236 protein-coding genes, 6 riboswitches and 1 other annotated feature (1 of these 243 running past the window's edge) are annotated in these 230,686 nt (G+C 36.2%); of the genes, 169 read left to right on the plus strand and 67 right to left on the minus strand.

Features of this window, described 5'->3' with window-relative positions; all coding sequences use genetic code 11:
* Positions 1–385: 385 nt before the first annotated feature.
* The 5 genes from MKX67_RS05410 to MKX67_RS05430 are packed head-to-tail and all read left to right on the plus strand — an operon-like array spanning position 386 to position 2,973.
* A complete protein-coding gene (locus MKX67_RS05410; RefSeq protein WP_095370297.1) occupies positions 386–883 on the plus strand; it encodes a GNAT family N-acetyltransferase in 498 nt (165 codons plus the stop codon).
* A gap of 9 nt (positions 884–892) precedes the next feature.
* Complete coding sequence (locus MKX67_RS05415; RefSeq protein ID WP_095370296.1) at positions 893–1,198, plus strand: antibiotic biosynthesis monooxygenase; 306 nt, start codon at positions 893–895, stop codon at positions 1,196–1,198.
* Positions 1,195–1,566: a hypothetical protein gene (locus MKX67_RS05420; RefSeq protein ID WP_095370295.1), complete on the plus strand. Its 372-nt coding sequence runs from the start codon at positions 1,195–1,197 to the stop codon at positions 1,564–1,566. The genes MKX67_RS05415 and MKX67_RS05420 overlap by 4 nt, the downstream gene beginning before the upstream one ends.
* Positions 1,563–2,213 (plus strand): cobalamin-dependent protein, encoded by a 651-nt coding sequence (locus MKX67_RS05425; protein WP_095370294.1) that lies wholly within the window; start codon positions 1,563–1,565, stop codon positions 2,211–2,213. The genes MKX67_RS05420 and MKX67_RS05425 overlap by 4 nt, the downstream gene beginning before the upstream one ends.
* Positions 2,200–2,973 (plus strand): STAS domain-containing protein, encoded by a 774-nt coding sequence (locus tag MKX67_RS05430; RefSeq protein ID WP_095370293.1) that lies wholly within the window; start codon positions 2,200–2,202, stop codon positions 2,971–2,973. The genes MKX67_RS05425 and MKX67_RS05430 overlap by 14 nt, the downstream gene beginning before the upstream one ends.
* Positions 2,974–3,266: 293 nt before the next feature.
* Here MKX67_RS05430 and MKX67_RS05435 read toward each other — a convergent pair whose 3' ends face one another.
* A complete protein-coding gene (locus MKX67_RS05435) occupies positions 3,267–4,430 on the minus strand; it encodes a pyridoxal phosphate-dependent aminotransferase (RefSeq protein WP_095370292.1) in 1,164 nt (387 codons plus the stop codon).
* A 240-nt stretch (positions 4,431–4,670) separates the two neighbouring features.
* Positions 4,671–4,781, plus strand: a riboswitch (SAM riboswitch).
* An 88-nt stretch (positions 4,782–4,869) separates the two neighbouring features.
* On the opposite strand from MKX67_RS05435, the gene MKX67_RS05440 reads away from it, so the two are divergent.
* Positions 4,870–5,694, plus strand: coding sequence for a MetQ/NlpA family ABC transporter substrate-binding protein (locus MKX67_RS05440; RefSeq protein ID WP_307317105.1), 825 nt, complete (start codon positions 4,870–4,872; stop codon positions 5,692–5,694).
* 82 nt (positions 5,695–5,776) lie between these two features.
* On the opposite strand, the gene MKX67_RS05445 is transcribed toward MKX67_RS05440, so the two are convergent.
* Positions 5,777–6,640: an aminoglycoside phosphotransferase family protein gene (locus MKX67_RS05445; RefSeq protein WP_095370290.1), complete on the minus strand. Its 864-nt coding sequence runs from the start codon at positions 6,638–6,640 to the stop codon at positions 5,777–5,779.
* 88 nt (positions 6,641–6,728) lie between these two features.
* Here MKX67_RS05445 and MKX67_RS05450 point away from each other — a divergent pair, with 88 nt between their 5' ends.
* Positions 6,729–6,914 (plus strand): hypothetical protein, encoded by a 186-nt coding sequence (locus tag MKX67_RS05450; RefSeq protein WP_224934926.1) that lies wholly within the window; start codon positions 6,729–6,731, stop codon positions 6,912–6,914.
* A gap of 60 nt (positions 6,915–6,974) precedes the next feature.
* On the opposite strand, the gene MKX67_RS05455 is transcribed toward MKX67_RS05450, so the two are convergent.
* Both MKX67_RS05455 and MKX67_RS05460 read right to left on the minus strand, forming a co-directional pair.
* Positions 6,975–8,186 (minus strand): MFS transporter, encoded by a 1,212-nt coding sequence (locus MKX67_RS05455; protein WP_342488999.1) that lies wholly within the window; start codon positions 8,184–8,186, stop codon positions 6,975–6,977.
* A gap of 17 nt (positions 8,187–8,203) precedes the next feature.
* Positions 8,204–8,647: a MarR family transcriptional regulator gene (locus MKX67_RS05460; protein WP_251162876.1), complete on the minus strand. Its 444-nt coding sequence runs from the start codon at positions 8,645–8,647 to the stop codon at positions 8,204–8,206.
* Between the two features lie 228 nt (positions 8,648–8,875).
* Positions 8,876–9,079: riboswitch (cobalamin riboswitch) on the plus strand.
* Between the two features lie 162 nt (positions 9,080–9,241).
* Between MKX67_RS05460 and MKX67_RS05465 the strand changes: the two genes are divergently transcribed.
* From MKX67_RS05465 to MKX67_RS05485, 5 genes are all read left to right on the plus strand, one after another.
* The gene (locus tag MKX67_RS05465) at positions 9,242–9,517 is read left to right on the plus strand and encodes a hypothetical protein (protein ID WP_095370286.1); all 276 of its coding nucleotides are present in this window, start codon (positions 9,242–9,244) and stop codon (positions 9,515–9,517) included.
* Positions 9,462–10,583, plus strand: coding sequence for a citrate synthase (mmgD, locus tag MKX67_RS05470; protein ID WP_251162938.1), 1,122 nt, complete (start codon positions 9,462–9,464; stop codon positions 10,581–10,583). The genes MKX67_RS05465 and mmgD overlap by 56 nt, the downstream gene beginning before the upstream one ends.
* A 16-nt stretch (positions 10,584–10,599) precedes the next feature.
* Positions 10,600–12,039: a 2-methylcitrate dehydratase gene (gene prpD / locus MKX67_RS05475; RefSeq protein WP_251162877.1), complete on the plus strand. Its 1,440-nt coding sequence runs from the start codon at positions 10,600–10,602 to the stop codon at positions 12,037–12,039.
* A 13-nt stretch (positions 12,040–12,052) separates the two neighbouring features.
* Positions 12,053–12,958, plus strand: a complete 906-nt coding sequence (prpB, locus tag MKX67_RS05480) for a methylisocitrate lyase (RefSeq protein WP_224934934.1) — start codon at positions 12,053–12,055, stop codon at positions 12,956–12,958.
* Between the two features lie 82 nt (positions 12,959–13,040).
* Complete coding sequence (locus MKX67_RS05485) at positions 13,041–13,451, plus strand: MarR family transcriptional regulator (protein WP_251162878.1); 411 nt, start codon at positions 13,041–13,043, stop codon at positions 13,449–13,451.
* Positions 13,452–13,481: 30 nt separating this feature from the next.
* Here the strand turns inward: MKX67_RS05485 and MKX67_RS05490 are convergent, their stop codons facing one another.
* Positions 13,482–13,985 (minus strand): hypothetical protein, encoded by a 504-nt coding sequence (locus MKX67_RS05490; protein WP_251162879.1) that lies wholly within the window; start codon positions 13,983–13,985, stop codon positions 13,482–13,484.
* Between the two features lie 139 nt (positions 13,986–14,124).
* On the opposite strand from MKX67_RS05490, the gene MKX67_RS05495 reads away from it, so the two are divergent.
* The 3 genes from MKX67_RS05495 to MKX67_RS05505 all read left to right on the plus strand — a co-directional run bounded on the left by MKX67_RS05495 (position 14,125) and on the right by MKX67_RS05505 (position 17,741).
* On the plus strand, positions 14,125–15,039 hold the full coding sequence (locus MKX67_RS05495) for an NADP-dependent oxidoreductase (protein ID WP_251162880.1): 915 nt from the start codon (positions 14,125–14,127) through the stop codon (positions 15,037–15,039).
* Positions 15,040–15,170: 131 nt separating this feature from the next.
* Positions 15,171–16,241, plus strand: coding sequence for an aminotransferase class I/II-fold pyridoxal phosphate-dependent enzyme (locus MKX67_RS05500; protein WP_251162881.1), 1,071 nt, complete (start codon positions 15,171–15,173; stop codon positions 16,239–16,241).
* 384 nt (positions 16,242–16,625) lie between these two features.
* Positions 16,626–17,741, plus strand: a complete 1,116-nt coding sequence (locus MKX67_RS05505) for an FAD-dependent oxidoreductase (RefSeq protein ID WP_342489001.1) — start codon at positions 16,626–16,628, stop codon at positions 17,739–17,741.
* A 377-nt stretch (positions 17,742–18,118) separates the two neighbouring features.
* Here the strand turns inward: MKX67_RS05505 and MKX67_RS05510 are convergent, their stop codons facing one another.
* Both MKX67_RS05510 and MKX67_RS05515 read right to left on the minus strand, forming a co-directional pair.
* On the minus strand, positions 18,119–19,306 hold the full coding sequence (locus tag MKX67_RS05510) for a hypothetical protein (RefSeq protein ID WP_251162882.1): 1,188 nt from the start codon (positions 19,304–19,306) through the stop codon (positions 18,119–18,121).
* A 23-nt stretch (positions 19,307–19,329) separates the two neighbouring features.
* Complete coding sequence (locus MKX67_RS05515) at positions 19,330–19,521, minus strand: hypothetical protein (RefSeq protein WP_191815185.1); 192 nt, start codon at positions 19,519–19,521, stop codon at positions 19,330–19,332.
* A gap of 232 nt (positions 19,522–19,753) precedes the next feature.
* Here MKX67_RS05515 and cyoE point away from each other — a divergent pair, with 232 nt between their 5' ends.
* Complete coding sequence (gene cyoE / locus MKX67_RS05520) at positions 19,754–20,674, plus strand: heme o synthase (RefSeq protein ID WP_251162883.1); 921 nt, start codon at positions 19,754–19,756, stop codon at positions 20,672–20,674.
* A gap of 872 nt (positions 20,675–21,546) precedes the next feature.
* Here the strand turns inward: cyoE and MKX67_RS05525 are convergent.
* Positions 21,547–22,152, minus strand: a complete 606-nt coding sequence (locus MKX67_RS05525) for a TetR/AcrR family transcriptional regulator (RefSeq protein ID WP_224934948.1) — start codon at positions 22,150–22,152, stop codon at positions 21,547–21,549.
* A 189-nt stretch (positions 22,153–22,341) separates the two neighbouring features.
* On the opposite strand from MKX67_RS05525, the gene MKX67_RS05530 reads away from it, so the two are divergent.
* The 5 genes from MKX67_RS05530 (at position 22,342) to MKX67_RS05550 (ending at position 25,900) form a co-directional block, all read left to right on the plus strand.
* Positions 22,342–23,103, plus strand: coding sequence for an SDR family oxidoreductase (locus tag MKX67_RS05530; RefSeq protein ID WP_251162884.1), 762 nt, complete (start codon positions 22,342–22,344; stop codon positions 23,101–23,103).
* Positions 23,104–23,500: 397 nt separating this feature from the next.
* Positions 23,501–24,133, plus strand: coding sequence for a class I SAM-dependent methyltransferase (locus tag MKX67_RS05535; protein ID WP_224934952.1), 633 nt, complete (start codon positions 23,501–23,503; stop codon positions 24,131–24,133).
* A gap of 35 nt (positions 24,134–24,168) precedes the next feature.
* Complete coding sequence (locus MKX67_RS05540; protein ID WP_263624093.1) at positions 24,169–25,026, plus strand: putative RNA methyltransferase; 858 nt, start codon at positions 24,169–24,171, stop codon at positions 25,024–25,026.
* Between the two features lie 83 nt (positions 25,027–25,109).
* The gene (locus MKX67_RS05545) at positions 25,110–25,592 is read left to right on the plus strand and encodes a tetratricopeptide repeat protein (RefSeq protein WP_224934956.1); all 483 of its coding nucleotides are present in this window, start codon (positions 25,110–25,112) and stop codon (positions 25,590–25,592) included.
* An 11-nt stretch (positions 25,593–25,603) separates the two neighbouring features.
* Positions 25,604–25,900 (plus strand): MazG-like family protein, encoded by a 297-nt coding sequence (locus MKX67_RS05550; RefSeq protein WP_224934958.1) that lies wholly within the window; start codon positions 25,604–25,606, stop codon positions 25,898–25,900.
* Positions 25,901–25,937: 37 nt separating this feature from the next.
* On the opposite strand, the gene MKX67_RS05555 is transcribed toward MKX67_RS05550, so the two are convergent.
* Both MKX67_RS05555 and MKX67_RS05560 read right to left on the minus strand, forming a co-directional pair.
* Complete coding sequence (locus MKX67_RS05555) at positions 25,938–26,990, minus strand: ATP-binding protein (RefSeq protein WP_251162885.1); 1,053 nt, start codon at positions 26,988–26,990, stop codon at positions 25,938–25,940.
* A gap of 91 nt (positions 26,991–27,081) precedes the next feature.
* Positions 27,082–29,046, minus strand: a complete 1,965-nt coding sequence (locus tag MKX67_RS05560) for a bifunctional 2',3'-cyclic-nucleotide 2'-phosphodiesterase/3'-nucleotidase (RefSeq protein ID WP_251162886.1) — start codon at positions 29,044–29,046, stop codon at positions 27,082–27,084.
* A gap of 417 nt (positions 29,047–29,463) precedes the next feature.
* On the opposite strand from MKX67_RS05560, the gene MKX67_RS05565 reads away from it, so the two are divergent.
* From MKX67_RS05565 to MKX67_RS05580, 4 genes are all read left to right on the plus strand, one after another.
* Positions 29,464–30,363 (plus strand): NAD(P)/FAD-dependent oxidoreductase, encoded by a 900-nt coding sequence (locus tag MKX67_RS05565; RefSeq protein WP_224934964.1) that lies wholly within the window; start codon positions 29,464–29,466, stop codon positions 30,361–30,363.
* Between the two features lie 210 nt (positions 30,364–30,573).
* Positions 30,574–31,260, plus strand: coding sequence for a Crp/Fnr family transcriptional regulator (locus MKX67_RS05570; RefSeq protein ID WP_224935721.1), 687 nt, complete (start codon positions 30,574–30,576; stop codon positions 31,258–31,260).
* A gap of 20 nt (positions 31,261–31,280) precedes the next feature.
* A complete protein-coding gene (locus MKX67_RS05575) occupies positions 31,281–31,988 on the plus strand; it encodes a YjjG family noncanonical pyrimidine nucleotidase (RefSeq protein WP_224934966.1) in 708 nt (235 codons plus the stop codon).
* A complete protein-coding gene (locus tag MKX67_RS05580) occupies positions 31,978–33,192 on the plus strand; it encodes a Bcr/CflA family efflux MFS transporter (protein WP_224934968.1) in 1,215 nt (404 codons plus the stop codon). The genes MKX67_RS05575 and MKX67_RS05580 overlap by 11 nt, the downstream gene beginning before the upstream one ends.
* 393 nt (positions 33,193–33,585) lie before the next feature.
* On the opposite strand, the gene MKX67_RS05585 is transcribed toward MKX67_RS05580, so the two are convergent.
* Positions 33,586–33,747 carry a hypothetical protein gene (locus MKX67_RS05585; protein ID WP_224934970.1) on the minus strand — a complete coding sequence of 54 codons (162 nt, stop codon included), beginning with the start codon at positions 33,745–33,747 and terminating at the stop codon, positions 33,586–33,588.
* 270 nt (positions 33,748–34,017) lie between these two features.
* Between MKX67_RS05585 and MKX67_RS05590 the strand changes: the two genes are divergently transcribed.
* Positions 34,018–34,614: an isochorismatase family protein gene (locus MKX67_RS05590; protein WP_342489006.1), complete on the plus strand. Its 597-nt coding sequence runs from the start codon at positions 34,018–34,020 to the stop codon at positions 34,612–34,614.
* Positions 34,615–34,684: 70 nt separating this feature from the next.
* On the opposite strand, the gene MKX67_RS05595 is transcribed toward MKX67_RS05590, so the two are convergent.
* A complete protein-coding gene (locus tag MKX67_RS05595) occupies positions 34,685–35,572 on the minus strand; it encodes a diacylglycerol kinase family protein (RefSeq protein ID WP_251162888.1) in 888 nt (295 codons plus the stop codon).
* Positions 35,573–35,725: 153 nt separating this feature from the next.
* On the opposite strand from MKX67_RS05595, the gene MKX67_RS05600 reads away from it, so the two are divergent.
* The 3 genes from MKX67_RS05600 to MKX67_RS05610 are packed head-to-tail and all read left to right on the plus strand — an operon-like array spanning position 35,726 to position 38,201.
* Positions 35,726–36,169, plus strand: coding sequence for a MarR family transcriptional regulator (locus tag MKX67_RS05600; RefSeq protein WP_224934975.1), 444 nt, complete (start codon positions 35,726–35,728; stop codon positions 36,167–36,169).
* An 11-nt stretch (positions 36,170–36,180) separates the two neighbouring features.
* Entirely contained in the window at positions 36,181–37,125 is a 945-nt protein-coding gene (locus tag MKX67_RS05605; protein WP_224934977.1) for a ring-cleaving dioxygenase, read from the plus strand.
* The gene (locus MKX67_RS05610; protein WP_251162889.1) at positions 37,125–38,201 is read left to right on the plus strand and encodes an LLM class flavin-dependent oxidoreductase; all 1,077 of its coding nucleotides are present in this window, start codon (positions 37,125–37,127) and stop codon (positions 38,199–38,201) included. The genes MKX67_RS05605 and MKX67_RS05610 overlap by 1 nt, the downstream gene beginning before the upstream one ends.
* 39 nt (positions 38,202–38,240) lie before the next feature.
* Here the strand turns inward: MKX67_RS05610 and MKX67_RS05615 are convergent, their stop codons facing one another.
* Together MKX67_RS05615 and MKX67_RS05620 are read right to left on the minus strand one after the other, a co-directional pair.
* A complete protein-coding gene (locus MKX67_RS05615) occupies positions 38,241–38,567 on the minus strand; it encodes a hydrolase (RefSeq protein ID WP_224934981.1) in 327 nt (108 codons plus the stop codon).
* 108 nt (positions 38,568–38,675) lie between these two features.
* Complete coding sequence (locus MKX67_RS05620; RefSeq protein WP_342489007.1) at positions 38,676–39,284, minus strand: recombinase family protein; 609 nt, start codon at positions 39,282–39,284, stop codon at positions 38,676–38,678.
* A 121-nt stretch (positions 39,285–39,405) separates the two neighbouring features.
* Between MKX67_RS05620 and MKX67_RS05625 the strand changes: the two genes are divergently transcribed.
* The 3 genes from MKX67_RS05625 to MKX67_RS05635 all read left to right on the plus strand — a co-directional run bounded on the left by MKX67_RS05625 (position 39,406) and on the right by MKX67_RS05635 (position 43,744).
* Positions 39,406–40,863, plus strand: a complete 1,458-nt coding sequence (locus MKX67_RS05625; protein ID WP_342489008.1) for a SulP family inorganic anion transporter — start codon at positions 39,406–39,408, stop codon at positions 40,861–40,863.
* A 250-nt stretch (positions 40,864–41,113) separates the two neighbouring features.
* Entirely contained in the window at positions 41,114–41,953 is an 840-nt protein-coding gene (locus tag MKX67_RS05630) for a YitT family protein (protein ID WP_224934987.1), read from the plus strand.
* A gap of 345 nt (positions 41,954–42,298) precedes the next feature.
* Positions 42,299–43,744, plus strand: coding sequence for an MDR family MFS transporter (locus MKX67_RS05635; protein ID WP_224934989.1), 1,446 nt, complete (start codon positions 42,299–42,301; stop codon positions 43,742–43,744).
* A gap of 36 nt (positions 43,745–43,780) precedes the next feature.
* Here MKX67_RS05635 and MKX67_RS05640 read toward each other — a convergent pair whose 3' ends face one another.
* Entirely contained in the window at positions 43,781–44,215 is a 435-nt protein-coding gene (locus MKX67_RS05640) for an organic hydroperoxide resistance protein (RefSeq protein WP_224934991.1), read from the minus strand.
* A gap of 99 nt (positions 44,216–44,314) precedes the next feature.
* Complete coding sequence (locus tag MKX67_RS05645; RefSeq protein WP_224934992.1) at positions 44,315–44,896, minus strand: TIGR00730 family Rossman fold protein; 582 nt, start codon at positions 44,894–44,896, stop codon at positions 44,315–44,317.
* Between the two features lie 88 nt (positions 44,897–44,984).
* Between MKX67_RS05645 and MKX67_RS05650 the strand changes: the two genes are divergently transcribed.
* From MKX67_RS05650 to coaA, 6 genes are all read left to right on the plus strand, one after another.
* The gene (locus MKX67_RS05650) at positions 44,985–45,815 is read left to right on the plus strand and encodes a methyltransferase domain-containing protein (protein WP_342489009.1); all 831 of its coding nucleotides are present in this window, start codon (positions 44,985–44,987) and stop codon (positions 45,813–45,815) included.
* Positions 45,816–45,923: 108 nt separating this feature from the next.
* A complete protein-coding gene (locus MKX67_RS05655) occupies positions 45,924–46,361 on the plus strand; it encodes a CotD family spore coat protein (RefSeq protein WP_224934996.1) in 438 nt (145 codons plus the stop codon).
* Between the two features lie 176 nt (positions 46,362–46,537).
* A complete protein-coding gene (locus MKX67_RS05660) occupies positions 46,538–46,906 on the plus strand; it encodes a GntR family transcriptional regulator (RefSeq protein WP_341050182.1) in 369 nt (122 codons plus the stop codon).
* Entirely contained in the window at positions 46,899–47,774 is an 876-nt protein-coding gene (locus tag MKX67_RS05665) for an ABC transporter ATP-binding protein (RefSeq protein ID WP_251162894.1), read from the plus strand. Before MKX67_RS05660 ends, MKX67_RS05665 begins: the two co-directional genes overlap by 8 nt.
* 1 nt (position 47,775) lies before the next feature.
* Positions 47,776–48,492, plus strand: a complete 717-nt coding sequence (locus tag MKX67_RS05670) for a hypothetical protein (RefSeq protein ID WP_224935002.1) — start codon at positions 47,776–47,778, stop codon at positions 48,490–48,492.
* A gap of 356 nt (positions 48,493–48,848) precedes the next feature.
* Positions 48,849–49,799: a type I pantothenate kinase gene (gene coaA / locus MKX67_RS05675; protein ID WP_095370252.1), complete on the plus strand. Its 951-nt coding sequence runs from the start codon at positions 48,849–48,851 to the stop codon at positions 49,797–49,799.
* A 66-nt stretch (positions 49,800–49,865) separates the two neighbouring features.
* On the opposite strand, the gene MKX67_RS05680 is transcribed toward coaA, so the two are convergent.
* Positions 49,866–50,531 carry an O-methyltransferase gene (locus MKX67_RS05680; protein WP_342489010.1) on the minus strand — a complete coding sequence of 222 codons (666 nt, stop codon included), beginning with the start codon at positions 50,529–50,531 and terminating at the stop codon, positions 49,866–49,868.
* 124 nt (positions 50,532–50,655) lie between these two features.
* Here MKX67_RS05680 and MKX67_RS05685 point away from each other — a divergent pair, with 124 nt between their 5' ends.
* The 7 genes from MKX67_RS05685 to MKX67_RS05715 all read left to right on the plus strand — a co-directional run bounded on the left by MKX67_RS05685 (position 50,656) and on the right by MKX67_RS05715 (position 55,390).
* Positions 50,656–51,552, plus strand: coding sequence for a LysR family transcriptional regulator (locus MKX67_RS05685; RefSeq protein ID WP_095370250.1), 897 nt, complete (start codon positions 50,656–50,658; stop codon positions 51,550–51,552).
* Positions 51,553–51,640: 88 nt separating this feature from the next.
* Positions 51,641–52,567 (plus strand): AEC family transporter, encoded by a 927-nt coding sequence (locus MKX67_RS05690; protein WP_224935008.1) that lies wholly within the window; start codon positions 51,641–51,643, stop codon positions 52,565–52,567.
* Between the two features lie 242 nt (positions 52,568–52,809).
* A complete protein-coding gene (locus MKX67_RS05695) occupies positions 52,810–53,391 on the plus strand; it encodes a TetR/AcrR family transcriptional regulator (RefSeq protein WP_342489011.1) in 582 nt (193 codons plus the stop codon).
* Between the two features lie 15 nt (positions 53,392–53,406).
* Complete coding sequence (locus MKX67_RS05700) at positions 53,407–54,102, plus strand: DsbA family oxidoreductase (protein ID WP_342489013.1); 696 nt, start codon at positions 53,407–53,409, stop codon at positions 54,100–54,102.
* 26 nt (positions 54,103–54,128) lie between these two features.
* Positions 54,129–54,584 (plus strand): DinB family protein, encoded by a 456-nt coding sequence (locus tag MKX67_RS05705; RefSeq protein WP_289433082.1) that lies wholly within the window; start codon positions 54,129–54,131, stop codon positions 54,582–54,584.
* Positions 54,585–54,720: 136 nt separating this feature from the next.
* Positions 54,721–55,176, plus strand: coding sequence for an N-acetyltransferase (locus MKX67_RS05710; protein WP_342489015.1), 456 nt, complete (start codon positions 54,721–54,723; stop codon positions 55,174–55,176).
* Positions 55,177–55,261: 85 nt separating this feature from the next.
* Positions 55,262–55,390, plus strand: a complete 129-nt coding sequence (locus tag MKX67_RS05715) for a hypothetical protein (protein ID WP_263624095.1) — start codon at positions 55,262–55,264, stop codon at positions 55,388–55,390.
* A 266-nt stretch (positions 55,391–55,656) separates the two neighbouring features.
* Here MKX67_RS05715 and erm read toward each other — a convergent pair whose 3' ends face one another.
* Positions 55,657–56,514: a 23S ribosomal RNA methyltransferase Erm gene (gene erm / locus MKX67_RS05720; protein ID WP_224935020.1), complete on the minus strand. Its 858-nt coding sequence runs from the start codon at positions 56,512–56,514 to the stop codon at positions 55,657–55,659.
* A 667-nt stretch (positions 56,515–57,181) separates the two neighbouring features.
* Here erm and MKX67_RS05725 point away from each other — a divergent pair.
* Complete coding sequence (locus MKX67_RS05725) at positions 57,182–57,943, plus strand: kanamycin nucleotidyltransferase C-terminal domain-containing protein (RefSeq protein ID WP_095370241.1); 762 nt, start codon at positions 57,182–57,184, stop codon at positions 57,941–57,943.
* Between the two features lie 47 nt (positions 57,944–57,990).
* Here the strand turns inward: MKX67_RS05725 and MKX67_RS05730 are convergent, their stop codons facing one another.
* Together MKX67_RS05730 and MKX67_RS05735 are read right to left on the minus strand one after the other, a co-directional pair.
* Positions 57,991–58,857: a sulfite exporter TauE/SafE family protein gene (locus MKX67_RS05730; RefSeq protein ID WP_095370240.1), complete on the minus strand. Its 867-nt coding sequence runs from the start codon at positions 58,855–58,857 to the stop codon at positions 57,991–57,993.
* A 199-nt stretch (positions 58,858–59,056) separates the two neighbouring features.
* Positions 59,057–60,103: a 2,3-butanediol dehydrogenase gene (locus tag MKX67_RS05735; protein WP_224935024.1), complete on the minus strand. Its 1,047-nt coding sequence runs from the start codon at positions 60,101–60,103 to the stop codon at positions 59,057–59,059.
* A 128-nt stretch (positions 60,104–60,231) separates the two neighbouring features.
* On the opposite strand from MKX67_RS05735, the gene MKX67_RS05740 reads away from it, so the two are divergent.
* Positions 60,232–61,152 carry a LysR family transcriptional regulator gene (locus MKX67_RS05740; protein WP_224935026.1) on the plus strand — a complete coding sequence of 307 codons (921 nt, stop codon included), beginning with the start codon at positions 60,232–60,234 and terminating at the stop codon, positions 61,150–61,152.
* Positions 61,153–61,395: 243 nt separating this feature from the next.
* Here MKX67_RS05740 and sat read toward each other — a convergent pair whose 3' ends face one another.
* Complete coding sequence (sat, locus tag MKX67_RS05745; RefSeq protein ID WP_342489016.1) at positions 61,396–62,538, minus strand: sulfate adenylyltransferase; 1,143 nt, start codon at positions 62,536–62,538, stop codon at positions 61,396–61,398.
* A gap of 16 nt (positions 62,539–62,554) precedes the next feature.
* A complete protein-coding gene (cysC, locus tag MKX67_RS05750; protein WP_224935030.1) occupies positions 62,555–63,151 on the minus strand; it encodes an adenylyl-sulfate kinase in 597 nt (198 codons plus the stop codon).
* Between the two features lie 158 nt (positions 63,152–63,309).
* Here cysC and MKX67_RS05755 point away from each other — a divergent pair, with 158 nt between their 5' ends.
* Positions 63,310–64,080 carry a sulfotransferase family 2 domain-containing protein gene (locus MKX67_RS05755; RefSeq protein ID WP_307318596.1) on the plus strand — a complete coding sequence of 257 codons (771 nt, stop codon included), beginning with the start codon at positions 63,310–63,312 and terminating at the stop codon, positions 64,078–64,080.
* Between the two features lie 68 nt (positions 64,081–64,148).
* Here the strand turns inward: MKX67_RS05755 and MKX67_RS05760 are convergent, their stop codons facing one another.
* A complete protein-coding gene (locus tag MKX67_RS05760) occupies positions 64,149–64,760 on the minus strand; it encodes a DUF3298 and DUF4163 domain-containing protein (protein ID WP_328199615.1) in 612 nt (203 codons plus the stop codon).
* A 109-nt stretch (positions 64,761–64,869) separates the two neighbouring features.
* On the opposite strand from MKX67_RS05760, the gene MKX67_RS05765 reads away from it, so the two are divergent.
* On the plus strand, positions 64,870–66,612 hold the full coding sequence (locus tag MKX67_RS05765; protein WP_307318593.1) for a helix-turn-helix domain-containing protein: 1,743 nt from the start codon (positions 64,870–64,872) through the stop codon (positions 66,610–66,612).
* Positions 66,613–67,034: 422 nt separating this feature from the next.
* Here the strand turns inward: MKX67_RS05765 and queE are convergent, their stop codons facing one another.
* The 3 genes from queE to queC are packed head-to-tail and all read right to left on the minus strand — an operon-like array spanning position 67,035 to position 68,876.
* Positions 67,035–67,751 (minus strand): 7-carboxy-7-deazaguanine synthase QueE, encoded by a 717-nt coding sequence (queE, locus tag MKX67_RS05770; protein ID WP_095370231.1) that lies wholly within the window; start codon positions 67,749–67,751, stop codon positions 67,035–67,037.
* On the minus strand, positions 67,744–68,220 hold the full coding sequence (gene queD, locus MKX67_RS05775; RefSeq protein ID WP_341050195.1) for a 6-carboxytetrahydropterin synthase QueD: 477 nt from the start codon (positions 68,218–68,220) through the stop codon (positions 67,744–67,746). The genes queE and queD overlap by 8 nt, the downstream gene beginning before the upstream one ends.
* Complete coding sequence (queC, locus tag MKX67_RS05780; protein ID WP_328199613.1) at positions 68,217–68,876, minus strand: 7-cyano-7-deazaguanine synthase QueC; 660 nt, start codon at positions 68,874–68,876, stop codon at positions 68,217–68,219. Before queC ends, queD begins: the two co-directional genes overlap by 4 nt.
* Before the next feature lie 52 nt (positions 68,877–68,928).
* Positions 68,929–68,973, minus strand: a riboswitch (PreQ1 riboswitch).
* A 308-nt stretch (positions 68,974–69,281) separates the two neighbouring features.
* Here queC and MKX67_RS05785 point away from each other — a divergent pair.
* From MKX67_RS05785 to MKX67_RS05800, 4 genes are all read left to right on the plus strand, one after another.
* Entirely contained in the window at positions 69,282–69,443 is a 162-nt protein-coding gene (locus MKX67_RS05785) for an Lrp/AsnC ligand binding domain-containing protein (RefSeq protein WP_233435349.1), read from the plus strand.
* A 359-nt stretch (positions 69,444–69,802) separates the two neighbouring features.
* The gene (locus MKX67_RS05790; protein ID WP_342489017.1) at positions 69,803–71,041 is read left to right on the plus strand and encodes an MFS transporter; all 1,239 of its coding nucleotides are present in this window, start codon (positions 69,803–69,805) and stop codon (positions 71,039–71,041) included.
* Between the two features lie 355 nt (positions 71,042–71,396).
* Positions 71,397–71,627 carry a hypothetical protein gene (locus tag MKX67_RS05795; RefSeq protein WP_322909995.1) on the plus strand — a complete coding sequence of 77 codons (231 nt, stop codon included), beginning with the start codon at positions 71,397–71,399 and terminating at the stop codon, positions 71,625–71,627.
* 54 nt (positions 71,628–71,681) lie between these two features.
* Positions 71,682–72,056, plus strand: coding sequence for a VOC family protein (locus tag MKX67_RS05800; RefSeq protein ID WP_342489018.1), 375 nt, complete (start codon positions 71,682–71,684; stop codon positions 72,054–72,056).
* 46 nt (positions 72,057–72,102) lie between these two features.
* Here the strand turns inward: MKX67_RS05800 and MKX67_RS05805 are convergent, their stop codons facing one another.
* Positions 72,103–73,311: a M20 family metallopeptidase gene (locus MKX67_RS05805; RefSeq protein WP_095370226.1), complete on the minus strand. Its 1,209-nt coding sequence runs from the start codon at positions 73,309–73,311 to the stop codon at positions 72,103–72,105.
* A 48-nt stretch (positions 73,312–73,359) separates the two neighbouring features.
* Positions 73,360–74,898 carry an AbgT family transporter gene (locus MKX67_RS05810; RefSeq protein WP_322909996.1) on the minus strand — a complete coding sequence of 513 codons (1,539 nt, stop codon included), beginning with the start codon at positions 74,896–74,898 and terminating at the stop codon, positions 73,360–73,362.
* Positions 74,899–75,516: 618 nt separating this feature from the next.
* Between MKX67_RS05810 and MKX67_RS05815 the strand changes: the two genes are divergently transcribed.
* Both MKX67_RS05815 and MKX67_RS05820 read left to right on the plus strand, forming a co-directional pair.
* Positions 75,517–76,140 carry a DedA family protein gene (locus MKX67_RS05815; RefSeq protein WP_251162903.1) on the plus strand — a complete coding sequence of 208 codons (624 nt, stop codon included), beginning with the start codon at positions 75,517–75,519 and terminating at the stop codon, positions 76,138–76,140.
* A gap of 290 nt (positions 76,141–76,430) precedes the next feature.
* On the plus strand, positions 76,431–77,318 hold the full coding sequence (locus tag MKX67_RS05820; protein ID WP_342489019.1) for a hypothetical protein: 888 nt from the start codon (positions 76,431–76,433) through the stop codon (positions 77,316–77,318).
* On the opposite strand, the gene MKX67_RS05825 is transcribed toward MKX67_RS05820, so the two are convergent.
* Positions 77,292–77,774 carry an N-acetyltransferase family protein gene (locus MKX67_RS05825; RefSeq protein ID WP_341050203.1) on the minus strand — a complete coding sequence of 161 codons (483 nt, stop codon included), beginning with the start codon at positions 77,772–77,774 and terminating at the stop codon, positions 77,292–77,294. The genes MKX67_RS05820 and MKX67_RS05825 overlap by 27 nt on opposite strands.
* Before the next feature lie 124 nt (positions 77,775–77,898).
* Between MKX67_RS05825 and MKX67_RS05830 the strand changes: the two genes are divergently transcribed.
* The 6 genes from MKX67_RS05830 (at position 77,899) to MKX67_RS05855 (ending at position 81,402) form a co-directional block, all read left to right on the plus strand.
* A complete protein-coding gene (locus MKX67_RS05830) occupies positions 77,899–78,768 on the plus strand; it encodes a R2-like ligand-binding oxidase (protein ID WP_289433103.1) in 870 nt (289 codons plus the stop codon).
* 190 nt (positions 78,769–78,958) lie between these two features.
* The gene (locus MKX67_RS05835; RefSeq protein WP_095370221.1) at positions 78,959–79,309 is read left to right on the plus strand and encodes a hypothetical protein; all 351 of its coding nucleotides are present in this window, start codon (positions 78,959–78,961) and stop codon (positions 79,307–79,309) included.
* Positions 79,310–79,315: 6 nt separating this feature from the next.
* On the plus strand, positions 79,316–79,951 hold the full coding sequence (locus MKX67_RS05840) for an HAD family hydrolase (protein ID WP_340978156.1): 636 nt from the start codon (positions 79,316–79,318) through the stop codon (positions 79,949–79,951).
* Positions 79,952–79,954: 3 nt separating this feature from the next.
* Complete coding sequence (locus MKX67_RS05845; protein WP_095370219.1) at positions 79,955–80,518, plus strand: DJ-1/PfpI family protein; 564 nt, start codon at positions 79,955–79,957, stop codon at positions 80,516–80,518.
* A gap of 79 nt (positions 80,519–80,597) precedes the next feature.
* Positions 80,598–80,933 carry a DnaJ family domain-containing protein gene (locus tag MKX67_RS05850; protein WP_342489022.1) on the plus strand — a complete coding sequence of 112 codons (336 nt, stop codon included), beginning with the start codon at positions 80,598–80,600 and terminating at the stop codon, positions 80,931–80,933.
* Positions 80,934–81,009: 76 nt separating this feature from the next.
* Positions 81,010–81,402: a thiol-disulfide oxidoreductase DCC family protein gene (locus MKX67_RS05855; RefSeq protein WP_328199601.1), complete on the plus strand. Its 393-nt coding sequence runs from the start codon at positions 81,010–81,012 to the stop codon at positions 81,400–81,402.
* 124 nt (positions 81,403–81,526) lie between these two features.
* Here the strand turns inward: MKX67_RS05855 and MKX67_RS05860 are convergent, their stop codons facing one another.
* On the minus strand, positions 81,527–81,760 hold the full coding sequence (locus MKX67_RS05860) for a DUF2651 family protein (protein ID WP_095370216.1): 234 nt from the start codon (positions 81,758–81,760) through the stop codon (positions 81,527–81,529).
* Positions 81,761–81,820: 60 nt separating this feature from the next.
* Complete coding sequence (locus MKX67_RS05865; protein WP_095370215.1) at positions 81,821–82,447, minus strand: metal-dependent hydrolase; 627 nt, start codon at positions 82,445–82,447, stop codon at positions 81,821–81,823.
* Between the two features lie 302 nt (positions 82,448–82,749).
* On the opposite strand from MKX67_RS05865, the gene MKX67_RS05870 reads away from it, so the two are divergent.
* From MKX67_RS05870 to MKX67_RS05900, 7 genes are all read left to right on the plus strand, one after another.
* The gene (locus MKX67_RS05870; RefSeq protein ID WP_157733768.1) at positions 82,750–82,914 is read left to right on the plus strand and encodes a hypothetical protein; all 165 of its coding nucleotides are present in this window, start codon (positions 82,750–82,752) and stop codon (positions 82,912–82,914) included.
* 37 nt (positions 82,915–82,951) lie between these two features.
* On the plus strand, positions 82,952–83,611 hold the full coding sequence (locus MKX67_RS05875) for an HAD family hydrolase (RefSeq protein ID WP_095370214.1): 660 nt from the start codon (positions 82,952–82,954) through the stop codon (positions 83,609–83,611).
* Between the two features lie 34 nt (positions 83,612–83,645).
* Complete coding sequence (locus MKX67_RS05880; RefSeq protein WP_341091763.1) at positions 83,646–84,164, plus strand: YfiT family bacillithiol transferase; 519 nt, start codon at positions 83,646–83,648, stop codon at positions 84,162–84,164.
* A complete protein-coding gene (locus MKX67_RS05885) occupies positions 84,165–84,617 on the plus strand; it encodes a GNAT family N-acetyltransferase (RefSeq protein WP_095370212.1) in 453 nt (150 codons plus the stop codon).
* A gap of 197 nt (positions 84,618–84,814) precedes the next feature.
* Positions 84,815–85,858: a metalloregulator ArsR/SmtB family transcription factor gene (locus MKX67_RS05890; protein ID WP_095373511.1), complete on the plus strand. Its 1,044-nt coding sequence runs from the start codon at positions 84,815–84,817 to the stop codon at positions 85,856–85,858.
* A 25-nt stretch (positions 85,859–85,883) separates the two neighbouring features.
* A complete protein-coding gene (locus tag MKX67_RS05895; RefSeq protein WP_095370211.1) occupies positions 85,884–86,423 on the plus strand; it encodes a GNAT family protein in 540 nt (179 codons plus the stop codon).
* Positions 86,424–86,550: 127 nt separating this feature from the next.
* Complete coding sequence (locus MKX67_RS05900) at positions 86,551–88,920, plus strand: penicillin acylase family protein (RefSeq protein WP_095370210.1); 2,370 nt, start codon at positions 86,551–86,553, stop codon at positions 88,918–88,920.
* Positions 88,921–89,147: 227 nt separating this feature from the next.
* On the opposite strand, the gene MKX67_RS05905 is transcribed toward MKX67_RS05900, so the two are convergent.
* Positions 89,148–89,996 carry a hypothetical protein gene (locus MKX67_RS05905; RefSeq protein ID WP_342489023.1) on the minus strand — a complete coding sequence of 283 codons (849 nt, stop codon included), beginning with the start codon at positions 89,994–89,996 and terminating at the stop codon, positions 89,148–89,150.
* Positions 89,997–90,123: 127 nt separating this feature from the next.
* Between MKX67_RS05905 and MKX67_RS05910 the strand changes: the two genes are divergently transcribed.
* The 3 genes from MKX67_RS05910 to MKX67_RS05920 all read left to right on the plus strand — a co-directional run bounded on the left by MKX67_RS05910 (position 90,124) and on the right by MKX67_RS05920 (position 92,951).
* On the plus strand, positions 90,124–90,963 hold the full coding sequence (locus tag MKX67_RS05910) for an SDR family oxidoreductase (RefSeq protein WP_307319312.1): 840 nt from the start codon (positions 90,124–90,126) through the stop codon (positions 90,961–90,963).
* Positions 90,964–91,362: 399 nt separating this feature from the next.
* The gene (locus tag MKX67_RS05915; protein ID WP_342489024.1) at positions 91,363–92,349 is read left to right on the plus strand and encodes an acryloyl-CoA reductase; all 987 of its coding nucleotides are present in this window, start codon (positions 91,363–91,365) and stop codon (positions 92,347–92,349) included.
* 62 nt (positions 92,350–92,411) lie between these two features.
* Entirely contained in the window at positions 92,412–92,951 is a 540-nt protein-coding gene (locus MKX67_RS05920; protein WP_095370207.1) for a GNAT family N-acetyltransferase, read from the plus strand.
* 36 nt (positions 92,952–92,987) lie between these two features.
* Here the strand turns inward: MKX67_RS05920 and MKX67_RS05925 are convergent, their stop codons facing one another.
* Genes MKX67_RS05925 through MKX67_RS05940 form a run of 4 tightly spaced genes read right to left on the minus strand, consistent with a single transcriptional unit; the run spans position 92,988 to position 96,017 of the window.
* Positions 92,988–93,521 (minus strand): cupin domain-containing protein, encoded by a 534-nt coding sequence (locus MKX67_RS05925; protein ID WP_095370206.1) that lies wholly within the window; start codon positions 93,519–93,521, stop codon positions 92,988–92,990.
* Positions 93,508–94,137, minus strand: a complete 630-nt coding sequence (locus MKX67_RS05930) for a methylthioribulose 1-phosphate dehydratase (protein ID WP_095370205.1) — start codon at positions 94,135–94,137, stop codon at positions 93,508–93,510. Before MKX67_RS05930 ends, MKX67_RS05925 begins: the two co-directional genes overlap by 14 nt.
* Positions 94,134–94,799: a 2-hydroxy-3-keto-5-methylthiopentenyl-1-phosphate phosphatase gene (locus tag MKX67_RS05935; protein WP_307319301.1), complete on the minus strand. Its 666-nt coding sequence runs from the start codon at positions 94,797–94,799 to the stop codon at positions 94,134–94,136. Before MKX67_RS05935 ends, MKX67_RS05930 begins: the two co-directional genes overlap by 4 nt.
* A 3-nt stretch (positions 94,800–94,802) precedes the next feature.
* A complete protein-coding gene (locus MKX67_RS05940) occupies positions 94,803–96,017 on the minus strand; it encodes a 2,3-diketo-5-methylthiopentyl-1-phosphate enolase (RefSeq protein ID WP_095370203.1) in 1,215 nt (404 codons plus the stop codon).
* A 98-nt stretch (positions 96,018–96,115) separates the two neighbouring features.
* A riboswitch (SAM riboswitch) is annotated at positions 96,116–96,219 on the minus strand.
* A gap of 201 nt (positions 96,220–96,420) precedes the next feature.
* Positions 96,421–96,574: riboswitch (SAM riboswitch) on the plus strand.
* 146 nt (positions 96,575–96,720) lie between these two features.
* On the opposite strand from MKX67_RS05940, the gene mtnK reads away from it, so the two are divergent.
* The 8 genes from mtnK to MKX67_RS05980 all read left to right on the plus strand — a co-directional run bounded on the left by mtnK (position 96,721) and on the right by MKX67_RS05980 (position 103,655).
* Positions 96,721–97,905 carry an S-methyl-5-thioribose kinase gene (gene mtnK / locus MKX67_RS05945; protein ID WP_095370202.1) on the plus strand — a complete coding sequence of 395 codons (1,185 nt, stop codon included), beginning with the start codon at positions 96,721–96,723 and terminating at the stop codon, positions 97,903–97,905.
* Positions 97,902–98,954, plus strand: a complete 1,053-nt coding sequence (mtnA, locus tag MKX67_RS05950) for an S-methyl-5-thioribose-1-phosphate isomerase (RefSeq protein ID WP_095370201.1) — start codon at positions 97,902–97,904, stop codon at positions 98,952–98,954. The genes mtnK and mtnA overlap by 4 nt, the downstream gene beginning before the upstream one ends.
* Positions 98,951–100,027, plus strand: a complete 1,077-nt coding sequence (locus MKX67_RS05955) for a sugar ABC transporter substrate-binding protein (protein ID WP_095370200.1) — start codon at positions 98,951–98,953, stop codon at positions 100,025–100,027. Before mtnA ends, MKX67_RS05955 begins: the two co-directional genes overlap by 4 nt.
* A 74-nt stretch (positions 100,028–100,101) precedes the next feature.
* Complete coding sequence (locus MKX67_RS05960) at positions 100,102–101,640, plus strand: sugar ABC transporter ATP-binding protein (RefSeq protein WP_095370199.1); 1,539 nt, start codon at positions 100,102–100,104, stop codon at positions 101,638–101,640.
* A complete protein-coding gene (locus tag MKX67_RS05965) occupies positions 101,609–102,607 on the plus strand; it encodes an ABC transporter permease (RefSeq protein WP_340978162.1) in 999 nt (332 codons plus the stop codon). The genes MKX67_RS05960 and MKX67_RS05965 overlap by 32 nt, the downstream gene beginning before the upstream one ends.
* Positions 102,608–102,857: 250 nt before the next feature.
* Complete coding sequence (locus tag MKX67_RS05970) at positions 102,858–103,040, plus strand: hypothetical protein (protein WP_342489025.1); 183 nt, start codon at positions 102,858–102,860, stop codon at positions 103,038–103,040.
* Between the two features lie 18 nt (positions 103,041–103,058).
* A complete protein-coding gene (locus tag MKX67_RS05975) occupies positions 103,059–103,346 on the plus strand; it encodes a hypothetical protein (protein ID WP_342489026.1) in 288 nt (95 codons plus the stop codon).
* 18 nt (positions 103,347–103,364) lie between these two features.
* On the plus strand, positions 103,365–103,655 hold the full coding sequence (locus MKX67_RS05980) for a hypothetical protein (RefSeq protein ID WP_342489027.1): 291 nt from the start codon (positions 103,365–103,367) through the stop codon (positions 103,653–103,655).
* A 386-nt stretch (positions 103,656–104,041) separates the two neighbouring features.
* Here the strand turns inward: MKX67_RS05980 and MKX67_RS05985 are convergent, their stop codons facing one another.
* The 3 genes from MKX67_RS05985 to MKX67_RS05995 all read right to left on the minus strand — a co-directional run bounded on the left by MKX67_RS05985 (position 104,042) and on the right by MKX67_RS05995 (position 107,729).
* Positions 104,042–105,955 carry an acyltransferase family protein gene (locus tag MKX67_RS05985; RefSeq protein ID WP_342489028.1) on the minus strand — a complete coding sequence of 638 codons (1,914 nt, stop codon included), beginning with the start codon at positions 105,953–105,955 and terminating at the stop codon, positions 104,042–104,044.
* Positions 105,956–106,399: 444 nt separating this feature from the next.
* Complete coding sequence (locus tag MKX67_RS05990; protein WP_341050224.1) at positions 106,400–107,242, minus strand: DUF3298 domain-containing protein; 843 nt, start codon at positions 107,240–107,242, stop codon at positions 106,400–106,402.
* Positions 107,235–107,729, minus strand: coding sequence for a sigma-70 family RNA polymerase sigma factor (locus MKX67_RS05995; protein WP_095370192.1), 495 nt, complete (start codon positions 107,727–107,729; stop codon positions 107,235–107,237). Before MKX67_RS05995 ends, MKX67_RS05990 begins: the two co-directional genes overlap by 8 nt.
* Positions 107,730–107,896: 167 nt before the next feature.
* Between MKX67_RS05995 and MKX67_RS06000 the strand changes: the two genes are divergently transcribed.
* Both MKX67_RS06000 and MKX67_RS06005 read left to right on the plus strand, forming a co-directional pair.
* Positions 107,897–108,535, plus strand: coding sequence for a Type 1 glutamine amidotransferase-like domain-containing protein (locus tag MKX67_RS06000; RefSeq protein ID WP_307317673.1), 639 nt, complete (start codon positions 107,897–107,899; stop codon positions 108,533–108,535).
* On the plus strand, positions 108,532–109,017 hold the full coding sequence (locus MKX67_RS06005; RefSeq protein WP_095370190.1) for a GNAT family protein: 486 nt from the start codon (positions 108,532–108,534) through the stop codon (positions 109,015–109,017). The genes MKX67_RS06000 and MKX67_RS06005 overlap by 4 nt, the downstream gene beginning before the upstream one ends.
* Before the next feature lie 218 nt (positions 109,018–109,235).
* Here MKX67_RS06005 and MKX67_RS06010 read toward each other — a convergent pair whose 3' ends face one another.
* The 3 genes from MKX67_RS06010 to MKX67_RS06020 form a co-directional block, all read right to left on the minus strand.
* The gene (locus MKX67_RS06010) at positions 109,236–109,814 is read right to left on the minus strand and encodes a YdhK family protein (RefSeq protein WP_095370189.1); all 579 of its coding nucleotides are present in this window, start codon (positions 109,812–109,814) and stop codon (positions 109,236–109,238) included.
* A gap of 100 nt (positions 109,815–109,914) precedes the next feature.
* Positions 109,915–110,586, minus strand: coding sequence for a response regulator transcription factor (locus MKX67_RS06015; protein WP_095370188.1), 672 nt, complete (start codon positions 110,584–110,586; stop codon positions 109,915–109,917).
* On the minus strand, positions 110,561–111,937 hold the full coding sequence (locus MKX67_RS06020) for a HAMP domain-containing sensor histidine kinase (RefSeq protein ID WP_322910011.1): 1,377 nt from the start codon (positions 111,935–111,937) through the stop codon (positions 110,561–110,563). The genes MKX67_RS06015 and MKX67_RS06020 overlap by 26 nt, the downstream gene beginning before the upstream one ends.
* 138 nt (positions 111,938–112,075) lie before the next feature.
* Here MKX67_RS06020 and MKX67_RS06025 point away from each other — a divergent pair, with 138 nt between their 5' ends.
* The 4 genes from MKX67_RS06025 to MKX67_RS06040 all read left to right on the plus strand — a co-directional run bounded on the left by MKX67_RS06025 (position 112,076) and on the right by MKX67_RS06040 (position 117,441).
* A complete protein-coding gene (locus tag MKX67_RS06025; RefSeq protein ID WP_157733767.1) occupies positions 112,076–112,285 on the plus strand; it encodes a hypothetical protein in 210 nt (69 codons plus the stop codon).
* Between the two features lie 578 nt (positions 112,286–112,863).
* Positions 112,864–113,754, plus strand: coding sequence for a cation diffusion facilitator family transporter (locus tag MKX67_RS06030; RefSeq protein ID WP_095370184.1), 891 nt, complete (start codon positions 112,864–112,866; stop codon positions 113,752–113,754).
* Between the two features lie 158 nt (positions 113,755–113,912).
* Positions 113,913–115,637: an ABC transporter ATP-binding protein gene (locus MKX67_RS06035; RefSeq protein WP_342489030.1), complete on the plus strand. Its 1,725-nt coding sequence runs from the start codon at positions 113,913–113,915 to the stop codon at positions 115,635–115,637.
* Positions 115,630–117,441 (plus strand): ABC transporter ATP-binding protein, encoded by a 1,812-nt coding sequence (locus MKX67_RS06040; protein ID WP_281202764.1) that lies wholly within the window; start codon positions 115,630–115,632, stop codon positions 117,439–117,441. The genes MKX67_RS06035 and MKX67_RS06040 overlap by 8 nt, the downstream gene beginning before the upstream one ends.
* Before the next feature lie 162 nt (positions 117,442–117,603).
* Here the strand turns inward: MKX67_RS06040 and MKX67_RS06045 are convergent, their stop codons facing one another.
* Positions 117,604–119,007, minus strand: a complete 1,404-nt coding sequence (locus tag MKX67_RS06045; protein ID WP_342489031.1) for a sigma 54-interacting transcriptional regulator — start codon at positions 119,005–119,007, stop codon at positions 117,604–117,606.
* A 217-nt stretch (positions 119,008–119,224) separates the two neighbouring features.
* Here MKX67_RS06045 and pruA point away from each other — a divergent pair, with 217 nt between their 5' ends.
* The 7 genes from pruA (at position 119,225) to aspS (ending at position 128,604) form a co-directional block, all read left to right on the plus strand.
* On the plus strand, positions 119,225–120,772 hold the full coding sequence (gene pruA, locus MKX67_RS06050; protein ID WP_224935178.1) for an L-glutamate gamma-semialdehyde dehydrogenase: 1,548 nt from the start codon (positions 119,225–119,227) through the stop codon (positions 120,770–120,772).
* 77 nt (positions 120,773–120,849) lie between these two features.
* Positions 120,850–122,049, plus strand: coding sequence for an ornithine--oxo-acid transaminase (locus MKX67_RS06055; RefSeq protein WP_224935182.1), 1,200 nt, complete (start codon positions 120,850–120,852; stop codon positions 122,047–122,049).
* 405 nt (positions 122,050–122,454) lie between these two features.
* On the plus strand, positions 122,455–123,543 hold the full coding sequence (locus tag MKX67_RS06060) for an amidohydrolase (protein WP_342489032.1): 1,089 nt from the start codon (positions 122,455–122,457) through the stop codon (positions 123,541–123,543).
* 32 nt (positions 123,544–123,575) lie between these two features.
* Entirely contained in the window at positions 123,576–125,003 is a 1,428-nt protein-coding gene (gene nhaC, locus MKX67_RS06065; protein WP_342489033.1) for a Na+/H+ antiporter NhaC, read from the plus strand.
* Positions 125,004–125,070: 67 nt separating this feature from the next.
* The gene (locus MKX67_RS06070) at positions 125,071–126,186 is read left to right on the plus strand and encodes a dipeptide epimerase (protein WP_341103808.1); all 1,116 of its coding nucleotides are present in this window, start codon (positions 125,071–125,073) and stop codon (positions 126,184–126,186) included.
* Between the two features lie 17 nt (positions 126,187–126,203).
* Complete coding sequence (locus MKX67_RS06075) at positions 126,204–126,899, plus strand: GNAT family N-acetyltransferase (RefSeq protein WP_342489259.1); 696 nt, start codon at positions 126,204–126,206, stop codon at positions 126,897–126,899.
* Between the two features lie 51 nt (positions 126,900–126,950).
* Positions 126,951–127,183, plus strand: a binding site (T-box leader).
* A 155-nt stretch (positions 127,184–127,338) separates the two neighbouring features.
* On the plus strand, positions 127,339–128,604 hold the full coding sequence (gene aspS, locus MKX67_RS06080; RefSeq protein WP_342489260.1) for an aspartate--tRNA(Asn) ligase: 1,266 nt from the start codon (positions 127,339–127,341) through the stop codon (positions 128,602–128,604).
* A gap of 85 nt (positions 128,605–128,689) precedes the next feature.
* Here the strand turns inward: aspS and MKX67_RS06085 are convergent, their stop codons facing one another.
* The 3 genes from MKX67_RS06085 to MKX67_RS06095 form a co-directional block, all read right to left on the minus strand.
* A complete protein-coding gene (locus MKX67_RS06085; RefSeq protein WP_095370175.1) occupies positions 128,690–129,541 on the minus strand; it encodes a methyl-accepting chemotaxis protein in 852 nt (283 codons plus the stop codon).
* A gap of 19 nt (positions 129,542–129,560) precedes the next feature.
* Complete coding sequence (locus tag MKX67_RS06090; protein WP_095370174.1) at positions 129,561–131,021, minus strand: aldehyde dehydrogenase family protein; 1,461 nt, start codon at positions 131,019–131,021, stop codon at positions 129,561–129,563.
* A gap of 125 nt (positions 131,022–131,146) precedes the next feature.
* Positions 131,147–132,025 carry a LysR family transcriptional regulator gene (locus MKX67_RS06095; protein WP_342489034.1) on the minus strand — a complete coding sequence of 293 codons (879 nt, stop codon included), beginning with the start codon at positions 132,023–132,025 and terminating at the stop codon, positions 131,147–131,149.
* 111 nt (positions 132,026–132,136) lie between these two features.
* Here MKX67_RS06095 and MKX67_RS06100 point away from each other — a divergent pair, with 111 nt between their 5' ends.
* Together MKX67_RS06100 and MKX67_RS06105 are read left to right on the plus strand one after the other, a co-directional pair.
* Positions 132,137–133,222: a citrate synthase/methylcitrate synthase gene (locus MKX67_RS06100; protein WP_342489035.1), complete on the plus strand. Its 1,086-nt coding sequence runs from the start codon at positions 132,137–132,139 to the stop codon at positions 133,220–133,222.
* Between the two features lie 145 nt (positions 133,223–133,367).
* Positions 133,368–133,634, plus strand: coding sequence for a hypothetical protein (locus tag MKX67_RS06105; RefSeq protein WP_342489036.1), 267 nt, complete (start codon positions 133,368–133,370; stop codon positions 133,632–133,634).
* Between the two features lie 7 nt (positions 133,635–133,641).
* Here MKX67_RS06105 and MKX67_RS06110 read toward each other — a convergent pair whose 3' ends face one another.
* Positions 133,642–134,151: a DUF6241 domain-containing protein gene (locus MKX67_RS06110; protein WP_224935203.1), complete on the minus strand. Its 510-nt coding sequence runs from the start codon at positions 134,149–134,151 to the stop codon at positions 133,642–133,644.
* Between the two features lie 175 nt (positions 134,152–134,326).
* On the opposite strand from MKX67_RS06110, the gene MKX67_RS06115 reads away from it, so the two are divergent.
* The 12 genes from MKX67_RS06115 to MKX67_RS06170 all read left to right on the plus strand — a co-directional run bounded on the left by MKX67_RS06115 (position 134,327) and on the right by MKX67_RS06170 (position 144,604).
* The gene (locus tag MKX67_RS06115) at positions 134,327–134,749 is read left to right on the plus strand and encodes a MarR family transcriptional regulator (protein ID WP_224935207.1); all 423 of its coding nucleotides are present in this window, start codon (positions 134,327–134,329) and stop codon (positions 134,747–134,749) included.
* Positions 134,733–135,080 carry a DUF3147 family protein gene (locus tag MKX67_RS06120; protein WP_095370168.1) on the plus strand — a complete coding sequence of 116 codons (348 nt, stop codon included), beginning with the start codon at positions 134,733–134,735 and terminating at the stop codon, positions 135,078–135,080. Before MKX67_RS06115 ends, MKX67_RS06120 begins: the two co-directional genes overlap by 17 nt.
* Before the next feature lie 105 nt (positions 135,081–135,185).
* Positions 135,186–135,905, plus strand: coding sequence for a YebC/PmpR family DNA-binding transcriptional regulator (locus tag MKX67_RS06125; RefSeq protein WP_095370167.1), 720 nt, complete (start codon positions 135,186–135,188; stop codon positions 135,903–135,905).
* Positions 135,906–136,127: 222 nt separating this feature from the next.
* Entirely contained in the window at positions 136,128–136,391 is a 264-nt protein-coding gene (locus MKX67_RS06130) for a CD3324 family protein (protein ID WP_224935213.1), read from the plus strand.
* Positions 136,392–136,492: 101 nt separating this feature from the next.
* Positions 136,493–137,134, plus strand: a complete 642-nt coding sequence (locus MKX67_RS06135) for a FusB/FusC family EF-G-binding protein (RefSeq protein ID WP_342489038.1) — start codon at positions 136,493–136,495, stop codon at positions 137,132–137,134.
* A 380-nt stretch (positions 137,135–137,514) separates the two neighbouring features.
* Positions 137,515–138,495 (plus strand): iron ABC transporter permease, encoded by a 981-nt coding sequence (locus MKX67_RS06140; RefSeq protein WP_224935726.1) that lies wholly within the window; start codon positions 137,515–137,517, stop codon positions 138,493–138,495.
* Positions 138,488–139,495, plus strand: coding sequence for an iron ABC transporter permease (locus tag MKX67_RS06145; RefSeq protein WP_342489039.1), 1,008 nt, complete (start codon positions 138,488–138,490; stop codon positions 139,493–139,495). The genes MKX67_RS06140 and MKX67_RS06145 overlap by 8 nt, the downstream gene beginning before the upstream one ends.
* Positions 139,496–139,512: 17 nt before the next feature.
* Entirely contained in the window at positions 139,513–140,289 is a 777-nt protein-coding gene (locus MKX67_RS06150; RefSeq protein WP_342489040.1) for an alpha/beta hydrolase-fold protein, read from the plus strand.
* A 131-nt stretch (positions 140,290–140,420) separates the two neighbouring features.
* On the plus strand, positions 140,421–141,521 hold the full coding sequence (locus tag MKX67_RS06155; RefSeq protein WP_342489041.1) for an endospore germination permease: 1,101 nt from the start codon (positions 140,421–140,423) through the stop codon (positions 141,519–141,521).
* Entirely contained in the window at positions 141,499–142,989 is a 1,491-nt protein-coding gene (locus MKX67_RS06160; protein ID WP_342489042.1) for a spore germination protein, read from the plus strand. The genes MKX67_RS06155 and MKX67_RS06160 overlap by 23 nt, the downstream gene beginning before the upstream one ends.
* Positions 142,986–144,122, plus strand: a complete 1,137-nt coding sequence (locus MKX67_RS06165; RefSeq protein WP_342489043.1) for a Ger(x)C family spore germination protein — start codon at positions 142,986–142,988, stop codon at positions 144,120–144,122. Before MKX67_RS06160 ends, MKX67_RS06165 begins: the two co-directional genes overlap by 4 nt.
* Positions 144,123–144,148: 26 nt before the next feature.
* A complete protein-coding gene (locus MKX67_RS06170) occupies positions 144,149–144,604 on the plus strand; it encodes an NUDIX domain-containing protein (protein WP_224935237.1) in 456 nt (151 codons plus the stop codon).
* Positions 144,605–144,650: 46 nt separating this feature from the next.
* Here MKX67_RS06170 and MKX67_RS06175 read toward each other — a convergent pair whose 3' ends face one another.
* Positions 144,651–144,941 carry an AbrB/MazE/SpoVT family DNA-binding domain-containing protein gene (locus MKX67_RS06175; protein WP_095370159.1) on the minus strand — a complete coding sequence of 97 codons (291 nt, stop codon included), beginning with the start codon at positions 144,939–144,941 and terminating at the stop codon, positions 144,651–144,653.
* A 292-nt stretch (positions 144,942–145,233) separates the two neighbouring features.
* Here MKX67_RS06175 and MKX67_RS06180 point away from each other — a divergent pair, with 292 nt between their 5' ends.
* The 4 genes from MKX67_RS06180 (at position 145,234) to MKX67_RS06195 (ending at position 148,466) form a co-directional block, all read left to right on the plus strand.
* Positions 145,234–146,211: a ring-cleaving dioxygenase gene (locus tag MKX67_RS06180; RefSeq protein WP_342489044.1), complete on the plus strand. Its 978-nt coding sequence runs from the start codon at positions 145,234–145,236 to the stop codon at positions 146,209–146,211.
* 344 nt (positions 146,212–146,555) lie between these two features.
* Positions 146,556–147,722, plus strand: a complete 1,167-nt coding sequence (locus MKX67_RS06185; RefSeq protein ID WP_095370158.1) for a TraB/GumN family protein — start codon at positions 146,556–146,558, stop codon at positions 147,720–147,722.
* A 44-nt stretch (positions 147,723–147,766) separates the two neighbouring features.
* On the plus strand, positions 147,767–147,952 hold the full coding sequence (locus tag MKX67_RS06190) for a hypothetical protein (protein ID WP_342489045.1): 186 nt from the start codon (positions 147,767–147,769) through the stop codon (positions 147,950–147,952).
* A gap of 127 nt (positions 147,953–148,079) precedes the next feature.
* On the plus strand, positions 148,080–148,466 hold the full coding sequence (locus tag MKX67_RS06195) for a hypothetical protein (RefSeq protein ID WP_307317619.1): 387 nt from the start codon (positions 148,080–148,082) through the stop codon (positions 148,464–148,466).
* Between the two features lie 121 nt (positions 148,467–148,587).
* Here MKX67_RS06195 and MKX67_RS06200 read toward each other — a convergent pair whose 3' ends face one another.
* Positions 148,588–149,520, minus strand: a complete 933-nt coding sequence (locus MKX67_RS06200; protein ID WP_251162923.1) for an aldo/keto reductase — start codon at positions 149,518–149,520, stop codon at positions 148,588–148,590.
* 161 nt (positions 149,521–149,681) lie between these two features.
* On the opposite strand from MKX67_RS06200, the gene MKX67_RS06205 reads away from it, so the two are divergent.
* The 18 genes from MKX67_RS06205 to MKX67_RS06290 all read left to right on the plus strand — a co-directional run bounded on the left by MKX67_RS06205 (position 149,682) and on the right by MKX67_RS06290 (position 167,270).
* On the plus strand, positions 149,682–150,353 hold the full coding sequence (locus MKX67_RS06205; protein ID WP_095373506.1) for a response regulator transcription factor: 672 nt from the start codon (positions 149,682–149,684) through the stop codon (positions 150,351–150,353).
* Positions 150,346–151,788 (plus strand): HAMP domain-containing sensor histidine kinase, encoded by a 1,443-nt coding sequence (locus tag MKX67_RS06210; protein WP_095370155.1) that lies wholly within the window; start codon positions 150,346–150,348, stop codon positions 151,786–151,788. The genes MKX67_RS06205 and MKX67_RS06210 overlap by 8 nt, the downstream gene beginning before the upstream one ends.
* Positions 151,789–151,793: 5 nt before the next feature.
* Positions 151,794–152,639 (plus strand): class I SAM-dependent methyltransferase, encoded by an 846-nt coding sequence (locus MKX67_RS06215; RefSeq protein WP_342489046.1) that lies wholly within the window; start codon positions 151,794–151,796, stop codon positions 152,637–152,639.
* Positions 152,640–152,752: 113 nt separating this feature from the next.
* Entirely contained in the window at positions 152,753–152,905 is a 153-nt protein-coding gene (locus tag MKX67_RS06220) for a hypothetical protein (RefSeq protein ID WP_340978178.1), read from the plus strand.
* Between the two features lie 39 nt (positions 152,906–152,944).
* Complete coding sequence (locus tag MKX67_RS06225) at positions 152,945–154,024, plus strand: hypothetical protein (protein WP_342489047.1); 1,080 nt, start codon at positions 152,945–152,947, stop codon at positions 154,022–154,024.
* Between the two features lie 50 nt (positions 154,025–154,074).
* Positions 154,075–154,278 carry a hypothetical protein gene (locus tag MKX67_RS06230; RefSeq protein WP_095370152.1) on the plus strand — a complete coding sequence of 68 codons (204 nt, stop codon included), beginning with the start codon at positions 154,075–154,077 and terminating at the stop codon, positions 154,276–154,278.
* Positions 154,279–154,298: 20 nt separating this feature from the next.
* The gene (locus MKX67_RS06235) at positions 154,299–154,592 is read left to right on the plus strand and encodes a spore coat protein (RefSeq protein WP_095370151.1); all 294 of its coding nucleotides are present in this window, start codon (positions 154,299–154,301) and stop codon (positions 154,590–154,592) included.
* A gap of 119 nt (positions 154,593–154,711) precedes the next feature.
* Positions 154,712–155,950, plus strand: coding sequence for a trypsin-like peptidase domain-containing protein (locus tag MKX67_RS06240; RefSeq protein WP_095370150.1), 1,239 nt, complete (start codon positions 154,712–154,714; stop codon positions 155,948–155,950).
* Positions 155,937–156,803, plus strand: coding sequence for a peptidylprolyl isomerase (locus tag MKX67_RS06245; protein WP_322910021.1), 867 nt, complete (start codon positions 155,937–155,939; stop codon positions 156,801–156,803). The genes MKX67_RS06240 and MKX67_RS06245 overlap by 14 nt, the downstream gene beginning before the upstream one ends.
* A 15-nt stretch (positions 156,804–156,818) precedes the next feature.
* The gene (locus MKX67_RS06250; RefSeq protein ID WP_307317599.1) at positions 156,819–157,499 is read left to right on the plus strand and encodes a polyphosphate polymerase domain-containing protein; all 681 of its coding nucleotides are present in this window, start codon (positions 156,819–156,821) and stop codon (positions 157,497–157,499) included.
* Between the two features lie 21 nt (positions 157,500–157,520).
* On the plus strand, positions 157,521–158,204 hold the full coding sequence (locus MKX67_RS06255; RefSeq protein ID WP_095370148.1) for a DUF4956 domain-containing protein: 684 nt from the start codon (positions 157,521–157,523) through the stop codon (positions 158,202–158,204).
* A 19-nt stretch (positions 158,205–158,223) separates the two neighbouring features.
* The gene (locus tag MKX67_RS06260) at positions 158,224–160,011 is read left to right on the plus strand and encodes a CotH kinase family protein (RefSeq protein ID WP_322910022.1); all 1,788 of its coding nucleotides are present in this window, start codon (positions 158,224–158,226) and stop codon (positions 160,009–160,011) included.
* A gap of 92 nt (positions 160,012–160,103) precedes the next feature.
* A riboswitch (SAM riboswitch) is annotated at positions 160,104–160,210 on the plus strand.
* 83 nt (positions 160,211–160,293) lie between these two features.
* The gene (locus MKX67_RS06265) at positions 160,294–161,307 is read left to right on the plus strand and encodes a methionine ABC transporter ATP-binding protein (protein WP_095370146.1); all 1,014 of its coding nucleotides are present in this window, start codon (positions 160,294–160,296) and stop codon (positions 161,305–161,307) included.
* Positions 161,297–161,962, plus strand: a complete 666-nt coding sequence (locus MKX67_RS06270; RefSeq protein ID WP_095370145.1) for a methionine ABC transporter permease — start codon at positions 161,297–161,299, stop codon at positions 161,960–161,962. Before MKX67_RS06265 ends, MKX67_RS06270 begins: the two co-directional genes overlap by 11 nt.
* Before the next feature lie 110 nt (positions 161,963–162,072).
* Positions 162,073–163,290 (plus strand): acyl-CoA dehydrogenase family protein, encoded by a 1,218-nt coding sequence (locus tag MKX67_RS06275; RefSeq protein WP_095370144.1) that lies wholly within the window; start codon positions 162,073–162,075, stop codon positions 163,288–163,290.
* A 214-nt stretch (positions 163,291–163,504) separates the two neighbouring features.
* On the plus strand, positions 163,505–164,815 hold the full coding sequence (locus MKX67_RS06280; protein WP_233435289.1) for a uracil/xanthine transporter: 1,311 nt from the start codon (positions 163,505–163,507) through the stop codon (positions 164,813–164,815).
* Positions 164,816–164,923: 108 nt separating this feature from the next.
* On the plus strand, positions 164,924–165,568 hold the full coding sequence (locus MKX67_RS06285) for a LytTR family DNA-binding domain-containing protein (protein WP_095370143.1): 645 nt from the start codon (positions 164,924–164,926) through the stop codon (positions 165,566–165,568).
* 190 nt (positions 165,569–165,758) lie between these two features.
* Entirely contained in the window at positions 165,759–167,270 is a 1,512-nt protein-coding gene (locus tag MKX67_RS06290; protein ID WP_095370142.1) for a succinate CoA transferase, read from the plus strand.
* Positions 167,271–167,921: 651 nt separating this feature from the next.
* Here MKX67_RS06290 and MKX67_RS06295 read toward each other — a convergent pair.
* Positions 167,922–168,998: a DctP family TRAP transporter solute-binding subunit gene (locus MKX67_RS06295; protein ID WP_307317585.1), complete on the minus strand. Its 1,077-nt coding sequence runs from the start codon at positions 168,996–168,998 to the stop codon at positions 167,922–167,924.
* A 73-nt stretch (positions 168,999–169,071) separates the two neighbouring features.
* On the opposite strand from MKX67_RS06295, the gene MKX67_RS06300 reads away from it, so the two are divergent.
* The 14 genes from MKX67_RS06300 to MKX67_RS06365 all read left to right on the plus strand — a co-directional run bounded on the left by MKX67_RS06300 (position 169,072) and on the right by MKX67_RS06365 (position 185,795).
* A complete protein-coding gene (locus MKX67_RS06300) occupies positions 169,072–170,658 on the plus strand; it encodes a sensor histidine kinase (protein WP_157734002.1) in 1,587 nt (528 codons plus the stop codon).
* Positions 170,659–170,661: 3 nt separating this feature from the next.
* Complete coding sequence (locus MKX67_RS06305; protein ID WP_095370138.1) at positions 170,662–171,342, plus strand: response regulator; 681 nt, start codon at positions 170,662–170,664, stop codon at positions 171,340–171,342.
* A gap of 214 nt (positions 171,343–171,556) precedes the next feature.
* Entirely contained in the window at positions 171,557–172,783 is a 1,227-nt protein-coding gene (locus tag MKX67_RS06310; RefSeq protein ID WP_095370137.1) for a cytochrome P450, read from the plus strand.
* Positions 172,784–173,020: 237 nt separating this feature from the next.
* Positions 173,021–173,536, plus strand: coding sequence for a PadR family transcriptional regulator (locus MKX67_RS06315; RefSeq protein WP_322910024.1), 516 nt, complete (start codon positions 173,021–173,023; stop codon positions 173,534–173,536).
* Positions 173,537–173,842: 306 nt separating this feature from the next.
* Positions 173,843–175,129 carry a C4-dicarboxylate transporter DctP gene (dctP, locus tag MKX67_RS06320; RefSeq protein ID WP_233435288.1) on the plus strand — a complete coding sequence of 429 codons (1,287 nt, stop codon included), beginning with the start codon at positions 173,843–173,845 and terminating at the stop codon, positions 175,127–175,129.
* Positions 175,130–175,228: 99 nt separating this feature from the next.
* On the plus strand, positions 175,229–176,407 hold the full coding sequence (locus tag MKX67_RS06325) for a class I SAM-dependent rRNA methyltransferase (RefSeq protein ID WP_322910025.1): 1,179 nt from the start codon (positions 175,229–175,231) through the stop codon (positions 176,405–176,407).
* Positions 176,408–176,582: 175 nt separating this feature from the next.
* The gene (locus MKX67_RS06330) at positions 176,583–177,599 is read left to right on the plus strand and encodes a TAXI family TRAP transporter solute-binding subunit (RefSeq protein WP_095370134.1); all 1,017 of its coding nucleotides are present in this window, start codon (positions 176,583–176,585) and stop codon (positions 177,597–177,599) included.
* A 12-nt stretch (positions 177,600–177,611) separates the two neighbouring features.
* Positions 177,612–179,585 (plus strand): TRAP transporter permease, encoded by a 1,974-nt coding sequence (locus tag MKX67_RS06335; protein WP_322910026.1) that lies wholly within the window; start codon positions 177,612–177,614, stop codon positions 179,583–179,585.
* A gap of 13 nt (positions 179,586–179,598) precedes the next feature.
* Positions 179,599–180,294: a FadR/GntR family transcriptional regulator gene (locus tag MKX67_RS06340; RefSeq protein WP_095370132.1), complete on the plus strand. Its 696-nt coding sequence runs from the start codon at positions 179,599–179,601 to the stop codon at positions 180,292–180,294.
* 17 nt (positions 180,295–180,311) lie between these two features.
* Positions 180,312–181,727: an FAD-linked oxidase C-terminal domain-containing protein gene (locus tag MKX67_RS06345; RefSeq protein WP_095370131.1), complete on the plus strand. Its 1,416-nt coding sequence runs from the start codon at positions 180,312–180,314 to the stop codon at positions 181,725–181,727.
* The gene (locus tag MKX67_RS06350) at positions 181,720–182,982 is read left to right on the plus strand and encodes a (Fe-S)-binding protein (protein ID WP_322910027.1); all 1,263 of its coding nucleotides are present in this window, start codon (positions 181,720–181,722) and stop codon (positions 182,980–182,982) included. The genes MKX67_RS06345 and MKX67_RS06350 overlap by 8 nt, the downstream gene beginning before the upstream one ends.
* Positions 182,983–182,997: 15 nt before the next feature.
* Positions 182,998–184,179, plus strand: coding sequence for an L-2-hydroxyglutarate oxidase (gene lhgO / locus MKX67_RS06355; RefSeq protein WP_095370130.1), 1,182 nt, complete (start codon positions 182,998–183,000; stop codon positions 184,177–184,179).
* A 252-nt stretch (positions 184,180–184,431) separates the two neighbouring features.
* Positions 184,432–185,154: a DUF3888 domain-containing protein gene (locus MKX67_RS06360; protein WP_322910028.1), complete on the plus strand. Its 723-nt coding sequence runs from the start codon at positions 184,432–184,434 to the stop codon at positions 185,152–185,154.
* 71 nt (positions 185,155–185,225) lie between these two features.
* Complete coding sequence (locus MKX67_RS06365) at positions 185,226–185,795, plus strand: TetR/AcrR family transcriptional regulator (protein ID WP_095370128.1); 570 nt, start codon at positions 185,226–185,228, stop codon at positions 185,793–185,795.
* 83 nt (positions 185,796–185,878) lie between these two features.
* Here the strand turns inward: MKX67_RS06365 and MKX67_RS06370 are convergent, their stop codons facing one another.
* Positions 185,879–187,132, minus strand: coding sequence for a HAMP domain-containing sensor histidine kinase (locus MKX67_RS06370; RefSeq protein ID WP_307317566.1), 1,254 nt, complete (start codon positions 187,130–187,132; stop codon positions 185,879–185,881).
* 226 nt (positions 187,133–187,358) lie between these two features.
* Here MKX67_RS06370 and MKX67_RS06375 point away from each other — a divergent pair, with 226 nt between their 5' ends.
* On the plus strand, positions 187,359–187,964 hold the full coding sequence (locus MKX67_RS06375; protein WP_095370127.1) for an exonuclease domain-containing protein: 606 nt from the start codon (positions 187,359–187,361) through the stop codon (positions 187,962–187,964).
* Between the two features lie 182 nt (positions 187,965–188,146).
* Here the strand turns inward: MKX67_RS06375 and MKX67_RS06380 are convergent, their stop codons facing one another.
* From MKX67_RS06380 to MKX67_RS06390, 3 genes are all read right to left on the minus strand, one after another.
* Entirely contained in the window at positions 188,147–189,601 is a 1,455-nt protein-coding gene (locus MKX67_RS06380; protein ID WP_095370126.1) for a carbon starvation CstA family protein, read from the minus strand.
* Between the two features lie 171 nt (positions 189,602–189,772).
* Positions 189,773–190,504: a LytTR family DNA-binding domain-containing protein gene (locus MKX67_RS06385; RefSeq protein WP_307317561.1), complete on the minus strand. Its 732-nt coding sequence runs from the start codon at positions 190,502–190,504 to the stop codon at positions 189,773–189,775.
* On the minus strand, positions 190,488–192,236 hold the full coding sequence (locus MKX67_RS06390) for a sensor histidine kinase (protein ID WP_095370124.1): 1,749 nt from the start codon (positions 192,234–192,236) through the stop codon (positions 190,488–190,490). The genes MKX67_RS06385 and MKX67_RS06390 overlap by 17 nt, the downstream gene beginning before the upstream one ends.
* A 240-nt stretch (positions 192,237–192,476) precedes the next feature.
* Between MKX67_RS06390 and MKX67_RS06395 the strand changes: the two genes are divergently transcribed.
* The 4 genes from MKX67_RS06395 (at position 192,477) to MKX67_RS06410 (ending at position 196,481) form a co-directional block, all read left to right on the plus strand.
* The gene (locus MKX67_RS06395) at positions 192,477–192,677 is read left to right on the plus strand and encodes a cold-shock protein (RefSeq protein ID WP_095370123.1); all 201 of its coding nucleotides are present in this window, start codon (positions 192,477–192,479) and stop codon (positions 192,675–192,677) included.
* Positions 192,678–192,841: 164 nt separating this feature from the next.
* Complete coding sequence (gene map / locus MKX67_RS06400) at positions 192,842–193,585, plus strand: type I methionyl aminopeptidase (protein WP_095370122.1); 744 nt, start codon at positions 192,842–192,844, stop codon at positions 193,583–193,585.
* Positions 193,586–193,787: 202 nt separating this feature from the next.
* On the plus strand, positions 193,788–194,780 hold the full coding sequence (locus MKX67_RS06405) for a zinc-binding dehydrogenase (protein WP_095370121.1): 993 nt from the start codon (positions 193,788–193,790) through the stop codon (positions 194,778–194,780).
* 438 nt (positions 194,781–195,218) lie between these two features.
* Positions 195,219–196,481: a S8 family serine peptidase gene (locus tag MKX67_RS06410; RefSeq protein WP_095370120.1), complete on the plus strand. Its 1,263-nt coding sequence runs from the start codon at positions 195,219–195,221 to the stop codon at positions 196,479–196,481.
* A 48-nt stretch (positions 196,482–196,529) separates the two neighbouring features.
* On the opposite strand, the gene MKX67_RS06415 is transcribed toward MKX67_RS06410, so the two are convergent.
* Positions 196,530–197,771: an MFS transporter gene (locus MKX67_RS06415; RefSeq protein ID WP_233435346.1), complete on the minus strand. Its 1,242-nt coding sequence runs from the start codon at positions 197,769–197,771 to the stop codon at positions 196,530–196,532.
* 219 nt (positions 197,772–197,990) lie between these two features.
* On the opposite strand from MKX67_RS06415, the gene MKX67_RS06420 reads away from it, so the two are divergent.
* Complete coding sequence (locus tag MKX67_RS06420; RefSeq protein ID WP_322910029.1) at positions 197,991–199,142, plus strand: DEAD/DEAH box helicase; 1,152 nt, start codon at positions 197,991–197,993, stop codon at positions 199,140–199,142.
* A gap of 287 nt (positions 199,143–199,429) precedes the next feature.
* Here MKX67_RS06420 and MKX67_RS06425 read toward each other — a convergent pair whose 3' ends face one another.
* Entirely contained in the window at positions 199,430–200,953 is a 1,524-nt protein-coding gene (locus MKX67_RS06425; RefSeq protein WP_095370117.1) for an FAD-dependent oxidoreductase, read from the minus strand.
* A 176-nt stretch (positions 200,954–201,129) separates the two neighbouring features.
* Between MKX67_RS06425 and MKX67_RS06430 the strand changes: the two genes are divergently transcribed.
* Entirely contained in the window at positions 201,130–202,272 is a 1,143-nt protein-coding gene (locus MKX67_RS06430) for a PLP-dependent aspartate aminotransferase family protein (RefSeq protein WP_322910030.1), read from the plus strand.
* Positions 202,273–202,581: 309 nt separating this feature from the next.
* On the plus strand, positions 202,582–203,061 hold the full coding sequence (gene rraA / locus MKX67_RS06435; RefSeq protein ID WP_095370115.1) for a ribonuclease E activity regulator RraA: 480 nt from the start codon (positions 202,582–202,584) through the stop codon (positions 203,059–203,061).
* Between the two features lie 627 nt (positions 203,062–203,688).
* Here rraA and MKX67_RS06440 read toward each other — a convergent pair.
* Complete coding sequence (locus MKX67_RS06440) at positions 203,689–204,603, minus strand: VanW family protein (protein WP_322910031.1); 915 nt, start codon at positions 204,601–204,603, stop codon at positions 203,689–203,691.
* Between the two features lie 165 nt (positions 204,604–204,768).
* Here MKX67_RS06440 and MKX67_RS06445 point away from each other — a divergent pair, with 165 nt between their 5' ends.
* The 9 genes from MKX67_RS06445 (at position 204,769) to MKX67_RS06485 (ending at position 213,493) form a co-directional block, all read left to right on the plus strand.
* On the plus strand, positions 204,769–205,107 hold the full coding sequence (locus MKX67_RS06445) for a flagellar basal body rod protein (protein ID WP_307317545.1): 339 nt from the start codon (positions 204,769–204,771) through the stop codon (positions 205,105–205,107).
* Positions 205,108–205,133: 26 nt separating this feature from the next.
* On the plus strand, positions 205,134–205,778 hold the full coding sequence (locus tag MKX67_RS06450) for a PspA/IM30 family protein (protein ID WP_095370113.1): 645 nt from the start codon (positions 205,134–205,136) through the stop codon (positions 205,776–205,778).
* Between the two features lie 99 nt (positions 205,779–205,877).
* Positions 205,878–206,609 carry a cell wall-active antibiotics response protein LiaF gene (gene liaF, locus MKX67_RS06455; RefSeq protein WP_095370112.1) on the plus strand — a complete coding sequence of 244 codons (732 nt, stop codon included), beginning with the start codon at positions 205,878–205,880 and terminating at the stop codon, positions 206,607–206,609.
* Positions 206,606–207,649: a sensor histidine kinase gene (locus MKX67_RS06460; protein ID WP_095370111.1), complete on the plus strand. Its 1,044-nt coding sequence runs from the start codon at positions 206,606–206,608 to the stop codon at positions 207,647–207,649. The genes liaF and MKX67_RS06460 overlap by 4 nt, the downstream gene beginning before the upstream one ends.
* Complete coding sequence (locus tag MKX67_RS06465; protein ID WP_095370110.1) at positions 207,646–208,281, plus strand: response regulator transcription factor; 636 nt, start codon at positions 207,646–207,648, stop codon at positions 208,279–208,281. Before MKX67_RS06460 ends, MKX67_RS06465 begins: the two co-directional genes overlap by 4 nt.
* A gap of 425 nt (positions 208,282–208,706) precedes the next feature.
* Positions 208,707–208,877, plus strand: a complete 171-nt coding sequence (locus MKX67_RS06470; RefSeq protein WP_307317536.1) for an RAxF-45 family protein — start codon at positions 208,707–208,709, stop codon at positions 208,875–208,877.
* Positions 208,878–209,081: 204 nt separating this feature from the next.
* Positions 209,082–210,968 carry an ABC-F type ribosomal protection protein gene (gene abc-f / locus MKX67_RS06475; RefSeq protein WP_342489051.1) on the plus strand — a complete coding sequence of 629 codons (1,887 nt, stop codon included), beginning with the start codon at positions 209,082–209,084 and terminating at the stop codon, positions 210,966–210,968.
* Positions 210,969–211,554: 586 nt separating this feature from the next.
* Positions 211,555–212,880 carry an oligosaccharide flippase family protein gene (locus tag MKX67_RS06480; protein ID WP_095370108.1) on the plus strand — a complete coding sequence of 442 codons (1,326 nt, stop codon included), beginning with the start codon at positions 211,555–211,557 and terminating at the stop codon, positions 212,878–212,880.
* Between the two features lie 97 nt (positions 212,881–212,977).
* Complete coding sequence (locus MKX67_RS06485; protein WP_095370107.1) at positions 212,978–213,493, plus strand: RNA polymerase sigma factor; 516 nt, start codon at positions 212,978–212,980, stop codon at positions 213,491–213,493.
* 20 nt (positions 213,494–213,513) lie between these two features.
* Here MKX67_RS06485 and MKX67_RS06490 read toward each other — a convergent pair whose 3' ends face one another.
* Positions 213,514–213,771, minus strand: a complete 258-nt coding sequence (locus MKX67_RS06490) for a hypothetical protein (RefSeq protein WP_095370106.1) — start codon at positions 213,769–213,771, stop codon at positions 213,514–213,516.
* A gap of 132 nt (positions 213,772–213,903) precedes the next feature.
* On the opposite strand from MKX67_RS06490, the gene MKX67_RS06495 reads away from it, so the two are divergent.
* From MKX67_RS06495 to MKX67_RS06505, 3 genes are all read left to right on the plus strand, one after another.
* Positions 213,904–214,818, plus strand: a complete 915-nt coding sequence (locus MKX67_RS06495) for a magnesium transporter CorA family protein (RefSeq protein WP_342489052.1) — start codon at positions 213,904–213,906, stop codon at positions 214,816–214,818.
* Between the two features lie 61 nt (positions 214,819–214,879).
* Positions 214,880–215,398, plus strand: a complete 519-nt coding sequence (locus MKX67_RS06500) for an acyl-CoA thioesterase (protein WP_095370104.1) — start codon at positions 214,880–214,882, stop codon at positions 215,396–215,398.
* A gap of 353 nt (positions 215,399–215,751) precedes the next feature.
* Positions 215,752–216,084, plus strand: coding sequence for an SCP2 sterol-binding domain-containing protein (locus MKX67_RS06505; RefSeq protein WP_095370103.1), 333 nt, complete (start codon positions 215,752–215,754; stop codon positions 216,082–216,084).
* A 46-nt stretch (positions 216,085–216,130) separates the two neighbouring features.
* Here the strand turns inward: MKX67_RS06505 and MKX67_RS06510 are convergent, their stop codons facing one another.
* Positions 216,131–216,631 (minus strand): GNAT family N-acetyltransferase, encoded by a 501-nt coding sequence (locus MKX67_RS06510; protein WP_095370102.1) that lies wholly within the window; start codon positions 216,629–216,631, stop codon positions 216,131–216,133.
* Positions 216,632–216,733: 102 nt separating this feature from the next.
* Between MKX67_RS06510 and cls the strand changes: the two genes are divergently transcribed.
* Together cls and MKX67_RS06520 are read left to right on the plus strand one after the other, a co-directional pair.
* Positions 216,734–218,254: a cardiolipin synthase gene (gene cls, locus MKX67_RS06515; RefSeq protein WP_095370101.1), complete on the plus strand. Its 1,521-nt coding sequence runs from the start codon at positions 216,734–216,736 to the stop codon at positions 218,252–218,254.
* Positions 218,255–218,551: 297 nt separating this feature from the next.
* Positions 218,552–218,836, plus strand: coding sequence for a hypothetical protein (locus tag MKX67_RS06520; protein WP_095370100.1), 285 nt, complete (start codon positions 218,552–218,554; stop codon positions 218,834–218,836).
* A gap of 112 nt (positions 218,837–218,948) precedes the next feature.
* Here the strand turns inward: MKX67_RS06520 and tatC are convergent, their stop codons facing one another.
* The 6 genes from tatC to mscL form a co-directional block, all read right to left on the minus strand.
* Positions 218,949–219,674, minus strand: coding sequence for a twin-arginine translocase subunit TatC (tatC, locus tag MKX67_RS06525; protein WP_342489055.1), 726 nt, complete (start codon positions 219,672–219,674; stop codon positions 218,949–218,951).
* 22 nt (positions 219,675–219,696) lie between these two features.
* A complete protein-coding gene (tatA, locus tag MKX67_RS06530) occupies positions 219,697–219,903 on the minus strand; it encodes a twin-arginine translocase TatA/TatE family subunit (RefSeq protein WP_095370098.1) in 207 nt (68 codons plus the stop codon).
* A 25-nt stretch (positions 219,904–219,928) separates the two neighbouring features.
* Positions 219,929–221,638: a GMC family oxidoreductase gene (locus tag MKX67_RS06535; RefSeq protein ID WP_095370097.1), complete on the minus strand. Its 1,710-nt coding sequence runs from the start codon at positions 221,636–221,638 to the stop codon at positions 219,929–219,931.
* A gap of 24 nt (positions 221,639–221,662) precedes the next feature.
* The gene (locus MKX67_RS06540) at positions 221,663–222,412 is read right to left on the minus strand and encodes a gluconate 2-dehydrogenase subunit 3 family protein (RefSeq protein ID WP_095370096.1); all 750 of its coding nucleotides are present in this window, start codon (positions 222,410–222,412) and stop codon (positions 221,663–221,665) included.
* A 135-nt stretch (positions 222,413–222,547) separates the two neighbouring features.
* Positions 222,548–223,183, minus strand: a complete 636-nt coding sequence (locus MKX67_RS06545; RefSeq protein ID WP_342489056.1) for a Bax inhibitor-1 family protein — start codon at positions 223,181–223,183, stop codon at positions 222,548–222,550.
* Between the two features lie 144 nt (positions 223,184–223,327).
* Positions 223,328–223,756 carry a large conductance mechanosensitive channel protein MscL gene (gene mscL, locus MKX67_RS06550; protein ID WP_095370094.1) on the minus strand — a complete coding sequence of 143 codons (429 nt, stop codon included), beginning with the start codon at positions 223,754–223,756 and terminating at the stop codon, positions 223,328–223,330.
* 294 nt (positions 223,757–224,050) lie between these two features.
* Here mscL and MKX67_RS06555 point away from each other — a divergent pair, with 294 nt between their 5' ends.
* The 4 genes from MKX67_RS06555 (at position 224,051) to MKX67_RS06570 (ending at position 226,218) form a co-directional block, all read left to right on the plus strand.
* Positions 224,051–225,130, plus strand: a complete 1,080-nt coding sequence (locus MKX67_RS06555; RefSeq protein WP_322910033.1) for a hypothetical protein — start codon at positions 224,051–224,053, stop codon at positions 225,128–225,130.
* A gap of 65 nt (positions 225,131–225,195) precedes the next feature.
* On the plus strand, positions 225,196–225,657 hold the full coding sequence (locus tag MKX67_RS06560; RefSeq protein ID WP_322910034.1) for a hypothetical protein: 462 nt from the start codon (positions 225,196–225,198) through the stop codon (positions 225,655–225,657).
* Between the two features lie 54 nt (positions 225,658–225,711).
* On the plus strand, positions 225,712–225,927 hold the full coding sequence (locus MKX67_RS06565; RefSeq protein ID WP_322910035.1) for a hypothetical protein: 216 nt from the start codon (positions 225,712–225,714) through the stop codon (positions 225,925–225,927).
* A 141-nt stretch (positions 225,928–226,068) separates the two neighbouring features.
* Positions 226,069–226,218 carry a hypothetical protein gene (locus MKX67_RS06570; RefSeq protein ID WP_322910036.1) on the plus strand — a complete coding sequence of 50 codons (150 nt, stop codon included), beginning with the start codon at positions 226,069–226,071 and terminating at the stop codon, positions 226,216–226,218.
* Positions 226,219–226,478: 260 nt separating this feature from the next.
* Here the strand turns inward: MKX67_RS06570 and MKX67_RS06575 are convergent, their stop codons facing one another.
* The gene (locus MKX67_RS06575) at positions 226,479–227,711 is read right to left on the minus strand and encodes an aminopeptidase (protein WP_322910037.1); all 1,233 of its coding nucleotides are present in this window, start codon (positions 227,709–227,711) and stop codon (positions 226,479–226,481) included.
* 198 nt (positions 227,712–227,909) lie between these two features.
* Positions 227,910–230,003, minus strand: a complete 2,094-nt coding sequence (locus MKX67_RS06580) for a DNA topoisomerase III (RefSeq protein ID WP_322910038.1) — start codon at positions 230,001–230,003, stop codon at positions 227,910–227,912.
* Between the two features lie 311 nt (positions 230,004–230,314).
* Here MKX67_RS06580 and hutH point away from each other — a divergent pair, with 311 nt between their 5' ends.
* Positions 230,315–230,686 carry the start of a histidine ammonia-lyase gene (gene hutH, locus MKX67_RS06585; RefSeq protein ID WP_307319365.1) on the plus strand. The gene runs 1,116 nt beyond the window's last position, so only the first 372 of its 1,488 coding nucleotides appear in the window; the start codon lies at positions 230,315–230,317; its stop codon lies off the right edge, out of view.

The raw sequence follows: 230,686 nt of genomic DNA on the forward strand, positions 1-230,686 counted from the left end.
GGGGTGTTGCTTTGTCAGTTTTTGAGGCATTGGTGTTTGCTTGTACATTTACAAGTTTAATAATGGCTGTGCTACAATTCAAAAACGATGATAAAAAATAATCCACCTCATGTATAGGTGGATGGTGTCAATTGTTCATTGGCTAATGCTATTGCGAGATCGGACGGTGTTGCCGCACCACCGATCTTTTCTAATATATGCCTTTATCTAGTCCTATTATACAATAGAATGATTTTTTGGAACAAGCTTTGAGTAAAAACTTACGTTTGTTTATTTTATGAACAATACCATTCTTGCCTTTGCCTTTTTCTTAACCTCATTTCCTGTTACAATTATAGATAAAATACGTTTAAGGAAATTTCCTTCCTTTTAGTGGGTATTGAACATGAAAATTAGATTATTCTCAAGAAAAGATAGTACACAAATCCAATCTGTTGCTAGGGAGAGTTGGCGTTACGCATATGAAGGTTTAATTCCCGAGCGAACACAGGTTGATTTTTTATTATCTGTATATACTGAAGACGCTTTAATGAGAAGTTTATCTACTTCGGTTTTATTGGTTGCTGAAGAAGAAGGAGAAGTTATTGGTTTCGTTCATTTTTCATTAATAAATATTAAGAAAGAAATAGAATTAGGTGCTTTATATATATTGCCGAGTTTTCACCGCCGAGGTATTGGTACAGCCCTACTAAAAGCGATGTTTGAATATTTTTATGATGTCAATAAAATTACGGTTTCTGTTGTGATGCGAAATGATTCTGCTTTGGATTTTTATCATTCAAAAGGATTTAAACAAGTAGGAAAAATGAATGATTCCATTTTCGGATTTAGTATTCCAACCATTGTAATGGAATGGAGAAGTAACACAAGTCCAAATGTGTAGGGGGAAGTTATGTATACCGTATTCTCAACTTTTGATGTAAATGAAAGTAAAGCAGATGAAGTGATTGAAATATATAAGAATCGTTCACGTTTAGTCGATAAAGCAGATGGGTTCGTCGACTTTATGTTGCTTCAGAATGATAAACGTAAAGGAGAATTGACAGTACAATTAATTTTTGAAACAAAGGAAGATTATTTACGCTGGGTAAGAAGTAAAGATTTTCAACGAATTCATGATCTTGAAAAGAAGTATCCAGATAAAGAATTAGCAGCAGTCATTCCAAAAGTGTCGCAATATAAGGTTGTGGTAAAGTGAGTAAATATGAAATAATCGCAGAAGAAGTAACAAAAAGGATATTTCGAGAAGACCCTACATTAATTGAACGATATGGTGAACGTGGGAGAAATCAAACATTTATTGATAATATGCATCACTTAGATTATTTAAAGACGGCAATGGAATTAAATACGTCAAAGATTTTCACTGACTATGCCCTTTGGTTAAGAGGTATCTTAATTAAATATGGTATGACGACGCAAACCTTGATTGATAATTTTCTTTTTTTAGAAGAGGAATTAGAGAAATGTACGGTGGTAGAAAGTGAAATTAGTTCTGCATATATTGGTTTGTTAGGAGAGGCTGTGTCTATTTTAAGAGATGTTCAAGGAGGCGAGGCACAGTGACGAGAGGAGAAGATCTAGCAGAAATCCTTTTATCTGGAGCTGTTGCTGATGCTTGGGAATATATTGAGCGATTCGATTATTTGACTAATGTAGAAATTTATCAAGATATTATTACACCAGCTATGGTTAATATTGGTCTTAAATGGGAAAATTTTGAGATAACAGTTGCAGATGAACATTTGGCATCTGGAGTTTGCGATTTCATTCTTTCAAGATTAGCTGCAAAGCACAAGTTTAAACCTGTTAAGGATGCACCGACCGCCATGTTTCTTTGTTTATCAGGAGAGCAGCATTATTTGGGATTAAAGATGGTAGCCAGTATATTTGCAGAGAATGGATGGAGAACCAAGTTTTTAGGAGCAAATTTACCTGTACAATATGCATTGCAGGCTGCGAAGGATTGGAAACCAGATGTAATTGGCTTATCAGTTTCGATTGCTACCCATTTACCGGCACTTACGGAATATATGGAAGCTTTTTCTTATTTACCAAAGAAACCTAGGATTTTATTAGGTGGAAGATTGACAAATTTATATGATTTAGCTTCTTTTACCGCTATTAAGCCGGAAATTATTTCAAACTTATATGCTGTAGATAAATGGATCACTGCTTTTAATACGGAGGGGAGGAAAAATGCGATTAATTGATCTACATTTGCCGATACCGTATATACTAGCTAATAAGAATGGTGAAATCATTAGCTATACATCTAAAGCGGATGAAGTCTTTGATTTATCAGAAGGTATGATTAAAAGTATAGTTGATGAAGGGAGTATCTCTAAGTTTGAAAGGGTAGCTGCCATACCAGAAAAGAGTATGAGATTTGAAGCTAATTTAAAAACAAGAAGTATACCGATAGCACTATTTGATATTCATATCAGTTGGGATTTTCAAGGTAATGCGTCCATGCAATTTTTATTCAAAGATGATGATAATGAACCATTAATGGAGAAATTACAGGCCCTACAAAACAGATTAGCAAAGACAGATTTTGAGCTTTATGAGCAGAAGGAAACATTAGAAAAAACATTGCAAAGGTTGGATGAATTATCAGGTCCTTTTATCTCTTTAACAAAAGAGATCTGTTATATTCCTTTGTTTGGCGATATGACGGGCGATAAATTTACAACGATTATGGAGCAAACGCTTGCCCGTCTGTCAGATCATGATTACAGGTGGATACTGATTGATTTAACAGCGGTTGCTAAAGTATATAAAGAGGGAACGAGCGGCTTAGAGCTTTTAATCAAGAGCATTCTTCTAATGACAGGAGGAGAAGTGAGACTCATTGGTATAAATCCGAGTCTAGCAAAAGCACTTCAGCCTTATCAATTAAGAAATGTTGTTCATACGGAACAATCGTTACAAAGTTTTCTTCAATCAGTGATAAATGATCATGCTATATGAACATTTATTAAACTGAGAGCCTACTTGGATAATGTATATGTTTGTACATGTGTTTATAGGTTGGCTTTGTTAAAAGAAAAGATTGTCGGATAACGATACGTTCCGAAAAAACTAAGTAAAGACATATGTAACAATGAAGATGATACCTTGTAACGGGAATGCGAATTTAAAAGGAAGAGAATATGAAGCTTTAGTTCGTTCATAAAAGCCTCCAAGTTACACAACCTAGCCCATAGGAACATAAGTTATACATGTTTCTATGGGCTAGGTTTGTGGCTGCCATACCTCTTATATTAAAATAATTTGAGTTGGCCAATTCTTTCTACTGCCTCAATTAATCGTTCTTCATCGACAAGTAATCCCACCCGAACATAACCTTCTCCAAAGGTCCCAAAGCCTTTTCCTGCGGCAACAGCTACATCAGCTTTTTCCAGTAAGTAGTCAGCAAATTCTTCACTATTGTATCCTTCAGGCACTGGCATCCAAGCAAAAAACGATCCTGAAGGAGACTTGCCGTGCCAGCCAACCTTTTCACAAGCGTTCATGAATGCATTTCTACGTCTCTCATATCGAGCAACAAGTTCGTCTACACTTGTTTGATCCCCATTTAATGCATCGGCTGCAGCTTTTTGAATCGCAGGGAATAAGCTTACATACATATGGTCTTGAAGAAGGTTGATGGCTTCAATGATTTGTTCATTTCCAACTGCAAATCCAATTCTCCACCCAGCCATATTATATGTTTTTGATAATGTATACATTTCAATACCAACGTCTTTCGCTCCGGCTGTGGCTAAGAAACTTTCAGGTTTCTTTCCATCAAAGCCGATAGCACCATAAGCAAAATCATGCAAGATGGTAATGTTGTTTTCCTTAGCAAAAGCAACAGTTTCTTCAAAAAATGTGGAATCAGCTGTCGCGCCTGTTGGATTATTAGGATAATTCAAAAATAGTAGGCGGGCATCCTTTTTTTGTTTTTCTGTAAATTGCGAGTAATCAGGTAGAAACTGATTTGCTTCTTTTAAAGGAAAGGTTTCGTATTTTACATTTGCCAAAACCGCACCAGATTCATAATCAGGGTAACCTGGATCTGGTAAGAGCATTAAATCTCCCTCATTGAGTAGGCATAATGGAATTTCTACTAAACCTGCTTTTGCGCCAAAAAGGATAGCTACTTCTTTTTCAGGCTCAATTTCTACCCCATATTCACGCGCATAAAAGGAAGCGGCGGCCTTCTTTAATTCATTAATTCCTCTAAAAGGAGAATATTTATGTGTCATTGGGTCTTCTGCAGCTTGCTGAAGTGATTGTACAATATGTGCAGGTGTTGGCTGGTCGGGATTGCCTTGTCCTAGGTTAATAACATCTCTGCCTTCAAGTTTTGCAGCAGCAACTTTTTGAACAAGGGAAGCAAAAAATTGTTGAGGTAATTGCTTCAAACGATGCGATAATTCCATTTTAATCCACCTTCATTCATTTAATCTATATACGAACGCATTTTATAACCAAAAAGACAAATTGTCCAGTTAATTTTATATAAAAGGAAATATTCGATTTCCTTTTTTGTTTTAAAAGAATAAAGGAAAGGTAGTTGGATCACTAAACCCATTTTCTTGGGAGATTGGATGTAGCATTATTTCGAACATTGACAAAAATAAAAGAGAGTAGTAATATCATATCATAAAAATTAAATGAAAAGCTTATCCAGAGAGACTGAGGGACTAGGCCCTATGACGTCCGGCAACCCCCAATATTGGGAAGGTGCCAATTCCTGCAGAATGATATCCATTCATTCTGAAAGATAAGGCGGAATAAAACCAATGCCTCTTTCAGATGATGAATAGTGGCTTTTTTTATTGGTTAAAATTCTGGTTACAGCTATGGGGAGGAAACATAATGAGAAAGTGGCTAATTGTTTTATTCATTGCAACTGTTTGTTTACTAACAGCATGTGGCGGAGGTTCAGACACGAGTGGAGAAAAGGTGGATGAAACGAAAGAACTAAAAATTGGTGCTACTGCCGGTCCTTATAGTGATATGTTGAAAAAAGCTATTGTACCTGGTCTAGAGGAAAAAGGATATAAAGTAACTGTCGTAGAGTTTAGCGATTATATCCAACCTAACAAAGCTTTAAATGAAGATGATATACAAGCTAACCTTTTCCAACATACAATTTACTTGGAGAATTTCGAGAAAGAAAATAACATGGACTTAGCACCATTAATTATTGTACCAACAGCCCCAATGGGGATTTACTCGAATGTGTTTAATTCAATTGATGAGATTAAAGACGGTGCAACCATTGCTATTCCAAATGACCCAACGAATGCAGCACGCGCTTTAAATACGTTAAATGACGAAGGTCTAATTACGATTGATGAAAACGCCGATCCACTAACAGTATCTGAAAAAGATGTGAAGGAGAATAAAAAGAATTTAGTTTTTCAACCGATTGAAGCAGGACAATTACCAAGATCTCTTGAGGGGGTGGATCTTGCTGCAGTTCCTGGTAACTTTGCGTTGGCAGCCGATATGGACTTATTAAGTGCATTAGCACTAGAAAATATGCTTGATGATTATCGCAACGTGGTTGCAGTTAAAGCAGACTTTGAAGATAAACAATATGCGAAAGACTTAAAAGAAGTGGTTGAGTCTGCAGAATTTGAAAAAATTATCGACGAAGAGTTTCAAGGATTTGGAAAGCCAGCGTGGATGGAATAACGAAGTAATAATAAGCAAGAAACCGGACAAAATTATATGGATTTGTCCGGTTTCTAATAATAGTTGTAGAATACTGTTAAACTTATCTGTGCATAATTTGTATTTTGGTCATTCCTGTACTTATGGATTGTCGAACAACTTTTTCATCCTGGTCATTGACGTTTTTCAACCATTTGTGAAATATTGGTTGTAAGCCGTAAAAGGAAGTGACTCTTCTATACATTTCATCTTTATTGAATTTTGTTTGATAAGATGCGAGAGCTTCTTTGGTGAATTGATCTCCGAAATCCCAATATAGCCCTGCAAAGTCAAACGCCGGGTCCCCTATTTGCGTATCTGTAAAGTCTATAATTCCTGATATTTCCTTTTTGCTTGGATGATAAAGGATATTGGCACTTGTTAGATCACCATGAATCACCACTTTTGCTTCTTTAAATTTTGACACCGCTAAAAACATTTTATCAATTTCTTCTTTTTCTGCGTCTTTTAAGAACGGAAATATTTTTTTAATCAGGGCTTGATGTAATTGCGCCCAATAATTTTCACTATGTAGTTCTTCTATGTTACATTTCTTTGCTTCATCTATATCCAGACGATGTAATTCTGTAAGAAATGTTCCTAGCCGCTTGGCTTCATATAAAGGAGGAGTAATCAATGAATGAGATAATGCTTGTCCTTTAATGAAGTGGTAAAAAACACCAATCATTTGTCCGTCTTTATTATAAAATGGAAGATAATTTGGTATTTCAATAATGGAAGAAAGATATGAGAGCTGGTGAAGTAGCTTTATTTCCTTTTTTATTTTCACTAATACTTGTTTTGTTTTTGGTATTCGGATGACATATGTTTGATTGACAATATAAATATGATGATCCCAACCAGAATGATTGCTTTCAATCTGTATTTCCTGAAGATGCGGGAGATGGTTTTTAATTAATTCCTTCATGGAACAGTCTCCTTTTTATTATTTTGTATAAATCGTTTTTTTGAGGGGGAAAATAGGCGAGACATCTTATAAAAGGGGAGTGAATGCAATGGAAAAAAAGTATGATAATCAAGTGGATGAGAAAATTATTGCTGCTCAAAATGAAGCTCAACAATACAATCAAATGGATACAGAATTAGAACAGTCAGAAGAAGTACAAGCAGCAATGGAGAAAAGTTATGAATATGAAGTGAAGAATCAACAACCGACATATGAACCGAATAAACCATTTTAATTAGAAAGAAGAGACTTCCATTACTTGGAGTCTCTTCTTTAATTATAGCATACCTTAATTTTACATTGATGCTGTTTGATGTGTCTGTTTACTCCCAGTGTGTTCGATTCGTCCATAAACTAAAAAGTAAAGAATAATTGAAGCAATCGACACAATCCCCATGTAAATGTATAACATACTGTAGCCTGTAATAGGAATCAGTAAACCTAATAAATAGGGTCCAAAACCTAAACCACCATCGAGAAAGATAAAGAAGGTAGAAGTAGCTAGCCCCATGCGATGGGGTGGCGTTAATTTGACCGCAATCGCTTGTGTACAAGACTGCATATTACCAAAGCCTAAGCCAATCAAAGCCCCCGCCACTAATAGCATAACACCATTTGCTGAATTACTAAGTAAGAATAGACCTACGCCAAATAAAATGAACGCTGGATACATCACATAATTTGCCCCTTTGCTGTCCATTAACCTACCAGTGAAAGGGCGGGATAGTAAGACAGCAATGGCATAGACAAAGAAGAAAAAGCTAGCAGCACTTACTAAGTCCTTTTCAATTGCATAAAAGTTAATAAAAGACAAGACGCTTGAATAACAAAATGCGACTGTTAATGTGACGAGTGCAATTGGAAGTGCCTTTGGTTCAATAAAGCTAGATAATTGAAAACCAGATGATTGAAATTGAGCTTTCTGATCTTCAGTTAACTCTTTCACATTCACCGTTAACCCGATAAGTAGGCCAATAATACCAAGAATCAAACAAAAAATGAAAATCGTATGAAAAGTTGTGTATTGACTCATTAACATACCGATAAAAGGTCCTATTGCCGTCGCTAAAGTATTACTCATACTAAAATAGCCGATTCCTTCACCTTTCCTTGTTTGCGGAATAACTGAAGCGACAATTGTACCACTTGCTGTACTTGCCATCCCTAATGTTAAACCGTGGATAAAGCGGGTAATAAGTAAGAAATTGACATCAATTTCAATAAAATAAAGACTTGTTGATAAACTAAATAATAGTAAGCCAATGATTAAAGTCTTCTTCCGTCCAATACGATCAATATATTTACCTATAAACAATCTTCCTACCAATGTTCCTATAATAAATATGCCAGTAACTAAGCCAGCTTGGCTGGCGGTTGCGTGATGTGCTTCAACGGCATACACGGCAATTGTAACCATTAATAAATAAAACACTAATGTTAGAAAAAAGTTTACGGAAGAAACGGTGATAAAGTCCTTGGTCCATAATTTTTCTTTTGTTGAACTCATTTTCTTTTTCTTCCTCCTTACAAATTGCTTTTAATACTATCAAAAATACGAATACATTCTTCTTGTTCTTCAGGTGTGATTCCCTCTAATATTTCCATTTCGAATTGATCAATCGGAATGCGGATTTTTTTGTATATGTGCTCACCTTCGTTCGTTATTTTCATTTTCTTTTCACGTTTATCCATGCTTGGGATTTTTTCTACATATCCATATTCCTCAAGCTGATTTATTGTCCTCGTGACTGTTGGCTTTTCAACACCTTGATACGCAGCAATCTCTACTAAAGTTGTTGGACCAAAATGGTAGAGATAATAAAGGATTGTCCACTGTGCCCGTTGTAATTGATGTTTCGTTAATAAGCTGTTTAGTCTATTCTCAAAAGGGCGATAAAGCATCATAAAGTGATGAAAGAACCTTTGGCTAGCAATAATAATATTCACCTCATTTAAAATAGTTATCAATGGTAACTAATATACTATAACAAAAAGCCGTCTTGTCTGTCTATGGGCGATAGCTTTTTTTCTGTAAAATGGTAAATGTTATGTTAAAATTGTATTTCTTTTAAGATATGTTTGTAGGCGACATTTAAATTGTTATAATAAAAAGTGTTAATTTTAAAGTGAAAAGTAGTGCGATTAAGAAAATAATTGTCAATTTTCTAAAATATTGATATATTTAAATAGAACAACTTAATATTTTCAAAAATAGGTGTAAATAGAATGCTAGCTTGTCTATTTACTTAAAAGGGAAGTACGGTTGGATTCCGTCGCTGTCCCGCAACTGTATTTGCGAGTGATATGAAAGATACCACTGTTTCCTAAAATTGGAGATGGGAAGGTTTCGTATCATGTTGACCATAAGCCAGGAGACCTGCCTGTTTAGTGTAAACATCAATTCCTACGTGGATATAGGAGGTGTTAAGTACGGGTAATGAATACATGCCAAGGTCGCATGTTTATTTTAGTATTCGTTTGAACTTAACAACTTCTTTCTAGAAGTTGTTTTTTTAATGGATTGATATGGTAAAAAGGTGAGCAAGAACGGAGGAAAAAGCTTTGTTTGGAACCGTTCCTTATTATGTGAACATAATGAAATCAACGATCATGATGAACAGCTATTCTGCTGAGAGTTATAGTTTAAGAAAAGTATTAGATCAGTATAAAGAAGACATCCGAACACTCTCTGTAGAAGAAGAGAAGATCCAAATATATTTAAGGAATGCTGAAAGGGCTTACAGCATTGTCAGGCACGATGTAATTGGATGGGAGGAAAATGATTGTGAGCATGGAGGAGAAGTATATACCAGGGTTAGAGGGAATCATAGCTTCTGAGACCAGCATCTCATTTTTAGATACTGTTCATGGAGAGATTGTCATAAAAGGTTATGACTTAATTCAACTTTCAAAAACGAAAAGCTATTTAGATATTATCCATTTACTTCTAGAAGATCAATTACCAACAGACGAGGAAAAAACTTCATTAGCTAATACGTTAAAGTCCTATTATGAAATACCGACGGCCGTCATGGAGGTTTTTACTCATTTGCCAAAAGGAACACATCCAATGGATGGGCTCCGCACTGGCATCTCGAGCTTGGCTGGATATGATACGACCTTAGAAGATAGGTCGAAGCAAGCAAATAAAGAAAGAGCTTATCGCCTACTTGGAGGAGTTCCGACAATTGTAGCTAACAGTTATCGTATATTACAAGGTCTGGAGAGAATTGAACCGGATAAATCCCTATCGTATAGTGCCAACTTTTTCTATATGTTAACTGGTAGAGTACCTTCCGATTTAGAAGAAAGAGTATTTGACCAGTCATTACTTTTATATAGTGAACATGAAATGCCAAACTCAACATTTACAGCAAGAGTAATTGCTTCTACACAATCCGATCTATTTGGAGCGTTAACGGGTGCAGTTGCAAGTTTAAAAGGTAGCTTGCATGGCGGTGCGAATGAAGCGGTTATGTACATGTTGAATGAAGCGGAAAGTGTCGCTGGCTTGGAAGGCCTCTTCTATAAAAAACTATTTAAAAAAGAAAAGATTATGGGCTTTGGTCATAGAGTTTATATGAAAAAAATGGACCCAAGAGCATTAATGATGAAGGAAGCTCTACAGGAGTTATCCATACAGTATGGAGATGATTCGTTGCTTCGAAAATGTGAAGCAGGAGAAAGAATCATGGAGCTAGAGAAAGGGCTATACCCTAATTTAGATTATTATGCCGCACCGGTTTATGGCATGTTAGGGATTCCTATCCCACTTTACACACCGATTTTCTTTAGTGCAAGAACGGTTGGTTTATGTGCCCATGTCATTGAACAGCATGAAAACAATCGCTTATTTAGACCGCGGGTCATTTATTCAGGTGCACGCCATACCTTACCAAATTGAGGAGGATTACGAGTAAATGCTGAAAACGAATGAAAAGGTTGAAACCGATGCTATTTTAACGAAAATTGCTGATTATGTATTGGATTATGAAATAACAAGTGAAGAGGCTTATCGCACAGCACATTATATCTTGCTCGATACAATTGGTTGTGGAATATTAGCGCTTGATTATCCTGAATGTACCAAACTACTCGGTCCTGTTGTGCCAGGAACGGTTGTACCTAATGGAACAAGAGTCCCTGGTACATCATTTGAATTAGATCCTATTAGAGGTGCATTTAATATTGGCTGTATGATTCGCTGGCTGGATTACAATGATACATGGTTAGCTGCTGAATGGGGGCATCCTTCTGACAACCTTGGTGGCATTTTGGCAGTTGCAGATTATTTAAGTAGGCAACGTCTTTCAGTGGGTAAAGAGCCAGTTAAAATGATTGAAGTCCTGGAAATGATGATCAAGGCTCATGAAATTCAAGGAATATTAGCGCTAGATAATAGTTTAAATCGCGTGGGTTTAGATCATGTACTGTTTGTTAAAGTGGCAACAACTGCTGTTACGGCAAAGATGCTTGGTGCAACAAAAGAAGAAGTGATTCATGCATTATCACTTGCATGGGTGGATAATTCTGCATTAAGGACATATCGTCATGCGCCAAATACGGGCTCAAGAAAATCATGGGCTGCTGGAGATGCGACAAGTAGGGGTGTTCAGTTAGCTATGATGGCTGTGAAAGGTGAAATGGGCTATAACAGTGTCTTATCTGCACCTAACTGGGGATTTGAAGACGTTCTGTTTAAAGGGCAAAAACTTACCCTACAAAGAAAGTTCAGTGCTTATGTAATGGAAAATGTATTATTCAAAGTTTCTTATCCGGCGGAATTTCACGCGCAAACTGCAGCAGAGTGTGCCGTTTCACTTCATCAAAATGGTGATGTAGGTGATTTAAACGATATCGATCGAATTACGATTACCACACATGAATCAGCGATTAGGATTATCGATAAAACAGGTCCATTACATAATCCAGCTGACCGCGATCACTGTATTCAGTACATTACAGCAATTGGTTTATTAAAAGGAAATATTCGCGCTGAGGATTATGAGGATGATGTAGCTAGCGACCCCCGAGTAGACAGCTTACGAGAGAAGATGGAGGTTGTGGAAGATCTGCAATACTCGAAGGATTATTTAGATCCGAACAAGCGCTCAATCGCTAATGCTGTTCAAATCCATTATAAAGATGGAACTTCTTCTGAGAAGATTGAATGTGAATATCCATTAGGTCACCGATTCCGCCGTGACGAAGCGATTCCAAAAGTATTGCAGAAGTTTGAGTATAATATTAAAACTCATTTTTCTAACAAGGCACAAACAAGCATTGCTGGAGCTGTTTCTGATCAAGAAACGTTAAAAGAGATGCCAGTGAATGAATTTATGAATTTATTCTTAATCTAGGAGGGGATGCAAGATGGCATGGATTGTTCATAAACCTGTGACTCAACAAGATTTAGCTGAGCAATTTCGTTCAAAAATGCTAGATAAGAATATATTGCAAATACCTGGGGCACATGATGCAATGGCAGGCTTAATGGCCAAACAAGCAGGCTTTCATGCTTTGTATTTATCAGGCGCTGCATATACGGCAAGTAAAGGACTGCCAGACTTAGGTATGGTTACATCTGCTGAGATGGCAGAGAGGGCGAAAGAAATTATTCGAGCAACTAATTTACCATTACTTGTTGATATTGATACGGGGTTCGGTGGGATATTAAATGCGGCAAGAACAGCTGTGGAAATGCAAGAAGCTGGAGTGGCTGCTGTGCAGATAGAGGATCAAAAGTTACCGAAAAAATGTGGCCATTTAAATGGAAAACAGCTAGTAACATCAGAAGAAATGATACAAAAAATTAGAGTGATTAAAGAAGTTGCCCCTCATTTAATGATAATAGCAAGAACAGATGCACGAGCGGTGGAAGGACTTGATGAAGCGATTGAACGAGCGAAAGCATATGCAGAAGCTGGAGCGGACGCTATTTTCCCGGAAGCATTAAAAACGGAAGAAGAGTTTAGTCTATTTTCACAAGCGATTTCAATTCCTTTACTAGCAAATATGACTGAATTTGGTCAGACTCCCTACTACTCAGCGGATGAATTTTCACAAATGGGCTTTCAAATGGTTATCTACCCTGTTACTTCATTAAGAGTGGCAGCGAAGGCATATGAAAACGTTTTTAATATCATTAAAGAAACAGGTTCACAAAAAGATGCGCTTGCTAATATGCAAACAAGAAAAGAACTATATCAAACAATCAGCTATGATGATTTTGAAGAATTAGATGATACATTAGCAAAAACAATATTGACAGAAGAATAATTGTCTAGGCGTTCGGTTATACAGCCGAGCGTCAATCTTCCTTAATTATTTTACTTCATAAAAGATTAGGAGAAATGAAAAAATGAACGCAAGGAATGAAATGATTATACAGCATCTTATTGGGGAAATGGCCAGCAATAAATACTTTATTAATGTGTTATTGCATAAAAAAGAAACGCTCAATGATAACCTTATTTGGCTTATGATGAAGTTGAAAAAACGTGGTGAAATGAAAATCACGGATATCTCTACAGATTTCTATATGTCCCCAGCAGCTGCAACGAATATGAGTGATAAATTAAAGGCACTTGGCTATGTAACTAAAAGTAGAGCACATAATGACCGTCGAATTGTTAGTGTTCGTTTAACACAAGAGGGAGCGTTCTATATTAATGCCTTATTTAATGCCTATTCGTATGAACAATTATGTTCTCTTCAACAGCAAGTATCTACCATTAATACTTCTCTTGAAAAAATAGCAAAAATTATCTAATGGTTTTTTCCCGAATAAAAGAGGATAAGGTCATTTAACAGTAAGTTCTGTTTTACTCACCTTATCCATTTTTATATGATCTTTCGGATATCGTTCATATAATAATTGGAAGCCGTAATTAATGAATGAATAGGCGAAAGCAGAAATAAATAATGAAAATGATGTGAATTTGTACAGTTTATAATGACCAATTTTTTGAAAGAAAGCATTGAAAGGATAGGCAAACAAAAGGTCAATAATTAGATTAAGCCCGACATATCGAAAAAACTTTCCGTATGTTAAATGGAACACCCAAATATTAATTGTAAAAAATGGCCCCAATATAAAGGCAATTGAATCATAAACCATATATTTCCTTCCGCCCTTTACTCTCCACCATTTAAAAACAAACGATAATAATGTTTCAATTAAAAGGATGCAAGAGCAAAATAAAGTAACAGGAAGAAACCTTTTAATTGATTTACCAGGAATAAAAAACATCGTTCCCCATAAGATGATGGCATTAAATACACGAAAGAAATTAGCTGCACTCAAGTTTACCCTCCTCTAAAAACCTTATTATCATTAGAATGTGATACATCAATAAAATTATGTGTGCAAGATGTATTTTTAAGAATATATCTAGTTGGTAAAAATGAACAATATAAAAAGAAATAATAAGCGGAGGCATTCTATGAAGGGAATTGGCATTCATCAATTTGGCGATATTCACCAATTACGTGACATTGTATTAGTAACACCACCAGTTGGTGATGACGAGATATTAATTCAAATAAAAGCGAGTGGAGTGTTAGAGAGTGATTGGCAATTAAGGTCTGGGCAATGTTTGAGCGACAATTTTAACTTACCGATCATTCTAGGAAGTTCCGGAGCAGGAATCATTAAAGCAATTGGAAAAGACGTCTCCCAGTTTAAAATTGGTGACAAAGTTTTCTTTCTAACAACTATTTCTGCATATGGTACATATGCCAACGAAACGATAGTCCCATCATCTCATGTTTGTCTCATGCCTCATAATTTAACATTCATTGAATCGGCTGCTCTATTAGAAAGTAGTATAGCGGCATGGCAAGCAGCAGTAGAGGGGAGGGTGAGGGAAGGAAGCCGTGTTCTAATTTTAGGTAGTCAAACGAATGTAGCTTTGATGCTCATTCAAATATTAAAGGCAATGGGAACAGTGGTAGGCATACTTTCCGAAGATGTAAAGCAGAAAGATGTAATCCATATTGATGGGGATTGTCTGGATCCTATTTATAAGCAACGACGCTTTGATCTACTAATTGATACAATTGGACAAAGCTATCCATATTTAAGTGCGTTAAGGTGGTTGAAGCCAGAAGCAGAAGTGATAAAATTCACTAAACCGAAATATCAAGTCGTTGATAAAGAATGTTTGTCAATAAAATATATTACTACATACTCAATTAAGAAGGGGTTAGAACAGATAAAACAATTAGTAGAAAAAGGTAATCTAACCCCAGTTTTGGCGCATGTGTATCCGCTGAACATTGAAGGTATACAAAAAGCCCACATAAAAAAACAATATGGTCACTGTCAGGGGGAAGTAGTTGTCTGCCATAGAGGATAAAAGTAGTTAAGATTTTTTGGAGTTTGATAAAATAACTACAATCTTTTCGTAACGCGAAGTTCTTAACTATCAAACACCTCTAGGCATGTTATAATAATTCATGAAAATTCAGAATAAGGAGGTCGCTACCTTTGACACTATTGCAAGATATTTATCAAAAATCACTCTACACTTTAAGCGGTCATGGAGTGCGACAAGTGGAAGTGCTTAAAGAAGCCTTCCGACATGTCCAGGAAGATGTTACAAGCGATATATACGGCGAAGGTCAAATCATTGCAGAATTTGAAAAAAAGATGGCAACATTATTAGGCAAAGAAAAAGCAGTCTTCTTTCCGAGTGGAACGATGGCGCAACAAATTGCTCTGAGAATCTGGAGTGATAAAAAACAATCAAAAAAAATTGCCTATCATCCATTAAGTCACCTAGAAATTCATGAACAAGATGGCCCTCAGATGCTGCATCAATTTGATGTAACATTCGTCAGTGAAGAAAGTAGACCTGTAGGGTATGAAGAGATTAGTCACTTAGATGATTCGTTCGCTGCATTGTTATTAGAGTTGCCGCAGAGAGAAATAGGTGGGTCCGTGCCCCCATTTTCAGAACTTCTGCAAATGGCGGATCATTGCCGCGAAAATAATATTAAACTACATTTAGATGGTGCGAGATTATTAGAAGTGCTGCCCTATTATGAAAAGAGTGCTGAAGAAGTAAGTGCATTATTTGACAGTGTATATCTTTCTTTTTATAAAGGTGTAGGTGGGATCGCTGGAGCAATTTTAGCCGGTGATAAGTCTCTTATTGAAGAAGCAAAGGTTTGGAAAAGAAGGTTCGGCGGAGACCTCATTAGTCTTTACCCTTATATCATTCCAGCAGACTATTATTATGAAAAAAGAAAAGATAAAATGAAGCGATATTATGAAATATCACGATTTTTCGCTGAGCGATTTAATCAAATAACTGGTTTACATACAAAACCAAAAGTACCCCAATCAAATATGTTCCATCTTTATTTTGAAAAAGACATCGAGGATATAGAACAATTGTTGAAAATGGTGTATGAGGAATGTGGTGTGGGTATCACATCTAGAATTCAAGAGAAAGATAACGAGTATTTTGCTGAAATTAGTTTTGGTGATGCAGTTACGGTGATACCAGAAACAGTAATAGAAAAAATGTTTTTAACAATCAAACAAAATATATAATTCTTATTCATAGAATGAGAGAAAAAAATATATGCAGGAAAGCAAAAAGCTGCTTATGCAGGCTATTAGGAAGAAATATTGATGACTCCCTTTTAGGAAAAATATAGAAACGCAAGAGGCGATAGATATGAGAAGAAAGACAATGCTATCAATGTACTGAAAGGTGAGTTTTCTGAAAAGTAAGCTTATCAAGATTGAAAATAAAAAGATGAGAAGGATAAGTAGAACTTTAAATGATATCAATGGACATTCCTCCTTCTATAAAATTTGTAATGGATCTCTGAAGTAGCCTTTATATTAGTATATGTATACATAAGGAATCTTCTCAAAAAAAGGGTACCGTTCATCAAAAAACGGCAAATATCACAGTTTGATAATAAGGAGATGTTAACAATTAAGGTGATCATTATCGGATCAGGCATAGTTGGAGCGAGTGCTGCTTATCATTTAAGTAGAAACGGCATCGATGTTACAGTAATTGATGCGAACCATGAAGGTAGGGCATCTGCTGCAGGAGCTGGCATTGTTTGTCCATGGATTACTCATCATAAACATCCAGATTGGTATACATTGGCTCGAAGGGGAGCTTTGTATTATGGAGAGCTCACTAAAGAATTGGAACATGATGGTGAAAGGGATATCGGATATAAACAGGTTGGTGCACTGGCGATAAGCAAAGAGGATGAGGTAATAAAACAATTTCAAGCGGAGGCAATGAGCAAACGGGCTGCAGGTACGCCTGAGGTAGGAGATATTAAGCGCTTATCAGGGGAGGAAGCACGAGGTTTATTCCCACTATTGAATAGAGAGTATCAAGCACTTTATGTGAGTGGGGGAGCTAGGGTAGATGCACATTTACTTTGTCAAGCGATGCACAGAGCCTCTTCCTTACATGGGGCTCAATTTGTAGAAGGCAAAGCAAGTCTTACTCTAAAGAATGGGCATGTAGTCGGGGCAGAGGTAAATGGGGAATTATATGCGTGTGATCAGATCATTGTAACGACTGGCGCATGGACAAATGAGTTGCTTTCACCCCTTCATTATTCTATTGCTATTAAACCGCAACGTGGACAAATTATCCATTTCGGTGTGAAGGAACATATTACTTCAGACTGGCCAGTTGTTATACCGGATTCTAGTTACTATATGCTTGCCTTTGATGATCAAAGAATCGTTGTAGGTGCAACGAGAGAAACGGGGGCAGGATTTGACTATCGATTGACAGCTGGAGGAGTGAAAGAAGTGATTGAAGCAGGACTGGAGATGGCGGCATCATTAGAAAATAGTTCAATTTCCGAGATGCGTGTAGGTTTTAGACCAATGGGACCCGACACCCTTCCGTTATTAGGAAAACTAGAAGGACATCCTAATGTCACTATAGCAACAGGCTTGGGGCCGTCAGGGATAACAATGGGTCCTTACATAGGCGTAGTAGCTAGTGAAATCGCTTTGAATCATACTTTACCATTTGATCTTACTCCTTATGACCCCTTAAGATAATGAATGATGTTTTGCCTTGGTCATTGTTACCAAGGCAATTATTTTTGGAAAGGATGAGGTTTGTGATTTATAAAAAAGAGATAAAAGGTCAAGTTATAGAAGTGAAAATGGAGTGGACGGAAGAGTAGAATTTTCGCTTGAAATAATCTCCATGTAATCTGCCGTTCATTGTAAGTGGAAATTGATTGCGTGAAAATATAAAACTTATGGTATGTGTAGCTTAAGAAGAAAAAGTAAACGGGAGAATTGCCTAAAAAGAGGATGGAATCCGAGCGGAAAAAGAATTAGGCGTCATTCGCTAAGGAAAAACGCGCTAAAGATGATAGGGGATAAGGGGAAGAAAATTCCACAAAATTTGTTCGATATTGATTCATAGGTTAATTACTTAATATGATATGGATGTTATTACCCACTTGCTTGATCTCTCCCAAAAAATGGCCAATCCCTTCTATAAAAATGCCATCTATTGTCTGTTCCGGAGGATGATCAATGACAAATTGTAGCTGTAACACATCGTTTAATCCATTTTCTGTTAAGGCTAATACAGGTTGTGAAAAATATATGGACTGCTCTTGAAGACGTATGGTCATACCGTTTTTATGAAGGAAGTTTTTATGCGATTGTATGATATTCATAGGATCAAATTGTTGAATCCGGCCTTTGCCTATCAATGTAAGAAGCAACCCATTTGTTTTTTTAAAACTGCTAATTTCAATTTCTTTATTCATTTCAGCTTCCCGAATAAGATTGTCTAAGGAATATGCCAGATGCATTTTCTTTGGTGCTCTAGCTATTGGTTCAAATTCTTTTTGTAAGATTTCATAAATAGTTAGTTGATGTTCAAATAATTCTTCTTTCCATTTTGGAGAGAATTTCTCAAGTAATAAACAGATAGCTAAACCTGAGGGATAGCAACTATGTCTTATACTATTTGTCATAATAGAGTAGTCTGTTAATGACTTTAAATAACGCTCAAGTACCAGTTCATCTGTTTGATTGACGATATCTTTATATGCAAGGAATTCGATAAAAAACGCCGGTCCTTCAATTGTTTCAATATGGCTTTCATACTGAACCAACTCATTGTACTGCTCTTTTCTTTTTTCTCTCCAATATATGAAGGCTTGAATCGCTTCTCTTTGTTTATTGATATTCTTAATACTTAATGCGCGGTTAAGACACTCTCTTTCTTGGATTCTCCATTGAATATTTTCTCTTTCAAGAGGATAAGCAATTCCTACTAATTCATTGGGGAAACGTTTTTCTTTCATATGATATTGATGGCAATGAAAAAGCTCATGAATAAGGGTGGCGTATACTTCCTCTTTATTAAGATTATTTATGTCGACAACGGCTGTTGCTTCATTTTCGAAAATTATTGAGGTAGAGCCCGTAAATTGATTGTTCCATGGGAGAATGACTTCTTGACCATTAAATTGAGGATGCTGATATAAATAAACAGATTCATGATTATAATAGGCATAAGGTGAAGCGATAAAATGTGGCCAATAGTTTGGGAGTATTGTATGAATGGTAGTCACTTCAGTTAATTGTTGGTTAATCATAATCATCTCCTTCATCAGAAGTATTAGTAAATGATAATATATAAACCTAGTGCAATAATAGATAGGATAATCAGGATAATATATATAAGTGAAAGGTTTCTACTGTTTTTCTTTGTAGAAGATCGGTAATTGTCATCACTGCGACTTGTCAATAATAAAGTACCAACAATAGCAGCAATGAGTAAAAAGATTATAATGCCGTATAATACAGTCATGAGGTTCTCCTTTTCTCATACTTTTCAATCAACAAGGGGTATCTAGTCAAATGTCTTTCTTATGATTATAATGGAAGAGGTTGTATTTTTATAGCTATAAATTGTCACTTCTTTTTGAAGATATTGTGAAAAGGTTTACTTAAAAAGTTATAAATACTTTTTTAGTGTTACAATATAATTGAAATTTCTTATGGAAGGGAAAGTTCCTCTTGTTATGGAGAAAGGTATTAGCATGAATAATTCAATGCAGCAACTTGAAAAGCGTCAACCAATTACAAAAATTCTAGCTGCTACCATTAAAACAGGGATTATTAAATCCAATTTGTTTCCAATGTTCGCAGGGTTAACGCTCGCCTTATATACGTATGATTATGGTATTTTAGACAAGATACCAGAAATATTATTTGCCTTATTTGGTTCTATTTTTATTATCGGCTCTGCCGGTGCTTTTAATAATATTTATGATAGAGATATTGACTCTATTATGGAGCGTACGAAGACTAGACCTACAGTAACAGGAGATATCACTACTAAATCAGTGTTAATTTTAGCGACAGTGATGGGATTAGTAGGTATTATTTTGTTATCATTAGCAACTCCGCTAGCAGGATTGCTCGGTTTTTTAGGTTGGTTTTTTTATGTTGTACCTTATACTATGTGGACAAAAAGAAGAACCATTTATAATACGGAAGTTGGGAGTATCTCGGGAGCGATGCCTCCTTTAATTGGATGGGCTGCTATTCATCCAGATATTTTACACCCGGCAATATTAGGGCTATTCGTCATTCAAGTTATTTGGCAAATGCCACATTTTTATGCGATTGCCATTCGTAAACATGATGACTATAAAGCGGCAAATGTACCGATGTTACCTGTTGTAAAAGGAATACGTCGCACCTATTTACAAACAAATGTCTATCTTGTTTTGTTAATTTTAACAAGCTTTTTATTTTGGCCATTAAGCCCTGGGTTAACACTCGTATCATTGTTACTTGGTATTGGTTGGTTAATTCTTAGTATCTATGGTTATAAAAAGATGGATCCGAAGAAATGGGCAAACGCTTTATTCGCCTATTCACTTATCCATATGACAGTCCTTTTTTCAACTGTGATTATTTATTCTTTAGTTGGGATTATTTTTAATTTGAAGTAATTAAGTATGCGATCTTAGCATCATTTGAACTCGAACAATACAGTGTTCGAGTTTTTTTATTTGGTGAGCAAGTTGGGCAGTGGACAGTTCGATGTTCGTTCTTGCCAGTTCGCATGAAGTGCATGTGATGGTGATCAGAATAGGGGGGAACGCATCGCATCAAAAATACGTGGTGAGGTTAAAAATTTGATAGGAAAAGGCAAGAAACGCGTCAGAAATTCGTGGTGAGGGTAAATTTTGATAGGAAAAGGTAAGAAACGCGTCAAAAACTCTTGGCGAGGGTAAAAATTGATAGGAAAAGTTAAGAAACGCGTCAAAAACTCGTGGCGAGGGTAAAATTTGATAGGAAAAGGTAAGAAACGCGTCAAAAATACGTGGTGAGGGTAAAATTTGATAGGAAAAGGTAAGAAACGCGTCAAAAATCTGTGGCGAGGGTAAGATTTGATTGGAAAAGGCAAGAAACGCGTCAAAAATACGTGGTGAGGATAAAAATTGATAGGAAAAGGTAAGAAACGCGTCAAAAATACGTGGCGAGGGTAAAATTTGATAGGAAAAGGTAAGAAACGCGTCAAAAATACGTGGCGAGGGTAAAATTTGATAGGAAAAGGTAAGAAACGCGTCAAAAACGCGTAGCGAAAGAAAAATTTGATAGGAAAAGGTAAGAAACGCGTCAAAAATCCATGGCGGGAGAAAAATTTGATTGGATACCTGACGAGGAGGCGACTAAAAGCAGTGTCAAGTCGCCGAGTTATTTACTTTAACCATTAAGTAGATCAGATGCTACCGGATCCTTCTCGTGAGCGAATTGAATTTTATTCATCAATACATGGTTAATGGCATAAGAAAAGTAGCGCCCTGCCTTCCGAATGTTTTTAAGGTTTTCTTGCTTCCTTTTGTTTAATATTAACGATTGGCAGCTTAGAGGTATAATTCAGCATTTCTATCAATTGTTCGGTCATATGCGTCGGACTATATTTAAAACCTCCTTTTACCCAGGAAATAATAAGTCCATAGAGGCCATATACATGATAGTTTGTTAATAATTCATGATTAATGGCATTTGGGATGTGATCAAAGCCAATTTCATCATAGGAAAGCTGTGTTAAAACGGAAATAATCTTATCTTGAAATCCAGAGAGTGCGTGAGAATGTATCATTACTGAATAGAAACTTCCGTATTGATATACATGTTCAAAAATCTTTACACTTGATGTTGTTAAATCTTCAATATGTAATTTTCCAATGCCGATATATGGTTCGCGATAGCTCCGAATAAGGTCATCAAATATATCGTTGGTTAATTCTTCTAGTAATTCTTCTTTCGTCTGAAAATGCTTATAAAAGGTGCCGCGATTTAAATCCGCTTTTTGTACAAGGTCAGTCACTGTAATTTTTTCAAACTCTTTTTCAGCCATTAAAGTAATCAGAGCATCTTTTAGCCCTTTTTTAGATTTATGAATTCTTCGATCATTTTTCATCAACAATTCACCTTCCCTTTGTTGATTAACTTTTATTAATATACAAGTGATACCCAATGTATTTATTATTGAACAAATGCTATCTGTTTTGCATATTGTTACTTAAATTATAGAAGATTAAACTGAAAGAGTACAAACTATTTTGATAGCGCTTTAATGAAGGTGCATAAATGAAAGGGGTAATTTTCTATGAAACTGAAAGATCAAGTAGCCATTGTAACAGGTGCGGCATCTGGTATGGGAAAAGCAATTGCTGAGTTATACGCAAAAGAAGGTGCAAAAGTGGTTGCTGTCGACTTAAATAAAGCAGGTGTAGAAGCGGTTGTTGAAGCTATTAAAACGAGTGGTGGACAAGCACTAGCTCTTGGAGTAAATATTGCTAAATTAGATGAAGTTGAAGGGATGATTGATGCTGCTGTAGAAGAATACGGTACATTAGATATCTTAGTGAATAATGCAGGTATTATGGATGCAATGGAACCTGTAGGAGACATTACAGATGAAAAATGGGATCTTATCTTTGATATCAATACAAAAGGTGTGATGCGAGCTATGCGCAAAGCTATCCCGATTTTCCTTGAAAAAGGAAAAGGCGTGATTGTAAACACAGCTTCAACAGGCGGTTTAAACGGTGCGCATGCTGGGGCAGCATATGGAGCATCTAAGCATGCAGTTGTTGGCTTAACAAAAAACACTGGTTTTATGTATGCAAAAGAAGGAATCCGTTGTAATGCTATTGCTCCTGGTGGGGTGGCTACAAATATTGGGACTGCATTAAAACAACCGAATGAATTTGGTATGAGCCGTACGCAACTAGCATCAGCGGTGATGCCACGTGTCGGAACACCGGAAGAAATTGCGAAAGTGGCTTTATTTTTAGCTTCTGATGAATCGAGCTTCGTGAATGGTACGGTCATTACAGCTGACGCTGGCTGGACAGCAGCATTTTAATATACTATTTATACTTGCAGTTATAATTCCATATGTAAATGAAACCCAAACTCAACGTGTTTGGGTTTTTTTATTGATAAATTATCTCAATCTCTTGGTTCCTGTGATATTTTTTTTAGGTTCTTATTGAGTGATTCTCTTTTAATGGTATATGAACTGATTATGACTTAAAACGTGTTTGTTTTACAGCCACCTTTAGATGAAAGGGAATCAAAGTTTCCACCTAAACTACAACAATGAAAGCAATTTCATCATACGGCATCCCAATGCTCCCATTGCTTGTGATAAACTAAATATAATCAAAATGGAGAGAAGTGTTCGAGATGAAACAGGAAGTAATTATTAAATAGAACAATGTGCAGGTGATAAAAAAATAGAGGTACGGGGGGATGTTTAATTGGTATTAAATCATAGAGGGTTCGATGAATGGGCGAAGGAGTATGATCAATCCGTAAAATTATCTGAGGGAAAAGAGGCTTATCCTTTTGCTGGTTATCAAGACGTAATTAATCTTGTATATCATATGGCAGGACATCACCCGTCATCAACCATTTTAGATGTAGGGTTTGGCACGGGGACCTTAACAAAGCGATTGTACGATGACGGTCATAGCATCTATGGAATTGATTTCTCAAAAGAAATGATTGCCATTGCAAAGGAAAAAATGCCAAACGCTTATCTTTTTCAAAGAAATATGGAAGAAGGTCTTCCATTCGAATTTGAGAAGGAAAAATTTCATGCCATTATCTCTACCTATGCACTTCATCATGTAACAGATAGAAAAAAAATTGAATGGATTCAACAGCTATCCTTTTCGTTGCATGAAGGAGGGTCAATTATTATTGGAGATATTGCCTTTGAAACAAGAAGTGCGCATGATCAATGTAAAAACAGAAGTTATGAGGATTGGGATCATAGTGAATTTTATACCGTCTATGAGGAAATAAAGGAAGAATTAGTAGCATTAAAGTTTAAAGTAGATTATAAGCAAATCTCTCATTGTGGAGGCGTATTATTCGTTCGACGTTAACTATATGACCCACTAAAGTGAGAAAGGAATGAACCATGAATAAAAAGCAGAAGAGAATTGAGCAAATAACACGTTTGCATTCACCATTAAGATGTCCTATTTGTAAGGGAGATTTGAAGGTGGAAGACAATAGTCGACTAATCTGTAGCCATCGTCATAGTTTTGATATTACAAAGCAGGGCTATATCAACGTCTTAACGCATAAAGTAAACAGTCATTATGATAAGGAGTTATTTGAAGCAAGAAAACAAATCATCACAAAAACAAAACTATACAATCCGTTACAACAATTAATCATTTCGCATATAAAGGAGCTTAGTCCAGGACAGATGATTGCTGATGCTGGTTGCGGTGAAGGCTCGCATTTACATATGATCTTAGAAAAGCTAAATGTAACTGAGCAGAAGTATGTAGGAGTCGGTTTAGATATTGCTAAAGAAGCAGTTAAAATGGCAGCTGGCAATGATGATGAGTGGATATGGCTTGTTGGGGATTTGGCGAATCTACCTTTCACGGACCATTCTGTAGATGTGCTATTAAATATTCTATCACCTTCTAATTATCAGGAGTTTAAAAGGGTGTTACGAAAGGGTGGCATCGTAATTAAAGTTGTGCCTCGACCTAATTATTTATTTGAGTTAAGAAGTGTGTTATCGAAAAATAATCACTATGATAATCAAGAGATACTACAACTGTTTAAAGAACATTTTCATGTTATCAGTCAAAAAAGTTTGCATTACACTGTTGAACTTAGTGGTGAGGAGAAGAAACAACTTGTGAAGATGACACCCCTCACATGGAGTGGACAAGAAAATACGAAGAGGTTATTTGTTGAAGGTGATCTTAATGAAATCACGATTGACCTTGAAGTGATTGTCGGTAAATTAAAATAGAAGTGAAGCTGGGGACATACATCATAATCCCTGGATTTATTTATACATTCTGCCTCGTGTATAAATGAAGGGAGGAGGCAAGTATGCAAGAAGAGATAATAGAAGCGCTAAGGTTAAGAAAAGAAGGTCAATGGTTATTATCTAATCAGCGATTTTTAAAGATGTTGGAATCTTTCCCCGATGATGCAAACCTTTTATATCAAAGTGCTTGGAGTTACGACTTGCTCGGTGAAGAAAGAAAGGCTGTGCCCCTTTATGAAAAGGCCATTCAAAAGGGATTAAAAGAGGGATTGGAAGGGGCTTATATTGGTTTAGGAAGTACACTTAGAACATTAGGGGAATATGAAAAATCTAAAGCAATATTAGAGGAAGGAATCAATCAATTTCCCCATAACGGTGCACTAGTAACATTTTTAGCGATGACTTTATATAACTTAGAGGAACATGAATTAGCGATGAATCATTTGTTGAGATTATTGGCTAATACTTCAAGGGATGAATCAGTTTCTGCTTATCAAAAAGCAATTCATTTTTATCGCGAGCAATTGAATAAAACATGGGAGTAGGTAAGCGTCGAATGATTAATATAGCAGAGTTACAAAAAGAGGTTGGACAATTTAGTAAGAAAAAAGGCTTTGATAAAAACAGCGTGGAGGCTCGTGCACTCTTTCTAATGACGGAGGTAGGTGAAGTGGCAAAGGAAGTATTATCACTTTCATGGGAAGAGGATAAGGAAGTGGTGAAAGAACGCCTAGGTTTAGAGCTATATGATGTAGTATGGAATGTGTGCGAGCTAGCGAATAAATTAGATATAGATTTAGAGAAAGCCTTTGTACAAAAGAGTGAAATTAATCGCAGCAGAACTTGGGAATAAAAAAAGTGGTTGAATGAAAATCAACCCCTTTGAATAATTAGTAATGATCTTGAATCGTGAAACGAATGGAAAAGGTTGTCCCAGAAGAGTCTGTAGTAAAATCAATATTAGCATTGTTTCTTTTGGCAATGGCAAACGAGATAGCTAACCCAAGACCAGTTCCCTTTTCTTTTGTTGTGAAAAAGGGGGTAGAAATCTTGTTCATTACTTCAGGGGCAATTCCTGCACCTTCGTCTGTTATAGATAATACGACTTGACCACGATCTAAGTATGTACGGATATGTATAGATGCTTTCGCATTCATTGCATCTAAAGAATTATTTACCATATTAATGATTAACTGACGGATTTCGTTTTGATCTAAATTTAATAGTGGTAAAGGGTGCAGCTGAAGATGGATTTTTTTATTTTCTTTAATGGCTCTCGTCTCTAGCAATGGGTAGATAGATTGAATAATTTCGTTGAGATGTTCCTTCTCTTTTCGACTAGGCTTATTCTTGGCCATATCTAGAAACTCACTAATAATGGAATTGACACGATCAATTTCATTAATCATTAATAGAAAAATTTCTTGGTATTTTAGTAAATCTTCATTTTTTTCTACTAACTGAAGAAAGCCTTTCACAGTTGTTAATGGATTACGTACTTCATGGGCTACACCAGCTGCCATTTCCCCAATTAACCTTAATTTTTCATAGTAAGCTCTTCTTTCATTTTCTTTCTTCGTCTCTGTTATATCCTGCATAATAACTAGAAGACCTTTTGTATCGGGTATTGTTTTCACTTTAAAATAATTAGTATTTGCATATGAAAGGTCAAAGCTAATCCCTTTTTGCTTCTTGTATGATTGATATAATTGTTTACATACTTTCCTACATAAATCTGGAATAGCCTCACTAATATTTCTGCCTAGTATTTCGTCTTTTACGATATTAAACATATTTTCTGCTGAACGATTAACAAATAAAAGTTGCATATCCTTGTTTAAATAATAGCAGCCATCAGAAATATTTAGGAGTATCTGGTGGAGGTGCATATTATTTAATCGATTCTCTTCGGGTAAGATAGAAAAGTTCTTGGTCGTAGTCATCTGATGTAAACTCACTCCTCTCAAATGATTGTTAGTTTAATAAAGAGGCTAAGAGGTTTGCTCGAAGCCTCTTTATAAAAACAATACTTCTCTATTCTATTGTGATGGAGTATAGACCAAATCCATTATTACTTGGCCCAATATATTGAATGGGGCTATTTTCATTAAGTAAATCTTTAGCCTCTATGGACGACTCAAATTGAATGTTTGGTGTATTTAAAACAGACGTGAATGTCCAGTTATTATCTGCCGTAGGATCGATAGTGCCTTGCTCAAGAATGTAATCAATGATTACTTGTCTGTTTTCATCTGGATACATAGTAACTGATTGTTGGTTCCTTACACCTGGGAACTGCCCACTTGCGCGATAATTATTAGTCGCTACAATGAAGTTTTGCTCAAGATTAATCGGTGAACCATTATAGCTTAATCCTTTGATTCTATTCGCATTTTCATTGATTAACTTTCCTTCAGTATCATATTTGGCAGGCTCTGTTACATCAATTTCATAAGTGACTCCGTCTATCACATCAAAGTTATATGTTGGAAATTGCTCATTTATTAAAGGTTGTGTTTGTTCCTCACCAGGTAAGATTTGATTAAACTGACCAGCAGACATTTCTAACCATTCTTTTATATCAGCGCCGGTGACTTTAATGGCTGCAACCGTGTTTGGATATAAATATAAATCAGCGACATTTTTAATCGCTATCGTCCCTTCAGGTATATAAGTATAATAATTTGCTCCATTACGTCCACCAGCTTTAAAAGGAGCTCCAGCAGATAAAATTGGAGTACCTTCTTCTGGTGTACCTGCTAGTTGTTTTTCTAAATACCATTTCTGTGCATTTGTAACAATTTGAATGGAGGGATCATCTTTTATTAATGCAAAGTAACTATGAATATTAGCAGTCGTATTGCCAACAGGTTGCCTCACATATTCTAACGTTTGTTCATGAGAAAGTTGGATGGCATCAAGTATATCTGGATCGGAAATTGTATTGGTTTCGCTTTCTGCATTATAAACGCTTCGCAATTCTGACTGGACATTGTTTACTTTCCAATGTCCAAAGGAAGTGGTAAGCGATAAATCAATGACACCTAAATGATTACCCCAGTTACCAGGCATGACAACTGGTACACCATTAATTGTCCCTTTCTCTTCATTAACTCCCGGTAAGTCTGAAAAGTCTCCTGGAAAGAGCTTATGGTTATGACCAGAAATAATAGCATCGATTTCTTTTACCTTTGTTAGCGCATATGTAGCATCTTCATCCATCTCTGTATAATTTTCCGTTCCCATTCCAGAATGGGCAAGGACAATAACTAGATCAGCACCCGCTCTTTTCATTTTAGGAATGGTTTCTTTAACAGATTGGACGATATCTTTCGTATAGACTTTCCCTTCTAAATTCGCTCTATCCCATTCAGTTATTTGTGGTGTCACTACACCAGTTACACCGATATTTAATAAGTGAGGAAATCCCCTCTCATCTCTTACTATTTTTCTAATGATTTTGTATGGCTGGAAATACTGTTTTTCCTTCCCTTTCCCTTTTTTTACGTGATAGACATTGCTATTTACATAAGGGAAGGGGGCATCATTTAATGTTTCATTTAAAAATGATAATCCATAATTAAGTTCATGATTCCCTACAGTAGCAGCATCATAATCTAGAAGCTTCATAGCTTGGAATACCGGATGTAATTCTCCCGGTTTGATTGGATTGATTTTAGCTTTATAATCCCCTAGAGGATTCCCTTGAATCAGATCACCATTATCGAAAAGAAAGCTATTACTCTTCTCTGCCCTTGCTTCTTTAATTAATGTGGCTGTTTTTGCCAGTCCGAAATCCTCCACTTCTTTGTCTTGATAATAATCGTAGTTGGAAAGGTGGGTGTGGATATCAGTCGTCCCCAATAAGCGAATATCTACTTTGCTTTTAAAAGGACTTGGAAAATGATTCGTTTCTGCTGCCTCTGCATGATAAATTCTTGGTAAAGAAGAAATAACGAGGATAATAGTAAGACATAAAAAAGTAATTTTCCTTATCAAAATCGACACAACTCCTCTGTATTCATTTTTTAACCTTCGCTCGGAACCATCTAATAAATAATCTATTTTTCAACATAATAGTAACTATTTTCTATTTTTTTTGATAGAGGAGAAAAGAAGGGTTTTTGTTGAAGAATTTCCTTAGAATAACAAGGAAGAACAAGAATTCTTGTATAATGGGGGACTTTTATCGTGAGTATTTCCAAAAAAATAGTTCAAATGTTTTCTTCATTTCTTTTTCATTGCATCATCACGATTACTTAGATTTTTTTGATGGAATTAAGTTTAGTTATTGATATTAACGATGTCCGAATGCAAAATATGATTCTAAGTAAAAGGAGAGGATATTTTAAAATGCCGTTGCATAGGATGGTAAAGTAGCTTTTACTGAATGATCTATAAGGGGGTTGGACGAGCATGATGTATGATTGTATCATTATAGGCGGTGGTCCGGCGGGGTTAAGCGCAGCTTTAGTATTAGGTCGAGCAAATAGAACTGTACTGATACTTGATCATCATCGTCCGAGGAACCGATTTACCACCTATTCACATGGTTTTTTGACACGTGATGGCATAGAAGTAGAACAGTTTAGACAGACAGCTTATGAGGAAATCATGCATTACCCTTCTGTTACAATAAAAAATCATGAAGTAATCCATGCAAGGAAAAATGACCAATCTTTCGTTATAGTGACGTTAGATAAAGAAGTATTCGAAGGAAGAAAAATCATCGTTTCAACCGGAATTAGAGAAAGACTACCCCAAATTAAAGGATTAACCCCCTTGTATGGAAAAAGTGTGCATAATTGTTTTTATTGTGATGGTTGGGAGTTGAGAGAGAAGAAAATTGCTGTTTTATACGATCATCTTGGTTCGCTTCATTTGATCAAACTTATTCACCAAATAACTAAACACATAGTAGTATGTACCAATGGTTTTCCGATAGATAGTAGAACAAGGGATCAGTTACAAAGTAAACAAATCCTTATCATAGATTTTCCGATTAAGGAATTAGTTGGAGAAGCAGGAAGTCTTTCTGCTATTCTCTTTACAAATGGTAGAACTGAAAGGGTTGATTCTCTTTTTGTCAGTCCAAGATGGGAACATAATGGCACCATTTTATATGGATTAGGCTGCAAGAAAGATGTAAATGGTAGAGTAGTTCGTGATATTCATAATCGGACGACTATATTTGGTGTGTATGCGACTGGTGACGCTGCATTTATATCTCCTTCTCAAGTAGCGATTGCTGTTGGCGATGGTTCGCGTACGGCTATAACAGTTTCAGGTGATTTGGCAAATGAGGATTTTAAATAGAATTTCATTTGGCTCACGTTTTTTGTAGGTTATTGTTTGTTCCCCCTTTCACATCCTCCCACAATTTTCTTCATAAAAAATAATCAATTCCTTACATTCTTCATTGTTATTTTTTTATTAAAGTACGAATGATTGGGACATATGTCCTTTTCAAAAAATGTTTGTTATCTTTAAATAAGAAAAGGAATGAAGAGGAGATGGGTGTTGGACATGAGTCGAGTGGACGTTCAGTTTTATATGGATAAATATAATCTGCACAAGGTGTTACCGGAAAGGCTGTATCCTCATCTGAGCTTGCATACTGTAGAAAAGGGAGAGCAGCTTTGTAGACAAGGAGAACAGGCGAAGGCATTGTACATCGTAGTAAAAGGAAAAGCAAAAGTATTTACGACATCTATGGAAGGAAAAACACTTGTACTTTCATTTCAAACACCGATTGAGTTGATCGGGGATATTGAATATATCCAAAACATTGATATTATCAATACGGTTGAAGCGGTATCCTCAGTAACAGTTATAAAAATCCCTTATAAATTTCTCCGTAAACATTGCGAACAATATTCACCGTTTCTCATGTTTTTGCTAAAGGTTATTACGGATAAATTTAATGCAAAGTCAAATTTTTTAAAATTGAATGTGCTTTATCCAGTAGAAGTCAGACTAGCTAGCTATTTATTATCGCATTCATTTGATGAGGAACACTCATTAGTGACGGGTATGCATAGTACAAAAAATTTAAAAGATACGGCTAATCTCATTGGAACGAGTTATCGCCACTTAAATCGAGTGATTCAACAGTTTAGTGAACTTGGTTTAATTGAAAGAAAAGACAAATGGATTCAGATTAAAGATTGGGAGGGCCTGAAGGAAATGGCTGGTTCGTCCCTATATGAATGAAACAACAGGAGAGGCTATATATGAAAAAGTATCAATATTTATTTTTTGATGTGGACGACACATTATTAGATTTTAGACATACGGAAAAAAGAGCATTAGAGCGTTTGTTTGAACAAGAAAATATCGTATTAACTGATGAGTTAAAAGGGGATTATCACCGGTTTAATAAAGGGTTATGGCATGCGCATGAACGGGGAGAGATTGGCAAAGAGGAACTTTTAAACACGAGATTTACCGAGTTCTTCCGACTTTATGGAAAGCAAGTAGACGGCTTAACAATGGAACGGAGTTACCGCAATTTCTTATCCGAAGGACATGAACAATTAGATGGTGCGCTCTCGCTTATTCAACAACTATCGACGCAATATGAACTTTTTATTATGACGAATGGTGTAGCGCAAACGCAAAATCGCAGGTTACGTGATTCCGGGTTGTTTCCTTATTTTAAAAATATCTTTATCTCAGAAGAAACTGGTTTTCATAAGCCTATGAAAGCATACTTCGATTATTGTTTCCAGCGTATAGATCAGTTTAATTGTGGAAAAGCACTCATCATTGGTGATTCTTTAGTAGCTGATATAAAAGGTGGTCTTGCTGCGGGAATGGATGCTTGTTGGATGAATGTTGCAAAAGTAGCTAATGATACAGACATTACACCCACTTATGAAATCAATAAGCTAGTTGAGCTCTTACCTATATTAGAAAGGAGGGAGTGCATTGACTCATAATCCAAAAGGGAAAGAACGATTGATACTAGCATTACTTTTAGGGATGCTAGCGACATTAGGACCATTAAATATAGATATGTATTTACCAAGCTTTCCGAGCATTGCTTCGGACTTAGAGACATCGGCTTCTATGGTCCAATTGAGTTTAACGGCTTGTTTAATTGGTTTGGCTGTTGGACAATTGGTGATTGGTCCGATTAGTGACGCAAAAGGAAGGAGAAAACCACTTTTAATTTCTATTCTACTTTTTGCTGGTGCCTCTTTTTTATGTGCGGTTGCCCCTAATATTACAACCCTTGTTATTGCAAGATTTTTGCAAGGAGCGACTGCCTCTGCGGGAGTTGTCTTATCGAGAGCGGTTGTAAGAGACACATTTAGTGGAAGAGAACTAACGAAATTTTTTGCGTTATTGATGGTCATTAATGCGGTTGCTCCGTTAGTCGCTCCCATTGCAGGGGGAGGCATTTTGCTTTTTCCTTCTGCGAGTTGGCATTGGATATTTATAAGCTTAGGAATCATAGGGTTAATCATTTTTCTAATTGTATTTTTAAAACTTAAGGAATCCTTACCTGTAGAGAAGCGTAGACCAAGCTCTTTAAGATCCACGTTTCGGACAATGGCAGAGTTGAGTACAGACCGTTCTTTTATTAGCTATGCTTTAATCGTTGGATTTGTTCATGGAGGAAGTTTTGCATATGTTTCAGGTACGCCGTTTGTTTATCAAGGGATTTATGGTGTCTCACCGCAAGTATTTAGTATTCTATTTGGCATAAATGGACTTGCAATTATAACTGGGAGCTCCATCGTAGGTCGTTTAGGCGGAAAAGTGACAGAGAAAAAATTGTTAAAAATAGCAGTCACAGTTGCTGCATCGTCGACATTATTCTTACTTTTGATGACGATTATAAAAGGACCGCTTGCATTAATCGTCATTCCAATCTTTATTTATATGCTCTCAATGGGAATGGTTTTGACAAGTTCGTTTACATTAGCAATGGAATTCCAAGGACATCGAGCAGGCAGTGCAAGTGCCATTTTAGGAATGCTTCCTCTTGTGGTAGGAGCGACGGTTTCTCCATTAGTAGGGTTGAATGAATCAACAGCTATACCGATGGGAGCTATTTTGTTCGTTACATCCTTTATTGGTTTTACCCTCTTTTTCACTTTTGCCAATCGTGAGGAAAAGCCACAAATAAATGTGTAGAAGCATAGGATGAATCATTCATCTGAACAAATTGGACTGCATCTCAATTGTTAGAAAACAATCTAACAAATGGAGGTGCAGTTTCTTTATGGGCAAATGATAGGAAGAATAAGGAGGGGAACGCTTCTTACTAAAAATTTTTGCACCTAATTAAAAAGTCATGAAAAATCTGTACTGATTGAGCTTGTATTGATTAATCAACAGTTACGAAAGGTATCAAGTGGGTAGGTAATGGAGGAGTTAAGTAGGTTTGGGGCATAGGAAATTAGAAGTTTTCCTTATCATAGAAACATCTATGGATCAAATAAATGTCTCGCTCAAGCAATAAAAGGAAAAGTTTTTAAAAGATTATGAATGCTAGAAAGTTTTTTTGACATTGGGAAACCACCACATTTACTCGACAACTTGATCAGTATCGATCACTTCTTGCAAAAGAGAGATATGTTCATCGATAATATGATTTCTTGGATCTTGGGGGTTAGTTATATGTTTTTTCATATCTTGCAAAAAATGCAATTCTCTTTCCATCAATTGTCTTTCTATTGAATCAAGCATATGTGAAAACTCCTTTTTAATGAAAAATAATAGAGGTTGTCCCTTCTTTCTATTATTATATGCATGGCAGTCTATTATATACATTACATTATTGCCACCTTTATTATTATACCTATATTTTTTTCCTAGATACAGTGCAAATTTCCTGATTGGTAGTGACGAAAGAGAACTTCATTTAATTTTTCATTTTTTCTTTAAGTAAAGAAGGAGTATTTCAATAAGAGCAGGAATGAGTATAGTTTAAGTAATAATAGAGAGGAAGATGTAGAAGTGAATCAAGTTTTATTAATAATTGATGCACAAGAAGCTTTAATTGAGGGGGAAAACGGTCAAAAGCCGGTCTATCAAAAAGAGCAGCTGATTACTACAATAAATATATTAATTGAACAAGCGGAAAAAAATGATATTGACGTTATATTTATAAGAGATCTAGATGTTGGCGGTGGAAGTGGAGCTGGCTTTCAAGTACATCATTTAATTAAGGTACCTGAAAAATCTTCTGAAAAAATGTTTAATAAACTTGCGACGAATGCTTTTTACGAAACTGGTTTATTAAATTACTTAAAAGAGAGGAGTGTTCAACATCTAATTATTGCAGGATGTCAAACGGAGTATTGTATTGATACAGCTGTTCGATATGCAACTGTTAATGGTTTTGATGTTACTTTAATCAAAGATGGACACTCGACAATTAATTCAAAAGTTTTACCTGCTGAGAAAATCATTGCTCACCATAATCAAACCCTTCATGGTCACTATAATGTTGATCATTTTTCAGTCGTAAGGGGTAGTCATGAAGCGGTCTTTATCCCACCTCACAATGAATACCGAAAAGAGTGGGCAGTTGAGTTAGAGCAATCCAAGTAAGAAACTTATCCTTACTGAAGTTGACAAGAGAGTCTGCTCTCCTAAATATATGTTGAGCAGACTCTCCTAGTCAAACATCACCGACTAACATTGTCAAATGTTGAGGTAAGATAGAAATTGTAGAGGGTGTTTCGTCAATTAATTCTCCATCACAATCAATTTTTTGAATTGGTTGTGCTTCTATCTTTAATGATTTTGTACGAAAATAGACGATTTCATCATTATTTTTATCTGGATAATCGTCATTTACTTGTGATTGGAGCCACGTCCAAAAATTTTGCATACTCGCTTGTTTAATAATTAACACATCAAGTAAGCCATCTTGGATATTTGCTTGAGGAAAGAAGGATTGCATCCCACCTAAATAAGAGCCATTTCCTATTACGACCATGACAGCATCATCATCATAGGTGCAATGATCACTTTCGATTTTTAAATGGAAGACTTCGTTTTGAAAAATAAGCTTAGACGCTTGGATATAGTAAGACATTTTACCAAGTCTTTTACTATTATTATCCATTTGCTCTGATACTTTTGAAATTAAGCCAATTCCCCAGAAGTTCAAAAAGTATTGATGATTAAAAGTACCGATATCTATTTGTTTTATCTTTTTTTCTTTAATCTGTTTGGCGGCAAATCTTGGTTCTTGATTTATGCCAATGGTTCTTGAAAAATCATTACATGTGCCTCCAGGTAAGATAGCAAATGCTGGTCTCACTTGCAATGGTGCTAATGCATTGACTAGTTCAAAGATTGTTCCATCTCCGCCAGCGCCGATAATTAAATCTACTGAAGACGCAAGTTTTTCCACGTATTTAGCGCCATCACCCTCCTGTTTTGTTTGATATATTTTCACATTTGTAAAAGTTTCTTTTAATTCTGTTTCAATTTCTTCGATTTGATTTAATAATTTCTTGTTCCCTGCATGAGGATTTAAAATAATCGCTACAGTATTCATGACTCCATTCCCCCTTTCATAAGTACATACTTCCCGTTTTATTTGTAAATGTAGCATGAATTTGAAAAAAATATATTATTAATTCGAGATATTTTACTTGAAGATAAATCAATTGAGTGGTAAAGTGATAAATACAACGAGGTGACTTTAAAAATGAAAAAGCATACTTTAGGGTCTTTATTATGGATGAGGATAGCTAGATTTACACATCAAAGTAACTTATTATCTAATGAGTTTTTAAAAAAATATCAATTAACTGCTTCCCAGTTTGATGTTCTTACACAGATAGCAGCTTACGAACCCATTACCCAACAAGAGCTAGCTGATAAATTAACGGTAAGCCAAGGGGGGGTATCTAGAATGCTTTCAAAACTAGAAAAAGAAGGATTGATTATAAAAGCAGTAAAATGGAAAACGAAAAAAATTTCTCTCACAGCAAAAGGGAAGACTAAACTAGCTGCTGCATATGAGGCCCAATTACATTTTCAAACTTCCTTTTTTGATGAATCACTCTCACAGGATGAGCAGAAGATTCTTTATCAGTTATTATCAAAACTACAAAAAAATAGTGATCAGAAGAAAAAATCCATTATATAGGAGAGGATTAAATGACGTACATTGCAGGTCATCATCATACATCTATGATTACAAAGGATGCGAATAAAAATAATCACTTTTATAAGAATATACTTGGTTTAAGACGGGTTAAGATGACTGTAAATCAGGATGATCCCTCTATGTATCATCTGTTTTTCGGAGATGAAATCGGAAGTCCAGGCACAGAATTAACATTTTTTGAAATACCGATGGCAGGTAGAACCCATAAAGGAACAAATAGTATTACCCGCATTGGATTACTTGTTCCATCCTATGAGAGTTTACTGTTTTGGTCTGAACGTTTTAAGCAATTAAAAGTAAAACATGGAGAAATTACAGAATATACGCAACGCCCCAGTCTATCATTTGAAGATCCCGATGGCTTGCAATTAGTGCTTATTGTCTCTGAGCAAAGCCTGTCATTTTGGAGAGGTTGGTCTCAATCACTTATCCCTAAGGAGCATCAAATTATGGGCATGGGCCCAGTTGAAATGACAGTGAGAAGACCCGAGAAGTTACAGGACACGCTAGTGAATATGTTTGGCTACTCTATTTCTTATCAAGAAGAAAAATTAACGGTCTATCAATCATTAGCAGGAGAACCGTTCGGTGAAATTGTGGTGATTGAAAAAGATGGACCAGATGAGAGACCAGGACGAGGCAGTGTTCATCATTTAGCAATCCGAGTAAAAGACGAAGAGGAACTGAAATATTGGGAAAGTAAAGTAAGAGAAAAAGGTTTTTTAACAAATGGTATTATCGATCGCTATTATTTTAAAAGCCTATACTTTAGAGAATCTAATGGTATCCTTTTTGAAATTGCGACAGATGGTCCCGGGTTCACAATTGATACCGATCTCGTGCATTTAGGAGAAACTTTAGATCTTCCGCCATTCCTCGAAGAACGCCGAGAAGAAATAGAAAAGATGCTTAAACCTATAGAGGAGAATGAATAATGGAAAAATACCGGATAAATAAAGAGAATGGTCTGGAGTTCGGCTTGTACTCATTGGGTGATCACATTCCTAATGCTAAAACAGGCAAACGAATATCCGCGCAAAAGAGACTAAATGAAATCATCGAGGCAAGTCAATTAGCTGAAGAAGCAGGTATTGATGTATTTGGCCTAGGTGAGAGCCATCAAACTTATTTTACAACTCAAGCACATACCGTTGTACTTGGTGCGATTGCCCAGGCAACGAAAAAAATAAAATTATCAAGTTCAGCAACAGTATTAAGTGTATCTGATCCTGTTAGGGTATATGAGGATTTTGCTACAATTGACTTGCTTTCAGGTGGCCGTGCTGAAATTGTCGCGGGTCGAGGTTCTAGAGTAGGAGCTTATCAATTATTGGGTATAGACTTGGCTCATTATGAAGATATCTTTGAGGAAAAGTTGGCTTTATTAAAGCAACTGAATGAGGAAGAAAGGGTGACATGGTCGGGAAGATTCCGTGCGCCATTAGATAATGCTGAAGTGCTTCCACGGCCTCTGAATGGTTCACTTCCTATTTGGAGAGGTGTTGGCGGTCCACCAGCTAGTGCCGTTAAAGCAGGTAAAATGGGCATTCCAATGGTATTAACAACCTTAGGTGGTCCAGCAGATAATTTCAAAATATCTGTAGATGCTTATCGCCAGACGTTAGAGGATAATGGATTCCAAGCCAACCAATATCCAATTGCAACTACGAGTTTATTTTATGTTGCAGATACAACTCGAGAAGCGCTTGAAGGAATGTATCCTTATCTAAATGGTGGCTTTCAAGCGATTAGAGGTGGAGGGGGTTACCCTATTCAGCAATTCACACAAGCGCCCGATGTAAGGGATGCTTTAATGGTTGGGAGTAAGCAACAAATTATTGAGAAAATTCTCTATCAATATGAATTATTTGGGATGCAAAGGTTTTTAGCACAAATCGATTTTGGTGGAGTACCTTTCGCCGATGTAATGAAAAATATAGAGATTATTGGGAATGACATTATTCCAGCAGTGAAGAAATATACAAGAGAAGAGAAGTCGTCCGAAATTTAATAGAAGCAAAGAAGCCACCCTATTGAAGGTGGCTTCTTTTTATATCTTTTCAGTATCGATAATATTCATCTCTTTTATATGATTTTTTGCCTCTTGATCACCTAATTGATAAATCATCTCATAAAGACGCATCAAAATTTGATCATATTCAGGGTTAGGCGATTTTTTATGATACTCAAGAAAAGGAACTTGAGCTCTAGCAAAGGTTTTTAACTCGGCATTATAGTTCTCATCTAAAAAGCGGTTTAGCTCAGCAATTTCAGCACCTGTTGCATATACTCTAAACTGCCAATCATGACCATCCATTGTGTCAAGTATTGTACCGTTTTCAAGGTTGATATAGTAAGCTTCTCTATTACCGTCCATTTAAACCTCTCCTTTTTCTCGGATAGTCATATTATTCCCTGTTGGACTCGTAGATAAACAAACTATTAAATAACTATTTTTATTAGTATGCCATTGAATCAGTTGTTTTTAACTTAATTGTTCTAAATATCGGTATAATGTAGATTTACTGATCCCTGTTTGTTCTTTAATTTCTAATAAAGTGAAATTTTTTGTTTGATACATTTCAATCGCTTTTTTAACATTTTCATCAGGCTTTTTTGGTCTACCACTCGATTTTCCTTGTTCTTTTGCTTTTGTTAATCCTCTTCTGGTATTTTCACTGATTACGTCACTTTGAAAGGAAATAAGCTTATTTAACATGGGTAAGAAATACTTACCCGTTTCATCACTTGTATCGATTTCTTCATGTATTGCTTTGAAATAAATTTTTCGCTCATCTAACTCATTTAATAATTCTGCGAGATGATTCGTGGAGTCAGCTAATACGTTCAGTCTTGCGACAATCACTTTATCACCTTTTTGCAAATGGTTTAATAAATCCTTTAATTTATTTCTTCTTTTTGGTGAGGTATGTGCTTCTTGAAAGTATATATCGCAATCTTTTAAGTAGGTATATTGCTCATCTATATCTAAATCATGTAGAGGTCGTAGATATCCCGCGAACATAATCATTGCTCCTTTTCTTCTTAAAATGAAATAAGAACTAATAGTTGCAAACGTAATTAAAGATATCATATCACATCACCTGAAAATTTCTTGATATGCCATAATTAATCCCAAAAACGTTCCTTTATGAAACTTTTTGTGTTAAAATCTTCTCATTGCCTAAAAAAAGACGTGAATGAGGTGTTTAGGATTGATCACATGGAAAGAACAGTGGTTTTCAAATATTAGAGGAGATATTTTATCAGGCATTGTAGTTGCACTTGCACTTATCCCAGAGGCGATCGCCTTTTCTATTATAGCTGGTGTTGATCCAATGGTAGGGTTATATGCATCTGTTTGTATTGCTATTATTATCTCTTTTACAGGTGGGAGACCCGGAATGATATCTGCAGCAACGGGAGCAATGGCACTCTTAATGGTTCCTCTAGTAAAAGAATACGGTTTGAATTATTTACTTGCTGCAACTATTTTAACTGGAGTCATTCAATTTTTATTTGGTGTATTTAAAATAGCTAAGGTAATGAAATTTATCCCGAGAGCTGTCATGATGGGGTTTGTTAATGCACTTGCCATTCTCATTTTTATGGCACAGGTGCCTCATATTTTAGGAGAGTCTTATATGACTTTCATCTTTTTAGCTATTACTCTTTTAATTATTTATATTGTACCAAGGTTTATCAAGGTCATACCGGCTCCACTCATTGCGATTGTTTTCCTTTCAGCAGCCGCTATTTTTTTTCAAGCTGATATGAAAACGGTCGGGGATTTAGGAGCGATTTCACAAACATTACCAAGCTTCTTCCTACCGAATGTCCCATTTAATTTAGAAACGTTGATGATTATACTCCCCTTTTCTGTTGCTTTGGCAATTGTTGGGTTGCTCGAGTCATTATTAACTACTCAAATTGTAGACGATATGACTGATACTGTTGGAGATAAGAATAAAGAAGCAAGAGGGCAAGGGATTGCTAACTTTGTAACGGGATTCTTTGGGGGAATGGCAGGTTGTGCAATGATTGGACAATCCGTTATCAATGTGAAGTCGGGTGGTCGAGGACGTCTATCAACACTTGTAGCTGGACTTGTATTAATGTTTTTAATCCTTGTGTTAGGAGGAGTCGTTGTCCAGATTCCAATGCCTGTGTTAGTAGGTATTATGGTTATGGTCTCTATAGGTACCTTTGATTGGTCTTCTTTTGCTTATTTGAAAAAGGCACCATTATCTGATTCGTTAGTGATGTTAGTTACAGTCGGGATCGTTGTGTACACACATGACTTATCTAAAGGTGTTATTGCTGGTGTCATATTAAGTGCTATATGCTTCGCAGCGAAAATATCAAAGGTGAAAATAACAAAGACAATCGACCACACAAATTGTTTAACAAATTATCAGGTTCAAGGGCAAATATTCTTTGTCTCTGTTGATGCTTTTTTAGAAAAAATAGATTTTGACGTAAAAAAAGAGACGATTATATTGGATTTCACTCAAGCTCATATTTGGGATGATTCAGGTGTTGGTGCGTTGGATAAAGCGATCTTGAAGCTCAAAGAAAACGGAAATTCCGTTAGAGTTCGAGGTTTAAACGATGATAGTGAACAAATAGTTAAGCGATTAGCTGTCAGTCAACATGAGATACAAAAGAGTTAGGTAAATGATATCATCATTTAAGATGTGTAAAAAAGTTGCGAGATGCTCGGCACTCGCAACTTTTTAATTGTAGAAAGTAATGATAAGTTTTTTTCCCTTACCTTTGAGTTAAAAGATAATTCATAATTCTTTTTTAATGAATGATTTTCATTCATTATTTCTAAAATCTATTGTCGTCACTAATCACCCCATGATAAAATGCAGTGGTGCCTCAAATGGAGAGCGAATTGAATGATGGAGGATAGAAGCCATGAAAAAATATATATGGGATAGTATTGTCATTGTCTTTGGTGCGTTTCTTTTTGCATTAGCTATTAATCTGTTTGTCATCCCGAGTGAACTTAGTGAAGGCGGAGTTACTGGATTGACAATTATATTCTATTATCTTTTTGAATGGTCTCCAGGGTTAGTGAGTTTCATATTAAATGCCATTTTATTGATTGCAGGTTATAAATTTTTAACGAAACAAACCGTTATATATACGATTATCGCTGTTATTTCGCTTTCTCTTTCCTTACATTTAACTGAAGGGTGGAGAATTGATTCGAATGAGATATTAGTTAATGCCATTTTTGGAGGAATATTCTCTGGAGTTGGCATTGGATTAATTATTCGTGTTGGTGGTACTACAGCTGGAACAACCATTCTTGCGAAGATGACAAATAAGTTTTTAGGATGGAGTATTAGTTATAGCTTATTATTTTTTGATATTCTTGTTGTCCTAAGTTCTTATTTCATTATTGGTGCAGAGAAAGTAATGATTACACTCATTATGTTATATGTCGGTACAAAAGTGATGGAGCTCATTATTGAAGGATTAAATCCTAAAAAGGCTGTCACAATTATATCGAAAGAGTCAGACACGATTGCCCAACAAATCAATCAAAAACTCGACCGTGGAGTAACAGTAATGAACGGAAGAGGATATTATACAAAGCAAGCAAAGGAAGTCCTATATATTGTTATTAGTAAGCAAGAAATTATGAAATTGAAAAAAATTGTTTTAGCAACGGATCACACAGCCTTCGTTGCCATACATGATGTACGCGATGTGTTTGGTGAGGGGTTTGGAGATATGTCAAAAGGGTGAGAAGCCGGCGATGAGCTGGCTTTTTCTTTTGGAAATGTAAAAGTTTGAAGTATTAGAATGTAACTATTTAGGATGTGATTTTCAAAATAGGAGAGACCACCGCTCATTGGAGAAGCGTAGTTACCTCAAGTGGCTTAAAAGAAGTCAGGAAGTCAGACTTGTTGAAAAACAGCAGAGCTTAGCGCAATTTAGAACACTAAAAGGATATTGACTTTCTATAGAGACGAAAGTGGCATATAATTGCGCATTGAATAGATGAGCTAACTGATAGGCAAATATGGCGTAAATCATGTAGAATAGGAGGGATGGTGTTTTATTCGAGATATTTATAGAAGGAGAAAGAAAATGACAGAGAAGATAAATGATTTACAACAAGTCCAGATCAAGCCTTTGCCGATTGCAATTGTGTTAATGATTGCTGCTTTTATTGGATTATTTAGTGAAACGGCACTTAACATGGCTTTTACGAATATTATGGTGGACTATCAGATTGAACCACATGCGGTTCAGTGGCTGACAACAGGGTTTTTATTAGTACTTGGTGTTTTAGTACCAGTTTCAGGGTTACTTATTCAATGGTTCAGTACAAGGCAATTATTCGCTGCTTCCCTTATATTCTCAATTATTGGTACATTGATTGGTGCGTTATCAATTAGTTTTCCTATGTTATTAATATGTCGTGTGATCCAAGCGATAGGGACAGCATTGTTATTACCATTAATGACGAATGTGATTCTACTTATTTTCCCTGCGAATAAGCGTGGAAGTGTGATGGGCCTTATGGGCTTAGTCATTATGTGTGCACCTGCTATTGGCCCAACCATTTCAGGATTATTGATTGATCAATGGGGATGGCATTCTATATTTTGGTTATCATTACCTATATTAATCATTACTTTAGTTATTGGAATGGCTTTTATGCAAAATGTTTCTACCATTACGAAGCCCCGAATTGATTTTGTTTCATTGTTATTATCGACGATTGGTTTTGGTGGCGTTGTATACGGATTTAGCAGTGCGGGAGAGGGAAATGGGTCGTGGGCCAGTCCTTTAGTACTCTTCCCAATTGTAATTGGAGTAATTAGTTTATTGTTATTCTCTATCCGCCAGTTACGTAGTCCAGAGCCAATGCTCGATTTACGTGTTTTCGCTCATCCAATGTTTTCTTTAGGAACGATTATGGTTTTCTTATGTATGATGATGATTTTGTCGTCTGCTATCCTATTACCACTCTACTTAAAAGGTGGATTATTACTAACTGCACTAGCAGCAGGTCTTGTGTTGCTACCAGGTGGATTAATTAACGGTTTAATGTCTCCAGTTACAGGGCGGCTTTTTGACCGGTTTGGTCCAAGGTATTTAATTATACCTGGTTTCGTTTTAACAACAATTATGACCTTTTTATTTACTAGAGTAACAACGGAAACGAGTTCAGCTTTGATTATTTTCCTTCATACGGTGATGTTAATCGGCGTGGCGATGATTATGATGCCAGCTCAAACGAATGGATTAAATCAGCTGTCAAAAAGGCATTATCCCGATGGATCAGCGATTATGAATACACTATCGCAAATTGCTGGTGCCATTGGTACTGCGGTTGCTATTAGTTTAATGGCAGCAGGCCAATCCAGCTATATACCTAAAGAAGGTATGGCAAATACAGCTATCGCAGCTGAAGCACTAACAACCGGTGTTCAAACAGCGTTTTATCTTGGGCTAATTGCTTCTATCATCGGACTGATTTTATCTTTCTTTGTAAAAAGAGTATATGTTGAGAATGAAACAAAATAAAACTCGCCATTTGGCGAGTTTTTTAACTATGATTTACTATAATTGTTCTACTGCATGTGGCTCTAAGATGACTTCGATGTTATTGCGTACAGCTTTAGAATACGGACAAGTTTCATGCGCTTTATGAACCAGTTTTTCTAATGTCTCCTGATCGGTCCCTTTTGCTTTAATATTTAATTTCACTTGTAAGCTATAGCCTTCTTTTTCATCCTTAAAGAGACTGACATTGCCAATTACTTCCGTATCTATCGGTGTCCGATCCATTTTAGATACACCTTGCAGGGCACTTTCAAAGCAAGCTGCATATCCTGCAGCGAATAATTGTTCTGGATTTGTCGCTTCGGGCATTTCTTTCGCTCTAGGTGTTCCTGGCATTGCTATTGCGACATTAAAGTTACCATCCTCTGATACCGCTGTACCTTCTCGTCCACCACTTACTGTAACAGTTGCTGTAAATAATTTCTTAGCCATTTGGATCGTCTCCTTTTTAGAAATAGATTGTACTATATATATAACCTTTTTTTGATGAGTTACACATTTTTTTTAAAATCTATTCAAAAAAATGAGGGTTTACGTTTGGCTCTTTCTAATAAATGTTTTGACCTCAGGAGGCGTATAAGTATAAAATTGCTGAATTAAATCAGCAGGACTCTCGCTAACTAGTGCCATTTTCAAAAATTTGTCTTGTAAGAATTGTTGTTCATTCATATGAGTAATCAGTGAGATTAAGAGGTCAAAATAGTGATCAATATTGAGGATACCAATAGGTTTTTGATGTAACCCTAACTGCCCCCAAGTAAACACCTCAAAAAATTCTTCTAATGTTCCGCAGCCACCTGGAAGCATAATAAATCCATCGGCAAGTTCTTCCATTTTATGTTTTCTTTCATGCATAGAATCAACGATGACTAGATCACTTAAGTTCGGATGGGCAATTTCTTTATCTTGAAGGAATTTAGGAATGACACCAATTACTTTTCCACCGTTGGCTAATGTACTATCTGCTACTGCGCCCATTAAACCAATACTTGAACCGCCATATATGAGTGTGATGCTTCTTTTAGCTAATTGCTCTCCTAAAATTTGTGCACCTTTCATATAGGAGGGATGTGCCCCTTGGCTTGAACCACAAAAGACTGCGAGTGCTTGCAAATTTTTCTACCCCCTTTTTATTTAATGAAGTATACTTATCTAAAGTATAGCAAATATTCTTATAAAATTTGAAGCGGCAGGTGGACCTATGAATGGTGTCGACATCATTACAGATTGTATGGCGACAAATTTTGAAATACAAAAGGTACAAACAGTACATCGGTTGAAATTGGCAGAATTTTGGGGCATTAAAGAAGGCGATCGTGTTTTAGAAATAGGCAGCGGCCAAGGTGACACCACAGCAGTATTAGCTTATTTAGTCGGTGAGGAGGGGTTTGTTCACGGTATTGATATTGCTTCTCCAACTTATGGAACACCTATTACACTTGGTGAATCCATTACCTATTTGTTAAATTCAAAAATTGGCAAACAAATTCATATCGATTTCCATATGGATTTATTATCTGACCAAATTGAGTTTTTGGAAAAATCTTTTGATCATATCGTTTTTTCACATTGTGCATGGTATATGAACTCAATTGAGGAGTTTGCCGCATTAATGAAAAAAGTGAAAAAATGGGGAAAGAACCTATGTTTCGCTGAGTGGGATACGAGAATAAGTGTAGTTGAACAGTATCCACATTTATTATCAGTTCTCATTCAGGCACAATATGAGTCTTTCAAAAAAGAGAGTGACGCTAATATTCGTACATTGTTTACCCCTTTTGATATACAAAAAGTGGTGAGGGAGGCAGGCTGGGATATAGAGAAAGAACATATTATTTTCTCTCCAGAGTTGCAAGATGCAAAATGGGAAGTGACTAAATTAGTAAGGGACTTGCATACTGAGTTAGAGCAATTAGGAGAAATACCTGAAAAGTTAAAGTCGCTTATCTTTTCCCAAATGTCCATGTTAGAAGATTTTCGTGTGACAAATGAAATCACGCCATTATCTGTTTATGCGTTTACAGCTAAATAGCCATTGGACCAAATGAAATTTCTGTACTTAATATAGGTGTTTGTATTAGACAACTTATCACCTTCCAACATACCTTATTAAGGAATAAAACAGAATGGAGGTCTTAGCGTGAGCTATAAACAATGGAATAACCCAAATCAGGTGGCAGGTGCCCAATTGCCCCATCAAGTGGCAGGTGCACAAATGCCTCATCAAGTGGCAGGTGCGCAAACAGGTGCACAATTGCCTCACCAAGTAGCAGGTGCTCAAACTGGTCCATGGGGTGGTCAACCGCAATTCTTATCCCCATCTCAGTCACCAGCACAACAAGGTCCGACTCAAGTTTCTCCAACTCAGCAATATGTAAAGCCGAATTATTCAAATACGAATATCAATCATGTACACCCTAGTCATACTACAAATGTTAATAAACATTGTATTACACACAAACATTATTTTCCACACACTGAATCCGTTGTAAATGAGTGTAAAGAACAACATATCATGTGTGGTAAGCCTTACAACCCTTGTCAAACAGGCGGTTGGGGTCCTAAAAGACCTTGGTAAATTTCTTTGAGAACTGTCTTTAATGGCAGTTCTTTTTTATTTTTCTTATATTTTTTTGATAGTGATCAAAGGTTAATTACAAAAAGTTTTCACGTTGACTTTACAAGGTACATAAAATGATGTATAGTTGGTTACACGAGTAATCAACCTATCAACTAGGTAGGAAGGGGTTAAAAGTGAAATCAGTCTTTGATGATTCTAAGCCAATATTTCAACAATTGGCAGAAACGATAGCAGATGATATTGTTGATGGTCACATAAAAGAGGGAGATCAAGTACCTTCGACGACAGAGCTTTCTCAGTTTTATCAAATCAATCGAGCAACAGCACAAAAAGGTTTAGGGCTTCTTGTAGATAAAGAGCTGGTATTTAAACAGCGAGGTGTTGGCATGTTTGTAGCGAAAGGAGCGAAGGCGTTGTTATTAAAAGAAAGGCAAGCAGATTTCTATAAACAATATGTGCTACCTATGTTAGATGAAGCGAAACGCATCCATTTAAATGAAGAAGAAATTCTTCGACTTATAAGGGGGGAGAATGATGATTAAGATTCAAGGGCTCGATTTTAACTACGGATCCACACTTGCTTTAAAGAATGTAAACTTAGTAGAAGAAGAGCCCATTATTATGGGACTTTGGGGTCGGAATGGCGCAGGTAAAACGACATTAATGAAGCTGTTGGCAGGTTTGGAGAAACCCAAAAATGGCGTCATTGATATTCATGGAATCTCGCCCTACAATCATTCAGAAGGGATGAAGTATATTGCTTATATGCAGGAAAATCATCCGTTTTCTGAGTTTTGGAATGTGAAAGATGCATTAATGTTTGGAGCGTATTTCAATCCAAATTGGGATCAGCAATATGCTGAAGAGCTGGTGGAATTATTTGAATTACCTAAGAAGAAGCTGATAAGGAAATTTTCTAAAGGGATGCAAACAATGATAAAAATCGTCATTGGCTTGGCTAGTAAGGCGCCAGTAACAATTATGGATGAACCGACAAATGGGTTAGACGCATTTAGAAGAAAACAATTCTATGATGTATTGTTAGAGACATATGAAGACCATCCACGTTTGTTTATACTTTCCTCTCATCATATAGAGGAAATTGAACCACTATGTGAGAAAATAGCTGTTATTCATAACAAAACATTAGCTAGTTATACCGATACGGAAGAGTTAAAGCGAAGGGGGCTCATGTTAACTGGGCCTGTAGAAGAAGTGCAAAAGCTAGTGCAGAGTCACCACCAAATACTTCAACAGAAAAAGTTACGTAACCAAATGCAAGTAATGATTGATGATGTAATAACTGATGAATGGCACACAATCGCGAATGCAAATAAGGTTCATCTAGAAAATGTTTCATTGCAAGACTATCTGGTGCAAAAAACAATGACACAGGAAGGGAGAGATTAACATGTTCTCTACTTTTAATGGACCGTTTAAATTAATGTTCGAAGATTTGAAGAAACAGACAATTATTATTCTCTCTATTACTGTGAGCATACTTATTCTATTTTCTATTAGTGGCTATTTAATTGGTGAGAATTTCACTGGTGCGATTTTTGGACCTATATATGGATTTTTTCTCATTTATCCGTTTTTACTCTATAATAAAACATATAAGTATGTTCTTTCACTTGGAGGAACAAGGCGGCAGTATCTTTTAAGTACAATAATTAATACAGTTTTATTTATCTTTATTAATACGGCTTTTCTTAATGTGATGTATCAGTTAAATTTATATTTATCAGAGAACAATGGTAATCCAGTTCATCTGCAACATGTTGGCTTATTATTTCAAAGTGATAATCCAGTTCTTTATTGGTGGGCTGATGTTGTACTGTGTGTGTTTTTGTTTGGTGTCTTATTATTAGTCAATAGTCTATGGTTTTATTTAGGTACAATTAGGCTATTAATTGGGATAACGATTTTCGGTGGCATATTGGTTGTTTGGTTTACAAATGAAGGAATGGGTAAAATAATTGACTTATTTATTAATCATTTACTAACATTCATTCACATATTAGGATTCGCTGGTTTATGCGGTATGGCTTTATCCTACTTGATTATGCGAAACGGCCCATTGGAAAGAGGTGGCCATTTAGTAGGGATAAGATTAAAGAATAATTAACAATTATATATTGAAAAAGGTACTGCATGTCGCAGTGCTTTTTTTTTCGAGGATATATAATGAACACCTAACAACAATGAGAAGGAGGGGAGGAACCAAATCAGACATGTAAGAGAAAGACGAAAATTAGGGTAATTGGAATGTGGAGTGAAAGAATGGGGAAAGTAATGACAACATGATTCTAATCTTATGTTTCAGTAAAGTAAGAAGCATAGAGAATAGAAGTACGGAAAAAAAGATAAACGCTTGAAAAATCGATTTTTGCCATTTGGAAAAATAAAAAAGCTGAAAAAACTGTATGATATGTTAAAATAAACTCAAGAATTGAAAATGTTAAGGTTAGTGAGGACAAAAAGTTGAATAAACAATTAACAAAGGATTACTCACCCTATTTAACTTTTAATCGAAGTGAATGGTCAGCACTCAGTAGGAGATCAACCATTCCTTTAGAGGATTTGGATTTGCAGTCATTACAAGGGGTAAATGACCGATTATCATTGTCAGAAGTAACAGAAGTATATCAGCCTATTTCCCAACTTTTGAATTTGTACTATTTAAATGCAAAAAACATGCATAAAGATAGCAATCATTTCTTACAGATGGAAACAAAGAAGGTTCCTTATATTATTGGTATTGCAGGAAGTGTAGCAGTTGGTAAAAGTACGACGGCTAGAATGATTCAATATTTGATTTCGGAGTGGCCTGAACAGCCTAAGGTAGACCTAGTAACAACGGATGGATTTCTCTACCCAAATGAAATATTAGAATCAAAGGGACTTATGAAGAAGAAAGGCTTCCCGGAAAGTTATGATATCAGTAAGCTCTTCAAGTTTCTTTCTGAATTAAAATCGGGTCAATCAGTTGTGCAGGCACCTGTCTATTCACATTTAACGTATAATATTGTTCGTGATGAGATGCAAACGCTTACGGAACCTGATATTGTCATTGTAGAAGGTATTAATGTCTTACAGCCACCTAAAAATGTGAGAGGTAAAGATAAGCCCTTTATCTCAGACTTCTTTGACTTCTCTATTTATATCGACGCTGAGGAAGCGAATGTTGAGAAATGGTACAAAGAAAGATTCCAGCTACTTAGGAGTACTGCTTTTAAGAATCCAAAATCTTATTTTAATAAATTTGCCAAAATGAGTGAAGGGGAAGCTTTAGCAATTGCTGACCGTATTTGGAAGGAAACGAATCATACAAATTTAAAGAAGAATATATTACCTACGAAGAACCGTGCTGATTTAATTATTGAAAAAGGCGAAGGCCATAGTGTGACAGAAGTAAAAGTTAGAAAGCTATAAAAGGAATCCCGACAATACCTGTACTAATAAAAAAACTGAGTGATAATCATCACTCAGTTTTTTTCTCTATTTAACAATGGCTAATACAAATCCATCGTAACCTTTTTGACCAACTGTTTGTATAGCTGTTGATTCTACTTGGGGATGATTCTCAAGAAGATCGAAGAAGGAGCGTACACCCTGTATGCGAGGGTCCGTACTATGTTCTTCAATGATTTCTCCATTTCTAACGATATTGTCGGCAATAATTACTGCTCCCTTATTAGCTAATTTTAAGGCCCAATTTAAGTATGCTGGATTATTCTCTTTATCAGCATCGATAAATATTAAATCAAATGGCACTTCTTTTTCCGCAAGAATAGGTAATGTTTCTAAAGCTTTACCTTCAATGATTTCAACTTGATCTGTAAATAGAGTCTGTTCAATGTTTTTACGAGCAACATTGGCATATTTTGAATTAGCTTCTAATGTATAAATTTTAGCCCCTTTATTAAGTGCTTTTGCAAACCAAAGACTACTATAGCCTCCAAGGGTGCCAATTTCTAGAATGTTTTTAGGGGAACGTAACTTTGTGATTAAGTAAAGAAGCTTTCCTTGAGTTGGTGATACATCAATGGCAGGTAAGTCTGCTTCCTCATTTGCTCGTAGTATATCTTCGAGCTCACTATCAATTGTAATTAATTTGTCGATTAAGTAATCATCCACATCAGACCACACAATTTTATCTTCCATCATTATCTCCCCTTTTATGAAAAATGTATGTTTCTTTATTTTAAGTATATGTTATGATTTATAATAAAAAAAATATATTATTTTTATAGTTTTATAAATAATAATTATAATAAAGGGTGATTGAATGAACACACATGGGTTAAGACTATTTTATCAAGTGGCAAAAATCGGCAGTTTCACTAAAGCGGCTGAGCAATTAAATATTAGCCAACCGGCTGTTTCTAGCCAAATTAAGAAATTCGAACATGAAATTGGTGTGCCTTTATTTCAACAAAATGGTAGAAAAGCTGTTCTTACTGAATTTGGTATAGCTTTGGCTGGTAAAGCTGAGCATTTGTTTTCATTAGAAAAGCAAATTGAAGCATTTATAGATGATTATCGTAATGGTGAGGAAGGAACGATAAGGATTGCTACGACCTACTTACCTGCGAACTTATTATTACCTAAGTTAGCAGCCAGTTTTAAACGTGAACATGAAAAGGTCAATTTGGTCATTTCTACAAGTAATACGAAAGATGCTTTTGATCAACTGCAACATTATAAAGCAGATATTGCTATATATGGTGGAATTGGTGAACGCCCTGAGAATGTTGATTGGTACGAATTATTAGAAGATGAACTATGGTTTGTTGTAGGGGCAAATCATCGATTAGCCAATCAAACGATTAAACTCGAAGAAATGGTCAAAGAGCCATTCATTATGCGAGAAGAAGGCAGTTCCATGCGTGAGCATTTAGTCTCACTTTGTTATGCTAATCAACTAAATCCGCCGAAGGTTGCCCTGCAATTTGATGGACTAAGTGAGACAATTTCTACGGTCATTTCCGGATATGGAGCCAATTTTATTTCCTCACTCGTTGTCAAAGATCATATCAAAAATGGGCAACTAGCAAGGGTTTATGTAGAGGGCGTTTCTGTACAACATAGAATTGCCATTTGTACACGTAAAAACGAGGAACAATCCATCCTTGTCAAACAATTTATTGAGAAGTGTAAACAAAACATTAGAAAAAATTATTGAAAAACATAATAAATTTTGAATTTACTTATGGCCTAGTGTTGCTTAAGCTAAGAATAGAAGGTTTATAAAGGAAAGGTGTTTTTTCTATATGACATTTTTTATTGAGATATTCTTGCAAATTATTTTCCCTATTCTTCTTTTATTGGCATTAGGTGCTTTCTTGCAAAGAAAGTTTTCTTTTCAATTGAAGCAACTATCTACGTTAGTAACCAATTGTTTTATGCCAGCAGCTATCTTTTTACATATTTATCGCTCATCTTTTGATGCGAGTTTATTAGGCCAACTGTTGAGCTATTTGTTTATTTTTACGGTGGCTTTAATGATTATCGGGCAAATCATGGCGAAGTGTTTATCTTTAAATAAGGGAGAGGCAGCCACGTTAAAAAATAGTATTTCATTGATGAATTCTAATAATTATGGTTTGCCTGTGAGTCAACTTGTTTTTACTGTTAATCCACTAGGTGTTTCCGTACAAATTATTATAATTGTAGTGCAAAATATTTTAACCTTTACATATGGTATGTATAATCTTCTTTCAACTAGCCGATCGATAGGTTCACTTGTATTGTCGCTCGTAAAATTGCCTGTGATTCATGCCCTTCTATTAGGATATCTCTTCTTATTATTCAACATCCCTCTTCCCACTTTTATAGAGATTCCTTTAGATCAATTGGCAGCTGGTTTTATTGGTTTAGCTTTATTATTGTTAGGTGCACAGTTATCACAAATACAATTAAAAATGTTTCATCGTGTGATTACGTGGAGCTTAATTGGACGTTTATTATTAGGACCAGCTCTTTCATTTCTTATTATTACCCTTCTTGGAATTGAAGGGGTTTTAGCACAATCATTATTTATTGCCAGTGCTTTTCCTACTTCAAGAAATACAGCTACAATTGCTCTTGAATATAACGTGGAACCTCAGTTGACTGCTCAAATTGTGCTCTATTCTACATTATTAAGCAGTCTCACTGTATCTTTAGTTATCTATTTATCTTTTCTTTTATATGTATAATATGAGGGTCTCAATCAACAATTATTGGTTATAGCATTTATTGGCCCTTTTTGCTGCTTCAATTTTTTAGAAGAATGGCGTCTTCTCCTAAAATTGTAATTATATTTTCATTGTGGTTCATTTAATATCAACTTTTTGCTATAAGGAACTTTTTTGGTACACACCTACCTAGTTCGTAACTTTAGTTTTGGACTAATCGGTACTTAATTGGTATACTACATTTATTAAGGAGGGAGGACATTTTGGCTCGTCCATTAAATTTTAATCCACAATTAAAATTAAAAGATGTCATGATTTTGTTTTGGAAAAAAGGATATCATGCAACGTCTCTCTCTGATCTACAAGAAGTCACCGGTTTAAGCAAAAGTAGTATTTATCAAGCGTACGGTAATAAATATGACTTATTTATAGCCGCCTTTCGTATGTATCATGAGGAACAGCTCAAACAACTTCAGGACATCATACAAAATGGCGATAATGGTTATGAGGCAATAGAAACCTTCTTATTAAAAATGGTTCATGCAGAGGATGGTTTACCATGTGGGTGCATGACAAGCAATGAAGCGATTGAAATGGGTCCACATGATCAAGCGTTTTGTCAGCTTATTAATGAGCAATTTCAAGAAATAGAAGAAGTATTTATTAGTGCTATTGAAAGAGGAAAGAAAGATCATTCAATTACTTCGCAAACTGACAGCTTGTTGTTGGCACGGTTTCTTATGGTGATCATTCAAGGTATAAATGTAATGAGCAGTACGAAAACAAATAGTGATCGTGTAATGGATGCATTATCAGTCACTAAACAAATACTAAAAGGTTTATAGAAAGTAGGGAATAGAATGAAAGTAGAAATTTGGTCAGATATTGCTTGCCCTTTCTGTTATATTGGCAAAAGAAAGTTTGAACATGCACTTGTTGGCTTCAATCAAAAAGATGAGGTAGAAGTGGTGTATAAAAGCTTTCAATTGGATCCAAATGCTCCACAAAATACTACAGAAACGATGAATCAAATGCTGGCAAAGAAATACGGCCAGTCTGTTGAGCAAGTTGAACAAATGCAACAACAAGTAACGGCACAAGCGAATGAGGTAGGCTTAGATTATCATCTAAACGATGCTAAAATGACAAATACCTTAGATGCTCATCGCCTAATCCACCTAGCGAAAGAGAAAGGTAAGATGAGCGAAATGAAAGAGCAATTACTTAAAAGTTATTTTGTCGAAGGAAAACATGTAGGGGAAATAGAATCATTAGTTGATATCGCAGCAGCTGTAGGATTAGATAAAGAAGAGGTAACATCTGTTCTAGCTTCTGATCAATATAAAAAAGAAGTAGAGGCAGATATGCAAGAGGGTGTGCAGTTAGGTGTGCAAGGTGTGCCATTCTTTGTCTTTAATCGCAAGTATGCCGTTTCAGGGGCTCAACCTTCAAATGTTTTTTCTGAAGTATTAACAAAAGTAATCGAAGAGGAAAAGCAAAGCCAACCATTGAATGTAATTAAACAAGGCGATGCTTGCACAGATGGCAGCTGTTAAATTTTATTTTAAGGAGTGTTTAACAAATGAGTGAAGCAATCAAGTATCAACTAGAATTAACAAGAAACAATCTATTAAGAGAAGTAAAAAACATCCCGCAAGATTTATTAGATGTTCAACCTGAAGGCTTCAATAATACAATCCATTGGCATATTGGACATGTCCTAACAGTGACTGAGCAATTCATAATGAATTATCCAAACAACACAGATCATCTTTCTGAGAATTATTTGCAGTTATTTGGTTACGGTACAAAGCCGAGTGATTGGACAGGAGAAGTCCCGTCTGTAAATTTTCTAATTGATCAACTACAAGATCAAATCGTTCGAATAAATAAAATCCCCAATGATGTATTCAATCAAGAATTACCTGAAGCCATATTAGGGCAAAAAACTGTAGGCCAACTAGCAATGTTGTCTGCTTATCATGAAGCAAATCATCAAGGTCAAATTCATACAATGAAGCGCATAGTTGAAAAATAATAATACAAAGTTGCAGATAGCTTTTTAGCTATCTGTATTTTTTATTTGAATTTTCCCTTTTTTTATATTATTATATTGAATAAAAATCCGTTATGATGTATTTTTATTATATTACACATAAAAGGGGTTCACGGCAATGGAAATTTTAAATGCAGTTAGTACGGATGTGAAACAAATTCATCAATTAATCAAAGTATACGCTGATAAGGGCATTGTCCTGCCAAGGTCATATCTATCACTCTATCAACATTTACAGTGTTTATATGTAATGAAAGAAGAGGGGAAGATTGTCGGCGTTGCCGGTTTACATGTATTGGGAGAAGATCTAGCTGAAATTCGCTCCCTTGTTGTAGATGATCAATATGCGGGTAATGGAATCGGCCGTCTGCTAGTCAATAAAGTGGCAGAAGAAGCTGTGAAATTAGGGATACAAAGGCTTATCTCATTAACCTATGAGAAAGAATTCTTTGCTAAATGTGAATTTACTGTAGTGTCTCGCCATTCACTACCAGAGAAGGTTTGGGTAGATTGTATGTCATGCCCTAAAAATGATGCTTGTGACGAGATTGCCATGATTCGTTTTATCGCTTAAATTTAATGTGAATGCTGCAGTCACTAGCTACTGTAGTAGTTTTTTTGGTCTGCTAGTCGGGTTTACACATTATAGGATGTGCGGAATGCACAATTCTCTATTGAAACCCGTTACGGGTGCGGTATTAATTATGATTGCAATCTTAATTGCTGAGCTAAAGCCATCCCTCAATAAAAACCAATCTGCTAAAAAAATTGTACTAAGCGACTCATAAGAAACTCTTTAATTTAAACATTACATGAACACATTGTGAAACATCGTACTTAAGCAGGGTGCGGGTTTGTTTTAGAAGGGGAAAATATTATTAGATTGATCTAAGGAATGTCTACAAAAGTTAGACATTCCTTAGAGTACAAAATAACTAAAACGAAGAACATCAGGTTTATGGGTCTAATTATTGACATAGGTGTACAATAATTACATTTCAATTTTCAATCATTTCTTTGAATTAGAGAGATAACTCGTTTCTTCCTCAGCCAGTTACTTCTTTTTAACTTTTGGCCATAAAGGTCGTTGAACATAATTAATCATCGTATTGAACACAATCCCCCATTGCGTATTTGTTAAAGAACCAATGGGTGTTCCATTTGAAATACCTAAGCTTTTTTTTATATGTTTTAACTGTGGAAGTGTAAATATTCCTCGCAAAGCAATATCTAAAGGGGCATTAGATTGCTTTAGGGCATATTGTGCCAGTCCAAGGAAAGCTAAATAATATTTTTTCTGGACAATGGGTTCTTTCCTTCTAGTTATTAGAACCATTGCAGAATCTACTTTGGGTGGGGGAGAAAAATTATTTCTTGAGATGTCTTTGATATAGTGTATATCAAACCACATTCTCCAAGCTAACACATAAGAATCTTTGACTGACTTTGAGGTAAAGCGTTTTGCAGCCCCTTTCTCCATTACAATGACCCCTTTTTGAAATCCACTTGATGGATTATTTAAAAGCATCTTCATGATCGGAGTTGTAATGGAGTAGGGTATATTCGAGACAACGACAAAATGCTCATTGGGTAAAAAAACCTTCATAATGTCCTTATGGATAATTTGCGTGTTAATATTCTGTGCCGTTTTTTTCTTTAGAATTTCGACATACTTCAAATCATATTCTACTGCAAGGACCTTTCCTGCACTGTTCGCTAATAATGAGGTTAAAGCTCCTTTTCCAGCTCCTAATTCTAAAACTATATCACTACTATTTATATTTGCTCGTTCAATAATTTCATTAAGTAATTTCTTATTACTCATCAGATGCTGGCCAGAAAAATTGGGGAACTTCATACTTTTTAATTTTTTTTCACAGTATTTATGGGTCTTCTTACTCTTCCTCGTCATACTATCTCTTCCCTTCGAAAATTAATAAATCAAAGGGATCTGCCTGTGATTCAGAGTAGAGGGAAGAAAGCCTATCTTCATAAGATAAGGGGAAATCCTAGATAGTCGCAACCAAATAAACCTACTTTTTTTCTAAAAAAGAAAGGTAATCATACGTAAAAAAAGAAAAGCATAACTCAGCCTTTCTTCACATTACATATTTTTTGTAGGAAATGAAGATTATTTAAAAAGGGCAGACTAATCCCGTTTACTCTGTATACACAAAACAGAGCCTTTGAACGTATTAAATTTATGAGTTCAAAGTTGAGATACGAAGTCTGACATATGAATGACCCATTTTTAATAATCCTCCTTATAATAATTTAATGATACATTTTTTATTATAACTCGTTCTTCAAAATAAATCAAAATATTTTGAATTTTTTTACCGTGCAAAGTTTTTATGGAAGTTGTATTTTTACTTCACTATCAATATATACCTTCATAGAGCCATAGAGTAAAAAGAGCCAAACTGACAAAGTAAGTTTTCTGCAAAAATGATGACTTATTTTCAAATTTAACCGATAATAGAAGAGAAGTATACCGGTTAATATCATCCTATATTGTGAATGCCTATCCTATTATCATTTTCTAAAGGAAATCTTCAGTCAACGAAAGCAGTGATATCATGTTTTTACTTCCACAACCAACATCTCGAATCGAAAAAGACAGATTCATCGATATTGTGAAGGAACGTTTATTAAAAGTATATGATGAGAAAATCATGGCTATCGGTGTCTATGGCTCATTTGCCCTTGATGAGGATGGTCCTTATTCAGATATAAATTTTCAAGTGATTGTTTTTGATGGACAACGAATCGATGATTTTCAGTTTATTTATCCGCCGTTTAAGGTGACCATTGAGTCGCTGCAAAAACAGCAATACATAACGTCTGCGAAAGAAATAAATTCAGATTGGTCATTAAACGTTGCACGTTTCATACATACGATGCCTATCTATGATCCGATTATGTTTTTCTCAAAAATGAAAAGCATCCCCCTGCAAATATCTAGCTACGAGATAAAAGATGTAATGAAAAAGTGTATGATTGAAGAGTTGTACGTGAAGATGGCTAAAATAAGAAACTTAAGGCTCCTTCAGGATGAAACATCATTGTTGTTAAATGCAGTGGAGTTTTGTGAACAAGGTGCTAAGTTAATTGGCTTAGCTAATCGTTATTATTTTCGTTCAAAAACAAGGATGCTTGAAGAATCATTAGGAATTGCCACCAAACCTCATGGCTATGAACAATTAGTGAAACTTATTCTTCAAAGAGATTGGGACATTAGTGAAATTGTATATGAAGCTTGTGAGCATCTTTGGACTGGAATCAATCAGTGGTTCAATGAACTTGGAATTAACTATCGCTCACATTCTTTTCCATTTTAAAAGTCATCTTCCAAAACGAGAGAAGATGACTTTTTTTGTAATGGAGACTAGTTCTTATTTCTTTTATTCTTGCTGATGACAAAAATAATACCACTAATCCAAAGTAAGAAAATAACGACATAGATTAGATAAATCCATATATCAGGCGTTTGGAAGGTCAATAAGATCGTCCTGGCGTTAGTAAGGACAATAAATCCACCAACGAGTACTCCTAATAGATATGGTGGCAACACTTTAACTAACCAAGCTGCAATAGGAGCAGCAATAATGCCACCGATCATTAAAGCAATGACCCAAGTCCAATTCAGTTCCTCCCAGCCTAAAGCAATGAAAAAACCAACGCTAGCAGACAGTGCAATGGCGAATTCACTAGTATCCACTGTGCCAATTACTTTTCTAGCAGATATCCCTTTTTTGGATAGTAAAACAGGTGTGGCAATTGGTCCCCATCCACCACCACCTGTTGCATCTGCAAAGCCGGCAATAAGTCCAAGTGGAATTGCTTGCTTTCGCGATAAATGTAAAGTTTGTTTTTGTCTTTTTACTTCGTATTGGAAAAGAAACCGAAAAAAAACAAATAAACCTAAAAGAAGTAGAAATCCAGCAATATAAGGTTTAACCACATCACCAGGTAGTTGACTTAAGAAGCAAGCTCCTATAAATGCACCAATTGATCCCGGAATAATTAAACGAAAAACCGCTTGTTTGTCAACATTGCCAAACTTTATGTGTGATGCACCTGAGGCAGCAGTCGTTACAACTTCGGCTAAATGGACAGATGCTGAGGCGACAGCAGGAGCGATTCCAAAAGTAAGTAAAAGAGTTGATGAAGTTACACCATACGCCATGCCAAGGGAGCCATCTATTAACTGTGCAAAAAAACCAATAAAGGCAAAAATAATTAGTTTCCTCATAGTCCTTCCCCTTTAAAAGTAATCTAATTTAACATATGATTTTTTTGTACAAGAGTGCATGGAAAGTGTATGAGATGAGGTGTTTCTCAAATGGAATACCTCATTTATGGGGAAATGATATAGAGGATTTTGCTAAAGAGAAATGAATCTAAATTCATATAAAAGTAGCCAGCTAAAATAGCTGGCTAGGGTGGTAATGTCATGATTGTTCAGATTTTACTAAAATTTTGACCTGTGCTTTTTCTTTAACCAATGTTTCAAAACCTTCTTCAATTACCTCGTCTAAGGTAATCTTCTTCGTAACGAGTTGGCTGGCTTGGAAGTAGCCTTTTTGCATAAGTGATAATACGGCAGGGAAAACATCACGATATCCGATGATTCCTTTAACAGTCCGTTCTTTCATTACAATATCATTTGGAAGGATCTCTGCCCCTTTTTCCCAAATGCTTACGATAATTGTTTCCCCACCAATTCCAGTAGATTGAATTGCTTGTTTAAGTACAACTGGTACGCCAGTAACTTCAAAAGAGACATTCACACCACCATTAGTTAATCTAGCAATTTCCGCAACAGTGTCATCTACTTCGGCTGGGTTTATTATAGTTGCCCCTAATTCTCTTGCTTTTGCTTGTCGTTCAGGTGAAAGTTCAACAGCATAAATATCTGTTGCGCCAGCGGCTTTTAAAGCTTCTATTACAAGTAAACCGATTGGGCCGCAGCCAAATACAGCTACCTTATCTCCAGCTTTTACTTTACTAGATCGTACTGCATAGAGAGCTACTGCAGCAGGTTCGACAAGGGCTCCTTGTTCAAAAGAGAGATCATCTGGCAGTTTAAAAAGTAGCTCTTCATCAACGGCTACGTATTCACTAAAACCACCGCCACCTCCTGCTAGGCCTAAAAATCCCATTTGTTCGTCTAAGTTATAAGCACCTTGGTGTCCGTGTGTCGCAAAAATTGGTTCTACTACTACTCGGTCACCAACTTTGAGCTTACTTACACTGTCGCCAATTTCGACAATCTCTCCAGAGAATTCATGTCCTAGTGTAATCGGAGCTGTTTCATTTGTTAATGGATGTGGCTTATCAACAGGTATAAAAATAGGTCCGCCTAGATATTCATGTAAATCGCTTCCGCAAATACCGCACCATTTGACTTTTATTTTTACTTGCCCTGATTGAACGATAGGTTCGTCAATATCTTCTAGACGAATGTCTTTTTGGTTATGCCATCTTAATGCTTTCATATCATTACATCCCCTAAATATTTTGTATAATTTGTTACGATTAAAAGTATACAACTAATTTACCTTATGATAAATTTAGTTATTATTAACTAAGGTTAATCAAAACTTAACTAAAGAGGATGCTTCTTATGAATATTGAACAATTGAAATATATTGTTGTGATAGCTAGAACAGGTTCTTTAAAACAAGCAGCAGATGAATTACATTTGACTTTACCTGCATTAAGTCAATCGATTAAAAGTTTAGAAAGTGAATTAAATATTACTTTGTTTCATCGTTCACGAAGGGGATCTGTACCTACTGAGGAAGGGCATAAACTTATCGAAAAAGCAAAGTATGTCCTATTAGCATACCAAGATTTTATTGATGAAGCAGAAGCTTATACAAATACAATGAGTGGGGAAATAAGAGTTGCTACTTACCCTGGCCCCATGGGCATTTTGGTGGAAGTTATTTCAAAACTAAAAATGGATTATCCGGATATTAAAACGGCTGTTTATGAGAATAGTACAGAAGCAATTATTAAAAAAGTTCAAGATGGTGAGGTTGATGTTGGCCTTATTACTTATAACGAGAAGGAAGAACATAAATATCGTACGTTGATCTTTAATAAGTTATTGGATGGACATATGGTAGCTGCAATAAATAAGAATTCTCAACTAACAAAATACAGCCAAATTACTGAAGAAATGCTTAAAGGACAACCAATCATCTTGTATGATGATATTTATATATCTGATTTTATGAAAAGGTTTAATTTACCCGCTTTAGATATTCGTCTTATAACAAATAATATTGATACGATTAAGAATTCACTAGAGAACAATACAGCAATCAACATTGGATTTGATTATGCTTTTAAGACAGATGTCGGTTTATCAAAAAGTAGTGAGTTTGTTATTGTCGATTTCGCTCCCCCGCTTAATAATACGTATGCATTTGGTTATATTTATCATAAGAATAATGGGCTTTCAAGAATTTTAAGGGAGTTTATTAAGAGGATGTCCAATAAGCTAAGAACAAATCCTCCAGATAAGCGGATTGATTAATGGCAGCATAGGTAAAGATGAAGGAGGTATTTGCTCAAAGGCGATGGTACTAATTGTTTGAAATCAGCCAGGAACCCTTAGATAAATACTATATACATGATAACTATTTAGAGTTGGTTGAGATTTTAATTCCTGGCTTATAAGGACAAGGTACCAATAGCAAATGCATGTATGAAAGGGTCTACAGAATTATATTTGAGACGAAGTTATCTCCATGAGGAATGGAAAAATCCAAAACATTCTTTAATCCTTCTTTTTCATAGCATCCATAATTATTTCAATAACCTCTGGCCTACTAAATTGCTTCGGGAGAGTAGTTCCTTGTTTTAACATTTCCCTTACCTTTGTTCCTGAAAGATGAAGGTGTAAAGAAGTATCATGGGGACATGTTTTATGTGAGGCCATGCCATCACATTTAATGCAATAAAAGGTGTGTTCAAAAGGTAATATGGTTATTCCTAGTTCTTCCTTAGGGAATGTTGAAAATATCTTCTGGGCATCATATGTGCCATAATAATCACCAACACCAGCATGGTCTCTGCCAACAATAAAATGTGTACATCCATAATTTTTTCGTGCAATCGCATGATGAAGTGCTTCTCTTGGGCCAGCGTACCTCATTGCCTGTGGATAAGATGACAATAAAACTCTTTCTTGCGGATAATAATGTGCTAGTAAAACTTGATAGCTGTTCATTCTTGTTTCTGCTGGAATATCATCTTTTTTTGTTTCGCCAACAAGGGGATGAAGCAGTAAGCCATCAACTAATTCTAATGCTAATTTTTGAATATATTCATGTGCGCGATGAACGGGGTTTCTTGTTTGAAATCCCACAACCGTCTCCCACCCTTGGGTAGCAATATATTTTCTTACTTCTGCTGGTTCTAATTGAAACCCTTCAAGAAAAGGTGGTTTTTTGATTTCTTTTGTTAATGTGACATGGCCGCCAACATAAACTTCACCACGTTTAAAAAGTTTGTCGACACCTGGGTGATTGCGGTCGAGTGTTTGATAAATTATACTGGCTTCTTTTTGTTTATCTGGCAGAAAAATATCGCTAATTTCAATATATCCATAAACACAACCATCATAGACTAAATTCGCTTTATCATTGATTTTTAGCAACTCGGCTTCTTTTTTTGATAGAGGTAATGTAATTGGAATGCTCCAGATAAGTTGATTGGCTAGTCTCATTTCATGAAGGACAGAATAATAGTCAGTTGAAGTTAGAAAACCTTCTAAAGGGCTATAAGCACCATTACTAATTAGTTCAAGGTCAGATAAAGAGGTACCATCGAGTTTGATCTGCTTAGTGATATGACTCGTGTTTGCATTTATGTTTTTTCTATTAATTAAATGTCCACCATGTGGAATAGAGTTTGTCATTTCCATTATTCCTCCTTCACTTAAGTCGCTCAATTAAGTAGTTTACGAGTTCATTTGCACACTCTTCAGCTGATTTCGAGTTGGTCGAAATAACAAGGTCTGGAGACTGGGGAGGTTCATATATTTGATCGATGCCAGTAAAATTTTTGATTTCTCCTAAACGGGCTTTCTTGTAAAGTCCTTTAGGATCTCGCAATTCACATTCTTCTAAAGAACATTCCACATATATTTCAATAAACTCATCTTCGGTAAAAAGAAAGCGGGCTAGCTTTCGATCTTCCTCGAACGGGGAAATCAGTGCTGCCAAAACAACAATGCCTGCATCTACAAATAATTTGCCTATTTCAGCTGTACGGCGAATATTCTCTTTTCTATCTTCACTACTAAATCCTAAGTTTTTATTGATCCCGTGCCGTAAGTTATCACCATCTAATAGATAAGTACTCATATTTAATTCGTATAATTTAGTTTGTACAATGTTTGCTATGGTTGATTTACCAGAACCTGATAAACCAGTTAACCAAACCATACAACTTTTATGATTGTGTAATTTTTGCCGATTTTCTTTTGAGACTTGTGATTGAGACCAAGTGATGTGTTTTCTACTATCCATACAAAATAACCTCCAATCTGATATTTGTCTCACTTATTATTATGCATATGTATTTTCAGGTCAGCTTGTACAGGTCATTTGCCTGTAAATCACCAAATTCGTAACCGCTTATTCCCTTTCTCATATTCTATAAGTAGGAGAAAGGGGTTCGACGAACATTGACAAAAAGAATGCCTGAAATAGTAGCAAAAAATATGATGATGCCTTTTTATATCCCGCTTTTTTCTACCAACTTTCCATACGTTCTCTTATGGGTACCGAAAAACGGGTGCACAATTGTAAATAAGTGGTTTATGTACCATATTGGAGCTGCTGGGGATTTGTCTCAGTTGAATGTCGAAATGACGCATAACTATCGTGAATTTGTCCTTCGAAAACGATCAGGTTACGACGTTGAATTAAAAGAGGAACTTATAAATGGTGAAAAACCAATTGTGAAAATTGTTAGAAATCCATATAGGAGAGCGGTTAGTTCCTTTTATCATGCATTGAGTGGGGATTGGCTAATTAAACAATTAGGCAGTACTGTTCTAGAAGGTATGTCCTTTACAAGCTATCTCTTAAAATTGAAATCTTTCGGCGAAAGTATACATGAATTAGACAAACATATTGCACCTCAATATACCATTGGAGAGGAACAGACACCTATTCATTATGTGAGATTAGAGAATTTACAACACGAATTAATGGATTTAGAAAGAATTGCAGGGCTAAAAGCCTCTCCAATGAATGAGATTGCACGATCTTCACATCATTTTTCATCAAGAATGAAGCTAGAGGGTGATTATGCAAACAGAGTGATTAGTTTTGTCTATGATGAAGATTTACCTACAGTTAATAGTTTATTGAACGAAGAAACGAAGGCATTAGTAGAGGAAATCTTTGCGGTCGATCTGCATTTTTATGGATATAAGCTAGGGGAATATTGACTTTTTGGCTATCAAATGAAGAGATATCCTCAGTTGTGAGAAAAGTACATCTGAGGATTCCTTCTAATTTAAGAAAACATTTTACCTAACGGACCCTCATCATTAATCATATCTTGCAAAGAATAAAGTGAAATTGGGAAATAAATTGTCCCATAAACATATGGAAGTAAGCTATACACATCAAAGATTATGACCAATGTGAGGTCAGCGGTATAAAAGGATTGTGTATCTGTGATTCCGGGATAGGGTACGAGAAGGTCGGTGGTTAAACCTCTTTCCTGCAACTGCTGTTTGATTAGAGTGTTAAGCCTTACTTTGTAATTACTATCCTTTTTAAAGAGTTCTCCAAGTGTATATTGCTTACCAGTCAAACTGTTAAATGTTAACCCGCGTGTAAAAGTAAGGCCATGTGCACCCCCTGAGTATGAATAAACTGTAAGAGTTAAACTTAAGACACCTTTTTGGTTGTTTTTTAAGTCAAATCCACCAGTTAATTCAGTTTGTGGTTGTCCGTAACCTTGATCTTTCATTAATTGATTTAGGCTATCTGATATGGCATGATTCATTTTTTGTTGGGCAGCTGGTGGCGTGTAAGAAGATACTTGTGGTTTGAAAATATCTACACGATCATGTTTGATATGAATCGGTTGAATACCAACTGGTAATTTAAATGTATTCATCACATACACCTCCTAGGAACTAACATATGAAGGGGAATGAATCGTTATGTTGCGATGATAAGTTTTATATATGATAATAAAATGATGACAACAATTTAGGATGATAACTGTGTATGAAAATGAAAAAATAAAACAAAGATTAAATACATTTATCAACGTATCAAGAAATATTACATCGAATACGAGTTTAACAAAATTAGTACAAGAAATTATTGAGGCCGTTATTGAATCAATAGACAAGGCCGATGCGGGCTTCTTTCTTATATGGAATGAAGAGATGGAATATTTAGAAATAGAAGGAGCCTACAACTTTAAAGAGGAGATGTATTTACAAAATAAGCTTTTAGCAGGTGAAGGTATTAGTGGCTCTGTTTTTGAAGAGGGTTGTAGCAAAATGATTCATACGGCAGAGAAGATTAAAGAGGCAATGGGAAATATGCGTAATCAAACTTTGCATTATTATTTAGAGTCAACCGTACATGCAGCCATTCCTGTAAGTTGTATGTCTGTGCCATTGATTCATCAAAATAAGAAAATCGGTGTTTTAACGATAGATAATTTTAAAAACGATGGTTTTTTTAGTGATGAGGACTTAGCGTTCTTAGAAGCCATCGGTCACCAAATTGCAATTTCTATAGTAAATGCTAGAGCTTTTCAAGAAAAGGAAAAACAAACAAAAGAACTAGAAACCATTTTGTCTTTACATAATGAGTTGAATCATGTGGCTTTAAAAGGGGACGGTACATTTTCTTTAGTAAAGAAGCTAGCGGAAAAGTTCAGCGGATCGATTCTTTACTTTGATTCACTTTACCGCTTGAAAACATCTTATCCGCCTTCTGAAGATCATCATTTCTATATAAAAGAATGGTTAAAGAAAAATGCAAAGAAATTAAGTATTCCAAGATTGCTTGATATCTATAAAAAAGAAGAATGGGTAGGTCAAGCAATCGGGGTGATGTCTTCTTTCGGTACAATTGGTTTTTTGGTGGTAATTGAACAGGAGAAGGAATTAGATTTAATTGGTGAATTGGCTTTTAAGCACGCAGCATCTATTATGGCCATTGAACAAATGAAACAACAAGAACAAATGAAGCATCAACTCACGGAAAAAGAAGAATTATTAAAAGATATATTGAAAAATAACTTTACTCAAGAAGTACAAAGAGCTTTGAAGAGATATGGGATTAGTATTGAAGACAAGTGTATCTTTATTGGTATCGAACGGTTGATGAATGATGAAGTATTAGAGAGCTTTAGTTCAATAGAAAATCAGGTGAAAAGAGTATTTCAGGATCGCTTTCTAACTATTTGTTTTCCAGGTAGGGATATGGTTTATGTGATGCTCGCTTCTAAAGATTCTATGTTGAATAGGGAAGAAGAATTAAAAACGAGGTCAGAGAGACTTCAACGATATTATCATCCGAATTTAATATATATAGGACGACCTGTCGATTCATTAAGACAAGCTGACATTTCATTTAAAGATGTACAAATCATGCCTGATTTTTTAGTTGAGCAAGGAAAAAATTCCAGTAAAGTCATAGGGTTTAGAGAGATAGGGTATAGAAGATACTTAAACGATGTATCAGATGATGATGCTACTGCTTTTGTGATGATATTCTTAGAAGGGATTGTACAAGCAAATAAAAATGATTGGCTAAAAACGCTTATCGCATACTTACAAACAGATAAAAACGCAGTGAAAACAGCCGAAGAGATGCATCTACACCCTAATACAGTCTATTACCGCATTCAGCAAATAGAAGAGAAGCTTAATATTAATCTTGATTCATTGGAGGATTGTATGAATGTGAAAATAGCACTTGATCTTTATCAACTAAAGCATTTGTAAAATAAAAATAAATGAAAGGCTCTAGATAGTGAAGATTTACGTTAGCAATGGCAAGAAAGGTGTAAGTCTGCTGCAGAAAAAGTGATGCTAGGATAGTAATGAAAAATAAACACGAATGTCATTCTATGTTCGGTATGCAAAAACATGCTCCCTAAGTAGAATGCATTCGTGTTTGATTTTAAGGTGAAAAAAGTATATGTCTAATTAATTGTAATTTATGAGGTCTAAAGGCCCAAGAAGTCCATCCAGGAGGTCAAGGTCCTGGTAGCCCCACCAGATATATATCTAACCGGCGCCATGGTATATGTGTAACCATATAAGCGAGGTAGATACTATTTATGATTTGTTTGGTCATTGGATTCACCTCATTATTTCATATGGGTCATCAGATGAACCAATATGAAATAGGAGAAAAACAATCGTTAAACGCCGCGCTTATTTCCCCATATATATGTGTGTAATTGGGGGAGAACTCTTATATTTTTAAACTCACTATCATGCATTGTTTTCTCTAGTAACCATTCATATTTAGCTAGTAGGTTACTTCTTAGCACATCGTTATTGGTTGTCATGCTGTCATCGTTGCCAACTTGTAAGCAGAAGGAAAGTTTTGGATAGCGTAAGTGGACTTTTTTTGCATAAGCCAAATCTTCTTCATTAAAGACCACAACTTTTAAATTGGGTTGCTTTTCTTCAAGTTGAGCAATAATCTCATCTAGCTTATTGAAATCGGTTTCCATTTGTGAGCTTGGTGGTTTCGGGGATAATGTTAAAAAATCGATATCCTTAAACCAATCTTGCCACTTGCTACCTTGTGTTTCCAAAGCCGTCTGCACTTTTTTGTCTTTAAGAAGCGTCACTAATTCACCTAGGTTTTTTAGTAATGCTGGATTGCCTCCGGAAATAGTTACAAAATCAAAGTAATCTCCACCGATGTTTTTTAACTCATGCCAAATTTCTGTTGCTGTCATTTGTTTAATCAAATGTTTACTAGAACCATCCCAAGTAAATGAAGAGTCGCACCAAGTACAAGCGTAATCACATCCAGCAGTACGAACGAACATCGTTTTCTGGCCAATAACAATGCCTTCACCTTGAATGGTTGGTCCGAATATTTCCATTACAGGTATTTTACTCATCTTCCATCCACTCCCTTCTTACTTCAGCAAAGCTTGTAGGAGTTTCATAGAGTTTGACATATTCCACTCTAAGTTGTTGCGGGCTATCTACTAGTGATTCTTTCATTTTTTCGTAAACCCATACAACGATGTTTTCTGCTGTTGTATTCATGGGTGGTAGTGTTTCATTAATATATTTGTGATCGAGGTGAATTTCAATTTCTTCTTTCCAAAGTTGCTTAATATTTGCGAAATCAACAACGATTCCACGATCATCAGTAAAGCCACTAATACCGAATATGACTTCATAAGTATGACCATGTAGATTTTTACATTTCCCTTCATAAGCATGAAGATGATGGGCTGCATCAAATGTAAAGGATTTACTCACGAGTACCCTTTTGTGATGATATTTTAATTGGTCTTTCTGAATATCCTCATCTATTTTCTGGAGTTCCTCAACTATACGAAAGCCATATAAATCCTTCATGACATTTTCACCTGCAAATACTGAGTCAAGCCTTGCATTCTAAGCTCACAAGCAGGACATTCGCCACATCCGTCTGCAATGACACCATTGTAACAAGTTAGTGTTTTATTTCTAACATAATCAAGTTTGCCAAAATCATCAGCCATCGCCCATGTTTCCGCTTTGTTTAGCCACATAAGGGGCGTATGTATGACAAAGGGCCTTTCCATAGATAAATTTAAAGTGACATTTAATGATTTAATAAATTGATCACGACAATCCGGATAACCACTAAAATCTGTTTCGCATACACCTGTAATGATATGCCTTGCCCCTATTTGGTAAGCGAGAATGCCAGCGAAGGATAGAAATACTAAGTTTCTACCTGGTACGAAGGTTGAAGGTAATGCCCCATCTTCACCATTCTTGACATCGATATTTGATCGTGTCAACGCATTAGGCGCTAATTGATTTAGCAGTGTCATATCTAAAATATGATGTTCAATTTGTAAATCAGCTGTAATTGCCTTGGCGCAGTCAATCTCAATTGCATGCCTTTGGTTATAATCAAACGTTACAGCGACTACTTCAGTAAAATGTTCCAAAGCCCAGAATAAACAAGTAGTACTGTCTTGCCCGCCACTAAATACGACAATGGCTTTTTCATTCTTTTTCATAATTAATCTCCTTTTAAACAGAAAAACAGCACCACTAAGAAAATGGCGCTGTTTTTCCTTAGTTTTTTTGAGAGGGTTTAGCTAGAACCTCTACCGCTAAGCGGAATTTGACTTAAGTTGTCGCTAGTCATTATAACATAAATAATGAGCAGTATTCGTGTTTTTTAGGCTCTTTTCGCTTCGATTGTTGTTGTTCAGCAAAAATTCACTTAGTATTACCTTCAATTTACTAGGTAAGATATAAAAAATGAGAGAGTTAAGAAGCTTGAAGAAAAAGGGATAATAGTTGGCTATAAAGCAATCATTAATCCAAAAAAAGTAGAATAACCCATAAGGGCTTTTATACTATACGACAATACCAAATGTGAACAATTTGTAGAGTTTTGCAAAAATCATTCTAGTGTTATTGAATGTCATCAACTGGCTGGATCATATAATTATTTAATTAAAGTTTTAACTGATTCTGTCCAATCTTTGGAAAACTTTATTGATGCTTCCATGTCATTTGGACAGACCTCCACATTGATTAGACTCTCTTCACCTGTTGAGAGTAGATTAATACAGTAAGACTTTTTGATGAGAAAAAGTGCTGTATTATTGATCATCTTTTCCAATGTATTTGTTTTGATTATGGATATATTACTAAAGGCTCTCGTAAGTCATCATTGCAAGGTCATATACTCTTGTAGGGAGAATAAAAAGGGAATACAAAATTATATTAAAAATAGCAAATCTTATAAATGATATTGCCTTTTTAGCATTCCTTCTTCAGCTAACTTACTTTTTGTTCCATAAAAAACGAGGGCAACCCATAATTCCCCCAAGGCCCGTCCCATATAAAACTCTATGTTTACACTTTTTTGAAAGTCGAGAATAGATTACTATATTTATAAGATGGATAATTTGGCAAAAGAGGTGAAGTCCTGATGAAATTAAGGGAGCATAGAAGCTTTGTTCGTTTTTGGATTGCATCGACAACTTCAAGCTTTGGCACATATATTACAACTTTGGCTCTTCAGGTATTAGTGGTTAGTAATATGGGAGGCAGTGCTGTTGATGTTGGCTGGGTTTCAGCATCTAGATGGCTTCCGTATGTACTATTGGGATTAATAGCGGGGGTTTTGGTTGATCGTTTTCACCGAAAGACGGTATTGGTGGTAACAGATATAGGACGCGGCATGATTCTTACCTTCATTTGCTTTATGTCTATTACAGAAGTAATCAGTATTGGCTTACTCATGTTCCTGCTGGTGCTCTTTGGTACTTTGTCTCTTTTTAATGATTCTGCCTACCAGTCCTTTGTGCCACAATTAGTTCCTCGTCCTTTATTAACACGTGCAAATGCACGATTGGAACAAAGCTCAGCGGTTGCTGAAACGACCGGTCCAGCCATTGGGGGCGGACTTGTCTCATTGATTGGCGCACCATTTGCCCTTCTTTTTGATGCCTTATCGTATTTGTTTTCGAGTGTATTAATAGCATCAATTAAACACCAGACCTCAAAAAAAGTGAAGACTGGATCACTTGGTCAGCAAATCAAGGAAGGTTTGCGATGGGTTTATCAACACCAATACCTTCGTCCTCTCGCTCTAAACACCCACGCCTGGTTTCTCTTTCATAGCATGACGATGACGATTCTAGTATCCATTTTTTTAATTGAACTTGGCTTCGATGCCTTACTCTTAGGGTATGTCCTTGCCGCTGCAGGTGTTGGTGCTGTCGCAGGAACCTCACTATCTTCTCGAGCCGGGGTGCGCTTTGGTATCGGGCGTGCAATGGCTTTTTCTCGAATTCTCTATGGCCCAGCAGTGATCTTGATGGCTCTAGCTCCAGCAGCTAACAACTCCGATTCGTCGTACATAGCTCTCATGTTTGTGATTATAGGCCAGCTCTTTTATGGCTTTGCTATGGGAATTGAAGGTCCTCTTGAAATGGGATATCGACAATATGTCACGCCATCACATTTCCAAGGTCGTATGAATGCCACACTACGATCCATCAACCGTAGTGCAGTCGTTATTGGCGCTCCACTAGGAGGAACCCTCGCTGACGGACTAGGTTTCAAAACAGCTTTATGGATTTCGATAGGTGGCCTCATTTTATGCGGATTATGGTTTAGTCTTTCATCGATGCGAAAAGCTCGAATAGAAGACGCTGAAATCTAAAAAACTGCCGCGATAAATCTATAAATAATGCAAATACTACCTTAAAGTACCGTGTTTAAAAATTTCTATAATTTAAAGGCATGAGAATTCTATTTTTAACTTGCTTATTTCTTATGTCATTTTAATAATTTCCAGTTGATACCAAAGTATTTCTACATAAAAGCAACAATCTTTACGATTTAAAAAAGCAGAAGGGATAAAAAAGTCAATGCTATTCTTAATCTATTCTGAGGTACTTCATGAATAAAAGGGAAGGAGTTTTTTAGGAGAGAAGAGAAGTAAAGTATTCAGGAAAAGTCTATTAAAAAGATAAGAACTGGCTTTAAGATTGTTTCGTGAAAGATGGTGTAAAGGAATGAGGTGGAAGCTTAGAATTCCTTTAATCTTATTGACGATGGGGCTAATGTCTAAACTCTATCAACTATTCATAGGTAATGGTTCCTTTTTCAATAGCTTACTCTATATCTTCTTAACAGGTGGAGTGATTTTTATATTGGAACGAACGGGCATTAACAATCAGAAGGTACATTTTTCATTTGGTGTGCAGATTATAATTGCCGGTATATTGGTAGATTATTTCTCATAATAAGATATGATTTTTAGTAAAACGAATGCTCGTACTAAGATGGAGGTGTTTCTAATGAGTTTAACGATTGATAGTAAGATTAATAATGTTTTTATTCATGTATCGAACTTAAAGTACTCAGCCACATGGTATGCGACTTTGATGGGGTTAACAATTAATCAGGAAAAAATTCAATCTCCTGTATTTAATTTACCTGTTACAGGTGAAACAGGATTGACCCTTGATGATCATACAAAAGACCCAAGCTTTGTTTTTAAACCGGCTTCACATGCGATGTTTAATTTGTACACCAGTGATATTAATAAGGCTTATCAATTTGTCATCTCAAATGATATAAAAATAGTAAAAGAAATGGAATGGGTAGGTGATTTGGCTTATTTCCTCATTGCTGACCCTGATGAAAATGTATTGATGCTATGCAATAAGTAAAAAATGAACCCAGTTCGCAAAAAAGAAGCGGACTGGGTTCATTTTTTTATTTGGTTAGTGAATCTTGAGTTGTTTCTGTTGTTGCTCCTTCAAGAAACTTTAAAGCAGCTGTTCCTAGTGTTTTAGCTGCGATAAGAAGGGAGCGCTCATCAATATTAAATCGTGGGTGATGATGGGGATAGGTAATTTGCCAATTAGGATCCTGTGCCCCTGTAAAGAAGAATGCTCCTTTTACATGTTGGAGATAATAAGCGAAATCTTCTCCACCCATAAGCGGAGCACATTCTACTACTTCTGTTACTTCTTCAATTTCCTTAGAGATATTCGCAATAAAAGTTGCCTCTTCTGCATGGTTAACAACAGCGGGGTAGCCCCGTTTGTATTGGTAGTCATAAGTTGCCCCAAATAGCTGGCATGTTGAACTTAAATAGTTATCAAGCTCTTTTTCTATTAAATCACGTGTATCCTCATCAAAGGTTCTTACTGTACCGATTAGTTTAGCTGTATCAGCAATGACATTAAAAGGGTTTAATGCCTCAAAATGACCAACTGAGACGACTGCTGGATGAAGAGGGTTCGCTCGGCGAGAAACAATTTGCTGTGCACTTGCGACAAATTGGGAGCCAACCATCACTGCATCTTTTGTTAAATGTGGTTCAGATCCATGACCACCTTGTCCTTGGATGAGAATATCGAATTGGTCTGCTGCAGCCATAATAGGTCCTTCTTTAACTTGTATCGTGCCAAGAGGGAAGGTTGACCAAATATGTGTGCCAAATATGGCGTCAACACCATCTAAGCAACCATCTTCAATCATAGAAATTGCACCACCAGGGGCAATTTCTTCAGCGAATTGGTGAATAAAAACAATTGTTCCTTCAATGTCTTCCTGGATTTTATTAAGTGCTTTAGCTAAAACGAGTAAAGTTGCTGTGTGTCCGTCATGGCCACAAGCATGCATCGCACCGTCGATTTTTGATTTATATGGAAGGTCATTTTCTTCTTGAATGGCTAATGCATCGAAATCAGCTCGAAGCGCAACTGTTTTACCTGGTTTTCCACCACGAAGCGTAGCCACAACACCCCTGCCACCAACACCGGTACGGACGTCATGACCGAGGTTTTCATGATAATCGGCTATATAAGCAGGTGTTTTCACTTCTTGATACGAGATTTCAGGATATTCATGTAGAAACCGGCGGATAGAAATCATTTCTTCTTCGTACTCTTTTAATAAAGCAAATAATTTTTCCATTATGTGAACGCCTCTTTTCAAAAAGATTTAAATAATTGAATAGTATAATTATAGGAAAATTGAGTCACCAGGTCCAACTGGTAATCCAAGAAGGTACCAAATGGAGAACAGAATAATCCATCCGATGGCAAAACAAATTGAGTAAGGTAATAGGGCAGAGATTAATGTTCCAATCCCAATTGATTTATCATGCTTTCTAGCGAAAGATAATAAAATAGCAAAGTAGGCGAGCATTGGCGTAATCGGGTTCGTTATGGAATCACCAATACGGTAAGCCATTTGTGTAAATGCTGGACTATAACCTAAATACATAAACATTGGTACAAAAATAGTGGCTAAAAGTGCCCATTTGGCTGATGCACTGGCAATTAAAAGATTAATAAATGCACAAATAATAATAAAACCAATTAACATTGGTAATCCTGTGAAATTCATTGCTTGTAAGAGCTCAGCGCCTTTAATAGCAAGAATAGGACCAATATTACTCCAATTAAAGAAAGCAATCATTTGCGCTGCGACAAATGCCAATACAATAAATGGAGCTAAATCAGCAATGGATTTGAACATTTTATCTGCGACATCTTTATCAGATTTGATCGTCTTTGCTCCGATGCCGAAAGCAATAGCTGGTAGTAAGAATAAGAATAGCATAATCGGTACAATACCTGACATAAATGGACTATTGATAAAAGAACCTGTTTCAGCATCTCTTAACCATCCATTTTCAGGAATAACAGCGATAAGTAAAATGGCGATATAAGCAAAAACTGTGATACCAGCCCATTTTAATCCCCGTTTTTCAGCGCTTGTAATTTCTGCAATCGCTTCTACTTTACCATCGTATTTACTAAATCGTGGTTCGACAAACTTAACGGTTACCCACGTAGCTAGTCCAACGAGTAGAAAGGTTGAGGCAATCAAGAAATAATAGTTCATTGTCGGATTACCGATATAATTAGGATCGACCATTTTTGCAGCTTGTTCGGTAATACCAGCTAACAATACATCAAGTGAATTTAGTAGAATATTAGCTGAAAAACCACCACCAACTGCAGCATACGTAGCAATTAAACCTACTAGCGGGCTTCTGCCGACACTCATAAAGATAAGTGCAGCAATAGGTGGGAATACAATAAATGCTGCATCAGCGGCTACTCCACCCACAATTGCTGTAAAAAGAACGACTGGAAGGATGAGCTTCTTAGGTGCACTTAAAACTGATTTTTTCATAACAAGTTGTATAAGACCAGTGGCTTCTGCAACGCCTACGCCAAGCATAGTGACAAGTACTAGTCCTAGTGGAGCGAAGGTGGTGAAATTGCTAACCATATTGGTGAGAATCTGTTCTATCCCTGCTCGGTTGAGAAGATTAATTACTTCTATCGGTTCTCCAGAACTAGGGTCAGTAGCAGAAACACCAATCTTAGCAAGTAAAAAAGATAAAATAAGTATCATACCTGACATGATTACAAATAGTGTGATAGGATCTGGTAATTTATTTCCTGCTCTTTCAATGCTATCGAGGAATCGATCAGTTAATTTCTTTTTAGCAGGTAAAGGTGCTTGTTGTTTTGGAATTGCGCTCATATATACCCTCCTTGTTGATTAACTTTTTTGAAAATTATAAGGGTATTACGAGGAAAAAACTATGTGATGAACTCTAAAAAAAATATATTTATTTAGATTATACTACAAAATTATACACTTTCTGATGATTAAAAGAAGTAGACAAACCTACATATATCATAGGAAGTATGTAATTTCTAACACTTTATCTCACTAATGAATTTAAGTGGTGAAAAATATAAGACTATGGAAATTAAATAGTAAGTAATAAGGGTTTTCTTGTGAAAATTGTAATAAATGGTTAGAAGTTGAAACTTTCACTTGTGGGATTCGTACATCATTATGATGGGAGGGTGTTTGATTAATGAGGTTGATCAAAAGAAAAAAGAGCAAAAAGAAGAAAGAATCCATTTGGGATGTTTTATTTGAAATCGTCTTGTGGATCCCTGAGATTCTATTATGGCCATTAAGAGCTTTATTTTTTCTTGGAAGGAAAACCTACCATTTCTTTATTTCTAATTAAGGAATAAGGTTCTTACTTCCCTTTCTTTCTTTTTTCTTATAATATGGTATTGGTGAAAAGAATAGGACATTGTTTACAGCATGATAAACAGTTTATAAATAAAAGGTAGGTATAGGATGGAACAATTGATATTAGATCTTGTAAATTGGTTTAAAGATTTATCATATATAGGTATTTTTCTTGCTCTTTGTATCGAATTTATTCCGGCTGAAGTTGTTTTACCATTGGCTGGTTTTTGGGTGTCTGAAGGAGACATGTTATTCTGGGGTGTAGTCATTGCCGGCTCTTTAGGTGGTGTTGTCGGCCCGCTTACATTATATGCAGTGGGTCGTTACGGTGGTAGACCTATATTAGAGAAGTACGGCAAGTATTTTTTTATGTCCCCAGAGAATTTAGAGAAAGCGGATGCGTTTTTTGCTAAACACGGGGCATTTGTTGCTTTTTCTGCTCGTTTTCTTCCAGGGGTGAGAACAGTGATTTCTGTCCCTTGTGGGATGGCAAAAATGAATCCTTGGGTTTTCTCACTATATACATTATTAGCGATGACCCCGATTACATTCTTTTATGTTTACTTAGGTGTACAATTAGGCGAAAATTGGTCAGATGTAAAACCAATACTAAACCAATATCTTGTTCCAATAGGTATAGTACTCGTTATTTTGTTTGTCATCTATTTACTGATTAAAAGAAGGAAAAATCAAAAAGCAGAATCCCTTTCAGATTTCTTAGGAAAAAAATAAAAATGAAAAGCCGTGACCTCACTGATAGATTAGTGAGGTCATGGCTTTTTTATTTTAATAGCAAAAATTCTCGAAATTTAAAAGTCGATCAGTTATTTGCAGAATGTGACCAATCAGATTAGCAGGCACACAAGGAAACAGATACAAGTAGTGAATACGCGCAGAAAACAAAAAGAGAAGGAAAAGAATTGCGCGCAAGTAACGTATATGCGCATAAATGATAAGGAAAGGGAGGGAATTGCGCGCAAGTAACGTATACGCGCACAAGGCAAAAGAAAAAAGGCAGAGAATTGCGCGCAAGTATTGAATACGCGCACAAGACAAAAGAAAAAGGCAGAGAATTGCGCGCAAGTAATGTATACGCGCACAAGACAAAAGAAAAAGGCAGAGAATTGCGCGCAAGTAATGTATACGCGCACAAGGCAAAAGAAAAAGGCAGAGAATTGCGCGCAAGTAGTGAATACGCGCAAAAGACAAAAGAAAAAGGCAAAGAATTGCGCGCAAGTAGTGAATACGCGCAAAAGACAAAAGAAAAAGGCAAAGAATTGCGCGTAAGTAGTGAATACGCGCACAAGACAAAAGAAAAAGGCAAAGAATTGCGCGTAAGTAATGAATACGCGCAAAAGATAAAAGAAAAAGGCAAAGAATTGCGCGCAAGTAGTGAATACGCGCACAAGACAAAAGAAAAAGGCAGAGAATTGCGCGCAAGTATTGAATACGCGCAAAAGATAAAAGAAAAAGGCAAAGAATTGCGCGCAAGTAGTGAATACGCGCACAAGACAAAAGAAAAAGGCAGAGAATTGCGCGCAAGTAATGTATACGCGCACAAGACAAAAGAAAAAGGCAGAGAATTGCGCGCAAGTAATGTATACGCGCACAAGACAAAAGAAAAAGGCAGAGAATTGCGCGCAAGTAGTGTACACGCGCACAATTCAAAAGAAAAAGGCAGAGAACTGTGCGCAAATTATGTAAACGCGCAAAAGACAGGCAGAGAACATGCACAAGTCGTGTTTATATGCCAAGATTACAAGCAAAGTAGAGGATGCTATGGCATAAATAAAATGTATATCGATAGCTTGAGGTTTTTAAAAGGAGCTAGATCGACAGAAGGATTCTGTATAATTTATTTTTTTTCCATAAGTAGTCGAACTTCACTTATCTTTCTTTCTTCTTTCTAAAAGAATCACATCTCTCCATCCGTTTACATGCTTGGCGATTTTCTCACGGATTCCTACTTGGCGAAATCCGTGTTTTTTATGTAAAGAGAGACTTGCATGGTTTTGTGGAAAGATACTGGCTTGCAATGTCCAGATTCCATGCTTCTCACTTTCAATGATTAAATTTGATAATAATATTGAGCCAATCCCTGTTCCTTGATATCCATTGAGAATATAAATACTTATTTCCGCAACGCCCTTATATACCTCTCTATTCGAATAAGGAGTGAGGGCAGCCCAGCCAACCACTTGCTGTCCATCTTTAGCAACTAAACGAGCATAAGGTAAATGTTTCTCATGCCAGTTATGCCAGTTTGGTGTTTCCTGCTCGAAAGTAGCTAAGCCGCTATCTATCCCTTGTTGGTAGATCTCTTTTACTGATTCCCAGTCTTCAACTACTAATGATTCGATTTTCATAGCTATTCCCTCCTCTATATCTCCTATTTTTTAAAAAAAGTCTTTTTATAAAAGGAGATAATTGTTAATAGTGTAATATCTCTTATAAGAAAAAGATATCAATCATTTCTAAGGAGGAGTATAAATGAGGAGTTATGTATCGAAAAGTAAGCGAGGTATTAATCGTGAATCTCTCCCGTTTAAATTGTACGAGAAGGCAAAGAAATTTGGTGTGTGGGACCCTCGTGACATTGACTTTAGTCAAGATAAGAAAGATTGGCACACTTTATCAAAAGAACAACAGGATTCGATACTCAGACTAGTTGCCTTGTTCTATAGCGCTGAAGAGGCTGTAACAAAAGATATTCTGCCACTGATTTATGCGATATCAAAACAAGGTCAATTTGAAGAAGAAATGTATTTAACGACCTTTCTTTTTGAGGAAGCAAAACATACAGATTTCTTTCATTTGTTTTTAAAGGAAGTAGGTATAGAAAGAGATTTGAATAATTATCATTCAGAAGCATATTTAAATGTGTTTGATGAAATCCTTCCGCAAACGATGGAAAAGCTATTGGTAGATCAGACTCCACAAACAATAGCTGATGCAGCAGTTGTATACAATATGTTTGTTGAAGGTATATTGGCGGAAACAGGGTATTGGAATTTCTATGAAAACCTACAAGACTTAAAAAAACTACCAGGCTTACTTGAAGGGATATCTTATATTAAAAGAGATGAGTCGAGACATATTGGCTTCGGCACTTTTTTGCTACAACGTCTTATTACTGAAGATGACTCTATGTTTGATTATATTATGAATAAACTTCATCATCTCATGCCAATTGCCGAGGCAATTAATCAAATGCCTGAAGAAGTTAACCCATTTGGGGTGAAATTAGCAGATAGCCGAGCTTTTATGCTGAAGCAGTTACATGCAAGAATAGAAGTTTTACGTAGAGCGAAAGGTAAAACCTTAGAAGAAATTTATAAAATGGAACTTGTTGTAGAGTAGGATATGCTGTTCTTTTAAGCCGTTCATAAAGAATGGCTTTTTATTTTGAAAAGAGTAAATTCCTTCTTTATATTGAATTTAGTGACATGTTTTCTTAAGCTTGCTTTATATAAATAGAGGTTGGATATGAATGGATATGGATTGTTGAGTAGTGTTAGAATAAAGAATGAATCAATATAGAGAGGTCATTATGGATATATCTTACTTAGGATTAGCACTGGTAGAGTCATGGGGGATTGAAACGAGCACAAAATGGAAGATGGAGAATCCTGCTTTAGGACAATGTGGTGTCACAGCCTTAGTTGTTCAAGAATATTTAGGTGGAGAAATTGTGAAAACATTGATCGGCGAGATGTGGCATTTCTACAATAAAATAGGAGATAACTATATAGATTTTACAGTTAGCCAATTCGATCCTGCCATTGATTATAAGCCTGTTATTTCTAATAGACTGGAAGCATTTGAGGATACCAATATCAATCAGTATCGTTATTTAACAAAGGAAATGAACAATCGACTTTATTACTACTTAGAGAGGTAGGAAGAAATGATGGTAGATAGCCTTATTTTTGATTTAGATGGCACGTTATGGGATTCTAGAAAAACAGTTGCTGATTCATGGAATATCGTTATTCGAGAAGATGCAGAAGTGAAGAAAGAATTAACAGTAGCAGATTTAAAAGCAACAATGGGGCTAAGAATGCATGAAATTATGGAAAGACTGTTCCCTTATTTAAGTAAGGAGAAAAGAGAATCGTTATTAGAAGATCTTAGCAAAGAGGAACTAGAACATATCCGGAACTATGGAGGGACACTATACCCAAAAGTAGAGGAAACCTTGTCAGAGTTGGCTAAGACCTATCAATTGTTCATCGTAAGTAATTGCCAAGAAGGATATATTGAAGCGTTCTACGAGGCACATGGATTGGAAAAATATTTTCAGGACTTTGAAAACCCAGGAAGAACTGGATTATCTAAAGGGGAAAATATACAACTCATTATAAAGAGAAACAATCTACAGTCTCCCATTTATATTGGCGATACAGATGGAGATAGAGAAGCTGCAAAATATGCCGGAATACCTTTTGTGTATGCGAGTTATGGTTTTGGAGAAGTGATAGACAAAGATCAAATAATTGAACAATTTCAAGACCTACTACATATGAGGCTAGAGAGGGGATAGCTTATGAAAGCATTGGTCATATTATTCCCGGCATACGCTGATTTTGAAATTAGTCATAGTTTATTTTTACTTCGAAAAGTCGCAAAAATGGAAATTGTTACTACAACGGTTGATGGATCGCCAGTCACAAGTATTGGTGGTTTAAAAACAGCAATTGATGTCTCATTAGAAAATCTGAATATAAATGATTACCATTTTATTTTAATCCCCGGTGGTGATGGAATTGATAACGAGCTACTGAATAATAAATGGTTAATTCAGCAAATTCAATCAGCATTCCATTCACGTATACCGATTGCATCTATCTGTGCATCGGCATTAATTCTCGGAAAAGCAGGTATATTGTCTGGTGAGCAATTCACTTGTTTAGCACATACTTATGATAAGTATCAATCACTCTTTGAATCAAGCTTCTATACAGGACAACCAATTGAAGTAAGTAATCGCATAATTACGGCTAAAGGAACATCCTTTGCTGCTTTTGCAATTGCTGCGCTTAAACTAACTGGTGTGGAACTCACTGACCAAGAGTGGGAAAAATGGCGCCAGTTTTGCATGATAACATAGTATTTATTTGATATGAAGTAAATCAGAAGAAACTAGTAATCACTTATATATTGGTTTTGAAAGAAAAAACACAAGGGGTGTGTTATTTTTGGATGAACGTAATGATTTAATTGGTGATATGTTAAAAAGCAAAAAATCTACGCCACTGCCAGGACAAGGTAAACCACTTCCTAAAGGCTATCTACAGAGGGATATTTTTCAAAACTTCCAAAAAGTTGCCAAGGATGCTGGTTACTTACCTCCATGGTTAACACTTCAAAAGGAAATCGCAGTGCTTGTACATCAAGCACAAAGTAAACAAGATATTGCCACCATTAATGAAAAAATTAAAAAATACAATTCGATTTGTCCACCACAAATGCAGCGCTACCCAATTAGTCTAGAGGGGCTAGAAAAAGCAAAAATACTATGGTGAAAAAAGTCCACTCGAACAGATTCTTATTCGTTTGATAGTCAGCCTGTTATACTTGCAAGAAAAGGAGGCGATCATTTTGAGTAAAATTATATTATTCGATGGGGAATGCAATTTTTGTGATCAGAGTGTGCAGTTTATATTGAAGAGGGACCATCAGGGTGATTTTTATTTTGCCTCCTTACAAGGTGAAAACGGGCAATCTCTATTAAGAAAACATGAAATAGATCCTGCAACTGATAGTTTTATATATATAGAAGATGATCGTGCCTATGATCAATCAACTGCTGCAATTAAAGTATTGCAACAATTAAGGGGAATGTGGAAACTAATAGCTGTCTTCCGTATCATTCCAAAACCGATCAGAGATAAGATGTATCAATTTATTGCTAAGCGGAGATATAAGTGGTTTGGTAAAAAGGAAAGTTGCCGTTTACCCTCACCGGAAATTCGAAAAAGATTTCTAGATTAATCTGATTGATTGGTAATCAAAAAAATAGGCATACATTTCATTTTAATAACATATATTGTGGTTTAGTTGTTAAAAGACACGGTCAATCTACAAAAAAAAAACAGAAGGTGTTCTTCTGTTTTTTTTAAGCAGTTGGTTTATTAAAATACTTTGTTGTAAAGGAAGTTAAAATTGCAAGAACTGTGTACAATACTGTCCAAATCATAAAGGTTCCATTATAGATTGTAAAGGAGAGTAAAGTAAAGATAATTGCTGTTAATAAAGGAACGAGATACATATTCCGTTTTTTCCAAGCCACAAGAATAGAAGCGGCTAATACAATAGTTGGATAGATAAGTATGGTTAATACGAGTGTCATTTTAAATCGCCTCCATTATCTCTATACCCGAAAAATAAAAAAAGAACCATTTTCGGTTCTTTAAAATTCTTTTTGGGAGATAGGAAGAAATAATTTAATACCCCTACGATTAAAAGGAAGGAGTTTGGAGTCAAGCGCAAGATGACTAATATATCCCGTCATACAAGCAATATAAGCTCCATTTATGCCCGTCGATAATTGAAAAAAATCAGCAATAAAATGAAAGAATACTACACCTAAAATAGAATGAGTGTAACTCCTGTGTGGGACAAATGATGCTATAAGAATATAGCAGCCCATGAGCATAAGCCAAACTTCTCGTAATAATATTCCGCACACAATGACTCCTATCCCAGTAATGATAAGCATATGTCGCTGCTTTATATAGGAAGATAAAAGAAACATCGCAAGTCCAATCCCCATGCTTACCCATTGATCTAAGGCTGTAGCTTCATAAAAACTATAAAAAATAATTAACAATCCAATCATTTGCGCAGTTGCTTTAATAAATTTGTGAGAGAGGGTGATTTTATTTCTCAGTTTACCATCGATATCTAGATCTGGTAAAAGTGCAGATATTGTGCCAATACCAATAAGCGCTAATGTGGCCGATGGCGTTGCTTGGAGTGTATTTGCGGTCACAAAACCTGCAACAGCACCAATACTCGCATGAGCGGTACCATTCACTTTAATTCCACCTTTTTCTAAGTTGTCTTTTTCTATTCTACAATAAAACATCTGTTCTGTTTATCCTTTTTGCAGGAAAAATGTCAAATGAACAAGAATTTATGTTAAATACTTTAATTAATGGGAATCAACCTCTCTTTTTTTCATCTTTTAAAACAATTTTGCCATAAGGAAGGTTAGGTACGATCCTCTTTATGGGTAAATACATTAAAATAAGTGGAATAAAAGGTTATGGTCACAAGAATATTTAAACGAATGACTATCGTTTTTATGTTTAAGATACAAAAAAGAGGAGAGGGACAATGAACTGGACACATCCATTTGCACTGGCAGTATTAGCTTTCTGGGCGTCTTATTTTATGAATGATTCATTAAGCATCTCTTTATTAGTGGCGTTGGGTGGATTCATCATCGGTTTGATATTCTCATTATTGATCTTTAAGAAGGCAAAAAGAAAACATATATGACAAGGAACTAAGAATTTATATTCCTATGAAGAGGGTGATGACGATACAAGCGGTTTTATTTGATTTTGACGGTACATTAGCTAATACATTGCCACTGTGCATTTATTCATTGCAAGAAGTGTTTCTTAAATTTGATCAGCGAGAATTAGCTGTGAAAGAAGCAAAAGAGTGGTTAGGAAATTCTGAAAAGAAGATTATAGAAGAGCATTTAATAAGCAATCAGAAATTAGACGCAATAGAATATTATTATAATGTTTATAAGAACAACCATTCAAGGCTAGTAGATAATAATAGAGAAATTGACCATTTATTGTCTTATTTGAAAGAGGAAGGAATTAAGCTGGCGATCGTTACGGGGAAAGGGAGAAGAAGTCTGCAGATTTCTTTAGAATGTCTGCATATGACAACCATTTTTGACTGTATAGTTACGGGAGATGATGTAGTGCAAGCAGAACCTGATCCAGAAGGTATCACTCTAGCCTTATCCATGTTAGATGTACCGGCATCCGAGGTGATTTTTTTAGGGGATAGCAATTGTGATATCGAAGCAGGGTTAAAGGCGAATATTTATACAGCGGGTGTGCATTGGCTACCTGATGGTAAGACAACTGAATTTAAGGTGATACCAGATTCAGCTTTTTTAACGGTGGATGAATTTTTAGAATTTTTAAAATTAGGTGCTTTACACGAGAGTTAACAAAATAAATAGATGAATAGGAGGTAAGGAAGCAATGAGTATTCAATATCCAATAGGCGAATTTTCTGTATGTGAAAAGGAAATTAATGAGAACAAGATTAATACTTGGATAATGGAAATAGAGAAATTTCCGCGCCTACTCCGTAAAGTTGTAGAAGAGCTTACTGAAGATGAACTAAATATACCCTATAGAACAGGGGGATGGACAGTGCGGCAGCTCATTCACCATTTAGCAGATAGCCATTTAAATGCTTATTTAAGGGTAAAGTTAGCGTTAACAGAAGAAAATCCGATGATCAAGGATTATCAACAAGATCAATGGGCACGTTTAGAAGACTATCATCTACCAATTGAAGTGTCTTTAAGTATGATAGAAACTGTTCATTTGCGTTGGACTGTTGTGCTAAAAAGTTTGTCTATTCATGATTGGGAGCGCACGTTTGTTCATCCTGAATCGGGACAAATTTCCATTGGGAAAGCAATTGGAATGTATGCATGGCATGGGCGCCATCACCTTGCTCATATTACGACTAAGCATAAAGGTGAAAAATGAATGAAGGATAAAAAATGGGGAGAATTTACGATTTCTCTTAATAAATCATATTTAGATAGAGAGTTAATTTATCAGTTTTTACATAATGAAGCGTATTGGTCAATCAATATTCCTAGAGAAGTCGTGATGAAATCGATTGATGAAAGTAGGCTAGTTTTTGGGCTGTATAGAGGTAGGATCGACGGTGATTTTGAGCAAGTAGGGTTTGCAAGAGCAGTCACAGATTTATCTACATTTGCTTATCTATGTGATGTTTTTATTTTACCTCAATACAGAGGAAAAGGCCTTTCGAAATGGTTGGTCGAAACAATCATTTGGCATCCAGATTTACATGATATTCGTAAATTTATGTTGGCAACAAAGGATGCCCATTCGTTGTACGAAAGATTTGGGTTTGAAACAGTTGAATCACCTGATTTGATATTGCAAAGGGTAAGGAAAGTACCTTATTAATCGTTCTTTAGAAAGGTGTAATCGTTTGTGAAAAGGTTACTATTTACATGTTGAGATGCTTTTTTATACATTAACTAGTTCTTTTGGTATGGTAAATTACCATTATTATTAAAGCAATATTCTAAAAATATTGAATTATAAAGATGGAATCGATAAAATGTATAAATATAGAAATAGAAAAGGGGTGTCACATGAAAATGGAACTGATTAGACATACCATTCGTGCAAGAGAAACATATGAAGTGAAGATAGAGTCATCGTTATTATGGGAGTGTGCCCTCGGAATCGCAGCCGTGACAAATACGCGTTTAATTTCACATATGGAAAAGCCGATGGAGGAATGGGATAATATTAAAAAAAAATTATCAAACGAGCTCCTAAATGAACTAGATATCGTCCAAAAGCACAATACATGGAAGGCATTGCTACAATTATTACATCAAAAAGAATTTGATAGTTTACATATGTTTGTTGATTATATTAATCATTTATCAGATAGAACGTTACGCTTTATATGTTTACCTTATATCGGATCGGATTTCCAACAATTAAGGTGTGATGCTTCAACAACAGATGAAACAGCGATAAAAGATATGCAGGAAGTAACGGAAAATAATTCTTTCTTTCCAAAATATGTTGAATATATTAGCTCTTCAGATGCAGATTTTTTGAAAAGGCATTTGGTTACAGTAATGACAGGCTGGTATGAAGCAATTATCAAACCAGAAGAAAAGCAGCTACGAAACATTCTCGAAAAAGATAAAAAGCTAAAAGAGTCTATGTATAAAAAGATGACAGCTGAAGAATTAGTAGAATGGGCGACAGGAGGCATCATTTATCATCCCGAACCAAGTGTAAAGAATGTGATGCTCATTCCCCAATATACATACAGGCCGTGGAATATTGAAGCTGATATAGAAGAAACAAAAGTATTCTATTACTCAGTATCGGATGAGAGTATAAGAGATACGAAGCCCTATGCAGTTAATCCATCATTAGTTCTTAGATACAAGGCATTAGGCGATGAAACAAGAATGAGAATGGTGAAATTACTTTCTGAAGGCGAATGTAGTTTACAAGAAATAACGGAGCGGTTAGCACTTGGGAAAACAACAGCTCATCACCATTTAAAAATTTTAAAAACAGCAAAACTAGTCGATACTGAAACATCTAAATATAAATTAAAACAACAAGCACTCCATTGGATGAATGAGGAAATGGGCATCTATCTTTCACAATAATGTTGAAATCAGGTGAGGAACGATAATGATAAGGTTAAAGATTAACAACGAGCTAGAATTGAAGGGTTTTATGTATGAAGAGGCGGATGAACTATTTGCGCTTATTAATGAGAATCGTACATACTTACGCGAATGGCTTCCATGGGTAGATGGAACAAAATCTGTTCAAGATTCAAAAGCGTTTATTGACCATACAGTTGAACAAATGGATCGAAATACTGGCTTAACCGTTGGTATTAGAGAAAACGGAAAGTTAATCGGCATCATTGGCTATAATAAGTTGAATCATGCCAATCGGATAGGTACAATCGGGTATTGGCTTTCACAGCAGGCAGAAGGTAAAGGTGTGATGACAAAAGCTGTGCAAGCGATGATTTCCTACGGATTTACTCAGCTTAATTTAAATAAAGTAGAAATTCATGCTGCAGTTAAAAATAGTAAAAGTCGTCGTATACCTGAAAAGCTTGGTTTTGTATATGAAGGAACGATTAGAGATGGCGAATGGCTCTATCATTATTATGTTGACACAGTTATTTATGGTTTGTTGAAAAGAGAATATAAGTGATGAGCTACCATTGATGCAAGAACAAATTCTATTTAAAAGAATTTGTTCTTTTCTTTATGAATAGAGTAGGAAAAAGGATTTACTTCTAGAATCTTATTAAAGATAGAAAGTGGGTGGAGGATGAGAGATGGAAATTAAAACTGAGGCAAAGAAAAATGTAAGATGGAAGCGCTTGCTACTATGGATGGGAGGGAGTCTTCTTGGGCTCATTCTACTTGTAATCATTGGCGCTTATTATTTCTTGAATCGCCCGTTACCTCAAGTTAATGGTGATATTCAACTGAAAGGGTTACAACAAGCTGTTGAGGTGGTCCGAGATGAAATGGGTGTTCCTCATATAGAAGCAACGAATGAGTATGACCTTTACTTTTCCCAAGGATATGTACAAGCGCAAGATCGTCTATTTCAAATGGACTTAAGTAGGCGGCAGGCATCTGGGAGATTAAGTGAAGTAATTGGTGAATCGACAGTAGATACAGATAAGTATTTCCGTACCTTGGGCTTAAGAAGAGCAGCAGAAGAATCAGTAGCTGAATATTCAGATGAGGGGATGCGGGTATTAAATGCATTTGCAGACGGAGTAAATGCCTATATAGAGGAATTACATACCACTGGAAAGTGGCCAATAGAATTTACAATACTTGGCTATAAACCGGAAGCATGGAAACCAATTGACTCATTAACAATTGGTAAGTATATGGCCTTTGATTTGGGCGGACATTGGAAAGATCAAGCTTTTAGACAGTATCTGTTGCAAACATTTCCTGAAGAAAAAGCGTATGATTTATTTCCGACCTATCCAGAAGAGGCACCAACTATTATTACTAAAGAACAATTAGATTTTTCAACCGCCTTTGCTCAAGCTGTTATCCCACATGAATTCAATGGGAGTAACAATTGGGTGGTAAGCGGAGATAAAACGGCAACTGGCAAAAGTCTTTTAGCAGATGATCCCCATTTAGGGTTGGCGACTCCTTCTGTATGGTATCAAATGCACTTACAGTCTGATGAAGTGAATGTAGGTGGAGTGATATTTGCCGGAGTCCCTGGAATTATTTTAGGACATAACGAAAACATCGCATGGGGTGTGACTAATACTGGTCCTGATGTGCAAGATCTTTATATTGAAAAAAGAAATCCAGAAGATCCTCACTTGTTTCTTTATAACGACAAATGGGAGAAGGCTCAAGTGATAGCTGAGCCTATAAAGGTAAAGGATAGTGAAACAATTGATTATGAAGTCATAGAGACAAGACATGGGCCTATTATTTCAGAGTTTGCCGCCGATGCTGCTACTAGTGAAACGGCACTTTCATTACAGTGGACAGCATTAGAGGCAACGACAGAACTAGAGGCGATTTTAAATATGAATCACGCTGAAAATTGGAAAGAATTCGAAGAGGCATTAGCAGCTTTTGAAGCACCAGCACAAAATTTTGTTTTTACAGATCGAGAAGGAAATATTGCTTATAAGGCGAATGGAAAAATTCCTATCAGGAAAAAAGGAAATGGCCTATTACCTGTACCGGGATGGACAGATGAGTATGCTTGGGAAGGTGCGATTCCTTATGACGAATTACCAACTATCGTCAATCCGGAAGAAGGTTTTATTTCTACAGCCAATAATAAGGTGGTAGGAGATGATTACCGTTATCATATCAGTCACAATTGGGCGCAACCATATAGACAAATGCGTATTCAAGAAGTATTAAGTGGAAGCAATAAATTAACTGCAGAAAATATGATGGAACTACAAATGGATGAAAAGAACCTTCAGGCAGAAGAATTTGTGCCTGTGATGCTTAAGCAATTAGCAAACGAAAAAGGTGAGAACATCCAATCAGCCCTTGACATCTTATCGAAATGGGACTATCAAGATCATCAAGATCTTGCTGCTCCTTATATTTTTAATCGCTGGATGGTTGAAATAGGAGAAGCATTATTTGAAGAGCAGATTCCAAAAGAAACGTTAGAATTATTTGGTGGTAAAAGATCGGCTGTTGATCAGCTTCTGCGTAATGCATTTGCAGGTAACCCGGGGCCATGGGTGAAGGATGTAGGGGGCATTAATGAATTATTAGTTGTATCGTTAACGGAAACACTTTCACAAATACAGGAAGATGAAGGCGGCGATATGGCAAATTGGAACTGGGGAGATTATCACCAAGTTTCCTTCACACACCCGTTATCTAGCGTAGCTCCTTTAAATTATTTATTTAATTATCAAGGTAGTATGGCAACAGGAGGAAGTGCTGTCACTGTTAAGGCAGCTGCATTTAAAAATGATGGGACGGTGAATCACGGAGCATCATGGCGATTTGTTATGGATATGAACAATCCAATGCAGGCTTATCATATCGTCGGTCCAGGTCAATCTGGGCATGTATCGAGTGACTGGTATCAAAATCAAATGGCGGATTGGGTAGAGGGAGATTATCATAAGACTACTTTAGGGGAGCCTGAAGGGAAGAGACTACTCTTAACACCAGAAGAATGATTATCTAGGATTTTTGAGTTGATAAGAAGAAGATAAATCCAACGCATTTTTTTAATCGATTAAGATTTTACCCTTTTTAATATGTACGGACTAGAGACAGGTGAATGAGAAGAGAAATAGCCAGCTAAAATAACTTTTTGGCTGGCTAAAAAATGTAATTAAATGATTACAAAAGAAAGCTTGCTATCCAAGAAATCAAAGGAATGGTTAAGATAGAAATTAACGTGCTATATACCGTTACCATAATGGCTTCGTTTTCTTCTTGTGTGTAGCGGGAAAATAATACTGAAGCCAGCATGAAGGTAGGCATACTTGTTAAAATAACTAATAAGAAAGTTAAATCTGTTTGTATTGACGTAAAACGTAAACAAATGATGGCGAAAAGTGGTAATATCAACAATTTCATTAATAAAGGAAACCATAAACCTTGAAAGTAAAACCGTCGTCCAACTTGAAAGAAAGTTGGAAGCAGAAAGCCGCGCAGCTAAGTTAGATAGCATTGAAGCCAGTTGCTTGAATATGATCGGTGCTTCCAAACCACTGATTACATATAACAACCCCAAACTAATGGCTAATAAAGGTATGTTTAATAAAGCTTTTAATTGTTTAAATTGGAATTTTTGATTGCTTTGTAATAAGTAGATACCTAATGAAAAAAGAACGACATCTAACCCTGCATCAAATACAGCGGCTAATAATCCACCGAGAGGCCCAAATAATGTAGCACTAAGAGGGATGCCGATGAAACCTGTATTACCTAGGGCGGCGAGTAAAGCCAATTGTTTAGGCTGATTAAGGTGTAAAAGACGGCCTAGAACTAATGTAAGAATAATACCTCCAGCATTAAATACAATGGATATCCCGAATACGAGAAAGACTTGTTGGAAAATGACGTCCGTAATTTTAGTATTGAAAACACCATTCAATATAATAAAGGGAACAGCTAGATTTAAAATAATCATCATTAATATATTTTTCATTTCTGCTGTGATTGATATCTTTAAAGCGATTAGTGCTCCGAAAACAATGATTATACCCATTGTTGAAATCGCAAGAATAACAGAGGTGACTTCCATATGACACTCCTTTCAGTATAAATTATACTGAAAATTCTTATATTTTTATAGTTCATAAAAGCAGAAAACTATAAAAATATCATTGGACCATTTATACTTAACGACAATAAGAAAGGTGTGGGTAGCTATGGTTGCTAAAGTAGCGATAGTAACAGGAGCGAATTCAGGAATGGGCTTAGAAACGACAATCGGTCTTGTAAATAAAAATGTAAAAGTAATCATGCTCTGTAGAAGTAAAATAAGAGGTGAAGCCGCGCTACAAAAAGTGAAAGCCATTACAGGAAAAGAAAATGTAGATTTAATGCTCTGTGATTTAAGTTCTATCAAAAGCATCGATGATTTTGTGGCAACCTTTTTTAGTAAGTATCATCATTTAGATCTTTTAATCAATAATGCAGGTGTAGTGACAATAAAAAGGCAAGAAACAGTTGATGGATTTGAGATGATGTTAGGGGTAAACCATCTCGGTCATTTCCATTTAACCAAGCAATTATTAGCAGCTTTAAAGGCTTCGGCTACTGCAAGAATTGTCATTGTATCTTCCGGTGCTCATAAATGGGGGAAAATGGATTTTGCAGATCCGTTTTTTAAAAAGGGTTTTAATGTAGCAAAAGGTTATGGAAGATCGAAGCTAGCCAATTTATTATTTATGAAAGGTTTACATGAAAGATTAGCACACACAAATGTGACAGTGAATGCACTTCATCCAGGAGCTGTTGCAACAAACATAGGTGTGGATAGAGAAACAGGATTTGGTGGCAAAGTGGTAAAATTACTGGTGCCATTTTTTAAAACAGCAGAGCAAGGGGCGGAAACGGCCATCTATTTAGCCACGAGTCCGGATGTAGAAGGGATATCAGGTGAGTACTATATTGACAAGAAAAAAGCCCATGTCTCTAAAAGGGCGAGTGATCCCCAACTAATCGAGCACTTCTGGAGATGGAGCATAGAACAGACGACGCTTTAATGATGACATCTAATAAAAAAGTTAACAGTGGGGTGAAATTTGTCTTCAATAGGTGAAATTGAAGAAGTACACGGTATATTAGTTTTGGAATTAAAATAATATTGAGTGAATCCCTTGTAGGACAAGGAATCAGGGTTTAAACAAACGAATAAAACTAATTTGAATGGTTTCATGCTTTAAGGAACGGGAATGAGTGTGAAAGAACGGCAAAAGAGGGGATGTTGCTATGTCTGAAAAAGGAGATTTCATGCTGGCGCATAAACAAAAGTTGAGGAACAAATTTACGTTGATAAGCATTTAGAAGCCGTGATAAAAGCGATTGCCATGTATGAAGTAGAAATGAGTATAGGGTCAATGAAGCCAATTTGAGAAGTTAAAGGGAAGGGTGGAGGAAGAGTAATGAGTTTTAAAGCAATAGTTGTAGATAAAGATGATAAAGATTTTTCTATCCAGTTGCGTCAACTTGAGGTAAGGGATTTACCTGCAGGAGAAGTATTAATTCAAGTAAAATACTCCGGAGTAAATTATAAGGACAGTTTAGCTAGTATACCTAATGGAAATATCGTTAAAGACTATCCAATGGTACCGGGCATTGACTTAGCGGGCATCGTTGTTTCATCTCAACATCCTGATTTTTCCAAAGGTGATGAAGTCATTGCTACGAGTTATGAAATTGGTGTATCCAGATACGGGGGGTATAGTGAATATGCACAATTACCTGCACAATGGGTACTGCCACTTCCAAAAGGACTTACATTAAAGAAGGCAATGACGATTGGCACAGCTGGATTAACAGCGGCTCTTTCCATATTAAAATTAGAACAGAATGGTCTAACTGAAAATAGTGGGAAGGTGTTAGTTACTGGGGCTACTGGTGGCGTTGGGAGTTTTGCCGTTGCCTTGTTAGCTAACCGTGGCTATGAGGTCGTTGCAAGCACTGGAAAGAAGAATGAACGTGATTACTTAATGAACTTAGGAGCTTCTTCAGTGATTACAAGGGAAGAAGTGTATGATGGGAAGATAAGCGCATTAAGCAAGCAAAAATGGATAGCAGCGGTTGATCCTGTCGGTGGAGAGCCATTGGCATCCTTGTTAAGCCAAATTCAATATGGGGGTGCCGTAGCGGTTAGTGGTTTAACTGCTGGAACGAATTTACCTACGACGGTTTTTCCTTTTATTTTACGTGGGGTGAGTCTCTTGGGAGTTGATTCCGTTTTTTGTCCAATGGAGATGAGGAAAGAAGCTTGGGAACTATTAGCGGAAGAAAGTGATAAACTTCCGTTTGATCAGTTTATTTTTCAAGAAGTTTCATTGAGTGAAGTTGAGCATGTCTTGCCATTGCTTTTAAAAGGAGAAACGAGAGGAAGAGTACTTGTACACATATAGTATCTACTCACAATAACTTATAAAAAGGCGGTCCTAATTTCTGATAGAATGGAGCGAAAGACATGCAGTTGAAAAGTAACCGTCTCGTCATTCGATCGTATATGTATGAAGATTACGAAGCTTGGATAGCGGGATTAAAGAACCGTTTAGTATCGCAATCACGTCATGATGAAGGACGCCCACAAGATTTACCTGCTTATACTAAAGAAAAATTCAAGAAGAAAATCGAGCAGTGGAGCAAGCAAGATGATGCCTGGCAATTATCTGAGTTTGGTATATTTAGAGAAAATGATGGTGCACATATAGGAAAAATAGAATTGTATCGAACACAGAGGAATGGCAAGGAGTTAGTACTACTTGGTTATGCAATTCACAATCAATATTGGCGAAAAGGATATGGAAAAGAAAGCGTAGTAACGATCATACCTTTTATTTTTGAATATTTACAACCTGAAAGAATAGAATTACATATTGATAGTGATAACCTCGCCTCCATTCATTTAGCAGAATCTATTGGTTTTAAATATGAAGAGAAACAGTCTCAATTTTCATTTGATAGTGGAGAATGGAGCGAATTTTTTATCTATTATTTAGAGAAATAAGGAGAGGCCCCCGATTATGAAGGAGCCTCCCTGATATTAAGCGTTCAATTTTTCTTTCTCGTAAACAGGTACCCAACCTTCTGGTGTAACAAAGAGGCGAATAGCAACAACTTTTCGATCATCAGCTAAAGTAAAATAGTGGCGCGTGTTTACGGGTACAGAAATTAAATCACCTGGATCTAAATGGACTTCAAAAAACGATTCATCTTTTCCTTGGATAATAAAGACTCCATGCCCACTTACGATGAAGCGGACTTCATCATCGGTATGATGGTGTTCTCTTTGAAAGTTAATTAATAATTCATCTAAATTTGGCGTACTGTCTGAAAGTGAAATAACATCTGCAGCTTTGTAGCCGCGCTTTTCAGAAATGGTTTTGATTTCAGTTGAAAATGCATCTAGTATGGCTTGCTTTTCATCATCAGATAAATCGTATTTTTCGTGTAATGTCACTTCTAATTGCTCAATGTTCCAATTTTCATAGATGACTTCTTGTGCAGTTAAAAATGTAGATACCTCTTGTTGATCAGTAATCACTTTTTCTTCGTTTTTGAATTTAATAATGGCCATGTAAAACGCCTCCTTTTAATTGAATAAGAGATAATTTATATTGAAATAAAAATTCGCAAGCCTCTAATAATTTTTTCGCTTCAAACCCATCGACTCCCCAAACAGTAATCCCGTGGTTGTGAATTAAGACTGCACCTTTCTCTTTGCTGACGTAAGCAGAAAAGTGATCCGCTAATGTAGGGATATCCGCATCATTGCGAATGATCGGGATGGTGAGTATATCATCTTCTCCCCATAGTCCAAATGCTTTAATTAACTCTTGATGCTGAAAAGATACTACACCTTCTTGATAGAAAAGCTCAGAAATAACATTATTAGCAACTGTATGAACATGAAGACTTGCTCCTGATGACGTTTTCTTATAAATTTCACAATGTAATAAAGTCTCAGCTGAAGGTTTAGATGACGTGTTTTCTAGGGGCTTTCCTTCTAAGTCTACTAATAAAAAATCATTAGCTGTTCTCTTTCTTTTATCAAGTCCGCTTGAAGTGACTAAAAAGCTGTTTTCATCTACGCGAATGGATAAATTACCACTAGTACCCATAAACCAATCTCTGGCTGCTAATTCATCTTTAATATCAGCTAATGTATCCCACTTTGTTTCATACGTTGTCATGATTTCGCACCAACTAGTTCATCGAGGTATTCAATGCAATCATGGAAGGTTTCGAAAGGTGTATAAGAAATACCAGTTTCTTCACATTTTTGAATTAAGAAATCTCTAGCAAGTACGGCATCTGCTATTTTGGCTGCTTCAAAGTCTGTAATCGAATCTCCAATAAGAATATTAAAGTGTTCAGGAGAAGAGTGTTTTCTAATAATGGTTGGTTTACAACAGCCGCAACCTTGTGAAGAACATAGTTCATCACACTGGTGTGGATAGTGAATATCTATTGTTTCTAAAGCAAAGCTTGCGTGATTGCAAAATACTTTCGTAAATGGCCCATAAGGTTCAAGTACTGGTTCTAAAAAAAAGTCAATCCCACCACTAACAATATAAAGAGGGATACCGTTTTCATGTGTATATCTAACAAAAGCTGAAAATCCTTCACGAATTTCTGCACTATTTAATACAAAATGGATAATCTCTTCTTTTTTACTTGTTGGTAAAAGTGAGAAGAGATTTTTAACACCCTCTTGGATAGAGATATTTTGAGCTAAAATATCTTCCTTGATCTGTTTTGCCTCAATAGGACCGAAATGCTCCATAATCTTTACAATGTTGTCGTTATTCGTAATTGTTCCATCGAAATCACAAAAAATCATTGGTTTTGTCATCTTTTATGACGTACCTCCCCATTTTGCTAATGCTGCTTCTAATTCTTGCGCTTTTGTTGCACGATGAGTATTTTGTTGTATGACGTGATCAATGGCTTGCCTAAAAGCTCTCACGCCAGCTGCTGCTCCTTCAGGATGACCATGGACCCCGCCGCCAGCATTAATTATACAATCATTGCCAAAGTCATGATAAAGCAACGGAACTAAACCTGGATGAATGCCTGCTGAAGGGACCGGGAATGCCTGATTCAAGCCATTTTCTTCGGTTAACTGTCTAGCGATAGCTAAGGTTTTTTCTTTTTCCATGGCAACAGAACCATATGGAGAAGGAAATAAAGAGAAATCTGCGCCTGCTAAGCGAGTAAGATTACCGAGTAATAAATCAGGAGCCACACCATAGAAGTTTGAAGAAGTATAGGCCCCACTATATGCAGGATGTGCCATGATAGGTAACTGCACTTCATTGTTTTCAGCTAGTGTTTGGAGCATATCTAGACCGTAAGTGTGAACATTGAATAATAATGCATCCGCCCCTAATTCGCTCGCATGTTTTGCTTTATCTACTAAATCCATTGTTCTCCCAGATAAATTGACTGCATAAAGTGTCCTTTTTCCAGTCTTTTCATAGACTTCATCTAGTATTTCTTTACCTGCGATAATTCGGTCTTCAAAAGAGATGTTGACATCAAAAAGAATTTCATCATCTTTTACAATATCAACGCCTCCCATAGCCTGGTCTCTTAACTGTTCTCTTAAAAAGTGAATATCCCTGCCGATAATGCCTTTAAATATACTCATAAGTAATGGGCGGTCTTGAATATTTAGTTTCGATCTTATATTTTTTATACCGAATTTTGGTCCAGGAAAACGGGAAAGATCCTCATTATCAAATTCCAGATTTAATAATTTTACTTCACCATCTAGAGATAACTTTCCAAATACAGTTGTTAAGATTGCTGGAATATCAAATGTGAAATTATATGTAGGGTAGGCGATACTAATTTCGCACCTTACTTCACCGAATCGATTGGGATGTTCATCATCATAAAATTCTTGTAGTGCAGTGACTCTGCCTTTATGTTTTAGTAATTGTTTTTGCTCAAGTAATGGTAACGCTGTCCACGAGCCTATCGTTAATCCTAAAGCGATATCCTCTGCTTTTTTCTCTAATGAACCGGGTCTTGCGTATACTTGATAAGTTGCAATTACATCTCCCATATGAGAACCCTCCCTGATAATTTCGAATTGACATTGACAATAAAAAACCCTCTTCTTAATCAATAAGAAGAGGGTTAGTTCGCAGTGATAGAACCTTCTCCTTATCTGTCAGCATGATTGCTGCAAGAATTAGCACCGTGTTCATTTAGAATCGGTTGCCGGGCTTCATCGGGCTCGTCCCTCCGCCTGCTCTTGATAAGAAAATTTATGATTATCGTTTTAAATTTTTGCACAATTGTATTATGTCACCAGGTGTTTTATCTGTCAACAGAGAATTTTTTACGTTATATGACAAAATTCTTTTAACCTTAAAAAGATGAAAAGTTTTAAAAAAAAGATTGACACTTTTTTATAATCGGTGATAGTATTTGCTCAAGATATTTCAAAAAATGAATCTTTTATACTCTTATCAAGAGCAGGTGGAGGGAAATATGGCCCGATGAAACCCAGCAACCGACCGTAATATCGTTGTGAAACGAGGCGCAGCTAGAGAATTTCTGCGCCTAATGTAAGGCACGGTGCTAATTCCATTCAGAAGTTATTCTGAAAGATGAGAGGCAAAATCGTAATGACGAATGCCTCTTTCTGTACAGGAAAGGGGCATTTTTGTTTCTGTAATGACAAAGCAGGTCCGACTACATCTCTTCATGTAGTCACCCCTGTTTTGTGCCACAGATAAATAAAGAAATAAGGGGGAAGAGATATGGCTGTTTTAGATAATATAGGTTATCGCGCTTTGACAGAGGAATCAGCGTGTGAATACGTGAAGAGTTTAAAACTGTTTTTACCGGATGAAAAAATGACGGTGGAAGAGATTGGTGATGGTAATTTGAATTATGTTTACCGTATTACTTCTAATCATAAAAGTGTAATTATTAAGCAAGCACTCCCTTATGCAAAAGTAGTCGGAGAAAGCTGGCCTCTAACACTTAAACGTGCAAAACTGGAGGCAGAAGTGCTTAAGAAGCATGGTGAATTCGTTCCTCACCTCCTCCCAGCAGTACTAGCATCAGATGAAGAGCTAGCATTAACTGTGATGGAGGATCTTTCCCATTTGACAATTGTAAGAGACGGATTGATTCAAGGGGATCATTATCCGAATTTATCAGCTCATATTGGTGAGTACTTAGCAAAGACATTGTTTTCAACTTCAGATTTTGCTCTTCATCCGTTTGAGAAAAAGAAACTGGTCGCTAAATTTTCAAATCCTGAACTATGTAAAATCACTGAGGATTTAGTATTCACCGATCCATTTTTTGATGTGGAAACGAATGATTTTGAAGCTGAGTTGGCTGAAGTGGTTCAGCAACTATGGACTAATGACAAGTTGAAACTTGAAGTAGCCAAAATAAAATATGCTTTTCTCACAGAAGCAGAGAGCTTACTACATGGTGACCTACATACAGGGAGTATATTTGCGAGTAAGAGTGAGACGAAGGTGATCGATCCTGAGTTCGGCTTTTATGGTCCGATTGGATTTGATGTCGGTCAATATATTGCCCATCTCATTTTCCAAGTACTTGTACGAAACGAAAACGATAGAATCGTTATTCTTCAACAGATAGAAGAAGTATGGGATGTGTTTTCTCAATATTTTTCAGAAGCTTGGCAAAATTCTGTTGTTAATCCTTTTACGAAAGTACCAGGCGCTCTAGAGTCTTTTCTAGCTAAAGTATTTAAAGATGCTATCGGAGTAGTAGGGTGTGAATTAATTCGGAGAACAATCGGATTGTCGCATGTGAAGGATCTTGATGGAATAGAAGATAGTTCAATTAGATTATATGTGAAGAAGGCAACGATTCAATTAGGTTCATCCTTGATTATTAATCGCAAAAACATAGTAACAATCTCGCAACTTCTTAAGGAACTGGAGGCGTATACATCATGAGTATACCAACACCAATTGAATGGCAAGAAGGTAGATTGAAAATTCTTGATCAAACCTTATTACCCCATCAAACAAGATGGATAGAACTCGAAACCATTGAAGATGTCTTTGAGGCAATTATTCAGTTGAAAGTAAGAGGGGCGCCAGCTATTGGAATTACTGCTGCTTATGGTTTAGCGATTGCTGCAAAAAAATACGAAGGGGTCGACATTGAAACTTTCCATCTTAGAATTCATGAAGATTATCTTTATCTAGCGGGCTCTAGACCGACAGCTGTTAATTTGTTCTGGGCTTTGGATCGAATGATGAAAGTAATAGAAACGCTGTATTCAACAGAGGAGACAATTATCAGTTTGGAGCAAGAAGCAAAGAAAATACATCAAGAAGACGAGGAGATTTGTCGCCAAATTGGTGAAAATGCACTAAGTCTATTGAATGGAAGGAAAAAGGTATTAACGATTTGCAATGCGGGAACGATTGCTACAGGAAAATATGGTACAGCGCTAGCGCCGTTTCATTTAGGCAAGGAGAAGGGTGTTGACTTTCAAGTATATGCTTGTGAAACGAGACCGGTTCTTCAGGGAGCGCGCCTAACTGCTTGGGAGCTTCAACAGTCCAATGTGGATGTGACGGTCATTACTGATAATATGGCTGCTCATACCATAGCAACCAAGGGGATTGAAGCGATTATAGTCGGGGCCGATCGTATTGCCAGCAATGGAGATACAGCGAATAAAATCGGTACATGGCAACTAGCTATTTTAGCAAACTATTTTCAAATTCCTTTCTATGTAGCTGCGCCATTGTCGACATTTGACTTTTCTATCGCATCAGGGGCAGATATTCCGATTGAGGAGAGGTTGGCAGAAGAGGTGACTCATATTGGGCCAAACCAGATCACACCAGAAGGAACGAAAGTGTTTAATCCGGCGTTTGATGTGACAACGGCTAATTTAATTACTGCAATTATTACTGAAAAAGGCATTTTTGAAGCTGATCGAAACAAATTGGCACAATTGAATAAAGCAGAAGAGGGAGTTAGGGCATGAAGAACAATCGTATACTATTAGCGTTTCTTATTATTTTTATTTTAATCTTGGCAGGCTGCCAGCCAAAAGGAAGCAATTCAAGTAGTGAAGCAACTGCATCAACTAAAGAGAATAGTGTACATCCGTTAGCTAATAAAAAGATCGCACTAATCATGCAAATTAATTTAGGAACTTTTTCTGCACAATATATTGAAGGGGTAAAAGAGCAGGTAGAAAAGTTTGGTGGAACCGTTCAAGTATTTACTTCTGAAGGTGACTTAGCAAAAATGGCTTCCAATTTAGATGCAGCGATTAATCAAAAATTTGATGGGATATTAATTGATCATGGAACGAAGGAAGCGTTAACGCAAGGAGTAGAAAAAGCGGCTGCACAAAATATACCTGTAGTGGTCTTTGATGCTGATATTGCAGTGAAAGATGTAACTGTACTTCAACAAGGCGATGAAGAAATGGCGAAGTTGACATTAACCAAGCTTGCTGCAGATGCAGGAGGGAAAGCAAATATTGTTAAGATTTGGGTAGCTGGATTTGCACCGATGGAAAGAAGACAAGTAGCTTATGAACAATTTTTAAAAGAGAATACAGATATTAAGGAAGTAGCAGCATTTGGTGCTGCCACCGATAATACAGCATTAGATACTCAAGCACAAATGGAAGCAATCCTAAAACAATATCCAAATGAAGGTGAAATAACAGCAGTTTGGGCAGCGTGGGATGAGTTTGCTAAAGGAGCTGTCAGAGCGCTAGAGCAGGCAGGAAGAGAAGATATTAAAGTCTACGGGATTGATATGAGTGACGAAGACCTGCAACTGATACAAAAAGAAAACAGTTCATGGGAAGCGACAGCTGCCGTTGATCCAAAAGATATTGGTCGTATTCAAGTTCGATATTTGTACCAAAAATTAAACGGTGATTCGCCTAAAGAAAAAGTTATCCTTGATCCTGTTTTTGTAGAGAAAAGTCAATTACCTGATGAGGCAATTACAACAAACGAACTGCATGAATATATAGATGGTTGGGGAGAAAGTGAACAAGGCTATACGGAAGAATTAAAAGCACTTGAGGGCAATTGAATGAAATGGTTTGTAGCTAGTCAACCGACTTTTAGAGAGTCGGTTTTTGTATCTATGAAGGAGGTCTCCTTTAAGTGAGTGAAGTTGTTTTGGAAATGAAAAAGATTAGTAAGAGTTTTGGAAAAGTTACGGCATTAAAGAACGGGGAGTTAGTGGTTCATAAAGGAGAAATACATGCCTTGCTTGGAGCAAATGGAGCTGGGAAAAGTACATTAATGAAAATTCTCTCTGGGGTATATAGACAAGACCAAGGAGAAATTTTGATTAACCACGAAAAAGCAACTTTTCAACACCCTAGTGACGCGAAAGAAAAAGGAATATTTTGCGTTTATCAGGAGGTTGATACAGCCATTGTTCCACAGCTTACTGTAGCGGAAAATATTATGCTTGATCGCTTTTCACAAGAGAAAGGGTGGTACTTCTCTCGTAAGGATCTACATCGTCAGGCACAGGAAGCATTAACATTACTCGAGGTGAATGATATTGAGCTAAATCAAGCAGCTTCAAATCTAAGTCTTGCTAAAAAGCAATTGGTTCTCATAGCTCGGGCGTTAGTGCAAACGACTAAAGTCATTATTTTTGATGAGCCAACCGCTCCATTATCACATATAGAAGCAGAGAAATTATTTCATGTAATTAGGCAACTGAGAGTAAAGGGAATTGGTTGTATTTTTATTACACATCGATTACCTGAAGTATTCGCCATTGCAGATGTGGTAACGGTTATGAGAGACGGATGTCGGATTTCAACCGTACCAATTGCTCAGATAACGCAGGAAATGGTAATTGAACAAATGCTTGGAGAAGTATGGCATGAGGAAAGAAACGTTATGCACAGTTATAAACGAGGGGAAGAGGTTTTAGCACTTAAGAATATCAATCTAGGAAAGTTACAAAATATTAGTTTAAATGTATATGAAGGTGAAGTGGTAGGAATTGCGGGCTTGGTAGGTGCTGGAAAAACAGAACTAGCGAAAACAATATTTGGAAATACACCAGCCACTTCAGGAGAAATCAGAGTCTCTGGTAAGAAGATACAGGTGAAGCATCCAAAAACAGCTATTGCTTGTGGTATCACTCATATTCCTGAAGAAAGGCGGAAAGAAGGTCTATTCATTAATGAAACGATATCGAAGAATGTAACTTTCCCACAGCTGAAAAAGTACGTAAAAGGGGGTTTTATTAACAGGAAGGCTGAGAGAAAGGCTACTGAAGAAGTGATTTCCACTTTGCAGGTGAAAGCAAATGATGTGGACGTAGAGGTGAATCATTTAAGTGGGGGAAATCAGCAAAAGATCGTTATCGGTAAGTGGTTATCAAGTGAAGCGAAGGTTTATTTATTTGATGAGCCTACTAAAGGCGTGGACATCGGTGCGAAAAGAGAGATTCTTAAACTAATTCAACAGCTTGCAAAGGAAGGCAAGGCCATTTTGTATTTTAGTAGTGAAATCCAAGAATTATTAACAGTTTGCCATAGAGTATTAGTGATGTATGATGGCAAAATCGTGAAAGAATTTACGCAAAAAGAGGCAACGCAAGAAAAGATTCTGTTATATGCAAGTGGTGGAAAGGAAGTCAATCATGAAGGACCAATTGATCGCATTTCTATTTAAATACGGGGCAATTACTTTACTTATTCTTATTATTTTTTATTTTACAAGTGTGAGCCCATTCTTTTTAACCTATGATAATTTTTCGGATATATTACGTTCCATTTCGATTGTCACTGTGCTCGCGCTCGGGGTCACATTTACATTAGTAGTTGACGGTTTTGATTTATCTGTTGGCTCCACGATGTCATTAGCAACTGTTTTTACAGCTTCATTGATGGTTTGGTATGATTTACCGCTATGGTTAGTTCTACTATTACCAATTATCGTTGGAGTGGCAGTTGGATTATTTAATTCGTTCTTAATTGTTGTGATAGGTATTCCCGATTTATTAGCAACATTGAGCAGTATGTACATCGTAGCGGGATTACATCGGACTTATACAGAAGGATACTCAATTTATAACCATATGCCACTGACTTCTGGTGGGACAGCAATTGGTGAGTTTTCTAATGCCTTTCTATGGATTGGTCAAGGCCATTTATTAGGTATCCCTGTACCTGTATGGATCATGATAATTCTAGTGTTAGCTTCCTACTGTTTTTTGAATTATACGAGATGGGGTAGAATCTTTTATATGACAGGAGGGAATGCCGAAGCTGCGACCTTATCTGGTGTAAAAGTAAAGAAAATCAAATGCATGGCTTATGTAATTTCAGGAATTTTTGCTAGCATAGCAGGCATTTTATTTACTGCTAGGGTAGGATCAGGGCAAATCGATGCAGGTGCACCACTACTGATGGAGGCTGTTGCAGCTGTATTTGTTGGCTACTCGGTACTAGGGGCTGGAAAACCAAATGCGTTAGGTACATTTTTTGGCGCAGCAGTCATCGGTGTATTATTAAATGGTTTAACTATTTTGAATCTACCTTATTATGGTTTTGATATTATTAAAGGGACTGTACTCGTTTTAGCATTGGCAGTGACTTATATGTATGCGAAAAATAAGTTTTCAACAAATAGCTTATAGAAGTAGTAGTAGTGGGTGAGGCACTTTTGTAGTTGCAGGTAGGCTAATCGCTTACTTTGGAAGATACAAATATTTGTTTTAGTTGATAAGGCAAAGGTGGTTTGTGTCTCATTTAAACGGAGAAATAGTGATGAAAGCTTTAGCAAATGGCGTTTACGAGTGGCTCAGATGAGAAATAGGAGACGAGAGGTGAGCAATGGCGATAGCGAGTCGCTCAGATGGAAAATAGGAGACGAGAGGAGAGCAAATGGTGTTTGCGAGTCACTCAGGTGGAAAACAGGAGACGAGAGGAGAGCAAATGGTGTTTGCGAGTCGCTCAGGTGGAAAACAGGAGACGAGAGGAGAGCAAATGGTGTTTGCAAGTCACTCAGGTGGAAAACTGGAAATGAGAGGAGAGCAAATGGTGTTTGCGAGTCACTCAGGTGGAAAATAGGAGACGAGAGGAGAGCAAATGGCATTTGCAAGTCGCTTAGATGGAAAACAGGAAACGAGAGGAGAGCAAATGGTGTTTGCGAATCGCTCAGATGGAAAACAGGAAACGAGAGGAGAGCAAATAGCGATAGCGAGTCACTCAGGTGGAAAACAGGAAACGAGAGGGGAGCAAATAGCGATAGCGAGTCGCTCAGGTGGAAAACAGGAGACGAGAGGGGAGCAAATGGTGTTTGCGAGTCACTCAGGTGGAAAACAGGAAATGAGAGGAGAGCAAATGGTGTTTGCGAGTCACTCAGGTGGAAAATAGGAGACGAGAGAAGAGCAAATGGTGTTTGCGAGTCACTCAGGTGGAAAACAGGAACTGAGAGGAGAGCAAATGGTGTTTGTGAGTCACTCAGATGAGAGACAGGAAACGAGAGGAGAGCAAATAGAGATAGCGAGTCACTCAGGTGGAAAACAGGAAATGAGAGGAGAGCAAATGGCGATAGCGAGTCGCTCAGGTAGAAAACAGGAACCGAGAGGAGAGCAAATGGCGATAGCGAGTCGCTCAGGTAGAAAACAGGAACCGAGAGGAGAGCAAATGGCGATAGCGAGTCGTTCAGATAGAAAACAGTAAACGAAAACAGAGCAAAAGTGTTTTGAACATTACGTTGACCGGGAATCGGTGCTTGAGATAGGAAAACAGATAAGACAAACATAGAGGTGAGAATAGATACGGAGGAGTTCGCTGGAGGTAAGTATTTGTCCTAGTTTTAACTGGAACAACTTTTTCTTGTTACCTCTCTTAATAGGTGCAGATATTTACTTTGAAGATTCTCCACCAAGTGAACGAGCAAACTGGTTACCATAGCTCACCATTTTAGAATCGGCACCCGAAAAACACAAGTCGTTTCTTCTATATTTTTTCTCGGAATTTCACTCTCCACAATGGTTCAACAATTAGCATGCAGCTGATATAAAAAAGGCCGCTGAACATTTTTGGGTTCAGCGGCACTTTGTTGATTATTTTTCTTCTATGGATGCTTCAATATAGTTATTCATTTCTGTTTCGATTAGCTCAGCTAGTGATTCTGCCCCTGTTTTTCCTACATGGACGCCATCACCTCCGAAGTATTCGGGATGATTTTCTCCGAGTTTGTGCCAATCGACTAGTGTGACATGGTCTTCAACTTCCGCTTTTTCCAATAAAGCTTTATTTACATCTTCTTCCCATGAACGTGGTACCTTTGTATTTACAAGGTAAATATCTGCTTCACTAAATAAATCAACCAGTTCATCTAAATGCTTTTCACGGAAAAAGCCGTTTGTACCTAGCATGAAAATGATCGCATTTCCTTTTTGGTTAAAGGAAGTGTATTGCTGGCTAACATCGACTGCTTGATGAACTTGACGCCCTACCTTTGCATCAATCGTAATAGCAGGAAAGCGTAACTGTAGACTTGGTGCAACATCAAGCATTAATGAATCACCAATGGCAAGAATTTGGTTATAATGCTCAGCGGCAGGGAGTGGCTCTGCCTGTTTTTCTGCTTCATTCTCAACTTCTTCCGTACCTTCTGTATTCTCCTCTGGTGCTTCTTCAGAAGAGTCATTTTTCTCTGGAACGTTGGAAGCTTCTTCTTTCGTTTCTTCTTTCGGTTGATCTTCACTGTTTTCTTGGGAAATAACTAACTCTGTTGGTTTCTCTTCTTGCTCTTCTCCCTTGACAACTCCCGTCATACCAGCAATAAAGATAATAGCTACTAATGGGACAAAAGCTGCACCAACTCTACATTGTACATTTAAACTTTTCCATTTGAGCGGATTTATTTTCTTGAAATTTTTAAAGAATGCTCTAAAACCATACTTTCTAATCGGTTGCTCTAAGAATCGGTAGGAAACTTCTGCTATTGCAAAAATAGCAATGAGCTGTAATAGCACTCTCCATAACTGCGGTGCCGCTATTTGGTCGAGAGGCGTTGTTAAAATAATAATTGGATAATGCCATAAATAAATACCATATGAGCGTGTACCAATCCACCTAAGGGGCTTCCATGATAGCCACTTGCTTAATATACTTGATGGATGACAGACACAAGCAATAACAACCGCTGATAGGAGTGCAATAAGGAACAAGCCCCCAACATAAAGAAACGGATTATATTCATTAATGGTGAACATGCATAGTAACAAAATCACTAGCGCACCGACACTGGTTACATTAAGTGTTTGTTTTAGTTGGGGTGATAGCTTTTTAGCTGATAGCCTTTTCATTGGCCAAACAAGTGCTAGCCAACAACCAATTAATAATTCAAATGAACGTGTATCAGTCCCATAATAAACTCTGCTAGGATCACCATTGGGATCATATTGTAATGACATCCATAAACAAGATAATAAAGCACCTAAAAAGATAATCTTTGAAACAGTTGCTCGATGCTTGAAGATATAAATTAGAGCCGTTAGGGCAAGTGGCCATAATAGATAGAATTGTTCTTCAATTGCCAGTGACCATAGGTTTTTTATTGGAGATGGAGCAGCAAAACTATCAAAATAGGAAACCTCGTGGAAAATAAACCACCAGTTACTTACATAAAATAGAGAAGCTAGCGCATCACCACGCATAACGGATAACAAGTTTTGATGAAAAAGAACGACCCACACAAAGGTAATAAAAATCATTGCATAAGAAGCGGGTAATAAGCGGCGAGCACGGCCAACCCAGAACTTCTTCAAATCTAATTTCATGCTTTTGTTTTGATCCGGTAATAGAGTGGAAGTAATAAGGTAGCCAGATAGAACAAAGAAAAGGCTAACGCCTAAAAATCCACCTTCTGCCCAATCAAAGCGAAAGTGATAGGCGATGACGGCTAAGACTGCAATCGCTCTCAGTCCGTCGAGCCCGGTAATATAATGTGTGTGTGTCTTTTTTTTCATATGTACGTCCTCCATTTTTGATGCAATTAAACTCTAGCTGACGGAGGGAACCTTCCTCCGTTTTAAAGTGAACCTCTAAATTATTTACGTATTTTCTATTAAACTTTATGTATATAAAATAGACGATGATTATGTCGTAATTAGTTTCAAAAAGCTTGTAAAAAAATTTGCAGAATAGCGATAAAAAAGCACTACAATTATTCATTTTACTCTTATTATGTAATGATTTGGATAGGTGGAAAGAATGATATATTATAAGGGGGAAAAGTCCTGTTTAATAGGGAAAAATAAGCAGTTAACAGGAGAAAAGAATCTTGAAATGATCAATGATATATTAGAAAAGGTCATTTAAAATTCAAGTTTACAATTATGGCTTCTTCCCAAAAAGTAAGACCCCTCTTTTTTAAGTAGGAGAGGCCTCATTTCTATTTATTCAAATCATACTTAGTTTATATAACGGTCACTTACTAGTATTTCATCGATGATCTCAGTTGGAATTTCAAACTGAACAACGCCCATATAACCAGGTGCCACTTCATATTCATTAAAAGAGATGATCAGGTGGTTATCTTCGTTGATAAAGAATGGTTGATCGCGATTAATAGTAGTAAATGATTCGACATCATCTAGCCAATAAATAAGATTTTCATCATTGGCCATATTCTGCTTCATTTGCTTTTTAATTTCTTCACTTATTACCTCTACATATGCTTCTGAAGTAAATAAACTAGGTAAAGTAATAACGGTTTGTAATTCTTTATCAATCGTAAGGTAATCTTTTTGTTCATATCCAGATGCTTCAGCTTTAAACGTATTAAGTTCAATAGAAAGTATCTGATTATTTTCATTCACAATGGAGTAATCACTTTGAATAGCTAGGTGACCATTACTATCCATATATTCTTGATATAATTGCTTTCCTTTTTCTAGAAAAGCTTGATTTAAATGAGTTTCTAGTTGGTGATTTTCTAGACCAGAGATTTCTGGTATCTCTACATCAATGGATTTACTTTCTTGTTCCTCGTGTATTTTATCAATGGTAATAACCTCAATAATTTGTTTTAAAATAGGTACTTCTGACATTGCTTTTGCCGCCTGAGGGCTAAAGTTTACTGTTGCTGTAAAAATACTCGCAGCTGCCACAATACTAGTTGGCCATATCCAACGCTTTTTCGTATGCTTTTGTTGAGTGTGACTAGTTAGTGCACTTTCTATAATATCATCTAACTCTGTTGGTATAGGTATATCATTATATTGTCTACGCCATTCTTTCAGTCGGTTACTCATCCATTTCATCTCCTTCTGTCAGTTCAAGCTTTAATAATTTTAAGCCGCGATATAATCGAGTCTTGACTGTATTGACATTTTCATCTATTACAGTAGCAATTTCTTGAATCTTTAAGTCTTCAAAATAGCGTAGTAAAATGACCGTTTTATATTGTAAGGGCAATTGTGCTAATGCATCATGTAAGTCAAAATGCATATAATCATCATGTTCTCCACTTTGCAAATAGGTGATTGTGTCATGATCTGATACAGTCATGCGTTTATGCTTTTTTAAGAAGTCGAGCGATGTACGTACGATAATCTTATAGAACCAACTTCTTAATGCATCTACATTTTCTAATTTATTCATTGAAAGCAATCCTTTTTTTATGGATTCACTGACAATATCTAAGGCATCTGCTTGGTTTCTAACATAACTATAAGCAAGCCGGTAGTAATCTTGTTTATGCTCTTCAATCATTTGTACAAACAAATTTTGGTTATTCATCTTTCAAGGAGCTCCTTTTAAAAAACTTTGTACAATGGATAGACGATTGATCTCATAGAAAAAGTTTGTGCGGAAAAAAACTTTTTATTTATTAATTATGCTAATGTTTGCTTAAGAAATAGAATTCGTAATGTAAAAGAAAAGTTGAAGAAACTGGAGGTGTGTTTATGGATCAACATTTATTTTTATTTGGTGGAAGTCCGCCCTTTGGAAGAATTCATGGAAAGCAGTTTGCTAGTCTCTGTAATCAAAAAAATGGACATGTAGCGATATTTTGTTTAAATCGTAAAGGCTGGCAAACTTATATGCCTAAATATCAGCATATTTTAGAAGAAGAAGGTGTAACTGATTTTCGCTATTATTTATTAGAAGAGACGAACTCAATCCGTAGTGAAAAAATAACTGGCATTATTATATGTGGCGGTGACACACTGTCCTATCATCACTATATCGTAACTAAAAGGGTAGGGGAGGAAATAAAGCAACTTTTTCAAGAAGGAGTGCCAATCGCAGGCTTTTCTGCCGGTGCTTTGATCTGCTCAGAATATTGTATGGTTTCCCCGAGCGATTATAAAGGAGATAAGCTGATGATTTTAAATGGCTTAGGTATTTTACAGAATTATATTATCGCTGCTCATTATTCAAAATGGAATGAAAAGCAGAACCTACTTGCTGTGATGACTGAAACGAAGACAGAGAAGGGGTTGGGCTTGGATGATGAAGCAAGTGTATATTTGAAAAATGGCCATATTGAATCGTTAGAAGGTAAGAATGTACATATCGAGAAAGGTTGGAGTTTTGAATGATAATCAAAGAGCTTTCCGTAGATGATGCGAAACAACTTGTACAATTAATGGAGGATGTAGAGGCAAGCAGTCCTTATATGTTGATGGAAGCAGGGGAAAGAACATTAACAGTTGAAGGAGCAGAGGCCATTATTAATAGAGATAATATAACGGTTATTGGTGCCGAAGATGAAGAACGATTGATTGGGTATACACTTGTGATCAAAGAAACGGTACGAAAGAAAAAACATTGTGCGAGTATTGTTGTCGGTGTTCATAAAGATTACAGAGGAATGGGAGTTGGAGGGCAATTATTACAGGCGGTACTAGCATGGGCCAATCATCAAGCTATCATGCGGATTGAATTGACAGTAGTATCAGAAAATGAAGCAGCACTTGCACTATACAAAAAAATAGGTTTTGAAGTAGAAGGGGTGAAGCGAAGATCGTTATTAATGGACGGAGAATATTATGATGAGTATTATATGGGGAAATTATTTTAAAAGAATTGAATAAAAAGAGAGAGATGATAGAACTCAACCTAATATAATTCAAGACACTTGAAAACATAAGAGATAGGTAAATAGAGAATATCCACTCAAGTGGATACACCACAATAGAAAAAGCAAGTCCACATAACTCTTGGCGATTGCTAAAAGATATGTGGACAAGATATTATGCTATGATTCAACTTTTGATTATACTAGAGCCGATTTGCTTCTTATCTTTCTAATTCGGCTTCCGTAACCCATTTATGGTTTTTGACTTTTTCCACACCAGTGGTTGGCGTATAGTCAATCATATAAACGGTTGTGTCTTCACTTGAAGCGATTTCTACTTCTGCGCCCTTCATACCTTCCATATGATCAGCAGTAGTCACAGCGGTTTCTCCCTCTTGTAATGGTGCTTCACCTGGTTCTTCAAGCTCTTCATGAATAATCCATTTGTGATTTTTCACAGGGTCACCACCAGAAGTAGGGGTATAGTTTACTGCATAAGCTGTTGTATTATAGGCGCCAACAATCTTTGCCTCCGCACCTTCCATGCCTTCCATATGTCCATTTTTTATTGTAACTGTAGAGCCCACAGCGTAAGTGGGTTCATCCGCTTTTTCTAGGCCTTCCGGGATTTCACCATCACTAGAATGATCCATTCCTTCATGGTCCATCTCTTCATGATTCATTTCTTCTTGTTCGTTCGTTTCATCATTAGTTGGTGATGAATCATTGTTGTTAGTACAAGCAGCTAAAAATACCATTGCCAACAAGGCAATTATTCCAACGGTTAGTTGCTTTTTCATTTAGGTCATCTCCTTTAATGGATTTGCAATTATTATAAATCGTAAATTTGCAGATTATATGAAGGAATATTGTCTTCTTCATTCTGAACAAAAGGAAAGATTATGATACCCATTTATATCCAATTCCCCATACGGTTTGTAAATGCTGATCAATAGGGAAGTCGACTTCACGTAGCTTTTCTCTTATATTTCGTATATGTGAATCAACTGTTCGATCTTCGATATATACACCGTATCCCCAAATTTTCGTAATGAGATGTTCGCGAGAGAAAACATGATTTTGATGAGATAAAAAAAGCTCAAGTAACACAAATTCTTTTTGCGTGACAGGGATTTTTTTCTTTTGATAGTAAAAATCATAGGATTCCTTATTTAACTGTAGTTCTTTAAATATGATTTCACTGCCAGTTGATTTTGTTCTTCTTAAGACAGCTTCGATTCTAGCGATAAGTTCTTCTTCATCAAATGGTTTTGCAATATAATCGTCGGCACCAATGGTTAGCCCCTTGACGACATCTGGTTTACTTCCTTTCGCTGTTAACATAATAATCGGCACATCACTTTGTTGTTTAATCAATTGACATAGATCCCACCCGTCCATATCAGGCATCATTACATCAATGATAACTAGTTCAATAGCGTGATCTTCCATATAATTAAGCGCACATGCACCGGAAGTTTTTTTTATACAAGAAAACCCGTTCTGTGATAAATATAGGTCTAATAAATCAAGCATCCGCATTTCGTCATCTACTAAAAGTATCTTTCTCATTTAATACCGCTCCTTTTAACATGATAGTAAAAGTTGTCCCGGTTTTTGAGTTGCTTTTGACAGTAATCTCACCATTATGGGCGTTGACTAATTCTTTCACAATCGAAAGACCAAGACCAGAACCTCCTTTACATGAATCGTTGCTATATGTTCCACGATAAAAGCGTTTAAAGATATGTGGGAGATCTTTTTCTTGAATGCCACTTCCGTTATCAATAATTCTTAAGTATAAATCTTTTGTATTCGTCCATATTTTTAATGTTGTTTCCGTAGCTGTTTGACTATATTTCAAAGAATTATCCAAAAGGTTATAAAGCATTTGTTCTACTCTAGCAGAATCGATATTCACATTAATATCTTTTTGGGGCATTTCCACATGTAATCTCATGGATTGATGCAAGAAAGCTGGTTCAAATTTATGATGTAAATGGGCTATGAATTCGCTTAACTGAATGGTTTGTTTCTTCATTTCAAAGCCGTATTGATCTATTTTTGCTAATTCAAATAAGTCTTCTACTAGTGTATTTATTCTTTTGGCTTCTTCCTGAATGATGGATAAATATTTATCACGTTCTTCAATGGAGAGATTCTTTCTTTGAACAATGTCAGCATATCCTTTAAGGTAAGTGAGCGGTGTTCTTAATTCATGAGAAATAGTAGCTAAAAATTGACTGCGTTCTTCCTTTAAATGCATTAACTCACTTGCAAGTAGGTTGATGGTTTTTGCTAGTTTACCAAGTTCATCATTTCCTATATCAGGTAGAGATATGGAGAAATCGCCACTTTTTATTTGTATCGTGGCTTCTTTCATCTTATTAAGCGGTCGAACTAAAGCGATAGAAAGCAATATTATAATCACAATCGTTAAGATAGCTGTGATTAATCCGGTAATAAAAAAATGATTATTTAAACGATCAATCAGTGTTTGAATAGAATCAGTGTTTTGGAACATGAAAACGTATCCTTGATTAGGAATAGAGCTTACAGTAACAATATAGGGTTGATTTTTCCAATCATTTTCTACGACACCGTTTTGTAGCTTCATTCCTGATGAAATTATTTTTTTTAAATCAATTGAAAGTGAGGAAGCAAGTACACTTCCCTTTAAGTTTGTAACCATCACATCCGTATTGGCTTCCTTTTCCATTAGGGCTACATGCTCAATTGTATCTGCTTCAAAACTTGTCTTTAACGTATCTCTATGAGCGTCTCCCCTAGATTGTAAGGCAAAAAGTTCCTCTTCCACTCGCGACTCAACTAAGGAAGAGTGAAGAAAGAAAAATAGAAAGAGTTCTAAAGTAAATATAATCAAGAAAAATATAAGTCCTAGTTTTACGGATAAATTCTTCATAGCATCACCTATCGCATATTATAGAGAATAGTTGTGGAGAATGTGTGCAGAGTGACTTGTCATATCTTAGCTTGTTTCGTACATAAGTATAGAGCAGAAAGCAAAAGAATAGTCACTTTCGGAGTGGAAGGTTGTGAAATGATGTACCGTGGTAAAAATAAATTCACCTCAATTATTATCGTGCTTGCTTTAACACTAATGATATATTTAATTATGAATGTATTTAAGCATACCGATGTCTATATCGTATATCGAGCAGGAATTGGGACATTTGTAATCACGGGGTTTATCATTACTGCAATTGTTGTTCTATATATAAAGGGAAATTCATTTGGTAAAAGACGATAGAAAGGGAGAGGTAATTCAAGTTTAAAAATTTAAGTACTTCCTGTATGCCTAAGTTCCTTTTATTGTCCTTGCATACTTTATCATATGCTGGTTGAAGATTGGCATGGAGAATAAGTAACGGAGATTTACTCAAAAGGGTTTGTATTTGTTCAGAACTCAAGAAGAGAAAAATAGCTAGAAGTTTTAGCATATTGGCACACGAGAAAAGGAATGTACGACATGATACGTGGTGTATCATATGCATATCTAATCTAATACAAAGCAAGATTTTGTCTTGCCATACTTAGAGGCTTCCAAATATTTAGTTGGAAGCCTTTTTTGTGTAGATATAAATTAATCTTCAACAATTATAAGGGGTTCAATCTATGTATGAAAGGTGTGATTCTGGAGACATTATGTGAATACGATGCAGGGGCTAGGAGGATTGTAGATATGTTTGGATTACCGATAAAATGTTTGCCTCTTTCAACATTTTTTTATTATCCCTATTTAAATTCAATTAGCCAAAAAGGTTGCTATAGACCCACTCGACTAGTGATTGCTATGATAAATATAGCTATTGAAGGGTGTGTTTTTTAGTGGATGAACAAAAATATAAGAATTTAAAAATTGGTGAAAAAGGTGCAAAGTTAAGTATTATTGTCTATATAATACTATCGGTTTTTAAGTTGACCGTTGCCTATATGACAAACTCAGCTGCGCTAAAAGCAGATGGATTAAATAATGTGACAGATATTATTGCGAGTATTGCCGTATTGGTGGGCTTAAGAATTTCACAACGGCCTCCCGATAAAGATCATAAATATGGACATTGGAAGAGTGAAGCAATTGCCTCCTTGATTGCTGCTTTTATTATGTTTGCTGTAGGTGCAGAGGTAATTATTGGAGCGTTTTCCTCTTTAGTAAATCAAACATCCGAAGCTCCTAATGCGATTGCTGGATATGTGGCTTTATTGGCTGCTGCAATAATGTTTGTTGTGTCTACTTACAACCAAAAGTTAGCAAAAAGCATTGATAGTAAATCACTATATGCAGTGGCAATGGATAATCGCTCTGATGCTCTTGTTAGTATTGGTGCTGCAATTGGTATATTTGGATCTCAACTTGGATTACCTTGGTTAGATACTGTGACAGCTGTAATAGTTGGGTGTTTGATTGTTAAAACAGCTTGGGAGATCTTCAGGGACTCTACACATCAATTAACAGACGGCTTTGATGAGGATAAGATTGAGGAATATGAAAATGCCATTCATGCGATTGAAGGTGTGAAAGAAATAAAGGAAATCAAAGGGCGTTTGTATGGAAATAATATCGTTGTAGATGTGATTATTTGTGTAGAAGGAACGATGGATATTAATCTTGCCCATGATCTTGCTACATTAGTTGAAAAAGAATTAATCGAGAATCATCATGTTTATGATGTCCATGTTCACGTTGAGCCTCATGAAACTTGTGAAGATGGGGGCTAATCGTAAATAAAAGAAGCTCATCTGAATAAATTCGGGTGAGCTTTTTTACTATTGTAGAACAAAACAATTTACAAAAGGGGAAATTCTAATTGACCAAATACAGTCAGTAAGCGTTAAAATAATTAAGTTAGAACAACAAGAAATAGAGGAGAGAATGGATGCAATCATTTGGAAAATTATTAAATTACATAAAGCCATATTGGTTTTTTGCTTGTTTGGGCCCTTTATTAATGTTTATTGAAGTAAGTATGGATTTACTTCAGCCCACAATCATGCAACATATGATTGATGACGCAATTGCTAATAATAACACGGAGCTGACGATTCAGCTTGGTATTTCTATGATCATTGTCGCCATCATCGGATTAATTGGTGGGATTGGTTGTTCTATTTTCAGCACAAAAGCTGCTGTCCATTTTTCAACAGACATAAGAAAGGATGTATTTAATCGTATTGTCCAATTTTCAAGTAGGGACGTGGATCGATATGGTTCGGGTAAGCTCATAACGATTGTAAGTAATGATATAAGTGTTTTACAGCGTGCGATATTAATGACGTTGAAAGTTTTTGTAAGGGGACCATTATTGTTCATAGGTAGTGTCCTAATCGTCTTTTTTACTGCAAGAGAACTTTTTCCAATTGTGATGATTGCTGTGCCGATTTTATTTATTATTATTATTTATTTCACAAGAAAATCAGCAGCTTTATTTAAAAAAGTGCAAGAAGCAATCGATGTTATCAATACGCGCTTACAAGAAAATTTAGCCGGCATTCGCGTTGTTAAAGCATTCGGAAGGGAAAACTATGAAAAGGAGCGCTTTGCCGAAAAAAACAGCATGTTAACGAAGGTCAATATTTCTGCAGAACAATTGATTGCTCTCATGATGCCATTGTTGCTTTTTATTGTGAATTTAGGCATTGTGGCTGCTTTATGGCTTGGTGTAATAAAGGTTGATGGAGGAGCAATTGAAGTGGGAGCAATCCTTGCTTTTATAAACTATATGACAATTATTATGAATGGCTTGATGTCCAGTAGCCATGTGTTGATGTTGATAACAAGAGCTTTCCCTTCAGCTAATCGCATACAAGAAGTACTCACGGTTGAGCAAGATATGGTTGACGGTGAATATACCATTGTTAATCAAAAAGAGGATCATTTACTATTTAAAGATGTTGCTTTTAGTTATAGCAAAAATGGGGAGTATGTGCTGAAAAATTTGAACTTCACTATTCAACGAGGTAAGACATTAGGCATCATCGGTCCAACTGGTAGTGGAAAGACAACTATAGCCAAACTAATTCCTCGATTGTATGATGTCGATCATGGGCAAATCTTTTTGAACGGTGTTGATATAAAAAATTACACCAAGGAAACGTTACGGAAACAAATCGGTTTTGTCAGCCAACGTGCAATATTATTTTCTGGTACTATTGCAAACAATTTAAAAGATGGGAAAACCGATGCATCACTAGAAGAAATGAAACAAGCGGCAAATGATGCATGTGCAGTCGAGTTCATTGATAAATTGGATGAAGGTTATGAGTATGAAGTGGCGCAAGGAGGGAAGAATTTTTCCGGTGGTCAAAGACAAAGACTTTCCATTGCTAGAGCATTTATTAGGGAGCCAGACTTGCTCATTCTTGATGACTCAACCTCTGCCGTTGATGCACTATCTGAAAAGAAAATTCAACAAGCATTAAAGCAGCGTCATTCGACGAAAATTATTATTTCATCAAAGATATCTTCCATAAGAGAAGCTGATGAGATTCTTGTTCTTCATGAGGGTGAGGTTGTGGCTAAAGGTAATCATGATATGTTGTTAGAAGAAAGTGGAGTGTACAAGGAGATTTACCAAACACAAGGGGGAGCCGGCCATGAATAATCAACCAAAAGAACAAAAAACACTAGATTTTGGCCGAGGACCTAGCCGCATGAATGGGAAAGGTGCAACACCGAAAAAATTTACAGGGACATTGCTACGTATATGGCAGTATATGAAACAACAAAAGTTAAGAATGATACTTGTTGTTTTTATGGTGTTATTATCAACTTTATTTACATTAGCTGGTCCTTATTTAATCGGTGTCACTATTGATGATTATATTTTAAAAGGTGATATTACAGGTACCATTGTCATGTCCGCCATACTTGCATGTATATATATCCTTATATCTATTACCACATGGGCACAAGCGCTCATAATGGTAAATGTGTCATTATTAACAATAAAAAAAATCCGCCAGGAATTATTTGATCAGCTCCAAAGTTTATCATTGAAATTTTTCGATAAGCGTTCTTATGGCGAATTAATGAGTCGAGTAACAAATGATATTGATCAATTACATGCAGCACTTAGTCAAAGTGTGATTCAAATAGTTTCATCCGTTTTAACCATTACCGGGGTAGCGATAGCGATGATTGCTTTAAATGGTGTGATGGCCATTGTGGCATTCTTGGTGATTCCACTTATGTTTTTAGCAACTAAAGCGATTGTGTCTTATAGCAGTCGTTATTTTTCTGCGAGACAGCGAGATCTTGGCGAAGTGAATGCGAAAGTGGAGGAGTCAATCTCTGGATTGGAGATCATTTCATTATATGGCAAAGAGGATGATGTCCTTACTTCTTTTAATCATCAAAATGAAACGTTACGAACTTCTTCTATTCGTGCTGAAATATCTTCAGGATTTCTTGGCCCAGTGAATAACTTTATGAATAACTTGGGGTTGGCCTTTATTATATTTACAGGCGCGTTACTAGCGATTGTAAATATGGCTTCGATAGGGATGATTGCATCATTTGTGACGTATTCTCGTAATTTTTACCGTCCAATTAATCAGTTGTCAAATTTGATTACCACCTTCCAATCCGCCATTGCTGGTGCAGAGCGTGTATTTGAAGTTTTAGATGAAAAAACTGATATAGTTGATAGACCCAAAGCTCTGAAGGTGTCTGCATTGGTAGGAAATGTTGAATTTAGGAATGTTTCTTTTGCTTATGAGAAGAAAGAGGTTTTATCATCGCTTAATTTTAGTGTGAAAGCTGGAGAGACCATCGCCATCGTTGGTCCAACTGGTTCGGGTAAAACAACAATCATTCAATTACTCGCTCGTTTTTATGATGTTACAAAGGGTGCAATCTTTATTGATGGTGCAGACATAAGAGACTATGAAATCCGTCTACTTCGTACAAATATCGGAATCGTCCTACAAGATTCTTATTTATTTTCTGGAACAGTTATGGAGAATATTCGTTATGGGAAGCTTAAAGCAAAAGATACAGATGTAATAGAGGCAGCCAAGCTTGCGTCAGCTCATGCCTTTATAAAACATCTCCCTAAAGGATATGATACGGTAATAGCAAGTGGCGGCAGCAATTTAAGTCAAGGTCAAAGGCAGCTTCTTTCTATCGCAAGAGCTATGCTTTCGAATCCCAATATTCTAATTTTAGATGAAGCCACATCGAGTATTGATACACAAACCGAAATTCAAATTCAAAAGGGGTTAGCACAATTAACGAAGGGGAAAACGACATTTGTCATTGCCCATCGCCTCAAAACAATTGAGAATGCCAATCATATTATGGTCATTAAGGATGGAGAAATCGCTGAACAAGGGACTCATCAGCATTTGTATAATGAAAAAGGTGTTTATGCAGAAATGTATAACCAGCAGTTTTTAAGTCAGTGATGTTATATATACACAATAATAAGGTGAAGGATTAAACGAGCACAAATGATTAACTGGTGTTATTAATCCATATTGTTCACCTTAATCAATATCTTATATAGAGAGGATTGTTCGTCCAAAGGAGGACCAACATCCTCTGTTTTATTTAGAACATGCTATTAGTCATGTTAAACGGTGTTTTTTTATCCTGTATTGTAGATTTTGTCTACTCATACCAAGTTCTTTTGCCGTATTGGTAATATGGTGCTGGTTTCTTATAAGTGCTTGTTGAATAAAATGGCGCTCGGCTTTTGTTAAATAGTCATTTAAAGTGTGGCCAATGTGTTCATGCTTATTACTGTCGACAGGGTGATCGAATACTTTCTCTTTTTTTAAGAATGGTTGGGATTGTAATCGATGTCGATAATGAAAAGGTAAGTGATGATAGGTAATCGATTCTTCATATTCGATTAAGTTCATTGCGCCTTCAATAAGATGCTCTAGCTCTCTGACATTACCTGGCCATTCGTAATGAAAAAAATTTGATAAAAGGGATGGATCAATATCTTTTACGCCCATTGCAAACTTCTCATTGTATTTATGAATGAAATGGTATGCCAGTTTCTCTATGTCTTCTCTGCGCTCTTTTAACGGAGGGATGGATAAAGAAACAACACCTAACCGATAATATAAATCTTTTCTTAAATGTCCATTTGTAATTGCTTCAATCGGATCCTCATTGATTGTAGCAATAATACGGACATTAAATGATCGGTCTCGTGTATCTCCCACCCGCCTTACTTTTTTCTCTTGTAGAACTCTCAATAATTTTGCTTGTAAGTGTATATTTAAAGAATTAATTTCGTCTAGTAGAAGTGTACCACCTTCTGCTTCTTCAAATAATCCAGGCCTTTCGATTGCGCCGGTAAATGCCCCTTTTTTTGTGCCAAAAAGCAAGCCTTCTATTAAATTATCTGGAATGGCTGCACAGTTTTGCGAAATAAATGGTTTATGTGCCCGCTCACTTGCGTTGTGAATACTCTGAGCAAATAGTTCTTTTCCTGTACCTGTGTCACCGATGATTAAGATAGAAGAATCCGTTCGCGTTGCTCTTTTACTTGCTTCGATCACATCACTTATGGCTGGGCTATGGCCAATGATACTTTGGAAAGTAAAGCGAGTTTCTTCTCTTTGTTGTCTATTCTCCCTGATTAACTTTTCTAATTTTGTAATATCACGGGCAATCTCCATTGCGCCAATACGCTCGTTTTCGTAGAAAATAGGTAAAGTATGGTTAACCGTAGTAATTTCTAGTCCTTGATTATTGTAATAACTTTGCTTTGCGTTCTCGATTTTAATGCCTTTTTCAACAGCTTCAAGTAAACGACTTTCTTCATTATGTTCAAATGAAAAGACATCATGTAAGTTTTTATATAGTACGTCGGCTTTAGCCATCCCTTCAATTTCAGCCATTTTCCGGTTATAAATGACCGTATTTCCGCCTTCATCAATGACGTGGACACCAGCGTCAATTTCATCTAAGACTTTATCATAATAGTAATTCATTCGTTTTAGAAAGTTGTTCATGAATGTCCCTCCTGTAATTATTTATTATACACATTCGCAAAAATATTTTGCAGGAGATAGAAAAATATTTTTGCGAAAAGAAAAATATTTTTGCACCTAATAGGATAAAAATATTGTTAATTCGCATTTTTAGTAATTGGCACGTTATTTGCAATAATAATGGGGAACGATAAAAATAGAATAAGAGAAATACAATATAGAGTAGGAGGAATTTCGAATGGTACAGCCATATAAACATGAACCATTTACTGATTTTAGCGTAGAAAGTAATCAAGCCGATTATTTAAAAGGACTCGAAACGGTTAAATCCTATTTAGGTCAAGATTATGATTTATTAATTGATGGAGAAAGAATCGCTACAGATGAGAAAATCGTATCTATCAATCCAGCAAATAAAGAAGAAGTCATTGGTCGTGTGTCAAAAGCCAATCAAGCATTAGCAGAAAAAGCAATGCAATCGGCTGTGAGGGCATTCCAATCTTGGCGTAAAGTAAAGCCTGAAACGCGTGCCGATGTTTTGTTTAAAGCAGCTGCAATTATTAGAAGACGTAAACATGAGTTTTCTGCTCTAATGACAAAAGAAGCGGGTAAGCCTTGGAATGAGGCAGATGCTGATACAGCAGAAGCCATCGATTTCTTAGAATATTATGCACGACAAATGCTAGCGATTAAAGATGGTGTTCCTGTCAATAGCCGACCGAATGAATACAATCGTTATGACTATATTCCACTTGGGGTAGGAGTTATTATTTCTCCTTGGAACTTCCCGTTTGCCATCATGGCTGGTACAACAGTCGCTGCAATTGTGGCGGGTAATACAGTGCTTTTAAAGCCAGCTTCAACTACACCAATCATTGCGGCTAAATTTGTAGAGGTATTAGAAGAAGCTGGATTACCTAAAGGCGTACTTAACTTTGTACCAGGAAGTGGTGCAGAGGTAGGTGACTATTTAGTGGACCATAAGGATACTCGTTTTATTTCATTTACAGGCTCAAGGGATGTTGGTCTTCGAATTAACGAACGTGCATCGAAACTTAATGAGGGGCAAATCTGGATTAAACGTGTGATTGCTGAAATGGGCGGTAAAGATACGATTGTTGTTGATAAAGATGCTGATTTAGAGCTTGCTGCTCAATCAATCGTCGCTTCTGCTTTCGGATTTTCTGGACAAAAATGCTCGGCCTGTTCGCGAGCAGTCATTGTAGAAGATGTTTATGATCAAGTACTAGCAAGAGCAGTAGAAATCGCGAAAGATAAACAAGCGGGTAATCCTGAAGATCGAAGTAACTTTACAGGGCCGGTTATTGATCAATCAGCGTTTAATAAGATTATGAGTTATATTGAAATTGGAAAAGAAGAAGGAAAGCTTATGCTCGGTGGTGAAGGCGATGATTCTAAAGGTTATTTCATTCAACCAACGATATTTGCGGACCTAGACCCACAAGCGCGTATCATGCAGGAAGAGATTTTTGGTCCAGTAGTCGGTTTTACAAAGGCAAAAGACTTTAATCATGCAATCGAGATTGCAAACAATACAGAATATGGCTTAACCGGAGCTGTTCTCACGAATAATCGTGAACATATCCAACAAGCAAGAGAAGATTTCCATGTGGGTAATCTCTACTTTAATCGTGGTTGTACGGGTGCAATTGTTGGTTATCAGCCATTTGGTGGTTTTAATATGTCAGGTACAGATTCAAAAGCAGGCGGACCAGATTATATTATGCTTCATATGCAAGCAAAAACAACGTCTGAAATGTATTAAAGTCAATCAAGGTTAGAAAGGGATGATTATCCCTTTCTAGCAATCTATTAATCAAAACTGGAAGGATGTCGATAAAGATGAAAAATACAGTACAAACAAAACACCTGATCGAACAATCTGAAAAATTTGGTGCGAATAACTATCATCCACTACCAATCGTAATTAGTGAAGCTGAAGGGGTCTGGGTAAAAGATCCTGAGGGTAACAAATACATGGATATGTTAAGTGCTTATTCAGCAGTTAACCAAGGACATCGCCATCCGAAGATTATTCAAGCGTTGAAAGATCAAGCAGAACGCGTGACATTAACGTCAAGAGCTTTCCATAATGATCAATTGGGTCCTTGGTATGAAATGATTTGTGAGTTAACAAACATGGATATGGCTTTGCCAATGAACACAGGTGCTGAAGCAGTGGAGACAGCTATAAAAGCAGCTCGTCGATGGGCTTATGATGTAAAAGGAGTTGCTGAGAACCAAGCAGAAATCATCGCTTGTGTAGGAAACTTTCACGGCAGAACGATGACAGCTGTCTCCCTTTCTTCAGAAGAAGAATACCAAAAAGGTTTTGGCCCGATGCTTCCAGGAATTAAGCTAGTTCCTTATGGAGATATTGCTGCGTTAAAAGCTGCTATTACGGAAAATACGGCTGCATTTTTAATTGAACCGATTCAAGGGGAAGCTGGAATTGTTATTCCACCAGAAGGGTTCCTAAAAGAAGCGCGTGAATTATGTAAAGAGAAGAATGTCTTGTTCATTGCCGATGAGATTCAAGCTGGGCTTGCACGCTCTGGAAAAATGTTTGCTTGCGAATGGGAAGGCGTAAGTCCTGATATGTACATTCTAGGTAAAGCTTTAGGTGGAGGGGTCTTCCCTATTTCTTGTGTTGTTTCAAGCAAGGAAGTTTTGGGTGTCTTCAATCCGGGCTCACACGGTTCAACATTTGGTGGGAACCCGATGGCATGTGCGGTTTCTATGGCTTCCATTGAAGTAATTAAAGAAGAGAAACTTGTAGAGCGCTCTTTAGAGCTAGGTAACTATTTTGTTGATCAATTGAAGGAAATTAAAAATCCAATGATTAAAGAAGTGCGTGGACGTGGGTTGTTTATCGGGGTTGAGCTTACTGAACCCGCACGTAAATATTGTGAAGCGTTGAAAGAAGAAGGGCTTCTTTGTAAAGAAACACATGATACGGTTATTCGTTTTGCACCGCCACTTATTATTTCTAAAGAAGATCTTGATTGGGCAATTGAAAAAATAGTAAAAGTTTTAGGATAAGACAGTTTTTAATAAATTATTAGAATAATTTTTCTATATATGATATTATCTTAATAATCACTTTAATGCTGTAGAGGAGAAAGATACAATTAATCACTTTTATCTTTCTCCTAAACCTTTATTTCATGGAAGTTATCAAACTTTTAAAAACGTAAACGCTTTCTTTTTTTAGAAAAATCCTGTTCGCATTTGTTTATTGGTAAAGAGTATTCATTAATAAAACATGATAGTAATATAACTTATTGCAAACAAATTCAGCTAGAGATTTCTCACCAAAGAAGAACTGGCCATACTGTTCATTCGTGAGAAGTCCTTGTACATATGTACAAGGCTTTTTGTGTATCTATAGAGTCAGTCAAAGGTGAATTTTTGTAAAATTTTCTAAAATCTAAAAGGGATGATTTTATGATCTATAAAGATCAAATTCAAGAATGGTTTAATGAATTTCATAACCATCCAGAACCTAGTTTTAAAGAGTATGAGACAACCAAAAAAATTGTGTCTATACTGAGTGATTTAAAGGTTGATTATCAAACTTTTGGGGATTTAACTGGTGTAATAGCAGAGGTGGGAAGTGGAGATGATGTAATTGCTGTAAGGGCGGATATAGATGCCCTCTGGCAGCAAGTAGATGGTATGTATCGTGCAAATCACTCATGTGGGCATGATGCACATATGGCTATTGTTTTAGGTAGTATTCTTTATTTGGATAAGCAAGCTTTAAGTAAGCGCATACGTTTTATTTTTCAACCAGCTGAAGAAAAAGGAAATGGATCTCTAGAAATGATTAAGCATGGCGCGATGGAAGATGTCACACATTTGTTTGGCATCCATCTCAGACCACATGAAGAATTATCTTTAGGACAAGTATCACCATCCATCCATCACGGAGCATGTGTCACATTAGAAGGGAAAATTAGTGGTGAAGATGCCCATGGCGCCAGGCCTCATCAAGGAAGAAGCGCAATTGATGTAATTGCTACGATTTATCAATTTTTAAAGAATATCTATTTGTCTCCGTTTGATGCGTATTCTGTCAAATTAACTAACATTCAAACAGGTGGAGAAAGCTTAAATATCATTCCAGGTCATGCCACCTTTGGTATCGATATAAGAGCGCAAAAAAATGAACAATTAAAAGAGATACAAACAAAAGTGAGTAAAGGGTTAGGCGATATTGCAGCATTGTTTGATGTCGATATTTCATTTGATTGGAAAGATTATACCCCTGGTGCAGTCGTCTCTGAACAAGCAGAGGAGATGGCAATACGGGCAATAACAGAGGTATTAGGTTCAGAAGGGGTGGCTCCCCCACTCATTACCCCGGGAAGTGATGACTTTCATTTTTATACGATCAAACATCCAAATGTCCATGCAACAATGATTGGTTTAGGTGCTGACTTAAAGCCGGGATTACACCACCCGCAAATGAATTTTAACCATACAGTATTGGACCAGGGTGCTCGAATAGTAGCAGCCTTATTGAAAGCGTAATTAAAGTGAAAAATATAAATGGGAGGATTTCTATGAAAAAGGATCAGAAAATGACATTCGGTATGGCGCTAATTCCATTAGTTGTCATGATAGTAACAATGATGATTGCAGTTATTTATTTAGAACAAGGACCTCATATTCCATTAATTATTGGAACAATTACGGCTGCATTAGTTGCTTGGAAATCAGGATATAATTGGAAGCATATTGAGGAATCGATGTATAAGGGGATTAAACTGGCATTACCTGCAGTCATAATTATTATGTTAGTTGGTTTAGTCATCGGCTCTTGGCTTGGTGGCGGTATTGTCGCGACAATGATTTACTATGGATTAAAGATCATCACCCCATCTTTGTTCCTCGTCTCTATTACGATTATATGTGCAATCGTTTCTTTATCTATTGGCAGCTCTTGGTCGACAATGGGAACGATTGGTGTAGCGGGAATGGGCATAGGCATGAGTATGGGCATCCCAGCTCCGATGATAGCTGGTGCGATTATTTCAGGCTCTTACTTTGGTGATAAGATGTCTCCGTTATCAGACACAACAAATTTAGCATCCGGCTTAACAGACACTGATTTATTTGATCATATCAAACATATGTTATTTACGACCGTTCCTGGTATTATCATTGCATTAGGAGTTTATTGGTTCTTAGGAAAAGACTTTGGTAAAGGAGGAGCCAATCCAGCAGAAATTAATCAAACGATTCTTGCCTTACAAGATTCTTTTGTTATTTCACCATGGTTATTACTTGTTCCCCTTGTAGTTATTATTATGGTAGCAAGAAAAGTTCCGGCAGTACCCGCATTAATTGTAGGTATCCTCCTAGGTGTTCTTTGTCAAATCTTTGTACAAGGTGGTTCGCTATCTGAGGCAGTATCAGCTTTACAATCCGGTTACAAAATTGAAAGTGGAAATGAGATGGTTGATGGTCTCTTTAATAGAGGAGGTCTCGATTCGATGATGTACACCGTCTCCATGACGATTGTGGCCATGACGTTTGGTGGAATATTAGAAAATACAGGTATGCTACAAGCGATAGTCAATCAAATCTTAAAGCTAGCTAAGTCAGCAGGTAGTCTTGTTGCAACCACTATTGTATCTGCCTTTGCAACAAATGCGACGGCATCAGAGCAATATATTTCAATTGTTGTTCCTGCAAGGATGTTTTCCAAAGCATATCGCGATAAAAATCTGCATTCAAAGAACCTATCAAGAGCACTAGAAGACGGGGGAACTTTAACCTCTGTATTTATACCATGGAATACATGTGGAGTGTTTATTCTTGCCACACTCGGAATAGGTGCATTAGAGTATGCACCCTATGCTATCCTTAATTTCATCGTTCCGATTATTTCTATCATTTATGCTTTTATAGGCTTTACCATTGTTAAAATCACTGATGAAGAGAAAAGGGCATTGGAAAAAGAAGAAGAAGCATCATTAAATGCATAAACATAATGAAAGAGGGAGCCGAGTTTTTTCTTCGGCTTTCTTCTTTTATTGATAAGGAGAGAGAAATATGAAGATTACATCCATCGCTATCTATGCGATTCGTCTACCATTAAAACAACCGTTTGTCATCAGTTATCATACATATAAAGATATGCCATCTATTATCGTAAAAGTGGAAACGGATGAAGGGCTCATAGGCTACGGTGAAGCAGTACCTGATGAGCATGTGACAGGAGAAACATGGGAAGGCACTTATCAAGTAATTAAACATACGCTTGGACCTGCCATATTAGGTATCAATCCAATGGAAATTGAAAAGGTACATGAAATCATGGACAAGCTCATCTATCAAGCACCTGCTGCTAAAGCTGCGATCGATATTGCTTGTTACGACTTAATCGGTAAAAAACTACAAGTGCCCGTGTATCAGCTCATCGGTGGACGTTACCATGAGCAATTTCCCATCACGCATGTGTTAAGTATTGGTGAGCCAGAAAAAATGGCGACAGAAGCACTGGAACAAGTCTCTAAAGGTTATACATCATTTAAAATTAAAGTAGGTAGAGATGTGAATGGGGACGTAGCAAGAATTAAGGCAGTTGCTGATAGCGTTAAAGACAAAGCCGTTATACGAGTGGATGTTAACCAAGGTTGGCAAACAGCGGCTGCTACTTTAAAAGGAATTAAGGCATTAGAAACGGTAGATATAGATTGGCTAGAGCAACCGGTAAGAGCAGATGATATTGATGGTATGGCATTTATTAGGTCTCATTCAACAGTTTCCCTTATGATTGATGAAGGATTAAAGGGAGCAAGAGAGTTGAAAGAGATTATTCAGAAAAATGCCTGTGATCGTATAAACATTAAGTTGATGAAGTGTGGTGGTATATTGCCAGCAGTTAAGCTTGCATATCAGGCAGAACTAGCCGGGATTGAGTGCCAGGTCGGATCAATGGTAGAATCATCGATTGCTTCAAGTGCAGGTTTTCATGTGTCATTTTCTAAAAAGAATATTACAAGTGTAGAATTAACCGGACCACTGAAGTTCTCTAAGGATATCGGTGACTTACATTATGATATTCCTCATATTTCTTTAAAAGACCAACCTGGATTAGGCGTAAATATTGATGAAGAGATTCTAAAAGAATTGACTGTATTTGAAGATGTATTAAAGGAGAGTTGAAGAGATTGAATGTAATCATGAGAGAAATGACAAAGCAAGGCCCATCTTATGAAGTTACAAATCTAGAAGAACAGCATATTGAACAAATTTTACAATTGCAACAAAAGGTTATCCATGCCCTTCCGGATAAAAAAGTATTACAGCCTTTAGCGAAAGAGGAGTTCCTCAATATTTTAAGGGGAAATGGAAAAATGGTTGGTGCTTGGGTCAAAGAGCAATTAATTGCCTTTCGCGCATTGCTAGTTCCACCTGAAAATGATCCTGAGCACCTTGGTCTAGATGCTGGTGTAACGGATTTATCCACGGTTATCTATCAAGAAATATCTAATGTAGATCCTATGTATAGAGGGAATAAATTACAGCAAAAGCTTGCTCAAATTTTAATGGAACAATTGAAAAAAGAATCACATCAGTATAGATATGTTTGTTGTACAGTCGCTCCTTTTAATTACCCTTCACTTAAGGATAAGTTTGCCCAAGATATGCAAATCATTGATCTTAAGGAGAAATATGGGGGTAGCCTTCGCTATGTTTTTATGAAAGATTTGCAAGCTGCTAAAGTTGTCCAACAAGGAGAAGTGATTGAAATAAAGATGGATGATATCACCAAACAACAGCAATATTTACAGTCTGGTTGGCGCGGGGTGAAAATGACCATAGCAGAACAGGAGACAAAAGTGGTTTACGCCCGTTTTAATGAGGTAGATTTATAAACGAAATAGTTTGACATTTAGGGTGAAGCGATGTATCTTAAATAATAATATTCGAGAGCGTTGAGTTGGAGGAGTAGTCTGACACCCTTATCTATAAGAGAGCTGCTTATTTTAGCTGAAAGAGTGGCGATAAGGAGTTAGATGAAAGACACCAATGAGTTCCATCTGAAAAGTTTTTACTAAGTAGGCGTGGACGGTGGCCACCGTTAACGGGCATATAAGAGATTACATTGAATGATGTAATAATTAGGGTGGTACCGCGAGAACCGAGCCTCGTCCCTTCTGGGATGAAGCTCGGTTTTTTTGTGTGATAAGAAAGGGGTGATTCACATGGATAGTGATGATGACGATAACGACGATACAAACAAAATAATAAGGAGTGTGAATGATGATGGTCAAGATCAATGATGGAATAAGCCGTGTGAATTGCTCCGATGTAATGAAACATGTGAACAGAAAGATTACACTATGTGGGTGGGTTCACCGTGTTAGACATTTAGGAAGAATTACTTTCTTACAGTTACGGGATCGTAGTGGCATCATTCAATGTGTATTAGAGAATGAATTGGCTGAAATGAAACTTTCATTAGAGTCAGTTATTTCTGTACAGGGTCTTGTTGTAAAGACAATGAAAACCGATACGGGTGTAGAGGTAATTGTTGATAAGCTTCAGTTATTAAACACTGCTAATGCACCCTTACCAATTGAATTAAATCAAAAAGAATTAGATGTCCACATGGACACATTATTGAATAATCGTGTTTTATCACTACGGAACCATAAAGAGCATCTCATGTTTAATATAAAGTCAGCAATTGTTGACGCCTTTTCATCTTTTTTACGAAATGAGGATTTTATCCAAATTTTCACGCCGAAAATTGTAGCAGCGGGTGCGGAAGGAGGGGCGAACCTTTTCTCAATAGACTATTTTAATCAACCTGCTTATTTAGGGCAATCACCACAATTTTATAAGCAAATGATGGTAGCAGCAGGATATGAACGAGTTTTTGAAGTGGCTCCTGTTTATCGAGCGGAAGAACATGCGACATCTAGACATTTAAATGAATACATTTCTCTTGATTTAGAGATGGGTTTTGTATTTTCAAGCAAAGAGTTGATGGAATTAGAGGAGAATCTATTACGTTTTATTTTTAACACCATTCGGGATCGTTATCAAAAAGAGCTGCAAGAAGTTGGTGTAACAATTCCTTTAATTGAAAGAATACCCAGTATATCACTTCATGAAGCAAAGCAAATTTTAGCTCATGAATATCATAAATCCACTAGTGAGATGGAAGATTTGGATCCTGAAGGAGAACGCTTAATTTGTCAGTATTTTTCTGAAAAGGAAAACAGTGAATTAGTTTTTATCACACATTATCCAAAGGCAGTTAGACCTATGTATGCCAAGCCATTAGAAAATCACTCCTTATACACAGATTCTTTTGATTTATTGTTTAAAGGGATAGAGATTACAACTGGCGGCTTGAGGATTCATGATTATCAAGAATTAATCTCTTCAATAGAAGAAAATCACTTAAAAGTGGCAGATTTTGAAAGTTATACGAATGTTTTTAAGTACGGTATGCCACCACATGGCGGTCTTGCAATAGGCTTAGAGCGACTGACAGCTAAAATAATGAATCGACCTAATGTCCGCTTTGCGTCAGCATTCCCGCGAGATCGGCATCGATTAACCCCATAAGAAAATGCACGAACAAATGCTAATGGTATAAGTATTTGTTCGTGCTTCTTTATAGAAGGCAAGCTATGACATGACAGAAAGAATATCAATCGCTATCTACTGTCGTATCAGCCATCTCCACTAAATGTTGAGCGTTGCGACTAATTTCTTGAATCGTCGCTGAAAACTCCTGAATGGAGGCTGCTTGGGTATCTGTTAATTGATGAATTTGTGAGAAAGATTGATTAAGCTCAGTGAGTAACCCCGCTATACTTTTCGTAATTTGATCTATTTGCGAAACATGGTCTTTACTATTACTTGCAAGCTTACGAATCTCTTCCGCTACTACAGAGAATCCTCTTCCAGCGTCCCCAGCTCGTGCTGCTTCAATTGCTGCATTTAAACCTAAAAGGTTACTTTGATCAGAAATACTTTTTACAGCAGTGGATATTTTTCCGATTTCATCTGCACTATGGCTAACAGTCCCCATTTGTGAAGACATATCAGTCACTTTATCTGCAAGAATAGTCACTGATTTACTTATCTCTTCAATGGCTGCAGCTGTTTGTTCTGATACTGCTGAAAGACTTTCTGCTACATCGAAGAGCTGATTGGACTTTTCTAAACTAATTCCAATACCTACTCCACCGATTACTTCACCCTTCTCATTATGAAGGGGGATGGCTTTTGCAATAAGGGGAAAACCGAATAATTCTTTTGGTACCATCGATGTTTTAGTGCTATTTGTACGTATGGATTCTGTAATAATGTCACCGTCAATTAGAGGGTCCCCTGGAGAGACATTTAATGAAAATGTCTTCCCTGGATAATTAATGATTAATTTCTCTGTATCATATATACCAATAGTGATATCATCATGAATTAATGTATTTAAGTAAGGTGCTACCTTTAGAAAAGCGTCCATTACGTTTATTGATTGCTGTTCTGTTTCAATCATCTTTTTATCTCCCTAATTATTAATATGGCAATTGTCTTTGACTATAATTAACAGAAATCCATTTCATTGTTGTAAACTCATCTAAACTCCAATCTCCATTTAATCGACCAAGTCCGGATTGTTTTTCACCACCAAAAGCAACAATAGGCTCATCGTTAATCGTAACATCATTTACATGAATCATACCCGTGTGAATTCTTTTTGCCATTTCAACACCGCGTTCTACATTGGCAGTATGAAGCGCCCCGCTTAATCCGAGTTGTGTATTGTTGGCAATATTAATAGCATCTTCTTCTGTATCAAAAGTCATAATACAAACAACAGGACCAAAGAGTTCTTTTTGTGCGACTGTCATTTCAGGTGTCACATTTGTTAAAATCGTTGGTGCAACTAAATTCCCGCTAATTTCTCCTAATAGGATAGGTTCTGCACCTTCTTGAATGCCCGTATGAATTAAATCCTCTAATGTTGATGCTTGTCGTTTGTTAATAACAGGACCGATAACGGTTTCAGGGTCGCTAGGATCCCCGACTTTAAGTGCTGCTACCTTTTCTTTAAATTTGTTCATAAACGTTGGGTAAATTGATTTTTGAACGAGAATACGATTCGCAGACATACAAATTTGTCCTTGGTGTGTGAAACGGCTAAATGTTGCTGCATTAACGGCATAATCAATATCTGCATCTTCCATGACGATAAAAGCACTATTACCGCCTAACTCTAGTAAAGGTTTTTTAAAGTTCTTCACTGCTACTTGACCGATGTAACTACCTACTGTAGTAGAACCGGTAAAAGAAATGATTCTTGGAATCGGATGTTCTACAAAGCCATCGCCAATTTCCTTAATATCACATAATACAACATTTAGTAATCCTTTAGGGACACCAGCTTCTTCAAATATCTTTCCTATTAATGTACCACCAGTTACCATTGAATCTTCATGAGGTTTGAGGACTACTCCACATCCCGCGCCAAGTGCAGGAGCAACTGATTTCATAGAAAGGAAGAAAGGAAAGTTAAATGGACTAATGACTCCAACCACACCAGCTGGAACACGATATAATCTATTTTCTTTATGGTCTTCTGTAGACGGCAGAATTTTACCTTCCATACGAAGTGGGTAAGTGGCTGCCTCTTTAATCATATTTTTTACAAGGCCAATTTCAAAAGCCGCTTTTAATCGAGTACCTCCAAGTTCAGCAATAATTAACTGGACAATTTCTTCTTCATGTGAGTCGATAATGGCTACCGCTTTTTCTAATATGTCTCGTTTTTTATAGGGGTTGACACGATCCCATTCTAGCTTTGCCTTAGCACTTGCTTGATATGCTTCATCAATATCTTCTAATGTAGCACCATTTACTTCTGCAAGGATGTCTTCATTAAATGGATTAATATTTTGTAAGAGAGTTTGACTTTTTCCTTGGCGCCATTCTCCATTTATAAACTGCTTATTTAATACTGATAATTGAAAACTCATGGAATAACCTCCTTAGAATATATGAATCTAAGATGTTTATCGACTATAAGAGTCGAAAATGATAGTTAGTAAATGTAAAATATATAGGTAATTATATCTAATGTTGTTCATGTTTCGTTGAATTGTCACAAACGGTAGTTTTGTAAATATTTCATGAAATCCATTTGTTGGTTATTTTCTTTTTTCATCCAAGCGTACGTATGGGCTTGGGGTAATGTAATATTTGATTGGGGGACTTCTAATAACCATCCTTCCATTAATTCTCTTCTTACAGTGGACAGCGGTAAATAGGAAACACCCAATCCCTCAATAATGAACCGTTTAGAAATGTGTATTTGCGATACTTTCATTGTTTTGATAAAGGCATACTGATAGTGAAGATCATTTTTTAGTTTAGACCAGTATATGGGATGATTGTCGGTTATTAAAAGATGATGAAATAAAATATCTTCCTCTTCCAATGGTGGTGCGCTCTCAGCATCTTTTCCATCATGCGCGATGATTAATTTAACATCTTCAGAGTATAGTATTTGATATTGCACCTCTCTTGAATTAGGCAGATTACAGCTCAAGCCGATATCAATATCCTCTTCGAAGAGCGCTTTTTCCATTTCCTCGGATTCTAGTACATGTACAGCTACTTCAACAAATGGATGCTTGCGCATATAATTTTTTAATGCGAAAGGTAGAATCGTATCAGCGATAATAGGAGAAATTCCTATGCTTAGCGAGGAAGTATATCCTTGCGTATAATGACTAAGTGCTTTTTTACCCTCTTCAAAACTTGCTAGAATTTGTTTAGCATACGGAAGAAATTGTTTCCCGGCCTTTGTTAAACGCATGGAACGTCCCTCTTTCTTGAAAAGAGTGGTTGCTAATGCTTTTTCTAAATGACGGATATGAACAGTAACTGACGGTTGCGAAATATAAAGAGCTTCTGCTGTTTGTCTATAGTTTAAATAGTTTGCTGCTGTAATAAAGGTTTTTAACCATTGGAACTCCAATTTCTTCACCATCCTATCAATTAATATTATTAAATGAATTAATAAAAAATATTTAATTTTCTTAATTATACAACGAGCGTATACTAAAAAAAAGAAGAGAGGAGAATGAAAATGTTCAGGAAAGGCTTAAAGGGTATCGTTGCGGTTGAAACAAAAGTGGCTTCTGTAGATGGAGAAAAAGGAAGATTAACTTATCGAGGTTATGACGTTGGAGAATTGACGAAAACATTAACATTTGAAGAAGCAGCCTCTCTACTGTGGTATGGGGAATTGCCAACGGATAGGGAAGTGAAGGAGTGCATTCAAAAGATCAAAGATAATAGAGCATTAAGTCCTTTGCAATGGGAAGTGCTGCAGGCATTACCAAGAGATATGAGTTTAATGGATGTCATTCGAACGCTTATTTCATTAGAAGGTGACCAAACTTACAGCGGTCCCCCTACAGTGGAACAAGCGATCAAGCTAACAGCGGTAATTCCTACGATTATTGCTCACCGTACGAGACTATTAGCAAACAAAGATGTGGTCCATCCAGAGCTACAATTGTCACATGTTGAAAACTATTTATATATGCTTACTGGAAAAAAACCGTTAATAGCTCATGTTCAGGCATTAGAGACGTATATGATTTTAACGATGGAACACGGTATGAACGCATCAACATTTGCCGCTCGTGTGACCGCTTCTACTGAGTCAGATATCGTTTCTAGTATTGTAACAGCAATTGGTACAATGAAAGGACCACTACATGGTGGTGCGCCTACAGGTGTTATCGCATTATTAGAAGAATTGAAGGTTAGTAACGATAGAAAGAAAACGATTAAGCATAAGATACTAAGTGGTGAAAAATTAATGGGGTTTGGCCATCGTGTATATAAAACGGTTGATCCAAGAGCCGAGGCTTTAAAAGAAAAGTTACTATCGATGCAAGTAGAGGATTCTTGGCTTCATTTTGCAATTGAAGTTGAAAAAGAAGTGGTTACAATACTTGCTGAGTTAAAACCTGATAGAAAACTATATACCAATGTTGAATTTTACGCAACAGCAATTATGAGAGCGCTCTCTATGGATCCTACTCTTTTTACGCCCACCTTCACTGCTGCTAGAATGGTAGGCTGGACAGCACATATTCTTGAACAAGCTGAAGATAATGTCATTTTTAGACCACAATCGACGTATGTTGGATCGGAAAAATAATCTCTGTATGGAAATGACAAAATAGTTGCCAGGAAAATGGGCAACTATTTTTGTGTGATTTTACATTGTTACCCATATATTAATGATTTAGAATAAAATATATTAAGCGTATGTAATCTTGAAAATGATGGATGGGAGGGAAGGGATGAAGTATATTTATTCTTTTAGTGTGTTTATATTGGTTTTGTTCATGTGTTTTTATTTAGTTGCTACAAGCATTGTAGGTAGTTATCTTATTGGTGATGAGTTGTATAAGAATCATCTTATTTTTCCAACTGCACCAGATGGAACACCTACTGTGGTGGATCAAGCGTTGTATGCATTTAAAGTTTCAGGCTATCCCTATTATGCCCTTCTCTGCTTTATGATGATTATATTTACTCTGTATAGAAAAAAGAGGAAAAGTAAGTAGTTACGATTTATTCAAAATACTTCTCAATAAAAGCTTCTTCTTCTTCTGGGGATAAGATTCCAGTTGCCTTACCAATTGTGCCATTTTGCAATGACCAGAAATAATTGTGGTCATTATCTACATTAGAGAAATCCCCTTTGCTCCATTTATCTAAAATAGTTAAAAGCTCTTCTTCATGTTCAAATTGATTGTTTTCAATCGTTTTTTTCACTTCTTCAATTGCTTGTTCTGACATTCGAACAGAACCCCACTTTTCACTTGCCTTGACTTTTTGATGTGTCATTTTATGCATCACATCAATTACTTCACTTTGAGTCGAATTTGTACTTAATCCAGTGTTTTCCGTATAGGCATTCATATCCCCATCTATACTAGCTTTTCTTGATGCTTTATTTGAAGTATCACCCTGAAGATTAGCTACTGAAAGAGAATCATTACTGAGATAACTTGCAGTAAACCAGCCTCCGCTAATAATCACAAAGCCACTTATTATAATAATTACGAGCCATTTTTTCATATTAATTTAATCCCCTTTCATAGTAGGAAGGTTTGTGAAGGTGGAAACTTTCTTAGAGAATTGATTGTAATACAGATTATTGTGAATATTTTACCATAACTTAAAAACATTTGTATATTTATCGTATTATACGATATAATCTTATTATAAGATGAAAAAGAATGAGGTTGATTATATGAATCCAACTGAACTAAATAAATACTGGACAGACATCTATTTTTACTTACGTTATCAAAATCAAAACGAGGATAAGATATCCCATCAAGGTGTAAGGATTTTGCAGCTTTTAGATAAGTGTGAACATATTGGAATAAAAGAAGTAGCGAAGAATATTGACGTCTCACACAATACTGCGTCTGAACATGTGAAGAGATTAATTCATAAGTCATGGATACATAAAGAAAGATCAACAGTAGATGAGAGAATGGTTATATTAAGGCTAACTGAACAAGGGAGGCAAGTACTAAAGAGAAATGCGAATCTTGACGAAGGAAAATTAGCGCAAATTCTCGCTAGTATGACGCCTTCGGAGAAACAAATCATTGATTCTGCCTTACACTTATTAAGTGAGCGAGCGAAAAATGCAACTAATAGTTAAAATACTTCTTTCAGCAATCATTATTGGCGTTGTTACAGAAATGGCTAAACGTTTTCCTACATATGGTGGTGTCATTGCTGCATTGCCACTTGTCAGTTTATTAAGCCTTATTTGGCTCTGGGTAGAAAAAAATGATACAGGAGTGATGAGTGAATTCACACTTGGGGTTCTTTTAGGTTTACCAAGTACGATAGTGCTTTTGGCTATTGTCTTTTTTTCGCTAAAGTCTGCTTTTTCTTTTGCTGTTTCTATTCTTTTCGGTGTCATAGGTTGGGCAGTTTTTCTCGGGGCACAATTTGTCTTACTTAACCTATGGAAAAACATTAATTAATCAACGAGCTTTTTTCTCTTAGCGGTTTGCGTTATAATAATCAATGAATATTTAGTGCATCTAAAAAAATGATGAGTAGATAAAAGTTGAAAGAGAGTGGGACATATGGGCCGTAAATGGAATAATATAAAAGATAAGAAAGCGGCAAAGGACGCCAATAATAGCCGTATTTATACGAAATTTGCCCTTGAAATCTATGTAGTGGCAAGACAAGGGGAACCTGATCCTGAATCGAATCAGGCATTAAAACAAGTGTTGGAACGTGCAAAAACATATAATGTACCGAGAAATATTATCGACCGCGCGATTGATAAAGCGAAGGGTGGCGGGGAAGAAAAGTATGATGAGCTTCGTTACGAAGGATTTGGTCCTGGAGGTAGTATGATTATTGTTGATGCCCTTACCAATAATGTCAATCGCACAGCATCAAATGTGCGCGCTGCATTTGGTAAGAATGGTGGAAATATGGGTGTAAGTGGCTCTGTTTCTTATATGTTTGATGCAACAGCTGTTTTTGGTTTAGAAGGAAAAACAGCGGATGAAGTGTTAGAAATATTGATGGAAGCGGATATTGATGTGCGTGACCTTCTTGAAGAAGAAGAATCAGTGATTGTTTATGCAGAACCTGACCAATTCCATGCTGTGCAAGAGGCGCTAAAAGGTGCTGGCATTGAAGAGTTTACAGTTGCAGAACAAACAATGTTACCACAAACAGAAGTGAACTTAGAGGAAGAACAACTTGCGCAATTTGACAAATTAATTGATGCCCTAGAAGATTTAGATGATGTACAACGTGTTTACCATAATGTAGACATGAGTGAATAAATATAAATGATGGATGCGATTTTTTGTTTCGCATCCATTTTATTCTATTTTTAGGAGGTGGTCACAACATGCAAATCACCTTTTTGCTAAATAATGAAACAGCTCACGCAAAGCCTATAGAGAAGGCGATACTTTGTGTGAGGTAGAATAAATGCAATCGCCATGTCTCTTCATTAGGCTTTGCGTCCTTATTATCTACAAACAATAAGGAGCGAGCGTAAGATGAGATATCAAAAAGCAAAGAATGTGTTGCCACCTGAATTATTAAAAGAGATACAAAAATATATTCAAGGTGAATCGATTTATATCCCTAAACCCCCTCACAATAAGGATGGTTGGGGAATGAAATCAGGTGCAAGACTCAAAATCAGTCAAAGAAATGAAGAGATTAGAGCTTCCTATAGTATGGGAAAAACAATGGATGAGCTAAGCGATGAATACTTTTTAGCTCACGAGACAATAAGGAAAATTATTTACACAAAATAAATGATTTATGCCGACTTTAATTTTTATTTAAATTCGGCATTTTTTTATGTTTACATATAGGGTAAATTAAGAAGGAAGAAACTAAGGCAGGAGTGAAAATAATGATAGCCTTTATGACCAATGAACAGTATAATCTTGTGAAAAAACAGGTGAATAAAATAATAAATGCCAAGTCCTCTGTCAATGATCCAACGATCTTAAAAACAGTAAAAACATTGGCATGGGAAGCGGTTCAGCAATCATTACCTGATATGGCGGAGGAGGAGGCTTCCTTACTGGGACAAATGCGATTGGTTGACGATCGATTAACTGCAGATAAATTCTTTCATGAATTAAAGCCCTATGTTATCCCCTTCCCAGCTCTGTCAGAAACGAAACTAAGGAAGTTATTTCCAAAGGTGAAGAAACTGAAGTTCCCATTAATTGATGCAGAAGATTATCAAACAATGACCTATCTATCTTGGGATGAAAAGGGTAGTCAGTACCGAATGATTGTTGCCCCATACGAACAAAGCTATATTGGTTTAAGAGGAACTTTCCAACCTTCTGAACAAAAAGGGCTTTGTCATATTTGTCACCGTTTTACAGATATAGGCATGTTCATAGTCGAGACAAAGGGTGAAGTCGTTGGTACCTTTACCAAAAGAGGTAATACGGTGTGTAAAGATATGAAAGATTGTAATCATCATGTAGAAACTTTGCTTCATTTGTCAAAATTTATTCGACATATAACAGGAAAATAGATAAATGTAGCGAAATACTTAAGTGGATATTGATTTGATTTTTAAGCGGCACTTCAGCGATGAAGTTGCCGTTTTTCTTTTGGTTGAGAAAATATAATTGTCTAGTAATAAGCGCACATGCTGAAGGCTTGTATAGGCTAACAGTATGTGTTTGTTACTTTAAGGTATGAGAAGATTCAATTTTTTCTCTTTTTCTCTTGTCAATCGGGAGATGTTTTATTATAGTAAATGATAACGATTATCATTTTCGTTAAGAGTTGAGGTGGATTTTTTACATAGAAACAAAGACGGTAGTATCTTGACTATTTCTATACATTTTAATAGAAAAATAAATAAAAAGAGTTGTGGGGATTGTGAAGAATAAAACAAGATTAGCAAAAATGATTATATTGATATCACCTATACTTATGATAATAACAACTATTTTATCTGTTATTTACGGAACTAAAGGGATATCTTTTTCAACGATTTGGGAAGCTTTTACTGCATACGATGAAGGTAATACGGATCATGCGATTATTATTACCTCAAGGTTGCCAAGGGTATTAACGGCCATGTTAGTTGGTGCATTTTTAGCTGTGTCAGGTGCGATTATGCAAGGAATGACAAGGAATTATTTAGCTTCTCCTTCCATTATGGGTGTAACAGATGGTTCTGCTTTTGTTATTACTATTTGCATGATTGTATTGCCGAATATGACTTCTATTGAAATGATACTGTTTTCAATGGTTGGCTCCGCATTAGGTGCAGGAATTGTCTATGGGTTTGGTTCTTTAATACCAAAAGGTTTAACACCCGTTCGATTAGCGATTATTGGAACCGTCATAGGTACCTTTTTATCAAGTACTTCTGCTGCATTAGCATCTTATTTTCAAATTTCACAAGATGTTAGTTTTTGGTATAATGCCAAACTTCATCAAGTAGATGTAGATACATTTCTTTTGGCCATTCCATTTGGTGTCATTGGTTTGATTATCGCTCTCATCACGTCTGGACATATTACCATTCTTTCTCTAGGAGAAGAAATTGCTGTTACTTTGGGGCAAAAGACGAAATGGGTGAAAGCACTTGCTTTATTGGCAGTCATTTGTCTGACTGGGACAGCAGTAGCCCTCGTTGGTAAGGTTGGTTTTGTAGGGTTAATTATTCCTCATATTGCAAGATTTTTAGTTGGTGTGGATTATAGATGGCTCATTCCATCTTCCGCAATAATTGGGGCGATATTTCTAGCAGTATGTGATATCATTAGCCGGTTTGTCAATCATCCGTTCGAGACACCAATTGGTGTTGTGACAGCACTCATAGGAGTGCCATTCTTCCTCTACCTGATTTATAAGAGAGGGGGAGAAAAGCATGCGTAAAACCGTTCTTATTGCGATTGTTTTATGTATTCTTATTTTAGTGAGTGCTTATGTCAGCTTAGTTTATGGAGTTATAAATGTAAATTTTACTGATGTCATCCATACTTTATTCCGTATTGATCCGTCTGATCAGCTTGATTTAGTTATTTTTGATTTTCGCTTGCCTCGAATTGTCATTGGAGCACTTGTTGGATTTGGTTTAGGTATAGCAGGTACGGTCATTCAAGGTGTAACAAGGAATGGGTTGGCTGATTCCGGAATTCTAGGAATCAATGCTGGAGCAGGGGCTGCAATTGTTATATTTATGTTGTTTTTCCAAGGGCAGCTGGATTTAACTGGTTGGCTATCGATCATGATTATGCCGATTTTTGGATTGATTGGTGGACTACTTGCAGCGGTTATTATCTTTTTCTTCTCTTGGCAAAAGGGGACATTTGATACAGGTCGGTTAATTCTAACTGGTATTGCCATTAGTTCTGGTTTTGGTGCGCTTTCTATGTATATCTCTTTAAAAATGAATTCTTCTGATTATGAAATGGCTGCTGTTTGGGTATCTGGGAGTATTTATAATGCGAATTGGATTTATATTATTTCAATGATACCTTGGCTAGTTATTCTTATTCCATTAATCATCCGGAAAAGTTATTTATTAGATCTTTTTCGACTATCTGACATTAGTTCGAAGGGTGTAGGAGTACCTGTTGAACGTGAAAAGATTAAACTCATTATTTTAAGCATTGGGTTAATTAGTGCTTGTGTATCTGTTTCAGGAAATATTAGTTTCATTGGTTTAATGGCACCACATATTGCACGACAATTGGTAGGGATGAAGCATCAATTTATTTTACCGATTTCGGGCTTGATTGGTATGCTTCTTGTGGTCATTGCTGATTTTGTTGCCAAAAATGTGTTCACGCCAGTCGAATTGCCGGTAGGAATTGTCATATCAATGATTGGTGTACCATATTTCTTATATTTATTAGTCAAGCAAAAAAGATAATGATAGGGGATGGGAAAGTGTTACATGGAGAAATACAACAATGGACAGTACATTCTAAAACAAAGCAAGACTATGTCATATCAATTCATATGCCAGAGAATCCACCCCCATCTGAAGGCTATGGTGTTCTTTATGTACTTGATGGCGATGCCTATTTTCAGTTGATAAAGGAAGTTATTCGGCTGCAGGCGAAACGGTCTGCTAAAACAGGCGTATCTGAAGTGATTATTGTAGGTATAGGATATGGAGCTAAAGATTTTCATTCAAGGAGGGTCTTTGATTTTACCCCACCTGCAGAAAGTGATCATTTACCACTACGACCAGATGGTAGTGCTTGGGGAGATACTGGCGGAGCCGAACAGTTTAATGACTTTATAGAAAATGAGTTAAAACCAGTTATTAATAAAGAGTTTCCGGTTAATCAAGAGAATCAATCCTTATTTGGTCATTCTTTAGGTGGGTTATTCACATTAATGACGATGATGAATAATCCAACTTCTTATCACGCGTATTTCGCTTGTAGCCCTTCGATTTGGTGGAATGGTGAAGCTCTAATGCAAGAAGTGCCAGCTTTTATGGAAGAATTTGAACAAAGGCAGGAGAATCGCGATATCCGCCTTTTTCTGGCAGCAGGTGGGGACGAGAAGGAACATTTATTGATAGCTGTTAGAAAGTATTATGAGAAAATCAAGGAAATGGAACAACTGTCAGTTATCTATAAGGAAATAGAAGGAGAAAATCACGCTTCTATTATACCAACAGTATTGAGTACGGGTTTGAGATTTCTTCGGTAATTCTATAAAAAGGGGTTTTGTGATGTCTTTATCACAAAACCCCTTTTTAAATTGTTACGGTTGTAAAGTCAAATATGTTTTGGAATAAAAACCAACTTCTTCCCTCATATTAAGAAAAAGGGAGGTAAGAGATGATGGTTCGAAGTATTACCGCTTTAAATTCATTTCCTGTTTTGGGCCTTGCCATTGGTTTGATGACCCATGTAATTGTATTGCCCTCTGTCTTAAGCGTGGCAGGACGTAGCGCTTGGATTAGTTTAATGATAGCTGGAAGTCTTTATATTATTTGGATTCCTCTCATTTACATAATAATAAAGAAAACAGGGCAACAAAACCTGATGAACTGGTTAAAATCCAACAGTCCTCCAATTGCGTATAATGCTATTCGAGCACTGATTTTATTTCTTTTATTCATCAATGTATTTGTTACATTATATACAACTTTTTCGTGGGTGAATACTAATTATATGATACAAACACCTAAGTATGTTTTATTTATCATTTTAATCATTCTTTGTTTATTAGCTGCACTCTCAGGTATAAAAGCTATTACGATTGCTAGTGGAATTCTATTTCCTATCGTTTGTTTTCTTGGTTTTTTTATTATGATAGCCAATTTTAAGTTTAAGGACTATTCGTTACTTTTTCCCATTTTTGAAGAGGGATGGGCTCCTATTCTAATAGGTGTTGTTATTTTATCAGGAGGGCTTTTGGAGATTTTTTTGTTAGTTTTATTACAGCATCATATTCGTGATAACATCTCTTTAAAATTTTTCATTCCGATATGTATTTTCTTCGTCTTTGTTAATTTTGGCCCTTTAATTGGTGCAATTACTGAATTTGGTCCAGCACAAGCATCAGAATTAGTGCACCCTGCTTATGCACAATGGCGTTTAATTACTTTAGGGAAATTTTTGAATAAGTTAGATTTCCTTTCTATTTATCAATGGCTTTCTGGTGCGTTTATTCGTATTAGCTTGTCTATCTTTATCATTGGGGATTTATTTCATTTTAAGACGCAAAAAAGGAAAGTGATTTTATTGATTAGTGTGTGTCTTTTTTTAATAATCGGCCTATCTTTACCAATTGATGGACCGACTTATAAAATCATGATTGATCATTACTTTTTTTCTATTACAGTTATTGGGATTCTACTTGTGACGCTCAGTATTCATCTAATCCTATTCATTAAAGGAAGAGTGGAAAAAAATGAAAACGCGATTAAACAATAAGAAAAGACTGCCGAAAACTGATAAATTGGATGAGCAATACTTAAGGCAGCAATTCGCAATCAATGGCGACGTGCAATTTGTTAATTATTCGTTTCAATATTATCCACAACCAGGGAAAGTGGTTGTTCTCTTTTCTGAAGTAATGATCGATAAAGGTAAATTAAGTGAGGCTTTAGGTAGGTTAGAAGAAAGTTTTTTAGAAGACAGGCGCCTAGAAGAAAAAAGAGAAGAGAATGAGCAATTACTTATGTATCAAGTGAATGTTGAGGAAGAAGATAAAGAATCAATAGCAGAAGATATTTATTCTGGCATGGTTTTTGTCCTAGTAGAAGAATTAGATAAAATGTTCAAATTTGAACTGCCTCAAATTCCTAATCGTTCACCAGAAGAGTCCAATTCGGAATTATCTTTTCGTGGACCAAGAGATGGATTTGTGGAAGACTTGCATATTAACCTTGCGTTAATAAGAAAACGGTATAAAACCTCAACCTTAGTAAATGAAGCAATTGAGATAGGGGTACGAGGGAAAACAAAAATTAGTTTATTATATGTGAAAGATATAATAAAGGAGCAATATGTTATTGATTTAAAAAGTCAGCTAGCAAAAATAGAAACAGATGTGATCATTAGTACGACCGATTTAGAAGAGGTATTGTCAGGTAAGTACTATACTCTTTTTCCCTTGTTTAATTATACCGGACGCCCTGATAACGTAGTTACTAATCTAGATTTAGGTAGATTTGTCATTATTGTGGATGGTTGTCCTACTGTAATGGTTGGTCCAACTACATTATTTTCAGTATTAAAAACACCGGAAGATCGCTTCACAGAATATTATTATACGAATATGCAAATGTTTTTTAGGTTAACTGGTCTTGTCATATCAAGTATTTTGCCAGGATTTTATGTTGCTATGATTTCCTTTCATATGGATCAATTGCCTTTCCCATTTTTGGCGACTATCACAGTTTCGCGAATGGGATTACCATTATCACCACCGTTAGAGGCATTTTTAGTCTTAGCTTTATTTGAGTTATTTAAGGAAGCAGGTAATACTCTTCCTAGGGCTATCGGACAAACATTAACGGTCGTAGGGGGGCTAATCATTGGTGATGCAGCAATAAGGGGTGGTTTAACAGCTCCCACCATGCTTGTTATTGCTGGTGTCACTTCTGTTGCTGCATATACCCTTGTTAACCAGTCACTCGGTGCCTCCTTAAGCCTTGTACGTTTCTTTATCTTGCTTTTCTCAGCGGTGCTCGGTTTATTTGGCTTTTTTATCAGTATTTTTTCAGTGATATTATATTTATCTAGACTAGAGATGTTTGGTTTGCCTTATTTAGCTCCACTTTCTCCTTTGTCATTTAAAGATACATTTGCAAGTATTTTAGAAAAACCTTATCTTTTACGAAAAAAAAGGTCAAGTACTATGCGACCTAAGGATGACACGAAGGGTAGGCTAAAATGAAAAAAATCCTTATACCTATTATCGTATGTGCTCTTCTATTAAGTGGTTGTTGGGATGAAAAGGACATTGTGGAAATGCAATATATAACCGCCATTGGCATTGATTATGATAAGGAAAAAGACGATTATATATTGTACGCACAGGTAGTATCTTTTGCAGGTGTAGCAAAGTCGGAGCAAGCAGAAACAGTGCCGTCGAAGGTCTGGGTTGCTAAAGGTCAAGGAAAATCAATGGAAGCTGCTATAAATATGATTTACGATAAATCCAATCAAATAGTATACTGGGCACATATAGGAATCATTATTTTTCATGAACGATTACTGCAACATGGGATTGATCAAATAAGTGATAGTTTGGCTCGTTTTCAACAGATACGGGAAACTAACTGGATGTATGGCACGAAAGATTCGATTGAGGATATCCTACTAGTAACAAGTCTCTTTAGCTCCGCGGTTCAAACAACACTTTTTAATCCAGAGGAAGCTTATCATGTACACTCTATCATTTCACCTATCAGAATGCATCGGTTCTATTCAGATTTTACTGAGAAAGCTACCACCACAAAACTACCGATGATATCAGTAAAAGAGGATGTTTGGAAAACTAAGGGAGCAACAAATGATTCAGCTAAAAGCTCTGGAGTCTTCCTTTTAAAGGAGAAGAAATATTTAGGTAGTTTACCCATAAGTCAATTTAGAGGCTTACGTTGGGTAACAAAGACAACAAAAAGGTCTCCGTTAAGAATCAAATTGGAAAATAATGATGAAGTAAATATCATTATTACCCAATTAGACCCGCATTTGAAAATAAATAAGTTAGACAAAGATACATTTGATATCGATATTAATGCAAATGGTGGGATCATTGAGGTTCAAAAAGAAATTTCGTTACCCATTCTGAAGGAAAAAATTATCGAAAAAATGGAGGAGGAAATTAGAGAGACCTATGAGAATGCTTTAAATATAAAGGCGGACATATATAATCTTGAAGAACTTGTGTTTAGGAAAGATTATGACCGTTGGAAGCATGATTACAAAGGAAGGTTTACCCTAACAGAAAATTCCATTGCGAATATTAATATAGATATTACTATTACGAAAACAGGAGAGTACGATTATCAATTTTCTTATTAAGATTGGGAGAGGGGAAGCAAGAAGAAATGGAATACTATAAAAAGATAAGAGAGTTTGTAGGTAAGGAGCCATTACTTTTACCTGGAGCTGTTGTTGTTATTGTGAATGACCGAAATGAGATTTTACTACAACAAAGGCCGGAGTCTCTTTGGGGCTTACCCGGAGGATTAATGGACTTAGGTGAAAGTATGGAGGAAGTAGCGAAAAGGGAAGTAAGAGAGGAAACGGGGCTTGTTGTCGAGAATCTTTCGTTTGTTCAGTTGTTTTCAGGTAAGGAATTCTTTGTACGTACAAAAAACGGTGATCAGTTTTATGCCATTACTGCGGTTTATATGACAAATGACTATAGTGGGGAATTAACTACAAATAGTGATGAAACCTTGTCTGCACAATTCTTTCCTATTGATCAGCTTCCAAGTGAATTAATCGAGAATTATCAAAAGTATATAGAACCAGTTAAACAATTATTAAAGCAACCATAAAAAACAAGGCTCTCATTATACTTGAGGAGCCTAGTTTCTTAATCGCCTATTTAAAATGTAACAGTGATTGTTTGTTTCTAATTTCTGTTATGAGTGACTCTGCGGCTTTTCTACTAAGTACAATTTTCCCGTCAGCTAGCACTAAATTATCATTCTCGATTTCACCCGTTATTTGACAAGCTTTACTGGCATTATACTTTTGTAATATAATTCGATCGTTTTCAACGAATATTTCAAGTGGATCCTTCTCATAAATTTCTAAAGTATTTCTTAGTTCCTTTGGAATGACTATTCTCCCTAATTCATCAACTTTACGAACAATGCCTGTGCTTTTCAAAATGACTACCTCCTATTAATGGTTGTGGATTCCACTTATTTTTTTTAATAGTTAAATATTATACAATGTTAGCAAAAATCCTTTATTAAACTGGTTACATTTATATTACTATTTTTATCGTTTTTGTCATAAAAGTTTTTTTCTGTAAAATGGCATAGAGCAATGATGATAATAGGTTGACAGAAAATCGAATTCGTGATAATTTTATCTCAAGTTAAAGATATTTTAATTCAAGATATTTAAATACTTTTAAATAATTATGTAGATATTAATTTGAGAAGGGAATGATTCGATGTTCGGTATAAAAGGCGTTCATCATGTAACTGCGATTACTAGTAGTGCAGAAAAGAATTATCAATTTTTCACCTATACTTTAGGGATGAGATTAGTGAAAAAGACTGTCAATCAAGATGATATTCAAACATATCATTTGTTTTTCGCAGATGATACGGGAAGTCCTGGAACAGATATGACTTTCTTCGATTTCCCTAATATACCCAAAGGTGTTCATGGTACAAATGAAATTTTTCAAACATCTTTCCGTGTACCTAGTGATCAGGCATTGGCTTATTGGGTGAAAAGGTTTGACCGGTTAAATGTTGCCCATAGCGGTATACAAGAGCAATTTGGCAAAAGAGTTTTGCCGTTTGTTGATTTTGATGATCAGCAGTATCAGCTTATTTCAGATGAAAATAATAAAGGTGTCGAAGCTGGGACACCGTGGCAAAATGGTCCTATTCCTTTAGAGTATGCGATTACTGGCCTTGGTCCGGTCTTTGTACGTGTATCTAATATTGATTATTTTAAAGAAATGCTGATGAAAGTATTAGAGTTTAGAGAAATTGCCCAAGAAGGTGACTTGTACTTATTTGAAGTTGGCGAAGGTGGTAATGGTGCACAAGTAATTGTTGAGTATAATACCGTTTTACCGATGGCACGCCAAGGATACGGTACCGTCCATCATGCTGCTTTTAGAGTGGAAGATAGGGAAGCTATTGATCATTGGACTGGGAGAATGGCGCAATTTGGCTACCAATCATCAGGTTTTATTGACCGTTTCTTCTTCGGCTCTTTGTATACAAGAGTTGCACCGCAAATTCTATTTGAGCTGGCAACAGACGGTCCAGGGTTTATGGGAGATGAACCATATGAGACACTAGGTGAATCGTTGTCACTGCCACCATTCTTCGAATCTAAAAGAGAACAAATTGAAGGCCTAGTCAGACCAATCGATACAGTTCGAAGTACAATTGACTTTAAAAAAGAATGACGCACTCTATGAGTATTAATTAGGATTAAGCAAACGCGATCTCATTTGATCGCGTTTTTTAATTTCGTTAAAATTAATTATGCTTAAAACAATACATACTTATCTGAGTTGATTATTTTTCAAGATGATACATAACACCCACCAATTAATAGGGATACTATTCATATGTTTTATCTAATTTGTGTGAAATACAATATTTATAACTAAAAGGAATAAGGGAATAACATGGAGGAGTGTTTTTTCAAAGAAATAAGAGAAATCAATTTTCATTTTGCATTTTCTAGTTTAGTATGGTTATATGTATAAAAAGTACGGTTAGGTTAGATGAAGGGGAAGATCGTTGCATGTCAGAAGAAAATATCACGAGAATACATATGTATGATAAAGAATATATCCTTATTGGTACAGCACATATATCCAAAAATAGTGCGGAGCAAGTAAAAGAAGTGATTGAAAGAGAGCAGCCTGACTCCGTATGTATTGAATTAGATAAAGGTAGATATGAGTCTATTACAGAAGGAAATAAATGGAAAGACATGGATATTTTTAAGGTGATTAAAGAAAAGAAAGCAACACTTTTATTAATGAATCTTGCTATCTCCTCTTTTCAAAATCGTATGGCTAAACAATTCGGAATTAAAGCAGGACAAGAGATGATTCAAGGCATTGAATCTGCTAAGGAAACCGGAGCAAAGCTTGTGTTAGCTGATAGAAATATCCAAATTACGTTTTCTCGTATCTGGAGAGGACTGGGTTTTAAGGGAAAAGCAATGTTACTTTCACAAGTATTTGCCGGTATATTTAGCAATGAAACGATAACTGAAGAAGAATTAGAAAAAATGAAAAATCAAGACTCAATTGATTCCATTTTAAATGATTTTACTGAGGTATTCCCACAATTAAAAGTACCTTTAATTGATGAACGCGATCAATATTTGGCAGAAAAAATAAAGAATGCGCCCGGTGAAAAGGTTGTTGCTGTATTAGGAGCAGCTCATGTTCCAGGTATTAAAAGGGAATTTGAGAAAAAACATGATCTCAAGAAATTAACGGAAGTACCACCAAAATCAAAAGCGCCAAAAGTAATTGGCTGGATGATTCCAGTAGCAATTTTAGTCCTTATTGTTCTTACTTTTCTCATGAATCCATCGGCTGGAGTACAACAAACAATTAGTTGGGCCCTTTGGAATGGAGGGCTCGCTGCTCTAGGGGCTGCTATTGCATTTGGACATCCTCTTACAATATTATCAGCATTTATTGCTGCGCCATTTACATCTTTAAGTCCGTTGTTGGCTGTAGGTTGGATCGCCGGATTTGTCCAAGCATTCATTAAGCGTCCGAACGTTCGCGATTTCGAAAACCTCTCGGAAGATGTATTTACATTGAAAGGGTTTTGGAATAATAAAGTAACTAGGATTCTCCTCATTATTGTGCTATCCAATCTCGGTAGCTCATTAGGAACTTTTATTGGCGGAGCAGATGTCATTCGTTTATTTATTGATCATTTATAAGTTATACTAGAATTAGTAATGTTCATTGAAAGGAAGTATGACGTTTGAAGAAATTCCCAACAATTATTATTGTTGCTATTGTAGTTGCGATAATAGCGTTTAATATGCTGGAAGCTGATTCAGCAGAATTAGTATTACGTGATCGAACGTTGATTTCAGCTGGTGCAGGTGTTTTGTCCGGAACCATTATGTGGATTCTTTTAATACTTGATAAAAAAGATAAAAAGTAATGTAAGAGCGCCTTTTCTTTTGAAAGGCGTTTTTTTATATGGGCTTTAGTTGTGATGTTCTCTTTTTGTCATAACAGTTGAGGTTGGTCAATACAATGAAATAACAACGAATGAAAGAGGGGACAGCATGAATACGAATAGGGTGATTACCAATGAAGTACTTGTACGCTATGCGGAGCTCAGCAGATTAAAAAAACAAATTGATGAAGAGTTAGGTGCTATGAAAAAAGTATTCAATGAATACTTTGATCAAGCGGTAGGGAGAAACGAAAAAGGTGAACTCATCCTCTCCCAATATAAATTACAGCGTCAAATTAGGGTGAAAGAGCAGTACGATAGAGAGAAGACGGTAAACAAATTAGAATCTATTAATCAGCATCAACTTATTCAAAAAATACCAGATGAGAAGAGAATTCAGTCTGCACTAGATTTAGAAATTATCGATGATAAAGATTTATCTGACTGTAAAACCACACAATATACGAAGGTGATTGTCGTTAAAGCAAAGGAATGAGGAGAAAAGATATATGGGATTTAGCATAGTTTAAAATATGTATTTTACACGAACAAATCCATTTTTTTGAATTTGTTCGTGTATTCGGTATTGTTCTGACTATTTTTTGAACCGGCTTGTCTTATTTAAAGATGGTAGAGATTTGCTCTATTTCTTCTCCGGAAAGTTGCACTTCTAATGTTTTTAAATTATTCAACACTTGCTCGGCTCTTTTAGCCCCTGGGATAATGGCGTCGATGCTGTCTTTTGTTAAATACCAGGCTAAAACTATATGGGCGACTTCCACATTTTTCGCTTGGGCAATACCTCGTAATTCATCTACTTTTGCTAAGTTATCTTCAAAAACCTCTTTTTGAAAATGTGGGGAGTTAGCACGCAAGTCACTGAATGTTGTATTTTTATCGTATTTCCCTGCTAATAAGCCAGATGCTAGTGGAAAATAAGGTATGAATGAAATATTGTTTTCTTTTGTATAAGGAAGTAAGTCTGCCTCGGCGTTTCTCTGTAATAAATTGTATTCCCCTTGGTATACATCTACATAACCATCTTTATTGGCTTCTTTTAATTGATCAATAGAAAAATTAGATACGCCAATAGCTCTTATTTTTCCCGCGTCTTTCAGTTCTTTCAACGCTCCAACTGCTTCGTCTTTTGGTGTTGATTCATCAGGAAAATGAATGTAATAAAGGTCAATATAGTCAGTTTGGAGTCTACGTAAGCTATCGTCTACAGATTGTTTTAAGAAACTGGGACTGTTATCCATCACCACATCTTCTTTAACGAATTTATGAGCGCCCTTGGTCGCAATGACTGCTTCTTCACGTTTGCCTCTTTCTTGTAAAACCTCCCCAATGAGTTCCTCTGACCGCTCAGGCCCGTAAATAAAGGCTGTGTCAAGAAGGTTCACGCCATTATTCAATGCTTCATGAACCAGTTTTTTTCCTTGTGCTTCATCAAGGTTGGAGTATAAATTATGTCCACCCACTGCATTTGTTCCAAGACCAATAGGATTAACAAAAAGTCCAGATTTACCTAATTGTTGTTTCGACTTCATTTACTTCACTCCTTCTTTTAAGTTAATCTGATCATAACAAATAATGTTAAGATAACAAAGAAATGCGTTTGTCATTCTTTCTTTTAAGTTGACATCTACTTGACATGAAGCAGAACGATAATGAATAGTAAAACATACGTCAGGAGATTATGGTGAGTGAAATGAGAACTGTTTTAATAGTGGAAGATGAATTACCAATTAGCCAAGTATTAAAAGTTTATTTACAAAAGGCAAACTTTCAAACTGTCCAAGCATTTAATGGAACTGAAGCAATCCAAAAATTAAATGAATATCATCCATCACTTGTTTTATTGGATGTTATGTTGCCAGATCGGGATGGATGGTCAATTTTAAAGGAAATCAGAGCGCAAATGAAAACGCCTGTTATTATGTTAACCGCTCTAGCGGACGTTCAATATCGATTAAATGGATTAAATGAAGGAGCAGATGATTATATCGCTAAACCATTTAATGCAGAAGAAGTTGTAGCTAGAGTGCAAGCGGTCTTAAGAAGGACTGGTAAAAGTGATGAAAAAATCAAGAAGTACGGTGGTCTGATAATTGATATTAAGTCTCATAAAATTACATTAAATAGTGTGGTCATTGAGTTAACGCCTAGAGATCTTGCTTTGCTCATTTTTTTAGCAGAGCATCCGAATCAAACATTTACTAGGGAACAATTAATTGAACATGTTTGGGGTTGGGAATATGAGGGAAGCGATCGAGCGGTAGACTTAGCTATTAAACGAATTAGAAAAGCATTGCATTCATGGTCTTCAGAAGAAGGTGAAATCAAGACTTTACGTGGATTGGGGTATCAATTAAGTGTCTAATCAACAAAGTAAACCTAGAGAATCTCTACTTCGATATTGGACGACTCGCTATTTACTTGCACTTTGTGTCGGACTTCTAATTATCGCCTTTTTTTCTGTATTATGGATTAGGCATACCACAGTTGAAAACCGCCTCAATATTATGGAGTTAATGGCGGAAGAAATTGCTGACCGTTTTGTAGAAATGAGTGAAGGAAAGCCAATTCCAAAAGGAGATGTCCCAGGGTATTTGAATGATAGAGGACGTTTTATGGATTTGGAAAGTGATCCACTTATTTCAATTGTTGATACGTATGGAAATACTTTAACAACCAATCGGCCTCAAGATCGAATGTTACAATTTTCCGAAGTTCTTTTAAATGAGGATAAAACTGTTCAAGAATTAAATAATGATGCAACGAAAGAAGCTTTTTATGTTGTAAAAGTACCGATTACTTATCAAGATGCGCCTGTAGGCTGGGTAGTTATGCTAGAATCGAAAGCAAATCTAGCAGAAGTAAACCAAGAATATCGATTATTAGCTATGATGATTATTGGTTTGGCATTAATTGGCTGGGCAGCGATTTACTTCTTGTCGAAGAGATTGTCTAAACCTATCCAAGAAGTAGCAGAGGCAGCTAGGGAAATTCAAGCGGGGAATTATCAAATTGATTTAAAGGATTCATACCAAGAACAGGAATTATATGAGCTTGTACATTCTTTTAAAGAAATGTCTAAACGGTTAGAGAAATTAGAAACATTACGTACGGAACTGTTAGCAGGTGTGACTCATGAATTAAAAACGCCGGTAACGTCAATTGACGGGTTATTGCAGGCTGTTCATGAAGGAGTGGTGGAAGGTGAAGAGGCAAAAGAGTTTATCAAACTGTCCATATTAGAAACAGAAAAAATGAAAAAAATGGTGGAAGATCTATTAGCCTTTAACACTTATGCCACGAATGTGATGCCAGTTCAACTACAAGAATATGAAATCAATCAATTAATTAAAGAATCAGTCTATCAATGGGAAATTACGCATGAAGTAAGTGAGGATTTTCAACTTGTTGTGTACCAAGCGAGCACGCCTTTATTTGTGCATATTGATCAGATAAGATTACAACAAATTCTAATTAATTTACTTAATAATGCCTTCCAGGCAATGGATGGAAAAGGGAAAATCGAGGTTAAAATAGATACGGGACCGAAGAATATCTCTATAAAAGTTAATGATAGTGGAAAGGGAATACCTGACGAAGAAGTACCATACATTTTTGAGCGTTTCTTTCGTGGACAAGAAAAGAAGCTTCGTGTAAGAGGGTTAGGTCTTGGCTTACCATTTAGTAAACTGATAGCACAATCAATGAATGGTGATTTAATTTTAGTTAAGACATCTGAGTGTGGTACTGAATTTATGATCGAATTACCTTATCAAAAGCACAGTTTTAGGAAGGATTGACCAAAGTGAAAGAACCTGATCATACAGCTGTAAGAGTGTCTTTATGGCGAGCATTACATTTAATTGTGGATGAAAAACCTTATATTTTTCATGATAATATCGGTTTAAAACTTATCTCTCCAAATGATGATTGGCAGAAACGTCCTGATATGGATGTAGCAAATACAAGTGCTTTTAGAGCATCAATTGTCGCTCGCTCTCGTTTTGTTGATGATTTAGTTGTTGAACAATTTGATAAAGGGGTAGATCAATATGTGATTCTTGGTGCGGGGCTTGACACTTTTGCACAAAGGCATCAAGAGTTATGTCCTCAGATGACCATTTATGAAATCGATCAAGTTGATACACAGTTATGGAAGAAAAAAAGACTGGAAGAAACAGGGTACCACATTCCTGATTGTTTAAAATTTGTACCGGTAAATTTTGAAGAGAAACAAGGGTGGTTAGATCAATTAAAGAAGAATGGTTTTGATGTTACGAAGCCTGCCGTTGTTGTTTCAACAGGGGTTACTCAATATTTAACTATAGATGCCATTATGGATACATTGAAAATGTTTAGTAAGTTAGCAAAGGGCTCAAAGTTGGCGCTGACTTTCCTACTCCCATTTGAAAACATAAAAAAACAGAATGAACGGAAAGAGGTGGATGAAGCAGAAAAAGGAGCAAAAGCAGGTGGAACGCCATTTATCAGTTTTTTCACCCCTTCAGAAATGCTAGCACTAGCTGAAGAGGCAGGCCTAAAAGATGTGACTCATCTATCATCTATTGATTTAAAAGAGAAGTATTTTCGTGAACGGAAAGATCAATTGATGCTGCAAGGTGGAGAAGATTTTATTATAGCAACGATATGAAAATATGTCGTTCCCTACTTTTATAAGATATCTATTCACATTTAACCCGCAATTTCAGATTATACCTGAAAGTTTGCGGGTTTTTTCGTTCTTGGATACTCGGCGATTGAGCTGTGTGCTTTGGAAAAGTATTATGTCAAAACGAGATAGAACTGAAAGCCGAGGATAATACGTTAGCACGTCATTCAGATGGAAAAGCAGAATCGAACGCTTCGCAAAAGGTGTTTGCAGGTCATTCAGAAGGAAAAGCGGAAATGAACGCTTAGCAAAAGGTATTTGCAGGTCATTCAGAAGGAAAAGCGGAAATGAACGCTTCGCAAAAGCTATTTGCAAGTCATTCAAAAGGAAAAACGGAATCGAAAGCTTCGCAAAAGGTATTTGCAAGTCATTCAGAAGGAAAACCGGAAATGAACGCTTCGCAAAAGCTGTTTGCAAGTCATTCAAAAGGAAAATCGAAAATGAACGCTTCGCAAAAGGTATTTGCAAGTCATTCAAAAGGAAAAGCAGAAACGAAAGCTTCGCAAAAGCTATTTGCAAGTCATTCAGAAGGAAAAACAGAAACGAAAGCTTCGCAAAAGGTTTTTGCAAGTCATTCGAAAGGAAAAGCGGAAATGAACGCTTCGCAAAAGCTGTTTGCAAGTCATTCAAAAGGAAAAGCGGAAATGAACGCCTCGCAAAAGGTATTAGCAAGTCATTCAGAAGGAAAACCGGAAATGAACGCTTCGCAAAAGCTGTTTGCAAGTCATTCAAAAGGAAAATCGGAAATGAACGCTTCGCAAAAGGTATTAGCAAGTCATTCAGAAGGAAAAGCAGAATCGAAAGCTTCGCAAAAGGTATTTGCAGGTCATTCAAAAGGAAAATCGGAAATGAACGCTTCGCAAAAGGTATTAGCAAGTCATTCAGAAGGAAAAGCGGAAATGAACGCTTCGCAAAAGCTATTTGCAAGTCATTCAAAAGGAAAAGCGGAATCGAACGCTTCGCAAAAGGTATTTGCAAGTCATTCAAAAGGAAAAGCGGAAATGAACGCTTCGCAAAAGCTGTTTGCAAGTCATTCGAAAGGAAAAGAGGAAATGAACGCTTCGCAAAAGGTATTTGCAAGTCATTCAAAAGGAAAAGCAGAAACGAAAGCTTCGCAAAAGCTATTTGCAAGTCATTCAAAAGGAAAAGCAGAAACGAAAGCTTCGCAAAAGCTATTTGCAAGTCATTCAAAAGGAAAATCGAAAATGAACGCTTCGCAAAAGCTGTATGCAAGTCATTCAAAAGGAAAATCGGAAACGAAAGCTTCGCAAAAGGTGTTAGAGAGTACGTTAACAAACAGAAAACGAGAATTAATCCAAGGTGGAACCAACCGCAGAGATAAAAGAAATAACCGTCTTATGGAATAAACATACATTTATGTTTCATACTAACAAAAAGGAGTATGGGAGGTGGCGTAATGTATCAGTTAACGACGAAAGAATTGTCGGCAATTGAAGATGAAATTCGGGCGGAGGAAATAACAGCGAAGACGTTTAACTGGTGTGCTTCTCTTTGTGAGGACGAAGAAGTAAGGATGTCATTGGAAAAATTAGCAGAGGAACATCAGCTAAGGATTGCAGAATTATCAACCTATTTCAACCGAGCGAGGAAATTACATTAATTTTATTGGAGGTGGTTTCATTGCCGAATAATATCAATGGTCGTGGATTAACAGAACGAGAAATGTTGCAATTATGTTTAGAATTAGCAAAAGGAAGAGTTCCCGCTATTAGCCACACATTAATGGAAACGACTCATGATGAATTGAGAGATATTTATGAAGGGTGCTTAAAAACAAGTGCAGAAGCCCAAAAGGAAATCTTTCAATTAATGGAAAAGAAGGGATGGTATGAAACGCAACTCGCTACAGTAGAAGAAATCGAAAATGTACAAAACTTTATGCAAAATAATTTAAACCCATCTCCCTCCGAATAATATTCGGAGGTTTTTATTTCTTTTTTTACATAAAAAATTATTTTGACATATGCCTGACACATTCACTGATTAAATTATAAAACAAGGCAAGCAAAATCAAATGAAAGAAGGGATTTTTAATGAATGAATTCAATCATTTTGAAGATAATCGCGAGTATCAATCGAAGCGAAAAAATACTTGGTTTAAAAGTGTAACAATGACTGTAGCAAGTGGAGTTATGGGCTCAGCCCTAACTTTAGGAGCAATCAATTATTTTCCTAATGAAACAAAACAGTCTACGGAGGTTGTACAGGAGCAAGCAGAAACTAATGTTTCCAAAGTTAATGCTGAAACGGTATCAACTACGAGTGATGGGTCGATTGCAGATATAGTAGAAAAAGCCTCTAAAGCAATCGTAGGCGTTGTCAACATGCAAGAGCAGCAAGCAAACCCTTTTAGTCATTCTACAGGCAACACCCAAAGTGGGGAAGCAGTTGAAAGTGGTACTGGCTCTGGTGTTATTTTCAAGCAAACAGATAATGAAACGTATATTGTGACAAACAATCACGTCATTGAAGGAGCGTCTAATATTCAGGTTTCTCTGCATAATGGTGAAAAGCTTCAAGCTGAACTTGTTGGAACAGATTCATTAACAGATATTGCCGTGTTAAAAGTGAATGAAAAAGTAGACGCTGAAGTCCTTTCTTTTACTGATTCTTCAAACCTTCGTGCAGGAGATCAAGTGTTAGCAATAGGCAATCCACTAGGCTTAGATTTATCCAGAACAGTAACTCAAGGAATTGTAAGTGCAGTGGATCGATCGATTGAAGTCTCTACCTCAGCCGGAGAATGGGATTTAAATGTCATACAAACAGATGCAGCAATAAATCCTGGAAATAGTGGTGGAGCACTTATTGACTCAAATGGGAATTTGGTTGGTATTAATAGTTTGAAAATAGCTGATAGTGGCGTAGAAGGGTTAGGCTTTGCCATTCCAAGTAACGATGTCGAGAACATTATTGATCAGTTAATGAAGGATGGTAAAATCATTCGACCTTATCTAGGTGTTGGTTTGATGGACTTAAATCAAGTACCGCAGTTTTATCAAGAACAATTACCAAAAAATGTAGAAGAAGGTGCCATTATTACCCAAGTTGAGGAAGGTTCGACAGCAGAAACGGCGGGGTTGCAAGCTGAGGATATTTTAGTTTCAATTGGTGATCAAACTATTACAGCCGCTAATGACTTAAGAGAATCTCTTTATAAAGACTTTTCAATTGGCGATAAGGTTAAAATATACTTTTATCGTGATGGTGAAAAGAAAACAGTAGAAGTAACGTTACAAGGAAATGGGGAAAAGCAAGTTGAAAAAGAATAAATTATTGATTGCCACTGGTTGTATGTTTGTTGCTGCTGTCATAGTTGCTGTTGTTTTATACAATAGCCATTCAAAAGCAGCGACAGTCAATGGAGAAAATATAAGCAAAGATGATTTGAATGAAGCGTTAATGTCTCAATATGGCACTTCTGTTCTAGATACATTAATATCTGATCAAATTGTTCTTCAAGAAATGGATAAGGAGAAGGTAACTGTAACTGAAGAAGAAGTGGCTGAAGAAATGGATGCCTATATGGAGCAATATGGGGGAGAAGAGGCATTTAAAGAAGTGTTAGATGAAAACGGGGTATCCTATGACTCTATAGAACATAATATCGAAATCTACTTAGGTTCAAAGAAATTGATCACACCAGGAATAGAAATTACTGATGATGAGATGGAAACATACTTTGAAGAAAATAAAGAAAGTTTTTCTCAGGCAGAAGAGATAGAAGCAAGTCATATCCTAGTAGAAGATGAGGATACTGCCAAAGAAGTAAAACAAAAACTCGATGATGGTGACGATTTCTCAGAATTAGCAGCTTCTTATTCAACCGATGATTCAAATAAAGATAATGGCGGTGAATTGGGGTATTTTGGTGAAGGTGAAATGGTAGAAGCATTTGAAGAAGTGGCTTTTGCTATGGAAGTGGACGAAGTGAGTGATCCAGTTAAAACAGATTATGGTTATCACATTATTAAAGTAACAGATCATAAAGAAGCGAAAGAAGCCAATCTCGAAGATGCGAAAGAAGAAATAAAAGAGATGTTAATAGAGTCTAAGCTTTCTACTGAATATACGGAATGGCTAAATGAGAAATACGAAGAATACGAGATTAAAACGTATATTTAAAGGAGGTGAACGATTTTGAAAGGAAGGAAAGAGCTCAAACATGAAATCTCAAAAATGGATGGGGTTATACTTAAAAAACGCTTAAGTTCCTTTATGAATGCGGACCCCCATTCAAATGGGAGAGGGGGATATAATGTTCGTAGCGTATACTTTGATAACTTTGAAAACAAAGCACTAATAGAAAAAAAAGAAGGCTATATGAACCGGGCAAAATATAGGGTTCGCACATATAATAATGATTTTGACACAATTAATCTAGAAAAGAAAAGTAAGAAGAATAATCTGACCTATAAAGAAAAATGTCGGATGACAGCTGAGGAATATGAGCTTATTAGAGCTAGCGACATTTTATGGATGGAGAATGATTCCAGACCATTAATGAGGGAACTTTTCCATAACATGATTCGTTATCAATTGAAGCCAGTAACGGTTGTCGATTATGAGAGGGATGTTTATATCTACCCATATGGTAATGTACGTCTCACTTTTGATAGCAATATTCGTACAAGCTTAAGGAATCCCGACTTTTTAAATACGACAATGCCTATGGTACCATCCCTTGATCATCAATTGATGATACTTGAAGTAAAGTATGATGAATACATTCCCGATGTCATTAAAATGCTTCTGCAAATGCTAGATCGCAGGAAGGGCACGTATTCTAAATATCAATTAAGTAGAATGTATGGATTATAGAGAGAATAGGAGAAAAGCAAAATGGAAAGTGTGAATTTTTCAGATGTATTTAAATCAAGCTTTTTAGAAAAGACAGAGAGTTTTTCAATTATAGATTCCCTAATAGGTTTATTCATGGCTTTTGCAATTGGACTTTTTATTTATGCAGTATATAAGAAGACATTTTCTGGTGTGATTTATTCACATACTTTTAATATATCCCTCATTATAATGACCATGGCTACAGCATTAATTATTATGGGAATTTCCTCGAATGTCCTGTTATCACTAGGTATGGTTGGTGCTTTATCCATTGTCCGTTTTCGTACACCAATTAAAGACCCTATGGATCTTGTTTATCTTTTTTGGGCGATTGTTGCCGGTATTCTTTGCGGAGCAGGCTTTATTCCGTTAGTGATTATTGGCAGTTTAATGATCGGTCTCGTACTTGTATTGTTCGTTAACAAAATTACGATTCAGAACCCTTACTTACTCATTGTAAAATATGGGGGTGAAGATGTGGAATCTCAACTAGAATCGCTATTATCAAAGGTCACTAATAAACATATGATGAAATCCAAATCTATCATGAATGGTAATCAAGTAGAAATTACTTATGAAGTAAGAATGAAAAAAGAGCAATCTCAAGTGGTGAATAATGTAACGAACCTTAGCGGGGTAGAGTCGGCTGTAATGTTAAGCTATGACGGTAATTTTACAGCGTAAATGAACAGGAGAAAGGAATATGATTAAACGCAAATATGTCGTTCTCGTTTTTCTAATGTTGGCTGTTTTATTTGTTGGTATTCTATTCTTTCTACCTCATTTACTTCCAAAAGGGGAAGTAGTTGATCACTCTTATGTTTCAAAAGTATTCAATAAAAATAAAGTGACTCAAGTTGAGTTAACCCTAGCAGAAGATGATTGGGAAGATATACTAGAGAATCCGACGGAAGAAGAATATAAGATGGCAAATGTGACGATAAATGGAACTAAATTGAACCAAGTAGCTGTTCGGACAAAGGGGAATTCTTCCCTTTCTTCCGTTGCTAGAATGGAAGATTCTGATCGTTATAGCTTCAAAATAGACTTTGATTACTATACCGATCAAACTTTATATGGATTGAAAAAGTTGAATCTAAATAACCAATTTAGTGATGCTACGCAAATGCGAGAATATTTATCGTATCAATTAATGGAGAATATGGGATTACCCACACCTGCTTATTCTTATATGTATGTGACCATTAATGGTCAGGAATGGGGATTATATTTAGGTGTTGAACAAGTAGACGAAGTGATGCTTGGAAGATATTTTGAAAATCCATATGGATCATTGTACAAGCCAGATGGTACAAATAGTGACTTGAAATGGGTAAGTGATGATATTGATGATTACTCAGGTTTAAACTTGAAATCAGAGGAGCAAGATGAACAAGCGTTAATAGATATGTTAGATAGTATCGATAATGGTGGCAATTTAGAAAAAACTTTAGATGTGGATCAAGTATTACGATATTTTGCAGTAAATACGGCTGTCGTTAGCATGGATAGTTACCAAGGGCAAATGAAGCACAACTATTATTTATATGAAAATGATGGTAAGTTCTCAATCATTCCGTGGGACTATAATATGGCATTTGGCGGCTTTGGAGTAGGTATGGGTGGCGGAGGACGCATGAACGGAGATTCTTCAATCGCTGAAGAAAACCAAAACAAAAATCAAAATCAGGAACAACAAGGTCTAGCACCAGGAGAAGGTGGGCAAGGTGAGGATGAACAAGGTCAAGTTCACCAAGCTGAAATGGGGAACTTCGATGGTGGCATGGGAAATAGTAATTTAATGAGTGAAGATACGATTAATTTCAGTATTTCCGAACCTGTAGCTGGTACTTCTTTAGATGAGAGGCCTTTACTTAATGCTTTATTGGCAAATGATGAATTTAAAAAGCAATATGAAGCATACCTTGAAAAGATTGCCGAAGAATATATGACAAAAGAGTCTTACCAAAATACAACTACACAAATTAGTACATTGATTCTTCCTTATGTAGAACAGGATCCTACCAAGTTTTATACAACAGAAGAATTTCTACAAGCAGTGCAAGGTGATGAGAGTTTACCAGCATTTGCTGAGGCGAGATCAGAATCGATACTTGCTCAGCTTTCAGGTGAATTAGAAGTAGAATCACAAGCTTCTGAAGTCAATAACATGTTCCCTAGCCGAGCAGGTGGTGATGACCAGGAAGGTCAAGAAAGAGGAGAAGTATTCCAACCGCCAAACGGTAATGAAGGAAACATTGATGGTGAAATGCCTGAACGTCCGCAAGGCAATGGAGACTTTCCGCAGGAAGGAGATTTTGAGACACCAGAAGGGTTTGAAGGTATGCCTGGTGGTGAGGGACGTGGACAAGAAGAGCAACCTAGTACAGTAAAGTTCAAAACGTCAGCAATCATCTTGTATGTGGGTCTAATCACAGCTTTATTAGGAACAACTTTTTTTATCTTCTTGTTTAAACGAAGAGGAAGATAAGTAAATGCATAAATAATCAAAATACTATTGACAATTAATTCAATACCCGATAAAATTTCCTTTATCAAAGCAACACATTAAATTTAATATGATTCTTATCGAGAGAGACTGAGGGACCAGGCCCGAAGATGTCCGGCAACCTCCTTTTAAAGGGAAGGTGCTAAATCCTGCAGAATGATTTCATTCTGAAAGATAAGGTTTAATAACAATCATTTGTTGAGCCTCTTTCAAAGTGAAAGAGGCTCATTTTATGTTGTAGAGGATTTAGGGAGGGTGAGGTAAATGATTGAAGTCAATCATTTAGTGAAAATTTATAAAAGCAAAAAGAAGCAAGTAATAGGGGTTGACAATGTATCCCTTTCTATTAAAGAAGGGGAAATATACGGGATTATTGGCTATAGTGGAGCAGGGAAAAGTTCTTTATTACGCTGTCTAAATTTATTGGAGAGACCGACATCTGGTGAAGTGAAAATTGATGGCGTTGATTTAACATCTTTAACAAGTAAAGAATTAAGAAAAGCAAGGCAGAAGATAGGTATGATTTTTCAGCATTTTTATTTAGCGAGTTCGAAGACAGTGTATGAGAATATTGCCTTTGCTTTAAAAGCGGCAGGTAAAAGCCCGAAAGAAATAGATATCAGGGTGAAAGAACTATTAGAATTAGTGGGTTTAGCAGATAAAATTCATCAGTATCCCACACAATTAAGTGGTGGTCAAAAGCAAAGGGTAGGAATAGCCAGAGCACTCGCTAATGATCCAAAGGTTTTACTTTGCGATGAAGCCACGTCAGCTCTAGACCCTAAAACAACAAAATCAATCCTGAACTTATTAAAATCAATTAATAAAAAGCTAGGATTAACCATCGTACTTATCACTCATGAGATGGAAGTAGTCAAAGAGATTTGTCATAGGTTAGCTGTTATGCAAGATGGAAAGGTCATAGAAGAGGGACCGGTGTATGATATATTTGCGAATCCAATTGAACCACTTACAAAGGATTTCATTCAGAGTGTTCTTCAATTTGACTTACCACAACAATTGATTGAAAACAGGAAGGGAACAATCATTAAGATTCAATTTAAAGGTGCAATAGCAGAAGAATCTGTTGTTTCTGAACTGTTCCAAACATTCAAAGTAAAAGGAAATATTCTTCACGGCAAGATTGAATATATTCAAGAAGTACCTCTTGGTATTTTTATTATGGAGTTGACTGGCGAAATACCTGAAATAGAAAGAGCTATACAATATATTCAAGAAAGAACACAGAATTTGGAGGTAGTTGAACATGTTGCTTGAGTCCATTCAGGCGTTACTTCCTGAACTAAATACAGCTGTATTACAAACAATTTATATGGTCGCCATTTCTTTAGTTGCGGCACTTATACTAGGTCTTCCACTAGGTATCTTATTATTCGTTACAGACGAAGGATTGTTCTTAAAGAATAGATTTGTAAATGCTGTTACCGGTTGGATTGTCAATTTGATCCGCTCTATTCCTTATATTATTTTGTTAGTAGCTCTATTGCCGTTAACAAAATTAATTGCAGGTTCAACTATTGGTCCTACAGCGGCTTCTGTTTCATTATCTGTAGCAGCGATTCCGTTTTTTGCAAGATTGGTAGAAACATCCTTAAGAGAAATAGATAAAGGAGTCATTGAATCTGCAGTAGCAGTAGGCGCTTCCCCTTGGATGATAATTAAGGAAATTCTTGTCCCAGAAGCGAAACCTGGAATTGTTCAAGGTTTAACGATTACGACTATTAGTTTAATTGGTTATTCAGCAATGGCAGGTATTATTGGCGGCGGTGGTATTGGTGATTTAGCGATACGTTTCGGTTACTATCGCTATGATAATGTCATTATGATTACGACAGTAATTGTCCTCGTTGTATTGGTGCAAATCATTCAAATTGGTGGGGATAAATTAACTAAATATGTAGATAAGAGATAATAAATTCAAACGATAGATATAGTAAAGGGGATGGAGCCTTTACTATATCTATTTATCCTAATGATTGAGTATTAAAGAGAAGATGGAAACAGACGGGGAGGAAGGATTCTATGAGCACGATAACAGCTTCATCTAAGGAAGCGTATTTAGCTGAACAACTCGCTCGACCATTTATTAAGACGGCTCAACAAGAAGAATTATTTCATAAAGCTACGATATTAGCAGAAGGATTTAGTAAGAGGGCGCAAAAGATTGATGAAAATGCAGAATTCCCTTTTGAAAATTTTGAAGAATTAAAACAATCAAATTACTTAAGTTTAACGATTCCGAAAGAATATGGTGGTAAAGAGATTTCCTTATATGAATATTTCTTAATACAAGAAAGGATTGCCCAAGGTGATGCGTCTACGGCTTTATGTATTGGTTGGCACTTAGGTGTTATCTATGATTTAAGGGTTAAACGGAAATGGAAGGAAGAACAGTTTGCCAAGTTATGTGAAATGGTTATCAAAGATAATAAATTGATTAACCGCTGTGCAACTGAGGTAGCAACTGGCAGTCCAACCCGTGGTGGACTACCAGCGACTACTGCGGTGAAAAAAGGAACACAATGGATCTTGAATGGAAGAAAATCTTTTGCTTCGATGGCACCAGGGTTAGATTTTTCTCTTATTACAGCAACGATAGAAGCTTCAGGAGAAATTGGTATATTCCTTGTACCTCATGAGAACCCTGGTTTAAAAGTGGAATCAAATTGGAATATGCTAGGGATGCGGGGCACGCGTAGTGACGATCTCGTGTTAGAGAATGTAATTGTAGAAGAAACAGCATTAGTCGAATTAGAAGGTGTTCATTTTTATGCGATTCCTAATGCATGGTTACTACATTCAGCTGCTTGTTTTATTGGCGTTGCTATTGCAGCTCGGAACTATGCCATTATTTTTGCTTCTGAATATCAACCTAATAGCCTGCCTGGTCCAATCAGTGAAGTACCAGAAGTGCAACGTAAAATTGGGGAAATGGAACTCGAGCTACTAAAAGCGCGAACAGCACTCTATTCTATAGCGGATCGTTGGGATAATGAACCGAATAAACGAGGAGAATTAGGAGCAGAACTTGGAGCCATCAAACATCTTGTCTCTAACAGTGCTAATAAAGTGGTCGATTGGGCAATGAGAATAGTTGGTGCACAAAGCTTGCAACAAAGAAATCCTTTGCAGCGTTATTACCGTGATGTGCGAGCTGCGCTCCATAATCCGCCTATGGATGATGTAGTAATCACAAATTTAGCAAAAAAAGCATTATCATTTCAAAATAACAATGATTAATAAAACTATTTAAATCACATGCCCCTCTTCATATTTGGAGAGGGTTATTATTTGTATAGGCATATAGATTAGCTCCAATTTTTATCATTTTCATCGTATATGGGCTTCAAAATATTTCGTTTTTCATAATTCTTTTTTTAAAGGCTTCTTTCCTTTTGAAAATGAATTATACTAGTAGATGTGAAAATGAAAAACGTAGAAAGTGGTGTACAGATTGAAAAAGTTTATTTCATCAATGACAATGGTTTCTTCCGTACAATGGGTCTTTTTTATTTTTGCCAATACTGTTGTCATTCCGATTTCCATTGCCAATGTATTTGAGCTATCTAGTGAAACGATGGCAATGATGATTAGAGCATCACTCATACTTACAGGTATTACTTGTATACTACAAGGATGGAAAGGTCATCGTTTCCCGATTATGGAAGGGCATTCAGGCTTATTATGGGGAATTATCCTTAATCTTGGGCTTTCAGCACAAGCGCTTAATATTGGATTAGAACGTATTGGTGGTGGGATTGTTACTGGTATTGTTTTAGCTAGTCTAGTGACCATTTTGCTGATTGCTTGTGGTGGTTTTTCATTATTGCAAGCCATCTTTAGTCCGATGGTAATGACTGTATATTTGTTTTTGCTTACTTTTCAATTAATGTTTATCTTTTTTGAAGGTATGTTAAAGATGACCTCGACTGGCGTCATTGATATAGGTATAAGTCTTTATTCTGTAGTACTCGCGCTGATTGTCGCTACATTAAAAATGAAGGGTAATCAACTTATTAGCAATTTTTCTATCTTAATTGGCCTTTTAGGGGGCTGGCTTGGTTATGTCCTATTGTTTGGTAATGATGGGGCGGGTATGACAACATCGGCACCTTTCCAACTTTTTCCATTAGGGGCTCCTAATCTTGAAATGGGAATTGTCGTAGTCACTTTTGTTGCCGTATTATTAAACTTAAGTAATACATTTGCTTCTATTAACGCTGCAGAAAAACTTCTACAAAGGAGAGCAGCAAAAAAAGAGTTTAAAGGCTCAATGCTGATTACTTCAATTTCTACCATTATTGGATCTGGTTTCGGACTTGTTCCCTATACACCATTTACATCAACGATTGGTTTCTTGCAAAGTACGAGAATTTATGAAAGAAAGCCATTCTTTATCGGTGGTGCTTTACTTACGATCATTGGTATTGTTCCAATTTTAGGCTCATTTCTTTCAATGTTGCCTGTTACAGTTGGAAACGCAGTCTTGTTTGTTGCCTATATGCAATTATTTGGTACTGCATTCAGTAGTTTAAATGGAAAGACGTTTAATTCCAATACGATATTTAGGTTAGCAGCACCTGTATTAATTGGTATTAGTATTATGAATATTTCACCTGCTATCTTTTCGGAATTACCTGTACTCATTCAACCATTTTTAGCAAATGGGTTAATAATGGGTGTTATTATCTCAATTATATTAGAAAAAGGAGTGAACTGGCTTAAATACGAAGATCAACCTATTAAAAGAGGAAAAGCAAGTTGATGTTTCCTTCTTTGGTATAAGACATATTCTTGCACGTTTCTTAACTAGGCAAATGAAAATAAAACACGTAAGATAGAATAGTAGCGAATCAAAAAAGGGGATTTTGTGATGGAAGGAATTACACTGAGTTCATTGCTAGATGTAATTGGGGAGTTATTTTCAGATGAAGTGTCAATTGTAGTTTCAAATACAACAGAGTATATTTACTATCGTCCAAGTAAACGTGTTGACTTGAAAATTCGGCCAGGGGATATTGTAAAAGAAGGAAGTATTGCTGACAAAGCGCTTAAGGCTGAACAAAAGGTGTCAGAGTTTATTAATAGGGATGTATTTGGTGTACCTTATCACGGGATGGCTGTTCCATTTAAAAATAATGGAAAAATTGAAGGTTGTGTGACTGCTATTTTTCCAACATTGACAGAGGGGAAATCTGTCGTTACATTAAAGACAAGTGATGGTTGGGTACCTGTTCCATTTAATGAAGTATATTTCTTGGAAGCCAAAGATCGTAAAACACATGTTCATGCTATTTACTCTTCTGGTACGCATAAAAATACGCTACAGGAGTTTGAGTATATTTTACCAAAGGAAAACTTTATTCGCTGTCACAGGTCATTTTTGGTGAATGTTAATCAAATACAAGAGATATTTCCTGACTCTCATTCTACTTTTTTATTATTAATGAGAAATGGTGCAAAAGTGCCTGTTAGTCAATCCTATTCTAGTTATTTTCGTAAGTTGCTCGGCTTCTAAATCAAAGGCATAAATGGATGAATAACATTTAACTCAATATTTTCTGATTATCTGAAAAAATCTGCTGGCTTATCGGCAGATTTTGCTGTTTTATCAAAATTTTTCATTAATTATACTAAAAAAATAATCCCATTCTGATTTATTAGTAAAATAGTTATTAAGTATTCTTTACAGAAAGAGGGATGGGAATATGGATAATAAACTTGGGAGAGTTAAAATTCAGACACTTCAGAACAATATCATGACTGCAGAAGGGGCTGCAGAAATGATTAAAGATGGCATGACATTGGGGTTAAGTGGATTTACTCGTGCGGGAGATGTGAAAGCGGTTCCTGTCGCATTAGCAGAAAGAGCAAAAACAGAAGATTTTAAAGTCAATGTGTATACAGGCGCATCTCTTGGTTCGGATGTTGATAAGTTGTTTGCAGAAGCCGGTATTTTAAATAAGAGATTACCATTTCAAGCGGACTCAACAATGAGAAAAGGCATTAATAAAGGGGACTTCTTATTTGTTGATCAACATTTATCTCACACAGCAGAACTTATCCGTTCAGGGGTATTACATGTGGATGTAGCTATTTTGGAAGCGGTTTCGATTGAAGATGACGGAACAATTGTACCTACAACATCAGTTGGTAACTCACTGTCTTTTGCAGAACATGCCCATAGTGTAATTGTTGAAATTAATATGGCCCAATTACCATCACTAAAAGGGTTACATGATATTTATAGTCCAGATAAACAAGGTGAGCGTGGTCCAATTCCAATTACAAATGTAGCCGATCGTATTGGTGAGATAGGTATTAAAGTGAATCCGGAGAAAATTAAAGCGATTGTGTTTACTGAACAAGGCGATTCACCTTCAACTATTGTTCAGCCAGATGAGGAAACAGTTATTATGGCACAACATTTAACCAACTTTCTTCGCAATGAAATTGCAGCAGGGAGATTAGATGAAAAACTTGCCCCATTACAATCAGGCATTGGTTCGGTAGCAAATGCTGTATTACATGGCATGATTGACTCTGAATTCACAGACTTAGAGGTGTATTCAGAAGTACTTCAAGATGCAGTATTTGATTTAATTGATGCTGGGAAAGTAAAGTTTGCGTCAGGCTGTTCCATTACACTTTCAGAAGAAAAGATGCAAGAAGTGTTTGCACATTTCGATCAATATCGCGATAAGTTATTGTTAAGACCACAAGAGATCACTAATCATCCGGAATTAATTCGCCGCTTAGGATTAATCTCTATCAATACTGCATTAGAACTAGATATCTATGGCAATGTGAATTCTACTCATGTTCAAGGAACTAAGATGATGAATGGTATTGGCGGATCAGGGGATTTTGCAAGAAATGCAAGGTTAGCTATATTCGTGACAAAATCAATTGCTAAAGATGGAAAAGTTTCAAGTATTGTACCTTTTGCTTCACATATTGATCATACAGAACATGATGTTGACGTAATTGTCACAGAACAAGGCTACGCAGATTTAAGAGGATTGGCTCCTCGTGAACGAGTTGAGCTAATCATTGAAAATTGTGCGCATCCGTTATACAAGGATCAACTTAGAGATTATTATTATGAAGCATTATCAGCAGGTGGCCAAACCCCACATATTCTAGCGAAAGCTTTTTCTTGGCATTTAAACTATGTGGAAAATGGCACAATGTTAGCTTCAGAGAAAGTGGATGTTTAAGGAACAAATATAAATTATAAAATACGAGTTAGAAAAGTAACCTAAGTTAATACTCAGGTTACTTTTTGTCGTGTCTCACTATCGTCTTTGTCTATATATACTGGAAAGGAAAGAGACTGAGTCGGAAACGAGTCAAAAAAGGGAGCCCAGGCAAAAATTTGATTGAATTCAAACGGAAACGAGTCAAAAAAGCGAGCCCAGGCAAAAATTTGATTGGATTCAAGCAGAAACGAGTCAAAAAAGGGAGCCCGGGCAAAAATTTGATTGGATTCAAGCAGAAACGAGTCAAAAAAGCGAGCCCGAGTAAAAATTTGATTGGATACAAACGGTAACGAGTCAAAAAAGCGGGGCCGGGCAAAAATTTGATTGGATTCAAACGGAAACGAGTCAAAAAAGGGAGCCCGGGCAAAAATTTGGTTGGATTCAAGCGGAAACGAGTCAAAAAAGCGAGTCCGCGGCAAAAGTTTGATTGGATTCAAGCAGAAACGAGTCAAAAAAGGGAGCCCAGGCAAAAATTTGATTGGATTCAAGCCCGAAACGAGTCAAAAAAGCGAGCCCAGGCAAAAATTTGGTTGGATTCAAACGGAAACGAGTCAAAAAAAGGGAGCCCGGGCAAAAATTTGATTAAATATTCAAGGGTAATTGCCTCACTCAGTCCGTTTCATCAGTTGTTTCGTTTTCGTATTTATCTCTGAGCTTTAAAGCCTTGTCAATCAGTGTACTGCCAATTTCATTTTTAAATTGAGTGTAGACTGGGTCTAGGACCTTTTTCCAACTGTTTTTTTCTTCATTGGTAAGTTCGTGAATGTGGATTGAACTCACTTTTCTTATTTCTTCGAGTTGATTTTCATTCATCTGGGCAGCTTGTTTTCGATTCCATTGCGTGACTTCAGACATAGCCTCAGTTAAGATTCGTTTTGTTTCACTTGATTGCTTATTCCAAACATTCTCATTCATTAAGACGGCATAACCGAGATAGCCATGATTGCTTATTGTCATATACTTTTGTAAGTTATAAAACTTTTTCGAATAAATATTAGAGATAGTGTTCTCTTCGCCGTCTACTTTCCCACTATCTAACAAGTCGTATGTAGAATTAAAAGATTCTTTCACTGAATTTGCATTCAATTCAAGAAATTGTGATGAGAGGACATCACTTTGCATGATTCGGAATGTTTGTCCAGCTATATCTTGCGGATAAATAATTGGACCATCATTGGATGTGAATTGCTTAAATCCATTACTCCAATGAGCTAAACCGATGAGTCCATCCCCCTTTACACTAGATAATAGTGTTTGTCCGATAAACCCGTCTAACCCTTCGTTAATGGCTTCATAGGAAGGGAAAATAAACGGCAAATCGAGTAGCCCCCATGCAGGGTTTAACATGCCAAGTTTTGATGTGGAGGGAGCAATAATATCAACATTGCCTTCTTGAACCGCTCGTATTTCTTCTATATCAGAGTAGAGAGAGCCGTTAGAGAAGACAACAATTTTAATATTTCCGTCTGATTTTTCAGCAACAATCTCAGCAAATTTATCAGCGGCCATTCCCTTTGGCGTATTATTGGAGACAACATGACTAAAAGTTAAAACGATTTGATCATTGAGCCCTTCTTGTTCATCATCATAAGGAAGGTCTTCTGTGAGAATATATTGTTTAAAACTAAAAAAAAGTGCAAGCGTTATAATAATGGTTAATAGTATGATGCTATATTTACTTTTCATCACCTTCACCTCATACTAAATAGTATCATTATTTTCAGATTAAAGGTCAAGTGTAGGTGGCAATGAAAGGAAGATTTGTTTGAAGGAAATACCTATTCGTTGGAAAATAACGTTGCTATCATATGGGGTTGTTATCTTTTTACTGCTTATTTGCGGGCTTGTTGTTATCGCAAATATGCAACAACAAGAAGAATTGGACTTAAGAGGCGAATCAATGAGTACGGCTAGGACAGTAGCAGAGCTTGCAGATATAAAAGATGGACTTGAGGGAGATGAGGGCTGGAAGATTATTAACCCCATTGTTGAAGAAATAAGGGTCATTAATAATACGGATTATATTGTAGTAATGAATATGGATAGAGTCCGTTTCTCACACCCAGTTAGAAGTATGATAGGTCATGTGTCAACTGGTAGTGATGAAGATCCTGCATTTGCCGAACATATTTATTTTTCCAAAGCAAGGGGAGAAGATGGTACATATTTAAGAGCGTTTATTCCAGTATTAAAAGATGAACAACTAAACCAAATAGGTGTGGTAATGGTTGGTAATAAAATTCCAACATTCAAGGAAATCGTCTCTGGCTTTTCTAAAGAGATCCTATTTATTGTGTTCCTCACTTTAATTGTAGGGTTTATTGCCTCATATATATTAGCCAATCATATTAAGAAGCAAATGTTTGATTTAGAACCGTTCGAAATTAAACGAATGTTTGAAGAGAGAACAGCAACCTTTCATTCCATCAATGAAGGGGTAATTGCGATCGATTATCATGAGAAAATTACGATCTTTAATGAAAAAGCAAAAAAAATATTTAATGTGAATGGAGAAGTAACGGGATTATCGATTCGTTCCGTTTTAGAAGATACACGTTTACCAGAAATTGTTGAGAGAAATGAACCGGTTTATAATGAACAAATTATGGTGAGTGGAAAAAGCATCTTGAGCACGAGAATTCCTATTAATAAAGATGGCCAATTAATTGGCGCCGTTGCTATTTTCCAAGATAGAACGGAGGTAGCAAAATTAGCAGAGGAACTTACTGGTGTAAGGAGTTTTGTTGAGGCACTGCGTGTGCAAAATCATGAGCATATGAATAAATTGCATACAATTGCTGGGCTTATCCAATTAGGAAAGCCAGAAAAGGCATTTCAACTTGCATTTGCTGCTTCAGAAGAACAAGAAAGTATATCTTTATTTCTTCATGAAATAATTAAAGACGATGCGGTAGCTGGACTCCTAATTAGCAAAATCAGGAGAGGGAAGGAACTAGATATTATCGTGACAGTTGATACTAATAGTAATTTGGATCACTTTCCTCCTCATTTAGATCATCATGATTTTGTTCTATTATTAGGTAATTTGGTTGAGAATGCTTTCGGCTCCTTCGAACAACTCGATCAGGAAGAAAAAATGATAGATATAAGTATCGAACAAGATGACTACATTTGTTCCATCCTTGTAGAAGATAATGGGATAGGTATAGAAGAATCTAATTTAGAAAAAGTTTTTACAAAAGGATTCACGGAAGGAAAAGAAAATGGGACTGGTTACGGATTATATTTGGTCAAACAAATTGTGGATAAAGGAGAAGGGCAAATAACTGTCACTTCTAAGGTAAATGAAGGTACTTCTTTTTTAATTACCTTTGGGGAGGTTTAACTTATGAATGATATTCAAGTACTATTAATTGAAGATGATCCAATGGTACAAGAAGTTAATAAAGGTTTTATATCTAAGGTAAAAGGGTTTCATGTGAAAGCCATTGCTAATAACGGAGAAGAGGGCATTAGACTTGCTAAAGATTTCTCACCAGATTTAATATTGCTTGATGTGTTTATGCCGAAAAAAGATGGATTAAAAGTTATGTACGAATTAAGGAAACAAAAGCTTAATGCAGAAGTAATCGTAATCTCGGCAGCTAAAGATAAGGATACGATTAAAATGATGCTACAAAATGGAGCAATCGATTATATAATGAAGCCGTTTAAATTCGATAGGATGAAGCAGGCACTTGAGAAGTTTCGTCAGTATCGTGAAAGCTTAAAAAATGAAGGAACAATGTCGCAAGAGCAACTTGATCAATTACTTTATGCAGAACAAGTAACGAAAGTAGAGGTAGATTTACCTAAAGGGCTAAATGAATTTACATTGAAAGAAGTCATTAATTATCTAACCGTTCAACAACAACCGCAAGCAGCTGGAGAAGTGGCTAGCGGTATTGGGATTGCAAGGGTGACAGCTCGGAGATATCTTGATTATTTAGAGAAAAAAGGTGTAATAGTACTAGATATACAATATGGTGGGGTAGGGAGACCTGTGAATCGGTATATGATTAAAACGTAGTGCTGAAATATAGAATAATAATCACATAATCATGAACTAAAAAGAACTGTTGAGTAAAAGCTATTCAACAGTTCTTTTTAGTTCATTTGCCCCTATAGTAAAACTACTACTTTCCATGCATTGACGATGAAAGGGAGAAAATTTACGATAGATTATATACTTTAATTAAAGTATATAATCTATCTCCAAATGATCAAAGAGGAGGAAATGTTAGATGAAAGAGATTATCTCATTACAAGACATTAAACATTTTGATTCAAGATCAGAACAATTCCAACCGTTAGAATGGTACAAATCGATGCTTGAAAGTGGGTCTATTAGTTATAATGAGAATTCTGATACTTGGAATGCATTTAAGTATGATGCCGTAAAGACCGTTTTAAGCGACTATGAACATTTCTCCAGTGAAGGAGACCGTACAACGATTTCAGTAAAGTTTAGTGAAGATGATAAGCAAATGAATAGTAAAGTGAACTTCTTGAAAATGGATCCTCCACACAACAGAAAAGGAAGATCCCTATTAGCATCAGCATTTACTCCAAGAAGTTTAGAAAATTGGAAACCGCGGATTAATCAAATTGCTGAAAATTTAATTACACAAATAGAAAAGGGCAAGACGGAAGATATCGTAGCGGCATTAGCCAATCCTATGCCTGCAATGGTAATGTCAGACTTATTAGGGATTCCGAAGCCCGATGTAATTAAATTTAAGAAATGGGTCGATATATTATTTCTACCATATGATAAGAGCAAAAAGGATGTAATCGATAACCAAAAAAATCAAGCAATTAAAGAGTTCTTTACTTATTTACAACCAGTCATCATTGAAAAGCGACAGCAGTTACAAGATGACATCATTTCTGACCTCATTAGGGCGGAAGTAGATGGAGAAAGACTAACGGACTTTGAAATTATTGAAATGACAATGGCTATATTAGGTGCAGGGGTAGAAACAACGAGTCATATGATCTCAACAAGCTTTTATGCCCTTTTATATGATGACAACGAGTTATTTTCAGAATTAAAAGCCCACCCAGAATATATTGATCGAACGGTCGAAGAGATGTTACGATATCGTTTTCATATGAGTCGAAGAGATCGTACGGTGAAGAAGGATAACAATATTTTAGGGGTAGAGTTGAAAAAGGGAGATGTCGTTGTTGCCTGGATGAGTGCGGCTAATATGGATGAGGAAATGTTTGAAGAGCCATTTCAATTAAATATTCATAGAAAAAATAATAAGAAACATCTTACATTTGGAAATGGACCTCATTTTTGTTTAGGTGCACCATTAGCAAGACTTGAGTTGAAGCTCATTTTAGAAAACTTAGTTAAGCGTTTTTCCAAAATCGAACCTATCGAATCATTTGAACTAGAGCCCAACTTAACTGATTCTGCGACGGGTCAAACGTTAACCTCATTGCCTCTTAAACTTTCTTGAAATAAATAGAGTGAAGATTCAAGGTGAAATTAAAAGAATGAACAATGAATAGTTTCTCGGAAAATGCGAACAAATTCTAATGAATAGGTTCGTATTTTTATTTTTAAGTATACAGATTTTACCGATTAATTAACGAACATGCTCTTATTAATTGAAACTATAATGAAAGAATCAGATGCGTTTATCTCCCAGTATAAGTTAAAATAGCTATATACGTTTTTGGAGGTGAACGGGTGAATGATTAGAATATATATCTTAGGTATGTTAGCACATTCAGTAGACTATCCTTATAATATCCGCAAAAAACTAATGAATGCACAGCCTTTCATAAAGATTAGTGAAGGAAAGTTTTATTATGATTTTGAAGCATTACATAAAAAGAATTGGATAGAGCCTGTACAAAAGTTACAAGAAGGAAGTCGCCCAGAAAAAACACTTTATCGGATAACCAATGAGGGACGTGGCCATCTGGTAGAAGAACTCTATCTTTGTTTTCAAAAATATACGGAAGTGGCAGATTTGTATATTGCCATTCATTTCTTAAATTATATTAATAAAGAAGAAGCCGCTTCTATTTTGAAACAAACCATTCAAAAGGAAAAAGAAAAGTGGGATACATTAAAAACGAAAAAAGAAGAAAAGGAAAAATATAACAAAGTCTCTGACTCAAGCCAATTAATTGCTTCTCATGCATTTGATAAAGCGGAATTTAATATTAAATGGTTAGAGAGAGTACTAGAATTCATAAAATAAATTACTAGACGAAAGAGAGCTTAAATAAATTGTGGCTCTCTTTTGTCTAATCTATCCCTAATTTGACCTTAAATTTCACTTAGATGCTTATGGTAAGAGTAATCGGGGACTCTCCTCCTTTACTGGTTAAAATTATGTAACTTGGCAGTAGTCCATATATGCCAATCATTTTTACTGTCTCAACTAATAAGACCAAAATGAACAAAATGTTCACTATGACCATAAACTTCTTTTCATTTTCTGAAAACGCTATCATTCTAATTACAAAGAATAGTCAGATAGATAGTGTGACAGGAGATGATTAATGTGGGATTTTTAAGAATCTTTAAGAACTTAACCGTTCAAGTGTTAACAGCGATCGCACTTGGTGTGTTAGTTGGTTTAATTTGGCCAGATATAGGTAAAGAATTACAGCCGTTAGGAACTACTTTCATTAATGCAGTGAAGATGGTTATTGCCCCAATTATTTTCTTAACAATTGTTTTAGGAATCGCAAAAATGGGAGATATGAAAAAAGTTGGTAAGGTTGGTGGGAAAGCTTTTATCTATTTTGAAGTTGTTACCACGCTTGCTCTCGTTATTGGATTATTAGTCGTTAATATTGTAAAACCAGGTGACGGGTTAAATTTTAATGAGCTTGAACAAGGTGACGTATCTCAATATACAACCAATGCTGAAGAAGGCATTGATTGGATCGAATTCGTTACACATATCGTACCATCAAATATGGTGAATGCTTTTGCGGAGGGAGATATCCTTCAAGTTTTATTCTTCTCCATTCTATTTGGTGTTGCTCTTGCTTCTTTAGGTAAACGGGGAGAAGTTATTACTGATTTTCTTGACCGGTTATCCCATGTGTTCTTTAAGATTATCGGTTATGTCATGAAAGCTGCGCCAATTGGTGCGTTTGGTGCAATGGCATATACGATTGGACATTTCGGCTTAGGTTCTTTAGCACCGCTCGCTAAGTTGATGATGAGTGTGTATATTACAATGTTCTTATTCATCTTTATCGTTTTAAACATCATTTGTAAATATTATGGATTTAGCCTATTTAAATATTTACGTTTTATTAAAGATGAGTTACTTATCGTATTAGGAACGAGTTCTTCTGAATCTGTATTACCAAGAATGATGGATAAAATGGAAAGATTCGGTGCGTCAAAATCAGTTGTTGGTCTTGTCATTCCGACGGGTTATTCCTTTAACCTTGATGGGACTTCTATTTATCTTTCAATGGCGACGGTATTCTTAGCTCAAGTATTTGGAGTAGATTTATCTATTGGTCAGCAAATAACGATTATCTTAATTCTTATGCTTACATCTAAAGGAGCTGCTGGGGTTACAGGAAGTGGATTTATCGTGTTGGCTTCGACATTAGCAGCTATTCAAGTTATTCCGTTAGAAGGTTTAGCACTCTTACTCGGTGTTGATCGCTTTATGAGTGAAGGTCGTGCCATTACGAATATGATTGGTAACGGAATCGCGACAATCGCCGTGGCGAAAAGTGAGAATGAATTTGATGAAGAAAAATATCAACATGCAATTTCGAATATGAAAGAAATATCTCAAGAAGTGAATAAAGCAAGTTAAACGGTAAAGCCCTCTCAAGATAAACCTGAGAGGGCTTTGTCTGTAAGATGCTATTTGTGGTACGATAAATAAATCATTGATTGGTAAGGTGGAGCGTATATGAAGTTAACAGTAAAACCGTCATACATAAAGAAGTATAGGGAAGGTTTTCCATTAATAAATGAACAATCTGTTGAACGAATTCCTCAAATGGAAGAAGGGACGATTGTTGAGCTAGTGAATGAAAAGGGACAGTTTCTCTGTAAAGGTTACTATGGAATTCAAAATAAAGGTAGAGGCTGGGTATTAACGAAAAACCAGCATGAGCGAATAGACCAAGCCTTTTTTATGGAAAAGCTGAAGGCAGCAGTAAATCATAGACAAAAACTTTTTAACGACCCAGAAACGACTGCTTTTAGAATTTTTAATGGAGAAGGCGATGGCGTTGGAGGCGTTACAATAGATTACTATGATACGTATTATTGCATTAGTTGGTATAGTGAAGGTATCTATCAATTCAAACAAGAGATTATTAGGGCATTAGAGCAATGTATGCCGGTGAAGGCCATTTATGAAAAGAAAAGATTTAATCATAAAGGGTTGTATGTAGAAGATGATGATTTTGTTTGTGGTGAAAAGCCGACATTTCCTATTATCGTTAAGGAAAACGGGATAAATTATCCAATCTATCTTAATGATGGCGCTATGGTTGGGGTTTTCCTAGATCAAAGAGAAGTAAGGAAAAAAATAAGAGATCAATATGCCGATGGTAAAACAATCTTGAATACATTCTCATATACAGGAGCTTTTTCGGCAGCAGCTGCATTGGGCGGTGCAGTGAAAACAACGAGTGTCGATTTGGCTAATCGAAGTAAAGCGAAGACAATCGAAATGTTTAGTGTAAATGGTATTGATTATGAAGAACAGGATATCATTGTTGAAGATGTATTCAAATACTTTAAATATGCGGTGAGAAAAAATTTATCATTCGATCTTGTCATTTTAGATCCACCTAGTTTTGCACGATCAAAAAAACATACTTTTAGTGTTGCAAAAGATTATGTTGCTTTATTAGAAGAAGCTATCTCGATTACTAATCAAGGAGGGATCATTGTTGCTTCATCTAATGCAAGTAATGTGCCGATGAAAAAGTTTAAAACATTTGTCTCAAAAGCATTTGCAACAAGTAATGGAAAGTATAAGATTCTTGAAGAATATTCATTACCTATTGATTTTAAAACGATTCCGTCTTTTCCCGAAGGAGACTATCTTAAAGTTTTATTTATAAAGAAAGATTAATAAAAAGCTACAGGGTACAGCACTACAGTATCCTGTAGCTTTTTTTACAAATAATTGTTAATTGTTTTTGTAGAATAAATTTTTAGAATAATTGTTGTTTTTTTAATTTTTTCTTGTATACTTGTAATACAAGATTGAAATTAAAACGTTTTCATTTGGTGAAAGGGGGAGAATTATGAAAGGTAAAAAAATAAAAATTACAATCTCAATCGCTGCTATTATTTTTCTTACCATTTTTGGTATTAAGACGGCTGCTGATAATGAAGATAAAACCTTTTTATCCGTAGCGACAGCTTCAACAGGTGGTACTTATTATCCGATTGGAGTAGGTATGGCCAATATATGGAGTTATGAATTAAAGAATAAGAAAATTCAAGCAAGTGGACAATCTTCTGCTGGTTCGATTGAAAATATCGAGCTTTTAAGAGAGGGAGAAGCTCATTTAGCTATTCTTCAAGGGTTAATATCTTCTCAAGCTTATGCTGGAGATGATGGTTTTGCAGGTAAACCTTATAAAGACTTACGTACTGTGGCTATGTTATGGCCCAATGTAGAACATTTTGTGTTAATGGATAATGCTATTGAAACCGGTAACATTTCAGACATTGATGGCACTCGTTTTTCCGTTGGACCCCAAGCAAGCGGAACAGAACAATCAACTGTAGTAATGATGCAAGGGTTAGAATTAACTAAAGCTAATATATCACCAGAGTATCTCGGTTATAACGATACTGTTTCTGCAATGAGAGATGGTAGATTAGACGGTGGATCATTACCAGCCGGCATCCCAATCTCAGCAATTACAGATATGTTTGCTAGTAATGTCAAAGCTAGTATTCTTGAAGTAACAGATGAGCAGTTAGAAAAAATTAACGCTGTTTCAAACTCTTGGTACCCTTATACGATTCCTGGAGGAACTTATCCTCGTGTAGAGGAGGATATCCAAACCATTGCACAGCCTAACCTTTTATCTACAACAAAAGATATTGACGAAGAGACAATTTATACGTTAACAAAAACGCTTTATGAGAATCTAGACAAAATGTATGAAGTGCATAATTCTGCAAAAGAAATTACTTTAGAGACAGCACTTGATGGAGTGACTGTACCTTTACATGCAGGTGCTTACAAATACTTTAAAGAAGTTGGTTTAGAGATTCCTGAGGAATTAATTCCGCCAGAGGCAAAATAAGGAGGTTAGAAAATGTCGAATGTAAAAGGGGATGCCGTAACAGCAAATCAACAAGGCTTAGATAAAGAGGCTGGCGGAGGTATGCGTGTATTGCATGGTTCGTATGCCAAGGTTGTAGCGATATTAGCTATTTTATTATCTATATTTTCCATTTATTCAAATGGACTTTCTAATATTCAGGAGATTTATAGAAACTTAATATTTCTAGGTTTTATTCTCGTTTTAACATTTTTATTATATCCCGCAAGATCTTCATCAAAAAGTGGGCGTTTTACATTAGCTGATTATTTGTTTGTTGCATTAGCAATCTTGGGTGTAGGTTATTTAATTATTAATTATACAACCATTCATGTTGATCGTGGCTCACAGCCAATTTTAATTGATTATATTTTCGGTGCTATTACTATTATCGTATTGTTTGAAGCAGCAAGAAGAGCTGTAGGTCTATTTATCCCAATCCTTTGTGGTATTTCTGTTATCTATGCCTTATTTGGCACAATTTTTCCGTGGATATTTGGCCATGCGGGGTTCTCTTTAGAACGTTTGCTTTACCGTTTATATATGACCACTGAAGGCATCTTGGGTCTTACATTATCAACTGCATCAACCTTTATCGTTATGTTTATTTTATTCGGTGCCTTTTTATCTGCAAGTGGTGCGACACAACTATTTAACGATTTAGCATTAGCTATTGCAGGTAGAAAAAGAGGTGGGCCTGCACAGGTAGCTGTTATATCTAGTGCTTTAACAGGGTCATTAAGTGGGAGTGCTGTAGCAAATGTTGCCACAACAGGAGCTTTTACGATCCCGTTAATGAAATCAATTGGTTTAAAACCAAAATTTGCTGGCGCAGTTGAAGCAGCAGCATCTACTGGTGGAATGATTATGCCACCAATCATGGGTGCAGCAGCTTTTATCATGGCTGGATTCTTAGGTGTTTCCTATACTACTGTTATTCTCGCAGCCATTATCCCAAGTTTTCTATATTATATCGCTCTCATCTTTGCGATTGATATAGAAGCGAAGAAACAAGGGTTAAAAGGGATTAGTAAGGAGAATATACCAAATGTTTTACAAGTGTTAAAGGAAAGAGGCGTACTGATTGTTCCTATTATAGTGGTTATAGGAACATTATTGATTGGTAAAACAGCATTATTTGCAGGTTTTGCAGGTATCGGTTCCGTTATTGTTGCCAGTTGGTTAACGAAAGATAAGTCTAATAGAATCACAATTAAGAAAATGATTGAAGCATTTATCGATGGAGGGAAAGGGACAATACAAGTAGGTATCGCTTGTGCCGCAATCGGTATTATTATTTGTGTTGTTACCATGACAGGTATAGGTTCAACACTAGCTTTTAATATTGTTGATTTAACCGGTGGACAGCTTTGGTTAATACTTATTGTCGTTATGCTAACTTGTATTGTGCTAAGTATGGGATTACCTTCTACCGCACTATACATTGTTGTTGCTGTAACTGCTGCACCTGCATTAGTAGAGGCTGGCGTACAACCAATTGCAGCTCACTTCTTTGTATTCTGGTTCGGTGCTCTTTCAAATATTACGCCACCAGTAGCGCTTGCATCTTATACGGCAGCAGGAATTGCTGGAGCAAATGCAATGAAAACGTCATGGGAAGCTTTAAGACTTTCATTAGCAGGATTTATTATTCCGTTTATGATTGCATACAATCCAATACTATTACTCCAATCACCTGATGGCGGTAGTGTGGAAATTCTTTCTGTTATACTAGTATTAATTACTAGTACTCTAGGAGTCTATGCGCTAGCTGTTTCTATGGGGAATTACTTGAATACTTACTTACATGTAATTGAAAGAATTTTATTATTTTTCGGTGCATTGATGCTCATTAAACCAGGTATTATCACTGATGTTTCTGGTCTGGCTGTATGTGCACTTGTATTCAGTATTCATTTAATTCGTACAAGAAAGGAGACAAGTAAGGGTGTAGAGGTGAATATGTAAAGGAGATTAATAAATGAAAATTGAACGGAAGAAGATATCGGCACAAGTATTAGAGCAATTAAATGAAAAAATTAAAAGCAAAGAGTTTCCGCCCAATCAACCATTACCTTCTGAGAATGAATTGGCGAAATTATTTGGCGTAAGCCGCGCTCCTGTTAGGGAGGCACTCAGTGTCTTATCAGCAAGTGGGATCATTGAATCAAGACAAGGTGGCCGAAGTTATGTTAAAGAATTACATCTTGTCGATATGATGGACCGCTTAACATTGCAATATATTTCCTTAGAAGAGGTTTTTGAATTATTGGAATTAAGGATGATAATGGAAACAGAGGCCGCTGCTCTAGCTGCTAATCGTCGTGATTCTTCCGACTTAGAGAAAATAAAGAAAGCGCTAAAAGGGCTAGAGGAGACACTTACTAACCCTGATGAAGTGGGTCTTCAAGCTGATTTAGATTTTCATAAATATATGATTGAAGCAACAAAGAATAGCTTTATGGTAGGGGTCATGGATAATATCGGTGACCTTTACCGTAAGGCTGTCGCTTTTTCATTAAAGAAGAACTTAGGATTACAAAGAAAAAGGGAAAGCGTTTATCTTGAGCATGAAGCTATATATAAAGCGATTGAAAGTCAAGATGAAGAAAATGCAAGAAAGGCAATGAAGAATCATCTACAAAATGTACGAAAGAAATTAAGGGAAGAAAAGTAAAGGAAGAAGGTGCCATCATGTTGACAGATGAGATGGTCGAACAATTTCAAAAAGCCATAAATTCACCAACGAGAATGTTAAAAGAAAAAGCGGATTTAGTCTCTTATTCATATGATGGGTCGTTCGGTACTTATTTACCTGAATTAGTCATACAGCCAATGTCAACACAGGAAGTTGTGTCTATCGTAAAGGTGGCCAATCAATATAGAGTGCCTTTATATCCAAGAGGTCGAGGAACAAGTCTAAGTGGTGGACCCTTGCCTGTTCATGGCGGAGTGGTCCTGGACTTTTCACAGTGGAATCAAAAATTAGAAATAGATAGTGATGATACAATTGCTGTTGTTTCGCCAGGAGTATTGACAGCTGAAATAGACAAAGCAGCGAAAAAATATGGGCTGATGTATCCCCCTGATCCGAGTAGTGCGCATGTGTCAACGATAGGTGGTAACTTAGCTGAAAATGCTGGTGGACCAAGAGGCTTAAAGTATGGGGTAACAAAGGATTATGTGTTGGGGTTAGAAGTCGTTACACCTGAGGGAGAGGTCATTAAAACAGGTGGTCGTACAATTAAAAATGTTACTGGCTATGACTTAACTAAGCTGATAGTCGGATCTGAAGGTACTTTAGGAATTATTACTGAAGCAACACTACAACTAGTTCCACGGCCACAAGCAACTGGAACGATGATGGTCATTTTCGACGATATTGTCGATGCAGGGAGAGCCATATCAAAAGTTCTCACATCTGGGATATTACCTTCTAAGATGGAGATTATGGATCAAGCATCTATTATAGCTGTTGAAGAATATGAATCAGTCGGACTTCCGACCGATGTTGATGCCATTATTCTTATAGAATTAGATGGTCATCCAGTGGCGATTGCTGATGAGTGTAAACAAGTAGAACAAGTTTGCCTAATGGTAGGAGCACGAGAAGTTCAGATAGCAGCGAATGATGTGGCTGCAGCGAAACTCTGGAAAGCGAGGAAACTTGTCTCCCCAGCGATTGTTAGAAAAAAACCAACGAAGATTTCTGAGGATGCGACAATCCCAAGAAGTAAAATCCCAGAAATGTTTAAACGGCTAAAACAAATTAAAGAAAAATACAATATAGATCTAGTAGTATTCGGGCATGCAGGTGATGGCAATCTCCATCCCAATATTATTACTGATAAACGGGATAAAGAGGAAATGAAAAGAGTCGAACTTGCTGTAGCTGAGATATTCGAAACAGCTATACAATTAGGTGGGACTTTATCAGGCGAACATGGCATCGGCACAATGAAGACACCGTTTATGAAAATGGAGCTAGGGGAGGCTGGATTAGATATGATGAAAAGAATGAAGAGCGCATGGGATCCTAAAAATATCATGAATCCTGGTAAGGTTTTTCCCGAAAATGAAAATCAAAGGCTCGTATTAGTCGATGAATAATCAATTAGCATACGAAGAAACATTTGATTGTGTCCAATGTGGGTATTGCTTACCTGCCTGCCCGACTTATACGACAATGGGAAAAGAAAGGCATTCGCCTAGAGGAAGAATTAATTTAGTACAGATGGCTTCTGAGGGTAAAATTTCGATTCAAGAAATAGAAGATTCGATGGAATTATGCCTTGGCTGCAGAGCATGTGAGACTGCTTGTCCGACCAATGTTCAATACGGGAAAATTTTATCTTCTTATAAAGAAGTGAAAATGGAGCAGGAAGGTAGTTCACTTATCAATCGCTTGGCGATGAAAAAAGGTCTTGCGAATAAGAGCATGTTGAATACAATGAATCTTTCCTTGAGGTTTTATCAACAATCTGGGATTGAAAAATTAGGCAAAGTAACAAAAGGGATTCGGGTACTACCTGAGAATTTACGTGCATTTGAAGCCATTATACCTAATATAACAAAGCCTGATAAGGAACTTAGAAAAGGCACACTTATCCCAGATACTGAAACAAAACTAAAAGTCGCCTTTTTTACTGGATGTATCATGGATGTGTTTTTTGCTAAGATCAATGATCTAAGTATAAAGTTGCTTCAGCATGCTGGATGTGAAGTAACCGTAATAAAAAACCAAACATGTTGTGGAGCTCTACAGCATCATGAGGGTGATAGCGAGACCACTAAACAATTAGCAAGAGAAAACATCGTTGCATTTGAAAAAGAGCACTATGATTATATTGTTAATAGTATTGGTGGATGTGGTGCGATGTTAGTTGAATATGATCAACTGCTTCAGTCTGAACCAGAATGGGTTGAACGAGCAAAACGATTTGCTGAAAAAAGTAAAGACATTAGTGTGATTTTAGCAGAGTTGGATATTGAATTTACGAAGAAGGTTGAAAAGAGAATTACATATCAACCCTCATGCCATTTATCAAATGTGCAAAAAGTAAAAAAATCGCCATTAGAGTTAATTTATCGTATACCAGGAACAACGTATATTCCCCTCCCGGAAATGGATATGTGTTGTGGCTCAGCAGGGACGTACAATGTTTTTCATTATCAAGAATCAATGGAAATATTAGATGAAAAAATGTCCTATGTAAAAGAAACGATTCCAGAAGTAATTGTCACTTCTAATCCTGGTTGTCATTTGCAGATGTGCATGGGTGTGAAGCGTGAAGGATTAGAAAGTAAGGTTGAAGTCGTTCATATTGTCGAGATACTAGCAGAAGCATGTGGTTTAAAGAAATGATAGAAGGTGAAAAGGATGTATGATTATATTATTATTGGTGGAGGAATTGTTGGTCTATCCGTTGGGTTAGAACTACTTGAACAAAAACCGGCACTAAAGATTGCTATCGTTGAAAAAGAAAGCCATGTAGCGGCACATCAGACAGGGCATAATAGTGGTGTTATTCATTCTGGCATATATTATAAGCCAGGTAGTGAGAAAGCGAGATTAGCTAAAATCGGCGGACAATCCATGAAGGATTTTTGTGAAAGTAATGATATCGAATATGATATTTGCGGTAAAGTAATTGTCGCTAGTGAAGAAGAAGAGTTGCCACTATTAGATAACCTTTATAAAAGAGGGATACAGAACGGACTTGATATTCAATTAATGGAAAAAGAAGAATTATTGGAAAGAGAACCACATGTAAATGGGAAAAGAGCCATTCATGTACCAATGGCAGGAATTGTTAACTATAGACAAGTGTCTGAAAAAATGGCGGATATCATTCGCCATAAAGGTGGAGATATTCTCCTTAATCATGAAGTTGTGGCCATTCAAGAGGATAATAATGAAGTGGTTGTTATCACTGATCAAGGAGATATAAAAGGTCAATTTTATATCAATTGTGGTGGTCTACACTCCGATCGGATTGCGAAAAAGGCAAAATTATTAACTGATATGAAAATTGTCCCCTTCCGTGGTGAATACTATCAACTGGTTGAGGAAAAACGTCATCTAGTGAAGCATTTAATTTATCCTGTTCCCAATCCAAAGTTCCCATTCCTTGGCGTTCATTTTACGAGAATGATTGGCGGTGCGATTGATGTCGGTCCAAATGCAGTATTGGGCTTCAAACGCGAAGGTTACCGAAAGACAGATATTCACTTACCGGATTTATTTGAAGTGTTAGCATATAAGGGCTTTTGGAAGCTGGCAAGTGGTTATATGAAGGAAGGGATTGAGGAAATGATCCGTTCAGCCTCTAAACAGCTTTTCTTAAAGAATGTACAAAAACTTATGCCAGAAATACAAGCGGCAGACTTGAAAACTGGACCAGCAGGAGTAAGAGCACAAGCATTGAAGGATGACGGCTCATTAGTGGATGATTTTTACATACTGCCGAGCAAGCGTGCGATTCATGTATTAAATGCACCATCTCCTGCTGCAACGGCGTCTATTGAGATTGGCAAGGAGATTGTCAGAAAACTGATATAAAAACTAAATTTCTTGGGTGTTTGAGAGCTATAGACTTTTTTACTATAGCTTTTTTCTTTTTGTTTTAAGGTGAATATGACAAAGGAACTTAGGGGATTTACATTAATCGCCTTTTTTCTATTTTATTTTTAAAAATTTCCCGGAAAATAAGTGGTCGAAGGAGATTAATGTCAAACAGTAAATAGGAAGAAATTACAGCCGTTACTTATATAAATGCGGGAGAGGATAAAGGATAAAGGAGTGTGTTTGCACATGAAGAAAACAGTAATGATTTTATTACTTATTTTCATTCTTTTTCCTAATAGTATATTAGCTAATGAAGATTCTTCCATCGTATCTGAGGCCCTTTTAACCTCTCTCGCTCCTGTGCTTACCGAAGAAATTCATCAATTTTATGGGTATGAAAAACAATACAATCTGTATGACACGGAGATAAAGAAAATCAAACGTAATCGAAAAGGGTATCATATTATTGTCAAACTTGAAATAACTACCTATGAAAAAGAGTATTTACCTCCTTATGGACAAGATTCTCTTGTACTGGACATAACGCCTTTAGGAGCAAAGGTCATTACCTATAAACATAAAGGAGACGCGGAGGAGAAAAAAGTGAATCACTTCTACCGGAAAGTTGCAAAGGACATTGAACATAGCTTCAAAAAAAAATGGCGCAGTTATCGTCAAACACGATTTAACCAATTTCAATTTCTAGCTAGCAACAATGGTTGGAATGATCGTCTTGGACCAGTAACGCAATTAGTTAAGGATATTAATGAAAAATCAACATCAAAGTATAAAAATACCATTCAACCACTCATCTACTTTAATAAAGAGGAAATCTTAATTCTCTATAAAAATAAAATAGGATTGAATGAGATGATTACTTTAAAACATGTAGGCGATGGGTGGGTAGTAGATGAAAGAGAACAGAAACAAGGAAAGAAAATGACTGAGCAAATATTATCTTATATGTAGATTAATGATTGTTTCTTACCAACCCTGATGCTAAAATTTAATTACTATTTGATAGGGTTGGGGGTGTACATATGCCATCAAATCATTTCCATGATCAAAACATATCTGCGGATAAAATAGTGGCTGTTGCTAAAGAGCTCGTCACTGATAATGCATTTCAAAATATTACTTTAGAAGATATTGCTGTGAAAATGAGATGCCAAGTGAAGGATCTGACGGTTCATTTTAATCATATCGATGGTTTATTATATCGAATAATTGAGGAAGACTTCAATGATTTAACGCAGATGTTAGTCACTATTCAATATGGTGATGATAATAAAATAGATAAGCTTAAACAAATCTTAATTACTTTCATGGAATTTGGTATAAACCTTCATCACCGTTACGATGGGTTATTTGCTTTTTATACAAGCAACGATAAGCATTCGATTACAGAAATGGCCCAAAAAACTTATTACCGGTTTGAATATGCTGTTCTACAATTAAAAGATCAACAAACTGAAGAATCACTTATTTATTCTGCCTTCATTGCCCTACATGGTTTTATTCAACACCATAAAGGCTATGTTAAAGACTTTGAAGAAGTTCGAACTTATGCAGAGTCACATGCTTGGTTCGTTCTAAAGGGTTTATCATAAATAAAAGTCAGCAAATATTGAAGCGCTAAGAGCAGGGGATTTACTAGCTATGCTAGGATTCCCTGCTCTTTATAATATTGAAGTTAGGAAGAATGGGGATGGACGGAGGGAAAAGTAAAGATGAATACGGTTCCTTCATTAATTTTACTTTGTACTTTTATTGTTCCTTTCATTGCTCTGGCGATGCTAAAAACAACCATCATTCCTAATCCAGTCCCTTTTGCTCCTTTTGTGGAATAGTAAGGCTCTCCTAGGCGACGAATTTGATCTTCTGTCATACCGAGCCCTGTATCTTGAACTTCGATTCTAATGTGCGTAGAGGAATAATTAGAGCTTATGTATAGTTGGCCACCTCTTGGCATCGATTCTATGGCGTTTTTAATAACGTTTAAGAAGCATTGCTGAAACTTTTGTCGATCGCCTTCGATGTCACCTATGATAGAAAAATTAGTTGTTATTTCTACCGAATTTTGATTAGCTATCGGGCGTAGTATACTAATGACATGACCTAGTTCTTTCTTTACGTTCATTGTTTCAATTTTATCTAGTCCAGGTTTAGAAAAAGTTAGATAGTTTTGAATGACACGTTCTGCTGATGCCAGTTCATGTTGGACGATTTCTAAGTATTCATTTCTTTTTGAAGGGGAAAGTGTTTGTTCTTTTAATAATTGAACAAATCCTGCAGCAGCTGTGAGTGGATTCCTAATTTCATGTGAAATCGCTGCCCCCATTTGCTCAACGGCTTCTAATTTTTCTGCGATAATAAGCTTTTTCTGCATATCGATTGTTTTGAAGACAAATTCAATAATATATACTGCCATTCCTACACCAAGAGCTGGAATGGTAAGAAGAGCAAACCATAAATCAAGTGAGTGTAATTGTGGTACATATAATTCATATAAAATTAGTGAAACGATACTAGAGATAAACGTAATAAGAACAGCTAGAATAATTCTTTTATTGGCAGAAATCTGTTTAAATCTTGGGTATAAATATAAAAACAAACATCCCAGCAAAAGGTATTCAAACATAGTTACATAGAATCCTAAATTCATTCCGTAAAACCATCTTACAGCAATAACGACAATTATGAGTAAAGGGCCGACACCAACATACAATCCACCTAATATTACAGGTATAATCCTTAGGTCCATCATTAAACCAGGCACAGGTTCAAATGAAAAAATATAACAAATACCAATCATCAATGCCAGACTAATAGTTGCCGATGTTCTTGAAAAATGAAAACCGAGATTTTTTTCAGTCCATACAAGCAGAAAAAATAGGATGACAATTAACAGTGATAGATTAAGGAAAAAATGAGTGGTAATGACCATTTTTTCACATCCCTTTTAGTGTATAGGAAAATTTTATATGTTTTCCTTGCATCTGACAATAAAAATGCGGAAAATTAAGAAAAATATAATAGGTGATGCCTACTATTTTCTAAAAACCATAATGAATATGAATTAGATAAAGAATAAAAGATTTCCTTTCTTTTTCTCCTAGCAATTTTTATTTTTCTATTATATGCTAAACAAAAAAAGAAAATGGAGGGTTAGTGTGCAAATACATGAGGGGTTAGGGCTTGTTCTTGACGTAGAGACAACGGGCTTGTCGCCAATTAATGATGAAGTAATTGAAATCGCCTTGAAGTTATTTTCATTTGATCAACAGACAGGTGATATTCTTACCATAAAAGACGAACGAAGCTATTTAAGAGAGCCGGAAACCACCAGTGCATTAAGAAATTATAATCAAGCTTATAAAATTCACGGCATCCCTTTTGAAGAAGTGGTGGGGAAAAGCTTTGATGATCGTGAAATAAAGAAGATGTTCGCATATGCGGATATCGTACTTGCTCATAATGCATCATTTGATAGAAGCTTTCTCTATCAAATGTACCCTAATGATGTAAATGAACTGAAATGGTATTGTACGATGAGAGGGGTCCCGTGGAAAGAATATGGTTTCTATAACAGTAAATTATTGACGCTTTTAAAAGGTCACCAAATCACAAACTATCAAAATCATAGAGCAATGGATGATATTACATATTTACTAGAATTACTGAAAAACAAAAATCCAAATGGAGAATCATATTTAAAGGATGTTTTAAGGAAAGGTCCGATGCGTAAGTATCAGCCTAAAGTCAAGAAGTATATTTGATTTCCTCATAAATAATATCAAATCTATCGTATAAAAAGGTGTTTTCACTGTAAATGATCGTTGTGAAAGCACCTTTTTTACTATGAGCCTATGTCCATTTAAATTGTAATAATATAGAACTGACATTACTAACGATAGAGTCTCTGATTGTTAATCAGAGACTCATATAAAGATATGAAACATTAAGCTACACTATTATTCCAATTAGATATATCTTCTTCCAATGGAATTTTATTAGCTCTAGCTTTCCGTGCAGCAATAAAGAATATTGTAATTAAAACGATAGCGCCTATAGCTCCACCTATCCAAGAAGTAGTCATAGAGAGACCAAAGCCGATTTGGGCATTTAAGATATACGTAATTACCATCACTAACATAAAACTACCTGGTATTAAAGCGATAAAGTAATTCTTTTTAGCAATATATAAGTACATAGCACCGACAAACAATGCAATTACAGCTGTTGATTGGTTTGCCCAGTTGAAGTATCTCCATAATACATTAAAATCGACTTGGGTAAGTACCATGGAAATTCCAAATAACGGTACAGCAATCCATAATCGACTAGAGAACTTAACTTGAGGAAACTTAATATAGTCGGCAATTATCATTCTAGCACTTCTAAATGCGGTATCGCCTGAAGTGATAGGAAGTACCACTACCCCTAACACAGCTAATGTACCACCGATTGCTCCAAGTAAAGTTGTAGATACTTCACTAACTACTGCACCAGGACCACCGGCAGCAAGCATTTCATTTAAGCCACCATAACCATTAAATAAGCTCATTGCAGCTGCGGCCCAAATCATGGCAATAATACCTTCTGCAATCATCATTCCATAGAAAATCTTTCTTCCTTGCGTCTCATTTTGAGTTGTTCTAGAGATGATGGGTGTTTGGGTAGCATGGAATCCAGATAGCGCCCCACATGAAATGGTAAAGAATAATAAAGGTAGCAAAGGAGCATTGTCAGGGTGAAAATTCTGAAAAGAAAGCTCAGGAATAGGTGCACCTGTGACTAAAAGACCGATACCAACCCCCAATGCACTAATTACTAATAACGCACCAAAATAAGGATAAAGACGACCAATGATTTTATCAACAGGCAAGAGTGTTGCTAAAATATAGTAAAGAAAAATAAATCCGATAATAAGACCTAGTGCGACTTTTCCGTCCATTAAAAGGTGTAATAAACTAGCAGGAGTAGAAACAAAGACTGTACCTACTAATAATAACAATAGTATTGCAAAAGCATTTACGACATGCTTCATAACTTTTCCTAAAAATTTACTAGCTAACTCAGGCAAGTGAGCTCCGCGATTTCTTATAGAAATCATACCTGTTAAGTAGTCATGTACAGCACCTGCAAAGATACAACCGATAACGATCCAAACAAACGCGACTGGTCCATATAAAGCACCTAAAATTGGCCCGAAAATTGGACCTGTACCAGCAATATTAAGTAATTGAATAAGTGAGTTTTTAGATGTACTCATAGGTAGATAGTCGACATTATCTTTGTGTGTGAATGCAGGTGTTGCTCTAGCTCCTTTCACCCCAAAAACTTTCTCAACATACTTACCATAGGTGAAATACCCAATAATTAATAAGATAATACAAGAAAAAAATGTAATCATAGCATTGCCCCCTTTGTTAATGTATACGTTTTCATTTATTATAAATGACTATGATTCAAGGTTGAGTATTTTGAGCATAACATGTATAAATCCGTGATTAAGAGGTCCTTAAATTAAATTAAGATGCATTTTTTAGTGTAAATAGTCTGATAATTAATTGAGCTCCATGACCTATATTTCTAGTTTTGTTCTTAAATCTTTTACATAATTTCTGCTGACAGAAAGTTTTTCATTCGATCCTTTTAGCTCTAACTGAAATGCCCCATTGAACCAAGGAGAAAGTTTATTAATATATCTTAAATTAACAAAATAGCTTTTATGTATTCTACAGAAAGAATAAGTAGATAGTCGATTTTCTAGCTCTTTTAATGATGCTTTTGTCTCATAGGCATTATCTACAGTTATGATTCGTGAAAATTTATCTTCCTTATAAACATAAATAATATCTTTAGGTTCGATGTAAATAATTTCTCCATTGTCTTCAATTGCTAGCTTTCCAGCTAATTTACTTTGCTTAGGTAGATCTATTGGTTTTAAATATTTGATGATCCGGCTGACCGTTTCAGAGATTTGCTCTTCATCATATGGTTTCAGTAAGTAATCAATCGCTTCATAACGAAAAGCTTCTACAGCAAACTGAGGGTAAGCTGTTGCGAATATGATTTTAGGTGGATTTTTGAATTCCATTAAACTTTTAGCTGTTTGCATGCCATCCATTTTGGGCATTTCGATATCAAGAAAAACGATATCTGGCTGTAATTGAATCGTTTGTATGATGGCATCTTCTCCAGAATCAGCTTCGCCAACAATATGAATAGAGTCAAATATGGATAACAAATGCTTTAATTCTTCCCGGCTGTACGGTTCATCATCTACAACGAGCACTTTAATCTTTGTCTTCATTTTTTTCCCCCATTGGTATATTAAAAGTTATTTCCGTTCCATTGTTTTCTTCACTATTTATGTGTAATCGGGCGTTCTCCCCAAATGTCATGATTAACCTTCTATTTACATTGTATAATCCAAGACCTGTGCCTATTTTTGATGCGATTGGTTCTTTCCCAATTTGCTTTAACCGATCATGATCAATACCAAGACCATTATCTTTAATAGATATAGCAACTTCATTGTTCATTTGTTTAATTTGTACTTTAATCATACAATTTTTGTTCATTTGCTTAAATGCATGTTTAATTGCATTTTCTACAATAGGCTGTAAGGTGAGCGGTGGAATCTTACTATTAAGAACTTCATTTTCAATATAATAATCGACTTGAATTCTGTTTTCAAATCTCGTTTGTTCTATCATTAAATAGGCTTTCATATGAAGAATATCTTGTTCCAAAGTGATACGGTTTGCGGTTGTTGCATTTAAGTTTTGCCTTAGAAATTGAGACAAAGTAATAAGCAGTTTTCTTGCTTTATCGGCATCAATACGGACGAGAGAGACAATGGTATTTAATGTGTTAAAAAGAAAATGGGGACTAATTTGCGCTTGCAAAGCTTTAATTTCTGCTTCTTTAGCCAATTGAAATGCTTTATCTGCTTCGGCTATTTCTAGCTGATTACTTAGTAACACACTTAAACCTGAGATCAACTCAATTTCTAAATTAGTCACTTCCTTCTCAGAGGTGAAATATACCTTTAAAGTACCGATGATTTGCCCGCGTTGCTTTAGGGGAGCAATGACAGCTGCTCCAAGTGGACAATGCTCATTTTGACATTGTATTTCTTCATTACCTACTACTATTAGTTTACCATTATTAATTACTTCCTTTGTGATTTCTGTTTGGATGGGGTGGTCTACTCGGTGATGATCATCACCTGAACCAACATGGGCAAGAATCACATGTTTATTTGTAATGGCGACTGCCTTTGCATGTATTTCCCTTAATAATATGGTACACACAGCCTTAGTGGAGACCTGTGTCATTCCTTTCCTAAGATGTGATAAAGTTTGATCAGCGATTCGTAATGACTTTTGCGCTTGTAGTGCTCCTGCCTTTTCTTCTTCATTCACTACATTTTTAATGATAAGGAGGAATAAGGCTGATCCTACACCGTTTGCAATAATCATTGGAACACCAATTACTTCAACTAAAGAGACGGCCTTTTCAAACGGCCTCGAAAGAAGGAGAATAAGAAGCATTTGAACGGCTTCTGCAGTAGCTCCTATAAAAAAGGCAGAAGATAGCTTTACATGGTCTTTCTTCTTATGAAAATAGCCTGCTATTAGTCCGGATATAATCGTTGCTAATCCACATGAAAAGGCAGTAAAACCACCTAGTGTAAAACGATGGATTCCAGCAATTAATCCAGCACCCAAACCTACTTTATAACCACCGAAAAGCCCAGCTAAAACAACACCTATTACGCGTGAGTTAGCAATTGCTTCTTCACTTGTTAAATTAGATGCCCATCTGTCTATATTAAATGTCTCAGCATTTAAAGATAAACCTGTGTACGTCCCGATTATTCCGAAAAAACCAAAAAATAAGATCGCTTTTAATTGTAAATCTTTTTTTACATTTTCCTTATAAATCATATCTCGAAAAAATTGGAACCGTGTTAGAATAAAGGCTATGGTAACAATAATACCTAGCCTCTCTAACATAGTAATGAACAATTCAAACATAAGAAAACTCCTTCGTCATATATACATCTATCATACATTAAAAGGGTAAAATATCTAAGTATCATAAAAATTTTCGAAAAATTCCCGCTTTTACCTTTGCATTCTTTTCCACTTTCTGCTATTATGAAAGAAATTATTTTTGTTCGGAATGTAAGTAGGATGCGTTTGTAGACGTTTGCTTCATGTATGTTCCACAAGAATAGTCATAATTTATGTGTTATACATAAGGAGGATTTATTCATGGCAGAAGGAAAAGTGAAATGGTTTAATGCAGAAAAAGGTTTTGGTTTCATTGAAACACAAGAAGGACAAGATGTGTTCGTACATTATTCAGCTATCCAAACGGAAGGTTTCAAAACGCTTGATGAAGGACAAAGCGTAACATTTGAAGTGGAAGAAGGTCAACGTGGCCCACAAGCTTCTAATGTAGTTAAACTATAATATGCTTGAAATACAAGCCTGATGAAGGGCTTGTATTTTTTTTGGCGAAAACAAGCGGTTGTTTTCTAAAAAATAGTACAATTACAAACTTACTGGAATCCTTTTTTTCTTAATGATAAATAGACTATAATATAGATAGAGACTAAATAAAGGTAGGAATCGTTATGATTGTAAAAACTGAAGAAGATTTAGCGGGTTTAAAGGAAATTGGGAAAATTGTTGCTTTAATCAGAGATGAAATGATTGCTCAAACAAAGCCTGGCGTCACAACTAAAGAATTGGATGAGATAGCTGGAAAGATGTTTGAAGAGCATGGGGCATTATCTGGTCCAAAGGGTGAGTATGACTTTCCAGGATATACTTGTATTAGTGTAAACGAGGAAGTAGCACACGGTATCCCTGGAAATAGAGTCATTGCAGATGGAGATTTAGTTAATATTGATGTATCTGGATCAAAAAATGGTTATTTCGCTGATACAGGTTTATCAATCGTTGTAGGTAATGGGGATGAGAAACTACAGTCTTTATGTGAAACAGCGCAAAAAGCTTTTGATGAGGGCCTAAAAAAAATAAAGCCAGGTACGAAACTTAATCGAATCGGAAAATCTGTCTACCAAACAGCAAAAAATAATGGTTTTAATGTTATTATGAATTTAACTGGCCATGGAATTGGTCGTTCTTTACATGAAAAGCCAGATCATATTCTTAATTATTTTGATAACTGGGATAATCAATTATTACGTGAAGGGATGGTTATCGCTTTCGAACCCTTTATTTCCACTGGAGATGAAGAAGTTCGTGAACAAAGTGATGGCTGGACTTTCATTACACCTAATAAAAGCTTTGTTGCGCAATGTGAACATACAGTTATCGTGTCGAAGGAAGGCCCGATTATTATTACGAAGTAAATCAAATGAAGAGCGGTAGCGATATCTAGTCGTGCCGTTCTTTTTTTGTTTTTTTAAGATGAGCTATTGAATTGCTTTAATTAGAATCTCCCTGTGTTTGTTGAAACTGACTGGATGAGATATGCAATTTTCTTAAGGTTTATCACTTTTCACAACAATAGATTACCCTTATGATAGATATAAAAAAGGAGTGTGGGAACGAATGAAAGCAGTGATACATAAAGGTGAAGCAGGATTGAATGGAACGGGTTATCAGGACGTAAATGATTTTACTGTTGGTGATAAAGAAGTAAAAGTTGAATTAAAGGCGGCTGGATTAAACCATAGAGATTTATTCATTCTTCATCGACATCAATCAACTGAACCAGCACTTGTATTAGGTTCTGATGGTGCGGGGGTCGTGGTGGAAATTGGTGCAGAGGTGACGGGTATTAAAGTCGGAGATGAGGTTGTCATTAATCCAGGATTAGGCTGGGAAAAAAATAGTGACGCACCACCAGAGGGGTTTGAAATTGTTGGCTTTCCGTATCACGGTACTTTTGCCGATCATATTGTTATTCCTGCCATTAATGCTTTCCCTAAACCTCCACATATGTCATGGGAAGAGGCAGGCGTGTTTTCATTAGCAGGTTTAACTGCTTATCGTGCCTTATTTACAAGAGGGCAAGTAAAGTCTGGGATGAAAGTATTTATCCCTGGCATTGGTGGAGGAGTGGCTACTTCTCTTTTACAATTTGCTGTAGCAGCTGGTGCGGAAGTATACGTTAGTTCTCGTTCAGAAGAAAAGCGAGAAAAAGCTTTATCATTAGGTGCTAAAGAAGCTCTGGATAGTGGGGCAGATTGGCAAGGGGAAATTGGGGGCAAAATGGATCTAGTCATCGAATCAGTTGGAGCTGCAACTTTCAACCAATCCTTAGCTGTTCTTCGTAAAGGAGGCACACTAGTAATTTTCGGTTCATCTACAGGTGACGAGGTGACAGTAAATCTTCGACAATTCTTTTACGCACAGCAAAACATTCTTGGTAGTACAATGGGAAGTGCTGAAGAATACAAAGAAATGATTACGTTTATGAACGATCATAAAATCAAGCCAGTAATGGATCAAGTTTATCAGTTAGCAGATTATCAAAAGGCATTTGCCAGATTAGAACAAGCAAAACAACTAGGAAAAATCGTTTTTCAAATAGGTAAATGAGTAATAAGGGTGAACGAAGAAACTAAAAAACTTCGTTCACTCTTTCTTTTATCCAACATAAAAAATCGTCGGATATTGTATCCACTAAAAAAATGAGTGCTTTTCTAAAGGGAAGGAGCTCAAAAATCACTTTTTCCTTCAAATTAATGGAAGATAATGATGTAATATTACACTTTTATACCTTTCTAGAGACCTAAATTCACTTTTAATTCCGAGTAATAAAAAGGGTAATTATCATGAATATTGATTTTATGGAAAAAAATACCTGATTTAATGTTGAAAAAAATGTCTGATGGCCTGCTACTTGGAAAAAAATATGTCAAATTTACTGTTTTTTACAAATAAATAAATGCTGAATTTTACACATTGTTGTAGTCTGAATTTTTGAAATATAATTACCCCTAAGTAAGACATTACAATTTGGGGAGGAACAAGTAAATGACGAAAAAGAAAACAGTAGCAGCTGCACTACTTAGTCTTACGTTAGGGATGTCCGTATTTACATCAGGTATTTCTGCACAAGTTTCAGATGAAGCAAAAGGGAGTGAAACATATCGCGTATTGATACAAGCCCCTAGCAATTCTGTTAATGCATTAGAAACAAAGTATGAAAAACGATGGGACTTTGGTAAAGAAGGCTTCACTGCAGATGTGAGTGCTAAGGAGTTACAAACATTACAAGCGACAAAAAATGTCGAAGTACAAAAGGTAAATGAAATGAGTATAGCAACAGTAACAGGAGAAGTGTCGAAAGCAGAAGTAACAGCTGTGCCAAGTTCACAAACACCTTGGGGAATAAAATCAATCTATAATAATCAATCTTTAACAGCAACATCAGGTGGTAATGGTATCAAAGTAGCTGTGCTTGATACAGGTGTTTATACAAATCATATTGATTTAGCAGGATCAGCAGAACAGTGTAAAGACTTTACACAATCAAGCCCACTTGTAAATGGCTCTTGTACTGATCGTCAAGGACATGGTACACATGTAGCAGGAACTGTTTTAGCACATGGTGGTAGTGATGGACAAGGTGTTTACGGAGTAGCTCCTGATGCGAAGCTATGGGCATATAAAGTGTTAGGTGATAACGGTTCTGGTTATTCAGATGATATCGCTGCAGCGATTAGACACGTAGCAGATCAAGCAACTAGCACAGGCTCTAAAGTAGTTATTAATATGTCTCTTGGCTCTTCCGGTAAAGATTCACTCATCTCAAGTGCAGTAGACTATGCATACAATAAAGGTGTATTAGTTGTTGCTGCGGCAGGAAACAGTGGTTCAGGTAGTAATACAATTGGTTATCCAGGAGCATTGGTCAATGCAGTTGCCGTTGCAGCTTTAGAGAATGTGCAACAAAATGGGACTTATCGCGTAGCGAATTTCTCATCAAGAGGTAACCCATCAACTGATGGAGATTATGTCATTCAAGAGCGTGATATTGAAGTGTCTGCCCCAGGTGCAGCAGTGGAATCCACTTGGTATAATGGCGGTTATAACACAATCAGTGGTACTTCAATGGCTACACCACATGTAGCTGGTTTAGCAGCAAAGATTTGGGCTGCGAATCCTTCTTGGAGTAAATCTACTTTAAGAACAGAATTACAAAATCGTGCCAAGGTTTATGATATTAAAGGTGGAGTTGGTGCAACAACAGGCGATGACTATGCATCAGGATTTGGTTACCCTAGAGTAAAATAATTAAAATAGGGGTTGCTATATTCAAGTAGCAACCTCTTTTATATATGATTATGACGTGCTAGAATTCTTTAAATACTTAGGATTTTTCATAACCGAAACGAGAAGGATAACCCCGCTTGCAATCAGTAATAGACTTGTAGTAATAAAAACGGCAGTAAACCCAAAGGCCCCAGCAACCATTCCTCCCATAACTGGTCCGATGACATTTCCTAGAAATCTTAAACTAGTATTATATCCCAGCACCTCTCCTTGCATGGCTATAGGTGCAGCCTGTCTAATATAGGCAATACGCACAGGTATAATTCCTCCAATAGTTACCCCGAGTGCAAAACGAATGATAATAAGCTGCCACATTTCAGTGACAAATCCACCTGGAAAATAGACGATACCAGCTAAAAACAATAAGGCCATTAATATTTTAATATAACCATAATTGTCCCCAAGCTTTCCCCAAGTTTTTGACATCATTAAGTTACCTACACCAGCTGCGGAAAAAGCAATACCTGCATATAGAGCTAAATTTTCTGGGCCATGTATTTCGCTGACATAAAGGGACAGAATCGGTTGAATACTAAAATGAGCGACTTGAATCAACATCGATAAGATTAAAACAGTCACAAGGACAGGGTTTGTAAGTATATGTTTTAATACTTCTTTACTCGTATAATTCTGCTTCTCTGATTTCTTCACTTCATTGATTTGAAATTCTTTCGTGAAGATAACAAGAATCGCAGAAATAAAAATGGCTAATGATGTCCAATTGAAAGTAGAAGAAAAACCGACCATGTCAGCTAGTGCACCACCGATTAAAGGTCCTAAAAGAGAGCCTGTGATACTTCCTGTTTGTAAGGTGCCAAGCACTTGTCCTGCCATTCTTTTTGGTGTTTGTGTAGAAATAAAAGCTTGTGAAAGGGGAATAAAACCTGTGAAGATACCCATAAATAGCCTTAGATAAAACAAATGCCATACGCTTGTCGCAAAACCTAATAGGAAAATACAAAGGGCCATTCCTGAAGCAGAAATGATTAACACCTTTTTCTTTCCATACAAATCACCAATTCTTCCCCAAATTGGAGCTACAATAAAGGCAGTAACGAATGTAATGGCAAAAATCCAACCCGACCATCTTTGAATATAAGCGTCGGAAAACTGACCAAAGGTTTCAATATATAATGATATAAAGGGCAAGACCATCGTCATACTAGCTGAAACAAAGAAGTTGGCAAACCACATAATTTTAATATTTGTCTTTACTTGTGGATGGATCATGAACGAACACTTCTTTCTCATTTGAACATTTCGTAACACTAAATTTATCATAAACGAACTCAACCAAAATAAAAAGGAAAAGGTTTTTATACGACATTACCTTATAAATAACGAAAGTCGATTTAACATGAGCCATTGTTATTTGAACAGGATACCTTTATATTATGTATTATAAACGTATTTCATCTGCATGAAGTCGTTTTAAACTGTTTATCGTTAAATAAAGGAGTTATATCATCTATGGAAGTTATTGGCGAACTAAAGCCGTTTATTAAAAAAGTATGGGAACAATCGCAATTTAAACAACCAACAAATATACAGCAAGAGGCGATTCCAGTAGTATTAGAGGGAAAAGATCTTATTGCTCAATCCCCAACAGGTACCGGAAAAACGTTAGCGTATTTATTACCTGTTTTAGAAAAGATTCAACCAGAAAGCAAGGATGTGCAGGTAGTTATTCTCGCATCATCCCAAGAGTTAATTATGCAAATCTTAAGTGAAGCACAAAAGTGGGGAAGAGATAGTAATATCCGTAGTGCATCGTTTATCGGTGGTGCGAATGTAAGGAGACAGTTAGAAAAATTAAAACAACGTCCACATATCGTTTTGGGTACCCCAGGCAGAATACTTGAATTGATTAAGCAAAAGAAATTAAAAATGCATGCGGTGAAAACAGTTGTCCTTGATGAAGGCGATCAGCTTCTCATTCCCGAACATCTTGAGCATGTGAAAAGTATAATAAAAGCGACTTTAAAGGAAAGACAAGTAGTGCTGTTTTCTGCTACTTTACCTAAAACAATAGAAGTAGAAGCTAAAGGTTGGATGAAATCACCAGAAGTTATCACCATTGAAAAAGATGAGACGATTACAGCAGGTGATGTGGGGCATATATACTTTAACGTGGAACAACGGGAAAAAGTTAAATTATTGGAAAAGCTTTCTCGAATGGATCATTTGAAGGCGCTGGTATTTGTTAAGGATATCCCCAATATCATGATTATGAAAGAAAAGCTAGAGTATAACCATATTCACGTAAATGTACTTCACAGTGATTTAAATAAATTCGAAAGATCTAAAAATTTGAATGGCTTTAGGAAAAAGGATGCTCGCTTACTTTTATCAACAGATGTAGCAGCGAGAGGTTTAGATATTAAGGGAATTACTCATGTCATCCACTTTGACTTACCACGTGAGAAAACGCAGTATATCCATCGCTCAGGGAGAACAGGACGTTTTGGTGCAGATGGAACAGTGGTATCACTTGTTACCATGAATGAAGAAAGAGATTTAAAGCGCTTTGCTAAAGAATTAAATCTTCAATTAGAAGAGAAAATAATGCACGGCGGAAAAATCGTCAATCCAGAACGTCAATCAAACGAAAAAAGACGCTAAGGAGTAATGGTGTAAGACGCTACAATAAGAAATCATAGAAAATCCGCAACAAGGTTTGATGGTTGCGGATTTTTTTCTTTTTGTTCTATATCGCTACATTTCAAGATGAAATGGAAACATCTTCAATCTATCGATGCCGATTTTGATTAATTAAGAATGTACAATTTTTTTCAACCACTTATGTGACATTATTCTATCTGGAAGCCGCACTAATCCAGTTAAAAGAAAAACATTTAAAAAGTTTCCAAAACTTAGCTTACCTTACCTTACCTTTATGGTCATATGCGTTAATCCATCTTTTCCAAAGGTTCAGTTGCTGGACCTTCAATGACCTCGCCATCATATGAAAAACGGGATCCATGACATGGACAATCCCAAGTGCGATCGCCGGCATTCCATTCTGTTTCACAACCTAGATGAGTACAAGTTGTGTCAACAATATGAAGTTGGCCATCATCATCGCGGTAACAGCCTCGGCGTTTTCCATCCACTTTCACCAGGCCGCCTTCATTATTTGCTAGATCCTCAGGGTGCTTAAATTCTGGCTCGAGTTTCCCTTTTATTAATTGTCCTGCAACATCTGCATTATAAGTGATAAAGTTTTTAATACTAGGGTTCGCATGAAATCTCGATGGGTTAAAAAGTTCCTGATAAGGTGTATGCTGTTCAGTTATCAAATCTTTTAACAAAATTCCGGCAGCTGTACCGTTTGTCATACCCCATTTGCGATAACCAGTAGCCACGAAGATATTATTTTCATTAGATGTGATAGGACCAATATAAGGTATTTTATCTAATGAAGTTAAATCTTGTGCAGACCAGCGAAAGGTGATTGGCTTTTCCCCGAAGACCTCATTAGAGAAAGCCTGTAATGTCTCGTAATGTTGATAAGTGTTAATGCCTTTTCCTGTTTTATGACCCTCTCCGCCAATAAGAATAAGTTTCTTACCAGTCTCCTCTGAAGTTGTAGCACGGATCGAACGGACAGGGTTATTGGCACAATAGTACATGTTTCCTTCAAAATCGTCGTCACTTTCGATAGCAATTACATAGGACCGTTCAGGTAAAAGCCTGGAGAAATATAAACCTTTCCATTTTAAAAATGGGCTATGGGATGCCATAACAACATAGTTACATAAAATACGATGCCCTTTATTTGTTATGACAACAGGTTGTTTACCTTCCTCGATATCAACGACCGTTGTTTGTTCATAAACAGTACCTCCTAAGTCGATGAAACGCTTAAGTAAGCCTTCTAAATATTTAACCGGATGAAATTGTGCTTGATTGTTCATTTCAAGCACACCTGTAGTTGGAATGGAGAATGGGATACTCTCTTTTAATTGCCCTATAATCCCCAATCTTTTATAGGCGTCATATTCAAAAGTTAATTTTTCACTGTATTGATCATTGGTTGCATAGATAAAAGAGCTTTCATTACTAAAATCGCAATTTATATTTGCTGCTTCTTTTTCAATCATTTTTATTGCATCAGCTTGGGCTTCATAATACAGTCTTGCTTGCTCTATGCCGAAATGTTCAATCAACTCGTCATATATTAAACCATGCTGTGCAGTCACTTTTGCAGTTGTATGGCCAGTCGTTCCTGCTAAAACTTCCCCGGCGTCTAATAAAATCACTTTCAACCCTTCTTTAGCCAATAAGTAAGCTGAAGTAATCCCTGTTATACCAGAGCCAATGATAACTACATCTGTTTTAGTGTTACCGTCCAATGATTGATATTGGAGTTGTTTTGCTTCCAACCAGTACGATTGAGGGTATTTCGGCATATTATTTTTTTCATTATTCATACAATCACCTCTAAAATATATATCTCCGTTTAATATAGCCTTATGGATGTTTCTTATACTTCTTTCCTCAATTGACGTAAAAAAGTACAGTGAGCTATAATGATAGAATTAAGAAATTTATGAAAATAAAACAAGGTGATTTATACTTTTAGTGTATAAAAAGGAGATTCAATAGGATGAAATTTGAGACGGCATTATTACATGGAGATAAAAAAGAAAAGCGCACAATTCAAAGTAAAGCAACACCGATTTATCAAACATCTGCATTTACTTTTAAAAGTTTAGAAGAACTAGAGGGTTTTTATAGTGGAAACGGCAACTACTTGTATACGAGATCAGGCAATCCAAACACTGATGAGTTAGGAGAAGTTGTCGCAAGATTAGAAGGTGCAGCAGCAGGAGTTGCAGCTGCATCAGGTTTAGGTGCCATTATGGTAGGAATATTAGCAGTGGCTAAAAATGGTGATCATATTATTGCTACTGATGATGTGTATGGAGGAAGTTTTCATCTTATTGTGGAAGAGCTCACGCAATTCGGTATTGACGTAACAATTGTTCCTTTTAGCGATATGACGCAAGTCGAGGCGGCAATCAAAGATAACACGAAGCTTTTATATACAGAATCAATTACTAATCCTTTATTAAGAGTAGAAGATCTTAAAGCTGTTGTATCATTGGCGAAAAAATACAATCTGAAGACATTGATTGATAATACATTTGCTTCACCGTTTCATTGTCAGCCGATTGAGCTTGGGGTAGACATGGTTGTTCATAGTGCGACCAAATATATTGGTGGGCATAGTGATGTCACTGCTGGTGTCATTGTTGGTAGTACTGAGTTAATCGAACTGGCTGCAGCAAAAGTCGTAAATCTTGGCGTGAACTTAAGTCCTTTTGAAGCATGGTTAACAGTAAGGGGAGCAAAGACATTAGCATTAAGGATGAAGGAACAATCTTATCATGCGAAAAAAGTAGCAGAAGCTTTACTTATTCATGAAGGAGTGGAGAGAGTTTATTATCCCTTCGAACAAAATGGAGCATATGGATACGGGGCAATGGTCACGATCGAACTGAAACAACAAGCTGATGTATCAACTTTTTTCCGTTCACTAGGGTGGATAAAAATTGTTCCTACTTTAGCTGGTGTTGAATCTTCTGTTTCACATCCAATTACAACTTCGCATCGTGCGGTACCAGAAGAAACTTGTGAGGCGTTAGGCATTAATGAGCATTTGATTAGAATCTCCATTGGTATTGAACATTACGAAGATATTATTTCACAGCTTTCCATGGCTATTGAAAAAGCAATGAATAAGTAAAAAGAAAGGCTGTGACGGTGGTGGTCACAGCCTTAAAATATTTAATTTAAGAGGTCATCTATCTCTTCTTTTTTTTCATCTATTTGGGTAGAATCTTTTGAATGAAGCGCGTACCTTAATGTGTAAACAAAAACGCCAGCAGCCAAACCAACGATGAGTAAATAAGCGCTTGTTGCTATCCATAAATAAGCGATAATGATCCACCCCTTTCATTACACTTATATGCAAGTCATCACTTTTTCTTTCCATTAGACAAAGGAAACTTTTCATCGGATGACGAAATTAATTAGTAGAGTGAGGAGGGATATCATGTCTTTTAAAACAGCAGATTTATGTGACGACCATCATGAATATGTAAAGGTAAATCAAGAAGTATTATATTCATACGGTAAGAAAAAGAGATTCCATGGTAAGGTTTCAACAGTTAAGGTTTTTGAAGATAATGTACTTGTACTTGAAGCACTGGAAAGTATCCCAGAAGGTCATGTGCTTGTTGTTGATGGTGGCGGGTCAAGGAGATGTGCACTTATGGGCGATCGATTAGCAAAAATTGCAGAAACGCGCGGATTGGCGGGTGTCATTATATATGGTTGTGTGCGAGATACAGCAGATATAGCATCAATGGATATTGGTGTATTAGCAATTGGTAGTAGTCCATTAAAAAGTAGAAAAGCTGGCAAAGGAGATAGGGATACGATCGTGACATTTGGGGGGCTTGATTGGTTGCCAGACGAATATGTATACGCTGATGAAGATGGTGTCATTGTTTCAGAAAAGCCATTGTTATAAAAGGGAATAATAAAAATAATCCTTGGTCTTGCCCCTTTCAAGTAGTCAACATAAAAAAACAAATCAAAGAACGCGTGTCGATAATATTCAATAGGCACGCGTTTCTTTATCTCCTTTTGTAATCGTAATAGTAAATGTAATCCTCGGGTAGTTTGTCTCCTGCCTCCCAATTACTTATATACAGCTATGCGGTTTTTTTAGGGTGAGGTGAAAAGAGTGATTCTATACAGCCTTCCTTTGCGTGAGTGGCTGCTCTTAATTTTGTAAATCCCCCTAATCGGCAGCTGAATAGCTTTAAGTTATATTCAAAGCCTTGATTTGAACGAAGAACAGCTAATGTAAGTTAAATCATTTCTGTTGGATAGCTTTCGAATGATGAGTGGTATGTTCATTGCCGTCATTAATCTGTGTAATTAAGCACCCACATTCATTTAAATCGGCAGGGGACGGCTGTTTTAGGTTTCTTTGGCATAGAAAAAATCCTCCAAGTAGTATTCTAATCTTCATGGAATCATGAAGGTTTTTTATCTACTTGAAGGGGACATGAACATTCGTTATTTAAGAATTTAGGCTGTCACTTTTAATCCCCAGAGGGTATAAAATAAGGTCGGATAATAATTCTCCGTTTTAAGTATCTCCGTTTGCACGTATTTCTTTTGGTAATATCTTTGAAGCGTTGGGAACATGGCGTGGTGAAGTCTCAATTTCGTCTGAAGATTTGATTACAACAATCATTTGACCACCATAAACGTGTGCGCTTATAAGTAAAGGAAACTCATAAGGGTTTGTAAAGGTAAAGTCTGGTCCATACCAACTTACTGTTGCGTCTCTTCCTTTTGGTACATAAGGGACTCTTTTGCTATGGGAGAATCTCTCGCCAATTTCAACACCGGCACGATCGACGGCATTAAATAGTGTAGAAGAGACCTGGCATATCCCGCCACCAATATCTTCAGATAGTTCCCCTCTTACAATTACGGGCGCACGTAGGTATCCTTTATCCTTCGTTCTTCTCCCAACAACCTCATTAAAAGAAAATGTTTCTTCAGGAAAAATGACATAATTATTAATAGCCTCAGTAGCTAATGAAATATTATGAGAGCGATTTTGATTATTGCTATTAAAGTAAGTGACATACTGTCCAATTGTTTTCACATTGATTTGACTGATTAAGTCTTTATCCACTCTTGCTGGTACAGATATAAGAGGAAGCTGGATAGTTGAGACTCCTTTGGAGAAATAATAACGAAAAAATTGATTCTTGAATTCTTTACGGTATAAACGCTTTCCTTCAATTTCTGAGATAATCATATTTCCTTTAATATAGGCGTCTTTAGGGGCAATAAATGTTTTTTTATCGAGATCTTCCATAAATGTCTCGAATTTTTTCATTTCAATAAATGGCAAATTGGACTGTGGAATAGCAAAGTCCTCTCTCTGTATTTGTGTAATTACTTTATCTTCTTTTTTAATTGTGAATATGGAATCATCATTGATAGGTGAAATCATTAACAAAAATGAAAGCAACCAAGAATGAGACATTGTCACACCTCCCAATTGTAGTATGAACTTAAATTAGTTTTACATGTATAGAATAAAATGGACTCAGCTCTCGTTCAGACTTAAGTCTTAGAGCAAAATCAAGCTGTGGCACGTTATGTACGATCTTATAAATAGGTAAGATAAATAGTGAAAGGAGGATGAGAAATGAAAAAATTTCTTTTAATCATAGCAGGTGGAATTGCGGCAATAGTTGTATTGGCGAATTTAGGTTCACTTATCGCATTAGCGATTACAGCTGCATTACTTTATTTAGTATTTAAACAATTTATCAAAACAGATGGTTGGGAAAAAGTAGCTTGGGGTACTGTAGGTGTCGTTTTACTATTGTTCTCTATCAGTAATATCCCAGCAATTTTAGCTGTTCTAGCTCTTTATGTCATTTACCTGATTTATAAAAATTGGAATAAAGAAAAGCCAAAAACAAGACAAAGTGATGATCCATTTGTGAACTTTGAGAAGCAATGGTCCGATCTTCATAAATAAGCTTTGAAACAATAGGAGGAGACAATATGGTAAATCTATTAACAAGAATTAAAAACACGATTGTAACAGATATCAATGAGGTGCTCGACAAAAAGGAAAGTAAAAATCCAATAGCGTTATTAAATCAGTATTTGAGGCAAAGTGAGCAAGAAACAGAAAAAGTGAAAAAATATATCGAAAGACAATTTAAGCTGAGAGAAGAATTTCGTAAAGAACTTGCCCATGCCATGGATATGGCTACTAAAAGAAAAGGACAGGCGGAAGTTGCTGAACGAGCGGGTGAAGAGGAGCTAGCAACATTTGCGAAGACAGAAGCACAGTACTTTTCTGAAAGAGCAGATAAATTACAAACGATGGTGGCAGAAGCATCAGAGGAGCTTGGAAAGTTAGAAAGACAGTATGAAGAAATGAAGCATAAACTAAAGGATATGCAAATTCGCCGGATGCAATTAATGGGGAGAGAAAATGTAACCCGTGCCCAAGTAAAAATGAATAAAGTATTAGGAGAAGAACACTCCCACCAAACTGCTTATGATAAGTTTAATGATATGGAGAAATATATTTCAGAGTTAGAACAAAAAGTGCAAAATCAATACTTCCATAATCATATTGATAAAAAAATTGCTGATTTAGAATTGAAAATGAAAAAGGATGATTCCTTGCAGTCATAAAAACATGGTATGCTAAAGATAATTGACCGAGAAACAAGCATTGAAAGGCGTAAGGCCGACTTGCGCCTTTTTAAACAACATGATTAGGAGGGATGTCACATGTTTGAAAAATGGAATGAGGACTATAAAATGTGGATATTCATTGCCTTGGCAATGATTATTTTAGAAATGTTCTTTTTTAATCATGGGCTGATCTTCTCAATTATCATTGAAATTGGTATGATCTATATTGGTCGTAAATGGATGCCGAAGACTAGGGGCAAGGTCCTTTTTTGGCTAGGGATTTTACTTTTTGCGATTACTATTTTTAATATGATGGCATTCAAGTTGTTAATCCTTGCACTTATTGTTCATTTTGGTTATCAATTTTACTTAACGAAAAAGAAACCAAAGAAGGTTCAGCCTAGAGCAGAACAGCGGAAAGCAGATGAGCGAAAAGAGGCTGTGGTTCAGAAGAAGAACTTATTAACGAATAAAATCAGTGGGCATCAAAATACTTCTGAAGAGGTATATGAATGGGGAGATATAAATATCCAATGTGGCTTAGGGGATACTGAAATTGATTTGAGCTATACGGTATTACCTAATCAAGAGAATATCATATTTATCAAAAACCTTATTGGAAATGTACGCATATATATTCCTTATGATGTAGAGGTGTCAATCAATCATTCTGTTATTGTTGGCTCTAGCCAAATTTTCGATTTGGTAGAGAAAAGAGCTTTTAACCGCAATTATATTTTTGAGACGGAAAATTATAACCAAACTGAACAAAAGGTGAAAATCGTCACCTCTTTAATTGTGGGTGATATAGAGGTGAAGCGCTCATGAATATGGCTCAACGTCAGATCTTATATGGAGTGCTTCTTTCATTACTATTACTTATCAGCATGATGTTGTCGTTTTATTTTGTTTTCCCTATTCGCCTGATTGATTTCTGGCATTTTAAAGTAGTTGATATTCCCTTTGCATTGTTTGCACCAATGATAAGCATCTTATTAGGTGTTTTTTATGGGTTATTATCTGGTTATAGATGGCAGAAGCAACTGAAAGAGATGGAAGGCTGGCTTCATGAGGTAGAAGAAGGAAGAGTACTCACGGTTAATCATGAGGAAGTAAGTGCTGATGTTCAAAACATATATCAAAGAATGATTAAAATACAGAAGCAAATATCAGAACAGGCAAAGTATACGCAACGGCTCGCAAATGAAAAAGCGAAAGATATTGATAATCGTATGCAAGAAATTATATATGAAGAAAGAAATCGTTTGGCAAGAGAATTACACGATTCAGTCAGTCAACAGTTATTTGCTGCATCTATGTTAATGTCAGCGATTATGGAACAAACAGAGGAAAAATCGGCCAATGAGGTTAAGCAATTGCAGTTAGTAGAAGGGATGATTCACCAATCCCAGCTAGAAATGCGTGCTTTATTGCTTCACCTACGCCCTGTTGCCTTAAAAGGAAAAAAGCTAATAGAAGGTATCGAGGAACTGCTGCTTGAGTTAAAACAAAAAGTCACAATGAATATCAAATGGAGAGCAGAGGACTTTTATTTAGATAAAGGGATTGAGGATCACCTTTTTCGCATTCTACAAGAATCTGTTTCCAATACTTTGCGTCATGCAAAAGCAGACACCTTAGATGTATTACTTATTCAACGTGACGGATTTGCTATTCTACGTATTATTGATGATGGCATCGGTTTTAATGTAGATAAGGCAAAAGCAGGTTCATACGGTATTCAAAATATGTATGAAAGAGCACTAGAGATTGGTGGTACATTAAAAATGATCAGCCTTCCTAATAAAGGAACAAGATTAGAAGTAAAAGTACCAATTATTGAAGGTGGAGGGGGCGATGAAAAATGATACGCGTATTATTTGTAGATGACCATGAGATGGTGAGGATTGGTGTGACCGCTTATTTATCAGCTCAACCTGATATAGAAGTAATTGGCGAGGCGGATAACGGTAAACAAGCGATCGAGCTGGCAATGGAATTACGACCTGATATTATTCTAATGGATCTAGTGATGAAAGAAATGGATGGGATTGAAGCGACAAAGCAAATTGTTGAGCAATGGCCAGAAGCAAAAATAATAATTGTAACGAGCTTCTTAGATGATGAAAAGGTTTATCCAGCACTTGAGGCAGGAGCTACTAGCTATATGTTAAAAACATCAAAAGCAAGTGAAATTGCTCACGCGATTCGCAGAACACAACAAGGAGAATCTGTTTTAGAACCTGAGGTCACTGGAAAAATGATGTTAAAGATGAGAGGAAAAAAAGAACAACCTCTCCATGAAGAATTAACCAGTAGAGAAATGGAAATTCTACTTCATATGACGCAAGGAAAAACTAATCAAGAGATTGCTGATGAACTATACATTGCTTTAAAAACGGTTAAAACACATGTAAGTAATATCTTAAGTAAACTTGATGTCCAAGATCGCACTCAAGCCGTAATCTATGCATTTAAGAATCATATAGTGAAAGAATAGTTTAGAGAGAGTTTTGTGATGAAGCTCTCTTTTTTTGGTCTTAACCTGATTGGTGTAGAGATGCATTTATCTTAACTCTAAGTCAAATGTTGATGTCCTTTTAGTCAATTAATAAAGGGAAAGGGATATTGAGCTAGCTTTTGCACTGCTATTTACTGGGGATTTTTAATAGGATAGTTAACTTAGAAAATTTTACTCAGAATAAACGAGCAAGGGTACTTAACCAAGCCTACATTCATAACAGTGAGTAGATTATCATGATATTTATAAATTTGAAAGTAGCCAATGTAGATGGGTATATTAGCCTTTTCCCACAGCACAGAAAATCAAAAAATCGATAAAATATATGTTTGAAAATGATTGTTATTTTAGAATATTTCATTTAAACTAGTAGTAACTGAATGGAAAAAGGAGGTGTAGAAGAGATGAGAGGAACTGTTTTAACGCGTGGAAAATGGCTTGAACATTTAACTATTTTCTGTGCAATTTTTGGCGCAATGACTGCTAACGGGATACGTCTGTCCTTTTATAACAATTGCATAGCTAAAATAAGCAGTGAAACATCTCTTTACACCCGTCAAAGAGCACAATCATAATACTGAATATTTTCTTGTATGGATACAGGTGAGTATTTATATTTAAATGAGAAAAGGGTCACAGGAGAAGTTTATTCTCTGTGGCCCTTCTTTTCATTTAATCAAATTTCTGTCTAGCTCATGTTGCTTACGGTGGTAGGAAAAAATGAGCTTTAACGCTGACAAGTGACGAAATGAGCTATTCTTAATATGGAGGAAAATGAAATGATAACGAGCGGACAAAATATAACGAAATTGTACGGTGGTGATACAGTCTTCACTAATATTAGTTTTGACATACGGAACCACTCGCGAGTAGGTATTGTTGGGAGAAATGGTAGTGGAAAGTCTACGTTATTAAAAATCATGGCTGGGGTAGAACAACCTGACCAAGGTCAAATACATTGGCGTAAACATATTGTGATTGGCTATTTACATCAAATACCAGAATATAATGAATCAGTTATTGCTTTGGATGTAGTGGAGGAAGCCTTTTCTAATTTACTTGGGGTAAAAAGAAAACTAACAGATATGGAACAAAAATTAGCTCAATCACACACCTCGAATGGGGTTGAACAACTACTCAATGAATATGGGAAGTTACAAGATTATTTTATGAATGACGGCGGCTATGAAATAGAAGGAAAAATAAAAGTAGTCATTAATGGACTTGGTATAGAAACATTAATGGAGAAAAAGTTTCAAATGCTTAGTGGTGGAGAGAAAACAAAAGTTTGCTTAGCCAAAGAGCTACTTAAGAAACCAGATTTATTATTATTGGATGAACCGACAAATCATCTTGATCTCCAAGCTGTTGATTGGTTAACAAGTTTTATTAAAGATTATGAGGGGACAATTGTTATGGTTTCACATGATCGGTACTTTCTCGATCAAACTGTGAAGATGATTATGGATTTAGAAGATGAAGAATTAACGAATTATCATACCAATTATTCTGATTATGTAAAAGAAAAGGAAAGTCGACTATTACAGGAATTTCAAAAGTATGAAGATCAACAGAAGAAAATAAAAAAGATGAAAGAATCGATAAAAAGGTTAAGAGAGTGGGCAAATCAAGCCAACCCACCTAATGCCGGGCTCCATAAAAAAGCAAGTAGTATGGAAAAGGCACTAAATCGGATGGAAAAGATAAAAAAACCCGTTTCTCATCGCAAACTACATTTGCATTTGGCAGCAGAAGAGAGAAGTGGGAAAGACACGTTAGTTATAGAAAATATGACAAAGTCTTTTAGTGGAGAGATTGTGTTAGAAAGTATTGACATGCATTTACGTTTTCAAGATCGTGCAGTGCTTGTTGGAGAAAACGGCAGCGGTAAAACTACATTAATAAAATTAATTTTACAACGTTTACTTCCAGATGAAGGAGAAGTGCGAGTAGGTAGTAATTGTAAAATTGGCTACTTAGCTCAACAAATATTTACAGAGAGAGAAAACCAAGAAAAAACCGTACTACAATTGTTCAGGGAAATACATGCTGTAGCGGAGGGAGAAGCGAGAGGGATTCTCGCATATTTTCTTTTCTATGGTTATGCCGTTCATAAGAAGGTGAAACAGTTAAGTGGTGGTGAGCGCATGCGACTGCGTTTAGCACAACTCATGTATCAAAATGTGAATTTTCTTATCCTTGATGAACCAACAAATCATCTCGATATTGAATCGAGAGAAGTACTTGAACAGGCACTGCAGGAATTTCAAGGAACCATTTTAGCTGTTTCTCATGATCGTTATTTCATCGAGCTATTATTCAACCAAACGTATATATTGAATCAGAGAAGGCTTTCCTATTTTAATGGTTCATTCACATATGCATGGGAAAAGTGGTGCAACCAAATTCAACAGTTGGCACCTCCAATTAAGGGAGCGATAAAAAAGGTTGAAAGGGAAAGTACAGTAAAACAAAATATTCATCAAACAGATGATATAGAAGAGGAATTGGAAAAGCTAGAAGAAAGATTACAGATAATAGAAAGAAAGATGATGACTGGTGAAGCCTTGAGCATGTTGCAAGACTTACAATATGAGAAGGAACAATGTCAAATAGAACTGGATTACTTATATAAGAAGTGGTCAGCATCTTTATTGGAAGAATAGATAGAAAGGTCGGTACTATCTGTGCCAGTTATACATGGGTAGCATGCAAGCTGAAGATTGGAAATCAGACTGACTATACCTGTGTATATGGATAAAAATCAGCAAAAAGTGTTGACGTAAGAAACATCGCCACACATCCATTGTCCATTTATGGTGTGTAGGCAGTTGATGGATTAGCAAACAGAATATCACATTAAAAAGGGTTGTCCAAAAAGTCACTTCTTCGACTTTTGAGCAACCCTTTTACTCTTTTCAAAGCCTTCGTATAGGACAAAGATACTAAAAATGAAGTGTTCAATTTACAGAATTATCCATGAGGTTTCTTACCCTTTTTCTTCATTAATATTTGATGAAAGACAAAAACATCCCTTCTCTAGCAAATGCAAGTGAACCGCCCCTGCAGTGGCTATATCGACTTTATCTACCATTCATTGTTCCATATGTATGTCCCTTTTTTAGGTTAGAAAAAAACAAAAATAGAGTGAAGTGATCAGCAAACAAATATTCAACTAGGTTAATAATTTTAAGGGTTGTCTCATAGGATAGAAGAGATTATTTATTTGTGGGAACAAAAAGGAGAGGCGAAATGAACAAGTTCTTCAAGGGATTGCTTTTATTAATTCTAGCGGCTTTTGCAGGTGAATGTATTGAATTTCTGATTAATATGGTGCTTGCTAGGCAGTTAGGTGAACATGGTTTAGGGCTTTATATGTCTATTCTTCCAACCATTTTTTTGATTGTTTTATTAGCTAGTTTTGAAATGCCTGTTTCCATCTCTAAATTTATTGCAGAAAAGGATAGAAAATATCACTATAGTATGCTCAATCATGTGATTAGAATGACGGTTATCTTTTCACTTATATTAATCCCGTTAGCATCAGCGATTCTCCCATTTATTACTGTTTTTGATGATTATCATCCACTATTAAGGTGGATGGCTATTATTCTCATACCGATTATTTCATTTTCTTCTATTGCTAGAGGTTATTTTATGGGCAACGAACAAATGGGGAAGATTGCTTCTGCCAATTTTTTGAGAAAATTCATTCAGCTTTCATTGCTGGTATTACTTTTTCATTTGTTTCGCTTTGAAACGGAAACGGCAGTTTTTATAGCTGTTTGTACATTTGTTGGCAGTGAAATAGCGATTTTTGCTTACTTCATTCATTTATTTGTCATCCAGTATCAAAGGATGAAGAAATTGCCGTTTGAGCCGATGTCTGGTATGAGTGTGTGGAAAAACTTGATGGGGGTGTCTATCCCTACAACAGGTCTACGGATATTTCATGCTTTAACCCATGCGATCCAACCATTTTTAATAAAAGCAGCATTGCTAAAGTCTGGAATCAGTACGGATATTGCCACTGAACATTTTGGGATGGTTGCAGGTGTAGCAATGACAATTGGAATGTTTCCCGCTTTTATTGCTCATTCCTTTATGGTTATGCTCATTCCTACTGTTTCAAGAGCATATGCTGAAGAGAAGCATAATTACTTACGGCGGTTACTTCAACAAGTATTTTTTATCACCTTCTTGTATGGCGTTCCTTCTGTTACCATTTTTTATTTCTTTGCCGAACCTTTAACTAGTACATTTTTCCATTCGATAGAAGCAAGTATATATGTGCAATTACTGTGGCCATTCTTTCTGTTACACTTTTTTATTTTCCCTATGCAAGCATTTCTTATCGGTTTGGGGCTTATGAAAGATGCCTTTTATCATGCTGTGTGGTCAACACTTATATCTTTTGTTGCGATGTATGTATTTGGTTCGATGGAAAGTCTGCAAATGCATGGCGTAATTTTAGGCATAAATATGGGAGCCATTTTATTAATGTTCATGCATTACATGACGATATGTAAGAAGATTGGTGTTACTTGGTTTCTTACAAAACAAACAAGTTTTTCTTAAAAAAATAAAAAACACTGTAGGGGAAGAAGATCTATCATTCGTCTATTAGGGTAAGAAAAGAAATAAAGGAGGAAAGGGTAATAGACCCAGATGAAGTATGGAAGCAACAATTAACTACACATTCGAAAATTATGTGAGCGAGTATGCTCAATCATTATACAGATACATTTATTCTTTAATTAAACATCCCCAAAGAGCGGAGGATTTACTCCAAGAAGCCTTAATTTCAGCTTATTTAGCTTTCCCTTCCTTGAAAGAAGAAACAAATATTAAAAATTGGCTATATAAAATTGCATTAAACAAATGTAGGGATCAATGGAGAAAACAACAAAGTGAACGACAATTTTTAGAAGAGAGGCTACCTGCTCTATATGAGGAAGCCAAATCTCCAGGGGCCGATGAATTGTTTGTTAAAAAAAGTAATCGAGAAGAAGTAGAGAGGATTATCTTTTGTCTACCTGAAAAATATAAAGAACCACTATATCTTTATTACTTCGAACAAATGTCATTAAAGGAAATAAGTGAAGCAACAAAGCTACCTCTCTCGACAATTAAGACAAGGTTGAGGAGGGGGAAGGCAAAACTTCACCCAATGATTGTAGAAGAAAAATAACCTAAGGAGAAATCCCTAGGTTATTTTTCTTCTTGTTGATTATTATAATAATTAACGGAAGTCATAGCACCTTCACTGACCATTTCATTATCGCGGGTGTCTTGTGGATCGGGATGTCCGGCTTTCATTTCATATTGATTCTCACTATTAGTTGGAAGATAACTTTTCATTTTATGTGTGAGTGTCTGTAACTTTTCACGATTTTCCTTCTTAGCAAGTAATAGTAAACTTGTTACGCCAACTCCTGCAATAATAAAGTTCTTTGGACGAGATTTCATATTAACTCCTCCTTCATTTTATGGAAAGTTTATTTCTTGCATGTATTATAATTACCCGTTTTATTTATATATAAACATATGGTTTTGTTATGTTCATTTTCAGGGAATGTTAAAGTAGGAGGGTGAGAATGAATGGATACAAAAGAGATGAATAATTGGCGATGGCTTAATTTTTTTGAACCAGAAGCAAACAAACATCTAGAATTCCCTTTTTATAAAGAAGAGATAGAAATGTGGATTGAGCATATTTCCTCGCAAGAATCAAATCATCTCCATTTGCGTTCAACGGAAGGGAAAAGCTACATTTGTGGATCGCTCATTTATGAACAAAAGCTTAATCAACAAAATGAATATAAACTTCTCCATTATTTTCTAACAGAACATGTATTGATAACGAGTGAATTTGAACAGGATAGTCATAGTAATGATGATATGATGGAAGCTGAAAATGCAGTTGCTGGTTTCTCTATTCTTTTAGCTGAGATATTAAAGAATAGTATTAAAAGAATTGATGATTTTGAGCTGAAATTAAACGATTTACTTTGGGAAATCAAACAAAAGAACAGTATTGATCGATTAGAAGAAATTTTTCAGTTAAGGCATGAAGTGTTAGTTTGGAAAAACTTTATGATTCCAATTATAGAATTATCGTTTGGTTTGGAAGAAGCATTTTCAAGAGAAATTGTTGAGACAAAGCATTATAAAAATATGAGAAAAAGATTAGAGAGAGGAAGTATGTTAACGAAAGAGTATATTGAAGAAATTGATCATCTTGTACATTTTGAAGAAATGGTATCCTCCCATAGGGGAAATGAAGTCATAAAAACTTTAACAGTTATTACGACACTATTTACACCAATTAGTGCATGGGGAGCTCTTTGGGGTATGAATTTCACATTTATGCCGGAATTAGATGAGAAATGGGGTTACGCAGGTGCATTAATCGTTATTATTCTATCTACTGTAGCTGTTTATATGTTGCTGGTGAAAAAAGGATGGACAGGGGACACACTCAGGCCAAAAAAGAAGAATTCATTTTTTAAATAACGGTAATGAGGTATGATATATAAAGGTATCCTTTGATACTTTTATGAAGGGAGAAAATAGTGTGAGTGAATCAAAGTTTTGTAAAGAATCATATGTTGTAAAAACAAGTATTGTTCAACCACCAGATACAAATGGACATGGGACGCTGTTTGGTGGGAAGTTAATGGCTTATATAGATGATATTGCTGGGATTGCAGCTATGAGGCATTCAAGAAAAGCGGTTGTAACAGCGTCAACTGATTCAGTTGATTTTTTACATCCTATTTACGCTGGTAATGCGGTTTGTTTAGAAGCATTTGTTACATATACAGGCAGGTCCTCAATGGAGATATTTGTAAAGGTTATTTCAGAAGATCTCTTAACAGGAGATAGAAATATTTGTGCACTATCTTTCCTTACAATGGTAGCACTTGGTGAAGATGGGAAACCAGCACCGATTCCTAAAATTGTACCAGTGACTGACGAAGAAATGAGTTTATATGAAAGTGCAAAAGAAAGAGCGGAACATAGAAAGCGTAGAAGGAAGGATAGCGAAAAAAGGGCACAAAGCTTTGGAACAGAACTACCGTGGAGAGAATAGATTCCTTTCTTTAGTGTAATAACACGGGTTATATGAATGAGTACTAAAAATAGCTTGCCAATTGGCGAGTTATTTTTTATTTGAAAAGAACTTCCTCATGTAAAATAAGAAAAATGAATAATTATTCATTTTAGGCAGGAAGATTCATTTACCACATAGAATATTAATAAAGTTACTGCGATGAAATGAAAGATTTCGAGGACAATTAGATACTGAAATCATTACCGCTATACTGTAATCCTATTGAAAAATCATGTGAATTTTAGAGTAACGAATTTCTTTCTATTTTATGTTTGCATTTCCATGTCCTTGCTACAGCTTAAGGTATTTTATTGATAAAAGGGAGGCTTAACATGTCTGTATTACTTGAACTTGAAGAAATGACGGATAAAATGAATAATCAACCAGAGTATATTGTAAATGAAAAAAATAGAGTGTTTCAAGTGGATTTAAAAGAAAGTGGCCCCATTCAAATTGTTTTATGCGATGGAAAGGTAAGTGTAATTGAAGGGGAAGCTGACGATCCTGCGGTTAAATTAAGAATGAGTGATAGTCACTTTTCTAGTCTATTAAAAGGTGATTTAAACACGACGGTAGCGTTTATGACAGGTGGTTTAAAGGTTGAAGGTAATGTTGGGTTAGCATTGAAGCTTCAGGAAATATTAAAAAAATATCAATCTTTATAAGAGGTAATGTTTAAGGCAGGCGTTCAAGTAAACACCTGCCTCAAACTCATTTTAATTGTAAGACCATATGAATTTCATCATAATAATGTCCGACCACTTTTAAAGCACGAGGTTCATGAGCATATGAGCGAAATCCTAGTTTTTTGTATAATTTTATTGCAGGTTGATTATCAGCCATGACAGTTAAATGTAATTGTTCAATAGTCGTACTACCTTGTGCTTTTTCTATGACCGTGTTCATTAATTGTTTTGCCATCCCAAGCCCTCTAAATTCCTCTCGTACAAATAAACCAACGATATGTGCTTTATGGCGCATTTTTAATTTACTTTCATATAACAAAGTGATGATGCCGCCTAATTTACCTTCATGAAAAGCACCGTAAGTGATTGCTTGACTAGAGAGCAATTTCTTTTCGATATCTAGTATTGATTGCTGTACTTCTTCTTCAAAACTAGAGGCAAAACTTTCTGGATGTTCTTTAAGTCCAATGAGACGTATTTGTTTGAAACTTTCGGCATGTTCTTTATGTAAAGGTATGACTTTCATTTTATTCTCCTCAACGTTTATAAAAATTATGATAGAGCTCGTTTCTTTAAATGAAAATTAGGGTACTAATAATAACAGCAACTTACGGGATGGGGCATGGTAATGAAAGGTAGAAGAAGAGTAGAGTTTTTATTTGTATTCATTCTGATGGTTACATTATATATCGGACTTTTTATGGCAACAAGTATAATGACTACGATAATGTGCCTTGTATTTTATAGTTTGGCAATATTAGTGATATGCTATTCCATTATGCTGGAAGATCGAACCCCACAGCATACATTATTATGGATGTATGTAATCGTATTCTTTCCGGTGTTTGGATATTTATTTTATTTATTTTCAGGGCAATTATATATGAAAGGGTATTTATTTAAAAGTAAACGTAGCAGAGATAGAGATGAATGGAAACGCTTAATGCATAGAGAAGAAGAACAAGACATATCATTCCTCCAAGATGGCCAGCTTCGATTTGCGGAATTTGCTAATCATTCATCATTAACTCCGATAAGTACGAAGTCTAAAGCAACCATTTTAAAAAACGGTGATGAAACTTTTTTTGAAATTAAGAGAAGGCTGTTACAGGCAAAAAAATTCATTCATATGGAATATTACATTTTTCGTTCTGATCGCTTAGGAAAAGAAATAATGAAGATATTGATGGATAAAGCCAAGCAAGGAGTAGAGGTGTTATTTATTTACGATGCAGCTGGGAGCTTAACACTGCATGCGGAAGATATCAACCAGATGTTAGATGCTGGCATCCGAGTAAAACCATTCTCGCCTTTAAAGTATGGTTTTTTTAATCAGAAATTTAATTTTAGAAATCACCGTAAGATTATCATCATTGATGGAGAAATCGGCTTTACGGGTGGATTGAATGTTGGAAATGAATATTTGGGTGAAGATAAGCAAATTGGATTTTGGCGAGATACCCATCTTTTATTAAAGGGTGAAGCTGTCTATATACTACACACGATATTTTTATTAGATTGGGAATATGTTGCTAATGAAGAGGTGTTGGATAAATATCGTAATGATAGGAAGCCTATACATAAAAAAGATGATGTGGTAGACGGAGCGCTTCAGGTCGTTGCCAGTGGACCAGATACGCAACAGGGTATTATGGGGGATTTTTATTATTCGATGATTTCGTCTGCTGATTATTCCATTTGGATTGCTACCCCTTACTTTGTACCAGATGAAGCCATTCGTACGGCATTAAGAGTAGCTGCGGCAAAAGGGATTGAAGTGAGAATTCTCGTCCCTGAAATCAATGATAGTTTTTTTACGCAATATGCTAGCCGTTCTTATTTTTCTGAACTTCTTCGCTATGGAGTAGAGATCTATTCATATAAAAAAGGTTTTCTTCATCAAAAAATAATTATTATTGATGGGAATTTAGCCAGTATTGGTACTGCTAATATGGATATGAGAAGTTTCCATTTGAACTTCGAGGTGAATGTTTTTCTTTACGGGACAAGTTCTATTAGAGATTTAGTTGCTCATTATGAAGATGATATGAAAGATAGTTTTAAAATAAGTCCGGTACAGTTTTACAAAAGAGGATTATTAGAAAGAACAAAAGAGTCATTTGCGAGATTATTTTCTGGTGTACTTTAATTCGGAACATTGTTTTGAACTGTTCGTAATCATATGAAAGAATCGGAAGCTGGTTCTTAAATGCAAAAAGAAGAGCAACCATTCTTTCTTTGCTTTTGATATTAAGTTTAACTGGCTAGAATACAGTTAAGATTTATTTGAGAAGTTACATAGGGGAGTAGGTATCAGCTCGAATTGAAACAATAAATAGTAACATTTTTAACGTTGCTAAAATGGTTTCTTTACTTTTAAGCAAATTATTATCGTTTTCACTAACAATCCAATAGAATGGAGATATTAAATATTGGGGGTTCGCCATTGGAACTTATAGCTAGTCTTACTTATATAAAAGTTGTGCGTAAAATTGATTGGAATGTCCAAAAGTATGAGGAAATAGAAAGTGAAATCAAACTTTTCGATGAGAAAATTATATGGAGTGAAGACGAAATAGATATCCAAGCTGTTTTTGATATTTCATTTAGAGAATCGAAAAAAAAGCTAGGTACATTGTATTTACATACTAATCGTGGTGTATATCCTTTTTATATGAAAGATGTACCTAAGCATTTTATAGAGCAATATCGAAATCTAATTAAAAAATAACTAAGATTGGATTCCTCTTCATACAATCCTTGTTCCTTATTAGAGATTATTCCTTCATTTACCTATTTTAAAAATGTCCACGAGAATACTAACGTTTTCACTTATCAATAAACTACCCTTTATTTAACTCTGCGTCCATGACCAATCGTTTTCTATAGCTAATCTTTGAAAGAAACAGTCCAAGTTCATATAGTCCAATTAATGGAAAGAGTACGAGTATTTGTGAGAAAAAGTCTGGTGGCGTAATGAGTGCAGAAACGACAGCAAGCACCACATATGCGTATTTTCTTACTGACTTTAGCATTTCAGGGGATACGACCCCGATATTTGTGAGAAAAACTAGTAATAATGGAACTTCAAATAGAAATCCAAACGGAATAGTAGAAATCAATAAAAATGAGAAATATTCTCGAGCAGTAATCATCATAGAAAAATTACTTTCGCCAAGGTGCATGAGAAAGCCATAAATGGTTGGGAATACAATGAATAAACCAAATGATAAGCCAATGGCGAAACTACAAATAATTCCTGGAATGAACATGATCGAGATTTTTGCTTCTTTATCATTCAATGCAGGTCTAATAAATAGCCATGCTTGAAACGCAATGAAGGGAAGGGAAATGCCGAGGCTAATGCTACCGGCAATCCCTGTGTATAGTCTAATTACATCTAATGGCCCTAGCATGACGAGATCATAGTCATTAGCTAGAATGGGAATAAGGTGGTTAATAAACACTAAGCAAAGGATAAAACAAAAGGTAAAGAAGACAATCGATCGAATGAGCACTTTTCTTAATTCAGTTAAATGCTCCACTAGTGTTTGGTCATTATTCTCCATCTTTACGCCTCCATCACAGATGTTATTTAGATTCCTCTTCATTTTTAGCAGCCACTGTTAATGTTTCCTTGTCGCTATCGTCCATAATTTCTCTTGTCGATCTTTTAAATTCAGCTAATGTTTTTCCGAAAGCTGAGCCAATTTCAGGTAGTTTTTTTGGTCCAAATATAATCAAGGTGATGACAAGGATAATGATTAAACCTGGTATTCCGATATTTGTTAAACCCATTACAAATCAACCCCTTTCCTACTAATTAGGCGAGCATGCCACCTTCTTTGCTATATTTGAGGATACCTTCTGCTGCTCTGAATGCGAGTGCACCGACAGTTGCCGTTGGGTTATAGCCCCCATTATGTGCAAAAGCAGAGGCACCTACAACAAATACATTCTCAGCATCCCACATTTGCAGATAATTATTAACAGCAGATGTTTCCGGTTCAGCGCCCATAATAACACCACCTGTATTATGAGTTGTTTGATATGGCACAATATCATAACTTTCAAGATTCGAACGTTCATTTACTTTATCTGCGCCCATTTCAAGCATAATTTGATCTGCAATTTTGCCGATATAGTTATAAAGCTCTTTATCTTGTTTTGTAAAGTCGTAAGTTAAGCGAAGCAATGGTAAACCATAAGCGTCTTTGTACGTCGGATCAAGGTCCATAAAGTTATGTTGTACAGGCATGGAAGCCCCTTGTGTTCCAATATTGAGTGATCTTGTAAAATACTTGATAGATTGTGCTTTAAACTCAGCTCCCCAGTTTGGTGTACCAGATGGAACGGTATTTGAGCCAATCGGTCGTTTACCTGATTGATTAATGGAGATAGAGCCACCATGGATAAAGTTTAGATCTGAGTGATCGAAGTTATCACCATTATAATCATCAATTGTTGCACCTAATGCTCCTGCCCCCATAAAAGTGTTAAAGCGTTCTTCTTCAAAAAAGCCTGTAGAGCCAGGGAGAATCTGATAACAATAGTTCTTACCAATCACACCAGTCCCGTTTTCCGGGTTATAGGCTTTGCCTATTTTTGAATGTAGAAGTAGTTTCGTATTATTCATGACATAGCTCGTAAGAACGACTGTATCAGCCGGTTGAATGAATTCTTCTTTCGTTAATACATCTACGAATTTCACACCTGTTGCTTTTCCACCTTCATGTATGATTTCAGTTACATTAGCAAAATTGCGTATATCTACATTGCCTGTTTCCATAGCATAAGGAATGACGGCAACAGTTGGGTCTGCCTTTGCACCGTATTCGCAACCAAAACGTTCACAAAATGCGCAATATTGACAGTTAGCAATCTTTGCACCGTACATGTTCTCATATGGTTCACTTAAATTAGCTGAAGGCATATGGTATGGATGCATACCTAATGAGGTTGTTGCATCTTTAAACCGTTTGGTTAATGGTGTCTCTTTCATCGGTGGTGTTGGATATGGATTGGATCGTTCCGGTCCAAAATGAGCCTCTTCACCACTAATACCAGCGACCTTCTCATATTTATCAAAATATGGTTCCAATTCGTCGTATGTAATGCCCCAATCCTGAATTTGTAATCCTTTGATTTTACTTTCACCATATTTTTCAATTGTTTTTGATCGTATTTCAAAATCATAAGGCAAAAAACGGAAGGATTGGCCGTTCCAATGAACACCAGAACCACCAGAACCCTCACCTAATAGGAAAGAACCAAGTTGACGCATGGGAAGGGCCCTTTCCTTTTGGTTATTACGGAAAGTTAAACTTTCCTTTGATAAATCTTGCATTAATTCATAACGAATAGCATAACGAAGCTCATCGTGTACGACATAATAATCTTTCAAGCCTCTTTCTTTACCTCGTTCTAATCCAACAACCTTTAATCCTTCCTTACCAAGCTCGGCAGCAATAATGCTACCAGCCCAGCCCATACCGACGATGACGACATCGGTTTTAGGTAATTTTTCAGCCATTGTATTTCCTCCTATTCAATCCACTTATTTTGTATAAGAATGTAGGGCTTGTGGTTCAATTTCCATAAATTCATCTGATTCAATTTTGTCGTAATAACTCATTTGATGCCCAGGATAGTTTTTCATTTTCCAGCCTTCCATATTAATATTTCCTCCATATGCAGGGTCAGCATATACACCTTCAATCGTGGCTGCTCTGAGAATATTAAAAAAGGTTTTGGATGTTACTCCTTTGAGCTCAACCTCATCATTTTGGAAGGAAGTTAAGATAGCATCTTGTTGTTCGCCTTCCAAGTCAGGGAAATTCTTATCGTGTTTTTCATTAGCCACTTTTTGCAGTGCCTTTATCCCGGTATCAAATACTTCATGTCTCTTAAGAGGGGATTGATAACCTTGGAAGTTAGAGCCTGGAAAGAATGGTCCTTGCATATATTCACGAGCATTGTTCCCCCAAGAACCAGCGAGCGAGTGATCTATATAATAGGCAACGCCTAATTCATCAGCTCCTGGACCGTTATCATCACTTGGGAAAATTCTTTCAGAAGCAGCGACTAAAACGGCAAACATTTCAGGGTTTGTAAAATAAAGAGGTGCTTGTAGATAGCTGGTTCCTTGATGTTCCCCTTGTGTATTTGTACCTTCTTGCTCATCATTCATATTGGCACCAATGAGCCCACCGATAATTCCTCCACCGACAAGTCCACCTGCTACGTATCCAGAGTTTCTAATAAAGCGTCTTCTTGACATTTTCTTTTCAGAGTGTTGTTCTGCCATTGGAAAAAAAACCTCCTTTTTTCGTATTATGTTTATAAAGTGTTCCGATTATCCAGATTTATTCATTTTTGGGCATAAAAAAAACGACAGAAAGTAATCTGTCATTGTCGTTCTTCGTTTTTATAATGTTACTTGTTATTTTCTATCTTTCAGTAAACCAATTAGTCTAAGTAAGTTTAAGAAGAGATTAATAAAATCTAAATACAAATTCAAAGTGTAAGTAGGGATTTGACTTTTTTTAATACCGTATTTTTTCAAACGGTTAAAGTCATATAGAATATAGCCACTGAATATGAGAACACCTATAAATGAATATGTGAGTAGTGAAGTGTCATCTAATGGCCAAAAGATTCGTATGATAGCAATAATGATAAAGGCAAGTAATGCAATTGATAATATACCGCCTAAAAAACTAAAATCTTTCTTTGTAATAGTGGCATAGCTCGCAATAAAAATAAAAATGATAGTTGTTGCTATGAGCGTCATTAGTATCGTTTGCATACCTATTGAAGACACATATTGATGTAGAATTGGATAAATAGACAAGCCAGATATAAAGGTAAATAAGAATAAGAAAAAGTAGGAAATCCCCTTTTTTCGTCTAAGAAAAAAAGCGATGATTAACATAATTACTTCAATTATCTTGATCGGTAGAAAATACTGGCTTGGAACAACTGTACCAAGAAAGACCCCAATAGTGGCAATAGCAAGAGAAATCATAAAAATAATAATAACACGACGAAAATATTGTTTTTGAATAGATGATGGCATTGGACCACTTCTTTCTATATAAGATTAGCTGTGTGAATAGATGCATGAGCATTTATGTGGCAAATAGGAAAAAGAACAAATGATATGATGAGATGTCTATCATTTGTTCTTTTTGCCACTCATATAAATATTCCTAGATTTTATTTAGGACTCATGATTTTGTTTTTTTGTTATATCAAGTGAGTTCTGCTCTTGTTTTTGCAACAAGTCACGAATTTCGATTAGTAATTCTTCTTTTGCATCTTTTTCTGGCGGTTCAGGCGTACTCTCTTCTTCTTTCTTCCTAATTCTTTTATTCATAAATTGGACAAAAAGAAAAATGGAAAAAGCGACAATCAAAAAGTCGAAAACGGTTTGAATAAATTGTCCATATAGTATAACAGATTCCCCAAATGGAGGGGAATAAGAGAGTTTTGTGAAATCGACTCCACCGATAAAGATTCCAAGAATAGGCATAATCAGATCATTCACTAGAGAAGTAACAATTTTTCCAAAAGCTGCCCCTATAATGACCCCGATTGCCAGGTCTAACACATTTCCTTTCATAGCAAATTTCTTAAATTCTTGTAACATAGCAAAAAATCCCTCCAAATCAAAAAGTAGTTCTTATGTTGAATTCTTTAAGAAACATTGTATATAAATATTTAAACATAGTAAACGGGAGAAATCAGGACATTAAGTTTACTTTACGATTATTTATTCTGTTTGTAGTATTGTTTCAGATTTGTTACAATTTAGAATGTCAATAAAGAAATGTATGATAGCTTAAAAATAGAATTGACGACTAGTCTTTCATAAAAAGGACTTTACTTAGAATATTAAGCACTTGGCAAGGGCCAAGTGATTTTTGTTGATAGGGAGATTTAAATGAAGAAATATTTATATATATTAATGTTAACTACTCTCATGTCTGGTTGCATGAATGAGTCAAAGGTGAATAAACAAGAAATGGAGCCAAGTTCAACTGTTGCTCATGAAGCGGATGAAGTAGAAAAACAACAGGTGGCAGTCCTTGAAGAAAATGCCATTTACGAAACAACAATGGTGGATGGGGAAAAAAGTTATGAAGTATATATTTCCTCAAATCAAGATGATAGCAATCAATATTCATTTTTTGTTGCTGAAGAGAACGGCAAAATGGCATATAGCCAAGAGCTTGCCTATGAGAAATTCAATAAAAATAATATCTATTCACTGAATACAAATAAACAAACTCTTATTATATTATCACTTGAAAAGAGTGAGGAAGTATCGTCACTTCGAGTTATTTCAATGGACCAAGGGATATTAAGAGAGGTACCGATTGAAGGTGGAGAATTGCTTAACTTAACAGATAGAAAACTTAAATCCTTAAGTCAAAATGTCCTTCAATCGGCCTATCCGGTTAATCAAAATGAATCGATTTTTCTCAGCTGGGAATTACAAAATGATCCATTAGTCCTTTCACTCCATGATGAAGCAACGGTAACTGAAGATTCTGGTGCTTATCAATCATTATTAGATCAGTCTTGGATGGATATTTGGAGCGAGACGGAAGAAGTGTTTTATCCTTATGAAAATATTGAGTTGACTAAAGAAGTAATTGAAAGAGCGAAAATGGGTATACCTATGGGTGGCCCTTATCCAATTGGTACGAACATAGAAGACATTAAAAAATCTAACCCTTATTACATTCAAGAGGGAATACTTCATGGTCAACAGTATTTAATGTATCCAGAAACAATCTACTACTATAACAGAGAAGATGGGGCTGTATCTACAGTTGCCATCCCAGGGGAAAGATTACAATCTTCATTAGCAGATCTCAAGAAGTTATTAGGAGATCCAGTTAGACAAGAAGAGGAGAACGGTTTAATCTATTCTGAATTTCTTGCTGATAAATATGTTCTTAAAACCTATACGGATGAATCAGGAGAGATCAAGCAAATCTCATTAAGTAAGCAATAAAACATTATATTTTGATCATAGGTAGGCTGCGAAATTTTTAAAAACAAGATAGTAGCAGCCTATTTGTGCTGCCTAAATTCAAAGGATTCTGGCATGGTAAGTCACTCAGAAAGAATAAAGAGAGTGAGCGCTTTGTAAAATGGATTAGCAAGTCATTTAGAGAGAAAAGAGAGAGTGAGCGCTTCGCAAAAAGAGTTTGCAGGTCACTCAGCAAGAAAATAAGAACGGAGCGCTTTGAAAAATGGATTAGCAAGTCACTCAGAGAGAAAAGAGAGAGTGAGCGCTTAGTAAGAGGAGTTAGCAGGTCACTCAGCAAGAAAACAAGAACTGAGCGCCACGCAAAAGGGAACAGCAAGTCACTCAGAGAGAAAGCAGAGAGTGAGCGCTTTGTAAAGGGATTAGCAAGTCACCCAAAGAGAAAGCAGAGCATGAGCGCTTCGCAAAAAGAGTTAGCAGGTCACTCAGCAAGAAAACTAAAACTGAGTGCTTTGCAAAAGGAGTATGCAGGTCACTCAGCAAGAAAATAAGAACTGAGCGCCACGCAAAAGGGATTAGCAAGTCACTCAGAGAGAAACTAGAGCATGAGCGCTTCGCAAAAGGAGTTAGCAGGTCACTCAGCAAGAAAACAAGAACTGAGCGCCACGCAAAAGGGATTAGCAAGTCACTCAGAGAGAAAGCAGAGAGTGACCGCTTCGCAAAAAGAGTTTGCGGATCACCCAGCAAGGAAACTAGAACTGAGCGCTTCGCAAAAGGGATTAGCAAGTCACTCAGAGAGAAAAGAGAGAGTGAGCGCTTAGTAAAAGGAGTTTGCAGGTGACTCAGCAAGAAAACAAGAACTGAGCGCCGCGCAAAAGGGAACAGCAAGTCACTCAGAAAGAAACCAGAACATGAGCGCTTCGCAAAAGGGATTAGCAAGTCACCCAGAGAGAAACTAGAGTGTGAGCGCTTTGCAAAAGGAGTTTGCAGATCACTCAGAAAGAAAACAAGAACTGAGCGCCGCACAAAAGGGATTAGCAAGTCACTCAGAGAGAAAGCAGAGAGTGAGTGCTTTGCAAAAGGAGTATGCAGGTCACTCAGCAAGAAAATAAGAACTGAGCGCCACGCAAAAGGGATTAGCAAGTCACTCAGAGAGAAACCAGAGCATGAGCGCTCCGCAATAATCTGTTCCTCAAAAAGCAATATTACTTAGAGTAGTAGGAATAACAATAAAGTATGATTCACAAAAAACAGAATGCTCAGGGGGCGTGCTTGCTCATTCACAAAAGATATTGTATCCCCAAAAAATCACGAAAAGTAGACCCAAACGCTAGCGTTTGGGTCTGAAGAGTGCACACGCAATATTTCTTTGTTAAAATGCCCAATCTCCTTTACGGAATACAGGCTCAGTTGTACCATCTTCAAGGATACCGTCAATATCCATTTCAGAGGAACCGACCATAAAGTCTACATGGGTGATACTTTCGTTTAATCCGTTTGTTTCTAGCTCTTCACTATTCATTTTTTTGCCACCTTCTACACAGAAGGCGTAGGCGCTGCCGATAGCGAGGTGATTCGATGCATTTTCATCAAATAATGTGTTATAGAAAAGAAGGTTTGATTGAGAAATTGGTGATTGAAATGGTACAAGCGCGACTTCACCAAGATAATGAGAGCCCTCATCTGTCTCAACTAGTTGTTTTAAAATAGCTTCGCCTTCCTCAGCTTTATAATCAACTATTCTTCCATCTTTAAAAGTAATGGAGAAGCGGTCAATAATGTTACCACCATAACTAAGTGGTTTTGTGCTTGCGACAGTGCCATTTACACCATATTTATGTGGCACTGTGAACACTTCCTCTGTTGGCATGTTTGCCATGAATTCATGACCGTTTTCATTGACGCTTCCAGCACCAACCCATAAATGTTTTTCTGGTAATTCAATCGTCAAATCTGTTCCTGGTGCGGTGTAATGTAATTTTTTATAACGTTTTTCGTTTAAGTATTCTACTTTTTCATGTAATGTTTGATCATGATCTTTCCATGCTTGGATAGGATCATCTAAATCAGTTCGTGTTGCTTTAAAGATAGCATCCCATAGTAAGTTGACTCGTTCCTCTTCTTTTGCGTCAGGGAACACCATATTCGCCCAAGCTTGAGAAGGTGCGGATATTACTGTCCAACTTACTTTATCTGTTTGCACAGCTTTACGATATTTTGCTAATGCTTGACCTGATGCCCTTTGGAATGTGCTGATTTTCTCAGGGTCAATTCCTTTCAGTAAGTCAGGGCTAGAAGAGACAATCGCAATAAAAGCTGCTCCGTTTTCTGCTAATTCTTCCGTTTCACGCGCACGCCATTTCGGATACTCTTTAAAGGAATCAATCGGTGCTAATTCATACTTTGTACGAGAAACAATATCATCATTCCAGTTCACAATAACTTGATCAGCACCAGCTTCATAAGCATTTTTTACAATTTTTCGAACCAATTGGGCAGAATCAATAGAAGTATTGATGACTAATGATTGACCTTTTTGAATATTGACACCCACTCTAACTGCTAATTCTGCATATTTGTCGAGCTTTTCTTCAAAAGTACTCATACTATGTACACTCCCTTTGTCAAAAACTTCTTACTTATTGTAACTTTTCTATAGGAAAAAAGAAACTTTTTATCTTTATGACAAGATAGAGGGAAGAACTACACGGTTTACATGGTAAAACATAAGCAAGAAGTTGTTCATGATATAACAAAAAAACTGCCAAAACAGCAAGATTCTTACTGGATTGACAGTGTATGTTTACTCTTTATCTTCCATTGCTTGTTTTAACAAGTCACCAAGGCTCGTACCGAATTGATCATTTTTAGCAGAGTATTTCTGAACAAGCTTTCTTTCTTCACGTTTATTGACTTTTTGTTTCTTATCTGCCGCTTTTTCAACCACATTACATTTGCGACATTGGAAGTATGTGCCAGCTTTCCCGTTGTGAACTTCCATCTTTTTATGACATTGAGGACAACGACGATTAGAAAGCTTTGGATCTTTTCTTTTTCTGAAGTTACAATCCAGACTCGAACAAACGAGGATTTTCCCATCTTTCGTATTCCGTTCTTTTAAGAAAGAGCCGCATTCAGGACATTTCGATCCGGTTAAGTTATGGGCGCGGTAAGATTTATCACTTTTCTTTACTTCGGATACTATTTGCTTCGTTTGTTGTCTAATTTTCTTTAGAAAGTCATCACGTTTTGCTTTTCCATGTGCGATGGCTTCAAGTTCTTTTTCCCACTTAGCTGTTAATGCTGGGGATGTTAATTCATCATTTACAAGATCCATTAACTGCTTCCCTTTTTGGGTGGAATGAAAGCGCCCGTTATGTCTTTCTACTACTTCTGATGAGATAAGTCTTTCGATAATTTCGGCACGCGTTGCAGGTGTACCTAAACCAAATTTTTCCATCCCTTGTAACAGATCGGCTTCACTTAAGCGAGCAGGGGGCTCTGTTAATTTTTTTATCGTCTCGACTGTATGAACTTGCAGCTGTTTCCCTTGTTGTAACTGATTCAACGCAGTCTTTGAATTTTGTTCATTCGTAGATGAATGGAGCGTTTTAAACCCTAAGTCAATGATATGGGTTTCTTTAGCTACGAACGTTTCACCAGCTATATCTAACTTTAATAGTACACTTTCATATTGATATGGCGGATAAAATAAAGCAAGGAATCGCTTAGCAATGATATCAAATAATTTTTTCTCATCTGTTGATAAATCACTGAGATGTACTCTTTGTTCCGTTGGTATGATAGCATGATGATCCGTCACTTTACTATTATTAAATACCTTTTTGGCTAGTACCTTACTCTTTTTCGCAAGCAAAGGTTTTACTTCTGTACTATAAGAACCAGCAATTGCCTCTAATCTTTCCATCATTGTACTTTCCATATCGCTTGTTAAATAACGAGAGTCTGTACGTGGATACGTTACGATTTTATGTTGTTCGTATAATTTTTGCAGTACAGATGATGTTTTTTTAGCTGAGAAGCCGAATTTTTTATTGGCATCGCGTTGTAGCTCAGTTAAATCATATGGAAGTGGTTGTGCTTCACTTCTTTCTTTCCGAGTAATCGATTGCACTGTTGCTTTTGCTTTTGCTGTTTGTTTTTTAATCGTTTCAGCTTGATCACTATTAAAGATTCGTTTCTCACCATTGTTTTCCCATTCTGTTTCTAATACGCCCACTTTTGCATGAATCATCCAATAATCCTGTGGGGTGAATTTCTGGATTTGTTTCTCACGATCCATAATAAGGGAAAGCGTTGGAGTTTGCACTCTACCAGCAGAAAGAGGTTCTTGATACTTCGTTGTTAATGCACGTGAAATATTTAATCCGATGAGCCAATCTGCTTCAGCTCTGCAAACAGCAGAATCATATAAATTTAAAAAGTCTTTCCCTGGTTTAAGGTTTTTAAATCCTTGTTGTATTGCTCGATCGGTGACAGATGAGATCCAGAGGCGGTGGATTGGCTTTTTCCATTTAATCTTCTCTAAAATCCATCTAGCAACTAACTCACCTTCACGCCCAGCATCGGTTGCGATAATAAAGTCTCCTACATCATTTCGCTTGGAAAGATGCTCGACCGTTTTAAATTGATGACTTGTTTGCTTCATTACCTTGATGCCCATTTTATCAGGAATAATTGGCAGGTCTTCTAGTTTCCATTGTTTGTATTTGCTATCGTAATGTTCGGGCATCTTGAGTTCTATTAAGTGACCAAGCGCCCATGTAACAATATAATGCTTGCCTTCTATATAGTTTTTATGCGACTGATTGCATCCTAATACTCTGGCTATTTCTCTGCCGACACTTGGTTTTTCGGCTAATACTAATGATTTCATATTTTCTCCCTTCCAAAAAAAACAATCTCCTAAACTAAAGGGTCGTTAATTATTATAGCGGAAAATGGAATGAATTTATATGGGTTGCTCTAGTGCTTTATTTTGCTAACATGGTAACCAGGTAGAATATGGTAAAAATCAATTGACATGAGTAAGCACCGCTTTATAATATAGATATAAGACAGATCAAATAGGTGAAGTATCATGAACGTAAATAAGAATAATTTTATTTTAATAAAAAGACCCAAGTATCATTTCGGTGATACTCGGGTCTTTTCTTTATTTTGCTAATGTGATAAGGAGGTAATAAGATGATTGAATTAACAGGGGAACACCTGACGATAGAGCAAGTGAAAGCGGTGGTCTTTCACGGAGAAGAAGTTAATATTGCCCGTATGAGTATAGAAAATGTAGAAAGAAGTCATATGGCTGTAAAGAGAATAGTTGCGGAAGGTAAAACTGTATATGGGATTACGACTGGTTTCGGAAAGTTTAGTGATGTTCATATTGATCGCAAACATGTAGAGGAGTTGCAGATCCATTTAATACGCTCTCATGCATGTGGAGTGGGTGAGGAGTTCTCAGAGGAGGTCTCTCGGGCAATGTTATTGTTAAGGGCTAATGCGCTTATAAAAGGGCATTCAGGGGTTCGTCTTGCATTAATTAATAGACTACTTACTTAC

The organism is Cytobacillus sp. FSL W7-1323 (assembly GCF_038595015.1).
Classification (GTDB): domain Bacteria; phylum Bacillota; class Bacilli; order Bacillales; family Cytobacillaceae; genus Cytobacillus; species Cytobacillus kochii.

Excerpts from the sequence above, each read along its gene's own strand:
- MKX67_RS05605 (WP_224934977.1), top strand. The coding sequence starts at position 36,181 with ATGACGTACATTGCAGGTCATCATCATACATCTATGATTACAAAGGAT.
- MKX67_RS06240 (WP_095370150.1), top strand. The coding sequence starts at position 154,712 with ATGAATGAATTCAATCATTTTGAAGATAATCGCGAGTATCAATCGAAG.
- MKX67_RS06365 (WP_095370128.1), top strand. The coding sequence starts at position 185,226 with ATGCCATCAAATCATTTCCATGATCAAAACATATCTGCGGATAAAATA.
- MKX67_RS06470 (WP_307317536.1), top strand. The coding sequence starts at position 208,707 with ATGAGAGGAACTGTTTTAACGCGTGGAAAATGGCTTGAACATTTAACT.
- MKX67_RS06460 (WP_095370111.1), top strand. The coding sequence starts at position 206,606 with ATGAATATGGCTCAACGTCAGATCTTATATGGAGTGCTTCTTTCATTA.
- MKX67_RS05735 (WP_224935024.1), bottom strand. The coding sequence starts at position 60,103 with ATGAAAGCATTAAGATGGCATAACCAAAAAGACATTCGTCTAGAAGAT.
- MKX67_RS05835 (WP_095370221.1), top strand. The coding sequence starts at position 78,959 with ATGGATATATCTTACTTAGGATTAGCACTGGTAGAGTCATGGGGGATT.
- MKX67_RS05815 (WP_251162903.1), top strand. The coding sequence starts at position 75,517 with ATGGAACAATTGATATTAGATCTTGTAAATTGGTTTAAAGATTTATCA.
- MKX67_RS05650 (WP_342489009.1), top strand. The coding sequence starts at position 44,985 with ATGAATGGTGTCGACATCATTACAGATTGTATGGCGACAAATTTTGAA.
- MKX67_RS05840 (WP_340978156.1), top strand. The coding sequence starts at position 79,316 with ATGATGGTAGATAGCCTTATTTTTGATTTAGATGGCACGTTATGGGAT.
- MKX67_RS05525 (WP_224934948.1), bottom strand. The coding sequence starts at position 22,152 with ATGAAAAATGATCGAAGAATTCATAAATCTAAAAAAGGGCTAAAAGAT.
- MKX67_RS06170 (WP_224935237.1), top strand. The coding sequence starts at position 144,149 with ATGGAATACTATAAAAAGATAAGAGAGTTTGTAGGTAAGGAGCCATTA.
- MKX67_RS06200 (WP_251162923.1), bottom strand. The coding sequence starts at position 149,520 with ATGAAGTCGAAACAACAATTAGGTAAATCTGGACTTTTTGTTAATCCT.
- MKX67_RS05900 (WP_095370210.1), top strand. The coding sequence starts at position 86,551 with ATGGAAATTAAAACTGAGGCAAAGAAAAATGTAAGATGGAAGCGCTTG.
- MKX67_RS05730 (WP_095370240.1), bottom strand. The coding sequence starts at position 58,857 with ATGAGGAAACTAATTATTTTTGCCTTTATTGGTTTTTTTGCACAGTTA.
- MKX67_RS05510 (WP_251162882.1), bottom strand. The coding sequence starts at position 19,306 with ATGATTAACCAACAATTAACTGAAGTGACTACCATTCATACAATACTC.
- MKX67_RS05935 (WP_307319301.1), bottom strand. The coding sequence starts at position 94,799 with ATGACAAAACCAATGATTTTTTGTGATTTCGATGGAACAATTACGAAT.
- MKX67_RS05885 (WP_095370212.1), top strand. The coding sequence starts at position 84,165 with ATGAAGGATAAAAAATGGGGAGAATTTACGATTTCTCTTAATAAATCA.
- MKX67_RS05710 (WP_342489015.1), top strand. The coding sequence starts at position 54,721 with ATGGAAATTTTAAATGCAGTTAGTACGGATGTGAAACAAATTCATCAA.
- MKX67_RS06000 (WP_307317673.1), top strand. The coding sequence starts at position 107,897 with ATGGATCAACATTTATTTTTATTTGGTGGAAGTCCGCCCTTTGGAAGA.
- MKX67_RS06480 (WP_095370108.1), top strand. The coding sequence starts at position 211,555 with ATGAACAAGTTCTTCAAGGGATTGCTTTTATTAATTCTAGCGGCTTTT.
- MKX67_RS05800 (WP_342489018.1), top strand. The coding sequence starts at position 71,682 with ATGAGTTTAACGATTGATAGTAAGATTAATAATGTTTTTATTCATGTA.
- MKX67_RS05555 (WP_251162885.1), bottom strand. The coding sequence starts at position 26,990 with ATGACTACGACCAAGAACTTTTCTATCTTACCCGAAGAGAATCGATTA.
- MKX67_RS06345 (WP_095370131.1), top strand. The coding sequence starts at position 180,312 with ATGTTGACAGATGAGATGGTCGAACAATTTCAAAAAGCCATAAATTCA.
- MKX67_RS05895 (WP_095370211.1), top strand. The coding sequence starts at position 85,884 with ATGATAAGGTTAAAGATTAACAACGAGCTAGAATTGAAGGGTTTTATG.
- MKX67_RS06165 (WP_342489043.1), top strand. The coding sequence starts at position 142,986 with ATGAAAAAAATCCTTATACCTATTATCGTATGTGCTCTTCTATTAAGT.
- MKX67_RS05875 (WP_095370214.1), top strand. The coding sequence starts at position 82,952 with ATGACGATACAAGCGGTTTTATTTGATTTTGACGGTACATTAGCTAAT.
- MKX67_RS06185 (WP_095370158.1), top strand. The coding sequence starts at position 146,556 with ATGTCAGAAGAAAATATCACGAGAATACATATGTATGATAAAGAATAT.
- rraA (WP_095370115.1), top strand. The coding sequence starts at position 202,582 with ATGTCTTTTAAAACAGCAGATTTATGTGACGACCATCATGAATATGTA.
- MKX67_RS06410 (WP_095370120.1), top strand. The coding sequence starts at position 195,219 with ATGACGAAAAAGAAAACAGTAGCAGCTGCACTACTTAGTCTTACGTTA.
- MKX67_RS06495 (WP_342489052.1), top strand. The coding sequence starts at position 213,904 with ATGGATACAAAAGAGATGAATAATTGGCGATGGCTTAATTTTTTTGAA.
- MKX67_RS06465 (WP_095370110.1), top strand. The coding sequence starts at position 207,646 with ATGATACGCGTATTATTTGTAGATGACCATGAGATGGTGAGGATTGGT.
- MKX67_RS05570 (WP_224935721.1), top strand. The coding sequence starts at position 30,574 with ATGAGTCGAGTGGACGTTCAGTTTTATATGGATAAATATAATCTGCAC.
- MKX67_RS05990 (WP_341050224.1), bottom strand. The coding sequence starts at position 107,242 with ATGAGTAACCGACTGAAAGAATGGCGTAGACAATATAATGATATACCT.
- cls (WP_095370101.1), top strand. The coding sequence starts at position 216,734 with ATGAAAGGTAGAAGAAGAGTAGAGTTTTTATTTGTATTCATTCTGATG.
- MKX67_RS05620 (WP_342489007.1), bottom strand. The coding sequence starts at position 39,284 with ATGATATCTTTAATTACGTTTGCAACTATTAGTTCTTATTTCATTTTA.
- MKX67_RS06140 (WP_224935726.1), top strand. The coding sequence starts at position 137,515 with ATGATTATATTGATATCACCTATACTTATGATAATAACAACTATTTTA.
- MKX67_RS05665 (WP_251162894.1), top strand. The coding sequence starts at position 46,899 with ATGATTAAGATTCAAGGGCTCGATTTTAACTACGGATCCACACTTGCT.
- MKX67_RS05415 (WP_095370296.1), top strand. The coding sequence starts at position 893 with ATGTATACCGTATTCTCAACTTTTGATGTAAATGAAAGTAAAGCAGAT.
- MKX67_RS06545 (WP_342489056.1), bottom strand. The coding sequence starts at position 223,183 with ATGCCATCATCTATTCAAAAACAATATTTTCGTCGTGTTATTATTATT.
- MKX67_RS06265 (WP_095370146.1), top strand. The coding sequence starts at position 160,294 with ATGATTGAAGTCAATCATTTAGTGAAAATTTATAAAAGCAAAAAGAAG.
- MKX67_RS06075 (WP_342489259.1), top strand. The coding sequence starts at position 126,204 with ATGAGAGAAATGACAAAGCAAGGCCCATCTTATGAAGTTACAAATCTA.
- MKX67_RS05615 (WP_224934981.1), bottom strand. The coding sequence starts at position 38,567 with ATGGACGGTAATAGAGAAGCTTACTATATCAACCTTGAAAACGGTACA.
- MKX67_RS05680 (WP_342489010.1), bottom strand. The coding sequence starts at position 50,531 with ATGGAAGATAAAATTGTGTGGTCTGATGTGGATGATTACTTAATCGAC.
- MKX67_RS06015 (WP_095370188.1), bottom strand. The coding sequence starts at position 110,586 with ATGAGAAAGATACTTTTAGTAGATGACGAAATGCGGATGCTTGATTTA.
- MKX67_RS05910 (WP_307319312.1), top strand. The coding sequence starts at position 90,124 with ATGGTTGCTAAAGTAGCGATAGTAACAGGAGCGAATTCAGGAATGGGC.
- MKX67_RS05435 (WP_095370292.1), bottom strand. The coding sequence starts at position 4,430 with ATGGAATTATCGCATCGTTTGAAGCAATTACCTCAACAATTTTTTGCT.
- MKX67_RS06260 (WP_322910022.1), top strand. The coding sequence starts at position 158,224 with ATGATTAAACGCAAATATGTCGTTCTCGTTTTTCTAATGTTGGCTGTT.
- MKX67_RS05810 (WP_322909996.1), bottom strand. The coding sequence starts at position 74,898 with ATGAGCGCAATTCCAAAACAACAAGCACCTTTACCTGCTAAAAAGAAA.
- MKX67_RS06100 (WP_342489035.1), top strand. The coding sequence starts at position 132,137 with ATGTTCAGGAAAGGCTTAAAGGGTATCGTTGCGGTTGAAACAAAAGTG.
- MKX67_RS05595 (WP_251162888.1), bottom strand. The coding sequence starts at position 35,572 with ATGAATACTGTAGCGATTATTTTAAATCCTCATGCAGGGAACAAGAAA.
- MKX67_RS05410 (WP_095370297.1), top strand. The coding sequence starts at position 386 with ATGAAAATTAGATTATTCTCAAGAAAAGATAGTACACAAATCCAATCT.
- MKX67_RS06055 (WP_224935182.1), top strand. The coding sequence starts at position 120,850 with ATGAAAAATACAGTACAAACAAAACACCTGATCGAACAATCTGAAAAA.
- MKX67_RS06490 (WP_095370106.1), bottom strand. The coding sequence starts at position 213,771 with ATGAAATCTCGTCCAAAGAACTTTATTATTGCAGGAGTTGGCGTAACA.
- MKX67_RS05905 (WP_342489023.1), bottom strand. The coding sequence starts at position 89,996 with ATGGAAGTCACCTCTGTTATTCTTGCGATTTCAACAATGGGTATAATC.
- MKX67_RS05670 (WP_224935002.1), top strand. The coding sequence starts at position 47,776 with ATGTTCTCTACTTTTAATGGACCGTTTAAATTAATGTTCGAAGATTTG.
- MKX67_RS05760 (WP_328199615.1), bottom strand. The coding sequence starts at position 64,760 with ATGAATACATTTAAATTACCAGTTGGTATTCAACCGATTCATATCAAA.
- MKX67_RS06205 (WP_095373506.1), top strand. The coding sequence starts at position 149,682 with ATGAGAACTGTTTTAATAGTGGAAGATGAATTACCAATTAGCCAAGTA.
- MKX67_RS06225 (WP_342489047.1), top strand. The coding sequence starts at position 152,945 with ATGAACGCTTCGCAAAAGCTATTTGCAAGTCATTCAAAAGGAAAAACG.
- MKX67_RS05715 (WP_263624095.1), top strand. The coding sequence starts at position 55,262 with ATGCACAATTCTCTATTGAAACCCGTTACGGGTGCGGTATTAATTATG.
- MKX67_RS06145 (WP_342489039.1), top strand. The coding sequence starts at position 138,488 with ATGCGTAAAACCGTTCTTATTGCGATTGTTTTATGTATTCTTATTTTA.
- MKX67_RS06310 (WP_095370137.1), top strand. The coding sequence starts at position 171,557 with ATGAAAGAGATTATCTCATTACAAGACATTAAACATTTTGATTCAAGA.
- MKX67_RS05700 (WP_342489013.1), top strand. The coding sequence starts at position 53,407 with ATGAAAGTAGAAATTTGGTCAGATATTGCTTGCCCTTTCTGTTATATT.
- mscL (WP_095370094.1), bottom strand. The coding sequence starts at position 223,756 with ATGTTACAAGAATTTAAGAAATTTGCTATGAAAGGAAATGTGTTAGAC.
- MKX67_RS05975 (WP_342489026.1), top strand. The coding sequence starts at position 103,059 with ATGGCATTTGCAAGTCGCTTAGATGGAAAACAGGAAACGAGAGGAGAG.
- MKX67_RS05450 (WP_224934926.1), top strand. The coding sequence starts at position 6,729 with ATGGAAAAAAAGTATGATAATCAAGTGGATGAGAAAATTATTGCTGCT.
- MKX67_RS06195 (WP_307317619.1), top strand. The coding sequence starts at position 148,080 with ATGAATACGAATAGGGTGATTACCAATGAAGTACTTGTACGCTATGCG.
- MKX67_RS06110 (WP_224935203.1), bottom strand. The coding sequence starts at position 134,151 with ATGAAAAAATGGCTCGTAATTATTATAATAAGTGGCTTTGTGATTATT.
- MKX67_RS05940 (WP_095370203.1), bottom strand. The coding sequence starts at position 96,017 with ATGGGAGATGTAATTGCAACTTATCAAGTATACGCAAGACCCGGTTCA.
- MKX67_RS06425 (WP_095370117.1), bottom strand. The coding sequence starts at position 200,953 with ATGAATAATGAAAAAAATAATATGCCGAAATACCCTCAATCGTACTGG.
- MKX67_RS06285 (WP_095370143.1), top strand. The coding sequence starts at position 164,924 with ATGGAAGGAATTACACTGAGTTCATTGCTAGATGTAATTGGGGAGTTA.
- MKX67_RS05890 (WP_095373511.1), top strand. The coding sequence starts at position 84,815 with ATGGAACTGATTAGACATACCATTCGTGCAAGAGAAACATATGAAGTG.
- MKX67_RS06045 (WP_342489031.1), bottom strand. The coding sequence starts at position 119,007 with ATGAACAACTTTCTAAAACGAATGAATTACTATTATGATAAAGTCTTA.
- sat (WP_342489016.1), bottom strand. The coding sequence starts at position 62,538 with ATGACAAACTCTATTCCACATGGTGGACATTTAATTAATAGAAAAAAC.
- MKX67_RS05870 (WP_157733768.1), top strand. The coding sequence starts at position 82,750 with ATGAACTGGACACATCCATTTGCACTGGCAGTATTAGCTTTCTGGGCG.
- MKX67_RS05600 (WP_224934975.1), top strand. The coding sequence starts at position 35,726 with ATGAAAAAGCATACTTTAGGGTCTTTATTATGGATGAGGATAGCTAGA.
- MKX67_RS06350 (WP_322910027.1), top strand. The coding sequence starts at position 181,720 with ATGAATAATCAATTAGCATACGAAGAAACATTTGATTGTGTCCAATGT.
- queE (WP_095370231.1), bottom strand. The coding sequence starts at position 67,751 with ATGAGTAAAATACCTGTAATGGAAATATTCGGACCAACCATTCAAGGT.
- MKX67_RS05740 (WP_224935026.1), top strand. The coding sequence starts at position 60,232 with ATGAATATTGAACAATTGAAATATATTGTTGTGATAGCTAGAACAGGT.
- MKX67_RS06230 (WP_095370152.1), top strand. The coding sequence starts at position 154,075 with ATGTATCAGTTAACGACGAAAGAATTGTCGGCAATTGAAGATGAAATT.
- MKX67_RS05790 (WP_342489017.1), top strand. The coding sequence starts at position 69,803 with ATGAAATTAAGGGAGCATAGAAGCTTTGTTCGTTTTTGGATTGCATCG.
- MKX67_RS06125 (WP_095370167.1), top strand. The coding sequence starts at position 135,186 with ATGGGCCGTAAATGGAATAATATAAAAGATAAGAAAGCGGCAAAGGAC.
- MKX67_RS06130 (WP_224935213.1), top strand. The coding sequence starts at position 136,128 with ATGAGATATCAAAAAGCAAAGAATGTGTTGCCACCTGAATTATTAAAA.
- MKX67_RS06510 (WP_095370102.1), bottom strand. The coding sequence starts at position 216,631 with ATGAAAGTCATACCTTTACATAAAGAACATGCCGAAAGTTTCAAACAA.
- map (WP_095370122.1), top strand. The coding sequence starts at position 192,842 with ATGATTGTAAAAACTGAAGAAGATTTAGCGGGTTTAAAGGAAATTGGG.
- MKX67_RS06540 (WP_095370096.1), bottom strand. The coding sequence starts at position 222,412 with ATGGCAGAACAACACTCTGAAAAGAAAATGTCAAGAAGACGCTTTATT.
- lhgO (WP_095370130.1), top strand. The coding sequence starts at position 182,998 with ATGTATGATTATATTATTATTGGTGGAGGAATTGTTGGTCTATCCGTT.
- MKX67_RS06305 (WP_095370138.1), top strand. The coding sequence starts at position 170,662 with ATGAATGATATTCAAGTACTATTAATTGAAGATGATCCAATGGTACAA.
- MKX67_RS05915 (WP_342489024.1), top strand. The coding sequence starts at position 91,363 with ATGAGTTTTAAAGCAATAGTTGTAGATAAAGATGATAAAGATTTTTCT.
- MKX67_RS06450 (WP_095370113.1), top strand. The coding sequence starts at position 205,134 with ATGGTAAATCTATTAACAAGAATTAAAAACACGATTGTAACAGATATC.
- queD (WP_341050195.1), bottom strand. The coding sequence starts at position 68,220 with ATGAAGGATTTATATGGCTTTCGTATAGTTGAGGAACTCCAGAAAATA.
- MKX67_RS06290 (WP_095370142.1), top strand. The coding sequence starts at position 165,759 with ATGGATAATAAACTTGGGAGAGTTAAAATTCAGACACTTCAGAACAAT.
- MKX67_RS05705 (WP_289433082.1), top strand. The coding sequence starts at position 54,129 with ATGAGTGAAGCAATCAAGTATCAACTAGAATTAACAAGAAACAATCTA.
- MKX67_RS06035 (WP_342489030.1), top strand. The coding sequence starts at position 113,913 with ATGCAATCATTTGGAAAATTATTAAATTACATAAAGCCATATTGGTTT.
- prpD (WP_251162877.1), top strand. The coding sequence starts at position 10,600 with ATGCTGAAAACGAATGAAAAGGTTGAAACCGATGCTATTTTAACGAAA.
- MKX67_RS05455 (WP_342488999.1), bottom strand. The coding sequence starts at position 8,186 with ATGAGTTCAACAAAAGAAAAATTATGGACCAAGGACTTTATCACCGTT.
- prpB (WP_224934934.1), top strand. The coding sequence starts at position 12,053 with ATGGCATGGATTGTTCATAAACCTGTGACTCAACAAGATTTAGCTGAG.
- MKX67_RS05550 (WP_224934958.1), top strand. The coding sequence starts at position 25,604 with ATGATTAATATAGCAGAGTTACAAAAAGAGGTTGGACAATTTAGTAAG.
- MKX67_RS06390 (WP_095370124.1), bottom strand. The coding sequence starts at position 192,236 with ATGTTTGAATTGTTCATTACTATGTTAGAGAGGCTAGGTATTATTGTT.
- MKX67_RS06180 (WP_342489044.1), top strand. The coding sequence starts at position 145,234 with ATGTTCGGTATAAAAGGCGTTCATCATGTAACTGCGATTACTAGTAGT.
- MKX67_RS05805 (WP_095370226.1), bottom strand. The coding sequence starts at position 73,311 with ATGGAAAAATTATTTGCTTTATTAAAAGAGTACGAAGAAGAAATGATT.
- MKX67_RS06115 (WP_224935207.1), top strand. The coding sequence starts at position 134,327 with ATGAATCCAACTGAACTAAATAAATACTGGACAGACATCTATTTTTAC.
- MKX67_RS06340 (WP_095370132.1), top strand. The coding sequence starts at position 179,599 with ATGAAAATTGAACGGAAGAAGATATCGGCACAAGTATTAGAGCAATTA.
- mtnK (WP_095370202.1), top strand. The coding sequence starts at position 96,721 with ATGGCTGTTTTAGATAATATAGGTTATCGCGCTTTGACAGAGGAATCA.
- MKX67_RS06060 (WP_342489032.1), top strand. The coding sequence starts at position 122,455 with ATGATCTATAAAGATCAAATTCAAGAATGGTTTAATGAATTTCATAAC.
- MKX67_RS06575 (WP_322910037.1), bottom strand. The coding sequence starts at position 227,711 with ATGAGTACTTTTGAAGAAAAGCTCGACAAATATGCAGAATTAGCAGTT.
- MKX67_RS06010 (WP_095370189.1), bottom strand. The coding sequence starts at position 109,814 with ATGAAAAAGCAACTAACCGTTGGAATAATTGCCTTGTTGGCAATGGTA.
- MKX67_RS05545 (WP_224934956.1), top strand. The coding sequence starts at position 25,110 with ATGCAAGAAGAGATAATAGAAGCGCTAAGGTTAAGAAAAGAAGGTCAA.
- MKX67_RS05845 (WP_095370219.1), top strand. The coding sequence starts at position 79,955 with ATGAAAGCATTGGTCATATTATTCCCGGCATACGCTGATTTTGAAATT.
- MKX67_RS05430 (WP_095370293.1), top strand. The coding sequence starts at position 2,200 with ATGCGATTAATTGATCTACATTTGCCGATACCGTATATACTAGCTAAT.
- MKX67_RS06325 (WP_322910025.1), top strand. The coding sequence starts at position 175,229 with ATGAAGTTAACAGTAAAACCGTCATACATAAAGAAGTATAGGGAAGGT.
- tatC (WP_342489055.1), bottom strand. The coding sequence starts at position 219,674 with ATGGAGAATAATGACCAAACACTAGTGGAGCATTTAACTGAATTAAGA.
- MKX67_RS06415 (WP_233435346.1), bottom strand. The coding sequence starts at position 197,771 with ATGAGAAAGAAGTGTTCGTTCATGATCCATCCACAAGTAAAGACAAAT.
- MKX67_RS05920 (WP_095370207.1), top strand. The coding sequence starts at position 92,412 with ATGCAGTTGAAAAGTAACCGTCTCGTCATTCGATCGTATATGTATGAA.
- MKX67_RS05830 (WP_289433103.1), top strand. The coding sequence starts at position 77,899 with ATGAGGAGTTATGTATCGAAAAGTAAGCGAGGTATTAATCGTGAATCT.
- MKX67_RS05585 (WP_224934970.1), bottom strand. The coding sequence starts at position 33,747 with ATGCTTGATTCAATAGAAAGACAATTGATGGAAAGAGAATTGCATTTT.
- MKX67_RS06555 (WP_322910033.1), top strand. The coding sequence starts at position 224,051 with ATGAAGAAATATTTATATATATTAATGTTAACTACTCTCATGTCTGGT.
- MKX67_RS06580 (WP_322910038.1), bottom strand. The coding sequence starts at position 230,003 with ATGAAATCATTAGTATTAGCCGAAAAACCAAGTGTCGGCAGAGAAATA.
- liaF (WP_095370112.1), top strand. The coding sequence starts at position 205,878 with ATGTTTGAAAAATGGAATGAGGACTATAAAATGTGGATATTCATTGCC.
- MKX67_RS05825 (WP_341050203.1), bottom strand. The coding sequence starts at position 77,774 with ATGAAAATCGAATCATTAGTAGTTGAAGACTGGGAATCAGTAAAAGAG.
- MKX67_RS05995 (WP_095370192.1), bottom strand. The coding sequence starts at position 107,729 with ATGAATAACCAAAATTTGTTTGTACAAATGATTGAAGAGCATAAACAA.
- MKX67_RS06395 (WP_095370123.1), top strand. The coding sequence starts at position 192,477 with ATGGCAGAAGGAAAAGTGAAATGGTTTAATGCAGAAAAAGGTTTTGGT.
- erm (WP_224935020.1), bottom strand. The coding sequence starts at position 56,514 with ATGACGAGGAAGAGTAAGAAGACCCATAAATACTGTGAAAAAAAATTA.
- MKX67_RS05685 (WP_095370250.1), top strand. The coding sequence starts at position 50,656 with ATGAACACACATGGGTTAAGACTATTTTATCAAGTGGCAAAAATCGGC.
- MKX67_RS05985 (WP_342489028.1), bottom strand. The coding sequence starts at position 105,955 with ATGAAAAAAAAGACACACACACATTATATTACCGGGCTCGACGGACTG.
- MKX67_RS06005 (WP_095370190.1), top strand. The coding sequence starts at position 108,532 with ATGATAATCAAAGAGCTTTCCGTAGATGATGCGAAACAACTTGTACAA.
- MKX67_RS05690 (WP_224935008.1), top strand. The coding sequence starts at position 51,641 with ATGACATTTTTTATTGAGATATTCTTGCAAATTATTTTCCCTATTCTT.
- MKX67_RS05880 (WP_341091763.1), top strand. The coding sequence starts at position 83,646 with ATGAGTATTCAATATCCAATAGGCGAATTTTCTGTATGTGAAAAGGAA.
- MKX67_RS06120 (WP_095370168.1), top strand. The coding sequence starts at position 134,733 with ATGCAACTAATAGTTAAAATACTTCTTTCAGCAATCATTATTGGCGTT.
- MKX67_RS06020 (WP_322910011.1), bottom strand. The coding sequence starts at position 111,937 with ATGAAGAATTTATCCGTAAAACTAGGACTTATATTTTTCTTGATTATA.
- MKX67_RS06040 (WP_281202764.1), top strand. The coding sequence starts at position 115,630 with ATGAATAATCAACCAAAAGAACAAAAAACACTAGATTTTGGCCGAGGA.
- cyoE (WP_251162883.1), top strand. The coding sequence starts at position 19,754 with ATGAATAATTCAATGCAGCAACTTGAAAAGCGTCAACCAATTACAAAA.
- MKX67_RS06315 (WP_322910024.1), top strand. The coding sequence starts at position 173,021 with ATGATTAGAATATATATCTTAGGTATGTTAGCACATTCAGTAGACTAT.
- MKX67_RS05925 (WP_095370206.1), bottom strand. The coding sequence starts at position 93,521 with ATGGCCATTATTAAATTCAAAAACGAAGAAAAAGTGATTACTGATCAA.
- abc-f (WP_342489051.1), top strand. The coding sequence starts at position 209,082 with ATGATAACGAGCGGACAAAATATAACGAAATTGTACGGTGGTGATACA.
- MKX67_RS06160 (WP_342489042.1), top strand. The coding sequence starts at position 141,499 with ATGAAAACGCGATTAAACAATAAGAAAAGACTGCCGAAAACTGATAAA.
- MKX67_RS06025 (WP_157733767.1), top strand. The coding sequence starts at position 112,076 with ATGATGTACCGTGGTAAAAATAAATTCACCTCAATTATTATCGTGCTT.
- MKX67_RS06430 (WP_322910030.1), top strand. The coding sequence starts at position 201,130 with ATGAAATTTGAGACGGCATTATTACATGGAGATAAAAAAGAAAAGCGC.
- MKX67_RS06105 (WP_342489036.1), top strand. The coding sequence starts at position 133,368 with ATGAAGTATATTTATTCTTTTAGTGTGTTTATATTGGTTTTGTTCATG.
- MKX67_RS05505 (WP_342489001.1), top strand. The coding sequence starts at position 16,626 with ATGTTAACAATTAAGGTGATCATTATCGGATCAGGCATAGTTGGAGCG.
- MKX67_RS06405 (WP_095370121.1), top strand. The coding sequence starts at position 193,788 with ATGAAAGCAGTGATACATAAAGGTGAAGCAGGATTGAATGGAACGGGT.
- MKX67_RS06445 (WP_307317545.1), top strand. The coding sequence starts at position 204,769 with ATGAAAAAATTTCTTTTAATCATAGCAGGTGGAATTGCGGCAATAGTT.
- MKX67_RS05515 (WP_191815185.1), bottom strand. The coding sequence starts at position 19,521 with ATGACTGTATTATACGGCATTATAATCTTTTTACTCATTGCTGCTATT.
- MKX67_RS05725 (WP_095370241.1), top strand. The coding sequence starts at position 57,182 with ATGTTTTTACTTCCACAACCAACATCTCGAATCGAAAAAGACAGATTC.
- MKX67_RS05795 (WP_322909995.1), top strand. The coding sequence starts at position 71,397 with ATGAGGTGGAAGCTTAGAATTCCTTTAATCTTATTGACGATGGGGCTA.
- MKX67_RS06370 (WP_307317566.1), bottom strand. The coding sequence starts at position 187,132 with ATGGTCATTACCACTCATTTTTTCCTTAATCTATCACTGTTAATTGTC.
- MKX67_RS05445 (WP_095370290.1), bottom strand. The coding sequence starts at position 6,640 with ATGAAGGAATTAATTAAAAACCATCTCCCGCATCTTCAGGAAATACAG.
- MKX67_RS06380 (WP_095370126.1), bottom strand. The coding sequence starts at position 189,601 with ATGATTACATTTTTTTCTTGTATTATCTTATTAATTATTGGGTATTTC.
- MKX67_RS06535 (WP_095370097.1), bottom strand. The coding sequence starts at position 221,638 with ATGGCTGAAAAATTACCTAAAACCGATGTCGTCATCGTCGGTATGGGC.
- MKX67_RS06385 (WP_307317561.1), bottom strand. The coding sequence starts at position 190,504 with ATGAAGACAAAGATTAAAGTGCTCGTTGTAGATGATGAACCGTACAGC.
- MKX67_RS05575 (WP_224934966.1), top strand. The coding sequence starts at position 31,281 with ATGAAAAAGTATCAATATTTATTTTTTGATGTGGACGACACATTATTA.
- MKX67_RS05980 (WP_342489027.1), top strand. The coding sequence starts at position 103,365 with ATGGTGTTTGCGAGTCACTCAGGTGGAAAACAGGAACTGAGAGGAGAG.
- MKX67_RS06330 (WP_095370134.1), top strand. The coding sequence starts at position 176,583 with ATGAAAGGTAAAAAAATAAAAATTACAATCTCAATCGCTGCTATTATT.
- MKX67_RS06360 (WP_322910028.1), top strand. The coding sequence starts at position 184,432 with ATGAAGAAAACAGTAATGATTTTATTACTTATTTTCATTCTTTTTCCT.
- cysC (WP_224935030.1), bottom strand. The coding sequence starts at position 63,151 with ATGGATAGTAGAAAACACATCACTTGGTCTCAATCACAAGTCTCAAAA.
- MKX67_RS05540 (WP_263624093.1), top strand. The coding sequence starts at position 24,169 with ATGAATAAAAAGCAGAAGAGAATTGAGCAAATAACACGTTTGCATTCA.
- MKX67_RS05610 (WP_251162889.1), top strand. The coding sequence starts at position 37,125 with ATGGAAAAATACCGGATAAATAAAGAGAATGGTCTGGAGTTCGGCTTG.
- MKX67_RS05485 (WP_251162878.1), top strand. The coding sequence starts at position 13,041 with ATGAACGCAAGGAATGAAATGATTATACAGCATCTTATTGGGGAAATG.
- MKX67_RS06255 (WP_095370148.1), top strand. The coding sequence starts at position 157,521 with ATGGAAAGTGTGAATTTTTCAGATGTATTTAAATCAAGCTTTTTAGAA.
- MKX67_RS05955 (WP_095370200.1), top strand. The coding sequence starts at position 98,951 with ATGAAGAACAATCGTATACTATTAGCGTTTCTTATTATTTTTATTTTA.
- tatA (WP_095370098.1), bottom strand. The coding sequence starts at position 219,903 with ATGGGTTTAACAAATATCGGAATACCAGGTTTAATCATTATCCTTGTC.
- MKX67_RS05630 (WP_224934987.1), top strand. The coding sequence starts at position 41,114 with ATGAAAAAATATATATGGGATAGTATTGTCATTGTCTTTGGTGCGTTT.
- MKX67_RS06295 (WP_307317585.1), bottom strand. The coding sequence starts at position 168,998 with ATGAAAAGTAAATATAGCATCATACTATTAACCATTATTATAACGCTT.
- MKX67_RS06440 (WP_322910031.1), bottom strand. The coding sequence starts at position 204,603 with ATGTCTCATTCTTGGTTGCTTTCATTTTTGTTAATGATTTCACCTATC.
- MKX67_RS06335 (WP_322910026.1), top strand. The coding sequence starts at position 177,612 with ATGTCGAATGTAAAAGGGGATGCCGTAACAGCAAATCAACAAGGCTTA.
- MKX67_RS05440 (WP_307317105.1), top strand. The coding sequence starts at position 4,870 with ATGAGAAAGTGGCTAATTGTTTTATTCATTGCAACTGTTTGTTTACTA.
- MKX67_RS06565 (WP_322910035.1), top strand. The coding sequence starts at position 225,712 with ATGAGCGCTTCGCAAAAGGAGTTAGCAGGTCACTCAGCAAGAAAACAA.
- mtnA (WP_095370201.1), top strand. The coding sequence starts at position 97,902 with ATGAGTATACCAACACCAATTGAATGGCAAGAAGGTAGATTGAAAATT.
- MKX67_RS06090 (WP_095370174.1), bottom strand. The coding sequence starts at position 131,021 with ATGAGTTTTCAATTATCAGTATTAAATAAGCAGTTTATAAATGGAGAA.
- MKX67_RS05495 (WP_251162880.1), top strand. The coding sequence starts at position 14,125 with ATGAAGGGAATTGGCATTCATCAATTTGGCGATATTCACCAATTACGT.
- MKX67_RS06070 (WP_341103808.1), top strand. The coding sequence starts at position 125,071 with ATGAAGATTACATCCATCGCTATCTATGCGATTCGTCTACCATTAAAA.
- MKX67_RS06135 (WP_342489038.1), top strand. The coding sequence starts at position 136,493 with ATGATAGCCTTTATGACCAATGAACAGTATAATCTTGTGAAAAAACAG.
- MKX67_RS06085 (WP_095370175.1), bottom strand. The coding sequence starts at position 129,541 with ATGATTGAAACAGAACAGCAATCAATAAACGTAATGGACGCTTTTCTA.
- aspS (WP_342489260.1), top strand. The coding sequence starts at position 127,339 with ATGAAACATGTGAACAGAAAGATTACACTATGTGGGTGGGTTCACCGT.
- MKX67_RS06505 (WP_095370103.1), top strand. The coding sequence starts at position 215,752 with ATGTCTGTATTACTTGAACTTGAAGAAATGACGGATAAAATGAATAAT.
- MKX67_RS05965 (WP_340978162.1), top strand. The coding sequence starts at position 101,609 with ATGAAGGACCAATTGATCGCATTTCTATTTAAATACGGGGCAATTACT.
- nhaC (WP_342489033.1), top strand. The coding sequence starts at position 123,576 with ATGAAAAAGGATCAGAAAATGACATTCGGTATGGCGCTAATTCCATTA.
- MKX67_RS05565 (WP_224934964.1), top strand. The coding sequence starts at position 29,464 with ATGATGTATGATTGTATCATTATAGGCGGTGGTCCGGCGGGGTTAAGC.
- MKX67_RS05530 (WP_251162884.1), top strand. The coding sequence starts at position 22,342 with ATGAAACTGAAAGATCAAGTAGCCATTGTAACAGGTGCGGCATCTGGT.
- MKX67_RS05860 (WP_095370216.1), bottom strand. The coding sequence starts at position 81,760 with ATGACACTCGTATTAACCATACTTATCTATCCAACTATTGTATTAGCC.
- MKX67_RS05635 (WP_224934989.1), top strand. The coding sequence starts at position 42,299 with ATGACAGAGAAGATAAATGATTTACAACAAGTCCAGATCAAGCCTTTG.
- pruA (WP_224935178.1), top strand. The coding sequence starts at position 119,225 with ATGGTACAGCCATATAAACATGAACCATTTACTGATTTTAGCGTAGAA.
- queC (WP_328199613.1), bottom strand. The coding sequence starts at position 68,876 with ATGAAAAAGAATGAAAAAGCCATTGTCGTATTTAGTGGCGGGCAAGAC.
- MKX67_RS06270 (WP_095370145.1), top strand. The coding sequence starts at position 161,297 with ATGTTGCTTGAGTCCATTCAGGCGTTACTTCCTGAACTAAATACAGCT.
- MKX67_RS06275 (WP_095370144.1), top strand. The coding sequence starts at position 162,073 with ATGAGCACGATAACAGCTTCATCTAAGGAAGCGTATTTAGCTGAACAA.
- MKX67_RS05640 (WP_224934991.1), bottom strand. The coding sequence starts at position 44,215 with ATGGCTAAGAAATTATTTACAGCAACTGTTACAGTAAGTGGTGGACGA.
- MKX67_RS05930 (WP_095370205.1), bottom strand. The coding sequence starts at position 94,137 with ATGACAACGTATGAAACAAAGTGGGATACATTAGCTGATATTAAAGAT.
- MKX67_RS06420 (WP_322910029.1), top strand. The coding sequence starts at position 197,991 with ATGGAAGTTATTGGCGAACTAAAGCCGTTTATTAAAAAAGTATGGGAA.
- MKX67_RS06155 (WP_342489041.1), top strand. The coding sequence starts at position 140,421 with ATGATGGTTCGAAGTATTACCGCTTTAAATTCATTTCCTGTTTTGGGC.
- MKX67_RS06485 (WP_095370107.1), top strand. The coding sequence starts at position 212,978 with ATGGAAGCAACAATTAACTACACATTCGAAAATTATGTGAGCGAGTAT.